The sequence below is a fragment of the Peribacillus sp. RS7 genome (assembly GCF_041956845.1).
Taxonomy (GTDB): domain Bacteria; phylum Bacillota; class Bacilli; order Bacillales; family DSM-1321; genus Peribacillus.
On the sequence record NZ_CP168135.1, the window covers coordinates 2940440 to 3171125 of the forward strand.

At 39.6% G+C, this 230686-nt stretch carries 215 protein-coding genes, 1 tRNA gene, 3 pseudogenes and 2 riboswitches (1 of these 221 only partly in view); of the genes and pseudogenes, 161 read left to right on the forward strand and 58 right to left on the reverse strand.

Annotated features, from left to right (window positions below):
* Positions 1–11 carry the 5' end (the start) of a DUF2243 domain-containing protein gene (locus tag ACDZ29_RS14815; protein WP_289327229.1) on the reverse strand. The gene continues 472 nt to the left of window position 1, outside the view, so 11 of the gene's 483 nt are visible here — the first part of the coding sequence; its start codon is at positions 9–11; its stop codon lies off the left edge, out of view.
* 333 nt (positions 12–344) lie between these two features.
* On the opposite strand from ACDZ29_RS14815, the gene ACDZ29_RS14820 reads away from it, so the two are divergent.
* From ACDZ29_RS14820 to ACDZ29_RS14850, 7 genes are all read left to right on the forward strand, one after another.
* Complete coding sequence (locus tag ACDZ29_RS14820) at positions 345–1190, forward strand: manganese catalase family protein (protein WP_375088037.1); 846 nt, start codon at positions 345–347, stop codon at positions 1188–1190.
* 218 nt (positions 1191–1408) lie between these two features.
* The gene (locus ACDZ29_RS14825) at positions 1409–2389 is read left to right on the forward strand and encodes an NAD(P)H-quinone oxidoreductase (RefSeq protein ID WP_375088038.1); all 981 of its coding nucleotides are present in this window, start codon (positions 1409–1411) and stop codon (positions 2387–2389) included.
* A 204-nt stretch (positions 2390–2593) separates the two neighbouring features.
* Positions 2594–3361 (forward strand): arylamine N-acetyltransferase, encoded by a 768-nt coding sequence (locus tag ACDZ29_RS14830; protein ID WP_289323798.1) that lies wholly within the window; start codon positions 2594–2596, stop codon positions 3359–3361.
* Positions 3362–3523: 162 nt separating this feature from the next.
* Positions 3524–3760, forward strand: a complete 237-nt coding sequence (locus ACDZ29_RS14835; protein ID WP_289317858.1) for a hypothetical protein — start codon at positions 3524–3526, stop codon at positions 3758–3760.
* Positions 3761–3826: 66 nt separating this feature from the next.
* Positions 3827–4444 (forward strand): hypothetical protein, encoded by a 618-nt coding sequence (locus ACDZ29_RS14840; RefSeq protein WP_370013944.1) that lies wholly within the window; start codon positions 3827–3829, stop codon positions 4442–4444.
* Positions 4445–4859: 415 nt separating this feature from the next.
* On the forward strand, positions 4860–5432 hold the full coding sequence (locus ACDZ29_RS14845) for a YdhK family protein (RefSeq protein ID WP_375088039.1): 573 nt from the start codon (positions 4860–4862) through the stop codon (positions 5430–5432).
* Between the two features lie 167 nt (positions 5433–5599).
* Positions 5600–6052: a GNAT family N-acetyltransferase gene (locus ACDZ29_RS14850; protein WP_375088040.1), complete on the forward strand. Its 453-nt coding sequence runs from the start codon at positions 5600–5602 to the stop codon at positions 6050–6052.
* A 239-nt stretch (positions 6053–6291) separates the two neighbouring features.
* Here the strand turns inward: ACDZ29_RS14850 and ACDZ29_RS14855 are convergent, their stop codons facing one another.
* A complete protein-coding gene (locus tag ACDZ29_RS14855) occupies positions 6292–7128 on the reverse strand; it encodes an RMD1 family protein (RefSeq protein ID WP_370013947.1) in 837 nt (278 codons plus the stop codon).
* Between the two features lie 475 nt (positions 7129–7603).
* Here ACDZ29_RS14855 and ACDZ29_RS14860 point away from each other — a divergent pair, with 475 nt between their 5' ends.
* The 6 genes from ACDZ29_RS14860 (at position 7604) to ACDZ29_RS14885 (ending at position 12815) form a co-directional block, all read left to right on the forward strand.
* Positions 7604–8788 (forward strand): glycosyltransferase family 4 protein, encoded by a 1185-nt coding sequence (locus ACDZ29_RS14860; protein WP_289317853.1) that lies wholly within the window; start codon positions 7604–7606, stop codon positions 8786–8788.
* Between the two features lie 20 nt (positions 8789–8808).
* A complete protein-coding gene (locus tag ACDZ29_RS14865) occupies positions 8809–9132 on the forward strand; it encodes a hypothetical protein (RefSeq protein WP_370013949.1) in 324 nt (107 codons plus the stop codon).
* Between the two features lie 37 nt (positions 9133–9169).
* A complete protein-coding gene (locus ACDZ29_RS14870) occupies positions 9170–10963 on the forward strand; it encodes a hypothetical protein (RefSeq protein ID WP_375088041.1) in 1794 nt (597 codons plus the stop codon).
* A gap of 297 nt (positions 10964–11260) precedes the next feature.
* The gene (locus tag ACDZ29_RS14875) at positions 11261–11746 is read left to right on the forward strand and encodes a PaaI family thioesterase (RefSeq protein ID WP_370013951.1); all 486 of its coding nucleotides are present in this window, start codon (positions 11261–11263) and stop codon (positions 11744–11746) included.
* Between the two features lie 197 nt (positions 11747–11943).
* Positions 11944–12399 (forward strand): LytTR family DNA-binding domain-containing protein, encoded by a 456-nt coding sequence (locus ACDZ29_RS14880; RefSeq protein ID WP_375088042.1) that lies wholly within the window; start codon positions 11944–11946, stop codon positions 12397–12399.
* Entirely contained in the window at positions 12399–12815 is a 417-nt protein-coding gene (locus ACDZ29_RS14885) for a DUF3021 domain-containing protein (protein ID WP_289317848.1), read from the forward strand. Before ACDZ29_RS14880 ends, ACDZ29_RS14885 begins: the two co-directional genes overlap by 1 nt.
* Before the next feature lie 98 nt (positions 12816–12913).
* Here ACDZ29_RS14885 and ACDZ29_RS14890 read toward each other — a convergent pair whose 3' ends face one another.
* The gene (locus ACDZ29_RS14890; protein WP_375088043.1) at positions 12914–14980 is read right to left on the reverse strand and encodes a Na+/H+ antiporter; all 2067 of its coding nucleotides are present in this window, start codon (positions 14978–14980) and stop codon (positions 12914–12916) included.
* Between the two features lie 392 nt (positions 14981–15372).
* Here ACDZ29_RS14890 and ACDZ29_RS14895 point away from each other — a divergent pair, with 392 nt between their 5' ends.
* The 10 genes from ACDZ29_RS14895 (at position 15373) to ACDZ29_RS14940 (ending at position 24865) form a co-directional block, all read left to right on the forward strand.
* The gene (locus ACDZ29_RS14895; RefSeq protein ID WP_375088044.1) at positions 15373–16965 is read left to right on the forward strand and encodes a spore germination protein; all 1593 of its coding nucleotides are present in this window, start codon (positions 15373–15375) and stop codon (positions 16963–16965) included.
* A gap of 26 nt (positions 16966–16991) precedes the next feature.
* A complete protein-coding gene (locus ACDZ29_RS14900) occupies positions 16992–18212 on the forward strand; it encodes a Ger(x)C family spore germination protein (protein ID WP_375088045.1) in 1221 nt (406 codons plus the stop codon).
* A gap of 26 nt (positions 18213–18238) precedes the next feature.
* Positions 18239–18430: a hypothetical protein gene (locus ACDZ29_RS14905; protein WP_286201571.1), complete on the forward strand. Its 192-nt coding sequence runs from the start codon at positions 18239–18241 to the stop codon at positions 18428–18430.
* 57 nt (positions 18431–18487) lie between these two features.
* The gene (locus ACDZ29_RS14910; protein WP_289323811.1) at positions 18488–19588 is read left to right on the forward strand and encodes an endospore germination permease; all 1101 of its coding nucleotides are present in this window, start codon (positions 18488–18490) and stop codon (positions 19586–19588) included.
* Positions 19589–19773: 185 nt separating this feature from the next.
* The gene (locus ACDZ29_RS14915) at positions 19774–20877 is read left to right on the forward strand and encodes an endospore germination permease (protein ID WP_375088046.1); all 1104 of its coding nucleotides are present in this window, start codon (positions 19774–19776) and stop codon (positions 20875–20877) included.
* A 407-nt stretch (positions 20878–21284) separates the two neighbouring features.
* The gene (locus ACDZ29_RS14920) at positions 21285–22058 is read left to right on the forward strand and encodes an extracellular solute-binding protein (protein WP_375088047.1); all 774 of its coding nucleotides are present in this window, start codon (positions 21285–21287) and stop codon (positions 22056–22058) included.
* Positions 22059–22079: 21 nt separating this feature from the next.
* Complete coding sequence (locus ACDZ29_RS14925) at positions 22080–22550, forward strand: hypothetical protein (protein WP_375088048.1); 471 nt, start codon at positions 22080–22082, stop codon at positions 22548–22550.
* A gap of 78 nt (positions 22551–22628) precedes the next feature.
* Complete coding sequence (locus ACDZ29_RS14930) at positions 22629–23183, forward strand: RNA polymerase sigma factor (RefSeq protein ID WP_289318478.1); 555 nt, start codon at positions 22629–22631, stop codon at positions 23181–23183.
* Complete coding sequence (locus ACDZ29_RS14935; protein ID WP_375088049.1) at positions 23184–23903, forward strand: anti-sigma factor domain-containing protein; 720 nt, start codon at positions 23184–23186, stop codon at positions 23901–23903.
* A 266-nt stretch (positions 23904–24169) separates the two neighbouring features.
* Positions 24170–24865 (forward strand): YjjG family noncanonical pyrimidine nucleotidase, encoded by a 696-nt coding sequence (locus ACDZ29_RS14940; RefSeq protein WP_375091142.1) that lies wholly within the window; start codon positions 24170–24172, stop codon positions 24863–24865.
* 89 nt (positions 24866–24954) lie between these two features.
* Here ACDZ29_RS14940 and ACDZ29_RS14945 read toward each other — a convergent pair whose 3' ends face one another.
* The gene (locus tag ACDZ29_RS14945; RefSeq protein ID WP_375088050.1) at positions 24955–26253 is read right to left on the reverse strand and encodes an MFS transporter; all 1299 of its coding nucleotides are present in this window, start codon (positions 26251–26253) and stop codon (positions 24955–24957) included.
* Positions 26254–26694: 441 nt separating this feature from the next.
* Between ACDZ29_RS14945 and ACDZ29_RS14950 the strand changes: the two genes are divergently transcribed.
* The 16 genes and pseudogenes from ACDZ29_RS14950 to ACDZ29_RS15025 form a co-directional block, all read left to right on the forward strand.
* Positions 26695–26874 (forward strand): IDEAL domain-containing protein, encoded by a 180-nt coding sequence (locus ACDZ29_RS14950; RefSeq protein WP_289323817.1) that lies wholly within the window; start codon positions 26695–26697, stop codon positions 26872–26874.
* A 593-nt stretch (positions 26875–27467) separates the two neighbouring features.
* Positions 27468–27788: an antibiotic biosynthesis monooxygenase gene (locus tag ACDZ29_RS14955; RefSeq protein ID WP_370013964.1), complete on the forward strand. Its 321-nt coding sequence runs from the start codon at positions 27468–27470 to the stop codon at positions 27786–27788.
* Between the two features lie 964 nt (positions 27789–28752).
* Positions 28753–30222 (forward strand): CoA-acylating methylmalonate-semialdehyde dehydrogenase, encoded by a 1470-nt coding sequence (locus ACDZ29_RS14960; RefSeq protein WP_375088051.1) that lies wholly within the window; start codon positions 28753–28755, stop codon positions 30220–30222.
* 73 nt (positions 30223–30295) lie between these two features.
* Positions 30296–31111, forward strand: coding sequence for a 5-deoxy-glucuronate isomerase (gene iolB, locus ACDZ29_RS14965; protein ID WP_289323820.1), 816 nt, complete (start codon positions 30296–30298; stop codon positions 31109–31111).
* A 22-nt stretch (positions 31112–31133) separates the two neighbouring features.
* The gene (gene iolC / locus ACDZ29_RS14970; RefSeq protein ID WP_289323821.1) at positions 31134–32111 is read left to right on the forward strand and encodes a 5-dehydro-2-deoxygluconokinase; all 978 of its coding nucleotides are present in this window, start codon (positions 31134–31136) and stop codon (positions 32109–32111) included.
* 32 nt (positions 32112–32143) lie between these two features.
* On the forward strand, positions 32144–34054 hold the full coding sequence (gene iolD, locus ACDZ29_RS14975) for a 3D-(3,5/4)-trihydroxycyclohexane-1,2-dione acylhydrolase (decyclizing) (protein WP_375088052.1): 1911 nt from the start codon (positions 32144–32146) through the stop codon (positions 34052–34054).
* A gap of 17 nt (positions 34055–34071) precedes the next feature.
* Positions 34072–34959 (forward strand): myo-inosose-2 dehydratase, encoded by an 888-nt coding sequence (gene iolE, locus ACDZ29_RS14980; protein WP_375088053.1) that lies wholly within the window; start codon positions 34072–34074, stop codon positions 34957–34959.
* A gap of 22 nt (positions 34960–34981) precedes the next feature.
* Positions 34982–36394: a sugar porter family MFS transporter gene (locus tag ACDZ29_RS14985; protein ID WP_375091143.1), complete on the forward strand. Its 1413-nt coding sequence runs from the start codon at positions 34982–34984 to the stop codon at positions 36392–36394.
* Positions 36395–36442: 48 nt separating this feature from the next.
* A complete protein-coding gene (locus ACDZ29_RS14990; RefSeq protein ID WP_375088054.1) occupies positions 36443–37474 on the forward strand; it encodes a Gfo/Idh/MocA family protein in 1032 nt (343 codons plus the stop codon).
* A gap of 47 nt (positions 37475–37521) precedes the next feature.
* Positions 37522–38400 carry a sugar phosphate isomerase/epimerase family protein gene (locus ACDZ29_RS14995; protein ID WP_053533868.1) on the forward strand — a complete coding sequence of 293 codons (879 nt, stop codon included), beginning with the start codon at positions 37522–37524 and terminating at the stop codon, positions 38398–38400.
* A gap of 4 nt (positions 38401–38404) precedes the next feature.
* Positions 38405–39250 (forward strand): 2-keto-myo-inositol isomerase, encoded by an 846-nt coding sequence (iolI, locus tag ACDZ29_RS15000; protein ID WP_375088055.1) that lies wholly within the window; start codon positions 38405–38407, stop codon positions 39248–39250.
* A 40-nt stretch (positions 39251–39290) separates the two neighbouring features.
* Positions 39291–40145, forward strand: a complete 855-nt coding sequence (gene fba / locus ACDZ29_RS15005) for a class II fructose-1,6-bisphosphate aldolase (RefSeq protein WP_375088056.1) — start codon at positions 39291–39293, stop codon at positions 40143–40145.
* A 110-nt stretch (positions 40146–40255) separates the two neighbouring features.
* Complete coding sequence (locus tag ACDZ29_RS15010) at positions 40256–41464, forward strand: MFS transporter (protein ID WP_375088057.1); 1209 nt, start codon at positions 40256–40258, stop codon at positions 41462–41464.
* Positions 41457–41642: a hypothetical protein gene (locus tag ACDZ29_RS15015; protein ID WP_375088058.1), complete on the forward strand. Its 186-nt coding sequence runs from the start codon at positions 41457–41459 to the stop codon at positions 41640–41642. Before ACDZ29_RS15010 ends, ACDZ29_RS15015 begins: the two co-directional genes overlap by 8 nt.
* Before the next feature lie 70 nt (positions 41643–41712).
* Entirely contained in the window at positions 41713–42729 is a 1017-nt protein-coding gene (locus ACDZ29_RS15020) for a LacI family DNA-binding transcriptional regulator (RefSeq protein WP_370013976.1), read from the forward strand.
* A gap of 66 nt (positions 42730–42795) precedes the next feature.
* A pseudogene (locus ACDZ29_RS15025) lies at positions 42796–43079 on the forward strand (collagen-like triple helix repeat-containing protein); the annotation flags it as partial.
* A 269-nt stretch (positions 43080–43348) separates the two neighbouring features.
* Here ACDZ29_RS15025 and ACDZ29_RS15030 read toward each other — a convergent pair.
* Complete coding sequence (locus ACDZ29_RS15030; RefSeq protein WP_375088059.1) at positions 43349–44752, reverse strand: sigma-54 interaction domain-containing protein; 1404 nt, start codon at positions 44750–44752, stop codon at positions 43349–43351.
* A 322-nt stretch (positions 44753–45074) separates the two neighbouring features.
* Between ACDZ29_RS15030 and speB the strand changes: the two genes are divergently transcribed.
* The 7 genes from speB (at position 45075) to ACDZ29_RS15065 (ending at position 52093) form a co-directional block, all read left to right on the forward strand.
* Positions 45075–46073, forward strand: a complete 999-nt coding sequence (gene speB, locus ACDZ29_RS15035) for an agmatinase (RefSeq protein ID WP_289323832.1) — start codon at positions 45075–45077, stop codon at positions 46071–46073.
* Positions 46074–46176: 103 nt separating this feature from the next.
* Positions 46177–47616: a sodium:solute symporter gene (locus tag ACDZ29_RS15040; RefSeq protein WP_289323833.1), complete on the forward strand. Its 1440-nt coding sequence runs from the start codon at positions 46177–46179 to the stop codon at positions 47614–47616.
* 42 nt (positions 47617–47658) lie between these two features.
* Positions 47659–48420, forward strand: a complete 762-nt coding sequence (locus tag ACDZ29_RS15045) for a class II aldolase/adducin family protein (protein WP_289323834.1) — start codon at positions 47659–47661, stop codon at positions 48418–48420.
* Positions 48421–48484: 64 nt separating this feature from the next.
* The gene (locus ACDZ29_RS15050; protein ID WP_375088060.1) at positions 48485–49474 is read left to right on the forward strand and encodes a D-2-hydroxyacid dehydrogenase; all 990 of its coding nucleotides are present in this window, start codon (positions 48485–48487) and stop codon (positions 49472–49474) included.
* A 190-nt stretch (positions 49475–49664) separates the two neighbouring features.
* The gene (locus tag ACDZ29_RS15055; protein WP_220126990.1) at positions 49665–49757 is read left to right on the forward strand and encodes a putative holin-like toxin; all 93 of its coding nucleotides are present in this window, start codon (positions 49665–49667) and stop codon (positions 49755–49757) included.
* A 274-nt stretch (positions 49758–50031) separates the two neighbouring features.
* A complete protein-coding gene (locus tag ACDZ29_RS15060) occupies positions 50032–50604 on the forward strand; it encodes a TetR/AcrR family transcriptional regulator (RefSeq protein ID WP_289323836.1) in 573 nt (190 codons plus the stop codon).
* Positions 50605–50665: 61 nt separating this feature from the next.
* The gene (locus tag ACDZ29_RS15065; RefSeq protein ID WP_375088061.1) at positions 50666–52093 is read left to right on the forward strand and encodes an MDR family MFS transporter; all 1428 of its coding nucleotides are present in this window, start codon (positions 50666–50668) and stop codon (positions 52091–52093) included.
* Positions 52094–52364: 271 nt separating this feature from the next.
* Here the strand turns inward: ACDZ29_RS15065 and ACDZ29_RS15070 are convergent, their stop codons facing one another.
* Together ACDZ29_RS15070 and ACDZ29_RS15075 are read right to left on the reverse strand one after the other, a co-directional pair.
* Entirely contained in the window at positions 52365–52808 is a 444-nt protein-coding gene (locus ACDZ29_RS15070; protein WP_375088062.1) for a hypothetical protein, read from the reverse strand.
* A 2-nt stretch (positions 52809–52810) separates the two neighbouring features.
* Positions 52811–52978, reverse strand: a complete 168-nt coding sequence (locus ACDZ29_RS15075; protein WP_375088063.1) for a hypothetical protein — start codon at positions 52976–52978, stop codon at positions 52811–52813.
* A 264-nt stretch (positions 52979–53242) separates the two neighbouring features.
* Between ACDZ29_RS15075 and ACDZ29_RS15080 the strand changes: the two genes are divergently transcribed.
* The 10 genes from ACDZ29_RS15080 to ACDZ29_RS15125 all read left to right on the forward strand — a co-directional run bounded on the left by ACDZ29_RS15080 (position 53243) and on the right by ACDZ29_RS15125 (position 64761).
* The gene (locus ACDZ29_RS15080; RefSeq protein ID WP_375088064.1) at positions 53243–54301 is read left to right on the forward strand and encodes an alkene reductase; all 1059 of its coding nucleotides are present in this window, start codon (positions 53243–53245) and stop codon (positions 54299–54301) included.
* Between the two features lie 524 nt (positions 54302–54825).
* Positions 54826–56448 carry a nickel ABC transporter substrate-binding protein gene (gene nikA / locus ACDZ29_RS15085; RefSeq protein WP_375088065.1) on the forward strand — a complete coding sequence of 541 codons (1623 nt, stop codon included), beginning with the start codon at positions 54826–54828 and terminating at the stop codon, positions 56446–56448.
* A gap of 20 nt (positions 56449–56468) precedes the next feature.
* A complete protein-coding gene (gene nikB / locus ACDZ29_RS15090; protein ID WP_375088066.1) occupies positions 56469–57413 on the forward strand; it encodes a nickel ABC transporter permease subunit NikB in 945 nt (314 codons plus the stop codon).
* Entirely contained in the window at positions 57410–58240 is an 831-nt protein-coding gene (nikC, locus tag ACDZ29_RS15095; protein ID WP_289323841.1) for a nickel ABC transporter permease subunit NikC, read from the forward strand. Before nikB ends, nikC begins: the two co-directional genes overlap by 4 nt.
* Positions 58241–58258: 18 nt before the next feature.
* Positions 58259–59086: a nickel import ATP-binding protein NikD gene (gene nikD / locus ACDZ29_RS15100; protein WP_289327233.1), complete on the forward strand. Its 828-nt coding sequence runs from the start codon at positions 58259–58261 to the stop codon at positions 59084–59086.
* Positions 59087–59119: 33 nt separating this feature from the next.
* Positions 59120–59941: a nickel import ATP-binding protein NikE gene (gene nikE / locus ACDZ29_RS15105; RefSeq protein ID WP_375088067.1), complete on the forward strand. Its 822-nt coding sequence runs from the start codon at positions 59120–59122 to the stop codon at positions 59939–59941.
* A 407-nt stretch (positions 59942–60348) separates the two neighbouring features.
* The gene (locus tag ACDZ29_RS15110) at positions 60349–61647 is read left to right on the forward strand and encodes a hypothetical protein (RefSeq protein WP_375091144.1); all 1299 of its coding nucleotides are present in this window, start codon (positions 60349–60351) and stop codon (positions 61645–61647) included.
* Between the two features lie 241 nt (positions 61648–61888).
* Positions 61889–63064 carry a M20 family metallopeptidase gene (locus ACDZ29_RS15115; RefSeq protein WP_375091145.1) on the forward strand — a complete coding sequence of 392 codons (1176 nt, stop codon included), beginning with the start codon at positions 61889–61891 and terminating at the stop codon, positions 63062–63064.
* 12 nt (positions 63065–63076) lie between these two features.
* The gene (locus ACDZ29_RS15120; RefSeq protein ID WP_289317800.1) at positions 63077–63277 is read left to right on the forward strand and encodes a DUF3311 domain-containing protein; all 201 of its coding nucleotides are present in this window, start codon (positions 63077–63079) and stop codon (positions 63275–63277) included.
* The gene (locus tag ACDZ29_RS15125) at positions 63274–64761 is read left to right on the forward strand and encodes a sodium:solute symporter (protein ID WP_375088068.1); all 1488 of its coding nucleotides are present in this window, start codon (positions 63274–63276) and stop codon (positions 64759–64761) included. Before ACDZ29_RS15120 ends, ACDZ29_RS15125 begins: the two co-directional genes overlap by 4 nt.
* Before the next feature lie 377 nt (positions 64762–65138).
* Here ACDZ29_RS15125 and ACDZ29_RS15130 read toward each other — a convergent pair whose 3' ends face one another.
* Complete coding sequence (locus ACDZ29_RS15130) at positions 65139–65267, reverse strand: hypothetical protein (protein WP_340887998.1); 129 nt, start codon at positions 65265–65267, stop codon at positions 65139–65141.
* Positions 65268–67102: 1835 nt separating this feature from the next.
* On the opposite strand from ACDZ29_RS15130, the gene ACDZ29_RS15135 reads away from it, so the two are divergent.
* The 3 genes from ACDZ29_RS15135 (at position 67103) to ACDZ29_RS15145 (ending at position 73636) form a co-directional block, all read left to right on the forward strand.
* Positions 67103–68131 carry a hypothetical protein gene (locus ACDZ29_RS15135; protein WP_375088069.1) on the forward strand — a complete coding sequence of 343 codons (1029 nt, stop codon included), beginning with the start codon at positions 67103–67105 and terminating at the stop codon, positions 68129–68131.
* A 126-nt stretch (positions 68132–68257) separates the two neighbouring features.
* Complete coding sequence (locus ACDZ29_RS15140; RefSeq protein WP_375088070.1) at positions 68258–72361, forward strand: amino acid adenylation domain-containing protein; 4104 nt, start codon at positions 68258–68260, stop codon at positions 72359–72361.
* Between the two features lie 24 nt (positions 72362–72385).
* Positions 72386–73636, forward strand: coding sequence for an MFS transporter (locus ACDZ29_RS15145; RefSeq protein ID WP_375088071.1), 1251 nt, complete (start codon positions 72386–72388; stop codon positions 73634–73636).
* A gap of 60 nt (positions 73637–73696) precedes the next feature.
* On the opposite strand, the gene ACDZ29_RS15150 is transcribed toward ACDZ29_RS15145, so the two are convergent.
* The 3 genes from ACDZ29_RS15150 to ACDZ29_RS15160 form a co-directional block, all read right to left on the reverse strand.
* On the reverse strand, positions 73697–74443 hold the full coding sequence (locus ACDZ29_RS15150) for a 4'-phosphopantetheinyl transferase family protein (RefSeq protein WP_375088072.1): 747 nt from the start codon (positions 74441–74443) through the stop codon (positions 73697–73699).
* A 92-nt stretch (positions 74444–74535) separates the two neighbouring features.
* Positions 74536–75867: an alpha/beta hydrolase family protein gene (locus ACDZ29_RS15155; RefSeq protein ID WP_375088073.1), complete on the reverse strand. Its 1332-nt coding sequence runs from the start codon at positions 75865–75867 to the stop codon at positions 74536–74538.
* 382 nt (positions 75868–76249) lie between these two features.
* A riboswitch (M-box (ykoK) riboswitch) is annotated at positions 76250–76415 on the forward strand.
* Between the two features lie 2 nt (positions 76416–76417).
* Complete coding sequence (locus ACDZ29_RS15160) at positions 76418–76567, reverse strand: hypothetical protein (RefSeq protein WP_289323847.1); 150 nt, start codon at positions 76565–76567, stop codon at positions 76418–76420.
* 97 nt (positions 76568–76664) lie between these two features.
* Here ACDZ29_RS15160 and mgtE point away from each other — a divergent pair, with 97 nt between their 5' ends.
* From mgtE to ACDZ29_RS15180, 4 genes are all read left to right on the forward strand, one after another.
* Positions 76665–78020: a magnesium transporter gene (gene mgtE, locus ACDZ29_RS15165; protein ID WP_289317797.1), complete on the forward strand. Its 1356-nt coding sequence runs from the start codon at positions 76665–76667 to the stop codon at positions 78018–78020.
* Positions 78021–78571: 551 nt separating this feature from the next.
* Positions 78572–79600 (forward strand): NADP-dependent oxidoreductase, encoded by a 1029-nt coding sequence (locus ACDZ29_RS15170; RefSeq protein WP_375088074.1) that lies wholly within the window; start codon positions 78572–78574, stop codon positions 79598–79600.
* Between the two features lie 459 nt (positions 79601–80059).
* Positions 80060–80473: a YbjN domain-containing protein gene (locus ACDZ29_RS15175; RefSeq protein WP_375088075.1), complete on the forward strand. Its 414-nt coding sequence runs from the start codon at positions 80060–80062 to the stop codon at positions 80471–80473.
* A gap of 184 nt (positions 80474–80657) precedes the next feature.
* Positions 80658–80731 (forward strand) — tRNA-Gly (locus ACDZ29_RS15180).
* A gap of 626 nt (positions 80732–81357) precedes the next feature.
* Here the strand turns inward: ACDZ29_RS15180 and ACDZ29_RS15185 are convergent.
* Positions 81358–81453, reverse strand: a complete 96-nt coding sequence (locus ACDZ29_RS15185) for a hypothetical protein (protein ID WP_375091146.1) — start codon at positions 81451–81453, stop codon at positions 81358–81360.
* A gap of 447 nt (positions 81454–81900) precedes the next feature.
* Complete coding sequence (locus ACDZ29_RS15190; protein WP_289317792.1) at positions 81901–82569, reverse strand: B3/4 domain-containing protein; 669 nt, start codon at positions 82567–82569, stop codon at positions 81901–81903.
* Between the two features lie 106 nt (positions 82570–82675).
* Between ACDZ29_RS15190 and queG the strand changes: the two genes are divergently transcribed.
* The 8 genes from queG (at position 82676) to ACDZ29_RS15230 (ending at position 90361) form a co-directional block, all read left to right on the forward strand.
* The gene (gene queG / locus ACDZ29_RS15195) at positions 82676–83815 is read left to right on the forward strand and encodes a tRNA epoxyqueuosine(34) reductase QueG (protein ID WP_289323851.1); all 1140 of its coding nucleotides are present in this window, start codon (positions 82676–82678) and stop codon (positions 83813–83815) included.
* 197 nt (positions 83816–84012) lie between these two features.
* On the forward strand, positions 84013–84870 hold the full coding sequence (locus ACDZ29_RS15200; RefSeq protein ID WP_375088076.1) for an amidase domain-containing protein: 858 nt from the start codon (positions 84013–84015) through the stop codon (positions 84868–84870).
* Between the two features lie 67 nt (positions 84871–84937).
* Positions 84938–85426 (forward strand): tRNA (uridine(34)/cytosine(34)/5-carboxymethylaminomethyluridine(34)-2'-O)-methyltransferase TrmL, encoded by a 489-nt coding sequence (gene trmL / locus ACDZ29_RS15205; protein WP_289323853.1) that lies wholly within the window; start codon positions 84938–84940, stop codon positions 85424–85426.
* Between the two features lie 85 nt (positions 85427–85511).
* Positions 85512–86261 carry an oxygen-insensitive NADPH nitroreductase gene (nfsA, locus tag ACDZ29_RS15210; RefSeq protein ID WP_375088077.1) on the forward strand — a complete coding sequence of 250 codons (750 nt, stop codon included), beginning with the start codon at positions 85512–85514 and terminating at the stop codon, positions 86259–86261.
* A 298-nt stretch (positions 86262–86559) separates the two neighbouring features.
* Positions 86560–87408: an ABC transporter ATP-binding protein gene (locus ACDZ29_RS15215; protein WP_375088078.1), complete on the forward strand. Its 849-nt coding sequence runs from the start codon at positions 86560–86562 to the stop codon at positions 87406–87408.
* The gene (locus ACDZ29_RS15220; protein ID WP_289323856.1) at positions 87359–88279 is read left to right on the forward strand and encodes an iron-hydroxamate ABC transporter substrate-binding protein; all 921 of its coding nucleotides are present in this window, start codon (positions 87359–87361) and stop codon (positions 88277–88279) included. The genes ACDZ29_RS15215 and ACDZ29_RS15220 overlap by 50 nt, the downstream gene beginning before the upstream one ends.
* A gap of 67 nt (positions 88280–88346) precedes the next feature.
* On the forward strand, positions 88347–89357 hold the full coding sequence (locus tag ACDZ29_RS15225; protein WP_289323857.1) for an iron ABC transporter permease: 1011 nt from the start codon (positions 88347–88349) through the stop codon (positions 89355–89357).
* Positions 89358–89413: 56 nt separating this feature from the next.
* Complete coding sequence (locus ACDZ29_RS15230) at positions 89414–90361, forward strand: iron ABC transporter permease (protein WP_353957690.1); 948 nt, start codon at positions 89414–89416, stop codon at positions 90359–90361.
* Between the two features lie 85 nt (positions 90362–90446).
* On the opposite strand, the gene ACDZ29_RS15235 is transcribed toward ACDZ29_RS15230, so the two are convergent.
* A complete protein-coding gene (locus tag ACDZ29_RS15235) occupies positions 90447–91394 on the reverse strand; it encodes a response regulator (RefSeq protein ID WP_289323858.1) in 948 nt (315 codons plus the stop codon).
* A 4-nt stretch (positions 91395–91398) separates the two neighbouring features.
* Positions 91399–92661 (reverse strand): sensor histidine kinase, encoded by a 1263-nt coding sequence (locus ACDZ29_RS15240; protein ID WP_289318475.1) that lies wholly within the window; start codon positions 92659–92661, stop codon positions 91399–91401.
* Positions 92662–93046: 385 nt separating this feature from the next.
* Between ACDZ29_RS15240 and ACDZ29_RS15245 the strand changes: the two genes are divergently transcribed.
* The 4 genes from ACDZ29_RS15245 to ACDZ29_RS15260 all read left to right on the forward strand — a co-directional run bounded on the left by ACDZ29_RS15245 (position 93047) and on the right by ACDZ29_RS15260 (position 99045).
* Positions 93047–94036, forward strand: a complete 990-nt coding sequence (locus ACDZ29_RS15245; RefSeq protein ID WP_289318474.1) for a glutaminase — start codon at positions 93047–93049, stop codon at positions 94034–94036.
* Positions 94037–94207: 171 nt separating this feature from the next.
* Entirely contained in the window at positions 94208–95842 is a 1635-nt protein-coding gene (locus ACDZ29_RS15250; protein ID WP_289323860.1) for an APC family permease, read from the forward strand.
* Positions 95843–96382: 540 nt separating this feature from the next.
* Positions 96383–98278, forward strand: a complete 1896-nt coding sequence (locus tag ACDZ29_RS15255; protein ID WP_289323861.1) for a PrkA family serine protein kinase — start codon at positions 96383–96385, stop codon at positions 98276–98278.
* A 215-nt stretch (positions 98279–98493) separates the two neighbouring features.
* Positions 98494–99045, forward strand: coding sequence for a GNAT family N-acetyltransferase (locus tag ACDZ29_RS15260; protein WP_375088079.1), 552 nt, complete (start codon positions 98494–98496; stop codon positions 99043–99045).
* Between the two features lie 186 nt (positions 99046–99231).
* Here ACDZ29_RS15260 and ACDZ29_RS15265 read toward each other — a convergent pair whose 3' ends face one another.
* Positions 99232–99441 carry a hypothetical protein gene (locus ACDZ29_RS15265; protein WP_289317779.1) on the reverse strand — a complete coding sequence of 70 codons (210 nt, stop codon included), beginning with the start codon at positions 99439–99441 and terminating at the stop codon, positions 99232–99234.
* A 118-nt stretch (positions 99442–99559) separates the two neighbouring features.
* Between ACDZ29_RS15265 and ACDZ29_RS15270 the strand changes: the two genes are divergently transcribed.
* The 21 genes from ACDZ29_RS15270 (at position 99560) to ACDZ29_RS15370 (ending at position 123469) form a co-directional block, all read left to right on the forward strand.
* Positions 99560–99739, forward strand: coding sequence for a hypothetical protein (locus ACDZ29_RS15270; protein ID WP_289323863.1), 180 nt, complete (start codon positions 99560–99562; stop codon positions 99737–99739).
* A 480-nt stretch (positions 99740–100219) separates the two neighbouring features.
* Complete coding sequence (gene yhbH / locus ACDZ29_RS15275) at positions 100220–101389, forward strand: sporulation protein YhbH (protein WP_289323864.1); 1170 nt, start codon at positions 100220–100222, stop codon at positions 101387–101389.
* A gap of 487 nt (positions 101390–101876) precedes the next feature.
* Positions 101877–102641 (forward strand): IclR family transcriptional regulator, encoded by a 765-nt coding sequence (locus tag ACDZ29_RS15280; protein ID WP_289323865.1) that lies wholly within the window; start codon positions 101877–101879, stop codon positions 102639–102641.
* A 17-nt stretch (positions 102642–102658) separates the two neighbouring features.
* Entirely contained in the window at positions 102659–103612 is a 954-nt protein-coding gene (locus ACDZ29_RS15285; RefSeq protein WP_289323866.1) for a sugar kinase, read from the forward strand.
* A gap of 23 nt (positions 103613–103635) precedes the next feature.
* Positions 103636–104262, forward strand: coding sequence for a bifunctional 4-hydroxy-2-oxoglutarate aldolase/2-dehydro-3-deoxy-phosphogluconate aldolase (locus ACDZ29_RS15290; protein WP_375088080.1), 627 nt, complete (start codon positions 103636–103638; stop codon positions 104260–104262).
* A 32-nt stretch (positions 104263–104294) separates the two neighbouring features.
* Positions 104295–105443: a galactonate dehydratase gene (gene dgoD / locus ACDZ29_RS15295; protein ID WP_375088081.1), complete on the forward strand. Its 1149-nt coding sequence runs from the start codon at positions 104295–104297 to the stop codon at positions 105441–105443.
* An 18-nt stretch (positions 105444–105461) separates the two neighbouring features.
* The gene (locus ACDZ29_RS15300) at positions 105462–106016 is read left to right on the forward strand and encodes a hypothetical protein (protein ID WP_375088082.1); all 555 of its coding nucleotides are present in this window, start codon (positions 105462–105464) and stop codon (positions 106014–106016) included.
* Between the two features lie 1521 nt (positions 106017–107537).
* Positions 107538–109283 (forward strand): toxin Cry1Ac domain D-VI-related protein, encoded by a 1746-nt coding sequence (locus ACDZ29_RS15305; RefSeq protein ID WP_375088083.1) that lies wholly within the window; start codon positions 107538–107540, stop codon positions 109281–109283.
* The gene (locus ACDZ29_RS15310; RefSeq protein ID WP_375091147.1) at positions 109211–110953 is read left to right on the forward strand and encodes a toxin Cry1Ac domain D-VI-related protein; all 1743 of its coding nucleotides are present in this window, start codon (positions 109211–109213) and stop codon (positions 110951–110953) included. The genes ACDZ29_RS15305 and ACDZ29_RS15310 overlap by 73 nt, the downstream gene beginning before the upstream one ends.
* A 210-nt stretch (positions 110954–111163) precedes the next feature.
* Complete coding sequence (locus ACDZ29_RS15315) at positions 111164–111676, forward strand: hypothetical protein (RefSeq protein ID WP_375088084.1); 513 nt, start codon at positions 111164–111166, stop codon at positions 111674–111676.
* Positions 111677–112313: 637 nt separating this feature from the next.
* Positions 112314–113669: a nucleotide sugar dehydrogenase gene (locus ACDZ29_RS15320; RefSeq protein WP_375088085.1), complete on the forward strand. Its 1356-nt coding sequence runs from the start codon at positions 112314–112316 to the stop codon at positions 113667–113669.
* 61 nt (positions 113670–113730) lie between these two features.
* The gene (locus ACDZ29_RS15325; protein WP_370014011.1) at positions 113731–114426 is read left to right on the forward strand and encodes a YveK family protein; all 696 of its coding nucleotides are present in this window, start codon (positions 113731–113733) and stop codon (positions 114424–114426) included.
* An 89-nt stretch (positions 114427–114515) separates the two neighbouring features.
* Complete coding sequence (locus tag ACDZ29_RS15330; RefSeq protein ID WP_289323874.1) at positions 114516–115157, forward strand: CpsD/CapB family tyrosine-protein kinase; 642 nt, start codon at positions 114516–114518, stop codon at positions 115155–115157.
* A gap of 56 nt (positions 115158–115213) precedes the next feature.
* Positions 115214–115945 (forward strand): tyrosine-protein phosphatase, encoded by a 732-nt coding sequence (locus ACDZ29_RS15335; RefSeq protein WP_289323875.1) that lies wholly within the window; start codon positions 115214–115216, stop codon positions 115943–115945.
* 26 nt (positions 115946–115971) lie between these two features.
* On the forward strand, positions 115972–117783 hold the full coding sequence (locus ACDZ29_RS15340) for a polysaccharide biosynthesis protein (protein WP_375088086.1): 1812 nt from the start codon (positions 115972–115974) through the stop codon (positions 117781–117783).
* Positions 117784–118011: 228 nt separating this feature from the next.
* On the forward strand, positions 118012–118596 hold the full coding sequence (locus ACDZ29_RS15345) for a sugar transferase (RefSeq protein WP_375088087.1): 585 nt from the start codon (positions 118012–118014) through the stop codon (positions 118594–118596).
* A 140-nt stretch (positions 118597–118736) separates the two neighbouring features.
* Entirely contained in the window at positions 118737–119360 is a 624-nt protein-coding gene (locus ACDZ29_RS15350; RefSeq protein WP_370014016.1) for an acetyltransferase, read from the forward strand.
* Between the two features lie 12 nt (positions 119361–119372).
* The gene (locus tag ACDZ29_RS15355; RefSeq protein ID WP_375088088.1) at positions 119373–120533 is read left to right on the forward strand and encodes a DegT/DnrJ/EryC1/StrS family aminotransferase; all 1161 of its coding nucleotides are present in this window, start codon (positions 119373–119375) and stop codon (positions 120531–120533) included.
* Positions 120534–120660: 127 nt separating this feature from the next.
* The gene (locus tag ACDZ29_RS15360; RefSeq protein ID WP_370014018.1) at positions 120661–120840 is read left to right on the forward strand and encodes a hypothetical protein; all 180 of its coding nucleotides are present in this window, start codon (positions 120661–120663) and stop codon (positions 120838–120840) included.
* A 74-nt stretch (positions 120841–120914) separates the two neighbouring features.
* The gene (locus ACDZ29_RS15365; protein ID WP_375088089.1) at positions 120915–121127 is read left to right on the forward strand and encodes a hypothetical protein; all 213 of its coding nucleotides are present in this window, start codon (positions 120915–120917) and stop codon (positions 121125–121127) included.
* Positions 121128–121972: 845 nt separating this feature from the next.
* A complete protein-coding gene (locus ACDZ29_RS15370; RefSeq protein WP_375088090.1) occupies positions 121973–123469 on the forward strand; it encodes a BglG family transcription antiterminator in 1497 nt (498 codons plus the stop codon).
* A gap of 731 nt (positions 123470–124200) precedes the next feature.
* On the opposite strand, the gene ACDZ29_RS15375 is transcribed toward ACDZ29_RS15370, so the two are convergent.
* The 3 genes from ACDZ29_RS15375 to ACDZ29_RS15385 form a co-directional block, all read right to left on the reverse strand.
* Positions 124201–125385: a CynX/NimT family MFS transporter gene (locus ACDZ29_RS15375; RefSeq protein ID WP_375091148.1), complete on the reverse strand. Its 1185-nt coding sequence runs from the start codon at positions 125383–125385 to the stop codon at positions 124201–124203.
* 56 nt (positions 125386–125441) lie between these two features.
* Positions 125442–126119, reverse strand: coding sequence for a FadR/GntR family transcriptional regulator (locus ACDZ29_RS15380; protein WP_289323882.1), 678 nt, complete (start codon positions 126117–126119; stop codon positions 125442–125444).
* Between the two features lie 386 nt (positions 126120–126505).
* Complete coding sequence (locus ACDZ29_RS15385; protein WP_375091149.1) at positions 126506–127837, reverse strand: amino acid permease; 1332 nt, start codon at positions 127835–127837, stop codon at positions 126506–126508.
* Between the two features lie 418 nt (positions 127838–128255).
* On the opposite strand from ACDZ29_RS15385, the gene ACDZ29_RS15390 reads away from it, so the two are divergent.
* Positions 128256–128414 carry a YjcZ family sporulation protein gene (locus ACDZ29_RS15390; protein ID WP_375088091.1) on the forward strand — a complete coding sequence of 53 codons (159 nt, stop codon included), beginning with the start codon at positions 128256–128258 and terminating at the stop codon, positions 128412–128414.
* A gap of 27 nt (positions 128415–128441) precedes the next feature.
* On the opposite strand, the gene ACDZ29_RS15395 is transcribed toward ACDZ29_RS15390, so the two are convergent.
* The 4 genes from ACDZ29_RS15395 to galU all read right to left on the reverse strand — a co-directional run bounded on the left by ACDZ29_RS15395 (position 128442) and on the right by galU (position 131741).
* Entirely contained in the window at positions 128442–128615 is a 174-nt protein-coding gene (locus tag ACDZ29_RS15395) for a hypothetical protein (RefSeq protein WP_289323883.1), read from the reverse strand.
* 99 nt (positions 128616–128714) lie between these two features.
* Entirely contained in the window at positions 128715–130109 is a 1395-nt protein-coding gene (locus tag ACDZ29_RS15400; RefSeq protein ID WP_375088092.1) for a cytochrome P450, read from the reverse strand.
* A gap of 255 nt (positions 130110–130364) precedes the next feature.
* Complete coding sequence (locus ACDZ29_RS15405; protein ID WP_289323886.1) at positions 130365–130505, reverse strand: bacitracin ABC transporter ATP-binding protein; 141 nt, start codon at positions 130503–130505, stop codon at positions 130365–130367.
* A 375-nt stretch (positions 130506–130880) separates the two neighbouring features.
* On the reverse strand, positions 130881–131741 hold the full coding sequence (gene galU, locus ACDZ29_RS15410) for a UTP--glucose-1-phosphate uridylyltransferase GalU (protein WP_375088093.1): 861 nt from the start codon (positions 131739–131741) through the stop codon (positions 130881–130883).
* 179 nt (positions 131742–131920) lie between these two features.
* Here galU and ACDZ29_RS15415 point away from each other — a divergent pair, with 179 nt between their 5' ends.
* From ACDZ29_RS15415 to ACDZ29_RS15440, 6 genes are all read left to right on the forward strand, one after another.
* On the forward strand, positions 131921–133585 hold the full coding sequence (locus ACDZ29_RS15415; RefSeq protein ID WP_375091150.1) for a DUF6044 family protein: 1665 nt from the start codon (positions 131921–131923) through the stop codon (positions 133583–133585).
* A 15-nt stretch (positions 133586–133600) separates the two neighbouring features.
* Complete coding sequence (locus tag ACDZ29_RS15420; RefSeq protein WP_289323889.1) at positions 133601–134623, forward strand: glycosyltransferase family 2 protein; 1023 nt, start codon at positions 133601–133603, stop codon at positions 134621–134623.
* Complete coding sequence (locus ACDZ29_RS15425) at positions 134583–135038, forward strand: GtrA family protein (RefSeq protein WP_289323890.1); 456 nt, start codon at positions 134583–134585, stop codon at positions 135036–135038. The genes ACDZ29_RS15420 and ACDZ29_RS15425 overlap by 41 nt, the downstream gene beginning before the upstream one ends.
* Before the next feature lie 423 nt (positions 135039–135461).
* Positions 135462–135611, forward strand: a riboswitch (cyclic di-AMP (ydaO/yuaA leader).
* A gap of 139 nt (positions 135612–135750) precedes the next feature.
* Positions 135751–137577: an APC family permease gene (locus ACDZ29_RS15430; protein WP_375088094.1), complete on the forward strand. Its 1827-nt coding sequence runs from the start codon at positions 135751–135753 to the stop codon at positions 137575–137577.
* A gap of 522 nt (positions 137578–138099) precedes the next feature.
* Complete coding sequence (locus ACDZ29_RS15435; protein WP_375088095.1) at positions 138100–138954, forward strand: RhaT/GlcU family sugar-proton symporter; 855 nt, start codon at positions 138100–138102, stop codon at positions 138952–138954.
* Positions 138955–138969: 15 nt separating this feature from the next.
* Positions 138970–139755 (forward strand): SDR family oxidoreductase, encoded by a 786-nt coding sequence (locus ACDZ29_RS15440; RefSeq protein WP_375088096.1) that lies wholly within the window; start codon positions 138970–138972, stop codon positions 139753–139755.
* A 123-nt stretch (positions 139756–139878) separates the two neighbouring features.
* On the opposite strand, the gene ACDZ29_RS15445 is transcribed toward ACDZ29_RS15440, so the two are convergent.
* Complete coding sequence (locus ACDZ29_RS15445) at positions 139879–140424, reverse strand: NADPH-dependent FMN reductase (protein ID WP_375088097.1); 546 nt, start codon at positions 140422–140424, stop codon at positions 139879–139881.
* Between the two features lie 120 nt (positions 140425–140544).
* Entirely contained in the window at positions 140545–141510 is a 966-nt protein-coding gene (locus ACDZ29_RS15450) for a bile acid:sodium symporter family protein (protein ID WP_375091151.1), read from the reverse strand.
* Positions 141511–141821: 311 nt separating this feature from the next.
* Here ACDZ29_RS15450 and ACDZ29_RS15455 point away from each other — a divergent pair, with 311 nt between their 5' ends.
* The 4 genes from ACDZ29_RS15455 to cobT all read left to right on the forward strand — a co-directional run bounded on the left by ACDZ29_RS15455 (position 141822) and on the right by cobT (position 145052).
* Positions 141822–142238 carry an Rrf2 family transcriptional regulator gene (locus tag ACDZ29_RS15455; RefSeq protein ID WP_370014032.1) on the forward strand — a complete coding sequence of 139 codons (417 nt, stop codon included), beginning with the start codon at positions 141822–141824 and terminating at the stop codon, positions 142236–142238.
* 114 nt (positions 142239–142352) lie between these two features.
* Entirely contained in the window at positions 142353–143060 is a 708-nt protein-coding gene (locus ACDZ29_RS15460; RefSeq protein ID WP_375088098.1) for a nitroreductase family protein, read from the forward strand.
* 269 nt (positions 143061–143329) lie between these two features.
* Positions 143330–143878, forward strand: coding sequence for a signal peptidase I (gene lepB, locus ACDZ29_RS15465; protein ID WP_289323896.1), 549 nt, complete (start codon positions 143330–143332; stop codon positions 143876–143878).
* A gap of 127 nt (positions 143879–144005) precedes the next feature.
* Positions 144006–145052 carry a nicotinate-nucleotide--dimethylbenzimidazole phosphoribosyltransferase gene (gene cobT, locus ACDZ29_RS15470; protein ID WP_375088099.1) on the forward strand — a complete coding sequence of 349 codons (1047 nt, stop codon included), beginning with the start codon at positions 144006–144008 and terminating at the stop codon, positions 145050–145052.
* Between the two features lie 75 nt (positions 145053–145127).
* Here the strand turns inward: cobT and ACDZ29_RS15475 are convergent, their stop codons facing one another.
* Positions 145128–146531 (reverse strand): sigma-54-dependent Fis family transcriptional regulator, encoded by a 1404-nt coding sequence (locus ACDZ29_RS15475; RefSeq protein ID WP_289318470.1) that lies wholly within the window; start codon positions 146529–146531, stop codon positions 145128–145130.
* 372 nt (positions 146532–146903) lie between these two features.
* Between ACDZ29_RS15475 and ACDZ29_RS15480 the strand changes: the two genes are divergently transcribed.
* The 3 genes from ACDZ29_RS15480 (at position 146904) to ACDZ29_RS15490 (ending at position 149560) form a co-directional block, all read left to right on the forward strand.
* Positions 146904–148577 (forward strand): alpha-keto acid decarboxylase family protein, encoded by a 1674-nt coding sequence (locus tag ACDZ29_RS15480; RefSeq protein WP_375088100.1) that lies wholly within the window; start codon positions 146904–146906, stop codon positions 148575–148577.
* 664 nt (positions 148578–149241) lie between these two features.
* On the forward strand, positions 149242–149445 hold the full coding sequence (locus ACDZ29_RS15485; RefSeq protein WP_375088101.1) for a hypothetical protein: 204 nt from the start codon (positions 149242–149244) through the stop codon (positions 149443–149445).
* On the forward strand, positions 149432–149560 hold the full coding sequence (locus ACDZ29_RS15490) for a hypothetical protein (protein ID WP_375088102.1): 129 nt from the start codon (positions 149432–149434) through the stop codon (positions 149558–149560). The genes ACDZ29_RS15485 and ACDZ29_RS15490 overlap by 14 nt, the downstream gene beginning before the upstream one ends.
* A gap of 182 nt (positions 149561–149742) precedes the next feature.
* Here the strand turns inward: ACDZ29_RS15490 and ACDZ29_RS15495 are convergent, their stop codons facing one another.
* From ACDZ29_RS15495 to ACDZ29_RS15510, 4 genes are all read right to left on the reverse strand, one after another.
* Positions 149743–150915: a LysM peptidoglycan-binding domain-containing protein gene (locus ACDZ29_RS15495; RefSeq protein WP_375088103.1), complete on the reverse strand. Its 1173-nt coding sequence runs from the start codon at positions 150913–150915 to the stop codon at positions 149743–149745.
* 361 nt (positions 150916–151276) lie between these two features.
* On the reverse strand, positions 151277–151570 hold the full coding sequence (locus ACDZ29_RS15500) for a hypothetical protein (protein WP_375088104.1): 294 nt from the start codon (positions 151568–151570) through the stop codon (positions 151277–151279).
* Positions 151571–151638: 68 nt separating this feature from the next.
* Positions 151639–152271 carry a DNA-3-methyladenine glycosylase gene (locus ACDZ29_RS15505; protein WP_375088105.1) on the reverse strand — a complete coding sequence of 211 codons (633 nt, stop codon included), beginning with the start codon at positions 152269–152271 and terminating at the stop codon, positions 151639–151641.
* Positions 152272–152381: 110 nt separating this feature from the next.
* On the reverse strand, positions 152382–153947 hold the full coding sequence (locus tag ACDZ29_RS15510) for an MDR family MFS transporter (protein ID WP_375088106.1): 1566 nt from the start codon (positions 153945–153947) through the stop codon (positions 152382–152384).
* A 274-nt stretch (positions 153948–154221) separates the two neighbouring features.
* Here ACDZ29_RS15510 and proC point away from each other — a divergent pair, with 274 nt between their 5' ends.
* Complete coding sequence (gene proC, locus ACDZ29_RS15515) at positions 154222–155028, forward strand: pyrroline-5-carboxylate reductase (RefSeq protein ID WP_375088107.1); 807 nt, start codon at positions 154222–154224, stop codon at positions 155026–155028.
* Between the two features lie 84 nt (positions 155029–155112).
* Positions 155113–156480 carry an FAD-binding oxidoreductase gene (locus ACDZ29_RS15520; RefSeq protein ID WP_375088108.1) on the forward strand — a complete coding sequence of 456 codons (1368 nt, stop codon included), beginning with the start codon at positions 155113–155115 and terminating at the stop codon, positions 156478–156480.
* 154 nt (positions 156481–156634) lie between these two features.
* Here ACDZ29_RS15520 and ACDZ29_RS15525 read toward each other — a convergent pair whose 3' ends face one another.
* The 7 genes from ACDZ29_RS15525 to ACDZ29_RS15555 all read right to left on the reverse strand — a co-directional run bounded on the left by ACDZ29_RS15525 (position 156635) and on the right by ACDZ29_RS15555 (position 163319).
* On the reverse strand, positions 156635–156787 hold the full coding sequence (locus ACDZ29_RS15525) for a hypothetical protein (protein ID WP_375088109.1): 153 nt from the start codon (positions 156785–156787) through the stop codon (positions 156635–156637).
* A gap of 69 nt (positions 156788–156856) precedes the next feature.
* Entirely contained in the window at positions 156857–157990 is a 1134-nt protein-coding gene (gene ald, locus ACDZ29_RS15530; RefSeq protein ID WP_289317734.1) for an alanine dehydrogenase, read from the reverse strand.
* A gap of 197 nt (positions 157991–158187) precedes the next feature.
* Positions 158188–159009: an EcsC family protein gene (locus ACDZ29_RS15535; RefSeq protein WP_375088110.1), complete on the reverse strand. Its 822-nt coding sequence runs from the start codon at positions 159007–159009 to the stop codon at positions 158188–158190.
* A 49-nt stretch (positions 159010–159058) separates the two neighbouring features.
* A complete protein-coding gene (locus tag ACDZ29_RS15540) occupies positions 159059–160315 on the reverse strand; it encodes a CdaR family transcriptional regulator (protein ID WP_289323905.1) in 1257 nt (418 codons plus the stop codon).
* Positions 160316–160447: 132 nt separating this feature from the next.
* Positions 160448–161446: an inorganic phosphate transporter gene (locus ACDZ29_RS15545; protein WP_289317731.1), complete on the reverse strand. Its 999-nt coding sequence runs from the start codon at positions 161444–161446 to the stop codon at positions 160448–160450.
* Between the two features lie 15 nt (positions 161447–161461).
* On the reverse strand, positions 161462–162082 hold the full coding sequence (locus tag ACDZ29_RS15550) for a DUF47 domain-containing protein (protein ID WP_289317730.1): 621 nt from the start codon (positions 162080–162082) through the stop codon (positions 161462–161464).
* 238 nt (positions 162083–162320) lie between these two features.
* Complete coding sequence (locus ACDZ29_RS15555) at positions 162321–163319, reverse strand: inorganic phosphate transporter (protein WP_289323906.1); 999 nt, start codon at positions 163317–163319, stop codon at positions 162321–162323.
* A 378-nt stretch (positions 163320–163697) separates the two neighbouring features.
* Here ACDZ29_RS15555 and ACDZ29_RS15560 point away from each other — a divergent pair, with 378 nt between their 5' ends.
* Together ACDZ29_RS15560 and ACDZ29_RS15565 are read left to right on the forward strand one after the other, a co-directional pair.
* The gene (locus ACDZ29_RS15560; protein WP_289323907.1) at positions 163698–164528 is read left to right on the forward strand and encodes an aldo/keto reductase; all 831 of its coding nucleotides are present in this window, start codon (positions 163698–163700) and stop codon (positions 164526–164528) included.
* Between the two features lie 477 nt (positions 164529–165005).
* Positions 165006–165260, forward strand: a complete 255-nt coding sequence (locus ACDZ29_RS15565) for a GlsB/YeaQ/YmgE family stress response membrane protein (protein WP_170946860.1) — start codon at positions 165006–165008, stop codon at positions 165258–165260.
* A gap of 176 nt (positions 165261–165436) precedes the next feature.
* Here ACDZ29_RS15565 and ACDZ29_RS15570 read toward each other — a convergent pair whose 3' ends face one another.
* Positions 165437–166348 (reverse strand): RluA family pseudouridine synthase, encoded by a 912-nt coding sequence (locus ACDZ29_RS15570; RefSeq protein WP_375088111.1) that lies wholly within the window; start codon positions 166346–166348, stop codon positions 165437–165439.
* A 231-nt stretch (positions 166349–166579) separates the two neighbouring features.
* On the opposite strand from ACDZ29_RS15570, the gene ACDZ29_RS15575 reads away from it, so the two are divergent.
* Positions 166580–166999: a DUF5365 family protein gene (locus ACDZ29_RS15575; protein WP_289323909.1), complete on the forward strand. Its 420-nt coding sequence runs from the start codon at positions 166580–166582 to the stop codon at positions 166997–166999.
* 67 nt (positions 167000–167066) lie between these two features.
* Here ACDZ29_RS15575 and ACDZ29_RS15580 read toward each other — a convergent pair whose 3' ends face one another.
* A complete protein-coding gene (locus ACDZ29_RS15580; RefSeq protein WP_370014047.1) occupies positions 167067–167537 on the reverse strand; it encodes a thioredoxin family protein in 471 nt (156 codons plus the stop codon).
* On the reverse strand, positions 167537–167974 hold the full coding sequence (locus ACDZ29_RS15585; protein ID WP_375088112.1) for a disulfide oxidoreductase: 438 nt from the start codon (positions 167972–167974) through the stop codon (positions 167537–167539). Before ACDZ29_RS15585 ends, ACDZ29_RS15580 begins: the two co-directional genes overlap by 1 nt.
* A gap of 190 nt (positions 167975–168164) precedes the next feature.
* On the opposite strand from ACDZ29_RS15585, the gene ACDZ29_RS15590 reads away from it, so the two are divergent.
* The 3 genes from ACDZ29_RS15590 to ACDZ29_RS15600 all read left to right on the forward strand — a co-directional run bounded on the left by ACDZ29_RS15590 (position 168165) and on the right by ACDZ29_RS15600 (position 172342).
* Positions 168165–169712: a bifunctional GNAT family N-acetyltransferase/carbon-nitrogen hydrolase family protein gene (locus ACDZ29_RS15590; protein ID WP_289323912.1), complete on the forward strand. Its 1548-nt coding sequence runs from the start codon at positions 168165–168167 to the stop codon at positions 169710–169712.
* Positions 169713–169865: 153 nt separating this feature from the next.
* A complete protein-coding gene (locus ACDZ29_RS15595; protein ID WP_375088113.1) occupies positions 169866–171596 on the forward strand; it encodes a phospho-sugar mutase in 1731 nt (576 codons plus the stop codon).
* 218 nt (positions 171597–171814) lie between these two features.
* Positions 171815–172342, forward strand: coding sequence for an NADPH-dependent FMN reductase (locus tag ACDZ29_RS15600; RefSeq protein ID WP_289323914.1), 528 nt, complete (start codon positions 171815–171817; stop codon positions 172340–172342).
* A 129-nt stretch (positions 172343–172471) separates the two neighbouring features.
* Here the strand turns inward: ACDZ29_RS15600 and ACDZ29_RS15605 are convergent, their stop codons facing one another.
* On the reverse strand, positions 172472–172714 hold the full coding sequence (locus ACDZ29_RS15605) for a YhdB family protein (protein WP_048689737.1): 243 nt from the start codon (positions 172712–172714) through the stop codon (positions 172472–172474).
* A gap of 132 nt (positions 172715–172846) precedes the next feature.
* Here ACDZ29_RS15605 and ACDZ29_RS15610 point away from each other — a divergent pair, with 132 nt between their 5' ends.
* The 3 genes from ACDZ29_RS15610 to ACDZ29_RS15620 all read left to right on the forward strand — a co-directional run bounded on the left by ACDZ29_RS15610 (position 172847) and on the right by ACDZ29_RS15620 (position 175317).
* Entirely contained in the window at positions 172847–173815 is a 969-nt protein-coding gene (locus ACDZ29_RS15610; protein WP_375088114.1) for a M14 family zinc carboxypeptidase, read from the forward strand.
* Positions 173816–173864: 49 nt separating this feature from the next.
* A complete protein-coding gene (locus ACDZ29_RS15615) occupies positions 173865–174185 on the forward strand; it encodes a DUF3889 domain-containing protein (protein WP_289317719.1) in 321 nt (106 codons plus the stop codon).
* Between the two features lie 250 nt (positions 174186–174435).
* Positions 174436–175317 (forward strand): radical SAM/SPASM domain-containing protein, encoded by an 882-nt coding sequence (locus ACDZ29_RS15620; protein WP_289333314.1) that lies wholly within the window; start codon positions 174436–174438, stop codon positions 175315–175317.
* Between the two features lie 94 nt (positions 175318–175411).
* On the opposite strand, the gene ACDZ29_RS15625 is transcribed toward ACDZ29_RS15620, so the two are convergent.
* The gene (locus ACDZ29_RS15625; protein ID WP_289323917.1) at positions 175412–175573 is read right to left on the reverse strand and encodes a hypothetical protein; all 162 of its coding nucleotides are present in this window, start codon (positions 175571–175573) and stop codon (positions 175412–175414) included.
* A gap of 395 nt (positions 175574–175968) precedes the next feature.
* Between ACDZ29_RS15625 and ACDZ29_RS15630 the strand changes: the two genes are divergently transcribed.
* From ACDZ29_RS15630 to ACDZ29_RS15675, 10 genes are all read left to right on the forward strand, one after another.
* Positions 175969–176811, forward strand: a complete 843-nt coding sequence (locus tag ACDZ29_RS15630) for a MurR/RpiR family transcriptional regulator (protein ID WP_375088115.1) — start codon at positions 175969–175971, stop codon at positions 176809–176811.
* 57 nt (positions 176812–176868) lie between these two features.
* Positions 176869–178023: a M20 peptidase aminoacylase family protein gene (locus ACDZ29_RS15635; RefSeq protein ID WP_289323919.1), complete on the forward strand. Its 1155-nt coding sequence runs from the start codon at positions 176869–176871 to the stop codon at positions 178021–178023.
* Positions 178016–178810: a GNAT family N-acetyltransferase gene (locus tag ACDZ29_RS15640; RefSeq protein ID WP_375088116.1), complete on the forward strand. Its 795-nt coding sequence runs from the start codon at positions 178016–178018 to the stop codon at positions 178808–178810. The genes ACDZ29_RS15635 and ACDZ29_RS15640 overlap by 8 nt, the downstream gene beginning before the upstream one ends.
* 13 nt (positions 178811–178823) lie before the next feature.
* Positions 178824–179933 carry an o-succinylbenzoate synthase gene (gene menC, locus ACDZ29_RS15645; protein ID WP_289323921.1) on the forward strand — a complete coding sequence of 370 codons (1110 nt, stop codon included), beginning with the start codon at positions 178824–178826 and terminating at the stop codon, positions 179931–179933.
* 160 nt (positions 179934–180093) lie between these two features.
* The gene (locus ACDZ29_RS15650) at positions 180094–181173 is read left to right on the forward strand and encodes a hypothetical protein (RefSeq protein ID WP_370014058.1); all 1080 of its coding nucleotides are present in this window, start codon (positions 180094–180096) and stop codon (positions 181171–181173) included.
* Between the two features lie 173 nt (positions 181174–181346).
* Complete coding sequence (locus ACDZ29_RS15655) at positions 181347–182762, forward strand: SpoVR family protein (RefSeq protein WP_375088117.1); 1416 nt, start codon at positions 181347–181349, stop codon at positions 182760–182762.
* 134 nt (positions 182763–182896) lie between these two features.
* Positions 182897–183385 carry an arsinothricin resistance N-acetyltransferase ArsN1 family A gene (locus ACDZ29_RS15660; RefSeq protein WP_375088118.1) on the forward strand — a complete coding sequence of 163 codons (489 nt, stop codon included), beginning with the start codon at positions 182897–182899 and terminating at the stop codon, positions 183383–183385.
* 21 nt (positions 183386–183406) lie between these two features.
* Positions 183407–183598 (forward strand): hypothetical protein, encoded by a 192-nt coding sequence (locus ACDZ29_RS15665; RefSeq protein WP_289323925.1) that lies wholly within the window; start codon positions 183407–183409, stop codon positions 183596–183598.
* A 77-nt stretch (positions 183599–183675) separates the two neighbouring features.
* On the forward strand, positions 183676–184131 hold the full coding sequence (locus tag ACDZ29_RS15670) for a MarR family winged helix-turn-helix transcriptional regulator (RefSeq protein WP_375088119.1): 456 nt from the start codon (positions 183676–183678) through the stop codon (positions 184129–184131).
* A gap of 66 nt (positions 184132–184197) precedes the next feature.
* The gene (locus tag ACDZ29_RS15675; RefSeq protein WP_375088120.1) at positions 184198–185571 is read left to right on the forward strand and encodes an NAD(P)-binding domain-containing protein; all 1374 of its coding nucleotides are present in this window, start codon (positions 184198–184200) and stop codon (positions 185569–185571) included.
* Positions 185572–185977: 406 nt separating this feature from the next.
* On the opposite strand, the gene ACDZ29_RS15680 is transcribed toward ACDZ29_RS15675, so the two are convergent.
* Entirely contained in the window at positions 185978–186418 is a 441-nt protein-coding gene (locus tag ACDZ29_RS15680) for a cell wall hydrolase (protein WP_289323928.1), read from the reverse strand.
* Between the two features lie 405 nt (positions 186419–186823).
* Here ACDZ29_RS15680 and ACDZ29_RS15685 point away from each other — a divergent pair, with 405 nt between their 5' ends.
* Genes ACDZ29_RS15685 through arsC form a run of 3 tightly spaced genes read left to right on the forward strand, consistent with a single transcriptional unit; the run spans position 186824 to position 188939 of the window.
* Positions 186824–187171, forward strand: a complete 348-nt coding sequence (locus ACDZ29_RS15685; protein WP_289323929.1) for a metalloregulator ArsR/SmtB family transcription factor — start codon at positions 186824–186826, stop codon at positions 187169–187171.
* Positions 187172–187189: 18 nt separating this feature from the next.
* On the forward strand, positions 187190–188488 hold the full coding sequence (locus tag ACDZ29_RS15690; protein WP_375088121.1) for an arsenic transporter: 1299 nt from the start codon (positions 187190–187192) through the stop codon (positions 188486–188488).
* 31 nt (positions 188489–188519) lie between these two features.
* Positions 188520–188939: an arsenate reductase (thioredoxin) gene (gene arsC / locus ACDZ29_RS15695; protein WP_289317703.1), complete on the forward strand. Its 420-nt coding sequence runs from the start codon at positions 188520–188522 to the stop codon at positions 188937–188939.
* 102 nt (positions 188940–189041) lie between these two features.
* Here arsC and ACDZ29_RS15700 read toward each other — a convergent pair whose 3' ends face one another.
* From ACDZ29_RS15700 to ACDZ29_RS15715, 4 genes are all read right to left on the reverse strand, one after another.
* A complete protein-coding gene (locus ACDZ29_RS15700; protein WP_375088122.1) occupies positions 189042–189821 on the reverse strand; it encodes a SurA N-terminal domain-containing protein in 780 nt (259 codons plus the stop codon).
* Between the two features lie 358 nt (positions 189822–190179).
* Positions 190180–190731 carry a TVP38/TMEM64 family protein gene (locus ACDZ29_RS15705; protein WP_375088123.1) on the reverse strand — a complete coding sequence of 184 codons (552 nt, stop codon included), beginning with the start codon at positions 190729–190731 and terminating at the stop codon, positions 190180–190182.
* A 1-nt stretch (position 190732) separates the two neighbouring features.
* Positions 190733–191407, reverse strand: coding sequence for a response regulator transcription factor (locus ACDZ29_RS15710; protein ID WP_375088124.1), 675 nt, complete (start codon positions 191405–191407; stop codon positions 190733–190735).
* The gene (locus tag ACDZ29_RS15715) at positions 191385–192725 is read right to left on the reverse strand and encodes a sensor histidine kinase (protein WP_375088125.1); all 1341 of its coding nucleotides are present in this window, start codon (positions 192723–192725) and stop codon (positions 191385–191387) included. Before ACDZ29_RS15715 ends, ACDZ29_RS15710 begins: the two co-directional genes overlap by 23 nt.
* A 604-nt stretch (positions 192726–193329) precedes the next feature.
* Between ACDZ29_RS15715 and ACDZ29_RS15720 the strand changes: the two genes are divergently transcribed.
* The 3 genes from ACDZ29_RS15720 (at position 193330) to ACDZ29_RS15730 (ending at position 195453) form a co-directional block, all read left to right on the forward strand.
* Complete coding sequence (locus ACDZ29_RS15720; RefSeq protein WP_370014066.1) at positions 193330–194064, forward strand: hypothetical protein; 735 nt, start codon at positions 193330–193332, stop codon at positions 194062–194064.
* On the forward strand, positions 194061–194795 hold the full coding sequence (locus tag ACDZ29_RS15725; RefSeq protein WP_375088126.1) for a hypothetical protein: 735 nt from the start codon (positions 194061–194063) through the stop codon (positions 194793–194795). Before ACDZ29_RS15720 ends, ACDZ29_RS15725 begins: the two co-directional genes overlap by 4 nt.
* A gap of 181 nt (positions 194796–194976) precedes the next feature.
* Complete coding sequence (locus ACDZ29_RS15730) at positions 194977–195453, forward strand: Lrp/AsnC family transcriptional regulator (RefSeq protein WP_375088127.1); 477 nt, start codon at positions 194977–194979, stop codon at positions 195451–195453.
* Between the two features lie 37 nt (positions 195454–195490).
* Here the strand turns inward: ACDZ29_RS15730 and ACDZ29_RS15735 are convergent, their stop codons facing one another.
* Together ACDZ29_RS15735 and ACDZ29_RS15740 are read right to left on the reverse strand one after the other, a co-directional pair.
* The gene (locus tag ACDZ29_RS15735; RefSeq protein ID WP_289317692.1) at positions 195491–196042 is read right to left on the reverse strand and encodes a chromate transporter; all 552 of its coding nucleotides are present in this window, start codon (positions 196040–196042) and stop codon (positions 195491–195493) included.
* Positions 196042–196629: a chromate transporter gene (locus ACDZ29_RS15740; RefSeq protein ID WP_375088128.1), complete on the reverse strand. Its 588-nt coding sequence runs from the start codon at positions 196627–196629 to the stop codon at positions 196042–196044. Before ACDZ29_RS15740 ends, ACDZ29_RS15735 begins: the two co-directional genes overlap by 1 nt.
* 384 nt (positions 196630–197013) lie before the next feature.
* On the opposite strand from ACDZ29_RS15740, the pseudogene ggt reads away from it, so the two are divergent.
* Together ggt and ACDZ29_RS15750 are read left to right on the forward strand one after the other, a co-directional pair.
* Positions 197014–198292, forward strand: a pseudogene (gene ggt / locus ACDZ29_RS15745) (gamma-glutamyltransferase).
* A gap of 57 nt (positions 198293–198349) precedes the next feature.
* Positions 198350–198475 carry a hypothetical protein gene (locus ACDZ29_RS15750; RefSeq protein ID WP_375088129.1) on the forward strand — a complete coding sequence of 42 codons (126 nt, stop codon included), beginning with the start codon at positions 198350–198352 and terminating at the stop codon, positions 198473–198475.
* A gap of 172 nt (positions 198476–198647) precedes the next feature.
* Here ACDZ29_RS15750 and ACDZ29_RS15755 read toward each other — a convergent pair whose 3' ends face one another.
* Positions 198648–199520, reverse strand: coding sequence for a DMT family transporter (locus ACDZ29_RS15755; RefSeq protein WP_375088130.1), 873 nt, complete (start codon positions 199518–199520; stop codon positions 198648–198650).
* Between the two features lie 515 nt (positions 199521–200035).
* On the opposite strand from ACDZ29_RS15755, the gene ACDZ29_RS15760 reads away from it, so the two are divergent.
* A complete protein-coding gene (locus tag ACDZ29_RS15760) occupies positions 200036–200173 on the forward strand; it encodes a hypothetical protein (protein ID WP_289317688.1) in 138 nt (45 codons plus the stop codon).
* Between the two features lie 389 nt (positions 200174–200562).
* Here the strand turns inward: ACDZ29_RS15760 and ACDZ29_RS15765 are convergent, their stop codons facing one another.
* The 3 genes from ACDZ29_RS15765 to ACDZ29_RS15775 all read right to left on the reverse strand — a co-directional run bounded on the left by ACDZ29_RS15765 (position 200563) and on the right by ACDZ29_RS15775 (position 202051).
* Positions 200563–200775 carry a hypothetical protein gene (locus ACDZ29_RS15765; RefSeq protein WP_375088131.1) on the reverse strand — a complete coding sequence of 71 codons (213 nt, stop codon included), beginning with the start codon at positions 200773–200775 and terminating at the stop codon, positions 200563–200565.
* A 370-nt stretch (positions 200776–201145) separates the two neighbouring features.
* Positions 201146–201289 (reverse strand): hypothetical protein, encoded by a 144-nt coding sequence (locus ACDZ29_RS15770; RefSeq protein ID WP_375088132.1) that lies wholly within the window; start codon positions 201287–201289, stop codon positions 201146–201148.
* Positions 201290–201304: 15 nt separating this feature from the next.
* Complete coding sequence (locus ACDZ29_RS15775) at positions 201305–202051, reverse strand: ABC transporter ATP-binding protein (protein WP_375088133.1); 747 nt, start codon at positions 202049–202051, stop codon at positions 201305–201307.
* A gap of 451 nt (positions 202052–202502) precedes the next feature.
* Here ACDZ29_RS15775 and ACDZ29_RS15780 point away from each other — a divergent pair.
* From ACDZ29_RS15780 to ACDZ29_RS15795, 4 genes and pseudogenes are all read left to right on the forward strand, one after another.
* Positions 202503–202869: pseudogene (locus tag ACDZ29_RS15780) on the forward strand (group 1 truncated hemoglobin).
* Between the two features lie 255 nt (positions 202870–203124).
* Entirely contained in the window at positions 203125–204480 is a 1356-nt protein-coding gene (locus ACDZ29_RS15785) for an APC family permease (RefSeq protein ID WP_375088134.1), read from the forward strand.
* A gap of 27 nt (positions 204481–204507) precedes the next feature.
* Entirely contained in the window at positions 204508–206133 is a 1626-nt protein-coding gene (locus ACDZ29_RS15790; protein WP_370014085.1) for an amidohydrolase, read from the forward strand.
* Between the two features lie 33 nt (positions 206134–206166).
* A complete protein-coding gene (locus ACDZ29_RS15795) occupies positions 206167–207063 on the forward strand; it encodes a carbon-nitrogen hydrolase (protein ID WP_370014086.1) in 897 nt (298 codons plus the stop codon).
* A 347-nt stretch (positions 207064–207410) separates the two neighbouring features.
* Here the strand turns inward: ACDZ29_RS15795 and uraH are convergent, their stop codons facing one another.
* The 4 genes from uraH to ACDZ29_RS15815 all read right to left on the reverse strand — a co-directional run bounded on the left by uraH (position 207411) and on the right by ACDZ29_RS15815 (position 212392).
* Positions 207411–207770 (reverse strand): hydroxyisourate hydrolase, encoded by a 360-nt coding sequence (gene uraH / locus ACDZ29_RS15800; RefSeq protein ID WP_289323946.1) that lies wholly within the window; start codon positions 207768–207770, stop codon positions 207411–207413.
* Between the two features lie 9 nt (positions 207771–207779).
* On the reverse strand, positions 207780–209273 hold the full coding sequence (gene pucL, locus ACDZ29_RS15805) for a factor-independent urate hydroxylase (RefSeq protein ID WP_375088135.1): 1494 nt from the start codon (positions 209271–209273) through the stop codon (positions 207780–207782).
* 14 nt (positions 209274–209287) lie between these two features.
* Positions 209288–210610 carry a nucleobase:cation symporter-2 family protein gene (locus ACDZ29_RS15810; protein ID WP_375088136.1) on the reverse strand — a complete coding sequence of 441 codons (1323 nt, stop codon included), beginning with the start codon at positions 210608–210610 and terminating at the stop codon, positions 209288–209290.
* A 165-nt stretch (positions 210611–210775) separates the two neighbouring features.
* On the reverse strand, positions 210776–212392 hold the full coding sequence (locus ACDZ29_RS15815; protein ID WP_375088137.1) for a PucR family transcriptional regulator: 1617 nt from the start codon (positions 212390–212392) through the stop codon (positions 210776–210778).
* Between the two features lie 327 nt (positions 212393–212719).
* Here ACDZ29_RS15815 and ACDZ29_RS15820 point away from each other — a divergent pair, with 327 nt between their 5' ends.
* The 17 genes from ACDZ29_RS15820 to paaX all read left to right on the forward strand — a co-directional run bounded on the left by ACDZ29_RS15820 (position 212720) and on the right by paaX (position 230047).
* Positions 212720–213775: a Rieske 2Fe-2S domain-containing protein gene (locus tag ACDZ29_RS15820; RefSeq protein ID WP_375088138.1), complete on the forward strand. Its 1056-nt coding sequence runs from the start codon at positions 212720–212722 to the stop codon at positions 213773–213775.
* A 208-nt stretch (positions 213776–213983) separates the two neighbouring features.
* Entirely contained in the window at positions 213984–215231 is a 1248-nt protein-coding gene (allC, locus tag ACDZ29_RS15825; protein WP_375088139.1) for an allantoate deiminase, read from the forward strand.
* A gap of 14 nt (positions 215232–215245) precedes the next feature.
* Complete coding sequence (locus ACDZ29_RS15830; RefSeq protein ID WP_375088140.1) at positions 215246–216508, forward strand: pyridoxal-phosphate-dependent aminotransferase family protein; 1263 nt, start codon at positions 215246–215248, stop codon at positions 216506–216508.
* Positions 216509–216540: 32 nt separating this feature from the next.
* Positions 216541–217920 (forward strand): allantoinase, encoded by a 1380-nt coding sequence (locus ACDZ29_RS15835; RefSeq protein WP_375088141.1) that lies wholly within the window; start codon positions 216541–216543, stop codon positions 217918–217920.
* Between the two features lie 365 nt (positions 217921–218285).
* Positions 218286–219611 (forward strand): phenylacetate--CoA ligase family protein, encoded by a 1326-nt coding sequence (locus ACDZ29_RS15840; protein ID WP_375088142.1) that lies wholly within the window; start codon positions 218286–218288, stop codon positions 219609–219611.
* 364 nt (positions 219612–219975) lie between these two features.
* Positions 219976–220932 carry a 1,2-phenylacetyl-CoA epoxidase subunit PaaA gene (paaA, locus tag ACDZ29_RS15845; RefSeq protein ID WP_289323954.1) on the forward strand — a complete coding sequence of 319 codons (957 nt, stop codon included), beginning with the start codon at positions 219976–219978 and terminating at the stop codon, positions 220930–220932.
* Positions 220933–220950: 18 nt separating this feature from the next.
* Positions 220951–221310, forward strand: a complete 360-nt coding sequence (gene paaB, locus ACDZ29_RS15850; RefSeq protein ID WP_289323955.1) for a 1,2-phenylacetyl-CoA epoxidase subunit PaaB — start codon at positions 220951–220953, stop codon at positions 221308–221310.
* Positions 221300–222100, forward strand: a complete 801-nt coding sequence (paaC, locus tag ACDZ29_RS15855) for a 1,2-phenylacetyl-CoA epoxidase subunit PaaC (protein ID WP_289323956.1) — start codon at positions 221300–221302, stop codon at positions 222098–222100. Before paaB ends, paaC begins: the two co-directional genes overlap by 11 nt.
* Positions 222101–222126: 26 nt before the next feature.
* Positions 222127–222624 carry a 1,2-phenylacetyl-CoA epoxidase subunit PaaD gene (gene paaD, locus ACDZ29_RS15860; protein WP_289323957.1) on the forward strand — a complete coding sequence of 166 codons (498 nt, stop codon included), beginning with the start codon at positions 222127–222129 and terminating at the stop codon, positions 222622–222624.
* A gap of 20 nt (positions 222625–222644) precedes the next feature.
* Entirely contained in the window at positions 222645–222950 is a 306-nt protein-coding gene (locus ACDZ29_RS15865) for an EthD family reductase (RefSeq protein ID WP_034314904.1), read from the forward strand.
* A complete protein-coding gene (locus ACDZ29_RS15870) occupies positions 222947–223723 on the forward strand; it encodes an enoyl-CoA hydratase/isomerase family protein (RefSeq protein ID WP_289323958.1) in 777 nt (258 codons plus the stop codon). The genes ACDZ29_RS15865 and ACDZ29_RS15870 overlap by 4 nt, the downstream gene beginning before the upstream one ends.
* A 10-nt stretch (positions 223724–223733) precedes the next feature.
* Positions 223734–224507, forward strand: coding sequence for an enoyl-CoA hydratase-related protein (locus ACDZ29_RS15875; RefSeq protein ID WP_289323959.1), 774 nt, complete (start codon positions 223734–223736; stop codon positions 224505–224507).
* A 23-nt stretch (positions 224508–224530) separates the two neighbouring features.
* The gene (locus ACDZ29_RS15880; protein WP_370014097.1) at positions 224531–226048 is read left to right on the forward strand and encodes an aldehyde dehydrogenase; all 1518 of its coding nucleotides are present in this window, start codon (positions 224531–224533) and stop codon (positions 226046–226048) included.
* A gap of 120 nt (positions 226049–226168) precedes the next feature.
* Complete coding sequence (locus tag ACDZ29_RS15885; RefSeq protein WP_370014098.1) at positions 226169–227041, forward strand: 3-hydroxyacyl-CoA dehydrogenase; 873 nt, start codon at positions 226169–226171, stop codon at positions 227039–227041.
* Positions 227038–228246, forward strand: coding sequence for an acetyl-CoA C-acyltransferase (locus ACDZ29_RS15890; protein WP_375088143.1), 1209 nt, complete (start codon positions 227038–227040; stop codon positions 228244–228246). Before ACDZ29_RS15885 ends, ACDZ29_RS15890 begins: the two co-directional genes overlap by 4 nt.
* A gap of 60 nt (positions 228247–228306) precedes the next feature.
* Positions 228307–229083 (forward strand): enoyl-CoA hydratase-related protein, encoded by a 777-nt coding sequence (locus ACDZ29_RS15895; protein WP_375088144.1) that lies wholly within the window; start codon positions 228307–228309, stop codon positions 229081–229083.
* Positions 229084–229165: 82 nt separating this feature from the next.
* Positions 229166–230047, forward strand: coding sequence for a phenylacetic acid degradation operon negative regulatory protein PaaX (gene paaX, locus ACDZ29_RS15900; RefSeq protein ID WP_289327244.1), 882 nt, complete (start codon positions 229166–229168; stop codon positions 230045–230047).
* 94 nt (positions 230048–230141) lie between these two features.
* Here paaX and ACDZ29_RS15905 read toward each other — a convergent pair whose 3' ends face one another.
* Entirely contained in the window at positions 230142–230654 is a 513-nt protein-coding gene (locus ACDZ29_RS15905; protein WP_289317660.1) for a gamma carbonic anhydrase family protein, read from the reverse strand.
* Positions 230655–230686: the final 32 nt, after the last annotated feature.

Here is a 230686-nt window from a genome sequence, read left to right on the forward strand (position 1 = left end):
ATTTCCGAAATGGATTGATCTTTTTGATTTCTGGGCTTGAAATCCAATTTTCATCCTCCTTTTGGGTTTCTTTGATATGGATTTTTTTTCTATATATGGTTCTCCTTACTTTACCCTGTATTGTAAAGTTATAGACAGTTAAATGGACCTTTTATAACACTTATTTATTGAGTTTCATAGCCCTATGATAATTCTTGCTTTACGTTTAGTGGCCATTATTAACTGTCTGTAAATTTTTTCTAATTATTGTTCATTATAACGGAATTCATGTTTCAAGGATGGACAAGCGGGTAAAAAAAACCGTAGATCAAAAAAATAAACCTATAATAGAAGGAGGAGTTAATATGTTTCGTCATCAAAAAGAATTGCAATTTGAAGTGAAGGTAGATCGACCAGATCCAATGCTTGCCCGTCAAATCCAGGAAGTGTTAGGTGGACAGTTTGGGGAAATGACTGTCATGATGCAATATCTTTTTCAAGGTTTCAACTGCCGTGGAGAAGAAAAATACAAAGATATGCTGATGGATATTGGTACAGAGGAAATTGGACATGTAGAAATGCTTTGTTCGCTCATTAGTCAATTGCTTGATGGCGCTTCTCCGGAAGATCAGGCAGAAGCCGCAAAAGACCCTGATACAGCAGCGATCATGGGTGGGATCAACCCCCAGCATTTGCTCGTGAGCGGACTTGGCGGACTGCCAACCAACTCGAATGGGGTGCCTTGGAACGGATCTTATATTGTAGCGAGCGGAAATTTACTAGCGGACATGCGGTCGAATCTGCATGCTGAAAGTCAAGGACGCCTTCAAGTTGCCCGTTTATATCATATGACAAAAGATGAAGGGGTTCGTGCTACGTTCCGTAAAATGTTAGCCCGTGACCGTTACCACCAATATCAATGGATGGCAGCAATTGCGGAACTTGAAGAGAAAAATGGCGTGGTCGTTCCTGCGTCATTTCCACCGGAAGCGGAAATGGAATCTCAACCTGAAGCGTACGAATTCTGGAACTTGTCGGAAGGTAATGAATCAGGAGACGGCCTGTGGGCAACAGGAAGCGCCCCAGATGGAACAGGAGATTTTGTTTATGTAGCAGAACCAGTTGCAAAAGGGCAGATTCCTAACCCTAAGGTTCCGGCAGCAGAGTTACATCATGACCTCGATAGAAATCAAGCACTTAATAAAAGGTAAAGGTAAAGAGATAGTACTCTTAAAGAAAAGCTCGATGGACCCAAAAGGGACATCGGCTTTTTTTATTCGACTAGGTTTCCCGCATTTATCATATCCTTCTATATAATCAAAACCTAATTATTTGCTTATGGATATTTATTGGAGTAGCATAGTTTCCATCTTCAAGACAAACCATTTTAAAGGGCGGTCACTAATAAAATTTGTAAGGAGTGGGACAAATGAAAGCAGTAGTGGTTAAAGAACCGGGTGGTGCTGAACAATTACTATTTAAGGATTTTTCAAAGCCCATGCTGGGAAAAGGGGAAATTTTAATTAAGGTGAAAGCCTCTGCAATAAATAGAACGGATATTGTTTCACGAGAAGGAAAATCCGGTTATATGGCCAATCCAATATTAGGGATTGAAGTTTCTGGGGAAGTGGTGGAAACAGGGGAAGGTGCGAATATAGAATTAGGGACAAGGGTGATGGGCCTTGTAAATGGCGGCGGTTATGCTGAATATGCCGTGATGCCAGCTGATAGAGCGATGAAGATACCGGATAACCTGTCATTTGAAGAAGCAGCAGCGATTCCTGAAGTTTTCTTGACTGCGTATCAAACCTTATTTTGGTTAGGTGAATTGACAGATCATGATACGGTATTGATTCATGCTGGCGGAAGCGGTGTAGGCACTGCAGCCATCCAACTGGCAAAAAAATTGACAAAAGCGAAAATCATCACTACAGCCGGCTCAAAGGGAAAATTGGATTTCTGTCACTCTCTAGGAGCGGATATCTGTATCAACTATAAAGAACAATCTTTCGATGAGGAAGTACTGAAAGCTACAAATAATCAAGGAGTGGATGTCATTCTGGATTTCATCGGTGCTTCTTACTGGGAGAAAAACCTTAAAAGCATAAAGACTGATGGAAGATGGGTACTGATAGGCATTCTAGGAGGAACTGTAGTCGAGAAGGTGAACTTGATGGAACTTCTATTAAAAAGAGTTCAATTAAAAGGCACTCTATTAACTCCTCGGAGTGATGAATATAAAAAAGAGTTAACGGAAGAATTTGTTGCAAAGTCGATGCCGTTATTCCTCCAAAATGAAATCAGGGCAATCGTGGATCGTGTCTTTCCTTTTGAAGAAGTACAAAGGGCGCATGAACATATGGAAGCCAATAAGAACTTAGGTAAAATCATCTTACAGGTAAATGAATGATTAAAGAAAGCTTCTTTGGTGCATAAATGGAAGAAGTTGCCCAGAAATACTACATTATTGGGCGACCTCTTTTTATGAGGAAGGAGTAATGTCGATTTTTGTTAATGGCGATTGATTGATGAATGAAATATGGGCAAAGTATAATGAATATAAATAGAGGTTTAGATACTCTTCATCGGTAATGGACTTAAGGGGGGAATCGTGATGAATGAACTGAATGCATTATTCAGGAAAAGAATAGGGTTCCAGGAAGATGTGAAACTGACTTTTGATAAATTAGATGAAATTCTTGAAAAGACAGCGCAAACCATTCCTTTTGAAAACTTTTCAATCATGGCATCCCATCTGAGTGATATCAACAAAGAGAATATCAAGAAAAAAGTCCTCGTGAGGAATGAGGGGGGATTATGCTATGAATTGAATACAGCCCTTTACTTTTTCCTAATGGAAAATGACTTTGATGTATTCGTGGTTCGGGGCGTCATCTATAAAGAGGGGTGGATGACCATAGGAAGGACCCATGTCACCATTCTTTTGAACCATGAGGGCCAAACCTATTTAGTCGATACGGGATTTGGTGGGAATCTGCCATTAAAACCAGTTCCGTTAAATGGAAAAACGGTCGTTTCACCAAATGGTGAATTCAGGATAAAAAAAGAAAGTACCGACCATGGAGATCATATCCTAGAATTAAAGTTGAAACATAAAGATCCCGATTGGAAAATAGGGTATGCATTCGATTCGTCAAAACCCGTAGGAAATGTAGCGGAACTTAATGAGATCCAAACGATCATCAGGGAAAATCCCCAATCGCCATTTAATAAGCATCCATTAATCACCCGTCTGACAAACAGCGGGAACATCACTTTAACTGATACATCCTTTACACAGTGGGACGATGGGAAAATGACGAAAGAAGAAATAGATGGCACACGATTTAAAGAGTTATTGAAAAAACACTTTGATAGATAAGTGAATAGGTCTGAATATCAAAGGCGTGCTGGATAGTCCATTTATAAGTAGTATGTTCACTTTCATGGGACCTCATTGATTTATGAGACGATCTAATTTTTTTGAAAGCAGGACAATTGTCATTCCTTGTCGAATTAAGTAGTTGAAAAGAGGCTGATGAAAATGAGTAATGCAAAATATAAATTTTATTATGTGAATGGTGAGACAGAAGAGTTAGAGACGAATGAACAATATTCTGATGAAGCGAATAGTATCCTGAAATTGCAATTAATCCAAAATGCGACGTGGCTGCAAGCCGGTGGCAAACATATCAATTTGGCTAATGTAATTAGTATTGAATATACAGGAGAAAAAAGTAATCTTAAACCGGATTCAATCAAGTTCAGACCTAATAAGTAAAAACATCCATTATGGATGTTTTTTCCCATTTATCAATAGAATCGAATTAAGAGGGGTGAAAAGAATATGGAGAGGAAGAATCGGTTGGTTTTTACCAGATCGAATGCTGGTACTAAACGAAAATTCGATGAAGCAATCACCATTTTGGAATATAGCTTAATGCTTGTCGAATTTTTTGAATTAGAAGAATTCAATAATATAATTGCCGGCCAGTTAAAGCTGATTCTATGTGAAACGAAAAATACGCGTATAAAGCGGGAAAAGGTCACCATTGATCATTCCTTAATAAAGAAAATCAATCCTAATCCGAAATTGTATCCCATTAAAGACTCAATTCAATTGAGCAATGTTGATATTCCCGAAGTCATTTTCGATTACACTAAGCAGAGGATCGAGTTAAAGCTTTGGAGAAATCAAATTATCTATAAAACCAATATCGAAGGAAAAATCCATGAAATTAAAATCATTGATTTTATTAAGGAAACAGCTAATAAGATTGGTGGGGCGCAAGCAGAATCAAGTCTTCCTAATAAATCCATTATTGCAGATGCACATACCAAAATCATGTTAAGAGGTATAGCGAAAGGATTATTCAAATCCATCGGCAGGGATTATAACGAACATACTTCCATGAACCTTTCACATATCATCCAAAAAATAGAACAATCAAAAGCCACGGAATAGGTGCTTATAAAATGGTGGCTGTCATTTTGGCAAGTAGACAAAGAAAAAGAAGGACTTTTGGCTAAGTCCTTCTTGCTTGATTTTCAATTAATCCCCGACAGACCTCTTTCAATAAACCTTCTCTTTTTCTCCGCTAGAACTACAATCGGGGATATGGCATTCACTTTTATTACTTGTTATTAAATGATTGGCTTAACTAAAAGAAGACGATTTTTTCTATCTGCGGCAGAAAAGTTCGTCAACTTTACATACCTTTAATTATCTTATAGGACATTAGGTGGAAAGCTGTCAGGTACATTCATAATAAGGGCAGGATTTTGCATTATAAGCTCCATTCTTTGATCATTCAGTGTACTCCACAATTTCTGCATATTTGATTGGTAAGATGGATGTAAATCTTAAAGGAGGTTTTTCCATGTTGAAAAAAAGAACAAAAATGCCAATCATTTTATCATTATTGGTAGCCCTGTTTTTAGCCCTCGGCGCATGTTCCAACAGTGATGTTCGAAACAATGAAAATAAAGAAGAAAAGGAACATAGTGGAATGGACATGGACCATTCTAGTTCAGGAGAAGTTCCTAAAGGATTAAAAACTGCAGAAAATCCAACCTATCAAGTTGGAAGCCAAGCGATTATCGAGTCAGGTCATATGGAAAGTATGAAGGGGACGAAAGCAACTATAGTGGGTGCCTATGATACGACTGTCTATGCTATTTCGTATACGCCTGCAACTGGCGGAGAAAAAGTGGAAAATCATAAATGGATCATTCACGAAGAAATCAAAGATGCGGGTGAGAAAACGTATGAACCCGGAGCGGAGGTTACTGTAAATGCCTCTCATATGGAAGGGATGAACGGGGCAGCCGCTGAAATTGAATCTGCTGAAAAAACGACTGTTTACATGGTCGATTTCACTCCGACTACGGGAGGAGAAAAAGTGAAGAACCATAAATGGGTTACGGAAAGTGAATTATCAGAGTCTGAATGATTTAGCATCATGATTGGCAAATCGGAAGAAGAAAAAAGGAATGGCAAACAAGCCATTCCTTTTTTGTTGTATTGGATTGTAAAACTTCAGTATCTGTTAATATGGATTTATCAGAAATATAAAAATGGGGTGCGGGTATGGTGATTGGATTAACTATTAGACCTTTTATGGAGAATGACTATGAGGCGCTGAGCAACTATTGTTTACCTATAGAACAAGCAATCTATACTTCTTTACCTTTGAAAGTTATCGAAGACTTCAGGAAAGATAACTATAACCTTCCCATGGTCATATATTTAAATGAGGATTTGATTGGTTGTTTTGCCTTATATACGGATAAAGCGGGAAATCAATATACAAGTAATGAGAAAGCCATTCTTCTAAAATCATTCTCCTTGGATTCACGCCATCAGAAAAAGGGGCTAGCTTTTAAGGCCTTAAAAGTGTTGCCTGAAATGATCAAACTAAGCCATCCTGATAAAGATGAGATTATTCTAACGGTGCATCATTCAAATATTCCAGCGATAAATTTATATAAAAAAGCTGGATTCGTTGATAAGGGATACAGATTTAACGGGGAAGACGGGAAGGAATTAATTTTCCACCTTACACTGGATTAAGGGAACTTTAGGTAACTACCGGAATGCTAAGGAAACGGGAATCTCCCATGGTACCTTGACCCGATATTAATGGAATTTAACTTAACGTCCTTAAACAGTCAGCTTAAAAATGAAAGAGTGGTTAAACGCAAAATAAGCATCTTAACGATGCTTATTTTTGGGGGGATATTCCAACCGAACCTATCATGCAGGGGAATTTTCTTAATAATTCATGATATGGATAGGGTATAATTCAGAATTCATGGTATCCATCCTACAATTTCTAAAATCGTCAGGACAATCTCAAAGACAATGAGAATCACAATGATCCATTCAACGAAGAGGCCCCTGATCGAATGGCTGATGTTAGAAAATCCATCCATAATGTTATATAAAATTTCCGTTTTACTTTTCAAGATTTTATACCGATCATTCAATTCAAAAAAATCCAGCATGCTGTCATAAAATTCGCCGGCAATGCTGCTTGTCCATGTAATATCAGGTTTATCCAGAATCATTATATACGCTAGGGTATTATACTCGTGACGTACGATTTTTGCGGTCGTCCTCGCTAGTTCCTTGTTGCCGATTCTCAGCTTGCCCTTTTCTAGTCGGTCTATCATGGCTTCGAGCTTGTCGTGGATTTTCCCGAGTTGCTCCTCAGTTTTTTCGAGTGCCACCGATTTTGCGAGAACAGTGGAAATTAATTCAGGGTAGAAAAATTCATATTTAGGCACAACTACATATTCGTCTGTCAACTTGATGTTTTCAGTTTCACTGAAGTGAAGGCTATAATCGTCTGTGTATCTATCTACATTTACGAGATCAATGTCTGGCTCGAAAGAACGGATATAGGCAGCAAATTCCTTTATCTCATCCACGTGTGAGTAATTAATGAAGACAATGCTGCCAAAGGAAAAAACCAGTACCTGTTGAGAATCGTTTACATTCTTATTAAGGATGGAATTTAGAATATCGCCTTTAAGGATTAAAGGCTCTTCCCAGGTGAATTTTTTAGGAATGCCGCAATGAATGGCGATTTTGTTTAAATCAATTTCATTAGTGATTGCAAATGCTTTAAAGGTAATTGGTTTCATTTATATCACTCTCTTCAGCAAATTGGTCTTGTTTCGATTTTATTCTTTTCTTACAAAAACATGCTTGAAGAATTCTTGAAGGTAGAAAAAAGTTTACTGACAGATCAAGTTGATAAAGATAGTGATACTGATGATTTGATAACTAATCAAAAAATATAAAAGTGTATAAGTAAGAGGGCGATGCCGGTAAATGGATCGTCCTTCTTTATTTTGCTTGTTTATATGCCCTTCCTTCATGCCAATACTGATCCTTTCAGTTATGTCATTACTGAACCTTTACAAAATTATATAAAGTTCATGAAAACTTTACTTTTATTTACAGAATTCTCATATTGATGTCAATATTCAGTAATACATGTTTGTTATAATCGATTGACAGTTTTAAAAGTGATTGGAAAGGGTCTTCTAAAAATCCTTCATTTACAGATAAGTAGCAGGCTGATTGAAGATGACTGAATAGTAGGAGTGAACAAAAATGGAGGAATCTATAAATCTATATGAGCTTACATTTAGTGAAAAAGATAGATATGTAATCATTACGAATGCTTATCCACATGAAGATCAGTTATATCGGAATGGGTTCATCCACCGAAGAGTAAAGGCGTATCTGGATGAGGGTTTGAAGGTTGATGTCTTTGTTTTGCATCCTGCCTATAAAAAAGCAGAAAAGTATACGTATGAAGATGTGCCTGTTTATCGAGGAACTGAACAGCATCTACGCATTTTCTTAAATCATAAAGTACATAAAAAAGCGCTCATTCATTTTGTTAATCCAAAAATGGTGCAAGCGATTAAAGAAACAAATACCGATTTACCGATTATCACCTGGATACATGGATTTGAAACGGAGGCATGGCATAGAAGATGGTTTAATTTTCTTGAAAGCCCTGAAAGCTTACGGAAGATACTTGAAATGTCGGACGACTATTATGAAGCACAGCTTTCTTTTATGAATTGGTTTTATCAAACGAATGAATTAGATACAACTTTTGTCCATATTTCCAAATGGTTCAAAGAACATATCGCGGAATGTGATGCGAGAGCAGAATCAAAAAATTCAGTGATCATTCCTAATGTAATCGATGACAACCTGTTTACCTTTATTGAGAAGCCAGTTGAGATGCGGACAAAAGTACTTTCAATCAGGCCGTACGCTTCACGAAAATACGCCAATGATTTATCGGTGAAAGCAGTGCTGGAACTATCGAAGAGACCGTATTTCGATAAATTGGAATTTGCATTTCATGGTGATGGAAAATTGTTCGATCAAACAGTTGAGCCAATCCGGAATTTTGAGAATGTTACGATTCATAAAGGTTTCCTCTCTCAGGAGCAAATAGCTTCATTACATAAGGAGTATGGAATTTTCCTTTGCCCGACCCGTTTGGATTCTCAAGGCGTTTCTATGTGTGAGGCAATGTCCAGTGGGCTAGTGCCGATTTCAACAGATATCACGGCCATCCCGGAATTCGTTAAACACGACGTTTCGGGTCTTCTTACAAAACCTGAGTCTCCTATCGAAATTGCCGATGCAATAGAGCGCTTATATTACAACTCGGACGTATTCTTGAGAGTGTCAAAACAAGCATCGCAGTCGATTCGGGATAAATGCGCCGTAGATGTTGTCATTAAAAGAGAATTGGAGATTATCCAAGGTTAATAGAGGGGGGGTTTTTCAATATGGACGAACGAAACGAATATTGGAAAACTATGTATGAGGAACTTGAATTACAAATGAAAGACATGATGTCCATGACATTGGAGCTCATAGAGGGCAATAGCACTGAAAAACAAAACATTATCGAGAAGGTTACAAAAGAAAATAATATATTGCGAGAAGAATTAGAAAAAAGTAAGGTAGCCCAACAAGAAAATATTAAGCTAAACAAAGAGATACGAAGACTTAAGTTATTGGAACACAAATTCAATGTTACATATGTTGGGAAATTCACGTTGAAATATCTTGCACTTAAATCATCAATTAAGGAACAAATAAAGAAATAAAAATTCATATAAGATTTCAGTCATTGGAGTGAAAACTTTGAATTCACATGAACTAGCAGAAAACAGAAAAATGAAGGTACTTTTATTTGGCTTTATTGACATGAATTCAATGGATGGATCTGCAGTATTTTTATCTTCCTTAGCATCGACTATTGCGTTAGACCCTAACATCGAGGTTGATTTACTTTTAGCTAGCCCGGTAAAACGCGATATCTTAATTCAACCTCTTGAGAAATTTGATAATATAACCATTCTCAATCCTTTTGTTGATCCTTTTTTTAATGCCACCGATGATGAATGGGTAAAAAAAGGTGTCATTAATTTTGATATTGCTGAAATGCTCATTTCTCATTACTGGAGTCAAAATGAATATGATTGGTTATTTGTTAGAAGCATAGAGACTGTGGAAAAAATAGCAAGGCATAAACATATCATAAATAATACATTAGTTTATGCTACAGGCTTGACTCACATAGGGCAGGATGTTAATAAAGAAAAATTTGAGAGCATCAAAAATATATATGATCAGTGTGCGTATTTCTTATGTCAAACAGAAGAGATGTGCGAATTTGTAATTGAGATTCTTAATTTGAATAAAGAAAAAAACAAAGTTTCACTGCTTACCCCGATGATACCAAACGTTGAATCAGCGGGAGGGGAGACCCGGTTAAAAAACAAACTTGTATATACAGGGAAATTCGACCCCGATTGGAAGACCATTCCAATAATTACTGCTTTTAAAGAATTAAAACGCGAGATTCCAAATCTAACACTTGATATTGCGGGGGATAAATTCAAATGGGTTAAAGATGATTCTCAGTTTAAGGAAGAAGCGGCATACCTCCTTAAAAATACGGAAGGACTTACATGGTACGGGGCAATGACAAGGGAGAATGCCCAACAATTAATCGTGAACAGTGATATTGGGATAACCTGGAGAAGTGAGGCAATGGACAGCAGTCTGGAACTCTCCACAAAGCTATTGGAGTACGGAATTTTAAGGAAGGCTGTAATAATGAATCCAACCAAAATGCATATTAAGCTTTTTGGCGAAGATTACCCCTTATATGCTGTTACAGAGAAGGATTTCCGTGACGCAGTCAAATTAGCACTATGTAATAAGGATATATATGAGGTTGCGGCAAAACGGATGTATCAAGTCAGCAGGCAGTTTTTGTTTTCGGAAGCATTAAAAAAATTGCAAGGGCTATTATGGAGCGGACGTATAACAGATTATATGAATCAAAGTGTAAATAGGCATTTTTATATTGATGAAGATGACTTTGATGAACTGAATAAGCATGCACCATCAAATCAGGTGAAAAAATTGCCTGCAGATTTTAATGTTGAAGAAGTTTTCACCTATATTATCAAAAACACACCTGAAGAATTAAAACGGGTCGGAAAAATTTTTAAACTGTCTGAATTCGGTCTAATCATTCAAGCAGAAAAAGCAGGTTGTTTTACCTTCCTCCACATCCATAAAAGTTATGGGAACTTTGAACGGAATTTTCAAAATAACATGGCATATTTAAAAACCATAGGATCTGAAACCAATGGCACTCCTAAATTAAAACCAAAGAACCTGGAAATTCCAATGATAGAACGGGTAATTGTTGAAAAAGAAAAATATGATATGAAAGCGAAAAATAAAGAACTTGTTAAAGAAGTAAAGCAATTAAAAAAACTGAACACCGTTCAACTTAAACAAATTACTAAGTTAGAAAAACAAAACCTGGCACTTGGACGTAAATACGATTCACTTTCGAAGTCGAAAATGGGTAAAATGACATTCAAGTATTGGGATTTAAGAAAAAGGCTTAACTTTTAAAAAGGAGGGAGAGGCTTTCCTGCAATTAAATTAGTAGACAAAAAAATACATCTGATCGATATTAGTCAAATGAAAGCCCCTGAACGCTACTTAGCGTACAGGGGCCTTTGTCATTTGAATTGTAGAAAAGGAGCAGCATTTTCACAGTCTATCATTACTTAAAAAAATTAAAACATGGACGTGAACTCAATAAAGAATCAGGGAAATACAAAGAAACTAACATTTCGGCTATTATCCAAATAGACCCATTATCCTTTTGAAGTGTTATAATATTCTGAAAAAGATGGAGGAGATACGATGGAGGAGAAAGTGCTAAAAGCGATTCAAGATGATTATCCAGATGCATTTGCATGGTGTTATGGATGTGGTCGTTTAAATAAAGATGGTCATCATTTTCGAACAGGTTGGCAAGGAGCGCACACAAAGACAATTTATACACCAAGCCCAGAACATATCGCGATTCCAGGCTTTGTTTATGGAGGCTTGATTGCATCATTAATTGATTGTCATGGAACTGGTTCGGCTTCATTGGCATTACATCGTAAAAATGGGCATGAAGTTGGGGATGGAGTGGAGCCTCCAAGGTTTGTGACAGCTTCACTGAAAGTTGAGTTCGTCAAGCCAACCCCTAATGATGTGCCATTAATAGCCGTTGGGACGATTCATGAGGTTCATCCTAAGAAATGGAGAATCGAAACAGAAGTATTTGCTATCGATAAACTCTGCGCCCGTGGAGAGGTAATCGCTGTGGTGATGCCAAGTACTTTTACAAGCAAAGAGTGATCTTAATTAATGTAAACGCATTCAAAAGTAGATTTTGTGTATCAAAGGGCCGTCCAATTATTTGGACGGTTATTTAGTGTATCTGAGTATCCATTTCAAGCATGTTATCACTGTAAAGTTACATGTAGCCGGAAATCACAAGCGAATTGTCAAAAATATCAATATACTTACACTATAAGCAAAGGGAGGCCACAGAGATGAAAATAAACGTAGAGATAGATGAGGAGGTCAAGGCGATAGAGGTGCTTATCCGCAATCATGAATGGAATGAGGAAGTGCAGGAACTGATGGAGCGCTTGAAGGAGAGGAAAAGACCGTATTTTGTTGGCAGGAAAGGAGAAATGCAGCATGTCTTCCGGGCAGAAGAAATTATCTGTTTGTTCACAGAGCAAGATTCCATAATGGTGCGGACGAAACAGGGGACTTTCGAAATGAAAGAAAGATTATATGAACTGGAAAGGGACCTTCCTGGTAATCAATTCGTGCGATTGTCCAAGTCAGTGATTGCCAACTTAGATGAGTTAAGCAGATTCGAGACATCTTTCAACGGGACCTTATGTGTGTATTTCCGATCAGGGGAAAAAGAATATGTTTCTCGGCACTATGTTCAAGGGATCAAGAAAGCATTTCAATGGAAAAGGAAGGGACTATGATGAAAACACTATTATTCCGTAGCTTTGTTGGGATTTGCTTTGGAGCACTCGTGATGGTGCTGACGTGTTTTGGAGTAATCGGATTTGGGGAGGCCACTGCATTAGACAGTGAAATATTTGTGAAAAACGCGATTGGCTGCTTATTATGTGGCTGGTTCTTCAGCACGGCGACCATCTTATTTGAAATGGAAAAATGGAGTTTATTATCTCAAACCATTATGCACTTCCTGACTGTCAGCATACTTTACTTCCTATTATCTTTCTTTGTTGGCTGGATTCCATTCAGCTTAAAAGGGTTAGCGATAGGCATTGGGATATTCATTCCATTCTATGTGATCATCTGGGTTATTTTCTATCTTTATTTCCGCTATCAAGTGAAGATATTGAATGATGGATTAGATAAGCGAGGGAATTGATGGGGGATGTACAAGGGATTGATCTGTTAGATTTAAATGTTTATTTACTTAAACGACACCGCTCCCTATTTGAACGGTGTCGCTTTATATTATATTTATCAATTTTGTATCATGAGCATTTCATCATAGATTAAGTTTTGTCTAAGTTCAGTTGCCGTTTGCATGGATATTTGCTCCTCTTCAACCATTTGCTGAATGATATCACGTTCGATTTGCATTGCAATCAACTGAAAATGGCTCACCATCTCTTCGAAGCGATGTGCTTCTTTTTCACTTAATGTTCCGAATGGATTCAGATAACGATTATATCTTTGAATGACAAGCATAACTTCATGACGGTTTTCTGGTGTAGTTTGTTGTTTGATTAATGAAATAGCTTCCTTTGAAGCTTCTTTTTGTGCATTACGGAACTCCCGGATCAGATCCGCGTTTTTAACGATGGAGTTTTCTAATTTAGCTTCCCATTTTTTATCCCATTTGACATTGATCTTTTTCTTGAAAAGCATTGCCTGCAAATTAATCCAAGCTCTTTGCAGCGATGATTTTTGCATATAATTTAACTTTCTTGAAATATACACTTTATAAAGCTCAAAGGCTGTTTCAGATATAGTCCCTTTTTCGACCAATCCAGAGACTACTTCCAATTCCTCAGTGGCCCCTAGCTCCACTAAATCCTGTATGGTCCGATTATCCGGTCTATTCGTTATTCCTCGTTCCAAATCAATCAGTTGTTCATTTAAATCTTCCATTACTTGATGGACCGCTTTCTGATTATCCATCGTTGCTTCTTTGCTCAACAGATGGATTGTTTTATTTAACACAATTTTATAAGCTTCCTCGGAGGTAAGGCGTTCATCTTTATATTCAGTAGGTGTCTTTACTAGTATGGGCAAAAGAACTGTAGCCAAAAAGACGCTTAACAAAATAACGCAAGCAGCGATAAACAAGACTGTATTACGCATCGGGAATAAAGTGTCATCCGGCATAAAATATGGTATGGATAAAGCGGTAGCTAGTGTAATGGTACCATGAATGCCGCCAACAGATATCAAGAAGGCATATCGTGATCTTGAAACATTCTTATCATCGTTATCTTTGATATTTTCTGGATGAACCCTGGACATAATGAATTGTTCTAATGGATTCACTCTGTTTTTAGTAAAAGTATCATGCAGAATGTATACCCAAATAAAACGAATCACCAATAATAAAAGAACAATCAATACACTTATCCCAAAAAGAGTACCCCTATTTAAGTTGGACTCAATTTCCTGATAAACGCTCGGTAACATAAATCCTAATAATGCGAATACAAGTCCATTCAAAAGATAACTTAATACAGACCATGTATTCGATGATACAATTTGCAATTTAGTTGTGGAACTCTGAAGGCGATCCCGCTCGATGCCATGAATGACACCTGCGGCAACCACTGCTAAGATTCCGGAAACATGGAATTCTTCAGCCACCATATAAATGACAAAAGGCGTGATCAGCTCAATAACAATAGACATCGAGATTTCTTCAAGTCCGTGAACCCGTAAAAGTAATCTTAATTTAACGATTAAATAGCCCAATAGGATACCTATAATGATTCCGCCTAAAGCCACAAATATAAAATGAAGCGAAGCATCTTTTATAGAAAATGCTCCAGTTAAGGCAGCTGCCAGGGCAACTTTAAAAGCAACGATTCCGGCAGCATCATTGAAAAGTGATTCACCTTCCAGGATGGGCATCATATTTCCGGGCAATTTCAATCCTTTTGTAATCGATTGTACCGCTACGGCATCCGTAGGGGTAATTGTAGCTGCTAAAGCAAAAGCAACCGCCATCGGCATATCCGGTATTAACCAGTGGATGAAAAAACCTCCTGCAAAAACGGTCACAAATACTAACCCAAAGGCCAATAACAGAATAGGCTTACGCAATTCAAGCATTTCTTTACGGGACGTATTTTTTCCTTCTGTAAAGAGCAGCGGTGCAATGACACAGATCATAAATAATTCTGAATGAAAATCGAACGATAAGTGAAATGGTAATAATGAAAGCACTGCTCCCATGGAAATCTGATATATCGGAAGTGGAATACGAGGCCATATGGCATTTAATATTGTAGCGATTATTGTGGAAACCAATAATCCGAGCAATGTGATTAAGAATGACATAGAATCTCCCTTATCTTCTAATGTTTTAGTCTTATTGCCCACGAAACTTATTTAAAAAGATAAAAAATCAGAGGTATTTAAATCGATTACCCATTCTTTAAAATTTTTTAGAAACCCTCTTATTGCAAGTCGTGCGTGTATCTGTACAGATACATGTACTATCCGCCAATGTGTAGCCACGGTTTTTGATATACCCCTTTTTCATTAATTACAAACAGGATATCACATATGAATATGGTTTATTCAATATCAATCTGTAACATAGCCTCTTTGTATTCCCCTTTAATTCTGCTTATATGAAAATTAAGTTCATGTTAGGCTCAGGATTTTCTGTATAAAATACCCTTAATGAAGAAACATAGAAAAATGGAGTAAGAGCGACCGGCAAAAAAATGGGGGTAACCAGCTTGATTCGTAATGTGGGTAGATTGTTAAGGAAAACGAAAGAAAAAAAATCCAGTGTACAAAATAATTACCAAGATTCTAAGCCTGCAGATGCACTTGATGCGGATTTTAGTCAAAATGTAGAAACACTTCGTTCTGTTTATGATAATTGCTCGGATGTCATGTTCCGTTCGTTCTTACTTTTCGGAAAGACGAGAGCCATGCTTATTTACATTGCGGGACTCTCAGACATCGAGGCGATAGAGCAATATGTGCTATCTCCACTCATGCAAGAGTCATCAAAAGAGCCACAGCCATTAAATGAGTTTATTGAACATAAAATGCCCGTTCCTAAAGTCGTAAAAGTGAATATGTTGGCGGATTGCATTGAATCGATTTCCTCTGGAAACCCGATCCTTCTATATGAAGGGGAAAGCGATGGATTTTCTTTAGGATTGTCCAAATGGGAAAAGCGGGCGATTGAAGAACCTATGGCAGAGGGGGGAGTTAGGGGGTCACGAGAGGGATTTATTGAATCTCTAGAGGTAAATACGTCTCAATTGCGACGTATTATTAAAAGTCCTGCCCTTAAATTACAATCGATGAAGATCGGAACTTATACCAGGACGAATGTTTCGATTGCTTATATTGATGGACTTGTGGATAAAACACTGATTGAAGAGATTACAACTCGGTTGGAACGAATTAAAATAGACGGTATTTTAGAAAGCGAGTACATCGAGGAAATGATTGAGGACAATCCGTTTTCACCTTTCCCTCAGATCATGACGACAGAACGGCCGGATGTAGCCTGTTCTTGCTTGCTGGAGGGACGGGCTGTCATTCTTGTAGAAGGAACCCCTTTTACTTTAATTGCACCAATATCGTTCTTTTCTTTGATTCAATCACAAGAGGATTATGCTCAACGTTTTATGGCAGGCACTTTTATCCGTTGGTTACGTTATATTTTTATGGGATTATCTCTTTTGCTTCCGTCCCTATATGTTGCTATTTTGACGTTCCATCATGAGGCGGTCCCAACCGCACTCCTGCTAAGCAGCGCGGCATCCCGGGAATCGGTCCCTTTTCCTGCAATAGTAGAGGCATTGGCTATGGAAATTACCTTTGAAGCACTAAGAGAGGCAGGGGTTCGATTGCCGAAGCAGGTAGGTTCTGCTGTCAGCATTGTTGGAGCGCTAGTGATTGGTCAAGCTTCCGTACAAGCGGGGTTGGTTTCAGCGCCAATGGTCATTGTGGTTGCGATTACGGGAATCGCTTCTTTTATGATGCCTCGTTATATTGCCGGAATTGCTTTCCGGATGCTGCGTTTTCCAATGATGCTGCTTGCCGGTACATTAGGACTGCTTGGTATCATGATGGGGATCATTGCCATAGTCATTCACTTATGCAGCTTGCGCTCCTTCGGCGTTCCCTACTTAACGCCACTGGCACCGTTAAAAGGTCAAGGGCTGAAAGATGTGCTGTGGAGAGCTCCTTGGTGGATGATGGATACACGCCCGCGTCTCACAGGGGATTCTAATGTATACCGTCAACCCCCGGAGCAGGGACCAAATCCAAAAAGGGGAAGTGAAACGGAGTGAATAATGGTTGGAGGCGAACAAAGATATTGGAGAAAGTAAAGAGGCGTCGTTTCATGAAAAGCGTCCTTCTTTTGCTCGGTATTTGTGGAACAACCCCTTTTCTAAGCGGTTGTTGGGATCGAACAGAAATCACTGATTTGGCGATTGTCACAGCAGCCTCCATCGATAAGAAGGATAAGAATCAAATCGAACTATCCGTCCAAGTCTTTATTCCAAGTTCAATAAGTAGTGGAGGCGGCGGTCAAGGAGGAGGGGCCAGTCAAGGAGGGGGTGCTGTTACGACATTGGTGAGATATGAAAAAGGCTCCAATATTTCAGATGCATTGTCTAAGCTTCAAAGCAAGCTTCCGCGAAAAGTATTTTGGGGACATTGTAAAGTATTTGTATTCGGTGAAAAGTTAGCGAAAGAAGGAATTCAAGAGCAGCTGGATTTTTTACTGCGCCATCCGCAGCCAAGAGAGAAAGCAAATGTGTATGTCAGCAAAGGGAAAGCAAAGCCTATCCTTGAATCTTTGCCACCTCTAGAAAACTATTCAGGGGAAGTGCTTAGAGAACTATCTGATTTACATATTGGGATGCTGGTCACACTACAGGATTTAGATGAAATGTTAACCGGTAAGCCTCAAGCGGCCGCACTTCCATTCATTAAAATATTGCCTCCAGGGAAAGGGCAAACGAAATTACAGGGAATCCCTTACATTGTCGGGACAGCCGTGTTCAAAAAAGATAAAATGACTGGGATGATGACGGAAAAAGAAACAAGAGGGCTATTGTGGTTAAGGGATGAAGTGGAATCATACACCGTGACCATAAAACCCAAAGGGGTGAAAGGGAAGATATCTTTAAGTCCAGTGTCAGCCAAAGTCAAGATCATTCCGCAAATTATCAATGACAAATGGAAATTGTTGGTGAAGGTAAATACAGATGGAGCTGTTATACAAAATGGAACGAATTTAAACCTTTCAAATCCTAAGTCTCTAAAAGCTGCAGAACGAGCATATCAAAAAGATATAGAAAAACGCATCGAGATGGCTTTTCTGAATACTCAGGATAAGAAAGCGGACATTTTAGGGTTAGGTAAAGATTTCTATAGGAAATATCCTAAACAGTTTAATAAGGTCGAAAACCACTGGGATGAGATATTCGCGGAAATGGAAGTGGAAATCGATGTTGCGGCCCATATTCGAAGACAGGGCTATATTAACAAACCGGCGGGTTTGTCTGAGAAAGAGGTGAAGGACAAGTGAGATGGGGGGCTTTTTTGTGTACAACCGTGATCGTAGCTTTAATCATTTTGTTTGAATGGCCGAAAATGAAAAAAAATCCTAAAAAAGATAAAGTGGCATTTCTTACACTGCTCCTCACTGGCTTGGTTCTGTCCATGTTCAATCTTCCACAGATGTCAGGACCCACTCAATGGGTGGAAACTCTTTTCAGGCCATTTGGAGAGTTTATGGAAAAGTGAGTCTATTAGTGGGTGTTGCGGGATTTAATTCATTCTATTAAAGAAAGGAGGAAGCAGATGGAGAAAGGAAAAATTTCATCATTACAGATGGCATTCATGATATATCCGACGATTGTGGCAACGGCTATTCTCGGGGTTCCCAGCATTACAGCGAAATATGCCAAAACTGATTTATGGCTGTCCCCCATTTTTGCTGCGCTCATAGGGTATCTGACGGTGTATATCGCTTATAAACTGCACCAACTTTATCCAAAACAAACGGTGATCCAATTCACTGAAAAGATCATTGGTCGGATTCCGGGGAAAATTTTCGGTTTTTTACTCTTGTTTTTTTATATCCAGAACACGGGGCTAATCCTTAGAAGCTACGCAGAATTTCTTGTCGGCTCTTTTCTGGTACGTACCCCGATTAGTGTGATCATGGCATCGATGGTGCTTCTGTGTGCGTTCATCGTACGCGGGGGAATAGAAGTGTTGGGGCGAGCTGCTGAATTGTTTGTACCTGTTTTTATTTTTCCAATCTTTATCTTAATCCTTTTGCTGATTCCTGATCTCGAATTTAAGAATATATACCCGGTATTGGGGGATGGTATAATGCCCCCAATCAAGGGTGCGATTGTACCGGGGGGATGGTTCAGCGAGTTTTTCCTGATCATTTTTCTTCTTCCTTTTTTGGCAGATATGAAAAAAGGGATGAAATCCGGGATGATGTCTGTGTTTGCCGTGATGATGACGTTAATTGTGGTGAATCTTATGGTTCTATTTGTACTCGGGTCAACCACATCCACAAAACTTTACCCCCTGATGAGTGTATCTCGATACATCAGTTTGGCAGACTTTTTTGAACATGTTGAGTCCGCCGTCATGGCGGTATGGATAGTAGGGGCGTTTGTGAAAATTTCCGTTTTTTATTATGCATCTGCTTTAGGTACAGCGCAGTGGCTGAATCTCTCCGACTATCGTCCTGTTGTATGGCCGATTGGGATTTTGATTGTCATATTCAGTTTGTGGTCGTTGCCAAGCGCTATGGATGTCAGTCGTAATGATACCAACGTCTTCCCTTTACAAGGAATTTTGATGCAAACGATTATTCCTCTGTTATTGTTGGTGATTGCTGTTGTAAGGAAAAGAAATCGTAAAGGAACCGAAACCAGCTGAATGGGCGTTTTTTATGCTAAATATTCGATAAGGTGCTATCTATGTTCGTACTCGCGCAGAGGGCAGGACCAACTGAATGGATTGCATCTCTTTTTTAAGCCGTTTGAAGAGTTTATGAAAAAGTAAATCTATCAGTGGGTTGTGTGATTTCAAATTTACATACTATCAGAGAAAGGAGGAAGATGATGGAGAAAGGTAAAATTTCATCTCTACAGATGGCATTCATGATGTATCCAACGATTGTGGCAACGGCTGTTCTCGGTGTTCCAAGCATCACAGCGAAATATGCCAAAACTGATTTATGGCTGTCCCCCATTTTGGCGTCTCTCATCGGGTATGCGACGGTGTATATCGCTTATAAACTGCACAAACTTTATCCGAAACAAACGGTTATCCAATTCAGTGAACAGATCATTGGTCGGATTCCGGGGAAAATTCTCGGTTTTTTATTCTTGTTTTTTTATATCCCGATCACAGGGCAAATCCTAAGAAGTTACGGAGAATATATTGTCGACTCTTTTCTGGTCAAAACCCCGATTAGCGTGATCATGGCATCAATGATACTCCTCTGTGCCTTTATCGTACGCGGAGGGATAGAGGTGTTGGGGAGAGCTGCCCAATTGTTTGTTCCCGTTTTTATCATTCCAATCCTCATCTTAATCATCTTACTTGGCCCTGATCTTGAATTTAAGAATATATTCCCGATATTGGGGAATGGAATTATGCCTCCAATCAAGGGTTCGATTGTACCGGGTGGATGGTTCAGCGAGTTTTTTCTGATGATTTTTCTCCTCCCTTTTTTAGCGGATATGAAAAAAGGAATGAAATATGGGATGATGACTGTGTTTGCCGTGATGATGACATTAGTTGTGGTGAATCTTATCGTTCTTTTTGTACTCGGATCAACAACATCCACAAAGAATTATCCCTTGATGAATGTATCTCGGTACATCAGTTTGGCCGACTTTTTTGAACATTTGGAGTCCGCCATCATGGCCGTATGGATAGTAGGAGCGTTTGTCAAGATTTCTGTGTTTTATTATGCGGCTGCTTTGGGTACCGCGCAGTGGCTGAATCTCTCTGACTATCGTCCTGTTGTATGGCCGATAGGGATTTTGATTGTAGAATTCAGCTTTTGGTCGTATCCTAGCGCTATGGATGTCAGTCGATATGATATCATCGCCTTCCCTTTTCATGGAATTTTGATGCAAACGTTGATTCCTCTGTTATTGTTGGTGATAGCTGTTGGTAAAAGAAATAGACAGAGAAAGGGAAGCAATTCAAGCTAACCTTTTCTGTCACTTGGTTTAAGAGAATTGAAAAAGTTTGGGCATGAAAGTAGGTAAAAGGAGTTCTATCTTTAATGTTAAAACAAAGTTGATTGTAACGGAAGGTGCGAGACTCCTGCGGGAAAACGCGTCCAAGGGAGACCCCGTTGGCGCAAAGGCGCCCGGAGTGAAGCAACATTCAATTTAAACACACCTCAAAAGCCAACTCAATTACTATAGAGTTTGTCTACAGTCTGCAACCATTCCGTTTTCGAATGGTTTTTTTGTTGAGAAAAAAGAGAAAAGCTTAAGATCATCAGATGTATTTTGCAGCAAGTTTAAAATAATTAACAATATTTTCAAACCGTTTTGGGGTTTGTCCCGTTATCTATAGTACAAAGTTTTTTTAGAAGGGAGAGAAGAAAGACGTGAAAAAGGTCATTTTTGTTGGGTGGATATCACTGATGGTAGTCTTGTTAGGATTTTCACCGGAAATGGGTTTGAAACGGGGGCAAGCTGTCAACGATGTCGTAAAAGTATACGGTCCAGGTGGCCCTCTTGGGCCTATCAAGGAAGCAGCGTATCAATTTACTAAAGAAACGGGAATTAAAGTTGAAGTAACAGCGGGACCCGAAGAAAAATGGATTGATCAAGCCAAACAGGATGCGGATATCATTTATGGAGGGTCGGAGTATATGCTAACTGATTTTATGCATAAACATCCGGAAGTTCTTAATGAAAAAAACCGTACAGAATTGTATACACGGTCGGCTGGAATTCTGGTTAGAAAAGGAAACCCAAAGAATATAAAGTCATTGGAGGATTTAACGAAGAAGGGCGTAAAGATTGTAGATGTTAATGGAGCCGGGCAACTGGGGCTATGGGAAGATTTGGCTGGAAGAAAAGGATTGATTCCTGGAATTAGCAGGAATATTGACATTTCAGTGAAATCCAGTGCAGAAGCTATTGATCTATGGAAGGCAAATTCTACATTAGACGCCTGGATTACCTATGAATCCTGGCATTACCGTCTGGCGGATGTGACGGACCTGGTTCAACTCCCTGAGGAAGATAAGCTCTATAGAGGAACCCCAGTAAGCATAACAAGTAAGAGTGAAAACAAGAAAAAGGCAAAACAATTCATTGATTATCTTAAAACGGAAGAATCCCATCAAGTATTTCAAAAATGGGGATGGAAGTAAATTTACGAGGAGTGAGAGTATATGAAAAAGTGGATGGTATTTTCAGTTTTTATGATGGTCCTAGTTTTGGCGGCATGTGGAAATGAAGCTAAAGATTCACCCAAAGAGAATCAAGTGGTTAGTGGAACTGCCGATGAAAAGGCAGTATCCCTAAAATTATTGGAAAATGAAACAACAGGCGAATACTTGGCTGATTCCCAGGGAATGACACTCTATTTTTTCAAAAATGATAAATCTGGAAAAAGCAATTGCATGGGTGAATGTCTGGAAAAATGGCCGCCGTTCATGGAAAGCGATTTTGCGGTCCCTAAAGGATTTGAGAAAAAAGACTTTGGAACCATTAAAAGGGAAGATACAGGGGAAGAGCAGGTAACGTACAAAGGATTTCCACTCTACTATTTCGTGAATGATAAGGTAGCGGGAGATGTCAATGGTGAAGGTGTGAAAAATGTTTGGTATATTGTAAATAATGAGACGGTTTTTCCAAAATAAGAAAAAAGGGAACGACCACTGGGGGTCGTTCCTGTTATTCGTTTTCCAAATTTACTTGGTGAGGAGTTGCAGGTGCGATTGAAAGAAAAACCTGATAAGGAATTGATGGCATTAGTAATGAAAAAGCACCGTCCTGCTCTGGAAGAACTTTATGACCGGCATATTAAATTAATCTATGGTTTTATTTTTAAATTCACAAATGGAAATGCTGAAAAAACAAAAGAGATTGTGCAGTTGGTCTTTTTAAAGCTCTGGACCACAAAAAGCACTTATAATTCCGAAAAGGGGCACTTTATAAGTTGGCTTTTGACCGTTACAAGGAATGTGTGTGTGGATTATGTCCGTAAAGACAGTGTACATATTCGTAATAACAAACAAATGGACATGAACCATCCAATTGACATGGAAGATCCGAATAATGATATAGAAAATGGGCTGTTATCCAGTGAAATTGCCAATGCAAAAAGTAAGTTAAGCAAGCCGCAAAAAAGACTGATTGATTTACTGTATTGGAAAGGGTATTCGCTAACGGAAATCGCCAAAATTGAAAACGAACCGATTGGTACCATCAAGAGCAGGCTTCATCAGTCGCTCAAACAGTTGAAAAAGTACTTGGAAGTAGGTGGTTTGTAAATGAATACAGAGTGCGCTAACCTGCTTTCATTTTTATCTGGTGAACTGGGAGAAAAAGAAAAAAAGGCATTCGCGGAACACTTAATTCAATGCTCTGAATGCACTAAGGATTATGAACAAATGACGGAAGCCTGGAATTCATTGAAATGGGATTTCGAAGAGATGGAACCTTCTTCTTCTCTGAAATCAGAGGTTATGAATTTTGTTTTTGAACCTAATGATCAAGTTCCGGTACTCAAGGAAAAGAATTGGAGCAGTTTTTTCTTTAGGCAGTTTACCCCTGTAACTTCGGGTCTCTTGCTGGCAACACTAGTTTTTGCGTTTGTGCTGCTGTATTCCAATATTCAACTAAAAAAAGAACTTGCGGCCATCAATCTGCCAATGGAGGTTAAAACGTCACTATCTTTGCAGCCCGCTGATAAGACGGCTGTAAAGATGAATACGGATGGAGAAGCATACATTTTGCAGCAAGGTGAAGATAGGAGGTTAATCGTTCAGATTCAGAATTTGCCTAGCCTTAAAGAGTCCGAGGTGTATCAGGTGTGGTTGCTGAAAGATGGAAAACGGACAAATGCAGGAACTTTCAAGCCTGATGAAACCGGCACAGGATCGTTGACTTACAAACTGTCCATTAATGATCAATTCAATCAAATTGGCATCACAAGAGAACCGGATTCAAATAGTACAAAGCCGAGAGGCGAAAAAATAGTTGGATCATAAAAATAAGAGACTTTCCTGCAAAGGGGAAGTTCTGCGTATGAAGGTCTTCAAGCCGAAATAGGTCTAACGATGGGACAACAAAATAAAGATCCTGAACAAAAAGAGCCCCTTCCTGAAAAGAAGCTTTATAAAAGAGGATTGTTTCAATTGTTCGAATAATGGTCATTAATAACAAAGTGTTCATTAAGAAGTGGATCTTAATTCCGATTCTAATGATACTATTAATAGTAATACAGATGATGTTCATTATGATTATGGAGGCAGCGATGAAATACGAGATTATCTTATTTGATGTTGATGATACATTGCTAGACTTTGGAATATCGGAAAAAAAGGCACTGCATGAAGCCTTTTTAGAGTACGGTTTGCCCACAGGGGTGAAGGATTATGTGGGATGCTATCAAGAAATCAGTGAGGTATTATGGAGAGATTTGGAACAGGGGCTTATAGATTTAACAAATCTGGGAGTGGAAAGGTTCAAGCGGTTGTTCCTCAAGCATGGGCTTGATATCGAGGCGGATGCATTCAGCCGTGCGTATCTGGGACATTTGGGAAAGGAAATACACCTAATGCCCGGTGCTGTAGAGGTTTGCGAGAAGCTTGGAGGATGCCGGCTGGCTATTATAACAAATGGCTTCACGACAGTGCAGACAGCAAGAATCGGGGGTTCTCCCCTTAGCAATACTTTTGAAACTTTGATAGTTTCCCAAGAGGCTGGGTTTCAGAAGCCTGATAGAGGGATTTTTGATTATGCATTTTCCAAATTAAAGATTACAGATAAATCGAAAGCGTTGATAGTGGGTGACTCCTTGACATCAGATATACAGGGCGGATTGAATTATGGAATGGATACCTGCTGGTACAATCCCCAGCAAAAGGGTAATAATCTGGGAATCAAGCCCACCTATGAAATTCGGAAGCTGACTGATCTTTTGGAGATTGTTGGAAGTAAGGGAGTTTAGAGAGTTATCCACATTCTAAAAAACAGAGGCAGCTTGTCCAAGTGATAGGACGTGCAGCCTCTGTTATTATTTTAGCTAGGGATTTAGAATTAGTTCAAATCCAGATCTTGCGGTTTGAGTGTTCGATCCTTTACGATCCTTCTGCTGAAATACGGTGATAATATACAAAGCGCCAGGGAAATTGCGAGACCTGCCATCATGAATCCGCCAAATACCAAAGGGGATGGGCCATATGATTCAGCCATGGTGGTCCAGATGAGCGGACCGAAACCTGCAATGGCTGCTGCGACCTGATAACCGACGGATAATCCAGTATAACGGACCTTTGCTGGAAAGAGCTCCGAAAATAATGTTCCTTGTGTAGAAAAAATGGCTCCCCAGATGACGCCGAGCACAACTGCCTGCATAAAGTAGAACCAGCCGACCCCTTGCCCAATCATTGTGAAATATGGGATGGCCAAGACGAAAAGGAGAATCAGTCCTCCAAAATAGATGATTTTTCGATCGATAAAATCAGAAATGTAACCAATGACAGGAATGGTAATTAGCATTGTAGCACAGCCAATCGTTAACCCGGTAAGGGCTGAATCTTGTGAATAACCAAAATACATTGTAGTAAAGACAAGAACATAGGACATGATGAATACATTGAAGAACCCGTCGCCAATTTTTAGTCCGATCACTTGCAGCACACTTCTCCAATCGTGTTTCATCGTTTCAATAATGGGAACTTTCGCAAGATCACCGCTATCTTTCTGCTGCTTGAATTCAGGCGTTTCTTCAATGCCACTCCTTACCCAGATTGCCAATGCGATCAGTACACCGCTTAAAAGGAATGGAATCCGCCAACCCCAAGATAAAAATTGGGCATCGGTTGTCAAGGAACTGATAAGGGTTAGGCTGAACGAACCGGCAACCAAACCGATGGGGACCCCTAGTTGGGGAATGGATCCATATAATCCACGGACACCCTTTGGAGCAGATTCCGTTGCCAATAGGATGGCTCCGCCCCATTCACCTCCCAAGGAAATTCCTTGAATCAACCTCAGCACCACCAAGATAGCGGGGGCGGCCAACCCAACCTGAGCATATGTGGGCAGAACACCGATAAGCATTGAACTCCCTCCCATACCAATAAGGGTGAACATGAGTGCAGCCTTCCGTCCGATGCGGTCACCCATATGACCGAATAGGATGCTTCCGATTGGACGGGCTGCGTAACCAGCCCCGAAAGTGACAAAGGCGAGAAGAAGTGAAATGGCAGGATCATGATTTGGGAAGAATAGAGTTGTAAAAACTAGGCCTGTTGCTGTACCGTATAAATAGAAATCATACCACTCAATAACGGAACCAGCTAAACTAGCGAAAAGAACTCGACTTTTTTTCATGGGAAATGCTCCTTTAATGCATAGTTTTTCATCAAAATTGTTTTCAACAATAAATAAAGCCGAAATGAACAAAAATGATGGTTAATGAATATAAGTAAAAAACTGGATTATTTAGATTATTTTAGAGAGCTTATCCATATCGGTCAATATATTTCTGACTTTTCTGAAAAAATTGAAGCAAATAACTTAGCTCCCATCACCTGTAGTGGAATATAATTAATTCTAAAGTAATGGAAATAAACGATTCGATCATCTCGGATAAAATGACTTAAACGAAATGAAATGGAAAAGTTTCAACTATTTTTTATGTATAGAAGAGTGGCAAAGTGGAAATCATGTGGATAAGGAAATAAAAAAGAGGAAAGGATAAGTTTTTAATAAATAATAATAATCTCCAAGTTATTTAGTATAATAGAAAAAAGGTTAAGGAGTTGGTTTCGTATGGAGAAGCAATTGCCAGGAACATCGCTTGAACCTGAAGAGATGGCTGAAATGGTTTTGAAAAAGGCCCTTAGTGATTACCGGAAAGCACAAATCGAAAAAGAGATCGATAACTCATTAAAGAATCGGGATAAGGAAGAGTTCATACGTTTAACTGAAATATTGAAGGGCATTTCCTGAAATTTTATACACTGTGAACAAGACAAGTAGTTATGATATAGAAAGTACACCTAAAAGCCAGAGCTTGATAATATAAATATGATGAAGATGAAACTTTATTTATCTGGAACATTCTAAGTAAATAGCAATCTATGGTATTATAATATTTTACATTGTAAGCGCTTTCTTGTATAATCAAATAAAGAAACCGATGGAGAGAAGATATTAAGTACCCTAATGGCGGGATTCACAGGTATTAGTGGCTGAAAAGTTTATGCACCGGGATTAAAAACTAAAAGGGGGAAAAGATATGAAAAAGAATGGAGTGTCGTTAGTTGAATTTGTTCAGGAGGATCGATTCGAACTCAGCTCCTACATTACTTCTTTATTTAACAAACTGAATGACTATGTTCCCAAAAGTCTTAAAGATAAAAGGTGAATGACAATAAAAAATGGATCAGGAAGATCTGCATAACTTCCTGATTCATTTTTTTTTGTTTTTGGGATTTAGAGTTTTAAGTAGCGCCCTTAAGTCAAAGTCTCAATAATTGACAATGAGAATCGTTATCGACTAAAATGATTGATTATAAGTATATCGATTGGAGTTGTTCATATTGTTCGTTCAAATGAGAAAAACGGTGGTTAAGGAAGGAAATGCAGAACAAGTGGTAAAACGGTTCGGTGGGGAAGGGATCATAGAAAAGCAGGAAGGGTTCATCGATTTAAGTGTAATGGTGAAAAAAGTGAGACGCGGGGATGAAGAGGTCATCGTTATGATCAATTGGGAGTCGGAGGCGCATTGGAAGCAATGGGAAAAGAGTGAAGCCCATATCGCAGGCCATAAAGCAAACCTTGGGAAACCAAAGCCAGAATATATCGTCAGTTCGGAAGGATCATTATATGAAGTGAAAGCTATTAAAAAGGCAGTGAAATAACAGACTATAAGCTAGTCTGTTTTAAATTCCGTACAATAGAAAAGATATTTCTTAAGTTACTGGGTGGAATATCCCATTTCTCAACTATCGAGGCGCATAGGGATGCGGAATGGTTGCCGTTCACATACAATAGCTTACCTTCACTAAAATTCAGGCTCCCATCATGGGTGCCTTTTTTTGTTGATGAACTCATCACGGATTAGGTTATATATTCCTATTCTGTTGATATAGTAAAATATCTTTTATTTTTTTAGAATGGGACATTGATGGAAATGTGAAGAAAAGGGGAGAGCAGGAAGGTCGTTTATTATGTTTATATATATGAATTTATAACGGATGTAGTTCTAAGGATAGCTGGATTTCCTATAATAATAATATTTAAAAATACCATTAAAGTAGTGGTTAATTTAAATAGGAGCAAGACCGGCCTTAGCTGGGATGTCAATTACGACGAAGAGGTATTCTCCCAGGAAATGCTTTTAACTAAATATTGAAGCCCATTTCCATAGCCATCAATGTATTGGAGTGTGAAGAAGAAAGAATATTATAAAAAATCCAAAAAAAGTGTTTACAGGGAAAAAATTTCATTGTAGTATTTCCTTATAAAGTAAATGAAATCGATTTCATCCCGGAACGCGATTATCCAAGCTTTATTCAGAAATTGATGCGAATAGTGATGAACTATTTCATGTTTAAGGATGATTAGATATTCGTTATCCTGGATTGGTCTTTACCTTTTTCCTTCAGGTGGAACTCCTGAAAGAGAAATGAAATCGATTTCATTCGCAGTTTTATGATGGCTTTGATATTGGGATTGAGCTAGAAAAACTGATTGATCCTAGAAAGAAACCTGGATGGATTTTCTTTAAAGTCAAATGAAATCGATTTCATTGGCGTCGATACCTATACTTTTTAGAAATGGCTTGATGATCAAACAAATTACTTATTTTAAGGAGGAAAAGACATGTCATCAGTAACACATGAGGTGAAAAAATTAAAAAATTATATAAATGGTGAGTGGATTGAATCCACTTCAAAGGAAACGGAAATCGTGTTCAACCCTGCAACTGGTGAGGCGATTGCCGAGGTGCCACTTTCAACTAGGGAAGATGTGAATCGTGCGGTTCAAGTGGCGAATGAGGCGTTTAAAAAATGGTCGCAGGTTGCCGTCCCGAAACGGGCACGGGTATTGTTCAAATATCAGCAGCTCCTTGTGGATAATTGGGAAGAACTTGCTAAACTGGTAACTATCGAAAATGGTAAAAGCTTATCGGAATCGATTGGTGAAGTTCAGCGGGGCATCGAGTGTGTCGAGTTTGCGGCTGGTGCACCTACGCTGATGATGGGCAAACAGCTTCCGGATATCGCGACAAACATTGAATCGGGTATGTACCGCTACCCAATTGGTGTAATCGGCGGTATCACCCCATTTAACTTTCCGATGATGGTCCCTTGCTGGATGTTCCCTCTTGCGATCGCATGTGGCAATACATTCGTGTTAAAGCCATCTGAACGTACACCTTTGCTTGCTGCACGCATAGTTGAACTGTTTGAGGAAGCAGGTCTTCCTAAAGGAGTACTGAACATTGTTAATGGAGCACATGACGTGGTTAATGGACTTCTGGAGCATAAAGATGTGAAAGCTATCTCCTTCGTCGGTTCACAGCCAGTGGCAGAATATGTGTATAAAACAGGCACGGCTAACTTGAAGCGCGTCCAGGCTCTTGCGGGAGCGAAGAATCACTCGATTGTCTTGAAAGATGCCAATCTTGATATGACGGCCAAGGAAATAACAAGTGCGGCTTTTGGGTCGGCCGGTGAGCGTTGCATGGCCGCTGCGGTTGTTGTTGTAGAAGAAAGTGTAGCGGACGAGTTAGTTGAAAAATTGAAACAGGCAGCTGATGCCATTACGATCGGTAATGGTCTGGATGACGGTGTTTTTCTTGGACCGGTAATCCGGGAAGGGGCTAAGAAGAGGACCATCGATTACATCGAATCAGGAATAGCTCAAGGTGCGACCCTTGTGCGCGATGGTCGTAAAGACGAGGCAGCAAGCGGCAATGGATATTACCTCGGGGCTACGATTTTTGATCATGTGACGCAGGAAATGAAAATCTGGCAAGATGAAATTTTTGCCCCAGTGCTCTCCGTTGTCCGCGCCAAAGATTTAACGGAAGCCGTTGAGATTGCCAATGCTTCAGCATTGGCAAACGGGGCTTGCCTTTATACGGACAGTGCTGCCGATGTACGCCAATTCCGTGAAACGATTCATGCCGGAATGTTGGGCATTAACGTGGGTGTTCCTGCACCCATGGCATTCTTCCCATTCTCTGGATACAAAGATTCATTTTATGGTGATCTGCATGCAAATGGAACCGATGGTGTGGAGTTCTATACACGTAAAAAAATGGTGACTGCACGCTACGTGAAATAAGTGAACGAAAAAGACATTGCAAGATGGCCCGTTTGGATACGGGCCGGATTTTTTGAAAAACAAGGAGGTACATATGAGTAAACTGCTTCAAAAACCGGAAAAACAAGAGGTCGCTGAAGGTGTTACAGTCGTTCAAGCGGTTACGAAAGGAAACTCTCCTTTAGAATTTGTTGAATTTAAAATAGTGGAGTTGACTCCGGGGGCTGAATATTCAGAATTACTAATCAAGAAAGAATGCTGCATTGTCGCTCTTACGGGAAAAATCAATGTGGCTGTAGGCGAAGATGTATACCATGATTTGGGCACACGCGATAGTGTTTTTGATAAAGTGCCGACCGATAGCATTTACGTGTCAAATGATAGAGGTTTTGAATTGGAAGCGATAACCAAGGCCAGAGTGGCACTGTGTTATTCACCTTCTGATAAGCAGCTTCCGACTAAATGGATTAAAGCGGGAGATGTTGACGTGGAGCACAGGGGCATTTTGAGCAATAAGCGGATGGTGCATAATATATTACCGGATTCAGCTCCGTATGCGAATAGCCTTCTGGTGGTTGAAGTATATACAGAAAGCGGAAACTGGTCGAGCTATCCTCCGCATAAACATGATCGGGATAACTTACCAAATGAGTCATTATTGGAAGAGTCCTATTATCATGAAATGAACCCGCCTCAGGGATTCGTATTTCAGCGGGTATATACAGATGACCGTTCGATCGATGAGACCATGTCCGTCGAAAACGGTGATGTCGTACTTGTACCGGCCGGTTATCATCCGGTAGGGGTGCCTGACGGTTATGAATCTTATTACTTGAATGTCATGGCCGGTCCGACAAGGACATGGAAATTCTACAATGATCCCGATCATGAGTGGATCCTGAATCGTTAAAGGAAAAGGAGCTGTTAACTGGATGAACTATACTTTTAATATCGATAAGGAATTTGACTTGATTGCCATAGGCCGTGCCTGCATCGACTTGAATGCCAATGAATATAACCGTCCGATGGAAGAGACCATGACATTCACAAAATATGTGGGCGGTTCACCTGCCAATGTTGCCATCGGATGTGCAAAATTAGGCTTGGAAGTCGGATTCATCGGTAAGCTTGCAGATGATCAGCACGGCCGTTTCATCGAGCGTTATATGCGTGAGGCAGGTGTTGATACATCGAATATGGTAATCGATCAAGAAGGGCATAAAACGGGACTCGCCTTCACGGAAATTAAAAGTCCTGAAGAATGCAGTATCCTGATGTATCGGGATAATGTAGCCGACCTTCATTTAGCACCTTCGGAAGTGGATGAAGAATATATCAAAAAATCAAAGATCCTATTGGTTTCAGGGACGGCTTTAGCAAAAAGCCCATCACGTGAGGCAGTTTTAAAAGCCGTCAGCCTTGCGAAAAGAAATGATGTAAAAGTCGTATTTGAATTGGATTACCGTCCTTATACATGGAATTCCATTGAAGAAACCTCCGTTTACTATTCGTTGGTTGCCGAGCAATCAGACATTTTGATTGGCACGCGTGATGAATATGATGTTATGGAAAATACCGAAAAAGGTACAAATGAAGAAACCGTCCGTTACTTGTTTAAACATTCCGCAGACCTGGTGGTCATCAAACATGGCGTCGAGGGTTCATATGCCTATGCCAAATCAGGCGAAGTTTTTAAAGCGAAGTCCTATAAAACGAAAGTATTGAAAACATTCGGCGCAGGGGATTCATATGCTTCCGCTTTCTTATATGCGTTAGTGAGCGGCAAAGGGATTGAAAGCGCTTTGAAGTTTGGCAGTGCTTCCGCTTCCATAGTAGTAAGCAAGCACAGCTCATCCGAGGCGATGCCCGTTGCAGAAGAAATCGAAGGTTTGATTGCCGAACGCGTGTAAGGAATTTATCTACATAGAGGGGTGAACTGAAGATGGGAACAGTGAGGTTGACTACAGCCCAGGCATTAATCAAGTTTTTAAATCAGCAGTACATTCATGTTGATGGTGAGGAGTCTCCATTTGTAGAAGGTATATTTAATGTATTCGGCCATGGGAATGTCGTTGGTATTGGTCAGGCGCTCGAACAGGACGCTGGCCACTTGAAAGTGATTCAAGGAAAGAATGAGCAAGGGATGGCACACGCAGCAATCGCCTACAGCCGGGAAATGCTGCGGCGGAAAATTTATGCCGTCACTACATCTGCCGGGCCAGGCTCGGCAAACTTGATAGCTGCGGCGGGGACTGCACTTGCCAACAATATTCCTGTCCTCTTACTTCCTGCTGATACATTTGCGACACGTCAGCCGGATCCGGTTCTTCAGCAACTTGAGCATGAGCATAGTACGGCCATCACCACAAATGACGCTTTTCTTGCAGTATCAAGATATTGGGATCGCGTCACTCGCCCTGAGCAGCTCATGTCCAGTCTGATCCGGGCCTTCGAGGTGATGACCGATCCTGGGAAAGCCGGGCCAGCGACGATATGCATCTCACAGGATGTAGAAGGGGAAGCATTCGATTTCGATGAACATTTTTTTGAAAAACGCGTCCATTATTTAGATCGGAAAGCTCCGGTTGATCGGGAACTGCAAGGAGCGGCCGATAGAATTAGAGCAAGTAAGAAGCCGATCATCATCGTCGGTGGCGGAGCAAGATATTCCGGAGCTCGGGATATATTGATGAAGCTGGCGGAAAAGCATAACATTCCACTTGTGGAAACACAGGCAGGTAAATCGACGGTGGAATCATCTTTTCCTAAGAATTTGGGCGGAGTCGGCATTCTCGGTACGATGGCTGCCAATAAGGCTGCCCGCCAGGCAGATCTCGTAATTGGTGTCGGGACCCGCTATACTGACTTTACGACTTCTTCCAAAACTGCATTTGATTTTGAAAGGACAAAGTTTTTGAACATTAACGTCAGCCGCCTTCAAACCTATAAATTAGATGGATTTCAAGTCGTCGCCGATGCAAAAGTGGCGCTCGAGAACCTTGAAGCGTTACTAGTGGGCTATGAAACCGAATATGGGGAAATGCTTGGAGAATGGAAGGCGGAGTGGCTTTCCGAACGGACCCGTTTAAGTCAAGTCACTTTCAGCCGTGAAAATTTCATGCCTGAAATCAAAAGCCAGTTTTCACAGCAAGTCTTGAATGAATACTCGGATGCATTGAAAACTGAATTGGCCCAATCCACTGCGATGATCGCAATAAACGATACGATCGATCAGGAAAGTGTGGTGGTCGGTTCAGCCGGATCACTTCCGGGTGACTTGCAGCGACTCTGGCATTCAAACGTGCCAAACACTTACCATCTTGAATATGGATTCTCCTGCATGGGCTATGAAATTGCAGGAACATTAGGAGCTAAGCTTGCCCATCCAGACCGGGAAGTCTATGCAATGGTAGGGGACGGCAGTTTTCTGATGCTTCATTCGGAATTGATCACAGCTATCCAATATAATCATAAGATCAACATATTATTGTTTGATAATTCAGGCTTCGGCTGCATCAACAATCTGCAAATGGAGAATGGCAGCGGAACATATTGCTGTGAGTTCAGAACACATGATAACCAAATCATGAATATAGATTACGCAAAAGTGGCGGAAGGGTACGGAGCCAAAACTTACAGGGCCAATACTGTCGATGAGCTGAAAGCTGCATTGGAGGATGCAAAGAAACAATCGGGATCTACATTAATAGAAATGAAGGTTCTGCCGAAAACGATGACGGATGGTTATGACTCCTGGTGGAATGTTGGCGTGGCAGAGGTCTCGGAACGGAAAAGTATACAAAGGGCATATGAAGCGAGACAAGAGAAATTAAAAAAGGCCAAACAATATTAAAAGGGGGAAATCGGAAAATGCAGGAGATTTCGTGGGGGATTGCCCCAATTGGCTGGCGTAATGATGACATACCGGAAATAGGGGCTGAAAACACCTTATCCCACCTTTTAAGCGATATTGTCGTGGCAGGATTTCAGGGGACCGAAGTAGGCGGTTTCTTCCCGGAACCGGCGGTCCTGAATAAAGAGCTGCGGCTTCGGAACTTAAAAATAGCCGGTCAGTGGTTCAGCAGTTTCATCGTTCGTGATGGAATCGAAAAAGCAGAACGGGATTTCCATGAACATTGCAAATATTTACAGGCTGTCGATGGCGATGTAGCGGTAGTATCCGAACAGACCTACAGTATCCAAGGCGGAAGGTACGATGTATTTAAGGAAAAGCCCCACTTTACTGAAGAAGAATGGGGAATATTGTGTACGGGCCTGAATCGGCTCGGGGATATTGCTGGACTTTACAACTTAAAACTGGTGTATCACCACCACATGGGGACAGGGGTCCAGACACTGAGTGAAATTGACCGCCTTATGGAAAATACCGACAAGAAGGTGCATCTGTTATATGATACTGGACATATTTATGTATCGGATGGCGATTGCATGTCCCTTCTGCAAAAGCATATCGACCGCATTGGGCACGTTCATTTCAAGGATGTGAGGCATAACGTGATGGAGCAGTGCCGGAAAGAGGGAAAATCATTTCAAGAATCTTTTTTAGCCGGTATGTTCACAGTGCCTGGTGACGGCTGCATTGACTTTGTGGAAGCTTACCATACATTACTGGAAAATCATTATAAAGGCTGGATTGTAGTAGAAGCGGAACAAGATCCGTCCGTTGCCCATCCATTGGAATACGCATTAATCGCTCGCAAGTATATAAATGAAAGGCTGCTCCTCGTTCAAGATTAAAAACCGGAAAGAAGTGATTAATTTGATAAATGATGGAAATCAAATGGCATTCTTACGCAAGATTATTATCATCTCGACGTTAGGCGGTCTTTTGTTCGGATATGATACAGGTGTCATTAATGGTGCCTTGCCGTTCATGTCCGAAGCGGATCAACTTAACCTCAATTCACTTACGCAAGGACTTGTTGCCAGTTCACTTCTTTTAGGCGCGGCACTTGGAGCGTTTCTGGGAGGCAGGCTTTCGGATTATGCGGGCCGCAGAAAAAACATTCTTTTTCTTTCGGTACTTTTTTTCTTTTCCACCCTTGGATGCACGTTTGCACCGAATGTTACGGTCATGATTGCTTGCCGTTTTTTTCTCGGCCTTGCGGTAGGCGGGGCGTCAGTAACCGTTCCTACTTATTTGGCGGAAATGTCTCCTGCTGAACGACGCGGCCGGATCGTCACCCAAAATGAATTGATGATTGTTAGCGGACAGCTGCTTGCATTCATCTTCAATGCCATTCTAGGGACAACGATGGGTGACAGTTCACATGTTTGGCGTTACATGCTGGCAATAGCATCACTTCCAGCCATACTTCTTTTCTTTGGTATGATCAGGTTGCCTGAAAGTCCAAGGTGGCTTGTGTCCAAGAAAAAAAATGAAGAGGCCCTGAAGGTTTTGAAAAGAATACGTAAAATGGATGAGGCAGAATCGGAATTTCAGGGAATCAAAGCGACATTCGATGAGGAGAACCATGTTAAAAAAGCTACATATAAAGATTTGACCGTCCCATGGATACGGAGAATCGTCTTTCTTGGAATCGGGATTGCCATCGTTCAGCAAATAACGGGCGTTAATTCTATCATGTACTATGGTACCCAAATTTTAAAGGATGCAGGGTTTGAGACAAAAGCTGCTTTGATCGGGAATATTGCAAACGGTATCATTTCTGTTTTGGCAACGTTTTTAGGTATTTGGCTGCTTGGTAAAATCGGGCGCCGTCCAATGCTCTTAACCGGTTTGATCGGGACTACGACCACATTGCTGCTGATTGGCGTCTTATCTTCCCTTCTTGAAGGGACGGCTGCCCTTCCTTATATCGTTTTGTCCTTGACAGTCACTTTCCTTGCCTTTCAGCAGGGAGCCATTTCACCGGTTACCTGGTTGATGCTTTCAGAAATCTTCCCGCTTCAAGTACGTGGGCTTGGTATGGGTGTCACCGTATTTTTTCTATGGGTCGTGAACTTTCTGATTGGCTTAACATTTCCTGTTTTACTTGATAAAGTCGGATTGTCCACAACATTCTATTTCTTTTGCGCTTTAGGCATTTTGGCTATCATCTTTGTGAAAAAATGTTTACCGGAAACAAGAGGACTTACACTAGAACAGCTTGAACAAAACTTCCGCAATCATGGAAAAGAACCTATTAAGGAAATGACAAAAATAATATAAGAGTTACAGAGAGAAAATATAGATACGTATAATAGGAGGAATATGATCATGACATTAAATTTTGGCGTAATAGGAACGGGTGCCATCGGCCGGGAGCATATTAAAAGAATTGCAAACAAATTATCCGGAGGGAGAATTGTGGCTGTAACCGATGTGAATCAAGAGGCGGCAAAGCAGGTCGTGAATCAATACGGACTTGAGGCACTTGTATATCCGGATGACCAATCACTGGTAAACTCGGAAAATGTGGATGCTGTGCTTGTTACGAGTTGGGGCCCTGCACATGAGCAAAACGTATTGAATGCGATTGAAGCTGGCAAATATGTGTTCTGTGAAAAGCCACTGGCAACAACGGCGGAAGGCTGCAGGAGAATAGCCGAAGCGGAAATGAAACACGGGAAGCGTTTGGTGCAAGTTGGTTTTATGCGACGTTATGATAGCGGTTACGTACAACTGAAAGAAGCCATTGATAGAAATGAAATTGGTGAGCCACTCATGGTCCGCTGCGTACACCGCAATCCAGAAGTGGATGAAAAATATACGACGGAAATGGCAGTCGTTGATACATTGATTCATGAGATTGATGTATTGCATTGGTTAATCAACGATGATTACAAATCAGTTCAAGTCATTTACCCGAAGAAAACAAGCCGCGCGCATGCTAACTTAAAAGATCCCCAACTCATCATAATGGAAACGAAGAGCGGGATTGTCATTCAAGCTGAAGTATTCGTGAATTGTAAATATGGCTATGATATCCAATGTGAAGTCATTGGTGAGGACGGTGTTGCATATCTTCCTGAACCGGCGAGCATCGTGACAAGGAAAGGCGCAAAACGGAGCACGGATATCTTGGTAGATTGGAAAGACCGTTTTATGGATGCATATGACATAGAGTTGCAGGATTTCATAGATTCCATTATAAAGACAGGTCAGCCGAATGGTCCAACTTCATGGGACGGATACATCGCTTCCGTAACAGCTGATGCTTGTGTAAAAGCACAAGAGTCCGGACAGAAAGAATCCGTTGATCTAGAAGAGAAGCCCGTTTTTTATACGGGGAAAATCACTGTACAGTGAACGTACCATGCATTGAAACGAAAAATGAATTATAGGGGGAAAGACCAATGAAACTAGCTTTGGATCCTACGATGTATGCCAATTTATCATTAAAAGAAATGGTCGATAAAACAGCGGAACTAGGCTATGAATATATCGAACTGTCACCGAGGGAAGATTTTTGTCCATTCTATAAATACCCTAAAGTGGATAAGGAACAGATTAAGAATTTGAAACGCTGGTGTAGCGACGCAGGTGTGAAGATATCATCCTTGCTTCCGCTTTACTACTGGGCCGGTCCTGATGAGGAACGGCGCCAGGCCGCAGTCCGTAATTGGAAACGTGCCATTGAAGTGGCAGTGGAATTGGATGTTGACTTGATGAATAGTGAATTTAACGGGTCTAAATTCAATGAAGTTATCTGTGAAGAGAAATTCATTAAATCAATGGATGAGCTCCTCCCGGTGTTTGAAAGGGAAGGCGTCAAACTGAATTTGCAGGCACACCCATTCGATTTCATCGAAACGCATGAGGGAGCGATGGATATGATCCGTGCCCTTGACCGTCCATGGATCAACCTTGTGTATTCAACCGCACATACATTTTTCTATGATGATGGCAAAGGCGATATTGCCCCTATGTTCGATTCTGCCGGGGATCGCCTGCAACATGTCTTGTTTGCAGATACATTCAATCATAAAGCATCCAACGGACTCCGTTATATCGTCAATCCTCCAGGTGTCGAGGCAACCGTCCACCAGCATTTGAACATCGGCGAAGCGGAAGTTGACTTTGATACGATCTTCAAAAAACTGAAAGAAATGAATTTTGACGGCATCGCGACAAATGCAGTATTTGCTTGGATCGACAAAGCAGACTGGTCAAGTAAGCTTATGCTTCAAAAAATGAGAGACGGATTGGGTTTAGCAGAAAGAATTGGAGGCTGACAGAATGAAACTTTGTTTCAACCAAGCGACAACACTTGAAAATTCCAACTTGGTCAAAGATCTCAAACACTGTGAAAAACATGGTTACGATTATATCGAAATCCGTACCATGGATAAATTGCCTGAGTATTTGGAAGAGCACTCTATTGAAGACCTAGTCGAATTTTTTAACGCAAATCATATTAAACCACTTGCCTTCAACGCGCTCGTATTCTTTAATAACCGAGAGGAAGACGGCCATAAGGCGATAATAGCCGAATTTAAAAACATGATGATCATGGCGAAGAAATTGGGTGTGAAATATGTGGTGGCGGTTCCACTTGTAACGGAAGCAAAAATATTGAAAGAAGATATTAAAAACAGCTGTGTGGAAGTATTGACGGAGCTTTCCGAAATCGCTGAACCGTTTGGCGTTAAAATTGCAGTGGAATTTGTCGGGTATCCGCAATGTACTGTGAATACATTCGGTCAGGCATACGATATTGTTGAAACAGTCAATCGTGATAATGTTGGGTTGGTGCTGGACTGTTTTCACTTCCATGCTATGGGTTCCAGTTTGGAGGACTTGAAGAAAGCAGATGGGTCGAAAATCTTCATTTTACACATTGATGATACAGAGGATTTTCCAATCGGTTTTTTGACGGATGAAGACCGGGTGTGGCCTGGGCATGGTGCCATAGATTTAGACAGCATATTATTCATCTTGAAGGGAATTGGTTATTCTGACGTCGTATCTGTTGAATTGTTCCGTCCTGAATATTATGAACTCGATGCTGAAGAAGCCATTAAGACTGCAAAAGAAACGACAATTCAAGCTATCTCGAAATACTTTGTACTCCAGAATGCGTGAGTAAAAATGGTAATCTCGGGAAATGGGGGGTGATGGAATTATGCCTTTAGTATCAATGAGAGAGATGCTTTTGAAAGCAAAAGCAGGAAGTTATGCTGTGGGTCAATATAATATTAATGGTTTGGCATTCGCCCAGTCTTTTTTACAGGCTGCCAATGAGGAACGAGCGCCGATCATACTTGCGGCATCGGACAGGCTCGTTGATTATCTTGGCGGATTTAAAACGATTGCGGCTATGGTAAAAAGCCTTATGGAAGAAATGGACATTACGGTTCCGGTTGCACTACATCTTGATCATGGAATGGATGTGGAACGCTGCAAGAAAGCGATCGATGCGGGTTTTACATCGGTCATGATCGATGGCTCCCATCATTCAATAGATGTAAATATTGAAATGACCAAAATGGTTGTCGACTATGCCCAAAAGAGCGGCGTTTCCGTTGAGGCGGAAGTGGGGACAGTCGGTGGGACGGAGGATGGCCTCGTCGGAGGTATTCAATATGCAAATCCCCATGAATGCACGAGGATTGTAAAAGAAACGGAAATTGATGCACTAGCGGCTGCTTTGGGTTCCGTTCATGGTCCATATCAAGGAGAACCTAAACTCGGTTTTGAGGAAATGGAATTAATTTCGAACATGACGAATGTGCCTCTCGTCTTACATGGAGGTTCAGGTATTCCGCTGCACCAAATCAAAAAAGCAATTGAACTAGGACACGCTAAAATAAATGTCAATACCGAAAACATACAAGTGTGGGCAAAAACGATTCGGGAAGTATTGGCCGTTGAAGGAAAAGTATATGAGCCTCGCGCCATCATCACACCAGCGAAAGAAGCTATCATCTCCGTCGTGAAGAGAAAAATGGCAGAGTTCAATACAATTGGAAAGGCTTAAGTATGTAAAGGTGTTCCCAATTACGTTGCGGGCACCTTTTTGTATATTCAGTTTTTGAATGAGGTGCCATTGCTGAAAAATAGTTCGTTTTGGTCAGAGGAAGGGTTGCAATGACTTTGTTACATACCGCACGAAATAGATTTTTATTTTTAGTGCTCTCATTTATTTTTTGGTTTTCAAATTTCATTTATATACCCATTTTGTCTCCTTACCTTGAGACGATTGGAGGGGATTATACATTTATTGGCATGGTATTAGGCAGTTATGGGCTGATGCAATTTCTCTTCAGGCTTCCGTTCGGAATTTTTTCCGACCTCATAAAAGTAAGAAAACCTTTTATTATCTTTGGAATGGTCGTGAGTACGTTGAGTTGCGTGACTTTTGCTTGGGCCGATAGTTTAGGCTGGATCCTTTTGGCCCGCTCGTTAGCTGGAGTTGCCGCCGCAACATGGGTAGCGTTCACCATTTTGTTTTCCAGCTATTTTTCAGAACGTGATCTTCACCGAGCTATGGGCAGTATCTCGTTAGCAGTGGTTCTGGCACAGCTGCTTGGAATGGTGGTCAGCGGATACATTGTCGATCAATGGGGATGGCAAGCACCTTTTTGGATGGGAGGGATTATCGGTTTCGTTGGTATCGTCCTTTCACTTTTTATTTACGAATCGAACGAAGACTTTCTGAAAGAGCCTATTCAATTGAAAGAACTCGTATCAGTTATGCTTGAACCGGCGCTTTTAAAAGTATCATTTCTATCCATTCTCGCACATGGCATCATCTTCACGACAATGTTCGGCTTCACTCCGACATTTGCTTTAAAGCTTGGTCTCCAGACTGATGAGATCAGCATGGTCATCTTTTCATTCATGATTCCTCATGCCATTGCCACCATGCTTAGCGGAAAGATATTCGTACCATTATTCGGACAATGGAGGTTACTGAAACTAGCTTTCGGACTAACGGCCATTTTCACAACATGTACGCCATTAATAGATACAAAAGAGATGCTTTTTCTGAGTCAAGGGTTGAATGGATTCTCATTAGGAATTCTTTTTCCATTATTTTTAGGAATGGCGGTGGAGTCGATTCCCCTTGAAAAAAGGGCAACGGCCATGGGTGCATATCAAGCAATTTACGCGATTGGTATGTTTGCTGGACCTTTTATTGCGGGAGTATTGATTTCACATTTAGGTATTTCTGCAGGATTTTATTTTTCGGGTTCACTTGGTGCAACTGCTGTATTCTTTATGGTTTTATGGAGCCGCCGTAAAGGAAAGAAACGGAACAGAGAATTGACTGAGCGGCATGTACGGGATGTCTAGTTTAAATAGAGGAGGAAAACTTTATGAAGGTTGGTTTAGTTACGTTAAAATGATAGGTTATGAAGGACCGATCGTTCTCGAAATGGAAGATTTAACAATGGTGCCATTAACAGGCGTGAAAAAATCCATGAATGTTTTGAAAGAAACGTTGCCTAGGGAATTCGATATTTTAACATGAAGTCTAAATTACTTTATAATGGACTTAATGAAAATGACAAAATAGAAAATAGGCAGGTGGAGATAATAGAATGAAAATGAGCGATGTGGCGAAATTGGCCAACGTATCTCCCGCAACCGTTTCAAGAGTGCTCAGACAGCCGGATTTAGTAAGTGAAGATACCAAACAAAAGGTGCTGCAGGTGATTGAAGAGATGAATTACAAGCCTCACATGATTGCCAGTCAGTTCAGGACGAAAGAGACAAAGATCATTCTGGTCGTCGTACCGGATATAACAAGACCCTTTTTTTCCGAAGTCCTTCGGGGCATTGAACATACTGCTGTAGAAAATGGCTATCAGGTTATATTGGGAGATACCGAGAATGACATTGAACGGGAAAAGGAATACATCGATTTGCTATACAAAAAGCAGGCGGATGGAGCGGTACTCCTTACCGCTAGAATGAACAGAGAAAGCCTGGAAAATCTCTCAAATCAATTCCCGATTGTACTGGCATGTGAATACGTGGACGGACTGGACATTCCAACTGTATCGATCGACAATGTAAGCAGTGCCAGAAAAGTAACGGAACATTTAATCAAGCTTGGACATACACGAATTGCTCATATAACAGGCCCCATGAATATCATCCTTAGCCGGGATCGCTTAGGGGGGTTCCAGCAGGCAATGAAGAATCATCACTTGAAAGTCAATCAGGAATTAATCCAAGAAGGGGGGGATTATAGCATTGAATCAGGGTATGACCAGATGATGAAATTATTATCGCTGGAAAAAAGGCCTGAAGCAGTGTTTGTTTTTAATGATGAAATGGCGCTGGGAGCTGTAAAAGCGATCCAGGATCATGGGTTGAGCGTTCCCAAGGATATTGCTGTCGTAGGTTTTGATAATTTGAAAATAGCATCCATTTTTCATCCTCATATTACGACCATTGACCAGCCTAAGTACGAAATAGGGAAAAAAGCAACAAACTTATTGCTGACCTTAATGAAAGGCGGAACCGTTGAAAAGAAAAAATTCGTTATGAAGGATGAGTTAATCATCCGCGAATCTTGCGGTGCCAATTTGGAAAAAAGTTTGAATGCGTAAAAATGTTTGGCAAGATTGCTATGTTAGTAAATGAGTGGCTTCCTTTTATGGGGGCCTTTTTGTATGGTGTTTACCGTTCCTGTTACTGGTCGTTATTATTTGACGTATCAAATAAATACAACCGCTGGACTTCTTGCTGGTTCGAGGTTGATTTTAAATGGTGCCACGCCTATTCCTAGCTCCATAATATCACCAGCTGTCGCGATTTCTAATTATAATAATGATGTGATTGTAAACTTATCAGCAGGTGATTCAATCTCTCTTCAGATATATTTGGTTTAATTGCCACCGTTGTCTTAACGGGGGGAGGATCTGCAGGAGCTTCACTGACGATCATTCGTTTGAGTTAATCTAAGTCCACAAATCTTAAACATTGAATATGGAACGTAAATGATATTTGTGAATCCCATTCATCTTGAATGGGGATTTTTTTGTTGATTGAATGTATTATGGATTTTTTATTGGACTTATTGTCGATAATCATCATTGGTTTCATTTCGAATTGATCATTTTTGGCGCTTGCATATATAGTTTCAAAAGCACCCTTAGCTAGAATGGCATCCATTACTAAAGGCTAAGGACCATTCATGGTTGCAAACGGGTTTTAATCCAGATGAATTTACAAGTACTTTTTGTATTTCTTTAATTTATAGATGACTGTTGGCTGGCTGATACCCATATGTTCTGCCATTTCGTAGGTTGTTTTACATTTTTTCCATGCTTTTGCAATCAGTTGCCTTTCAACCTTTTCCAGTGTCTTCTTTAAATCGAAATTCTCTTCACATTCTTGTTCGATTGCCAAGAAGGTGGAATCTTCCGGCTGTTCTATTTGCCCTGTGATGGATTGGGGAAGGTGTTCGGGAAATATATTTGGCTCTTCAATGGTCAGGATTAATCGTTCAATTAAGTTTTCTAATTCTCGTATATTTCCGGGCCAATGATAATGGGTCAAAACTTCATAAGTCGATGGATGGATTTTTTTGAATTTCTGGTATTTTTCATTGGTTTTCTGTAAGTAATGCTGTATTAAGAGAGGTATATCTTCTTTACGTTCATGTAGTGCCGGAATTTGGATGGGAATCACATTCAAACGATAAAATAAGTCCAATCTAAACTTACCTTGACTTACCATCTCCTTCAGATCTTGATTAGTTGCTGTAACCAGGCGGAAGTTAATCTGGTTTTCTTTTTTTCCACCGATGCGCTTTATCTTTTTTTCCTGTAATACTTTCAGTAATTTGGCTTGCATGGCCAGTGGGAGTTCCCCGATTTCATCTAAGAACAGAGTCCCGCTGTCAGCCTGCTCAATCAGGCCCTGCCTCCCTTGTTTATCTGCTCCTGTAAATGATCCCGGCTCATAGCCGAATATTTCTGATTCAAACAAACTATCAGGTATCGTGCTGCAATTCACTTCGATAAAAGGTTCTTTCTTTCGGTTGCTTTGGTCATGAACAGCACGGGCAAAAGTGCTTTTCCCTACCCCGGAAGGTCCTAATAAGAGTATCGTGGCATCGGTTTTTGCGACATTATGGATCGTTTTTAAAATATGCTTCGTTTCGTTACTTCTAGCAATCAAATAATGGTAATCAAGTTCCTTTTCTCTTAAATCCTCGACTTCCGTTTGATAGCCTTTTACTTTTCGTTGTAATTGCTCAAATTGATCCTGCAATTGCAGGATCTCGGTTTGATCCTGACCATAGCTTATTACCCTAACGAGAAGTCCTTCCTTATTAAAAATGGGATAGCCAGTCGACATGACAACATGACCGGTTTTTGTTTCTTGCATTATCCGCTTCGCTTTCTTTTCTTTTAAAACAATCGCATTGATGGAAGGTGTGAGAAGGCCCTCACTTTCTAATTGATAGACGGAGGTACCGATATAAGAGTCACTTTCCATACCATAAATCTCCCAAAGCTTTGGGTTGGAATATAAAATGATTCCATCTTGATCGGTAATGAGTATGTTATTATTAGATGTTTCAATAATCTTTTTTAGTTCTTCCTCCAGCATATCGTCGTACATAGGTCCCGCTCCTTTGGGTTTTGAGATGGTTATTAATTAAAATATAAATCAAAAAGTCGGAATAATCAAAAATTAAATCAATAAATAAGAAAATGATTAAGTTATTAATCATTTGATGAAACAGAAATAACGAAAAGCCTTATAAACCGCAGCTAAATAGTTGGCGTGAATCTTGCTTATGTAAAAGGTAAGAAGATAATTTTAAAACAAGGGTGTTTTATAATTCTATTCTTCTATTAATGTATAAAAAGGTGGAAGTTTATATGGCATCGTGCAATGCCATGGAGTGAAAAATAATAGTGGAAATTTAGGAGGATGTTAAATGATGAAGTATCAACCCAAAGACTCATTCAAATCACCCCGTTTTTGCGGAGTACGTACGTTTATGCGACTTCCATTTGTTGAACAGGTAGATGAACATATGGATTTTGTCATTACGGGAATTCCTTTTGATTCCGGGCAATCATTTAGGACGGGTGCGAGATTCGGACCAGAAGCCATTCGCGATTTTTCAATCCTTTTACGTCCTTATAATCCAGAACAGGATATTAATATTTTTGATTATATATCAGGAATTGATTATGGAGATATTCCGATCATTCCTGGCTATATTTCTGAGACTTATAAAAAGATTGAAGAAGAGCTTACCCCCATCATTGATAAAGGGATCATTCCCATTTCATTAGGAGGCGATCATTCTATTACTCTAGGGGAGTTACGTGCAATCGTTAAAAAACATGGACCAGTTGCCCTGCTTCAATTCGATGCTCACTCCGATACTTGGGATAGTTATTTTGAACAAAAGTATAATCACGGAACCGTTTTTCGCCGCGCAATAGAAGAGGGCCTCATCGATGTATCGCGTTCTCTTCAAATTGGTATGAGGGGTGGTCTGTACGGACCGGAGGATCTTCAGGATGCCCGGGATTTAGGGTTGGGCGTTTATACGACGAACGATTATAAACGTATCGGGGTTGAAAAGATGCTTGGAGTCATTCATGAGCGTGTCGCGAAGGGGCCGGTGTTTTTATCTTTTGACATTGATTTTTTAGATCCCGTTTATGCACCTGGAACAGGAACCCCGGAAGTTTCAGGGGCCAGCATTGATGATGCTTTAGCCTTTGTAAGAGGTTTGACAAATATAGATTTTGTAGGATTCGATCTCGTTGAGGTTTTACCATCATACGATCACGGACAAGTCACGGCTGCCGCAGCGGCTAATATCGTCTATGAATTCATCACACTCATCGCTCTCGCAAAAAAAGGGAAACTGGAGAAAAAAGAGAGAGTTGGAGATCTGGAAACGCAGCTTAACAACTAGTTTCCTCATTTAAATGGAAGGAAGGAATGGTATACTTCCTCCTTCCCTCCCTCTTTAAACACAAAGCGATAAAAACAAAACAACCCGAAAAGGAGATGTGTAAATGCATATTTTGGATATATCGATCATGACTCTATATTTTTCTGTTTTAATCATTGTGGGAGTAATCGGGTCCAAACGGGCAAAAACAGCAGATGATTTCATTGTAGCAGGGCGTAATCTGGGTCATTTTATGTATTTATCCTGTTTAGCTGCTGTGATATTAGGGGGTGCTTCTACTCTAGGAACAGCAAAGTTAGGTTATCAGTTTGGGATATCCGGTATTTGGCTAGTGGTGATGATCGGTCTCGGTATTATTGCTATCGGGTTGTTTTTAACAAATAAGATATTTGATTTAAAAGTGCTGACGATCAGTGAGATGCTTGAGAAGCGCTACAATTCTCAAACAAGATTGATCAGTGCCCTGGTCTCTGTCATCTATACATTCATGCTGACTGTAACGCAAGTGATTGGGATGGGGACGATATTACATGTTTTGGCAGGCTGGAATTTAACGGTTTCCATGATAGTCGGGGGTGGGATCGTTTTATTTTATACAATATTAGGAGGTATGTGGTCCGTCACCATGACTGATGTCGTGCAATTTGTCATCATGACGATCGGTATTTTCTTTATCATGCTTCCAATGAGCGTCTCTAAGGCAGGAGGGTGGGGCTCGCTTAAGGAAAATCTCCCTGCATCACATTTCGAGTTAGGAAATATTGGCGGAGAGACAATTTTTCAATACTTCTTATTATTTACTCTAGGGGTTGTTGTTGGACAAGATATTTGGCAGCGTCTTTTTACCGCACGAACCAAAGCGATATCTCGTGGCGGAACGGTTGGAGCAGGAATATATAGTGTTTTTTATGCGATTGCAATCAGTATAATTGGAATGTGCGCTTTTATTATCCTTCCTAATTTAGGAGATCCACAAAATGCATTTACTAGCATAGCGATGGAAACTTTACCTGCTGGTCTATTGGGGGTTGTCATTGCGAGTGTGGTATCTGCCCTTATGTCTACAGCTTCAGGAACGTTGCTTGCTTCTTCCACTTTAGTTGTTAATGACATCATAAAAAAATATATCGGTCCAGGAATGAGTGAACGACAATTTTTAAAAACATCCCGGATTACAACTTTAACGATTGGTGTATTGACCATAATCGTTTCAATATGGATTCAAGATATTTTAGTTGCATTGGATGTAGCTTACGCAATTTTATCCGGTGCTGTGTTCTTTCCGATCATCCTTGGCTTCTTTTGGAAGAGGGTCACGGCTACAGCCGCATTTTACTCCATTCTGGCAAGCATGGTCGTTATTATTGTGGGATTGGTGATTAATGGTCCTTCCTCCACACAACCAATTCTGTACGGGCTTGCTACTAGTTTTGTCGTCATTACTGTACTTACTTTCTTAAGTTCCAATAAAAATAACGAGAACAAAAGTGAAGTCAAGCAAGATGGAAAGGGTAAAGCTGACATGGATACCATGGCTAATTGATTGGTCAGCAAAAAAAGGAAAAAGATCGAGGAGGAAAGAAAAATGACAAAGACAATTTCCCTGCAACCCGCAACATTCAATACTATGGAAGAAGAACGCAATCACCGGAAAGAACGGTTGGCAGCTTCATTCCGTCTTTTTTCAAAGTTTGGATTCGATGAAGGGATAGCTGGCCACATTACGGTCCGTGATCCTAAATATACAGACCATTTCTGGGTCAATCCGTTTGGGATGCACTTTAGTCAAATTTCCGTTTCAGATCTGATATTGGTAAATCATAAAGGTGAAATTGTAGAGGGTGAACATTCAGTAAATGGTGCTGCCTTTGCCATTCATTCGGAAATTCATAAAGCACGACCGGATGCCATTGCAGCGGCACACGCTCATTCGGTATATGGAAAGACATGGTCTTCTTTAGGGAGACTGTTAGATCCGATTACGCAAGATGCCTGCCAATTTTACAATGACCATGCATTATTTGATGATTTTACTGGTGTGGTTTATGCATCTGAAGAAGGGAAACGCATTGCCAGGGCTCTAGGTCAATACAAAGCTGTCATCCTCCGCAACCATGGATTGTTAACGGTGGGTCAATCTGTAGATTCAGCTGCTTGGTGGTTCATAACGATGGAGCGTTCATGTCAAGCACAGATAATGGCTGAATCTGTAGGTAAGCCCATTTTTATTGAAGAAGAGTATGCAAAGCTAACGGCAGAACAAACGGGAACGGAATATGAGGGATGGTTGAGTTTTCAGCCTCTTTGGGACAGAATCAGAAAAGAGCAACCAGATTTCTTGAATTGATCATAAAGCACGCTATGGTATGATCGCATTCACATTTAACATGGGTTCTTGAGGAGGTTTTATAATGTCCGCTTCCAAGAAAAAATCACCTTCACTTTATATAAGGGTCGATATACCGGAAAAATACATCAACGAGTTTAAGGAGATTTGTTCAGAAGTTGTTGTCGAGCCATGGGAATTCGGCGAACCTGAACCACAGCCAACAGTTGATCTATCAAAGTTTGATGTCCTTTATACGATGGGGCTTCATGATAATCTTAACATTATAAAAAAAGCTCCAAGGATTAAATGGATCCATTCAGACAGTGCTGGAGTTGAGGCCATGCTGACTGAAGATATACAAAACAGCGATGTCATCATCACCAATGTCAAAGGCTGCACATCTGTCCCGATAGCCGAGCATACAATTGCGATGCTATCTTCGTTAGCAAGAGGTGTGCCGGCAATGATCAGAAATCAAATAAACAAAACTTGGGTTGAAATTCCTGTGAAAGATCTTGAAAATGCGACAGTTGGGATAATTGGGTATGGTGATATTGGCTATGAGATAGCAAAGAGATGTAAAGCACTAGGTATGACGGTTTTTGGGTGCCGCCGGAATCCCGCCAAGAGGAACGACGAATATGAACCTGCTGATTTGATAATGGGCATGGATCAAGTGGATGAAGTCCTTTCTAGGTCCGATTTTGTTGTATTGGCACTCCCGTTTACGAAAGATACCTCGTATTTTTTTAATAAAGAACGCTTAAATAAAATGAAAAAAGGCAGCTATGTAATTAATGTCGGCCGGGGTAATACGATTGTGGATGAAGATTTAATCGATTCCTTGAGCAATGGGCACATAGCAGGAGCGGCGCTCGATGTGTTTGAAGTAGAACCTTTACCTGAGGATCACCCTTTTTGGCAGCTGGAAAATGTCATGGTTTCCCCACATAATGCTTATAACTCTTCCAAACACCAAGATCGTGTGATGGAGTTATTCCTGAAAAATTTAAAACTTTTTTCTGAAGGTGAACCACTAATGAACGTTGTGGAAAAAAAACTGGGTTATTAACAGGAATGGTTTATTTGAAAAGGAAGTTCTCAAGAATGGGAACTTTAGATATTTAAATGATATGACTGAAGTAGGAGGGTAGACCCTGATTGGGTTTACTCTTTTTTTGATTAAAAGTTTCTGATTCATGTTTTTCCTTGTATAGGACAATCTCCGATCAGGAAAAGCTGGATGTAAGGAGGCGATGTGAATGGGTACTTTCGAAGTTATTTCCCTGATGCTAAGCTTTGGCATGTTTGTAATTGCTATTCTTGATTTCAAAAATCATGACAAGAATCCTTGAAGATACCGAATATGTTATGAAAAGAAAGGCCGATGTGTTTGATAATTGGAAGCGTTTAATAAATACTGGGTACAATATAGAAGGTATTGATTTCCTCTATTCTTTAAACTTGCAGAGAACACCAATATGAGGTGTTCTTTTTGTTGTAAAAGTATTTCAAATGGGTTCATTAGTAAATCCCATCCACTCAAAAGCTGTCATCTTTGACAAAACAATGATATGCAAGTATAGTGCTAATAGACCGGTTGATATAATTTCAAGGAGTGATCCAGCTATGGCAGAAAAACGAAACTCTAAAGACATTCTTATTGAAGCTGCTTCCCGGCTTTTTCGAATACGTGGATATTATGGTGTAGGGCTTAAGGACATTATTGAGGAAAGTGGTATCCCAAAAGGTTCGCTGTATCATTATTTTCCGAAAGGCAAAGAGGAATTGGCGATAGAGGCGATTAATCATACAAAAGAATTCGTGATAGATGAAATTCGACGGGGATTTGATGAAATAGAAGACCCTATCAAAGCCATTCAGGCTCATATTTTTCAATTATCCGAGGTTTTTGGTGATAGTGAAAATCTATTAGGACTGCCAATCGGGACGATTGCAGCGGAAACATATACGACGAGTGAGCAGATAAGAACGGCCTGTCAAGAAGCGATAGAAGATTGGCAATCCATTTATGTGAAGAAATTACTCGAGGCGGAATACAGTGAGAAACGGTCAAAGGAATTGAGTATCGTAATTAATGCTTTAATTGAAGGAGGTATCCTTTTATCCTTAACGGCGAAAAACGGGGAACCTCTCCAAGCCATTGCGGAACAGATACCATTATTGCTGATAAATAAATAATTCATCGGGAAAAATTATTATAAGCTTAGGTCGAACAGTTAGTAATTGGAGGAATCATTTTATGTCTACAGATGCAGGACAGCAACAAAACCCAGTCATTAGAACGACCCCCATTTTAATTGCATTTTTAATTGCAGGGTTCATTGGGTTATTCAGCGAGACGGCTTTAAACATGGCGCTGGGGGATTTAATACAGGAATTCAATGTCAGTCCTTCCACCGTGCAATGGCTGACAACGGGTTACTTATTGACATTGGGGATATTGGTTCCCGTTTCGGGACTCTTGATTCAGTGGTTCAATACCCGTCAATTATTCATTGCATCAATGGTGTTCTCGATCATTGGGACGCTCATTGCAGCAATTGCACCTGGGTTCGGCATCTTGATGCTAGCCCGTGTCATCCAGGCTATCGGAACGGGTCTTTTATTGCCCCTCATGTTCAATACCATTTTATTGATTTTCCCTATTCATAAAAGGGGAGCGACGATGGGATTGATGGGGCTGGTGATCATGTTTGCCCCAGCCATCGGGCCGACAGTTTCAGGTTTGATTATTGAAAATCTAAAATGGAATTACATTTTCTGGGTGTCTTTGCCGTTCTTTGTGATCGCTTTACTATTCGGTCTCAAGTATATGCAAAACGTTTCAACAATCACCAAACCTAAAATCGATGTACCATCCATTATTTTATCGACCATTGGTTTTGGTGGAATTGTTTATGGCTTTAGTATTGTTGGAGAGCAAGGGTGGAATAATGCGATAGTTCTATCCTCGATCATTGTTGGCCTTATAGCGCTGTTCCTGTTTGCTGTAAGACAATTCAACATGGATAAACCGATGATTGACTTGCGCGTTTTTAAATATCCGATGTTCACGATAGGGTTAATAACCGTCTTCATCACCTTCATGATCATCATGTCATCCATGATTCTCTTACCGTTATACTTGCAAACCGGGCTTGCATTAGCTGCGTTTTCTGCTGGGCTCGTACTTTTACCTGGTGGAGTGCTTAATGGTATCATGTCTCCGGTTACGGGGCGCATTTTTGATAAGTTCGGACCAAGGGGATTAGTGATCCCAGGCTTCATTATCATGATTGTCATGTTATGGACTTTGACGAACGTAACGACTGAAACATCGATCATTATGGTAATCGTCATGCATACTCTCCTTATGATTGGTGTTTCGATGGTCATGATGCCAGCCCAAACAAATGGCCTGAATCAACTGCCGAAAAATCTTTATCCGGATGGAACGGCTCTAATGAATACATTGCAACAAGTATCGGGGGCCATCGGTACAACCGTTGCCATTACCATCATGTCAGCATCACAAAAAAATTATATGGCAAATGCAGAAGATCCGTTCGATCCATCTGCCATTAGCGGTTCATTGACTGCAGGCGTTCAAGATGCCTTCATTTTTGGTCTTGTCCTAGCAATCATTGGCTTGATCGTATCGTTTTTTATCAGAACTGCACGAGACTAATAAGATATATTAATGGAAAAAGATAAATTAGCCAGCAGGGAAAAGATTTTCTCTGTCTGGCTTTTTTGTTTGAAAAAGGATATTGGTGCTTTTAAAGAACTTAATAATTTTTTACGCCCCATTAGTTACACTGTTTTGTATTCTATTCTTCTAAAATCCGAAACCATATTAAGGAACTTCGCATTTTCTTCTAAATAAGGGAAGTGGTTACTCTCTTCAAAGATATAAAGTTTCGAATCCATCAATCCAGCATCGATTTCTTCTGAGAAGACTAAAGGGCATTGTGCATCATGTCGTCCACAATAAACAATGGTGGGAATTCTAACTTTTGATAGTTCTTTTTGTAAATCAAAATTAGTAGGTCATTAAAAGAAAAGTAATCTAACCTTCTATGTACTACTTTGCCACTGGAAGGTCTTTGAAAATATTCAGCTTTTTTTTCAATATTGTATAAAGACATATCTGTCCATTCTCTATTGGCAGATCTTCTTTCCTCAATAGTGGTATCCGGAGACTTCAAAATAGAGAATATCTCTTTCAACCTCTTGTTAAGTGAACTACTGGGGCTATACATACTTCCTTCGTGTTCCATATATTTTTTTGTAGCAGTTGCCCCTCCGACCATTAACTTTGAAAGGGTATTAGGAAATGATGTTACATAGACCAACGCTAACATTCCTCCAGTTGAATGTCCTGCAAAACTCCATCGCTCCAATACTAATGCTTCCCTAAAACTTTAAAATCACTTACAAAATTATCAGCAAAATAATAGCCAAGTTCATTAAATTCGCTATATAAATGAGTGATACAAACAGGTTCACCTTCTCCTTGGACAAAGACCTCGAACTTTCCACGGCTTGTTTCAACCATTTGTCGTTTCCACATAAAAACACCCCATCTTTTTTATTTTTAATAAGGTTATGTCCAGTCCTTATAAACATTCTTGTGCTATCCTGTTCCTTAATATCTAAAAGTTAACAAGAATACCATAAGGGTAAAATCGTTTTTACTGGTCTTTATTACCATATTTTATCAAAAACTATGAAGATCAGAGTGAATTATTTGAAAATTAACCACTTATCGGATAATCTTACACAATAATAGTTACTAAAAGTCAGCTCAATAAAGCGGTTAACAGGAGGAATTCAAATGAATACAATAAAAACTAAAATGTTTGAACCTGTAACAATAGGTGCATGGAACTTAAGAACAAGAACGGCAATGGCTCCTATGACACGGTCGTTTGCTGATAACGAAACCGGTGTTGTAAATGACCTGACCGTAGAATATTACCGAAAACGGGCTCAAGATGGAATCGGACTTATCATTACTGAAGGTGTAGTGATTTCACCAAGAGCAAAGGGCAATCCTGGAGTTCCAGGAATATATACACAAGAGCAAATCAACGGGTGGAAAAAAGTAACGGAAGCTGTACACGCTGAAGGCGGAACGATCATAGCGCAAATCTGGCATGTTGGCCGTGCAAGCCACCATGAAATTGCAGGAGGACTTCCTCCGCAGGCTCCTTCTCCTATCGCTGCTGAAGGAAAGGTTTCACGATTCGGAAAACCTTTTGATACTCCTGAAGAAATGACAGAGACGGATATTGAAGAAGTGGTGAACCAATATAAACAAGCTGCTAAGAATGCGATGGATGCTGGCTTTGACGGCGTTGAAATTCATGGTGCACACGGCTACTTAATAGACCAGTTCAATTCCGACACTTCCAATAAAAGGACCGATCGGTACGGTGGTAATTTAAAACAGCGTCTGACCTTTATGAAGGAAGTGCTAAAAGCGGTTATTGATGCGGTTGGAGTGGATCGTACCCTTATTCGTTTCTCAGCTTTGAAAATTGACCAGCCGTCTTACATGTGGGAAGATCCTGAAACAGCGATCCAAACATTTATTGAAGCGTTTAAAGAAACAGGAGTCACAATGATCCACCCGTCCACGATGGAATTCACCAAACCGATTGCAAGAGGATTAACCATGCATGAATTGGTACGCAGCCACTGGGATGGAATAATAGTTGGAGTGGGGGGGCTTGATCCTGAAACAGCAGAAGCGGCACTGGAAAAAGGCATCATTGATGTTGCGGCAATCGGACGTCCGCTTATCGCCAACCCGGATTATCTGACACGAATTAAGCAGGATGAAAAACTTGTTGATTACGAGGCAAAGAAACATTTAGGGCAACTGATTTAATAGAGAAAAAACAAAGCCTTTCTTAAGAGGCCAGTGCACCGAAGTAACCATTCATTTTTTCTCTCAATTAACTGATGCGATTCTTCATTAAGAAGGGTCGCCTTTTCTTATGGAACTAAAAGTGGTGAATAGAGATATGTATTTGGTAAGCTTACTGGTCATTTTAATAAATAAGGTGAGGAAACGGGTATATCAATGGAATGAATCATGGTTATCGGAGTGTCCGCGGGTGTCGGAAAATCAACTTTTGCAAGAAGGCTTGGAGATAACAGATCATCTGTGGGGTGGGGGGATAAGCTGAAAAAGGACAACTTCAACAAGGGGTGAAGACTCTCCAAAGCGAGATTGAATTCAAATATATATTATTTGGAGTAGCATCATCATTCATAAATGAAAAGGATATTGAGGTTCTATGTTTCTAACAAAACATATTATTCTAGAGTTTCGACATTATATTGACAATAATATAGTTACTCTTTAGAATTGAAAATGATTCTCAATATGGTACTGGAGGCACCAATGTTATGTCAAAAAGAAGAAGCAGCAAACAAGTGTTATTTATATCTGCCATCGTTTTAATTTTATCAACGCTTTTACTTGGATGTACAAATGAATCAAAAGAAAATTCAACTTCAAATAAAGACAGTAAAGACATGCTTACTTTTGCTTGGCCTAGAGATATAGGTGAAATGAATCCGCATGTCTATAATCCTTCTCAATTATTCGCTCAATCGATGGTATATGAACCTTTGGTTAGCTACCAAGATGGAGGCGAGCTGAAACCACATTTAGCTGAATCTTGGGAAATTTCCAAGGATGGGAAGGAATATACGTTCAACCTGCGTCAAGATGTGAAATTTTCTGACGGTACAAGCTTTAATGCTGAAATTGTGAAAAAGAACTTTGATGCTATATTGAAGAATGTTGATTTACATAGTTGGTTGGGCTTTATTCCGAAAGTGGATCAAACGGAGGTAATTGACCAAAACACGTTTAAACTAACATTAAAGGAGCCATATTATCCTACTATTCAAGAGTTAGCCGTCGTTCGTCCAGTCCGTTTCTTAGGTGATGCTGGATTCCCTAAAGATGGTGACACTTCAAAAGGCGTTACAAAACCAGTCGGTACAGGTCCATGGATTTTGGAAGAATATAAAGCAGATGAATATGCTATTTTCAAACGCAATGAAAATTATTGGGGTGAGCTCCCTAAAGTAAAGAAAATCAAAGTCAAGATCATTCCTGATGCTGAAACCCGAGTTCTTGCTTTTGAAAAAGGAGACCTAGACCTTATTTATGGTGAAGGGGTTATCAGTCTAGATTCGTTCAAACAATTAGAAACAACAGGTACCTATGAGACTAGTATTTCTGAGCCGGTTGCGACAAGACAACTAGTTATGAATACGAAGAAAGAACAGCTTTCAGATTTACGTGTTCGTCAGGCGTTACAATATGGATTTAATAAAAAAGCAATGGTTGAAGGAGTTACTTCTGGGTTGGAAGAGAAGGCAGATTTTATTTTACCGACAAACTTCCCGTATACTTCAGACATTGATGTAACAGCGATTGATTATAATGTTGAAAAAGCACAAGCTTTATTAGATGAAGCAGGATGGAAGCTGCCAAAAGGAAAAAACGTTCGTGAGAAAGACGGAAAACCACTTGAAATCGAGTTAATGTACGACTCTGCAGAATCGATTCAAAAAGCAATGGCCGAAACATTACAATCTGAGTGGGCGGCACTGGGTGTTAAATTAAATATCGTTGGAGTTGAGCTTACGGTACAAATTCAAAGATTCAAAGCTAATGAATTTGAATTGAATTTCTTTAGTAACTATGGCGCACCCTATGATCCTCATACTTTCGTAAACATCGTTGGTTCAGAAGGATTTGGATTTAACGAAGCCATTTCATCTTATCCGAACAAAGATAAGTTGTTAAAACAAATTGCTGATGTTCCTAGAACAACAGATGAAAAAGAACGTCAAGAACTTTACTCGACTATTTTGGAATCACTGCAAGACCAAGGAGCTATTGTACCTATTTCTTATATTAAGAAAATAGCTGTTTATCAAAAAGATGTATCAAATTTCACATTCCCTGCTAACCGGGATGAACATCCATTCACAGGAATTAGCATCGAGTAGTAAGATACAGGAGGGCTTTCATGGGAACTTATATCTTGAAACGAATTATTGCCATCATTCCCATCTTTCTTTTGGTCACTCTTCTAACGTTTGGAATGATTCACCTTTCACCCGTGGACCCAGCTGAGGCATATTTATCTGCAGCACATATCCAATCTACAGATGAGATATTGGCTCAGAAAAGACATGAGTTTGGCTTAGATCAACCCCTCCATGTTCAATATGTAAACTCTATCATTAAGATATGCCAATTTGATTTTGGCATATCTTATGTTTCAAATAAACCTGTTTGGGACGAGGTTACATATCGAATGCCAGCGACCATTCAGTTAGCTTTAGGTAGCATCATATTAGCGGTCCTGGTCAGTGTCCCTCTTGGATTTTTGGCAGGCATAAAGAAAAACAGTGGTATTGACCATTTTAGTCGAATTCTCTCTTTTTTCGGGGCATCCATCCCTTCTTTTTGGCTTGGTTATTTATTGATTTTTTTCTTTTCTGTTAAACTCGACCTATTCCCTGTTGAAGGAATCGGAACTTTGCAACATCTGGTTCTCCCTTCCGTTACTTTAGCTTTGCCATTAATAGCCTTGTATACTCGATTGTTACGCGCCAGTGTTCTTGAAAATTTACAGGAACCTTATATCCTTTTTGCTCGTACAAGAGGGATTCATGAAAAAGTGATTATGGGAAAACATGTATTGAGAATAGCCATATCTCCTATGATTACTGGACTAGGGATGAATTTAGGAAAGCTACTGACTGGAACCATTATCGTCGAAGCGGTCTTTTCCTGGCCAGGATTTGGTCGTTATTTTATTGAAGCTATTTTTAATCGGGATGTTCCTGTCATTCAATGCTATGTGCTTTTAGCAGCGGGACTATTCATTTTTAGCAACTTGATTGTTGACCTTATTCAAATGTGCATCGACCCACGCATCTCCAGAAAAGGAGGGCAACGTCAATGATAACAAGTCTTCGCATTATGATGAGAAGTCAGAAAGTGATTGTCCTTTGTTCGATAATATTGAGTTTCCTATTTATCATAACCATCTTGGCTCCTTGGATTGCACCTAATGATCCCATTGCTGTCAATTTAGCTAATAAACTACAGCCCTCTTCCTTTGAGTATCCATTGGGAACTGATCATTTAGGGAGATGCACGTTATCACGCATCTTATATGGAGCTCGCATTTCGTTAGGATTTGCCACATTAATCTTTATTTCATCTTTAGGCATCGGTTTGATTGTTGGAACCATTGCTGGTTATAAAGGTGGATGGGTGGACCAGGTGCTAATGAGACTTTGTGATGGTGTTATGGCATTTCCGAATCTTTTGCTCATTCTTGGACTTGTTGGCATATTGGGACCTGGCCTTAAACAGGTCATCTTAGCATTGATGCTTGTGCAATGGGTGTATTATGCGAGAATTTTCCGAGGAATGGTACTTAGTCTGAAAGAACAAAACTATATTGCGGCAGCTAAAATAAGCGGTTCTTCTCAATGGAAGATAATAAAGAAACATATTGTTCCAAATGTTCTCCCTCCGCTAGCTGTTATGGGTACATTGGAAATGGGTTGGGCCATCATGGATATATCCGCCATGTCGTTTCTAGGTTTAGGTGTGCAACCCCCTACTCCAGAATGGGGAGCAATGATTCATGAGGGGAAATCGTATATCCGGACGAATCCAGAATTAATGCTATATCCAGGTTTGATGATTATGCTCGTTGTCGTCACCTTCAATTTATTAGGCGAAGCGCTATCAGAACGTTTTGGAGTCAAACGTCGTTAATAAAAAGGAATGAGAAGATTGAGAACAGAACGGTCGAATGTATTAAAAGTGAGCGATCTACATGTACAGGTACAAACAAAAGATGGTGCTTCCACCCTCGTTCAGGATATTAATTTTGAACTGGAAAAAGGGAAGGTACTGGGGCTTGTTGGGGAAAGTGGGAGTGGTAAAACCGTTACGAGTATGTCCATTCTGCAGCTTCTTGATCGGAAAACAACGACGATTGAAGGAAGCATTACCCTCCAAGGACGAGAATTGAATGGTTTAGACGATAAAGAAATACGTGAAATTCGTGGCAAGGATATTGCCTTCATTATGCAAAATCCGATGAATTCATTTACGCCTGTTTTTACAATCGGCAATCAATTTATCGAAACGATTAGGTCACATACCTCATTGAATAAAAAACAAGCAAAAGAGCTTGCCATCGATGCGATGCAGAATGTAAACCTGCCAGATCCCGCGAAACTATTAAAAAGCTATCCTTTTCAATTGAGTGGAGGTATGCTTCAACGCGTGATGATTGCGGTGGCAGCATGTTTAAATCCTTCCGTTATTATTGCTGATGAGCCGACAACTGCACTCGACGTTCATAACCAATTACAAGTACTTCGCCACTTGGATAAAATTCGTTCTGAATATGGAACATCCATTTTACTCATTTCTCATGATCTGGGAGTCATTTCTGAAATGGCAGATGATGTAGTGGTTATGCAACATGGCAGAATTGTAGAAACTGCAAATGTATTTGAATTATTTGATAATCCACAGCATGAGTATACAAAGAAACTGCTAAATGCCCGCCTTATATTAAATCATGAAGAACCTATCACCCATATGTTGTGATATATAAATTGCATTCTTTTGAGGGGTGAACAAATGAGTTTATTACAAGTAAAAGCAGTAACTCATAGCTATAATTCTCATGCTTTTTTAAAATGGAAAGACCATTCAAAAAAAGTACTCACTGACATTTCCCTCTCTATTGACGAAGGAACATGTTTAGGACTACTTGGGACGAGTGGAGCTGGAAAAAGCACATTAGGAAAAGTGATTCTTGGCTTAGAACGTCCACAGCAAGGACAAGTTCTGTTTCAAGGGCATGATATTTATACTGCTGATAAGCTTATTCGAAAAAAGATACGCCGAGATCTACAAGTCGTCTTTCAAGATTCGTATTCATCTGTCAATCCACGAATGACAGCCGAGCATATTATAGGCGAGCCATTAGAAAACTATGAAAAACTAACCGTAGCCGAACAAAAAAGAACCGTTATTGAGTTATTGGAAAGAGTAGGCCTGAGTGAGAAGGATTTGAAAAAATATCCACACCAATTTAGCGGTGGACAATTGCAAAGAATTAATATTGCTAGAGCAATCTCTCTTAAGCCAAGGCTAATCGTCTTAGACGAATCCGTAAGTAGTCTAGATATGGTTAATCAAACTATAATTTTAGAATTATTAAGTGAGTTAAAAAAAGACTTCGGCTTATCTTATCTTTTTATTACACATGATATTAAAGCGGCCTATTCAATCGCTGATACTTTGGGTGTACTGGAAAAAGGAGAATTAATCGAGCTTTACGATTCTAAAAATCAGTTTTTTTCGTCAGAACATCCTGTCGTCAAACAGATGAGAGGTTCTATCCTTGCTGAGCATCCACGTTTTCGTTCTCTTCCGACGAGGATTAACAAGACCTAGTCTAGAATTTATATTTATTGATTGGAAGGCCTCGATTTCAGTTGAAAATCGAGGCTCTTGTTTGTAAAAATGGATTATATGTGCTGGAATTCAAAAGTAGTTGTGGATCATTTGAATAGCTTATACAACGTATTTTTCCTTCATGTTGCATGATAAAATGGTATAAGAGGGAAAAGCCGGCGTAGGTGTGAATACAGCTATATATTTCATTTCTATCATACTTTTCTTTTTTTGCTTCTGATATGATCAAGAGTAACAAAACAACTATTAAACAGGAATCAATATAAATTGAGCAAAAGTTAGATAGCAGAAGAATTAGCATTACACTAACATGACTTACGTTAAACCAGGATATTCTACAAAGAACAATGAATATATTACAGATGATAAAGGAAGTCGATTACTGGATGTATAAAATCGGACTAGTCGGTCTAGAAACTTCTATAGAACAAATTTTAGTTTTGGCAGAAGAATATAAACATGAGTTGGAATTCATCTCATTGCCTTATGTAAAGACCGCAGAGGTGGATAATATTGTAAAAGAATATGATTCTCACGTACATGCATGGCTTTTTTCTGGTCCACTTCCCTATGAAATTGCAAAAAAAACACTAGGTACAGATAAAATAATGGTCCATGTTCCTGCTACGGAATCAGGTTTTTATAAATCCTTTTTAGAGTTGATCTACGAACAAGGGAAAATCATTGAGCATCTAAGTATCGACACTATGTCCTCAAATAATATTAGCGAAGAAGCTTTGTCACAGTTGAATATAAAAACCAAAAAGATTTATACGAAAGTGTTTGAGACAGATGCTGATACGGATGAATTGGTTCATTTTCACTTGAATTTATGGAATGAGGGAAAGACAGAAGGCGCTTTTTCTTGTTTTCCGTCTGTGTGTGAAGTTTTAAGGGAATATGGCATTCCAGCCTACCGTATGTCGATGAGTAAGATGGAAGTGCGGCAAACGCTTCGAATTCTTTCTGAAAAAGTAAAGACTTCCTACTTTAAGGATACACAAATCGGAGTGGAGATCATTGAAGTTGAACACTTTGACAAAGTGGCAGAGGAAATGAAAACTCCTTATCATTTACAGTACTTGGAGCTTCGGCTAAAAGAGATGTTAATTAAACTTGGTGAAAAAATAAATGGTTCCTTTTCAGAGAAAGGGAATGGAAGATACATGATCTTTAGTTCTCGCGGCGCAATTGAACGAGAAATCATTACGCTCGAAGATACCATTCAAAGATTGGCTTTTGAAGCAGATACAACCGTTGCCGTTGGTATTGGCTTCGGCGAAACTGCCTATTCGGCGGAAATTAATGCTTTTCGTGCTATTCAACATTCAAAAGAGATGAAGAAGCGTGAAATTGTGATTATTCAAGATGATGGTAAGATTATCGAATCACCAGGCAAAAAGAAAGAACTGCAATATGCTGCCCGGACGCATAATAAACTCCTTATCGAAAAGTTAAAAAAGGGGAATATCAGTGTTAAAACGTATAAAAAGATATCGGCTCTCGTTCAAAGAATGGGCTGGAGTGAGTTTACAACAAAGGAATTAGCGACACATCTTGAGATGACAGAGCGCAATGTACGGCGTATTGTTGCGGATATGTGCGAAGTTGATTTGGCACAATGCATTGGTGAAGAGGCTAACGCCACCCGTGGAAGGCCGAGTAAAATTCATCGATTATTATAAATTAAAGGCACCCATAATTTGGGTGCTTTTTTATTTCTACTTCATGTCGCATATCAAAGTATTGAAAAATTCAACAATTGGATTCAGTGCGAAAAAAACGGTTTGGAATTTTCAAAAAATATTGAAATAAAAACCGCGTGAGATTATAATCTATTTAAGGAATTTTTTCCTTAAACTATCCTAAATTAATGGTTGTTATGTAAATTGAATGAAAAAGGGGTTGAAGTGGGTGTCTCAAACGATGATGTTTCATGATTTAATCGAGACTGTTAAAGATGAAGTGATTGCTTGGAGAAGATATTTACATAAGCATCCGGAGCTGTCTTTTCAGGAGGGAAAAACAGCACAATTTGTTTATGAAACGCTACAAACTTTTGGTGAATTAGAAATTTCACGTCCGACAAAAACGAGTATAATGGCTCGTTTGATTGGCCGGCAGCCTGGGAAGGTTATTGCACTGCGGGCAGATATGGATGCGCTTCCAATTGGAGAAGAGAATGATTTTGACTTTGTGTCACTGAATTCAGGAGTGATGCATGCTTGCGGACATGACGGACATACGGCGATGCTGCTTGGCACGGCAAAGATTCTTACCCAGTTAAAGGATCAAATAAAAGGGGAGGTACGTTTTTTATTTCAACATGCTGAGGAACTGCCGCCGGGTGGAGCCCGAGAGATGGTGGAGGCCGGTGTGCTTGATGGAGTAGATATGATCATTGGCACTCATCTCTTGTCGACTCTTCCTTTAGGGAAAATTGGTTTGAGTTACGGTCCGATGATGGCTGGAGCTGATACTTTTAACATTACCGTAGTGGGTAAGGGAGGGCATGCCTCACAGCCCGAACTAACCATTGATCCCATAGCAATTGGAACTCAGGTGGTATCAAATCTCCAGCACATTGTTTCGAGATATCAAGATGCACAGGACGCTCTTGTTATTTCAGTGACTCAGTTCCATGCGGGAAGTGCGATTAATGTTATTCCAAGTAGTGTAAGCATTGGAGGCTCCGTTCGAAGCTTTAATCCGGAACTGAGGGAAAAGATTCCAACCTTTATGGAACGGATTGTAAAAGGAATTACTGAAGCGCATGGAGCTACTTATGAAATCGATTATCAGTTCGGTTATGCTCCTACCATTAATGATGAAGACGTAACTCGATTGATGGACGAAACGGTCTGTGAAGTATTTGGTGAAGAGAGTCGAGAGATTTTAAAGCCAATTATGGGAAGTGAAGACTTCTCTGCTTTTCAAAAAGTAGTTCCGGGATCTTATATTGTAATAGGAGCTCGTAATGAAGAAAAAGGGATTATTCATCCTCACCATCATCCCCAATTCACTTTCGATGAACAGGCTTTACAATATGGGGTGAAGTTATTTGTTCACGGGACTTTTAAAGTGTTAAATCTATCATACTAGGGGGTTGAGCGTATGAAAAAAATATATTGGCTCGGAATTATCCCGTTTCTTGGCTTTATTGTAGGCGCTTTGTTTACAAATAAAGTGACTCCCTATGTACTTGGAATGCCATTTTTTCACTTTTGGATTGTACTCTGGTCTGTGCTAACCACAGGTATTATGGGGATTATCTATCTATTTGATCCTGCTAATCAGGAGGGAGATTCAAAATGAATATTGCCGTGTTTTTCATCCTGTTTTTTTTCGTCATTTCTGTTTTGATTGGTATTCAGGCTAAAAAAGGGAAAGAAATGAACTTAGAGCAATGGTCGGTTGGAGGACGCGGAATGGGAACCCTACTGATTTTCCTCTTGTCCGCAGGTGAAATGTATACTACCTTTACCTTTTTAGGGGCAAGTGGTTCGGCTTATGGGGAAGGGGGGTCCATCTTTAGTATCGTATCATACGGCTGCCTGGCAACAGTCATCTCCTACTGGACATTTCCTGCTATCTGGAGGTATGCAAAGAAACACCGATTAGTTTCCCAATCTGATTTTTTTGTAAAAAAATATCAAAGTCCTTATCTTGGTGTGCTTGTTGCGGTTATTGGTGTTATAGCTTGTACTTGCTACTTAGTCCTGCAATTGAAGGGGTTAGGGTATATCGTTTCTGCAACATCATATGGCGCAATCTCCTCTACAGCTGCCATTTGGGTTGGAGCAATTGGTGTAACCATTTTTGTAATGGTCTCCGGTATTAACGGTTCTGCCAGGACAGCTATTTTGAAGGACATTCTGATTCTTGGCATCGTCGTATTTTTAGGAGTTTATTTCCCTCTTCATTATTATGGAGGTATTCAACCTATGTATGAGGCCATTGAAAGTGCAAAGCCGAACTATACCATACTTCCGGATAAAGGAATGAGCGTTTCGTGGTATATATCAACCGTTATATTAAGTTCGATTGGATTTTATATGTGGCCGCACGGGTTTTCTCCTATTTATGCCGCCTCTAGCGAAAAAGCTTTAAGAAAAAATGCAATCCTAATGCCAATGTACCAATTGATTTTGTTGTTTGCCTTTTTTGTCGGATTTGCAGCTATCTTACAGACGCCTGGATTAAAAGGCAGCGAAGCCGATCTTATCTTGCTGCAACTTTCTAAACAGGATTTTGATCCATGGTTTGTGGGCTTAATTGGTGGAACTGGCGTGTTAGCCGCTTTAGTGCCAAGCTCTATGCTGTTGATGTCAATATCAACATTGCTCGCAAAAAATGTATATAGCGTATTCACTCCATCAGCAACGGAAAATCAGATTGCAAAACTGGTTAAATACTTGGTTCCGCTAATTTCGCTCGTAGGGATTTACTTGACCTTTAAAGGTGGAAATTCCCTCTTTAGTCTCGCTTTAATCGCCTATAATTTTATCACACAACTTGCTCCTGCCTTTTTCGCAAGTTTGATGAGAAAGAATTTTGTAACCAAACAAGGAGCATTCGCCGGGATTATAACAGGAGGCGTGCTAGTCTCTATTATGGAACTAGGGAACATAAAAATTGGTCAACTGTTTCCTTATCTTCCTCAAGCAATTAAAGACCTGAATGTAGGAATTATCGCGCTATTTGTTAACATTGCAGTATTAGTGGTGGTTAGTCGGATGACAAGAAACATTACTTATACTCATAAGGATAATGATGTTTTGGAGACAAAAACAGTATAGCACAAGGTTTTAATACAAAATGAATCGAATAGCCAATCAACATGAATACTAACTATTCAAGAGTAATTAACATCAGATAAGTTTATGAAAACCGACCGTTCTCCACAATTTGGGGGCAGTTTTGTAGGGGTATATTTACAGTTCGGATAACGCTGATTATGTAGACTGATACAGAATGGGACTTTTTTGAAATCAAAGGGTGTCCAGTGCACATGGTAATTCAGCGAGTCTCCCTTTTTGGTGAGAATCCATGGGAACCAAATTAATCATCAACTTGAAGGAAATAAATCATTTAGATCGCTTTCTAAACAATAACAAAGAAGATTATCTATAAATGAAACAAACCGGTCTGAATTTGGCCGGTTTGTTTCATCTAATTACTCTGTTTTAGAGCTCTGATCTTTATTTCTTTTATTTCCTTTACTGTTGTCACCACTAACAGGAACTTGTCCATGTAATTGCGGTGAATTTTGATTACGGCTGCCTTTATTAAATTTTTTTGTCATGTCTCACATCTCCTTTCTTTTTTCAAATACAGTTTGTCCCTTTTTGATGAACTTATGTTTTTCAATTGAAAAGTACATCTTTATCCAAGTGATATTCAAACCATTGTTTCAAAGATAAAAACCGAAAATTACCCTCCAGGATATGGGCATATCGTTTATGTTGATGAATTTGAACAGAGTGGCGACATTCTATGATATGTAATTTGCATCTAAAATTTTACTAAAGGGGGGTAGTAGTAAGCTGAACCAGGGGGATTTTTAAGTTATTAGTAAGCGTTGCAGATCGTACTCAAAGAGTTAGTACAACAAGTAGAAAACATGAACCGTGAGTTGCAGTGTGGAAACACACTTCTTCCACACTATTTCACGGCCAGTAAGCGGTAGTCCAATAGGGATGATGGGTAGAATTATTTCCTGTTGAAAAAAGGGGCTCAGCTGCATTTCTAGTCAGGTTGTTTAGACTAGAGTCACAGCAGGGCTGAGTCAAATTATTAAAACGCTAGTCGGATTTCCAAGCTTATTGATCTGGATCCAGCAAAGAGATTGTCATTTCGCCCTTGAGGGATCGTACATACAAAGCGTGAAAAATGGCTGTTTTGACTGTTGAAAGTTTTGACTTTGGAGATGAAATAAAATTATCGTTAGGGAATGTTCGGAACTAGAGGATCTTTTATCATAAGTTTTTCAAGAGGTTTTAATTACATAAATCGCTACTTTATTTTTAATAAGCTTGCAGTAGTAGTTTGTAGTTCTGAAAAAAAGAACAGTATATACAGATAAATGGTTTCAAAGATACATGTAGTGTTCTTTTTTAAAGCATGTATAAACATTTGCATAATGATCTTTCCTTTCTTAATGTAATTTCATCAATTATACTAATGATTTTATACAATATCTCCCACTTTATTAGATTACCTAACAGTGTTTTTTTTTGAAGTGGATTTTGTTGAAAAGGGATCGTTCGCCAAGGTGAATATCATCATGTAAATGAAGGAGGGCTATTTTTAGTGGACAATATTTTCAACAATTACCTCGATAGAATATATTTTTATTTTTGGAATGATGTGTTGCTTCGGCATTAAATGACCTGACAACAAACGGTCTGTATAGCTCAAGACTACAGTCCATGAGTCCTGCACAGCCTTGCCGAAAGAGATATCAATTTCCCCAACCTATCGGAAACTAACTGAGAAAAAATAAGTAGAAAGTCGCAATAAGCGCTTTGCTCCCAAAAATTAATAATGCTGGGCCGAAAGGTGTATTCTTCAGTTCTCTTGGTTTTAATCATTTACTCCGTAAGGTCAATAAAGGATGTTCCTTACACTCTGGAACTTCGCATATTCAAAGAAGTAGAAAAAGTCGATTCCTGATTGAATTAGAAGACTTACTTAATCACATATAAAAGTAATTTAGCTCACTAATCATTTCCTTGTACTCTCTCGATATTTCTAAAAAGCCTCAGTTATTTACAAGGCATTCAATTACCTTAAAGCGGGCTTCATGAAACACCAAAATAACTTTTTTCTCATTTTTCCTTTTTATTCATTGTAACAATGCCATGCCCTATGTTTAGAAAAGGACGAATAATGACATTGACCTGTTATAAAAGCATTCTTAGCTCTTTTGTGAGTGGTAATGAGTAAGAAGATTCATTTTTATAACATTCATTGAATTCTGAAAATTCACGTGTTAAAATTTGGTAGCACCCGCAATCATTTCATGTATTTACATATTAATAGGGCCCTATTATTCAGAAGATTGCTAGATTTTTTTCGCATCTAGACTTTAGTGATTTACTGCGTAAAAATAAAATCAATAGGAGTGGAGCTTAGTTAATGGATGTAAATACTAAAGCAAGTACGAAGAATAAATTAAAAGTTGATTATGTGTTTACAGGTGCAGAGAATCAACTTCTTACAAATAAATTTTTGGATTTAAAAAGTAATCCCTATGAAGATTACACTTCCTTTCGTTCAGAGATTGAAAACATTGTTGAAAACGATGATGAATTACAAGAGATTGTGGAAAAAATAAAAGCTGCGGGCGATAGGGTTTGGAAGGAAGAACCATATTTATACCTACAAAACTGTCCTATAGATAATGATGTTCCTATTTTTGACCATGAATCACCAGTTCAATCAAAAAGAGAGCTTAAAAAAACATATGTTGGGGAAGGTTTTCTTCAATTCTATGCTCAAGTCATGGAAATGCCAGCTATTGGATATATAAATGTAAACGATGGTGATGTCTTTCAAGATATCTATCCAATGAAATCTTTATCAGAAACACAATCACAAAAGGCACTGGTAGCTTTAGGATTTCATAAAGACTTAGCAAATCATTTCGTTCGACCTGATTTTGTGAATATGTTATCAATGAGGGCCTATGAAGGAAATCAAATTTTTACAACATTCGTCAAAAATATTGATTTAATTCAGAAACTTGATCCTTCTGATTTAAGTTTAATGCGTCAAGAACTATTCTATACACCTTTTGATGATTTATCGACATATGGTAATCGTACTGAATTGGGGCGTGCAAAAAATCACGCTATCCTATTAAATGAAGAAGAATTTGATATAGCATATTTTGAGAATCGGACAGTTGGTCTTACAGAAGAAGCCCAGGAAGTCGTAGATAAAATAAAAGTTTTACTGCATGAATTGAAGGCTCCACACCTACTAAAAGCAGGTGAATTTATCTCCTTGTCAAACAATCATTCTATTCATGGTAAGGATGTTGAAGAAATCACGGATGTGGAAAAGCAAAGAGCTCGTTGGATAATGAAAACCGTTAATTTGTGGAATTTAGATAAATACAAAGAGCACTATGTAGATGGTACAGACTGCATTGTAAATGGATAAATAATAGATCTGTCGGGAGCTAACTCCCGACAGGTTTATTTACTCTAATAGCTTTAAATTTAAAATACATACTAAAGTAACCCAAAGGAGGACAGCGTTATTGATCTACCAATACGCTAAATTATTATGAATAATAGGTTTCTTCAAAGTACTTTTGAACATATGGTAACTATATATCCAAATAACATTGCAATAAAAGATAGAGATATTGTTATAACATTTAAAGAATTAGATGATTGGGCAAATGCTCTTGCCCATTTGCTTGTAAAGAAGGGTATTAACGAGGGAGACCGTGTTGCTATTGCATCAGAAAAATCCATTTCATTAATAGCTGCCATGCTTGCAACTCTAAAAGCTGGAGCTGCCTATGTACCACTTGATCCATCTTATCCATTAGAAAGACTGAGATATTGTATTGAAAAAGCAGAAGTTAATATAGTAATGACTGACGGTTCTGTTCCAGATTTAACCTTTAATCGAAGTTCAATAGATTTAAGAGAGCATGCTAAAATTAGAGCGGAAAATCCTCCAATAGTTCTAATTAATAATGAAACACCAGCCTATATCATTTTCACATCGGGTTCTACCGGACGACCAAAAGGTGTAGTTATCCCGCATCGTGCCATTGTCAATCATATGCTATGGATGCAAAAAGAATTTTCTTGGACAAAAGATGATGTTTTTTTACAAAAAACTGCATCGGGATTCGATGCTTCCGTTTGGGAGATATTTGCACCACTATCGTCGGGTGCCACTATGGTTATTGGTTCATCCAACCCATTTGAAATTGCAACTGATATCAAAAGTAATAAAGTAACAGTTGTACAGTTTGTACCAACTGTACTTAAATTATTGTCAGAACTAGAATTATTATCTGGTTTTACATCTTTACGTCTTTTGTTTTGTGGTGGAGAATCATTGCAAACATCATTAGTAAAGAAAATCCAAACGAAATTACCAATACCGATTATAAATTTATATGGTCCTACTGAAGCAGCTATTGATACTACTTATAGAGTTTGTTTGCCAGATGAAAATCATCTTTTTAGAGAAATTGATTTGGGACAGCCAATCGATAATGCTTCAGTACATGTTGTGGATGAAGAGTTGAATATATTAGGTACTGGTTGCGAAGGAGAACTACTGATTTCCGGTGAAGGTCTAGCGTTGGGGTATTTTGGTCTTCCTGATGTTACAAAAGAGAGGTTCGTTATATGTCCTTCTACAGGTCAATTGTCTTACCTCACTGGAGATCTTGTTTATATTAGAGAAGATGGTAATTACGAATTTCGAGGACGTAAAGATTTACAAATAAAGTTAAGAGGCCTTCGTATAGAACTTGGTGAAATTGAAGAAACCATACGAGAAGTTTCTTTCGTAAAAGACATAGTTGTAGAGGTTCGTGAAGAAGTTGAAGAACAATGGCTTGTAGCTTATATACGTTGTGATTCTAAATCTTGGGATGAGACTGAGTTAAGAAGCTATATTGAAAAACGTTTGCCTTCATATATGATTCCTAATTTTTTTGTTCAGATGGATGTTTTCCCTTATTTAGAGAATGGGAAAACGAATCGACGAGAATTATCTTTAATACCTTTTAGAAGTAATAATGATTTTGACGGAATTCATGATAAATGGGAGCAAGTTATTGCGAATATTTGGGAAGATGTCATAGGGGGAAAAGTTAATTCTGCTACAACTACATTTGCCTCAGTAGGAGGACATTCATTACTAGCGATACGACTCGCAAACCTTCTTTCCGCTGAGTTTCAGATATCGTTAACACATGGATTTGTCTTTTTGTATCCAACAATTCGAAAACAAGCAGATTATCTGAAAAAGAATATTTTAAAGAATGGCAAGAATACTGTAGTACCTAAGAAACTGGACAAGATAAAACAAAAATTTGATGCTAATCTTGAAGCTCCATTATCTTTGGGACAACAGGGGATACTATTCTTTGAACAAGAAGAAGGAGCATCTCAATATCATATAGCGTTTCTGTTGAACTTTGAAAAAGGTAAAACTACAAAAATAGAAAAAGCAATTTCCTATTTACGAAGAAGACATCCAATTTTATCATCACGAATTATTTTAACTGACAATGGTGAATATATACAGAAATATGATGGTTCATTGAATTCTGGAATAATTAAATATTCAGTTACGGAAGCAGACTTAAGCAAAGTAATTCAAACTGAAGCAGAAAGGAAATTTGATTTCAATAAGGGAGGATTTCGTGCGGTAGTATTTAGTACTGACAAGGCGGATTATTTATTATTAACTTTCCATCATCTAATAGTTGATGGTTGGTCATCTCAATTATTTGTAGACGAGTTACATGAACTTATTGAAAATGATTTAGTGGAGAACAAGGAAATGAATCCTGCATTCTTCCAATTTGCATATAATCAAAATTCAATGGATTTTAGTAATGGTCTTAAGTTTTGGAAGGAGTATCTAGAACAGGTTCCAAATAAATCAAGATTCTCAACAAGAATGATGAAGGGTAGTACCCAAACAATAAATGGAAAACATATAAAGTTTTCATTACCAAAAGAACTAGAGCAAAAGATACTTTCTTTTAGTCAGAATACTTCAATTACAGAATTCTCCATTCATCTAGCAATGGCAGCTTATGTTCTTGCTAGATTGAGTGGTCAACGAGATATCTGCATTGGGGTACCGGTAGCCAATAGAACCTACGAACAGGATTTTGAAGCGATTGGAAATTATGTTAATGTTGTACCGTTTAGAATGAAATTTACTGAGGATGCTACATTAAAAAGTATTTCTGAAAAGATTACACAGGATTATGCAGAGATAATAAAATATGAGCATATTCCAATTGAAAGAATTATTCCGTCTGTTCTAAAGAGTAGAAATAGTGACTATCGTCCACTATTTCAAGTTATGTTTGTATATAATAGATTTTTGAAAAAGCAACCGTATACTCAATTTAAAATGGAATCGGTATTAAGTGATACTTCTAAATGCGATCTTAGTTTTATCATAGAACATGATGGAGAGAATTCAACTTTCACTATAGAATACTGTAACGACTTATTTACGGAAAATGCGATCTCAGAAGTGAAGCAAGAATGGATCTCTCAAATGCAAAAAATAGCTGATGAAACAATTAAATTTGAAATCCAAGAAAATAGTATTGAAACTACAACGATGGAAAATGACAAAATCTATCATGCAGATAAAGAAACTTTAATAAAAGTTCAAAACGTGTGGAAGGATATCTTCAGAAACTCAGACCACAATTTAGATAGTAACTTTTTTGAAATAGGTGGCCATTCATTATTAGCCATGAAATTTATTGCTCAACTAAATAAGAAATTTGAGCTAACTTTGCCAGTATCCATTGTATTTGATTATCCCACTATACAAGGAATAGCTCATGTAATAACAAACTCCATTAAACCTAATGGCGTAGTACACGTCTCACCAGCTGTGAACCGTCAAAAAATATGGTTTATCCACCCTGCTGGCGGAGCACTTTGGTGTTATAAAGAAATGGCTACGGAATTAAATGAAATGTTTGACGTATGGGGAATCGAAAGTGCTGAGATTCCTGAAAGTGATAAATTTGAAGATAATTTATTAAATATGGCTAAACGATATGCTGCTTATATTTTATCTGTTCAACATGAAGGGCCATATTATATTACGGGTTATTCGTTTGGGGGGAATGTGGCTTATGAAATAGCTCGTTCTTTTGAGGCTGAAGGAAGGGACGTTGGTTTGTTAACATTATTAGACTGTCATTTCAGTAAAGCTCGTGAGTTCGACAAAATGGAGTTTGTTAATTCATATGCATTAAAGTTTACAAATGGCGCAAATGATAAGTTTAATCCAGATGAGTTATCCCTTATGGACAAAGAAGAACTATTAGAATTTCTTTTAAACTTAGGAAAAGAAGGCGGTCATCTCCATATGGACGCAGAAATTGAGGATGTAAAGAGTGGCTTGGGAATTTGGGAAGCAAATAATATCGCTATTCATCGCTACAATATATCAGGATCTTTTTATGGTAAAGTTCTGTTTATACGAGCTGAAGAAAATGAGCATGATACCACTGTAGGTTGGGAAGATTACTTGGCAGGAGAACTAACCGTGCGCTCAGTTCCAGCTCAACATTTTACGATCTATAAATCTCCAAATGCTGAAAATGTTGCTCAAATTATTATGGAACAAGTTGCTTCTATAAGATATGTATAAATTTAAGGAAAAAGGGTTTTTAGAATGAAAAAAAATCAAATACGTTGGAGACTTTTCGCTGAGGGTATTCAAAACACTTTATTTTATATGCTCTTTCCATTTATTGTTTTATATTTAAACGATACTTGGAACCCTTACTTAGCATCTGTTGGTTTAGCTGTAATTTCAGTATTGGGTGTAATTTCAGGAATTTGGGGTGGGATCTTTGCCGATAGGGTAGGAAGAAGACCTATGATGATATCTTCAAGTATAGGTTTTCTAGTTGCTACTATATTATTTATCATTGGAAGAATAGTTGGAAGTAATTTAATGGTATTTGGTAGCTTCGGTTTAATGAGTATAGCTTATTCTTCATATTTACCTGCAGGAAGAGCTTATATATCTGATTGGCTCGATGAAAAGGAACAAAAAAAAGCTTATGTATTAACCTATCAGATATTTAATGTTGCGGTGACGCTTGGTCCTCTTATAGGAAGTTTTATATTTGATTCCATGCCTATTTGGTTTATCGGTACATCCTTGGTATCTGTTCTGACTTTAGTATATATATCACTATGGCAAACTCCAGAATTTCAGGTTAATAGAAAATTAGGTAATGAAGAAAGTATGGATTCGAATGGTAAGTTTACAAAAGCAGTAGTCCTTATAGGAAAAGATAAACGTCTTTTAATTTTTGTTGTTGCTAGTGTATTTGCAGCTCAAGCTTTCATGCAGTTAGAAATATTGCTTCCTTCCACTTTACTGGATAGTTTAACTAAAAGTACATCAATATTTGGTTTTTCAATTAATGCTTCTCAAAACTATGCTTCATTGTTAATGACGAATGGCATTTTGGTAATTATTTTAGGTAGCATGGCTGCTAGACTATCTTCAAAGTATAGTACCCGCTTTGGGTTTGTAGGTTCCAGTATATTGTATGCTTTCTCAATGGTTATCTTTGGTTTTTCTCAAAACTATATAGGTTTTTTTATAGGAGTTTTAATCCTTACAGTAGCTGAATTACTTGTTGTTAGTACACAGGATTCTTACATTGCTGGTATTGCACCTGCTAACCAAAGAGCACAGTACTTTGCTGCTGCAAATATTCGATATTCAATAAGTCGAATATTTGCTCCACAGTTACTAGCACTTGTACCATTGATTCGACATGAGGGAGCTTTTCTGGTTGCTGCTTTTTCTTCCTTAATAAGCGCTTGTTTATTTTTCATGCTCTTTCAAAAAAGGATATTAGCTTATAATTCAAAAGTGGGACAGAGTATCACGGAGAAAATATAAAACAAAAGGCAGAATTACTGCCTTTTGTTTTTTTATTTCTACATAGTTATATAAGGTTATTTAAAGTGCTTTTAGCCCATTTATTAAACTAGTCAATTTTATAATATCGATATTATCCGGGAATTCTAAATGATCTTCATTTCTGTTATTAATACAAACACTTATGGGATACCCAGGGCTAAGATGATACGACTTAAAAAGATAGTTAGACGTATCTCCAATTTTTACACCTAGTGTTTTTAGTTTTAAAATTTCCTCTGTTGGTATTTCTAAACTATATTGATTATTTCCATTCAAGATTGAAAAAGTATTTGGGGAAACCAAAAACCCCGTACCTATACACTTTAACCAGCTTTCCTTCAGCGTCCACATTTTAAAGAAAATATCGATTTGTTTAGCTTTGGGTAATTTAATGAAATAGCTAAATTCTTTACTGCTAAAAGTACTTTTGGTAATTTCATGGATGTTAAAATCTTTGACCTCTTCTATATCAACACCTATGGGATCCTTATGAATGCCAACAACAACCCAATCACCTGAATGGGTAATATTAAAGTGAATTCTTCCTCCTACTAGATTGGGTTTCCCATGTTTATCTAAAATAAAGTGGATATTTTGAAATGGTTTTCTTAAAATGTCACTTATGAACCACTTTGCTAATAGCTCTCCAAATAAAGAACGGTATTTATCATTTTTCTTTTGTAATTTCTGTATGCTTAATCGTCTTTGTTTAGGTAACAAATGGAGCATTTCTTCATAAGTATTTTCATTCAAATTAATTGGTAATTTTAGTGCTAAAATCTTCATTGTTGATCTCCTTATTTACCTAATACCGGAGGCACGAGGATCATTTGATTATCTTTACAATCCCTCCGGAGAGCCAATCCTCAATTATCATTTCAATGATCGTCATCATTGGAGATGTCATGTTTGTTTAAAAACTCAATGATGCCATTCACCAATCCAGGGGATAATGGTAGTTCAGGATTTGTATAGGTTGCTAGATTTCCCTCTCGATCTGCAGGAGCTTCTTTCAATACATGATTCATCTTTTCGAGTATAAGTAACTCAGAATCGCCTTTTTCCTTATGTAACGCTTTTGCATTAGTTGGCGCCACTTGAATATCTCTATTACCATTTACGATTAGAACAGGGATATTCAGTTCCTTTACAAATTCGATCGGATTATATTGAATCCAAGAAATCATGTAAGGTTGAACAGAAGGACGGAATACACTTTGCAAGTCTGCACTGACAGTCTCGACTTGTTTTCCTTGTTTTAGTTTTGACAGTATATCCTTGGACTCCGTTAATAACGTCGGTGTCAGTTGCTCTTCAAGCTGTTTAATAAGTACTTGGTCAATAGGTTCGCCTGCACCAGCTAATGAAATGAATATGTCTGTCTCTGATTTCTTGGCAGCTGCCATTCCAATTAAAGAACCTTCACTATGGCCGATGATGCCGACTTTGGAAAAACGGCCATCCTTTTTGGCAAATTGAACCCAAGCAGCTGCATCATCAATATATTGTTCAAATCTCAGATCCGCTTCTTTTCCTGCCAATTGCATATTTTCGCCAATTCCGCGCTTATCATATCTAATGCTTGCGATACCTTTTTCTGCAAGACTCTCGGCTAACATTTTCAAACTATTATTTTTCCCGGGCATTGCCATGGTGTTCCCGTCTTTATCAGTCGGTCCCGAACCCGCAATTATTATCATCACAGGAAAAGGTCCTTCATTTTTTGGTGTTTCTAAAAGGCCATTAATTGTTCCATTCTGTAAGTCGGCCTGCACAATTTCACCTGATTCTTTCTCTACAACTGCCTGATCGGATTTCTTAAGCAATTCGAAGGGGAACTCTTGCCCTTTCTGAACAAATGTTCCTGAAATCTTTTCCTTATCCACTTTCCCATCAAACGTTATTTGCTGATTTTGCATTTTCATATTAAAAAACAAGTCTGAATTAATTAACTTTACACTGGTTAAGGGGAATTCGTTCAATCCTTGTACAGGAATACTTATCGTTCCATCTTTCCCCGTGAAATGAACAATGATTGGAAGAGGTTGATTTGGAATCTTTATATCTCCTTCCCACCTACCTTCAATGGCTTTCAACGAGCTCACATCCTTCGAATTCTCATCCACTTGTTCCGTGTCCTTGGTTCTGCAGCCTGCCATCAATACAAAAGCACTTACGATAATACATATAATCGACAAAAGTCTTTTCATTTGAGCAACTTCCTTTCTTAATATAATTAGAGATAAGAAGATATTTTATTAGAACATTTAACATGTTTTTTTTGTTTCAGTCACTCATATCAGTCTTCATTATAAGTAAGTTTTAATATATTTCCAATATTTTCCCTTAATATGGCGTTTGTTTTTCCATTGTATCTTTTTAAATATGATGGCCATTGCAGCTGTGTAGAGGGATGTATTAAAAAAATATCGAAGAGACATTAAATCAGACCGTCTTAATCGAGAGCGTATAAGTCGGTGTTGTTTTCATGGTACCTTTTTAAAGGTAGGGATATTAGGTCAATATATAGAATGATTTATAAATCAAACATTGACATCTAATAGAAACTCTTTTAGAGTGGATGTGTAAATTAAATATCCTCGTTAGGTGAGGCTCCTGTGTAGGAGATACGCTACTGCCCAAAAATGTCGAAAGACGCCAATGGGTCAACAGAAACCATCGACATAAGGTGGTTTTTAATGTAGCTGGCTTTGTCCTATGCCACACAGTGCTAAAGCTCTACGAATGGAGGAACTGGATTTATGCTATGTATTTGTCATTCAGCCATTTACGGCTGTTTGTATTTGTCTTCCAGGCAATGTACGCATATATACCGTATTTAACACCTTCATTTGTAATGGAGGTGTTTTTATTTTTTCCTGGAGGTGAGGATTGTGGGTCATCACTCACGGGAATACTCCAAGCTTAATGAAAATTGAATGAAAACAAAGATTTTGAAGGGGAAAAATAATATTTTTTTGCTCCCCTAAAAGGAGTTGAGGGCAAAATGAAAGTCCTGACAGAAGACCAAATAACTTTACAAATCATAAAAGTTTTAAAAGAAGGAAAAAAGAAAGAATTTCAAGCAATATTAGAAGAACTCCAACCATATGACATTGCACGAATATTCGAGGGACTCCCAGAAAAACATCATACACGTTTCTTGTTGTTCCTTGATTCAGAACAAATTGCTGAACTGATTCAAGAACTTGAAAAAGTACATCAATTAAAGATTCTTAGTAAATTAGGAATTGAGAAATCCGGCCATGTAATGGATTTAATGGATAATGATGATCTAGCTTCATTGTTAGAGAACCTATCCCCTGAAAAAATTGAAGAACTTCTTTCAGGTATGAAACAAGAAGAATCTAAAATCGTTCAAAATATCATGAATTATCCCCCGGAAACGGCAGGACGAATTATGACGAACCGTTTTGTATGGATCCCCCAACATTATACGGTTCGTGAATCAGTTGAAAAGCTTAAAATCTTTGCGGAGTTTTCGGAAACGATTAACTATCTTTATGTAATAGATAACGATAAAAAATTAGTGGGTGTTGTCTCATATCGGGATTTAATAATAAATGATGAATCTGAAAAAATTCAAGATATTATGTACAGCCGGGTTATCTCCGTATTTGCTTATGAAGATCAAGAAGAGGTAGCCGGTGTTATTGAGCGTTATGATTTTTTAGCGATTCCTGTTGTTGAAAAAAATAATGAGTTATTAGGAATTGTAACCGTTGATGACATCATTGATGTTGTCATTAAGGAAGCGAATGAAGATATTGAAAAACTCTCGGCATCTGGTAAATCCATAGATTTTGACACGAAGGCGCACGTGGCCGCATATCGTCGACTACCCTGGCTTATTTTACTTTTATTTATCGGATTAGTGTCTGGAACCATTATAAGCGGCTTTGAAGAAACATTGTCCAAAGTTGTTGCACTTGCCTTCTTTATGCCGATGATTGCTGGGATGACTGGAAATACAGGTACTCAATCTTTAGCTGTTGTTGTAAGAGGCCTGATTACTAGTGACACGGATAAGGGAGTAGTTACCAGACTTATTATACGAGAGCTTAAAGTTGGATTGATAATAGGTGTTACCTGTGGAATTTTAATTTCCATCATAGCTTATGTTTGGCAGGGAAATCCCGTTCTGGGATTAGTGGTTGGAAGTTCATTAGTCATGACTCTGATTATTGGGACTTTAGCTGGGACCATTATTCCTCTGATATTATATAAATTCAACATCGATCCTGCAGTTGCTTCCGGTCCATTAATTACAACACTAAATGACATACTCTCGTTACTTATTTACTTTGGAATTGCAACAATGTTCATTTCAAAATTGATGTAGACTATCCACGAGTTAGTTTCTTAAACCAGTTCATAAGAAGAAGGGGCGGTACCCCTGTCAAGTGTACAATAAAAAAGAGTATTTCAAGCTGCGGCCTTTTCTCAGTATTCAATAGGGAAAAGGCCGTTGAATTTTTCTTGGAAGAGATCCATGTATTGTAGAATTCCGTATGTGAGAAGCAGCTCTCTATGTCATCCAAGTTTAATCAGGAATATATCCCTGACTGATCCATAATTCTTGTTTCATTTTACGGTCACTCTAAAATATGGACAGTATGTTATATAATGTAGACCAAAAATAAACGGTCTTCTTATTTGCTCAAAGGTTATTAACCATGCCTTTGTTCATTCAGCCATTATGCTCATGACCTTTATATGAATGAAAAACATGGGACATAATAGGTCATAGCAAGTTTAGGATATCCATTAAAGGCTACATAAAGAGTGTTATGGAAGCAATAGACAGTCATATCATATTCTTTGACCTGCGAACTTCATCAGTGATACGCTTCTTTTCGAAATTACGTATTCAAAACCAAGGAGGAACGAATGATGACACAAACCAAACAACAAATAATCACCCTGGCAAACCGTCCAAAAGGTATGCCTTCGAAAGGGGATTTTAACTTTGTTGAGAGTGAAGTTCCCACACCAAAGGCTAATGAAATTTTAGTACGTACACTATATTTATCTGTCGATCCCTATATGCGTGGCAGAATGCAAGATACCAAATCATATATTGCTCCATTTGAATTGAATAAGGTCATCACGGGTGGCGTTGTTGCTGAAGTTGTAGAGTCCAAATCGAATTCCTTCAAACAAGGGGATGTCGTTGTTGGGAATATCGACTGGGCAGAATATACAGTTGTCACTGAAAAGGAAATCAACGTGATTGATCCCAAGGTGGCTCCGGTCACAACTCATTTAGGGATTCTTGGAATGACCGGTTTAACTGCTTACTTTGGTTTGCTTGATATTGGTAAACCTCAAGAAGGTGAAACTGTAGTGGTTTCCGGGGCAGCTGGTGCTGTTGGTTCAGTAGTTGGACAAATCGCTAAGATTAAAGGTGCGAAGGTTGTTGGCATCGCTGGTTCAGATGAAAAACTTGAGTACTTAACGAAAGAGCTCGGATTTGATAGTGCCGTAAATTATAAAAAGGATAGTTTTGCGACAGATTTAGCTAAAGCTGTTCCCGATGGAGTGGATGTTTATTTCGATAATGTGGGCGGCGAGGTGTCCGATGCTGTTTTCACACTGTTGAATGCGAATGCCCGAATTCCATTATGCGGAGCGATTTCCTCGTATAATGCAGAAGGGAAAGATCTAGGACCGCGTCTGCAATCGGCGATGATCAAAACGAGTGCACTTATGAAAGGTTTCACAGTTGGAAATTATGCCGATAGATTCCAAGAGGGTGCGACGGATTTAGGAAAATGGCTCCAAGAAGGAAAGCTGAAGTATGAGGAAACGATTATTGAAGGGTTTGAAAACGTACCAGATGCATTTTTAGGTTTGTTTAAAGGAACGAACCTCGGTAAACAGCTTGTAAAAGTAGCGGAACCTGAATTCGCTAAACTATAAGGTTTATGGAAATACGTCGGAGGCAGGCCTTTGTTGTGATTCCTAAGCAGCTTATAATAAAAGCGGCCTTTTTTCGATATTCAATCGGGGAAAGGCCGTTTTCCTTTTCAAGTTAAAGATATAATGCCGGGTTGAGTTTCTCTGATCGGCCAGTACCTTAAGAGGGGGAGCTCGCTCAATTGCAGTAAGTTTTTGAAACCATGGCGATAACGGCAGATATAGGTCGATCAAAGAATCTCTTGAAATATCCAGGGGATTTTGGATTTTCAGAAAGCATTTTTAGCGGAGAAGCATATGGCATCAATCTTATCTATTCGAGGAGCCCTTTTTTGAACCATTCGTTAAATGGAGTGGTTCACTCTTGTGTGAAAAGGATGAAATTGGAATGTTTGTAGAAAACTCTGTAAAAATGGCAATTTTCATTATAAAATGTAAATACATAGAGAAAGGTGATGAACCATGTCAAACGTTGCTAAATTTCGTGATTTTTTAACTAGTGAGAAAATCTATATGAATGAGTTGAATGAAGATGGCACCACCTTTTTTAGAGCTGAGCAAAAGTTAAAGGACGGGTGGAAGGTCCTTTTAGTATTTGCATTCAATGAAGATGAAAATGTGGCGGACTTATTTTGCTTTAATGTCGCCGAGTTGAAGAATCCTGATAAGAAGCAGGATGTACATACACTGTTGAATGAATATAATGCTAATTTTAGGTATTCAAAGCTTTATGAAGAAAATGGGACGATTTCCATTAGGTATTCATCCTCCATCGAGGGGGATATCGTACCGGATCTCGCGTTCAGGAAGTTAATCATGCTGCTTGAGACGGCACAGCAGGTTTATCCGCGGTTAATGGAAGTCATATGGTCATAACATAATATAGGATGAAAAAGTTCTCTGAATCAGGGGACTTTTTAACATCTTTACTAAAGTGAATGAATATATTATCGTTACAATCCATTAATTTAAATTTTTTTAAAAAGAACTATTGCATTTTTTTAGATTAAACTATATAATAAATTTTGTTGGTAATTCGACAAAGTTCTACAAGGATTATGCGGGTGTAGTTTAGTGGTAAAACCTCAGCCTTCCAAGCTGATGATGAGGGTTCGATTCCCTTCACCCGCTCCAATACATACTCATAACGTAGGGTTTCGTTACCTGGAGAACGAAGCTTTGCGTTTAAATATTATAACTAGGATTCTACTGTTTACAGTGGAATTTTTTTATTGTCCAAAATTACCTGTATCCAGAAGGGGGGGCTATTTTGATGCAGCACACTCTTGTTCAAAGTGATTAACTACGGTAGTAGAATCAGTTTGAACAAGAGTGTGCTTTTTTTGTCCAAATAAACGTTTATTGAGACGGTGCTTATTGAATAAAAGGTATTTAAGGGAATATTTGTAATGCGATTACCCAATCTTGTAGTATTGATAATGAGAGTAAATATATTTCATGTTTTCGCGTAAATCCTGATCCTTTAATGGTTAGAGGAGAATTTCGGGAAGTTTGTTCAATGGATCCATTTTGAATTGTGAATATGGAGGGGGAAGCGAAAATGTCACTACTTTTAGAACCAATAGGTTTAATCCAAAATAATAGAGTTAATTTGGAAGATGATTATTGGGGAGAAGTGATTTCCGAGATAATTATGGATGGATCCAAATTCAAAGAAGATTGCCTGTTTGGATTAGAACAATTTTCACATATTGAAGTCATATTTTATATGAATAAAGTGGAACCTGACAAAATTCAGTTCAATGCCAATGGCATCCAAAACCCTCTACTTTTAACAATTCACATCTTGATACACCAAGCTGATTTGGCCTTGCTTTGGCCCTTTGAGAAAAGATACCTACCTTTGGCCAATCAGTTCGATTTCTTGGATGCCTAGGCTAAAGATAACTGTGAGGGCTTTGGGGACACAGTTATCTTTAGCCCAATGGAACGCCAGTATTGGATATTAAACCTTATATGTCTGAATTTGGCCCGATTGGCCAAGTGAAACAACCCAATTGGTCAAAAGAGGTAATGAAAACTATTATAGTAATGGTTAACAAAATGAGCAGCAATAAAAAAAACGTGCATATTTTTTTATTGCTGCTCATTTTTTCTTATTTGGTAATGGTATGAAATTAATTTCAAGTAGCTATTTCAATCATTCTTATATGCTCTTCCATTCAGGAATCATAATACTCCTTTTTCGGGGACGAGAGGGTTAATAAAAGGATACTAGTTAGTTCCTTGGAAATTATGAAAAGACCCCTTCCGATTGTGGAAAGGGTTCCGTTCAATTTTGATTATCCTTCTACAATCGAGTAAGTCCCTTCACCACCGTGGATTTCAAGGAACATGTCCATCAAAGATTTCGTTAGCTGATGGGCTTCAGTGATTGGAGTCTTGGGTTGTAAATAAATGATTTGGATGGCCCTTTTCGTCTCTTCGGTGACTTTCGTTCGTTCTGAATCAACGTATGGACTTCCGAATGCTCCATCATGATCGGCTGATGTAATCATATTTTCCATGGAATTCAAGCGGCCGTTCAAACCGTCATAACCATCTGTTCCCTCGCCAATCTTAATCGAGATGTCACCCGCTAATTTATCCGCATCATAAATGCCGATAGGAACTTCATATAAAAGGGAGAAGAAGTTATTCAAATCGATGGCTGAATGGATGGGTGTCAAGTAATTCTGTTTTTTAACGCGGCGGTAAAGGGCTTCCACGGATGGGCGATACCGTGACGGGTTGGTTCCTGTGGTCTTGAAAATCTCTCGCCACTCTTTAATGCCGGAAAAGTCGGTCAACTCCTTTTCTTCAAGGTCGAAAAAAAGAGCCTCCTGAAATAATTGAAGTCTTCCTTTCACCATTTGCGGGGAGGGACCTACTTCGATGTTTTCATATGTAATGATCCCAACTTTGAATTCAGGGATTTTGCTGCTAAGATTAGCCGATATGGTAATTTCCAAGACGTTACACCTCCAAAAATGATTGGAATTAGTTTATCATAGATAGCAATGGTTTGAAATGAATACAAGCTTCGATGGGAATACTGAATGAACGTAGGTGATTAATATGGATATGAATACATTCAAGCAAGAAGTGATTTTATATAGTAAAGAGATCGGCATCGATAAAATCGGGTTTACATCGGCCACGGCGTTTACCGAATTGAAAGGTCGGCTGGTACGTCAACAGGAACTGGATTATCAGTCAGGGTTTGAAGAAGCAGATATAGAAAAAAGGGTCAGGCCTGAATTGATATTCGATAAACCGCAATCCATCATTTCGATTGCGCTTGCGTATCCTTCGAAATTGAAGGATGCTCCGCAAAGTACAAAAGGTGAGCGGCGCGGGATTTTTTGTCGGGCTTCGTGGGGAACGGATTACCATACCGTCCTTCGGAATAAATTGCAGTTACTTGAGGATTTCATTAAAGATAAAGTGCCGGGGGCAGTGGCGAAGTCAATGGTTGATACGGGAGAATTATCAGATCGGGCTGTTGCTGAGCGGGCAGGAATTGGCTGGAGTGCAAAAAACAGTATGATCATCACTCCGGAATACGGGTCTTATGTCTACTTGGGAGACATGATCACCAACCTGCCATTTGAACCGGATCAACCGATGGAAGATCAATGCGGGACATGCAATAAATGTGTCGATGTTTGCCCGACAGGTGCGCTCGTTCAGGGTGGTCAGCTGAATTCCAAGCGTTGCATTGCGTTCTTAACGCAGACAAAGGGTTTCCTACCGGATGAGTTCAGGACGAAAATAGGCAATCGTTTGTATGGATGTGATACATGTCAGACCGTATGCCCCAAAAACAAAGGAATGGATTTTCATCTTCATGAAGAGATGGAACCCGACCCCGAGTTAGCGAAACCGCTGTTGAAACCTCTGCTTACGATTTCAAATCGGGAATTCAAAGAGACATACGGCCATGTATCTGGCTCTTGGCGCGGTAAAAAACCAATCCAACGAAATGCCATTTTAGCATTGGCCCACTTCAAAGATGAAACGGCATTGCCTGAATTGATCCAGGTCATGAAGGATGATCCGCGGCCCGTCATACGGGGAACGGCAGCCTGGGCAGTTGGTAAAATTGGTCGGGAGCAGGCCGTTTCCATACTGGAAGAAGCACGAATGAAGGAAACGGATGAAGAGGTACTGGCGGAAATAGAAAAAGGACTTCGGTTTACCTTGGAAACAAAATGATATGTAAGACGTAGCAGCCCCGTTAATATTAACGGGGCTGCTTTTTTGCTTAAGATATTCCGAGTTCCTTCAAGGAAACCTTCTATAATATTTATAAGATTCGAAAGGGTTGAAACCCTACATTTTATGAAGTTGTGTTTTTGTCCATGCCCTTATACATACACATTAGCATAGATGGTAAGAAGGAGGGCATGAACTTGAGGAATCAATTGCAACGCCTTTTACAAGAAAGAGTGGAGTTTTATACTTCCGATAATCAGGAACGGAGTGAAAGGAAGTTACATCTGAAAAAGGATTTGATGAGGAACCGTGCTGCGGAAATTGTTCGGGTGAATGCTGCTGGCAAGGTTCATTCGAAGAGAAAGGAAGACATGGATACTGTCCTGACTTATCATGTGCACCTGCAATATTTATTGAAACAGGAGGATTCATTTTATATAGAAGAAGAAATGGAAGAACGGGAGGCTCGGTTTCGAAATGGGTATATAGTGGATGAACGTGAGCTGTTTCCCACCATTGAAACGGAAGAGGTACCGCCAGAATCTGAACCAAATGCAGATCGTCTCGCATATAAGTACGATCGGATGAAGGCCGTCCAATATGCCGAGCGTTGGTGGAACGAATTCAATCCTGCTTATAATAAATTCACTGATGATTGTACGAATTACATTTCACAATGTTTACATGCGGGAGGAATCCCGATGTGGGGGGCGCCGAACAAAAATAAGGGCTGGTGGATAAGAGGGAAAAGCTGGAGTTACACATGGACGACGGCCCATTCTTTATATCATCTGCTTAAAGCCGGGAATGCCATCAGGACAAAGCAGGTGAAGACGGCCAAGGAATTGAATTTGGGTGATATCCTCTGTATAGATTTCGAAGGGGATGGGCGGTTTGATCATAACTTGATCGTAACGGCGAAGGATCAGGATGGGATGCCGCTTGTGAATGCCCATACGATGAACAGCCGTCACCGGTATTGGACGTATGAGGATTCGACTAGGTATACACCGAATATCGTTTATAAATTCTTTGCGATGTTGGATGGAAGGTGATTGGTTTTTAGTCTTTTTTGTTTAATGCTATAATTAAGGTGAAGTTTAAACTAGAGGTGAAAATGAAGTGTCAATACATGTAGTTTTATATCAACCACAGATTCCAGCAAATACAGGCAATATCGCAAGAACATGTGCAGGGACGGATACGTCTTTACATCTCATTCGTCCGCTCGGTTTCTCAACGGATGACAAACAGCTCAAAAGGGCCGGGCTCGATTACTGGGAGAATGTAAAGATTCATTATTATGATTCGTTGGAAGAGTTCTATGAAAAGAATGCCGGCGGTGAATTTTATTACTTAACGAAATTCGGGGAGCAGCCGCATTCCAGCTTCGATTACAGTGATCAAGACAGTGAGATATACTTCATTTTTGGCCGTGAAACGACAGGTCTCCCGAAAGAGCTGATCCAGGAAAATATGGATAGGTGCCTAAGGATTCCAATGACGGATAAAGTACGTTCCCTTAATCTTTCGAACACGGCTGCCATCTTGGTTTATGAAGCATTGAGACAGCAAAATTACCGTGAATTGGATTTGAAAACAAAAGATTGAGTTTCATTACTGCATACTGTCATCGGGGTAGATTCAGCCCCGATGATGGTTGTTTCATTTTACATATTGAATAGGGGTGGGAGCTTTGAATCATATTATTGAGAAGATTTTAGATCACCGTTCCATTCGTTCTTTTGAGGACAAGCTATTGTCTGAGGAGCAAATCAATACGATTGTGGAATGTGCCCAGGCTGCATCGACTTCAAGTTACATTCAAGCGTATTCAATCATAGGGGTATCAGATCCGGAAAAGAAAGCCAAGCTTGCTGAACTTGCTGGACCACAATCTTATGTAGAGAAGAATGGGCATCTATTCGTCTTTTGTGCTGATTTATATCGTCAGGATATGGTTTCCGAAATGGAAAACACGGACCTGACTGAATCGATTGAAAGTACGGAGAAATTCATGGTTGCCTGTATTGATGCTGCTCTAGCGGCTCAAAATGCAGCGCTGGCCGCAGAATCGATGGATCTTGGCATTTGCTATATCGGCGGGATCCGCAATAATCTCCCGGAAGTGTCAGAGATTTTGAATATACCTCATCGGGTCATTCCGTTATTCGCCCTAGTGGTCGGATATCCGAAAAACCGTTCTGATAAAAAGCCGCGTTTGCCGCAGTCCAATATCTATCATGAAAATGGATATCAGGAGGATAAGCAGGAATACCTCGGACAGCTTGAAGAGTATAATGAAACGATCTCGAGTTATTACGAGCGTCGGACTAAAGGTAAACGAAAAGACACCTGGACCGAGCAAATGGCTGCCATGCTTGGAAAGAAAAGCAGGTTATACATGAAAGATTATGTGGAGAAGCAAGGGTTTAAGAAACATTGATCGATGAAATGACCTTTTAGGAGTATTCTTTCCGTTCCCATAAGGGACATTTACCAAAATCCTGAACATGAGCCAAACAATAAAGATCCCGGAAATATTTCCGGGATCTTTATTGTTTTCATTTGTCGCTAAAAACGGGTTCAGCTCAATAATCCTATCAGAATTGCTCCTTATATACCCATGAAATAACTATTGACAATATATTTAGATAGAATTATAGTAAATAAGTAATGGATAATGATAATCATTTTCATTTAAGTTTTTACTTACCTATTTTTCAATAAATGGAGGTTAAAAAATGGTTCGCCTATATACAGAGAATTTAAATATTGGTTATGGTGAACGTTTGATTGTAAAAGATCTCAGTGTGGAAATTCCAGATAAAAAAATCACAACGATCATCGGTTCAAATGGATGTGGGAAATCCACACTTTTGAAAGCGACCACCCGGATCATTCCAAATCAATCAGGTATGGTTGTTTTAGATGGGATGAATATCTCAAAAGAGAGCACTAAGATCCTTGCAAGAAAAATGGCCATACTTCCGCAGACACCCGAGAGTGCAAGCGGATTGACAGTTGGCGAGCTCGTATCATATGGGCGCTTTCCCTATCAAAAAGGTTTTGGGCGTCTAACCCAAAAAGACTATGATGTGATTGATTGGGCACTTGAAGTGACCGGCACGAAAGACTTTAAGTTCCGTCCGGTGGATGCTCTCTCAGGAGGTCAGCGCCAGCGTGTTTGGATTGCCATGGCCCTTGCCCAGGAAACGGAAATCATCTTCCTTGATGAGCCGACCACCTATTTGGATATGGCGCATCAGCTAGAGGTTTTAGAACTCTTACAGAGGCTGAATGTAGAACAGGAACGTACGATTGTCATGGTTCTTCATGATTTAAACCAAGCTGCTCGCTTTGCCGACTATATCATTGCCTTAAAAGACGGGGAAATAGTCAAAGCGGGAGATTGTGAAGAAGTCATCACTCATGAAGTGTTAAAGGAAGTCTTCCATATTGATGCGGTTATCGGACGAGATCAACGAACGAACAAACCAATGTGCAGTACATACAATTTACTAAAAGGAGATTTGACAACAAATGAAAAAGATAATGATCCCATTTATACTGCTGTTAGTGTTAATTATTAGTGCTTGTGGTAACGAGGCAACCGAAAAAGAAAAAAGCTCCACTTCCAAAAAGGAAAAATCAGGAACCATCACTTACCAATCTGAAAATGGCCCTGTTGAAGTTCCGGCAGATCCAAAGCGTGTTGTCGTTCTATCTACTTTCGCAGGTAACGTAATGGCTTTGGATGTTAACCTTGTAGGGGTTGATTCCTGGTCTAAAATGAACCCGAATTTTAAAGAATTAAAAGATGTCGAAGAAGTGACGGACGAAAACCTGGAAAAGATCATCGAGTTGGATCCGGATTTAATCATTGGTTTATCAACGATTAAAAATGTCGATAAGTTAAGTGAAATTGCCCCAACCGTAACGTATACATACGGAAAAGTGGACTATTTAACACAGCACATAGAAATTGGTAAGCTTTTGAATAAAGAAAAAGAAGCCCAAACTTGGGTGGATGATTTCAAAAAACGTGCAAAAGCGACCGGTGAAGACATTAAAGCTAAAATCGGTGAAGATACTACCGTTTCGGTATTCGAAAAGTTTGACAAACAGTTCTATGTATTTGGCGATAATTGGGGTCGTGGAACGGAAATCCTTTATCAGGAAATGAAATTGGCCATGCCTGAAAAAGTAAAAGAAGCGGCGTTGAAAGATGGTTACTTCGCTTTATCTTTAGAAGTTCTGGCAGACTATGCTGGTGATTATGTGATTTTGAGTAATAATAAAGATGAGGACAATTCATTCCAACAAACAGATACGTATAAAAACATTCCTGCTGTAAAAAACAATCAACTCTTTGAAGCTAATGCGAAAGAATTCTACTTCAATGATCCTATAACATTAGAATACCAATTAGACTTCTTTTCAAAAAGTTTTCTTGGAAAATAATACAGCGAGGGAGAGGGATTCCAATTCCTCTCCTTTTATTCTATAAAAAAAGAGATGAGAGAGACAGATGACTAATGAAAATCAACGTTTCATCCCATTTATATGTAAACTGATGATAGGGATTGCTGTATTCATAGGCATGTTCATTATTTCCATGGCATTTGGTGCGGCTGATGTTACCGTAAGAGATGTCTGGCAAGCACTGACATCAAATGCTACCGGTGAAAAGATTTCAATCATTCGGGAAATCCGGTTCCCTCGTGAAGTGGGGGCAATCTTTGTTGGTGCAGCACTTGCCGTTTCTGGTGCCATCATGCAGGGGATGACTAGGAATCCACTTGCCGATCCGGGGTTGCTTGGATTGACGGCAGGAGCCAATGCGGGTCTGGCCATTACTTTGGCATTTATTCCAACAGCTAATAACTTAGGGATCATGACTGCGTGTTTTATAGGTTCCGCTGTGGGGGCAACCATGGTTTTCGGGATAGGTGCGATGAAAAAGGGAGGATTTTCTCCTTTACGGATCGTATTGGCTGGTGCAGCAGTCTCTGCATTCCTATTTGCCGTTTCGGAAGGTGTCGGGATTTATTTCAAAGTATCAAAAGATGTTTCGATGTGGACTGCAGGCGGGAATATCGGAACATCATGGAATCAGCTTCGTGTAATCGTCCCGTTCATTTTAATAGGCATCCTGATCTCCTTTCTCTTTTCCAGACAGCTCACCATACTTAGCTTAAGTGAAGAGGTGGCGGTAGGATTAGGTCAAAAGACAACACAAATAAAGGCGGTACTCTTCGTAGTCATCATTCTCCTGGCTGGTGCTGCCGTTGCGCTTGTTGGGAATATGGTATTCATCGGGTTAATGGTTCCCCATATGGTTCGGGCTATCGTGGGTACGGATTATCGATTCATCCTGCCTATGTCCGCGATTTTAGGGGCCACTTTCATGTTGCTTGCCGATACGATCGGACGTACTATCAATTCTCCATATGAAACGCCTGTGGTAGCGGTTGTTGCGATGATAGGTTTACCTTTCTTCCTCCTAATCGTGCGTAAAGGAGGTAAAGCATTTTCATGATCCAGTCAGCATTAGTCAAAAAACAGCGATGGATATTAGGTGCATTATCCGCACTCATTATCATTACGATCATTATTGGGACGTGTTCGGGATATTCGAATCTTTCTTTTGGGCGACTGATTCCTACGCTTTTCGGGCAAGGGACGTTTAAAGAGGAATTCATATTATTTTCCGTCCGATTACCAAGAATCATCATTACCCTTTTAGCAGGTATGGCCCTTGCACTGTCGGGAGCCATTCTACAGGGAATCACACGCAATGATTTAGCCGATCCCGGAATCATCGGAATCAACTCAGGAGCTGGTGTAGCCATTGCCGCTTTCTTTCTGTTTTTCCCGATTGACGCAGGTTCATTTGTTTATATGATTCCACTTGTCGCTTTTATCGGCGCGTTACTGACGGCCTGTTTAATATATATACTCTCATTTAAAAGAAGGGTCGGTCTTGAACCAGTTCGGTTAGTACTGATCGGGGTTGGTTTTTCAATGGCGCTTTCAGGCCTGATGATTGTCCTCATTTCATCGGCAGAACGGGCAAAAGTCGATTTCATCGCAAAATGGTTGGCGGGGAATATTTGGGGCACGGATTGGCCCTTCATTTGGGCGGTTCTACCATGGTTAATCGTCCTTATCCCATTCACTTTATATAAAGCAAATCGGTTGAATCTGCTTGGTTTAAGTGAACCGGTCGCAATTGGAGTGGGTGTATCGATTGAAAAGGAACGGATCGTATTGCTAATAACTGCTGTCGCACTGGCCGCAGCTGCCGTTTCCGTTACAGGCGGAATTGCATTCATTGGACTCATGGCTCCGCATATAGCAAAATCATTGGTAGGACCTCGAAATCAATTATTCATTCCAGTTGCCATTTTAATCGGTGGATGGCTATTGTTGCTTGCCGATACGATAGGCCGTAATATTATTGAACCCGAAGGGATTCCTGCAGGTATCATGGTTGCATTGATCGGTGCTCCTTATTTCATGTATTTATTGCTGAAAAAATAAGAACGTAGCTAAAATCCCTTGAAATTTTTCAGGGGATTTTATCCTTTTTGAGTACTTCCGTGGTTTTTTTGTGATTATTCATGGATTATCTATATCTAATTATTTCATCTGGATTCAAGCGTTTCGCTTCGAAAAAGAATACTTGAATAAACTTTTTTGTATTTACTCGGGTAGGAGTAAGAACTATTGTAGAATCATTTTGCAGTTCTTTCATCTTTTGGCGAACGACTGTGAAATCAAAAAATTTAGAAGCGTAATTTTCAAACTTTGGATTTGAAAAATCCGTTAAACCGAGCGAAGCAAAATGATTCAGCGATTGGTTGATGGTTCTGCGTATTCGCTGTTCGGCAGCTTTTATTTCACGATTAATATCAGCCTGCACAGCTGATGTTCCGAGCTTTTTCTTTGTGATTTCCACAAAGATATCTTTAAGGGTCGGGAAATGCTGTTTAAAAGTAAAAGTCCGTTCATACATAAATAAATATTGAAGCATTTCCATTAAATCTTTTGCCCCATTTTCTCCAACGATTCCTAATTCCGATAAAAGAAATTCGCCCACTTCTTTTATACTGTTCTCATTGAAATTATTTGATTTAGCAACTTTTGGCTGTTCAAAACTCAATACACTATTTAAAGAGGCTTGGATATTAGTGATCGATCTTTCCAAATGGATACGTTCCATAACTTTTCGAATGACCGTTAATATTTCAATACGATTGATTGGTTTAGTAATATAATAATCAATTCCGAGCGAGTATGCTTCACCAATTAGCTCCTTGGATTCAACCTGTGAAATCATTATTATTTTTCCATTAAATGTATTTTTTATATGACGGAGAGTCTCAATGCCATCTCGAATGGGCATTAATAAATCAATGAATAATATATCAATTTGTTTTAAATTCAAAATATGTCCTTCTAATAAACTTCCATCTTCCGCTTCCTCCACCACTTCTCCTAAATCTTCGTTCTCAATGATTTGGCTTAAGTTTGAACGTATAGCACAATCGTCATCTGTTATAAAAAAACGCATGAAATCATCCTCTCTGAATCAACTTATGAATTGGTAACTTTATTGAAAAAAGGGCCCCGTTAAGCTTATTTTCAAATAGGATGTCCCCCCCCAGTTCTTTCACGACTTCATTAACATATGAGAGTCCAATCCCTGTTGAAGGTGTTCCGTATTGATCATATTTTGAAGTGAATCCAGGTTTAAATATAACGGTCTGATATTTTTGAGGGATACCAGGTCCATTATCAGCCACTTTAAATTCTACATTGTCGCAAATTTCACACAAACTTAAACGAATGATTCCCTTTTCTTTAATTGCTTCCACTGCATTAGCGACTAAATTATTGAAAAGAGATAATACGGTATATACATGATAATGTGAATGGTTATTTCCATCCAATGAGTATTCAAATTGAATATCCTTTCCAAGTGATAAGGCATATTTTTCATTAATTCGGATAATTAAATGAAAGAGTTCAGCAGCATTCATATAATCTTTAAAACTCTCATTGGAGATCAATTTAGATAGACCAGCAAAAATTCGTTGATTATCCTTCTTAACTTCATGCATTTCACCCGCGATACGCAAAGCCTTTTGACTATATTGCTGTGCAGGAACATCAGGTTGCTTTTCCCTTTTTTCCAGTTCTTTTAAATCACGATACAAATCATACGATTTCTTTGTAATATTCTCTGCATTTTTTAATGTTTTTTTTAAATGAATCGTTTCCTCATATAAATTTGAAATGAGCATCAGCATATGTTCATTTTGTTTTCTGATTTGCTTTTCTCGTGATTGTGCTTCATAAAGTTTCATCATATTAAAAAAGCTTAAAACGATAAAACTGTGGCCGAATGCGATCACGATCATCTCATTTAGTGAACCTAACGTAATCGTTGTTTCTAATACAATATATTGAAAGAATAATTCTACAGAGTCGGACAATATTTCGATAATGAGACCAATAAACCCAATAACTAAAGATCGGTTTTGAAAGCGGTGTATTTTCACTAAAGAAAAAAGAAAGGAATAGGTGAAATAAAAGAAAAAACTAGGATATTGGACTTGGAAAGAAGAAGTCCAGGAAAAATTATCATGCATGAAAAAGTCTATTAGGATTCGAAATACCACAACCATTGTTCCTGTCAAGATGCCTGAAAAAATGGCAGGTGTTTTCTGTAATAATAGTAAAAAGAAGAAAAGTGCAGGCGGACCAAAACTTATTCGAAACGTTTCATTTAAAGGATAAAAACTCAATTCGCCTGCTAATGGTACTGTTAACAACATCAGAACAAGGATATTGACCTCTTTTTTCATTAACGTACTGAGATTCAAGTCGTCACCTCCCAATTTGTTTAAAAAATCAGTATACAGTTTCATTGGCTTCAATACAACGCTTACTTTGTTCCTGATTAAACGGCTTAGTACCAATTATGGCAAAACCAATCTGTTTTTCTATCAACAAATAATGGTAACAGTTGATGTGAATTAATCACGTTTTTTTTTGTGGATTTTTATTTTTTAGAATTTGTAGGTTTTCGTATGTTTATGTAGTTCCCATTTTAAAATTAAAGGCAGATAGAAATATTTTGAAAGCGCTTAACGATTTTCATTGTGTTTTCAGCAAATCCAATAAAGTAAGCACAAACAACTAATGAGGTGGAAGAATGTGATTGAAGAATTGTCAAAAGAGTATGACATTCACGTTAATAGCCAAAAGCAAGCCTGCTTAGATGAATGGGTGGCACACTACAGATCCTATGCAACAGAAGGACAAACCGCCAATTATATACCGGCATTGAGCAATATACACTTATCGCAATTAGGTATCTGCATACTAGAGCCAGGTGGAACAATGATGAAGTCAGGGGATTGTGAAGTCCCTTTCACGTTGCAAAGTATTTCAAAAGTGCTCAGCTTTATAGCCGCATGCTTGGGTTGCGGCATTTCTTATGTTTTAGAGAGGGTCGATGTGGAACCAACTGGGGATGCTTTCAATTCAATTATTCGTTTAGAAATGCATAAGCCGGGAAAACCGTTTAATCCTATGATAAATGCTGGAGCGATTACTATAGCGTCGCTTCTTCCAGGGGATTCTTCACAAAAAAAATTGGAATTTCTCTATGCATTATTTGAAAATTTGTTAGGGAAGCGCCCGACCATCAATGAGGAAGTGTATCAATCTGAGTGGCAAACCTCTCATAGAAATAGAGCTTTAGCTCACTATTTAAAAGAGGCGAATTATTTAGAATCGGATGTTGAGGAAGCTTTGGAGGTTTACCTGAAGCAATGTTCCATAGAAGTGACCACGGAAGACATAGCCCTGTTTGGATTGATTCTTGCACAAGATGGATACCATCCTATTCGTAAAGAACAAGTTCTCCCTAAAAAAGTGGCAAAACTAGCCAAAGCATTAATGCTTACTTGTGGAATGTACAATGCCTCGGGGAAATTTGCGGCTTTTGTTGGGGTGCCAGCCAAAAGTGGAGTATCTGGTGGGATTATGGCGTTAGTTCCTCCAAATGCCAGAAGCGGACTGCCTTTTCAAGATGGATGTGGTATTGGTATTTATGGACCGGCCATAGATGAATATGGGAATAGCGTAACAGGTAGTTTGTTATTGAAGCAAATGGCACAAGAATGGGATCTAAGTATTTTCTGAAAGTAAAGAAAATTTTGTTCTTATAAAAAATCAATATAGGGTACCATCCTAAAGATTTCCCTATCAATTCACTAAACCATAACAAGAGGTGATGTAATGCAGTAAGAGAAATCATTAATCTTGTTACTTTTAAACGTAAGGAATAATTTTGGAAAGCATGGTGATAAACATATGAATAATTTGCAGCGAAAGATGGGAACGTTTTCGTTAACGATGGTGGGACTCGGCTCTATTATTGGCTCAGGTTGGTTATTCGGAGCTTGGAGAGCGGCACAAATTGCAGGACCAGCAGCCATTATCTCTTGGATTATCGGGATGGTCGTCATTTTATTTATCGCACTTTCTTACAGTGAATTAGGGGCAATGTTTCCTGAAGCTGGGGGAATGGTAAAGTATACGCAGTACTCTCATGGTTCGTTTTTAGGGTTTCTTGCAGGTTGGGCAAACTGGATTGCAATCGTTTCCGTAATTCCGGTTGAAGCGATTGCTTCTGTTCAATATATGAGCTCATGGCCATGGGAATGGGCACAGTGGACACATGGTTTAGTGGAAAATGGAAGTCTTACTGGGGGAGGCTTGGCAATTGCCTCTGCATTATTGATCGTCTACTTTTTATTAAATTACTGGACAGTTAGTTTGTTTTCGAAAGCTAATTCATTTATTACAGTCTTTAAGGTTATTATACCTGGACTTACGATTGGATCACTTTTATTTGCCGGTTTTCATGCATCCAATTTTACGTCTGCAGGAAGTATAGCACCTAATGGTTGGGCAAGTGTACTCACTGCTGTAGCAACCTCTGGTATTATCTTTGCATTTAACGGTTTTCAAAGTCCGATTAATATGGCAGGTGAGGCAAAGAATCCTGGACGTTCGATCCCAATTGCAGTAATTGGTTCCATATTAATTGCAACGGTCATCTACGTTTTATTACAGGTTGCGTTTATTGGAGCCGTTGATCCGTCTATGATTGTGAACGGATGGCAACATTTGAATTTCAATTCACCGTTTGCTGACTTAGCTATTGTTTTAGGCATAAACTGGTTAGTTATTTTACTATATGTGGATGCTTTTATTTCTCCTTCGGGGACGGGAATAACATACACGGCTACAACGTCACGAATGCTTTATGGAATGGAAAAGAATAAATATTTACCAAGCGTGTTTGGAAAACTACATCCTCTTTATGGTATCCCTCGTCAAGCCATGTTTTTAAATCTAGGCGTATCGTTCTTATTTTTATTCATGTTTAGAGGCTGGGGTGTACTGGCAGAGGTTATTTCGGTTGCGACTTTAGTCTCTTATATTACGGGTCCAGTTACTGTTATAACATTAAGACGCACAGGTCAGAACTTGTATAGACCATTACGTTTAAAAGGATTAAGTATTATTGCACCACTTGGCTTCGTTTTTGCTTCTTTAGTTCTATATTGGGCAAGATGGCCACTGACAGGACAAGTATTATTTATCATTATGATTGGTCTTCCCGTTTATTTCTATTATCAATCAAAAATAAAATGGAAGGGATTCCGTCAAAACTTTTCAGCAGGGCTTTGGATGGTTGTTTATTTACTCTGTATGATGACCATTTCATACTTAGGCAGTGAAAAGTTTGGCGGACTGAATGTAATTCCATTTGGTTGGGATATGGTCATCATTACATGTTTATCACTAGTGTTTTATAGTTGGGCAATAAAGAGTGGATTCCAAACAGAATATTTGGAACAAGGGCAAAAGGTAAACGACGACTTGAGATCAATGGAGAACGACATCACATCTCAAACGGAAAAAAAGAACGCTGTATAAAATATGAAGGCACTACCATTGATTTCAGGCTTCGATAAGCGGAAATCAATGGCAGTGTTTATTTTTAATCATTTTAAAAAGATATTTAATAACGAAAGTGCTTTTTTCTATCTATATGGATTGGATGCAAAAGGGGACGGCAAATTTTAATTTGCTGTCCCCTTTTTGGAATTTAAGAAAGGCTTTTATATTCTTTATTTCACACCTGGTTTATCGTCATACCCAGCAGTGAAGATAGCGGCTAAAAATGTAATAGCGACTGCAACGATAATAACTGTGCCCATGTTGTGACCTCCCTTTACCCATATTGTCCCACTTAAGTATAGGCTTAGTATACCCTAATTTTTAGCAGGAGTGCACACAATTTTTCTTGTCAGCTGTTTTGTCATCAATTGTTCAATGAATAAGCCTTTTTAGATACAAAAAGAGTGAAGGGGGATTCGAAACAATGCCCGGCGACTTTTTAAAGTCTGACATGTTTGTCAGACTTGGTGCATAGATTTAAGTATTCTCTGAAAGTGACAGGGGGAGGTTCCTTAAATGGATATTTTAAAGAAAATCGAAAAATTTAGAGAAGATGAACAGAAGCTTAAGTGGGAAGGCACCTTCGCAGAGTACTTAGACATCTTGAAAGAAACACCATTGGTTGCACAATCTGCTCATTCACGTGTATACAACATGATCAGAGATGCGGGGATAGAGGAAGTAAATGGATCAAAGAAATACAATTTTTTCAGCGGCCAGTTGTTTGGCCTTGAAGATTCACTGGAAAGACTCATCGAGGAATATTTTCATCCGGCGGCAAAGCGGTTGGATGTACGTAAACGGATCTTGCTTTTGATGGGTCCTGTCTCAGGAGGGAAGTCTACGCTCGTTTCTTTACTGAAGCGTGGACTTGAAAATTATTCGTTAAAAGATACTGGTGCCATCTATGCAATAAAGGGATGCCCGATGCACGAAGATCCACTGCATCTCATCCCACAGTACTTACGGCAGGATTTTTATGAGGAATATGGCATCCGAATTGAAGGTAATCTTTCGCCGCTGAATGTTATGAGGTTAGAACAAGAGTATGGAAGCAGAATTGAAGATGTAATGGTCGAGCGTATTTTCCTTTCGGAGGATAAACGTGTTGGTATTGGAACATTCAGTCCTTCTGACCCTAAGTCACAGGATATTGCTGATTTGACGGGCAGCATCGATTTTTCGACGATTGCCGAATATGGATCCGAATCGGATCCGCGTGCATACCGTTTTGATGGCGAGCTGAACAAGGCGAACCGCGGGATGATGGAGTTCCAGGAGATGCTGAAATGTGATGAGAAGTTCTTATGGCATTTGCTTTCACTGACTCAGGAAGGAAATTTTAAAGCGGGACGGTTTGCATTGATCAGTGCCGATGAACTTATCGTGGCACATACGAATGAAACGGAATATAAAGCTTTCATTTCCAACAAGAAAAATGAAGCACTGCATTCCCGGATCATTGTCATGCCGATTCCATATAATCTGAAGGTTACAGAGGAAGAAAAGATTTATGAAAAGATGATTCATGAAAGTGATGTTTCCGATGTTCATATAGCCCCGCATACATTAAGGGTGGCTGCAATCTTCAGCATCATGACCCGCCTTAAGGATCCCAAAAAGGGCGATATAGATTTAGTGAAAAAGATGAGGCTTTATGATGGGGAAAACGTGGAAGGCTTTAATTCCGCTGACATCAATGAATTGAAAAAAGAATATCAGGACGAAGGCATGAGCGGAATCGATCCACGTTATGTGATTAACCGAATTTCCTCAACGATCATTCGTAAGGAAAATCCGTCCATTAATGCATTGGATGTACTTATGTCATTAAAAGCAGGTCTTGACCAACATCCATCCATTACGAACGAACTTCGGGAGCGGTATCTGAATTTCATTTCACTGGCACGTAAAGAATATGATGCCATTGCAAAAAATGAAGTGCAAAAGGCGTTTGTCTATTCATATGAAGAGTCGGCTAAGATCCTCATGGATAATTATCTGGACAATGTCGAAGCATACTGCAATAAATCAAGACTGCGCGATCCTTTGACTGGGGAAGAAATTAACCCGGATGAAAAATTGATGCGCTCGATTGAAGAGCAAATTGGAATTTCCGAGAATGCAAAAAAAGCATTCCGCGAAGAAATATTGATTCGAATTTCTGCATATGCGCGTAAAGGTAAGCGATTCGATTATAATTCACATGATCGTTTACGGGAAGCGATCCAGAAAAAACTATTTGCCGATTTGAAGGATGTAGTTAAGATCACCACTTCAACGAAGACACCAGACGAAAGGCAACTGAAGAAAGTGAACGAAGTCATCACGAGACTTATCGATGAGCACGGATATAATTCCACTTCAGCCAATGATTTGCTGCGCTACGTGGGCAGCTTGTTAAATCGGTAATCCATACTTTTTTGCCCCTGCCCCCTATCGGGCAGGGGTTTACCTACTTTTACGGAAAGTTACTTATATCCTACGAATGAAACAAACGCAACGATTCCATTATAAAAAATGATAGTGTAACAAGGTTTTCAGGAATATGTGTAGAACAGTTATCTATAATCAAAGAAAAACAAGTTGCCTTAGTTAAGAAAAGGGCAGAATTTGGAGTCGATTGAATGGATTATGTTCGTGAAAAATTAATGATTACGACAGAAAGGCTCGTCCTTAGATTATTTAAAACACCCGATGCAGCAGCGGTTGCGACCCTTTGCAATAACAATAATATTTACAAAAATACATTGTACCTACCTTATCCGTATAGTTTAAATGATGCTTTATCCTGGATGGGGCACCATTACGATAATTTTATGGCTGATAAAAATTATGAGTTCGCGGTAACAGACAAGGAAACTGGCGAATTATTTGGAGCAATTGCATTATCGAACAATAAAAGTTTTAACCACGGAGAAATAGCCTATTGGATTGGCGAGCCATATTGGGGAAATGGCTATGCGACAGAGGCAGCACGAGCGATTTTGCAATTTGCTTTTGAAGAAAAGAAACTGCACAAAGTGTTTGCACGATATTTTCTATCGAACCTTTCTTCAGGTAAAGTTATGGAGAAGATTGGTATGAAAAAAGAGGGGATATTAAAGGAACATGTCATAAAAGACAGTAAATATGAGGATTTAGTATATTGCGGGATTATTAATGAAAATGATCAATAATTAACATACGAAGTTAAGAAAAGGGGGGTGAATATTACTTACTCGCCATTCGAAAAAAATTTGTATTCGATTTTCATTTCGAAAACGCTTATTAATTGAAGAAAATCAACAATCAAGTTAAACAGGGCCTAAGACAAAAAAATGCCGGGCACTTCTCAATGGAGGGGAGCCCGGAGTTTTTGTTTTCTATTTAGTTACATTCAAACCGTACTGTTCAATAAGTGTGATAAGTTGGTCAGGTGAAAGTTTTTCTTCGCTATGATCAATTTTAATTTCCCCATCATCAACATCGATGATCGCACGTTCCACACCTTCCGTTTTTAAAAGTATGGACTCTAGATTTAATATCGGCCCTTCTGATGTTGCTTCCTTTACATAAAGAGTAGTTGTTTGCATATTTCTTGCGCCTCCTTAGATTACTCATAATGTCTTATCTATACCCCATCTTTCCATCAGATATGTTACGTTTTGGATTTGGAAATATTGGGTATCAATAAGTAGAGGTGATAAAAAAATGAGTAAAGAAGAATTGAAAAAGGAGCATGTTCCGGAAAATAGCTCAATGGCGAAGGATTATGAAGAAATGAAAGAACTTGGGAAGCAGATGGAAAATCAAAGGACGAATGAAGAATTGAAACAGTGGGATAAACGCCCCGGTACAGTTCAACATGAAATAGAGGAAGATAAAGATTGACGAATATCATAACCAGAATCATTCTATCTATATAAAAGGGATGCCCAGAAAATTACTGGAGCACCCTTTTGTTGTTTTCATTGCTTTTTTTGAAATGTACTTTTATGTCTCTGCTGTGCAGATTATGTACCCCAGCCAATCAAAAAAATGAAGCATACAAGAAACCGAAAAGACTGAAAAACATCAGGTCTATTCGGTTTGATGAAATACCTATTTTGCAGTAACGTTTAGAAAAAATCTTAAAAGGGCCTCTAATGTACATGTCATGACTTGTCTAGTTCGTAGGCAAACATCCATTTTGAATTTTGTTGTAAATTATCCTGCACCGCTGCATAAGATAGAGTAATACTTTTCTTTTAATCCGTTTTTTCGTACAGTATTTTTTCATTGAAAAACCGGAATGATGTGGGCTTTCTCACACTAATTTATTATATGAAGGAATGATGAAAAGCGTGCAAACATTTTTAAGGGGGGAAGAGAATGTCGGAAGAGAATAATCAACAATATGTTATCTCACAGGAAAATTGGACCCTCCATCGGAAAGGCTATGATGATCAACAACGCCATCAGGAAAAGGTGCAGGAAGCCATCAAGAATAATTTACCTGATTTAATTTCAGAAGAAAGCATCGTAATGTCCAATGGCCGGGATGTTATCAAGATTCCCATTCGCTCCTTGGATGAATACAAAATTCGTTATAACTATGATAAAAACAAACATGTAGGGCAAGGCGATGGAGATAGTAAAGTGGGGGATGTGGTTGCAAGGGATGGCTCGCCGTCCGACGCCGGGGCCGGTAAGGGCCAAGGTGCAGGTGACAAGGCCGGTGAGGATTATTATGAAGCCGAAGTGTCAATGATGGAATTGGAGGAAGCCCTGTTCAGCCAGTTGGAACTGCCTAATCTCCAGAAGAAAGAACAGGCAGAGCATACGCTTGAACATATCGAATTCAACGATATCCGCAAGACAGGCTTAATGGGAAATATCGATAAAAAGAAAACGATGATATCTGCTTTCAAACGGAACGCTTTAAGCGGGGACCCGGGTTTTCACCCTATTTATCAGGAAGATTTTAAATTCAAAACCTGGAATGAGATCCAGAAACCTGATTCCAAAGCAGTTGTGCTGGCAATGATGGATACATCCGGTAGTATGGGATTATGGGAAAAATATATGGCTCGAAGCTTTTTCTTTTGGATGAACCGTTTCTTGCGGACAAAATATGAAACGGTAGAAATCGAGTTCATTGCCCATCATACCGAAGCGAAGGTGGTTCCGGAAGAGGATTTCTTTTCAAAAGGGGAAAGCGGCGGTACGATTTGTTCGTCCGTATACCGAAAAGCATTAGAACTTATTGATCATAAATATGACCCTGCGAAGTTTAATATCTATCCGTTTCACTTTTCAGACGGTGATAACCTCACATCTGACAACGTCCGATGCGTTAAGCTTGTTGAAGAACTCATGAAGGTTTCCAATATGTTCGGGTATGGTGAAGTCAATCAATACAATCGTCATTCGACATTGATGACAGCATATAAGAATATTGATAATGAAAAATTCAGGTACTATATCCTTAAGCAAAAGGCAGACGTTTTCCACGCAATGAAGAGCTTTTTTAAAGACGAGGAAAGTAAGAAGTATGCATGAAAAAGGAAACGTGGAGAGTGATTTTTTCAAATCAATATAGTTGAAGGTGAAAAGGCGTGCGATTTATATTGTGCGTCTTTTTTTCAAAATATTCAGTTCCCTTCAGTATTAAAATTCATAAAGTCGAATTACATATGAAAAGGCCATTGCTCAACAGAAGCAATGGCTTTTTCAAATCCACTATACATAGATCATTCGTTTCGTCATTTCAACAGCACGCTGTCCAAACGCTTTCCCAAGTTCTTCATCATGTTTGGTAATAAGTAGAACATTCAACTGGGTAGGATTCTTACAGTTAATACGATCCCTGTTAAACCAACAATGATACCAACCCTCAAGGACGATATAACCTTAATTGGAAAATGCAAAAAAACCAAATAATTACTGAATTGGTTGGCATTTATTTTTCAATATGATAGTATGAAAATACATATCACATATAAGATTTAAAATCACATATGTGATTTAACGAAGAGGTGAACAACAGATGTCAGTTAAATCGGCAGAACGTGTTTTGAGAGTTTTTGAATTATTAAGCCAGTATCGAGATGGTTTAACGATTAAGGAAATAAGCGAGAAGTTATCATTTCCACAGAGCAGTACATCTGGTCTGATTGGTACGTTATTTAAGGAAGGTTATCTTTCTCTGGATTCTTTTAACCAATATAAGTTAGGGCCAAAGTTGATCCAGATTGGAAGCGCTGCATTGGAGTCGTTAGATATCTCCAAACAGGCCTTACCTTATTTAAAAAGGTTGATGGAGGATGTACAAGAGACTGTATTTATGGCGTTATTGTCGGAGAAGGACTTGGTGTATGTAGCGAAGATTGATAACAATCGTTCCATTCGAACCACTGCTCAGCCGGGAAGTCATAAACCATTATATTGTACAGGACTTGGAAAGGCCTTTTTGGCATTTATGAACGAACAACAAAAAAATCAAATTCTGGACAGCACGGAATTACTTCGTATTACGGGTCACACGATTACCGATAGACAAGAGTTGGAACAGCAGCTTGATATCTTTAAGCAGTTGGGTCATTCCATCGATGATGAGGAAAATGAAGAAGGGTTATTTTGTATGGCGGCTCCGATATATGGAGCGGATAATTCCATTCAAGCAGCGATCAGTGTGGCAGGACCTAAAGAAAGAATGATCAAACAAAGGGAAACGATTGTAGAAAAATTGTTGTTCACTTCAAAAGAAGTGTCAACCAGTATTGGCTACAAGGTAGGTCAAGGTCAACCTTAATGGAAGGAGGGAAAGGTATGGATGTTGTAAGTTTAGGAGAAACGATGATCTTATTTTCTCCTGAAGAAACGGGTCAATTAAGATATAACCGAAACTATTCTTCCAGGGTAGCCGGGGCAGAAACAAATACACTGATCGGCCTGGCGAAGCTTGGTTATCAAACAGGCTGGATGAGCAGAGTTGGTAAGGACGAACTTGGAAAAAGAATTATTGCAAGTGTGCGTGGTGAAGGAGTGGATACTTCTTTTGTAAAAGAAGATGAAAGCGCTCCCACTGGGCTGTTTTTAAAAGAACGAACAACTATCGATAGTTCAAAGGTTTTCTATTACCGAAAATTTTCAGCTGCCAGTAAAATGACTCCTGCTGATATGGAAGAAAGCTACATTGCGAGAGCGAAGATCTTATATATTACAGGAATAACCCCGGCGCTTAGTGATTCATGCAAAGAAACCGTCTTTCATGCTATCGAGATTGCTAGAAAAAATGGAGTGAAAATTGTTTTTGATCCAAACATACGAAAAACGTTACTAGATGAAAAAATAGGAAGAGACATGTTATTGGAAATAGTCGCTAAGGCTGATATCATCTTACCCGGTATTTCGGAAGGTGACTATTTATTTCAAACAAAGGATTGTAAGCAAATCGCGGCAGAATGTAAGTACTTAGGGGCGGAAATGGTGGTCGTGAAGCTTGGTGAAAAAGGAGCTTACTATTCAACCCCCAAAGATTCTGGCTATGTGGAGGCCTACCCAGTCAAAACTGTGCTCGATCCGATTGGGGCGGGAGATGGTTTTGCTGCCGGTGTACTGTCGGGCTTACTGGATGAGCGGTCCATTCAAGAATCGGTGAAAAGAGGCTGTGCCATTGGAGCAATCGTCACAAAGGTCAGCGGGGATATCGAGGGTCTTCCAGATAAAGAAGCACTGGAAGAATATATGAACCGTATTGACAAAGATGACGTCATCCGCTAAACAGCAAGAAGGAGGGTTCAAAAATGAATGCGCTTTCAACTATTTTAAAACACAAGGTTATTTCCATTGTCCGTGGCTCAAAGCCTGGGGATACGGTGAAAATTGCAGGAGCTTTAAGAAACGGTGGCGTTAAATTAATAGAAATCACGCTGAATTCTCCCAACGCCTTACATTCGATCGAACTCGTTTCCGAAGCGTTTGGCGATGAAATGGTGGTTGGTGCCGGTACAGTACTGGACCAGGAAACGGCACGGGCAGCGATCCTTGCTGGTGCGAAGTTTATTTTATCCCCAACGGTTAATTTGGAAACAATCAAAATGACCAAACGATATGGGGCAGTAAGTATTCCCGGTGCCTTTACACCAACAGAAATCTTAACGGCTTATGAAAACGGTGGCGATATCATCAAAGTATTCCCAGCAAGCATCGGCCCGGGTTATTTAAAAGATATTCGTGGTCCTTTATCACATATCCCACTGTTGCCAACAGGAGGCGTTACGTTAGAAAATATCGCTGAATTCCAAAAAGTTGGAGCGGTCGGCTTCGGAATTGGAAGCGCGCTGGTCGACACAAAGCATGAAGTCAATGAGAAATACTTAGAGGACTTAACCCGTAAAGCAGAAGCATTTGTCTCAGTTATTCGTTCTTAAAAAAACATAAAACTTTTAAGGAGAGATTCACTATGAAAATCACAAGCTATGAATTGTTCCAAGTACCACCACGCTGGTTATTTTTAAAAATCGAAACTGATGAAGGAATCGTTGGTTGGGGAGAACCGGTAATTGAAGGTAGAGCCGCAACGGTAAAATCCGCAGTTGATGAATTAATGGAAAACCTTATTGGAAAAGACCCGCGTAATATTGAAGATCATTGGAATGTGATGTACAGAGCAGGCTTCTATCGTGGCGGTCCTATCTTAATGAGCGCAATCTCTGGAATTGATCAAGCACTTTGGGATATTAAAGGGAAATATCATAATGCTCCAGTCCATCAACTTCTTGGAGGAAAAGCAAGAGAATCGATTAAAGTTTATTCATGGATCGGCGGGGATCGTCCGACAGAGGTCGGCGAAGCTGCCAGGGAAGTTGTTTCTAAAGGATTTACAGCGGTAAAAATGAATGGTACCGAGGAACTGCAATATGTGGATTCCTATGAAAAAATTGATCAAGTGTTAGCTCGGGTTTCAGCTGTACGTGAGGCAGTGGGGCCATATGTAGGAATTGGTATTGATTTTCACGGAAGAGTGCATAAGCCAATGGCAAAAATTCTTGCAAAAGAATTGGAAGTTTTCAGACCGATGTTCATTGAAGAGCCTGTATTACCGGAAAATAATGAATCATTGCGTGAAATCGCCAATCATACAGCGATCCCGATTGCGACAGGTGAAAGAATGTTCTCCAAGTGGGATTTCAAAAAGTTATTGACTGATGGATATGCCGATATCATCCAACCCGACTTATCACATGCTGGTGGAATTACCGAATGTAAGAAAATCATATCCATGGCGGAGGCTTTCGATGTGGCAGCTGCTCCTCACTGTCCATTGGGACCGATTGCATTAGCTGCCTGCTTGCAAGTCGATGCTACTTGTCATAACGCATTTATCCAGGAACAAAGTCTAGGTATTCATTATAACCAAGGTAGTGATTTGCTAGATTACATCGTTGATAACCAAGTATTCAAATATGAGGATGGGTTTGTAAAAATTCCGGACGGAGTCGGTCTTGGTATTGAGATTAACGAAGATCACGTGAGAAAAATGGCTGAGATTGGCCATAACTGGAGAAATCCGGTTTGGAGACACAAAGACGGAAGTGTAGCAGAGTGGTAAAAGGTCTGCGTTTCTTTGGTGGAAAAAATAACTGAAGCGAATCTGATTCTTACTAATAGTCTTGATAAGGAGATCCTTGCTCAGTCCAAGAAGGACAGTCAAGTCATCTTCTTCGCGGAAAAGGGGGATGGTGTAAAGAATAAAGCCCATTATTCCTTTCGTCAGCTGGATATTGGGGAAAGCTGGGCCCGTGCTTCTTCAATGAATTATGTGGACATTACTTGGTTTGGAGGGTTACCGATCCAATCTGAAATCGGATGGGAATTCGAACGATTAATTCCGGATTATGTGATTCCTTTCAAGGATTACAAAAAGGTGCAGACCGTGAACATGTTTGGCAATCCCTTGCTTTCGGAGAGTGTATATATCATTTCTGGTTACTTCCAAGGATGGCTCGGACAAAATGGCGGCTCCGTTATCAAACAAGACATGGGCGAAGGGTCGATCCTAACGGTTACCTGGAAACTTGTCAGTCAAATCGAGCATAACCCGATCGCTCTATTAATCTTGAATCGACTCATTGAGAAAATGTGTGGAAAACACAAGGTGTCAAGCAGTAAGAGTGTCAGGTGATTGATAGGAATTAGCAATCCATTCCATTTTGGATTGTTAATTTTTTTTTGTTCGTGAGGGGTGCTGCGCTTTCCCTTTAGTGGAGGTGGATGGCGGGGTCTGGTGAAAATTTCGTTCATGCCACTTCGTTCCAATCCTTCTTCACCTGCTATGATGATTTCTTACGGGAGGAATAATATAAAAAATGATTTATCTCATTTCATTTTTGAAACGATATGATTTTGTGAATATTATAAAATGAAATAGCAGTGAGGGCCACTTCCCCAAACCCCCATTGTAAAAAGAAGGCCCAATTCTCTGAGCATATCCATAATATTGTGCCATGGATAAACACTCAGGCAGCCTGTTCCCTTTGTTGCAAGGGGCAGGCTGTTTTAATTTCTCCTGAATTTATAATATTTTTTTGCTCCTTTTAATACATGCAGATTGAATATTAGGTGGTTTGTTCCCCAGAAGCTATTAGACTTTATTTGCGATTCCCTCTCTTCCTTTTTATATCCCCATGCCATTTCATTCAAACTTAGTGCTTCTGTGGGAAAAGAATAATTAGCCGCTCTCACCAGCATTTTCAAAATCTATTAAATCAAACACAGTAAGATTCCATTTATGAAAAATGATCTCATTTCTTTTCTGAACGAATATTTTTACTTTATGAAATAGCGACACTCACCTATTTGTATATAATGATGCCAGAATATAAATCTAGATAAAATCAACATCATGATAAAGGAGAAAGATGATGTCGAAGCAATTTAACTTTTTTTTATTATGGGTGTCACAAACTTGGTCCACCCTATTGAAATATAAGATCTATTTTATTCAAGCCTTTTTAGTCTTATTTTTGATGTACCTATTATTAAATGAACAAGAAATAAATACGCTGAAAATCACCCTCATTTTAATAACGTCACTATCCTTTCTTAAAAGTGCCCATAGAAAAAAAGGATGAATAAAAGTAAAGGTGTATGTAAGAGGATTACCGGGGAAGGTCTATGCGCGATACCGAGTCGCCACTTATGCGCTGGATTGTATACTGCTATGGATATAAATGTTCACGTAATGGCGACGGGCGTTATGAAAATGAGCTACAGATTAAAATAGAAGAAACTCTTCATGGAATGAAATAATGACTAAATAGGATGAATCCTTTCAAGGAAAATGAAGGTTTTAAAATAAAGTAGAATCTGTGTGATAAGAAGGAACTAATGGTTTCTCTTATCACATTTTTGTTATGTAACCATAATGATTGTACCCCCTAAAAAAAACGTTGAATTTTATAGTGTTTAAACGGTGGAGTGGATAGGAAGGTGTGCTTTTTTTATGCAGGATCATTTGTATATTACTTATTCTGTTTAACACTCATCAACATAAATGAAAATAATTACATTAAAATTGACGTTTAATGCTCTAATATGGTCCCTAAAATGATTTTTTATGAATCATTATTGGAACGAGCTACTTGTCGAAAAAAAGTAATATTAATCTTGTAATAAAAATTTATTTAGGAGGAACGTTCAATTTATGAAGAAAAATAAAATGTTAAAACCTATTAACGTTATGACAACATCATTTCTATTAGCAAGTTCTCTATTAATACCAAGTGTAGGATTTGCGGAAGAACTATCCACACCAAAGAATAAGGATATTTCGAATGCACAAGCATCCGAGGTGAAAACTCAAGAAGCGCGTACACAAACAACTGAAACACAATCACCGAGTAAAGCCGTTACAAAAATGACAGCAAACGAAACAGTCGTCAACAATTTTCAAGAGTTAAAGGTTGCTTTAGAGGCAGATAACGGAATATCGACGATTCATCTAGGTAGAGATATAGACATAAGCGGAGCGATTAAAATTCACCCGGCAAAAACGGAAATCGTGATTGAAGGAAATAATCATACACTATCGGAAACAGGAGGAGCGTTAGGAGCCGCAGATGGTATCTATGCCAATGGTAATAAACTAAGAAGTGTCCATGTAAAGAACTTGGATATTAAAGGAAAGAACTATTATGGTTTCATTACTATATATGATGGAACACAAAATGTAGAGCAAATATTCGAAAATGTAAATTACAGTGGACCACAATTAATCTGGAACCGTTTCGGGAATGCAATTTTTAAAGGAGTTAACGACATTTATATTAATGATCATACAATGCCAGGATCAGCACCTGCCCAGGAGATGGCGGAAACTGGAAGTGTAGAGATTGATGGTGAAACTAATATAAGCCATAATAATGGCTATGCTCTTATTTGGTCGATTACAGCAGAACCACAATTTAAGATTGCTCCAAATGCTAATGTAGACATTAAAACACTTCATAGTGGTTATGGAATATTTTATGCAACAGGTGGCGATGGAGGTTTTTCCATTGGAAATAATGCAAAGGTAAAGTTTGATGGGGCAAAAGGAGTTACCGTCAATGGAAAGTTTAAGTCATTTAACGTGGATGACGGTGCAGATGTACAGATAAATAGATCTGGTACGGATTCATACCCAGTGATCTCGCTTTATGGGCCAGCACAGATCAATAATCAAGCGAAACTGCATGTAACTACAGAAGATGGTCATGCTTTGCAAGTGGAAAATAAACTATCCACCATTGATTTTACTAATCCAGAGAATGTTTTATTGTCCTCAGTAAAAAAACAAGCAATAAATAATTTAAGTACATCCCTTACGATGAGTATGAATACGGGTATGGTGAATCTTTGGACGAGTGCGACAGAAAATCCTACAAATAGTTATATGGGAAAATCAGGTGGAAATCTTACATGGAAAGCTATATATAAGTATAACGTAGCTCAATCAATTGGTGGTAATCCAGAGAATTTTATTATTGAATTTAGTAAAACAAAAAAGATTGAATTAGGAAAAGATAAAGATGGGCAAGCAGAAAAAGACCTAGCCGATGCGAAGAACAAAGTGGAAAATCTGTTCACGGATGATAAGTTCGACACATTGAAAGGAACAACGGATAAAGGGGCGATTGACGAAGCCCAAGAAGCGGTCAATAAGCTTCCTGAAGGTGCAGAAAAAGACCGTCTGCAAGATTTACTGAACAATGCGAAAGATTTATTGAACAAAAAAGAACAAGCAGAAAAAGAACTAACCGATGCGAAGAACAAAGTGGAAGATCTGTTCACGGACGATAAGTTCGACACATTGAAAGAACCACGAATCAAGCGGCGATTGATGAAGCCCAAGAAGCGGTTAATAAGCTTCCAGAAGGTGCAGAAAAAGACCGTCTGCAAGATTTACTGAACAATGCGAAAGATTTATTGAATAAAAAGGAACAAGCAGAAAAAGACCTAACCGATGCGAAGAACAAAGTGGAAGACCTGTTCACGGATGATAAGTTCGACACATTGAAAGGAACGACGGATCAAGGAGCGATAGATGAAGCAAAAGAAGCGGTCCGCAAATTACCAGCCGGATCTGAAAAAGACCGTCTGGAAGATTTACTGAACAAAGCCCAAGATCTATTGAATAAGAAAGAACAAGCAGAAAAGGACCTATCCGATGCAAAGAACAAAGTCGAAGATCTGTTCACAGATGATAAATTCAACACATTGAAAGACACGACGAATCAAGGAGCGATTGACGAAGCTCAAGAAGCGGTTAATAAGCTTCCTGAAGGTACGGAAAAAGACCGTCTGCAAGATTTGGTGGACAAAGCGCAAGATTTATTGAACAAAAAAGAGCAAGCAGAAAAAGACCTAAACGATGCGAAGAACAAAGTGGAAGATTTGTTCACGGACGATAAGTTCGACACATTGAAAGGAAGTACCGATCAAGGAGCGGTTGATGAAGCCCAAGACACGGTCAACAAATTACCGGAAGGTCCGGAAAAAGATCGCTTACAAGATTTGGTGGACAAAGCGCAAGATTTATTGAACAAAAAAGAACAAGCAGAAAAAGACTTAGCGGATGCAAAGGACAAAGTGGAGAATCTGTTCACGGACGATAAGTTCGATACATTGGAAGGAACGACGGATCAAGGGGCGATTGACGAAGCCCAAGAGGCGGTGAATAAGCTTCCAGAAGGTGCAGAAAAAGACCGTCTGCAAGATTTACTGAACAAAGCTGAAGATTTATTGGATAAAGATATAACGGCTCCGAATGCACCGAAACTAAATGAAGTTACAACAAACAGTAAAGAAGTAACAGGAAGCGGTGAACCTGAAGCAAATGTGACTGTCACCATTAATTCCAAGAAATATACTGGGGTTGTAGGTCCAGACGGGAAATTCAAGGTTGCTATTCCAAATCAACCCGTTAATACGATAATAACAGTCACCCTTACAGACGCGGCAGGAAATATCAGCGGGAGTTCATCTGTTAAGGTGGTACAGTTTATGCCGAGTGAACCTGTTAAGCTCAATACTGTGTACCAAAATGCAGAGGTTATAACAGGAACTGCACCTGAAGGGGCAACGATCGTACGCTTACTGGTAAATGGCGAAGCTCTACGTACGGCACCTGTCAATGAAGATGGAACATTCAGTATATACAGTAAGTACGTAGGAGTGGACGAGAAGGGAAATAATAAAACCCTACAAGTAGGCGATGTCGTAACGGTTGACTACGGTATGCGGACTCCATCGAAATTACAAGCTCATACTACGGTAGTCAAGGAAGTTGAAAAACTACAGGTAAATGCAGTGGCTCCTAATGCGGATTATGTTACTGGCAAAGCACCTGAAGGAACTCTAAGTCTCCGTTTGTTAGTGAATGGAATGCCTCAGAGAACAGTTTCCCTAACTCAAACCGGGGCAGGTTACATTAATTCGGATGGAAGTTACCAAATTTACAGCCGATTTATCATCGATGAAAATGGAGCAAACCGGAGGCTAAAAGCAGGAGATGTCATAGAAGTTGATTATGGTCCACTAGTAGTTGGAGGAGACGTAGTAAAAACGATCGTCAAATAATCATTGTGAGAATGATGTAAGAAGGCCTCTCCTATAGGAAGTGGGTCCTTCTTACATGTTTCAAAAGCTTTTTAAAGTGTTATGAGTATTTTTTTCGTTACAAATAAATAAGGATCCAATTTTGTGTATGAGAGAGTGAGAAATATAGAGAAAAGATACTGAAGAATCTCTCTTTAAAAAGGATTTATATATTTATTAAGGGGTGACATTATGATATTAAAGAGTAGCTTCAGCAGTATTTGGATCTGTATATTAACTTTAACTATATTTTTGACGGGCTGTACGTCAGGAGAAAAGGTTGTTCAGGATGAACAGCAAAAGCAAACGAACTCTTCCACTAAGGACGAAACAGGACAAGAGAAAGCCATATCTGGCGTAAACATTCGGATTGAAAAGGCTTTGAAGCTTGAACATCCAGATCAAAAAGGAAAAGAAGTTTTACAGATACAGCTGAAGGCAACTAATAAAACGGCAGAAGAACGATTTGTAGACGTTTTTGAAATGTCGGTATGGAATAAAGAAAATAAAAAACTAAGTATCTATCCTGGAGATAATTTGGGGACACAATTATCACCTGGAAAAAGTGTTAAAGGAAATGGGTACTATGTAATAGAAGGTAAGGGGCCGTTTAAGGTGCAGTATGAAAATACTGACACTAAAGATAAGCAGGAATGGATCATTAACCAAGTGACAGACATGATAGCTGATGCCCCTAAAAAGTAGGCAGTGTTATTATAAGCCTGGCTAAAATGTTTGAAATCCCCCGAGTAATGGCACCGTGATAAAGGCCAATTCATCGGGGGGTTTTTGTATTTCCTTAAACGATCAAGAGAATGGAGTAGTGAAAGTTTTTGATCGTTTCCTATCTGCTTGCTTGTTAATATATTTTCATTTTTTGGGGACGGTCCGGCCTATTCTAAATTAGAAATATACTCGGCTAAAAATGCGTGTTTGCAAAGGGCAGGCTACTCTTAATCTTTACGCATAACCCAGCTGTTGGTGTGAGTCTATATATCATGAAAAAAACATGGTTATCCAGGTTATAAAGGGTAGATGAATCAAAAACAGAACGATTCATTCGAAATCTGAAACTAGGATTAAAAGTAAATATGATAATTTATTAATGCTAACGAAAAATATAATGGGAAACGAAACTTACAAAACGGATATTCAAGAATTTCTAGTATGTGTATCGAACATAAAATAAATTGGTTGTACCTGGTCGGTTTTGCTTACTTATATCTTTAATATTAGAAGTTTGCCAGTTTATTCGGTGTAATGGTTTGGTTCGTGAATTGACATTATGGCGTGTTAGTTTTAATAAATCGTTAAGTTATAAATGAAATGGAGGAGTTGAATCATGATAACTGCGATAACTCATGAAAGAAAACAACAAATATATAATGCTCAATACTCGCACAAATCTAATCTGCGGAGAGAATTAAAGAACAAGACGGCTAAAATCGGAGTGATTGGATTGGGGTATGTTGGTCTTCCAACAGCTTGTCATTATGCAGCTGAAGGATATAAGGTGACTGGATTCGATGTCTCCGAGTCAAAAGTGGAAAGTTTAAATAGCGGAATTAATTATATCAATGATGTAGATAATGACGAGCTTAGCGAATTGATAAACCAAAAGCGATTTACTGCGACAACGGATATGAAACAGGTTGGAGAGATGGATGTTCTTTTGATTTGTGTCCCGACCCCTGTCAATAATTTGAAAGAACCTGATATCTCGTATGTGAAAGATGTAGGACAAGTTATAGCTGAACATGTGAAGGAAGGAACAATGGTTATTTTAGAAAGTACAACGTATCCAGGAACGACAGAAGAATATATCTGTACACCATTAACAGATAGAGGATATGTGATTGGGGATAACCTTTTTGTAGCTTATTCGCCTGAAAGAATTGATCCAGGAAATAAGAAATTCAACTTAAGCAACACCCCAAAGGTTGTCGGGGGGATAACGGAAAACTGTACAGAATTAGCATGCATGTTTATCGGAAAGAACGCCCATTGTGTTAAAGGGATCCGCGTTGCAGAATTAAGCAAAATCTTTGAAAACACATTCCGGTGGATTAACATGGCTTTGGTCAATGAATTGACAGTTTTGTGCAAAGAATTGGAAATTGATATATGGGATACGATCAATGCAGCTTCCTCGAAACCATACGGGTTCATGAAATTTACCCCAGGTATTGGTGTAGGGGGACATTGTATACCGGTCGATCCCTACTACTTGCTCTATAAAGCAAAAGAACATGGTCAACGAACAAAAATGATTGAACTGGCAGGGGATATTAATGACGGGATGGTTCACTATTCATATAACCGCATACTTGAGCTGCTTGCAGCCAAAGACAAGCTTATGAAACACTCACATGTTGTGGTTTTAGGTGCTTCTTATAAAAGTGATATTGGTGATTTAAGGGAAAGCCCGGTCGTTCGCTTACTAGAAAGGTTACAAAATAAAGTCCAGAATCTAACTGTCATCGAACCCTATGCAAAGGAAATCCGGATCAATGATCAAATTCAACCGGTGGCAAAATACGATGCTGCCATTCTTCAAAGAGCCGATATTGTTGTCATTGGAACACCACACAATTGTTTTGACTGGAAAAGTGTCCATGATAATGCGTCATTAATATTCGATTCCAAAAATGTGATGGAGGAAAATGGTCTGCTGTCCAATAAGGTTGCAAAATTATAGGCATCAAAAACAAATATGTGAACAAACGAAAAAGGTTTAAAGATGGATTGGAGTTGATTGAATGAGTGGGACACTCAATATAAACGATATTTTTCAAATGGTAAAAAAGCGCATGGCACTCATTTTTATCATCACAACCCTTATTACGGCTATAACGGGTATCGTAAGCTTTTTTATTCTTTCACCTGTTTACCAAGCTTCTACACAAATCTTGGTCAATCAATCCAAGGAAAGTACAGAACTTTACAATATAGGTGAGATTCAAACCAATATTCAATTGATTGAGACTTACGGAGAGATCATCAAAAGTCCAATGATGTTGGAAAAAGTAAAAAATCGACTGAATCTTGACATTTCAAATACAGCGTTATCGGAACAAATCGAAATCGTCAGTAAGGGTAATTCCCAAATATTTACCATTAAAGTTGAAAGCACGGACCCTAAACTTGCCGTAAATGTCGCCAGTGCAATTACGGACATCTTCCAAGATGAAATAAAAGCGCTAATGAATGTGGATAATGTCAATGTCTTATCAAATGCAACTATAGGAGATAATTCCTCACCTATAAAACCGAATCCGATCACGAACATGATCTTCGCATGTTTTGCAGGGTTGGTAATAAGTTTAGTTCTTACATTCTTGATCGAATTTTTAGACAATACAATCAAGGTTGAATCTGATATTGAAGATCATTTAAAGATGCCGATGCTAGGCATCGTTAATTTAATGGAAAATAAAAAAAAACGAAAAAAGTAGATTTATAATCACAACCTCAAGAGGTGAAAAGCTTGACACGCAATGAACGGCATAAAATGACGGAGAGTAAGAAAAGGAGCAGTATTTCTATGTTGAAATCGAAATCTCCGGTTGTGGAGCAATATAGGACGATCCGAACGAATCTTCAATTTTCCGCTGTGGAAAAAGACATAAGATCCATGATTTTCACCTCAGCAAACGCAGGTGAAGGAAAATCAACCACTTCAATTAATGTCGCAGCAGTTTTTGCACAGCAAGGGAAACGTATCCTCATCATAGATGCGGATTTGAGAAAGCCCAGTGTTCATACTAACTTTAACATGGAGAACTACCTGGGGTTAACGAATGTCATATCAAAGCAAAACAAATTACATGATGCTGTACAACCTTCCATTTACCCAAATTTAGATGTGTTGACAAGTGGCCCCATTCCTCCTAACCCATCGGAATTGCTTGGGTCAAACGGAATGGTGACATTGTTGGATGAAGTAAAGATGAATTATGATTTGGTTATTCTGGATACGCCGCCTGTTAATGCTGTTACAGATGCTCAAATACTAGCGAATATGACAGATGGAGTCGTTTTAGTGGTTAGCAGCGGAAGTACTGAAATACAGCAAGCAAAAAAAGCGAAGGAATTACTTGAAAATGCAAATGCAAAGCTTTTAGGCGCAATCTTAAATAAGAAAAAACAAAAACATCCTGACGAATACTACTACTATGGTAAATGAAATAAGCAGTTTGGATTTGATTTAACATTCGTAGTTAGGCCAAAGAGGGGATACCAATGATTGATATTCATAGTCACATTTTACCCGATATCGATGATGGGGCTGGAAATATCCAGGAAAGTATAGAAATGGCGAGAAAAGCTGTAGAACAAGGAATCACCAATATCATTGCAACCCCTCATTATAATAGGGGGATATATGAAAATGATAAAGAAAAAGTGTCGGAGGAAACTAGAAAAATAAACCGAGTACTTGATGATCTGGAAATCCCGCTAAAAGTATGGCCTGGGCAGGAAATCAGGATATCCGATGAACTTATGGATGATTATGATAATAATAAAATCATGGGCTTGAATGGTTCGCAGTACATCCTTCTCGAACTGCCTTCAAACCATGTGCCAAGATATACGGAACGATTAATCTATGATCTTCAAATGAAAAGAATGACACCGATAATTGCTCATCCAGAGCGGAATTTGGAAATAATAAAAAATCCGCAACTTCTAAAAGAGCTAATTTGGAAGGGGGCGTATTCACAAATAACAGCAGGGAGCATCACAGGTAAATTCGGATGGAGAACAAAAAGATTTTCCAAATTTTTAGTTCACTCAGGTCTTACTCATTTTATTGCTTCAGATGCTCATAATGTTGGAAACAGAGGTTTTCAAATCAGGGAAGCACAAAGGATGATTGAAAAGAATTTTGGAAAAGAAGTAGTGAATGCCTTTAATGAAAATGCCGAGAATGTTTTGTACGGGATGAAAGTTAAGGAACTCTTGTTTGATTAAAAATATTTATATGAGGAGAAGTAGATTTGACATATTATAACCGGCTTTTCACATTAGTCATACTGGACGCCATGATTGTTGTGATCGCTGTATTTTTAAGTTATTGGTTATTACATCCATATGATGAAATACCGGCTTTTGCACTGAATAGTACGCTTATTTTGCTTGTGTGTCATTATTTCTTTACTGCTTATTTGAAACAGTATAAAAAGGCTTGGGAATACGCCAGTATCAGGGAAATGTTCAATATATTCAAAGTGACTGCATTTGCTATCACCATTACTACCTTCTTTCAGCTGTACTTTACCAATTTTCTATATATAAGAGAACTTTTCATTACATGGATCCTTTATATGGCCATGATTGGGTGCTCACGTTTGGCATGGAGGGTTTATTTTGATCGATACATTAAGCAATCACCGAATAAAAAAAGAACGTTGATCGTTGGAGCCGGATCTGCTGGGACGATGATAACTAGTCAGTTGTTAAAATCCAGCAATATAGAATTAGTCCCAGTTGCATTCGTTGATGATGATAAAACGAAGCTAAGTTTAGAAATCTTCAACATACCAGTAGTAGCAGTAACAAAACATATTTCTCAAGTGGTTGAGGAATATAAGATTGAGCATATCGTCATTGCGATTCCTTCTTTGAAAAGGGATGAAATAAATTCCATTTTTGCAGAATGCAATAAAACTTGTGTAAAGACTCAAATTGTCCATAGCCTTGAAGCGATTGTTCAAGGTAAGGTTCCAATTAATGAATTGCAAGATATCCAGATGGAGGACTTATTGGGGCGCTCACCCGTTCAACTTGATGATAAAGGTATTTCGGAAAAGATTGTTGATAGTACTATTTTAGTAACAGGTGCGGGCGGTTCAATTGGATCAGAAATCTGTCGTCAAATCATGAAATATAATCCAGCTAAAATTGTATTGCTTGGACATGGTGAAAACAGCATTTACTCGATTGAGTTGGAATTGCTTGAGGCTTATGCAGATACCATTGAGATTGTGACTGAAATTGCAGATATTCAGGATCGCAGGAGGATGTTTCAGGTCATCGACCATCATCGTCCTAACATCGTCTATCATGCAGCCGCTCATAAACATGTGCCACTTATGGAGTCCAACCCTAAAGAAGCGGTGAAAAATAACATCATAGGCACGATGAATGTTGCAGAGGCATCGGAGGCTGGCATGGTGAATATTTTTGTCATGGTTTCGTCGGATAAAGCAGTAAATCCAACCAGTATAATGGGCGCTTCTAAATGTTTAGCCGAGATGATGATCCAGCATAAGAGTTTGTCGAGTCATACTAAATTTGTAACGGTCCGATTTGGAAATGTCCTTGGCAGTAATGGCAGCGTCATCCCACTCTTCAAAAAACAAATAAAAAAAGGGGGACCTTTGACAATTACTCATCCGGACATGATTCGCTATTTCATGACCATTCCCGAAGCTTCTAGATTAGTCATTCAGGCAGGGGTCCTGGCCAAAGGCGGAGAGGTATTTGTACTTGATATGGGTGAACCTGTCAAAATTGTCGATTTTGCAAAAAAGCTCATCCAATTGTCAGGTTACAATGTTGAAGACATTGGGATTACCTATACTGGAATTCGGCAAGGTGAAAAATTATACGAAGAACTACTTGGGGAAGATGAAGTTTATTTAAATCAGATCTATCCAAAAATCCATATTGGAAAACCAAGAGAGGTAAATTGGAATGCAATAAAGGATATTATCACAACATACGATGTCTTGAGCGAAGAAACGTTAAAAGAAAGAGTGTTGAATTTAGCAAATTATAGGACGAATAACAAAATTCCCGTTAGGTGAAAATGACTCATATCCCGATGATTAGCAATTACTAGAGAAGGTAAGGCGAGTGTTTACATTCTAGCAACCTTGTTATCCAATGAATGTAATAGAAGTGAAGAGAAATGAAGAATAATAGAAAAAACGATTGGAAATGCGATAAGAGTAGCAATTAAAAGCTGTAAAGCTATCTGAGATTTCCTTTGTTTATACTTGTAACGATCCACAATGATGATTTAGGAGGAAAAAATGAAACGGGCTTTTGAATTATTGATATCTTGTCTGGCTCTCATATCCAGTTCACTTGTTATGCTGTTTATCGTCATCCTCATCCGTTTGAAATTAGGTTCCCCTGTCATTTTTAAGCAGGAGCGCCCAGGCCTTAATGGGAAATCATTTTATCTGTACAAGTTTAGAACGATGACAGATGAAAAAGATGAAAAAGGGGATTTGGTTCCTGATGAGAAGAGATTAACCGATTTTGGGAAATTGCTTAGAAAATTAAGTTTAGATGAATTGCCACAGTTGATTAATGTTATCAAAGGCGATGTGAGTTTTGTAGGTCCACGGCCGTTATTAATGGAATATCTCCCATTATACACTGCCGAACAAGCAAGGAGGCATGATGTCCGTCCAGGAATGACAGGTTGGGCACAAGTGAATGGACGCAATGCAATCTCGTGGGAGAAAAAGTTTGAGCTTGATGTCTGGTACGTAGAAAATCAATCCTTTTTACTGGATATGAAGATCATATATCTTACCTTGATTAAGGTATGTAAACAAGAAGCCATTACCCAAGAAGGGCATGTGACAACCCGAAAATTTGTTGGATAGTAGGATGAATGAAGTTCATTGACCATTTACCAATATAACTCAAATGTTTTGAACCTGGAGGGAACACCAGTAAACCTCTAACTCCTGTAGATATTTATCTTAAAGAAACACTAAATTAGATGAGTGAGAAGTGATTTAAATTGAAGAAAATCGTAATAATCGGTGCAGGCGGGCACTCAAAAGTTGTGCAAGATATTATTGAAGCAACGGGTGAGTATCGGCTCATGGCTATTTTGGATGATCAATACGAAGTGCTGAAAAAAAAGGGAAATATATATCTTGGCCCCATCTTATGCTTTAAAAGCTTGTTTATCCATTTTGAATGTAAGGTAATTATTGCGATAGGCAGGAATGATTTAAGGTTAAAAATCGTAAACGAGCTGAATTTAGATGTAATGGATTATGAGACAGTCATTCACCCCACTGCTGTAGTGGGTGAAAATGTATCGATAGGAAAAGGAACAGTCATTATGCCGAATGTCGTCTTGAACGCGGACGCGAGAGTGGGGAATCACGTCATCGTTAATACGTCTTCTGTCATTGAGCATGATACTCAGCTTAATGACTTTATCCATATAGCTCCTAGTGCAACCCTGACTGGAGCTGTCATGATCGGAACTGGAACCTTGATAGGGGCTGGATCTACCGTTATACCAAACATCACGATAGGTGTATGGTGTACGATTGGGGCCGGATCGACCGTTATTAAAGACATTCCTCATGCATCTACCGCTGTTGGGTCCCCAGCAAGGATAATAAAATAAGGAGTGTGTGGGATGGAGTATAAAAGGTTGTATCTTTCGCCTCCTCATATGAGCGGGAATGAACAAATGTACGTTAGCCAAGCGTTCGAGACAAATTGGATTGCGCCTCTAGGACCGAACGTAAATGCTTTGGAAGAAGGATTTGCCAAATATGCAGGCACTAAAGGGGCATTGGCAGTAAGTTCAGGGACAGCAGCCATTCATTTGGCATTGCAAGTATTGGGAGTCACCAGTGGTGATACCGTATTCTGTTCTTCATTAACTTTTATAGCCAGTGCAAATCCTATCGTATATCAAGGGGCGAAGCCTGTCTTTATTGATTCTGAATCAGATACTTGGAATATGTCTCCTAAAGCATTGGAAATGGCATTTGAAGACGCTAGGAAAAAACGGGAAATTCCAAAGGCTGTCATTTTAGTGCATCTATTTGGTCAGAGTGCAAAGGTGGATGAGATCAAGAGCATTTGCAGGAAATATAAAGTTGCTTTGATTGAGGATGCCGCAGAATCCCTTGGTAGTACGTATAAGGGGAAGCAAACAGGAGCGTTTGGTGATATAGGGATTTATTCGTTGAATGGCAATAAAATCATTACAACTTCTGGTGGGGGCATGCTTGTTTCAAATAACGAAGATTTTTTGCATAAAGCTCTCTATCTATCTACTCAAGCACGTGACCCAGCCATTCATTACCAGCATAGCGCAATTGGATATAACTATCGTTTAAGTAACATTCTAGCTGGAATTGGCCGTGCCCAATTGGAAGTATTAGATGAGCGTGTAAAAGCACGGAGAGAAATCTTTGCTCGGTATAAAAAGTCGTTGGCAAACATAGCAGGCATCACCTTCATGCCCGAGTTAAAAGATACGATGGGGAATCGCTGGCTGACGGCTTTAACAATAGACGACAAAATTACTGGAGTACGTTACAGTGATGTGATTAATGCGTTAGAAGCAAGAAATATTGAATCAAGGCCTGTCTGGAAACCATTACATTTACAACCCATCTTTAAAGATGCAGCATTTTTTTCAGAAAGCGGCGATAAAAGCATTTCAACTATGTTATTTGAACAAGGTCTATGTTTACCATCCGGTTCCGGCATGACATTAGAAGATCAAGAGCGGGTTGTGAAAATCGTAAAGGAAGTAATTGAACCGTCCAAAATAGCTCGATGAATTTTTCGTCGTGTCATACGAGTCAAATCATTAGAGGACCGTGACATACATTTTTCATTGATATAAACTAAGTCCGCTTTAACAGTATTTAAACTTCCTTACAATGAAAAAGGAGGCCAAACAAAATATGAGAATTACCTTTAAACAGATTTATCAAGATATCGACAAGTTAGTTTGTTTATCCAATAAACATAGGCGAAATGGTTTGAATTGCAGAGAGATTGAAAAAACAAGAAAAAGACTAGTTGAAAATATAAAAGCCATAGAGCTTCATACCATCGTTTTCAATAATGAAGATTCTGGATAAATAGTACCTGATATTACCTTTTCCTTCCGAAAAAAGGTTTCATTTTTGGAAGCCTGTTTAAATCTATAATAGAAATGAGCGTGCTTATGAAGATCGGTGATAAAGTGATTTATAAATCAAGTGGATATAAAATTATTTACATCTATAGAAATGATTTAAAAGTCGAGCTTCTTTCACTTGATTGTAAGCATGGTAAATTCGAATTGGCACATATATCTCATTTGAAGAAGACAAACCCTCATTATGCAGAGAATTCACAAAAAGTGCCCCATTATGACTATCGATGAGTAAGGGTTGTATTTTATTTTATTGTTTCTAAAATAGAATAGAAATTGACACACCACTCCGGATGTTGGTCAGGCTGTCGAGAAACTCTCCACAGTCTTTTTCTTTCCTTTGTTTATTATCTATTTACCGCTTTACTTATTCCTATGTTATGACTTACCGCATCAACTATAAGGTCATAAAAAGACAATACATCTATCGATATTATATTAAATCTTTTTGGGAATGTATTTAACTTGGCATTCGTGTTCTTCCTCTCCAAAATAGAAGACTCCCGTGAATTTTTAACTTTTCCACCAGGAGGAAATGCATTTCTTTTAATAGTGTCTCTCTACAAATCCTCGATAAAAGAAGGATGGTTTTTTTTGTAAAGAACATACGGATGTTGTAAAATGGATGGTTTCTAAAATGAAATGCTTCATTGCTAGTTTGGAATTTTATTACTAATCCAATTATATATAACCACTATTCGTAATAGGATATTATCATTACCTTTCTAATTCCTTAACTGTACAAAGCTTGGGATAGTATTCGATGGTCATGCAGTTGCTCAAAAATATCTAAAAGTGAGTCAATTTTCGAGCAGGTTATCAACTGGAAAGAGTGTTTTACTGATACCTATATGGGAGTCCAAGCTCGGATAAGTTTCAAAAATTGATTTTTCTGTACCGTATATGAAACGACGCTGGAATAAAGTTGTGGTAAATTTAGGTAGTAAGTAGTGTGTGTTTTCTGTTATTTTGAAAATGTGTGTGGGATTTATGAAAATTAGGTATTAATACTCAATCGTATGTATCGATAGTTATAATAAGAATATATGAAAATCAATAAAGTTAAAGGTGATTGTATGAATCGATTTAATGACCGTTATTCAAAACTGCTGTATCATTTATTTTATGAGGATAACTGGTGTAGTTTAAACGAACTATCAAAAAAAACAGGTTATTCGAAAAGCACTTTATGGCGGGATATATTACATATGAGTTCCAATCTTCCACCTGAATGGAAAATTGAAAAGAATGAAGTTCAGGGCGTAAGATTATTGAAACCTAAAAACGGCACCTTGGAAGAACTTTGGTTTCATCTTAAAAGCGAAAATACCTATTTTCAAACCTTGGAATTAATTCTTTTTAACAATGGAGTAACGATAAAACACATTACTCAAAAAGTACATATTAGTCGCTCTACAGTGTACCGCCAGTTAGAGAAAATAGAAGAAGTATTAAAAAGTGCCGAAGTTCAATTATCGAATAGTCCTTTTAAAATTGTTGGGGATGAAAAAAAGGTTAGGCGATTCATCATGCAGTATGTAGAGTATATGTCGGGCAATTTAAATGACTTTATTACATCTTTTGATCTTAAGGAGTTTCAAGACACTCTATTGGAGCTATTGAAGGAACATTCAACTTCTTTGCATATGGGTGCAATACAAAGACTAGCGATAATCCTTCATATCTCTAACATTCGCATAACACATAATAGTTTTGTGACATTCCCAAGAGTGGTAATTGATGAAAATGAAACATCCAAAGCATTTGAAATATCAAAGAAACTTTTCAAGTTCATGGAAAAATGTCCAAATAGGGAGAAACAGATTCGAGAAATTTTATTTCTTTCTTTATATCTAATGAGCGAAGAAATGTCTTTAAACCGTACCCAAGAGCTTCGGTACATTCGTTCCAAACTTAATTCGGATAGCGGTAAGCCTTTAAGTCAATTTCTAAGTAATTTATCTAAAAAAATTGGGTTGGATGTTTCTCAGGACGATATTTTCATGTATGAATTTGCGCAAACTCTTCGTGGGATCTCCTTTGATTTTCAATTAAAAACAGATACCAGAATAAATAATATTTTACAATTCGTTCCTTATTTTGAAAAAAACCCGTTATTCGGAATTATTGAAGAAATAGCAAAATATATCTCGGAAGAATTTACTATTTCTTTTGAAAATATAGAAATATTAGAAATATTCATGTTGGTCCAAGCTTCAATCTTAAGAAAAAAAAACCAGATGATTATAGAGACAGCATTAATTTGTCGTTCATATGTAGAGAAAGATTATATTCGTGAGGTATTAAAACATCATTTTGGAAACCAGCTTAATATTTATGTAATGGATTTTTCCGATATAGATTCACTTTTCAGAAAAAATGGTTTTGATATTTTAATAACCACGGATTTAGGGCAGTTAATTAATATTGAGCACATTCCTGTTTATAAAGTTTCTTCATTTCCAACTCCTTCTGAATTAAAAGAAATCAAGATGTTCACTCGAAAGAATTTTATTGATAGGTATGGTTTAAACCCTAATATCTTATATCCATTTGAAGAAGATATTGATTGAGGTTAGTCTTCAACATTTAATTTCATCACTATGTCCTTTTACCCCTAAACAGTAATATGCAGCTAATAAACTACCTCGTCATTAAGCCTTGGTCATTTTTTTTTCTCCAAAGGGGAAGGTGAAAAGCATTACTTATCTGACAGAAGTTTAAGGGTTGATATCATTTACAATAGATAAGGGAGCACCAAATGACCAAAGTGAAAACGCCAAACATTCACTTCCCAATTTAAACCACAGATCATTCTCTTATTTTCAAAATTTTAAAACACGAATGGATACCCTTTTGATACCTTTATCACGGAAGCGATATCTGAGATCAGAAAGTGAACGAATCCAAAACATTTCCCTTCTTCCCAGCTTGAATTTTGAAATGATGTTAAATGGTAAAATAAGCTCAACTATAGGCTGCATTCCTTCTTTAATTAAATATTCGGACCGAAAAGGGTTAGTGATATTTCCAACATATTTGCTAAGGTCATCCACAATTGTAATTTTGGATCAAAATACTGGGTGTCCGTTGAAAGATTGTGTCTCTTTAACGATTTGACAGCAAATCATGAACCTGTAGTGCAATGCTGTAACGGAGGAAAGAGTTTGCACCACCGCCGCTATCAGTGGCTGCTAAAGGAAATGGCCCAGGTACAATACCTGGGCCATTTCCTTTAGGAACTTTTTATACTGTTCAAATAATGTGTGACAGTTCTCTTTTTTTAAGGTTGTTTTAACAAAATTTATTGAGTTGTAACATATTCATTTTTCCCTGCACGCATTCCAACAATAAATATAAGTGCAGATATTACTACCAACATTAATAAGGGAATTGTCCAGCTGTGTGTAACGTCATGAAGCAATCCGAATAATATTGGTCCAATGGCAGATAAGAGGTACCCGAATGATTGAGCCATTCCTGATAATTCTGTAGCTTCATGGGTATTTTGTGTTCGAAGACTAAAGAACATCATGGATAAACTGAATATGGTACCGACTCCAATCCCGATCAATATCATGCATACTGGGATGAATAGAGTGCTGCCGTACAATATGCCGAATATCCCTGTAATAAGGAAGATGACAGGTGGGACCACTAACAGACGCTGACTTTGTAAGCGGCCAGCTAAAATTGGCACAATGAATGTTATAGGAATGACTGCAAGCTGCATGATGGATAGCATCCAACCAGCTTCATCAGCGTTAAGGCCTTTTTGCTCCAGGATTTCCGGCATCCAGGTAATGACTGTATAGAAGATAAAAGATTGCAATCCCATGAAAAAAGTGATCTGCCAGGCTAAACCAGAACGCCATAAGTTAATCTTTTTAAACTTTTGAGCCGATTGTACATCCTTACCTGACTTGAATGGCCGTCTTAATTGCGGCATCCAAAAGAAAATTGTAATAAGAGATAAAATCCCCCAACATCCAAGGGCACCAGCCCATCCCAATCCTGATGAAGAAGCAATGGGAATGCTGATCCCGGAACCTATTGCGCCACATAAATTCATGGACACTGCATAAGTCCCTGTCATCAAACCGATATTCCTGGCAAAGTTATGTTTAATCAGACTGGGTAACAATACATTGCCCATTGCGATGGCTAACCCGATTAAAATGGTCCCTATGAACAATGTCTGCACTCCGCCAACGGAGCGTACCCCAATCCCAATCGTTAATAATATCAAAGATAGGAAAAGGGTGAGCTCCATTCCAAAACGCCGTGCTATCCTAGGTGCAAATGGTGATAGTAATGCGAAAGAAAGCAAAGGTAATGTCGTTAATGAACCTGATAGTGTATTGGATATCCCCAAATTATCACGGATCGAAGTGACAAGGGGGCCAACCGATGTTAAGGGAGCCCTTAGATTGGCCCCAAGGAGAATGATCCCGATGATGAGTAGTCCAAATCTAGGTTTAATATCCATTTTGGTTTGTTCTAGTTGATTTGCCGCTTGATGAATGCCCATAATCTCCTCCTTACTTACTCTAAAGATTTCTTGAATTGTGCAATGTATTCATTCACTGTTTCGATTGCCCGGTTCACATCTTGTTCAATGATGGCATCTACTAGGTTACAATGAATGTTCAAATGAAGGTTCGCATCAGAACTCATCTCGACTATCTGATGGATGGAATCATGCAGGGAGTCATCCATATGTTCGTATAAATCAATCAATAAATCATTATGTGATGAACCCATAATCGATTTATGTAACTGTATATCCGCTTCTTCGTAAGCCTTGATATCCTTTGCTTCAGCAGCTTCACTGCATGCATTTATATAAAACCGCAATCGTTCTATATCTTCTTGGTTCCGTCTTAATGCCGCTAACTGGGCTCCCTCTCTTTCAAGGGCATGACGGACCTCTAATGTTTCCAATAAACTTGACTGCTGAATCCTTCTTTGAAATGCAGCCCCCAAGGTACTTGATGACCTTACAAATGTCCCCTTTCCTTGTTTCGTTACTAAAAGACCAGCATAAACAAGTGATCGTACAGCTTCTCTTAATGTATTTCTGCTTACATCGAACTGTTGGATCAAATCCATTTCAGGTGGAATCTGCTTTCCAATTTGCCATTCGCCTGATTGGATTAAGGATTCAATTTGGGAAACCACTTGCTCTACAAGTGATAAGCGATTTGTTTTAGATATGGTCAATATTCACACCTCGAATTTGTAGGATGATTGGTTCATTGGTTATTTTAACATATGTATGTTGAAAATGGAGCATAGGGAGTATTTTTAACCAAGTTTATTTCCATCCTTAACTTTAGCTGCTTAAAGGACAAAAGGTCTTATTAGGACAATAGATAAAATTCCAGTTGATTTCAGAAATCCGCTCCCTTTCCGCCGACTGTCTGCCAAGCCGCATCAAAGCAAGCGCCTGCGGGGTCTCGTCTAGCCCGCGGAAAGCGAGTGCCTGTAGTTCCAATCAACGTCCAAATTGTACAAACTTTAAAAAAACTGTAGGCAAAATCGATTTCATCGAGTTTGCCTACAGTCTGAAATCCCAGATATTAAAATTCAGGGATTTTATAATATTTCTATTTTTTTTGTTTGACAATAAAAGAGAGAAGGATAAATATTCCCAAAGTTACAAGACATACAGTGGTCCCGATTATGTTTTGCTTATTAAAGATGAATGCTAAAAAGATGATGCTCAAGGCTATGATAGCTAATATGGTTGGATATGGGTACCATTTTACCCGGAAACCTGGTTTGCCTTTGTATTGTTTACGCAGCTTCAATTGTGCGGAACAAATACTGATCCATAATAATAAAACTGTGAAGCCAGGGATGGCCATAAGGTAGCTTAATATCAGATCAGGTGTCAAATAGGATAAAAACACACCAGCCAATATACATAATGTAGTTAAAAATATACCATTAAGCGGGATTCCCTTTTTAGTTGTCCTTAAAAATGCCTTAGGGGCTTCGCCGTTCTGGGAAAGAGTAAACAGTGTCCTTGAGGTAGCGTATATCCCTGAATTTGCAGCTGATAAGACAGCTGTTAAAAGGACGAAATTCATAATATCAGCTGCTCCGGGAAGTCCTGATAAGCTGAAAACCTGTACGAAAGGACTTACTTCAGTGCTTACTTGGTTCCAAGGTATAACCCCGCAAATAATAAAAATTGGGAAGACATAAAAAAGAATCACCCGCCATACAGTTCCTTTAATGATTTTTGGTATGACTCGCTGACTATCTTTTGTTTCCGTGACGGCTACACCTATTAATTCTGCACCCCCATATGAAAACATTACAACCAAAAGTGCACTTAACATTCCATCAATTCCATTGGGGAAAAAGCCCCCATGCTCCGTGTAATTAGAAAAAGAAGCCGAACTAGGAAAAAGTCCTAACATGATCAAAGCTCCCAAAATAATAAAAGCAATTAAAGTTATTATTTTTATACCTGCAAACCAAAACTCGAGTTCACCATAGTATTTTACTTGAAACAAATTTATTCCTATTATTACTGCAGCGCAAAGTATACTTAACAGCCATAATGGTATTGAAGGAAACCAATATTGTAGAAAGCTCCCGGCTGCGACTATTTCTACAATGATCACGATAATCCAGTTAAACCAATAGAGCCATCCGACAATGAAGGATAGTTGAAACCCAAAAGCTTTATTTATGAGATGCTGTACATTCAAATTAGGAAAAGCGGTAGCCATCTCTCCTAGTGCCGCCATTACAATAAATAACAAAAGTCCCCCTATTAAATAGGCTATCACGACACTTGGACCTGCCATATTTAATGTATCTGAACTCCCCTTAAAAATCCCTGTCCCTATCATTCCGGCTAAAGCAATAAATTGGACATGCCTAGGCAATAAACCCTTTTTTAAATCTTGATGAGTCTTTTCCATTTTATTCATGCCTTTCTTTCGCTATTTTAATAAAATGTTAATTTCAGTAAAATTAAAAGTTCTTCTGTTAATGAACGCTTTTACGTACTAAAGTACTATGTTAATATATCACGATTCGGGAAAATGTCAATTTAAGCAGGGGAACGGAAAATTATTTTTTAACAGTAAAGAAAGATTCTCCTTTATTATCTTAAAAGTACTTGGATTTTATGAAAAATTAACCTGATAGGTGATTTTTTAAGAGATGTAGGCATTTTATAAAAAAATGATCGGAAGTTAAATGGCTGAATTAAACAAGTGCCACGAGCAAACAAAATTCCCTTATATTGCATGATTACTGTCATTTTGTTTGACGGTGAATAAGATGTTTTAACCAGTTCAAGTCCTTCTATAAAAACGAATTAGGAAATGTTCATATATGTCAGGCTGTGATTGCGGTTTTCGATATGGCGGAGGTTTCGCCTTTAAAGTCGTTTTGTTTATCCTTTTGGTTGCGGCGGCGATGCCCCGGGTTATGGAACATACTGCTGAATACAAAAAACCGACATTGATAGGTCGGTTTTTCTATGACATATAAGGTGTTGGAGCAGGCTAGCTAATGAGACTACCCGTTCTCATATAAAAAGGTGAGAGGAAGCGGCTGTAGGTTTTCGGTTTCTTGTACCGGGTCAATTTCCCTTAGAAATTCCAAATAACCGGTATATACCTGCGAGGCCATCCCTAAATATTGCAATTCAGTGTGGATGATACCAATCCTTGGTGAATGGAGCATATACATTTTTCATCCCTCCTTTCAAAAAAGGCCAGTCTCATAAAGGAGTTATTCCTAGGCTTTACTGATATGAATGTCTTGTTCATGGGGGATAATTCATATTCATTAGATCAAGGATGCTCCAGGTTCGAAGGATTCTGTATTTCTTTCTTCTACTACCATGCGCAACCCACTCTTAGGTCTGAGCGTAAGGGACGGAAGGGGGGTTACTTCATGATGGTCAGGTGCAATCTGAATCCTATATCGTTGAGCAATGCAGGCCAGCACAAGCACCGCTTCCATCATGGCAAAATGATTGCCAATACAAACCCGCGGCCCTCCGCCAAAGGGAAAGTAAGCGAACGCAGGCAGGCTTTTCAAATAGTTGTTATCAAATCGTTCAGGAATAAAAGATTCAGGTTGATCAAAATACTCTGGATTATGCTGCATCAAATAAGAACTTATTAGAATCATAGTGCCTTTTTTAAAGTGATATCCTCCTATTACAACATCGTCCGACACATCCCGGGATAAGATATAAAGTGGCGGGTACATGCGAAGTGTTTCATGAATGATCTTTTGAGTATATTGTAATTTCATGAAATCGTCAGGCTCGGGTTTCCGAGAACCGATTATGCTATCCACTTCATTGAAAAGTTTAGTTTGAACTTCAGGATGCTGCGAAAGTGCGTACAGTGCCCAAGAAAGAGCATTTGCTGTAGTTTCATGACCTGCAAGAAAAATAGTCATTAACTCATCACGTACCTGATGGTTTGTCATTCCTAATCCGTCTACGGCATCCCGGGCATCCATCAAGATTCCAAGCATGTCTTCGTGTTTTCCTGTATCGTTCTTCCGTTTTTCAATAATTCCATAAATCACTTTATCAAGTCTTTGTATCGCCTTTTTATATTGACGGTTGATTTTAGTTGGTACCCATAATGGCATACGGAAAATCGATCTCATCCTTTTGACTGCGATTCTTAAAGCTGTTTCCAGCGGTTTCCCAACAATTTCATAGCCATCTTTGAATTCCATGCTGAACATGGTCTTGCTGATTATCCCGAGAGTGATGTCCAACATATCCTTCGTGATAATCCGTTCATCGTTATGTTTCCAAGTTGATATATAATCCATTGTGGTATCAATCATATCCGTGGCGTAATGGCTAATATGAGTCTTTTTGAAGGAGGGTTGAATAAGCCTTCTCTGACGCATATGAAAGTCCTTTTCACTTGTAAGTAGACCTTCACCGAGAAGTGGTTTCAATACAGTGAAGTCCTTTGATTTGACGAAGGATTTTTGTTTTGTTACGAGTATTTCTTTTATTAGATCAGGATTTAAAACGAGGTAAACATTTTGGAATGGTCCTAAACGGAATTTAGCAACCTCCCCATATTCCTTGGCCAATTGGGTAAGAAAGCCGAGGGGATCTGTTTGAAATTCCTTTGTATGTCCGGAAATCAGCCTTCCATTTGGAACTTTTGGAGAATCACGGAAGGCACCATCAGTTTGGCTCAAGTTGTTTTCCCCCTTTCTTTAAAATAATTCCATATAATCATTCTATGAGCATAAACTAAATCGGTTTGGACAAGTCGATAAAGAAAGGGCGGATAATATAAATATGGCTATATATAGAAATGAAAAGAAGTAAACTTGCAGAAACCATAGAAAAACTCTGGGAAAATAGCGCCAGAGTTTTTTATGAGAGCTTTAGATTAAGAAGATGTGGGAATCGGTTCTCGGCAGAGTAAACTTTTTGTATTGATAGGGAGCTTAACTTCTTTCTTCATCGTTTCCATGTTGGAAATGATCATTTTTTTCATTAATGGGTCCACCAAATTGTTCATTGATTTCCTTAACCACTTGATCTAAAAATTCATCGGATATTATCGGATTTTTTGTTTTTTTGTGCATGTGATTCTCTACAATCCTTTCTGATATCATGTGTTTGGATCACTTATGAAAGATACTTATCAACATAACCTCAGTTACAATGAATTATTCTTTTTCTGTGCAAATTTTCACGGGCTTTTCCATTCATATTCATAAATCGCTTAAACCTTATGGTACGGGGTATATGTTTTTGGGTTCATTTTACAATCAATGGGGTGATCCGACAGCTACTCTCGTAACGGATATGAAAGGGAGGTGGAGCTAATTAGACAAAGGTATCTAAGAGGACTGCTTGTGGAAGATGTCTTTTTTACGGGTGAAATCACAGGAATTCAAGAAGATGTGAGAATAGCCCAATCACTTCTTGGTAATTGGGCATGAGCTATATTAACTTCATTAAGGAAACAACTGTCTTAAATATGTTATTAGCTGATCACGAAGTTCAGGTCGTTTCATGGCGAAATCAATTGATGCTTGAAGAAAGCCGAATTTATCCCCGACGTCATATCGATGTCCCTCAATGATATACGAATATAATGGTTCCTTTTTTAGCAAAAGATCCAAAGCTTCGGTAAGCTGGATTTCCCCCTTAGGATCTGGCTGTACGGTTTCGAGGATTTCAAAAATGGCAGGCGATAAAATATATCGGCCAATAATCGCCTGTGTTGAGGGTGCCTCCTCAACTTTTGGCTTTTCCACTAAGTTTTTTACCAGAAATAAATCCTCATATTGTTCTTGAAAATTTACAATCCCATACTTGGATACATCGGCAGGTAACACTTCCTTACACCCGATAATGCTCGCTCGAACCTTGTTATACCGTTCCATTAACTGCTTCAAGGCTGGGACCCGGCTATCCACGATATCATCACCTAACAGGACTGCAAAAGGTTCGTCTCCAATAAACGTTTTGGCACATAAAACTGCATGCCCCAGACCCAATGGTTCCTTTTGTCTTACATAGTGAATATCCACCATATTGGAAATGTTCTCCACGGTCTTTAGCAGATCATTTTGTCCTTTCTTTTGTAAAAGCATTTCAAGCTCAATGGATTTATCGAAATGATCTTCGATGGCACGTTTGTTTTTCCCTGTAACGATGATAATATCTGTAATCCCTGATTGTACCGCTTCCTCGATAATATATTGAATGGTCGGCTTATCGACAATCGGCAGCATTTCCTTTGGTTGAGCTTTCGTAGCGGGTAAAAATCGTGTTCCTAAACCGGCTGCTGGAATCACGGCTTTCTTTATCATAGCCCAGCCCCTTTTTAAGGTTCTTTTATCTCGCTTTTCGTTCTACCGTTCATTTTATGTGTTCATTGGTTGACCTATATCAAAAAAGGTTAAAATAAATCCCTGAAAAAGAATAGATTTACCATTGAAGCAAATATTATTGATATATGAATTTTGGTCAAGAGGTGTATATTTTGCCAATTGAAAATCAAGAGAGAAAACAAATCCTTTTTGCCTTACTTGTCATTGTTTTATATCTTTCCCCTTTATTCATCCTTGGAGAAAATGCGCATATTCGTGTACATGATAATTTGGATTCCAACATTGCCTGGTATAAAGTGCTTTCTGAGAGCGGTGAATTATTCGGTGCAATAGACGCCAAAATTCCACAGATTATGAATGGGCTGCCACGAAATGCGTTTGGCAGTGAATTCAGTATCATCGTGTGGCTGTATGCACTTTTCCCGACAATGGTTGCATATGCAATAAGCCAGGCATTAACAAGATTCATTGCTTTCTTTGGTATGTATATCCTATTAAAAAAACATTTGGTTACAGGGCGCCAATCAGGATGGATTAGGGTTGGAACATCCTTGGCCTTTGCCCTTACCCCATTTTGGCCATCGGGAATGCTCAGTACTCTTGGGATGCCGCTAGCCCTTTGGGCTTTTTTGAATATCCGCAGCAAGGACCATTCGTGGAAGAATTATTTGGTCCTTACACTTTTACCGCTTTATTCAAGCATCGTGCTTGGCTTTTTCTTTTTTCTTGTTGCAATGGGCTTCCTTTGGATATCGGATGTGATCAGGAAAAAAGGGTGGGATTTAAGGTTTCTACTTTCAATCGTGTATATGACGGTCATTTTTGGTCTGGTCGAGTATCGGCTGGTCGCTTCCTTCATTTTTGATTCGGAGCCGAACAGCAGAGATGAATATTTTCATGCAAGGCTGCCGCTCGAGTGGGTCATCAAGCTTACTTTCAAAAATTTCGTCCTTGGACATACGCATGTCATGACTGTACATGCGCTTATCATTCTGCCGATTACAGTCTTTGCCCTTTATATCATTTTGACCAAAAAGCTATGGAGACAGGAAAAGATATTTGTTTTTTTGTTCGGCTTGAATTTTATGCTTTCCGCGTGGTACGCATTTTGGTTTTATAAAGGCTGGCTTCCTTTAACGGAAAGGTTCCACACCTTGGATACCTTTAATTTTGCCAGATTTCACTTTTTAAGGCCGATGGTGATTTACTTGGGGTTTGCCCTCGCGATAAAAATCATCTGGGAGCACAGCGATTATGCCAAGAAAACCCTTTCAATATTCATAGCCGTTCAAATTATGATCTTAATGGGTTTCAATGAAGAAATCACTCACAATAAAAAACCATCTTTTAAAGAGTTCTATGCAGAAAGTCTTTTTCAAGAAATAAAAGATCATATTGGCCTTCCACAGGAAGAATATCGGGTAGCGAGCATTGGCCTACATCCTGCGATTGCCCAATTTAATGGGTTTTACACGCTTGATAGCTATAACAATTTCTATCCGCTTACTTACAAACATCAATTTCGTCAAATAATTGAAAACGAATTGGCTAAGAATAAAAACATCAAAATCTACTTTGATGAATGGGGAGGGCGTTGTTACCTATTTACCGATGAGCTTGGGAAGCATTATATGTTCAAGAAAGGCTCGAAGAAAGAGCTAGAAAATTTGGAACTTAATGTCGATGCGTATAAAGGGTTAGGTGGCAAGTATATATTTTCTGCTATACCAATCAACAATGCGAAGGAAAACGGGTTGGTACTAGAAAGGATTTTCACAAAGAAAGGAAGTATCTGGAAAATTCATTTATACAGAGTCACGTGAAAAGGGGGGAATATTGTGAATTCACCGATAGTAACGATTGTTGTACCTTGTTATAACGAAGAAAGCGTTTTGCAGGATACCATTTCCCAACTTTGTGGATTGGTGAGGGGTTTAGTCGAAGAAAACGTTGTATCCGATAAAAGTAAAATTCTATTGGTTGATGATGGAAGCAAAGATCAAACATGGAAGATCATTTATAAAGAAACGATTAACAATGAATTTGTTCGTGGGCTAAAGCTTTCCCGGAATGCAGGTCATCAAAATGCACTTCTGGCAGGAATGTTTACAGCAAATGAAGCCTCGGATTGTGTGATTTCCATTGATGCAGATTTGCAGGATGATATTCAAGTCATCCCTGAATTCATTCGGAAATTCAATGAAGGTTGTGAAATTGTATATGGTGTCCGCCAGAAAAGGGACCTTGATTCATTTTTTAAACGAACATCTGCAACTGGTTTTTATAAATTGATGAACAAGATGGGGGTTAACCTTATCTATAATCATGCCGATTTCCGGCTAATGAGCAAAAGGGCGATCGTGGAGCTGGAACAGTTTGAAGAAACGAATCTTTTTTTACGGGGAATCGTCCCGCTCATTGGGTTCAAGACGGACTCTGTTTATTATGACAGAAAAGAAAGATTGGCTGGGGAAACGAAGTATCCATTAAAGAAGATGGTTGCCTTTGCGCTTGATGGCATTACTTCTTTTTCAGTTACGCCGATCCGGCTTGTATTATGGCTAGGATGTCTTTCTTTTTTCATTAGCTTACTCTTTGGGTCATACTTTTTATGGTTAAAGTTTTATGGACAGACCGAAACGGGCTGGACCTCATTAATTACCTCCATATGGTTGATCGGTGGACTGCAGTTGATTGCTGTCGGCTTGATTGGGGAATATATCGGTAAAATATATAATGAATCCAAACGCCGGCCTAAATATATTGTTGATCTGGATCTATTTAATCCGCTCGATTTAACAAAACGGGAGCAACTAGACAATGAACGGAACAGTATTGAAAAACTATCTAAAACACACTAATTCCTTTATCCGCTTTTTATTGGTTGGAATAGTCAATACAGCGGTTGGACTTTCCATCATGCTTTTTCTCATGAATGTTCTTGATTTATCTTACTGGATCTCCACCTTTTTCGGCAATGGTACGGGAGCTGTAACGAGTTTTCTGTTGAACAGGACATTTACCTTTAAAAGCGATATAGACTTGCGGAGAGGAGTTGCCCGTTTCTTTTGCGTCATCCTGATTTGTTATTCCGCCGCTTATTCTTTAGGACAGGCCATTGCAGAATCGATGGAAGGATTCGTTCATTTATCCATACAGCAAAATGTGGCTGTACTCATTGGAACAATCTTTTATACAGTACTTAACTATATTGGCCAGAAATACTTTGTCTTTAAGAAAAGTAATTTGAGACCAATTCAAGAAGGAAGGAACTAATTAGAGTGGATCATTAGGAATAATGAATAATGCCCTCTGATTGGATGGAAATTAAAGTTGACTATCCAAACGGGGGCAGATCTGTTTAGTGGGAAAGCGAATTAGTTGATTGACTAGATAGGTATTCAGTTTCGTTTTTCGCTGTCTCCGTGGTGGCTGATGATTTTTCATTTTTGTGGACAGCCATATTGTTCATTGATCCGTTAATGCTTTGACCTGAAAATTTTCATCAGATATTATTTGTTTTTTTTCTTCTTTTTTAGACATGTCATTCACCTCTTTCCTTCCTTCAATCATTTGTTTTGATGACTTATGTAGTATACGTCATGAACAAAACCTCACTAACAATAAATTATTCTTTTTCCGTGTAAAATTTTCATTTACTTTTCCATTTCACGGGAGTATGATAATCAACAGTTTCATATTTCTAAATCGCTTAAACCTAATGGTACGGGGGACCCGTTATAGGGATTGTTTTTCAATCCAAGGGGTGAATCCTTTCAAGGTAAAGGTAGGGCTACTCTTAGGTCCGAATCCGACAGCTAACCTCGTAAGCGTTATATGAGAAGGAAGGTGGAGCTTGTCAGACAAAAAAATTGATGTCTACAGGTCTATTTAGCTATGACTTGTAGGCATTTTTCTATTTCGTCTTGTTTTTTGCAATAACTGGGGGAACATAAATTTATAACTAAAATATGGTGGTGAATACTTGATGTTATCTTCTATAAAGAGGTTCTTGATAGGGAGACCTTTAAAATCAAATGCACTTGGCGAGCAAAAGCTAAACAAAACTAAGGCTTTGGCCATCCTATCTTCTGATGCATTGTCTTCGGTTGCTTATGGACCTGAACAAATATTGATCGTTCTCATCACGGTCGGTGCCGCGGCATTCTGGTATTCAATCCCGATAGCAATCGGGGTATTGATCCTGTTAACGGCCTTGATCTTGTCCTATAGACAAATCATTTTTGCCTACCCCCATGGCGGGGGAGCCTATGTGGTTTCAAAAAACAATTTAGGCATCAATCCAGGGTTGATAGCTGGAGGATCCTTATTGGTCGATTATATATTAACTGTCGCTGTAAGTGTTTCTGCAGGAACGGATGCCATCACGTCCGCTTTTCCAGGCCTGCATTCATATAATGTCGGCATAGCCATCATTTTCGTCATTCTACTTACGATCCTAAATCTTAGGGGGGTTACGGAGTCGGCCTCTGTTTTGGCCTATCCGGTGTACCTATTCGTTTTAGCATTGTTCATCTTGATTGGTGTAGGAATATACAAGATCTTGACAGGTGGAGTTTCACCGGAATTGCACGCGCCAATTGGGACCCCGGTAGCGGGCATTAGTTTATTTATACTGCTAAGAGCATTTGCATCAGGCAGCTCCGCATTGACAGGAGTCGAAGCGATTTCCAATGCGATCCCGAACTTTAAAGATCCAGCCCCGAATAATGCTGCAAAAACTTTAATAGCGATGGGGTCCTTACTAGCTGTATTATTTTCGGGAATCGTATTCTTAGCCTATTATTTAAGCATTGTTCCCAGCGCAGAGGTCACGGTCGTCTCGCAGATTGCTGAAGAAATCTTTGGACGGAATTTCATGTATTTCTTCATTCAAGGTACGACTGCATTGATCTTGATACTGGCCGCAAATACTGGCTATTCGGCATTCCCGCTGCTTGCGGTAAATCTTGCAAAGGATAAATTCATACCAAGGGCGTTTACGATTAGAGGGGACCGATTAGGATATTCCAATGGAATTATCATACTGGGGCTTGCGTCTATCATCTTAATAGTCGCATTTAAAGGACATACAGAAAATCTAATTCCCCTTTATGCTGTAGGGGTATTTATACCATTTACGCTGTCCCAGACCGGGATGATCGTTAAATGGCTCCGCGAAAAGCCAAAAGGCTGGGTGGTTAAATTAACCATTAATTCAATTGGTGCCATTATTAGCCTGGTCGTCACGATGATATTCTTTTTAACCAAATTTACCCAGGTATGGTCTGTTTTGATTTTTTTACCAATCATCATTTTAATTTTTCATCGAATTAGAAAGCATTATGAAGCAGTTGGTGACCAACTGAGGATTACAACTTGTGAGCCCATCTTACCAATAGAAGGGAATATCATTCTTGTCCCTGTGGCGGGTATAACTCATGTGGTTGAGAATTCCTTGAATTATGCTAAATCTCTTTCAGCAAATCAGATCATTGCCGTTTATGTTGCTTTTGAAAGAGAAGATGAAAAGAAATTCGAAGAAAAATGGAAAAAGTGGCAGCCTGATGTTAGACTCGTCACACTGAACTCTTATTACAGAAGCATCATTCAGCCATTAACTAAGTTTGTGGATACAGTTGAACATAAGGCGAGTGAATCTAACTATAAAGTTACAGTGATCATCCCGCAATTCATTCCGAAGAAGGGATGGCACAATATTCTTCATAACCAATCAAGTTTACTGATCCGTGCCTACTTACTTTATAGAAGAAATGTAGTTATTACGACAGTGCCATATCATTTGAAGAAGTAATTTAAGAATAGAAGCAGACCTTGATCAGGTTTGCTCAGACTGTAGGTAAATTCGAAGAAAGCGAATTTGCCTACAGTTTTTTTCTTTAAAAAACGTTCCAGTTGTTTTCAGAAATCCGCTCCCTATCCCGCCGACTGTATGCCAAGCCACCTCGCCGCAAGCGTTTCTGGTGCTCGTCTAGCCAGTTATTCGGCAGGAGTGTCGCAAATTTCTTCAATCTATTGGGGGTTTCATAAAACAGTAAAGACCATTTTATTAAATCATGGTTAGGGATGAGACCATTCCGAACTCCTTTTTGTCGACAAGCTGAGCAAACCTTGATAGGGTTTGCTTCTTTTTATTTTCACCCTAGAAACTTACAGAGAGTCAAGTGTTCTGTAAGTTGGACATTGGAACGGAAGGGTGGTTTTTGAACACTTCATAAAATTACCAAGGTTCAATTCAAAAAATGCGAACATATTAAAAAGAAGACTTAATGACATTTTCGCTATAGATTGGAACTTACATATATGGGGGTTGAAGATGGATATATTATTAGCTCTCTTGCCGGCATTATTCTGGGGAAGCATCGTTCTATTTAATGTGAAACTGGGGGGAGGACCCTACAGTCAAACATTAGGTACAACGATTGGCGCCTTGATTTTCTCAATTGGTGTTTATATTTTTGCCGATATTAAGTTATCCCTATTGGTATTTGGTGTCGGGGTCGTTTCTGGATTGTTTTGGGCCGTGGGACAAGCTAATCAGCTTAAGAGCATCGATTTAATGGGTGTTTCCAAAACGATGCCGATATCAACTGGATTGCAGCTCATTTCAACCACTTTATTTGGGGTCATTGTTTTTCACGAATGGTCTACAAAGAAAGCGGTCATTTTAGGCGTTTTGGCATTGGTTTTCATTATTATAGGAATTGTTTTGACCTCCTTGGAAGATAAAGAATCAAAAGAAGGAAAATCGGGAAACTTGAAGAAAGGAATTGTTATTCTCCTCATCTCGACATTCGGTTATTTGGTCTATGTGGTCGTGGCCCGTCTTTTTGATGTTGATGGCTGGTCAGCGTTGTTCCCTCAAGCGATCGGGATGGTGATAGGCGGTCTATTATTGACCTTTAAACATAAGCCGTTTAACAAGTATACGATTCGCAATATCATTCCGGGACTGATATGGGCAGCAGGGAACATGTTTTTATTCATATCCCAGCCCCGTGTTGGAGTGGCTACGAGTTTTTCCCTTTCTCAAATGGGCATTGTCATATCAACTATTGGCGGGATCATCATTTTACGTGAAAAGAAAACGAAGCGCCAACTAATTGGAATCGGCATTGGAATTATCTTGATTATCATAGCTGGGATTATGCTCGGATTGGCAAAAAGTTAATTGGAGGGTGATTAAATGTATACAGATTTAGAGGGTAAGGTCGTTGTTATAACCGGTTCATCCACTGGTTTAGGAAAAGCGATGGCCATTCGCTTTGCTCAGGAAAAGGCAAAGGTAGTCGTTAACTATCGCACAAATTCAGAGGAAGCGGATAGTGTATTGGAAGAGATCAAAACCAATGGCGGGGAAGTTATCGCAGTGAAAGGCGATGTCACCGTTGAAGAAGATGTGATTAACCTGGTTCAATCAGCGATAAAGAAGTTCGGGAAACTCGATATATTCATCAATAATGCAGGTATAGAAAACCCTGTTCCATCTCACGAGATGCCGTTAAGCGACTGGAATAGGGTAATCGATACAAACTTAACCGGTAATTTCTTAGGCTGCCGTGAAGCCATCAAGTATTTTGTAGAGAACGATATTAAAGGGAATGTGATAAACATGTCCAGTGTACATGAGATGATTCCCTGGCCTTTATTCGTTCACTACGCGGCAAGCAAGGGTGGTGTGAAGTTGCTTACGGAAACCTTGGCTCTTGAATATGCACCAAAAGGGATCCGTGTGAACAGCATTGGTCCTGGAGCTATCGCCACGCCAATAAATGCCGACAAGCTTGAAGATCCCGAAAAGAAAAAGGATCTGGAAAGCATGATTCCGATGGGGTATATCGGAAAGCCTGAGGAAATTGCCGCGGTTGCTGTATGGCTTGCATCTTCAGAATCCAGTTATGTAACGGGCATCACTCTCTTCGCTGACGGCGGTATGACAAAATACCCTTCATTCCAAGCGGGAAGAGGATGAAAGTATCTGCTTGGAAAAAGCAGGATTACATCTAGCAGGAACACTGCTAGTTGATTCCCTCATTTATGAAATGATGCAACAAGAATCCCAGCAGGATTGGACCCTGCTGGGATTTAAAAAGCATTAACGAGTATGATGATTATACCAGCTAATGAAGTTATCGACGACAGTATCTATAAACTGGACAGTCGACTCATGTGTAAGACTGCCTTCGTTATCGATTTTGTCATGAACGGCTCCAACATATACTTCATTCCCGGGAAGGAGTGGGGAGGAGATGCCTAATGCGAATAAGATTTCACGCAAATGCAATTGAGCTTTAACCGTACCTAATTGCCCCATTGATGCACCCATGATCCATGAAGGTCTGCCAATCAAGACTTTATCGACACGTGATAACCAATCGATTGCATTGCCCAATACACCTGGAATCGTACCATTGTATTCTGGTGTTACCCACAAGACTGCATCTGCTTCGGCCACTTTGCTTTTAAATTCTTTTACAACTAATGGAGGATCATTTTCAATATCTTGATCATAAAAAGGTAAATCCCGAATGTTTAAGATTTCGAGTTCAAAAAGATCTTGATATCTAGTTTGAATATATTTGGCAAGCTTAAGGTTGTAAGATTCTTTACGGATACTTCCCACTATTGCAACAACTTTCATCTTCAATACCTCCAATTATAATTTGTAATGGATAATGGATAAATAATCATGTAAATATGTTCCGCTTACTTATTATAATTGGAATGTAAATGAAAGGGAAAAAGGATGCTTAGGAAATAATCATTCGGTGGATCGCCCCTCATTCACAACGTGATGGTAATGCTTCTCCATTACATAGCCAAAAAAGGAAGCAAGCATTTGTTGAAACAGCATGCCAAGTACAACTGGTACCGCGACGGCAGCAGGAAAATAGGTGGTTGCAAGAACGGCTCCTGCACTGATATTTCGCATACCGCCTGTAAATGTCAAGGTGATGATGTCCCCCTTTTCCCATTTTAAACATGCACCGACCATCCAAGAAAGGGCATAGCCTGAAGCAGCGATGAACAAAACCAAGAAGGACATGATCATTAATTTCTTGTCGAAATGTGTTAAATAGGGCGCAATTTTTGAACTATTCAATATGACTACGATTCCAACGCTTATCTTGGAAAATGGAGCTAAGCGGGGGGATAGTATATATGGTATCTTCCCTTTTGTAATCTGATTCAAGAACATGGCAAGAAGGGACGGAACAACGACCATCCCGATCAATCCTTTCACCATCGACCCCGAATCCATTTCGATTGAACCGCCTCCAAAAAGGGAAACACTGTAAGGAACGATGAATGGTGAGAGAAGGGTGTCGATTAAGATGATGGTTAGGGCAAGTGCGGCATTCCCTTTATACATCGATACCCAAATCATACTAGTGACACCGGTTGGAATTACTACAGCCAGCACTAAGCCGGTAATCGTGAAAGCATCACCATGAAACACTAAATGGCCGAGAAAAAAGGCCCAAATAGGCATAAGTATGTGGAGGATGATCAATACGATGAATACAGGTAAAGGGTGGGTGACTGCCCGTTGCAGAGATTTAAAGTTGGAGCCTAAACTTCCGGAAAATGTAATGAAGGCAAATATCCATGGAACAAGAAAGGTGTAATCCATTAGATGTTCGGCCAACAAGATGCCAATAACCACGCTTATCGGCGTGATGAGAGGCATAATTTTATCCATTTGTTCATTTATTAACTTCAGCATCATTCATCCACTTCCTAAGCAAAATTCTATTAAGTAAGTTTACCATATTCCAAAAAAGATATATTGTAAGACAAACAGTTTGTTTATTTATTTTTGTCTGGAATGGAAAACCATTATTGGAAGGGTAGGTCTAGTGGGAGATTCTTCGTTCCTATCAATATACTATCACTGCGCTGGAACTCCCATCGATCCAAAAAGAGCTGCAGGCTTGCTCAGATGAATCTTCTTTAAAAGGAGATTAGGTAGGATTGTTCGATGCAGCGTTGTATATTCATTGAAAAATAGTTTAAAGTAGAGGTGAGGTGAAAGTAATGTCAGAAAAGGTTTCCAGTATAATGTGGTTTAGTCTTGCAGTACAATCTCTGCTTGTACTTGCTGATCATGATGGATTATGCAATAGTACTAAATTGGCCGATAAGCTTGATTCGGAGTCGGGTTTTCTTAGAAAAATATTAAGTAATTTAGTGAAGGCAGGGCTGATTCAAGCGAAGGAAGGCAGGGATGGAGGATATTCACTTGCCAAAAATCCCGATCAAATCATACTTGCGGATATATACTCTGCAATTAAATCCGAACCTTTTTCAAAAGGCTTCCTAGATGTAAATGATAAAAAATGCTTTCAACCATCTTCTCGTGAAGCTTTATGCGGTTTGAAAAACGAGATGGAGAGCTGGATAATACAGGGCTTGGAGAAGAAGACGATTGCTGATTTACTATCAAAATCTTAATGTGAAAAACGAAACTAACAGGGTTTCGTTTTTCTTGAACTGTATTTGACAAAAGAACAGTATGCGTTATATACTGTTTCTGTATTAAACACAGTTAAATGGAGGTCATTACAAATGACAAAAAATACAATGAGTAAAGAAGAGTACCTAAATAAATCGAAAGAATTGAATATACCGCTTGAAAAGCCGAAGGTCCTTACTGATACAGACTTCATTACGGTAGCAAAAGAACGGAGATCTGTTCGCCAATACGATGCTGAATACGTGATGACTGAAGAAGAAATTCGTGAAATCCTGGATGTTGCGATTCAAGCACCGTCTTCTTCCAACTTGCAGCCATGGAGATTCCTTGTGATTCAAGATAAGCAAACCCAACAAGAATTGCTGCCCATCGCAAATAACCAACAACAAATTGTTGATGCCTCTGCTGTCATTGCCGTTTTAGCTGATATAGAAGGGTACAAAAATGCAGAGCGGATTTATGGTGAATTAGTAAATAAGGGGATCATGAAGAATGAAATAAAAGAGCCATATGTAGCCTCAATCATGCATAATTATGGTAACTTTTCTGCTGAAAAGGCTTTAAGTGTAGCTATGATTGACGGTGGCTTGGTTTCCATGCAGATCATGTTAGCTGCAAAAGCAAAAGGTTACGATACAGTACCAATGGGAGGGTTCGATGAAGCCCAATTTGTTGATGCATTCAATGTACCGGAAAACTTCAAACCCGTCATGTTAATCTCCATTGGGAAAGGGACTAAAGCAGGATTTGAAAAAGTCCGTTTGCCACTCGATTCTATATTGACTTGGAATAAATACTAAGGTTCATAATATAAGGTTTTTGGAGCCAGGATAGCTGAAATTCGCTATCCTTTTTTCTATATTAGAGTTGCTCTGCGCTCCTGTTAATAAAAATGATTAATTCTCGCAAGCGATAAATGGATATGTTACAATTTTTCCAGATATTTCTTTTTGGGTATCTCCTCTATAATCACCGACCGCTCAGCATTAAGGGATTAAAAGAGCTAAAGAATTGGTCTTGACGCTGCGTGCCAATATTAGCCGTTCACAATGGATGGGAGGGAGCCGTTATGAAGAAAGAAGTGAAAAGTGAAGTGTTCTCGTGGTTGAAATCTATCTTATTCGCTTTACTGATCGTGTTCATTTGCCAACAGTTTTTATTTACGCCAGTCACAGTCAAAGGTGAATCAATGGAGCCGACTTATGAAAATGATGACCGGATCGTGGTAACTAAAGTCGGAATGCCGGAACGCTTCGATATGGTCGTATTTTATGCTCCGGACGCGGATGAGAAGTATATAAAAAGGGTGATCGGTTTACCGGGTGACAGTGTTGAAATGAAAGATGATGTCCTATTTATCAATGGGAAAAAGTATACAGAACCATATTTGAAAACAAAAAAGGAGGAAATTCCACCTGACGAAAATCTGACGGAGAATTTCACCTTGAATGATTTACTTGGGAAATCCAAAGTACCTGTTGGTCATTTATTTGTCATGGGGGATAATCGAAGGAACAGCTGGGATGGAAGGAGATTTGGTTTTATTTCGGAGGAATCACTTGTGGGGAAAGTGAAGTTTCGTATCTACCCATTAAATGAAATAGGGGTGCCGAGATAAATGGATCCGAGTGAGAGAAGGCTTAGTGGATAATTATATGGACTAAGTTGTATTTATAGCAGATGATTGATAAGAACCTTTTCCGATGGTTAAGGTTTTTCATTTTTGATTAATGGAGGTTTTTAATATGACGAAGGGTTTGGCCGCGATTTCCATCCCGATGCTGGATGTAGAAATGGGACGGCAGGTAAAAGGTCATGTCGATTCCCTGACTGTTCCTCAGGGGAGCTTAGGACGGCTTGAGGAATGGATAATCGAATTGGCCAAGATGACAGGTGAGGCCTTTCCGGACATTTCGAAACCAGGGGTGATCGTGTTTGCAGCCGATCATGGAATTACTGAAGAAGGGGTTTCGGCTTATCCAAAAGAGGTGACGGAACAAATGGCGCTCAATTTCCTGAATGACGGAGCAGCCATCAATGTATTCAGCCGCGCGATAGATGCTTGCTTGGACATTGTCGATATAGGGATCGATTCAGAAATCAAAGCACCGGGGTTAACTTCGAAAAAAGTCCGCAATGGAACTAGAAACTTTTATAAAGAAGATGCGATGACAAAGGAAGAAGTAATTCAAGCGCTTGAAATTGGATATGACCGTGCACAGAAAATGATTGCCCGTGGAGTTAATTGCCTGATTCTTGGTGAAATGGGAATCGGTAATACGACATCCAGTTCTGCCATCATCTCTGTCGTAAGCGGAAAAAGTGTCGAGTCGCTAGTGGGACAGGGAACAGGATTGAAGTCTGAAGGGATTTTACATAAGCAAAGAATAATTGAAGAAGCCATTTCATTAAGAAAACCTAATCCTGATGACCCAATCAATATTTTGATGAAAATCGGTGGATACGAAATTGCAGGTATGACAGGGGCCATGCTTGCTGCAGCGAATGACCGTATCCCCATTCTTGTTGATGGTTTCATTACAACCACGGCTGCTGTATTGGCCAACCTTTTTTCCGGACGTGCAGCCGATTATATGTTCATTGGACATCGATCTGCAGAACCAGGTCATAGAACGGCCATAGAATTGCTTGGTAAGGAGCCTATCCTTGATTTAGGAATGAGAATCGGAGAAGGAACAGGGGCCGCAGTGGCATACCCCATCCTTAAGGCAGCGACATTGGTGGTAAAAGAAATGGCAACATTTGAATCGGCAGGTGTGTCAAATAAATAAGAAATAGGAGACCTTCATGTGAAGGTCTCCTATTTCTTATATGCTCAAAAGGGGAGATTGCAGTGAAATATTCTTTTACTTAATGGGTAGTTGACCTTTATATTTCTTCATTTTCCTAACGACGGAAGGCTGGCTGATACCTAAGAATTTAGCCATTTCATATGTGGATTTACATTGTTTACTCGCTTTCATCATCATCCATTTCTCCACTTGTTCGAGAGCGGTATTGAGATCACGATCATCAACCATCATATGTTCGATCATTAGGGTATCATCTTTTTTCTCCAAAGATTCTTGTCCATGGAAATGGGAGGGGAGGAAGCCTGGGAAAATGATGGAGTCTTCCGAGGTCAAAATGAGCCGTTCAATCAGATTTTCCAATTCACGAACGTTCCCTGACCATTTATGCTGAATAAGGATTTCGTAAGTGGAAGGGTGCAATTTCTTATCTGTCTTGTATTTCTTGTTGATGATTTCGAGATTATGATTGATCAAGATGGCAATATCTTCTTTTCTTTCTCGTAAAGGCGGTATTTGGACGGGAATTACATTTAAGCGGTAATACAAATCGAGCCTGAAAGTTCCCTTTTCGACCATTTCCTCAAGGTTTTGATTGGTTGCTGTCACAAGCCGGAAATCTATCTTATGCTCTTTTTTTCCTCCCACTCTTTTAAAAGTCTTCTCTTGCAGGACATTTAATAATTTCACTTGCATATCCAGGGGTAGCTCCCCGATTTCATCCAGAAATAAGGTTCCGTTATCTGCCTGTTCAATCAGCCCTTGCTTCCCATGTTTTTGCGCACCGGTGAAGGATCCCGCCTCGTATCCAAACATTTCAGATTCAAAGAGACTTTCTGGAATGGTACTGCAGTTAACTTCGATGAATGGCTCTTTGCTGCGGTAACTCTGATTATGTAGCCGGCGGGCGAAGACGCTCTTACCCACACCCGATTCCCCAAGAAGCATGACGGTGGCATCCGTTTTGGAAACACGGAGTATCGTTTTGGCGATTTGCCGCATTTCCTTGCTGCGATAGATCAGCTCTTCCTGCTCCCTAAGTTCCTCGACCTCCGATTGATATTCTTGAATCTTTTTCTCCAATTGACCGTACTGATCCTGGAGGTTCCTGATTTCAGTTTGATCTTGAGCATAACTGACGACACGAATCAATTCACCATCATCATCAAAGATGGGATAGGCAGTCGACATGACGATTTTTCCCGTCTTCGTATGCTGCATGATCTGGACAGGTGTTTTCTCTTTCAATACCATGGCGGAAATCGAAGGTGAAAGAATTCCTTCCGTTTCTAGCTGGTAAACGGATTTTCCAAGATAATGGTCGGGTTCAATTCCATAAATCCACCAATGGTTAGGATTCGTAAATAAAATGAATCCCTTTTCATCGGTCACGGTAATATTATTATTCGATGTGCTGATGATCGTTTCCAAAACTCTTTTCACATTGTTATCACTCATCATTTTCCCCCTTGTCCGTTTTTTCGATTGATTCAAATATAAATCAAAAATAGTGGCGAAATCAAGAATTTTCAGACATTTTGATTTGAAATTGAATCATTTTTTAGAAATTGGCAATTTTAATGTATACAATCGCTCCGATGTTGTAGTTTGTTTTGGAATGGTTGATAATCATAAATTTTCTTTAACACTTTTAAAAACATCCTCTTCCCTTTGGGTGGTTACCGCCATTCCTTGTTGACTTCACTAACTTCAATCAAAGTGTTGAATAGAGTAATAGATAAGCGAAGCCCGCTCTTTTTTTATACGGTTAACCTACTTATGTTTGGGTATAAATAAAGTAGTAGAGATGAATCGATTGGAGGAGTGATTGACTTGGCTGGGAACAGAACCTTGGGACAATTTTTATACGATTGCTTAAAAGCAGAGGGCATTACAGAGATTTTTGGTGTACCCGGAGACTATAATTTCTCATTGCTAGATACTTTGGAAGATTACGATGGGATTGAGTTCATTAATGGACGAAATGAACTCAATGCTGGTTATGCAGCGGATGCCTATGCCCGGGTGAAGGGCATGTCGGCACTGATCACCACTTTTGGTGTCGGTGAAATGAGCGCATGTAATGCAATCGCTGGTGCGTACAGTGAAAATGTGCCGCTCATACATATTGTCGGCTCGCCAAAGTCCATGATGCAACAGGAGAAGGAGCTTGCCCATCATACGTTAATGGATGGAGATTTTGATGTTTTCCGTAAGGTTTATGAGCATATCACCAGTTATACGGCAATTCTTACACCAGAAAACGCAGCTAGGGAGATACCGGCTGCAATCAGAATCGCGAAAGAAAAGAAAAAGCCCGTTTATTTGGTAGTGGCTATAGATCTCGTAACAAAACCTTTGCTTTCTCACAGCGAGACTTCAGAAGATATGGCCAAAACGAATGTCGGTGCGTTGCAGTCAGCAATGGAGCATATAAAAGGAATGTTAGAACATGTAAACAAAGCGGTTCTGCTTGTCGACGTAAAAACACTTCGTTATAACCTGCAGAAACCCGTACTGCAGCTCGCTGAGCGGTTAAATGTTCCAGTTGCTTCGTTAATGCAGGGGAAAGGCGGATTTGATGAGAGTCATCCCCAGTATATTGGTGTATACGGCGGAGCTTTCGGAAGTAAGGATGTAACTCAGACTGTTGAAGAAGCGGATTTCATCATAGCCGTTGGTGCTGTTTGGTCAGACGTAAATACTTCCAAAGGGACAGCAAAGCTTAACCCGCTGAAAATGGTGGAAATTCAACCTGACACATTAAAAGTGGGAGAAGCCAGTTATATGAATGTCAGGGCTGAGGAAATTCTAAATGCCCTCCAGGACACCAGCTACCGGCAGAACGAATCTGTTGGAACCATCTCGTTTCCGTATGACACAATGGTTGAAGACCCAACAGCACAACTGGAAGCGGCTTCCTATTATCCACGGATTCAGCAAATGTTGAAGGAAAATGACATTGTGGTCACGGAAACAGGAACATTCTCTTATGGCATGTCACAGGTCAGATTGCCGAAAGGGGCGACCTATATTGCACAGGGAGGCTGGCAGAGCATCGGATATGCGACTCCCGCCGCTTTCGGGGCTTGTATAGCGGATAAAAACAGACGTGTTCTTTTGTTTACCGGTGACGGCTCGATACAGCTGACAGTACAGGAAATAAGCTCGATGCTGGAGAACGGCTGCAAGCCCATCGTGTTCATCCTCAACAATAACGGCTATACGATAGAAAAATTCTTAAACGTAAAGGTCGATATAGAAAAACAGAAATACAACGAGATACCAGAGTGGGATTATACAAAACTGGCTGAAGCGTTTGGTCAAGAGGCATTCACAGCACGAGTCGAGACGAATGGTGAACTGGATGATGCCATCACAAATGCTCAGGATATGAACGCCGAGAAACTTTGCCTTATAGAATTGGTCGTGAAAAATCAAATGGATGCACCGGATTATTTGCAAAAAATAAGGCAGTATCTTGAAAAGCAAGAGAAGCAAAAGTAATGCCAAAAGGCCTTCTGTATTGAAGGCTTTTCAGTTTGCCGACAAAATGGGTTCGTAAGTGTCTCACACCACCTGATTAAGACTGGGTTATACTTTATGGGTTTTTACTGTTTTATGAAACCTCACTAGATTGAAGAAATTTGCGACACTCCTGCGGGGAAACTGGCTAACCGAGACCCCACAGGCGCTTTCAGCGAGGGGGCTTGGCAGACAGTAGGTGGAAAGGGAGCGGATTTCTGAAATCAGCTGGAACTTAAAAGTAAAAAACTGTAGGCAAACCTGCTCTTCTTATTAGTCTACAGTCCGAAAGGTCTTCTGTGATGGAGGCCTTTTTTTGTTGGGAAAGTCGATACTGGAAAGTGTTTAAGAATTGAATTTTTCGAGTATAAATGAGAATTGGCAGTGAATTTCCTCTGTGGGGCTTACTATATTTACCCGTGTTTAGCCCGATCAAGGACAAGAATGGCGAGTTGTAAAAGTAAACAGAATATATCCGTCATGATAATACCAGTATTGGTCACTGGCATTTCAAAATTGAAACCAAGAATTTTTAAATTAAGAGTATTATGAAAATGTCACGAAGTAATAGGGAATATATTTTTCCTAAGTAGAGAAAACCATTCTTTTTAAAGCTGGCTATTTCTGTAGATAAGGGGGCACAAAAATGCGTAAAAATATATCATTAGTGCGGTTAATAGAGTCGAATAAAGAAAATCTCAGCAATAATCAGTTGTTCATAGATATTATTGAAGAAAAAGTTCAAAAAAAGCAAGTGGAAATGCAGGAAAAACATCTAACAAGACAGGCAGGTGATGAGAATGTTATTAAGAAAAGCCTGGTTATTACAACAAACGATGACCTATCATAGAAAAAAGAAGGATGAAATAGCTGAACGAAAGGAATTATCAAGCTTGGAAGGAGTCCGTATCAGTAAACAACTTAATTATGCGATTATGGAGATGCAAAGGTTAATGCGCGAGTGATGATGGATTCAAAAAAGATAATGAGAAGGGTTATAAGCCATAACGCCAGTTGGCGGCTATTTGACATTATAATACGCAAAAAAGCGTGTATGATATTTTATCAATACACGCTTTTTTGCTCTTTTATCAAGGACTATAGAGTTAGTTTTATAGCCAAAAATTGTTTGTTGTCATATCGTTATTTAGTTAAGAACTCGGACTGCCTTTACAAAGCTAGGTCCCCAGTAAGAATTGTTAATGTTAGCGTAGGACACACCTTTAGATGTGGAAGCATTCAGCATCTGACCATTACCGGCATAAATTCCCACATGATTGATTACACCATCATTATTGGTATCAAAAAATACTAAATCCCCTTTTTGGAGGGATTTCGAAGATACAGTTGTACCAACGTGTGATTGTGCCACTGAATTTCGAGGTAAGGAAACACCTGCTCTTTGGAATGCCCTTAATGTGAATGAAGAGCAATCAAATACGTCAGTGCGTGAAGTGCTTGCACCGTAAACATACTTGGCTCCCATGTATTTAGCGCCAGCTGCCAAAACTTGGTCCGCTTTGGTCGCTTTGGACGGTTTTTTAATTGCAGATGCCGAGGCTTTCCCAGAAACACGGATGGATTGGCCTATTCGAATACGATTTGAATTAGAAATATTAGGGTTTATTTTAAGTAATGCACTAAGGGAAAGGTTATATCTTTTAGCAATTGTTGATAAGGAATCCCCTAATTTAACCACATAAACTTCTGTTGTATTTTTACTATTATTCGGTTTGCTGGTAAGGGTATTAACCTTCAAGACTTGGCCGGGAAAAATAAGAGTACTAGTCAAATGGTTTTTAGACTTTAATTGTTGGATAGTCATATTATTGATTCTGGCAATTTTGTCCAGGGTGTCCCCGGATTTGACTGTATATGTAGCATTAGATTGACTGTTTTTAGCCGTAGAGCTGGATGCAGGTGCTTGTCCGGAAACCCGGATGGATTGGCCAATATAAATGCGATCCGAATTAGAAATATTAGTGTTTAACTTTAGCAGGGCACTAAGGGAAAGGTTATATTTTTTTGCAATTTTGGATAAAGTATCTCCCAGTTTAACCACATATTTTTCGGTTTTATCTATATTTTTAGTCTGGGTATTAAGGGTATTAACCTTCAAGACTTGGCCGGGAAAAATAAGGTTACTAGTCAAATGGTTTTGAGATTTTAATTGTTGCACAGTTGTATGATTAGCTTTAGAGATTTTATCAAGGGTGTCCCCTGATTTAACTTGATAAGAACCAGCATAAGCAGAGGTGCCGGCGATAAGGGTACCTATAATAGTTCCTGCAAGAATGAAAGAGTTTTTCGAATTGTTCATTTAGGAAAGTTCCTCCTGATGTGGTAAAAAAATATGTAGCATTTATATTATAAAGGTAAGGCATATAAAAAACATGACCCATATAAATAAAATTCAACTTTTTCGTCATTTTTCAGGTTATTTTGTAGATCTGTCACATCTAGTGGATTCAAGTGCAATTATGAAAGTGTAAATTATATTAATTACAGGTAAGTTGAGATGTGCAAAGATAGATTCAAAGATGAAGGATATGGCAGAATGAATGGATGACTATTCTTCTTGAAGAAGTTTGAGCTGGAGTAATTAAAAAGAAAGGTAAGAATAACATATCCTTACCTTTTCATGATTGATTTTTTAATATTGTCTATAAACGTAGGGATCATCAGGCTAGCTCATCTGAATTGTACGAAAACCCGGTTAACGTAATTTGTTTGCCGGAGAACTTTCCAGGAGAGTAATAGATGGCTTCTAAATCATTAAGATAGTTTTTATTGGTTAAATGAAGACTATCACGTTCAACCAAGCTTTGGAGCGAATGATCCATTAGAGTTAAATAGTCATCCTTGCCATAATAAAGACTTGTATCCGGCTGCAGAAATTGATGCTGGCTATATTCATCCGAATCATCATACACCGGGAAATGAAGTCCTTTTTTTTCTACGATATTGGAGTCCATTGTGGCAACAGGCAAAAAGAGGCCTGTTACCTGTAGCCTTTTATACTGCTTACTTAGAGGGGATAAGGTCACTCGGGTTTTTTCGGTCCCCCTTTATTAATTAGGTTCTTGCGAGATATGAACGGGTTGCCGGTAACCCAAAAACGCCACGGATAATCTTTTGCTTCACCGGAGTTGTCAATTCCGACGCGGGGGCCGCTGGATATGTGTTCAGGCTGCTTTCCGGCAGCAAGATAAAGCGGAGGAACCGTAAAAGATCGACCATAATCATCCATGGTGATGCCTAGTGCCTTGGTTAGCTTCCCTGGTCCATCGGTCCATTTTCGTATATCGGCATTTCCGCGTCTTTCATGCATTAACTCGAGCCCTGAATAGGGTTCAATCGCCCGGATTAAAATGGCCTCCGGATTTTCAGGTCCGCCGCTTACGACATTGACCAGTGTATGTGTGTGCATGACGTATGTATATATCAAACCGGAATTTCCGAACATCACTTCCGTCCGTTTTGTCCTTCTATTTCCAAAACTATGTGCGGCCCTGTCCACAGGTCCCATATAGGCCTCTGTTTCAACAATGAATCCAGAAGCGGTTCCATCCGCTGTTTCTTTTACAATCAGGCAGCCAAGAAGGGATTTTGCCAGTTCAAGCGTGGGCTGCTGATAAAAATCCGCAGGTAAAATTGAATGGTTTATCTTGTTCATAGTATCACTCCATTTAGTCTCATACAGGTAAAATTCCCTTATCAATGAAAAAGAAACATGAAGGGATTAAAAAGGCCGGCTGATTATATCAGCCGGTCCCGAGCATATTTTTAGCCTAATTCTTTTTCCGTTTCTAGATCTTTTTTGATTCGGCCCGAACCCACGGAAAGTGCCACTAGTATCCCTGCGGAAACAAAAAAGATACCGGTGATGAAAACACTGGAGAATGCATCGATCCAAGCATTTTCAATCGTTTTTACAAGGACATTGCTGACTTCTGCCGGCATTTTAAGGTTTTCCGGATAAAGCATGATGTTGAATAACGCATCCGTTTTATCGGCTAATGCTTTCAGTGCCTCATGCAATATAGGGTCCTTTTGGCTTACAACCGCGTCATCCATATTTTGCTGGAGATTATGGTTCATGACGGCATTCAAAATCGTGATGCCCATCGTTCCTCCTATTGATCGGAAGAATGTCGAAGCCGCTGTAACCGATCCTAGCTGGGATTTTGGAAATTCGTTTTGAACGGCAATCATCAATGTCGGCATGACAAGACCCATACCTATTCCAAGGATGGCCATGAATGAGTACGCGGTGAATATAGTCGTACTGCCGTCCATCGTACTCATTAGGAAAAAGCCGAGCGTCGCAAAGGCCATTCCAAAGGTAAGCACGGTACGAAAACGGAATTTCAACAGTAACCGCCCGCCAACGACGCTGGAAAGGATCATACCGATCATCATCGGAGTCATGGTCGACCCCGCTTTTGTTGGTGAAACTCCCAGTACGCCTTGCATGAACAGCGGAACGAACATGATTGCCCCGAACATTCCGAGGCCCAGCAAGAATCCCAAAATATTCGTGGTGGCAAAAACCCTATTTTTAAAAAGGGATAAATCAAGGATCGGTTCAACTGCTTTTCTTTCAAAAATGATGAAAAGGGCAATGAAGACAAGGGTACTGCCGAAAATCAAGAGAGATTCCAGTGATAACCATTCGAACTTATCACCACCAAAGGTCAAGCCCAGCAGTAACAGGACAATACCAGGAGTCAAGGTGAAAATCCCTAAATAATCGATATTCACTTTCTCCGTTTTTCTTATGGCTTCATGTTTCAACCCTACATAAATTAATATGGCGGATAGTAAACCCGTCGGTACATTGATCAGGAAGATCCAATGCCAGCTGATATGATCAACGATCAGGCCGCCCAGAAAAGGACCAATGACAGAACTTAAACCAAAAAGGGCTCCAAATACACCCTGCCATTTAGCCCTTTGTTCCGCAGAGAATATATCGCCAATTATCGTTTGGGATAAGGGCATGATCATTCCGCCGCCGATTCCCTGCAGCCCCCTGTAGATGATCAATTGCTCCATCGAAGTGGCAGTGGCACATAAAAATGAGCCGATTGTAAAAATGATTGTACCAAGCAGATATAGGGAACGTCTGCCATATAAATCAGATAGCTTTCCAACAATCGGTACAACAGTAGTTGAGGCTATTAAATAGGCAGTCGTTACCCATGCAAAGATGGTAAAACCATTCAATTCCCCGATAATCGTTGGCATTGCCGTCCCGACTATCGTCTGTTCCAACGAACTGAAAAACATTCCAATGATCAATCCTGTTAAGACAAGCTTGGTATTGACCGCTTTTTTATCCATTTGCATACCATTTCTCCATTCTTCGAACTTAATTCCTTTACTCGATTGTGACTAATAGGTCAAAATTATAAATCCGAAATGACCATTTAGTCAACATTTTTTCTGTAAAAAATTCAATTGCATGAAGGAGTGTTTTCGAAAGGTAGATATCATATAAAATTATTAATTCGACCAGAAACCACTAAATCCTTCCTGATTAATATCCCCAGCGTGTTTCCATTTACCATATTAGTTATAATAAGAAGGAATATAGACGAACTTATGATTGGAAGTGTACGGAATGAATAAAAAAATTGGGTTTATTGGATGCGGTAAAATGGGTGTGGCAATGCTTGAGGGCATGTTGCATGCAGAGGTCATTTCACCTGATGGAATCATGGTCAGTTCAGCGAGTGTGGAAACGAAAACTAAAATCACCACGAAATATAAGGTTAAAGGCACTTTGGATAATAAAGAGGTTGCCGGTTTTGCCGATTTTCTTTTTCTAGGGATTCAACCTGCCATGCATGAGCAAGTGCTTGAAGAAGTGAAGAATCATGTGAAAGATGACGTTGTGATCATTACCATGGCTGCTGGGATCACTGTATCTCTAGTTGAGAACTGCTTCGGAAAAAGAGTGAAAGTTGTCCGGACGATGCCCAACACTCCTTCACTTGTAGGTGAAGGTATGACGGCAATGAGCATTAATGATGAAATTACCGATGCTGATATAGAGGATGTGACTGCACTGCTGAATAGTTTCGGTAAAACGGAAATCCTCCATGAAGATCTGATGGACGCAGTACCGGCCATCAGCGGTTCGTCGCCTGCTTATGTATACATGTTCATCGAGGCGCTGGCTGATGGAGGGGTCCGTGATGGCATTCCACGAAAACAAGCATACCGAATGGCAGCACAAGCTGTAATGGGCGCTGCTAAAATGGTACTAGAAACGGAAAGACATCCTGCTGCTTTAAAGGATGATGTCTGCACGCCGGGTGGTTCAACGATAACTGCGGTAGCGTCATTAGAAGAGAACCAGCTTAGATCAAGCATTCTACAGGCAATGAAGGCCTGCACGGATAAAACGAAAGGTTTCAGTAAATGAAAAAAGATGGATTGCCTATTAGCGGGCGATCTCATCCGCTTGCCATTTTCAGAATGTTTGGTGAAAAAAAGAGGAGGCTGCATTATGAATGGTTATATAGAAGAATTAAGGAAGATTCTGACGGAAGAACAAGTAACGGTGAATGAAACATTATTGGAACAGCACAGCCATGATGAATCCTATCACACTCCTCATTTACCGGATATGGTCATATATCCAAGGGATACTGCGGAAGTCAGCTCAGTCATGCGTTATGCGAATGAGCATGAAATACCGGTCATTCCTTTTGGATTGGGATCAAGTTTAGAAGGTCATGTCGTTCCAGTCAAAGGGGGAATTTCACTGGATTTGTCCTTGATGAATCAAGTATTGGAAATCAGGGCAAATGATTTCCTTGTGAAGGTCCAACCAGGTGTGACAAGGACGCAACTCAATAAAGAATTAAAAAGGTACGGTTTGTTCTTTTCCGTCGATCCGGGTGCCGATGCTACATTGGGAGGGATGGCAGCTACGAATGCAAGTGGGACGACCTCGGTCAAATATGGGATAATGCGCGATCAAGTCAGGGATTTGGAAGTGGTTTTAGCAAACGGTGAGGTGATCCATTCCGGAAGTTTAGCGACAAAATCATCTTCAGGCATTCATTTGAATGGCTTGTTTGTCGGGTCGGAAGGTACACTAGGTGTATTTACTGAACTGACATTAAAGGTATACGGCATTCCTGAGGTAACCATGGCAGGAAGAGCCTCATTTCCAACCGTCGAACAGGCAGTATCTGCGGTTAATGGGATCATGCTTGCTGGAATACCAATTGCACGAATTGAATTGGTTGATGCCGAGTCCATAAAAAAAGTTAATCAATTCATGGACAAATCCTATGATGTCAAACCAACTTTATTCCTGGAGTTTCATGGTAACTTTGCCGGACTTGAACAGGACGTCAAATTTGCCAAGGAAATCGTAAGTGATTTTGGCTGTGGGGATATCCAGTTTGAAACTGATTCAAAAGCACGGAATGCTTTATGGGAAGCCCGCCATAATCTTGCGTACGCATTCATTCACAGTGCCCCGGGAAAGAAGCTGATGGTGACCGACGTAAGTGTGCCCCTTCATGAATTATCGGATGCTATATTGGATGCAAGAAAGAAAGTCGAACAATCAAAAGTGGAGGGGGCGATTGTAGGACATGTAGGTGACGGGAATTATCATGTATTGTTCATGATCGATCTGAAAAATCCTGAAGAAGTGAAAGAAGCGAAGAGGTTAAATGAAGAAATCGTTGAATTTGCCTTAACCAAAGGCGGTACATGTACAGGTGAACATGGGGTAGGCCTTGGAAAATCGAAGTATCAGCGAAGGGAGCATGGAGCAGCTTACGAAGTGATGAAAACGATCAAACAGGCATTGGATCCGAAAGGAATAATGAATCCCGGGAAAATTTTTATAGATTAAGAGGAATGTTTAATTATGGTAGATTAGTAACAACCAAAAATATACAATAAATCAATTGGTGAAAAGGCAGACTTGCTGTCCCATATAAAATGTTAGTGGCAAATCATAGCCTAGATATGGGGCCAATTCAAACACTAATTTCATAGCATGTAATTTAAAAAAATAAACGGATAAAATTTATTTTCGTCTTTAACTGACCTATATTCGGAAAAATCGCCTGTTCGTGGTGATAATCCGACCCATATCGAGATAATTCAACCTTCATCGGAATAAATTGACCGATGAGCGTGATAAATCGATCTTTCATCCAAATAAATCTACCCAATTCCCTTTCAAAAAAAATAAGACTCCAGATGTCTGGAGTCTTATTTTAATATTAAGCGTTAATGTTATTTGGGTTTAAGGCGTTTTCAACACTTACGTAGTTGTAGCCTAGGTCTGTTGCAACTGCTTCAAACGTGATTTCACCGTTCGCCACATTGACGCCTTTTGCAAGTGCATCATTTTCAAGGATCGCTTTGATGGCGCCTTTGTTTGCGATTTGCAGTGCAAATGGCACTGTTACGTTAGTTAAAGCAACTGTAGAGGTTTGAGGCACTGCACCTGGCATATTTGCCACTGCGTAATGCACTACTCCATGTTTAACATAAGTAGGGTTATCATGTGTTGTTATGTGGTCAACCGTTTCGAAGATACCGCCTTGGTCGATTGCAACATCGACAATGACTGAACCTGGAGACATCGATTTAACCATTTCTTCAGTAACGAGCTTAGGAGCTTTAGCACCTGGAATCAATACAGCACCAATCACTAAATCAGCATCTTTGACTGCTTCAGCAATATTATAAGGATTGGAGATGAGTGTAGTCAGTTCATTTCCGAAAATATCATCAAGTTGACGTAGGCGGTCAGGGCTTAAGTCAAGAATTGTAACATCTGCGCCTAATCCTATAGCGATTTTAGCAGCATTCGTTCCAACCATTCCTCCGCCGACAACAGCGACTTTACCACGTTTCACTCCAGGAACTCCGCTTAAGAGGATTCCTTTACCACCGTTATTTTTTTCCAGGAACTGAGCACCGATTTGTGCAGCCATGCGTCCTGCAACTTCACTCATTGGTGTCAATAAAGGAAGTGTGCGGTTCACTGCAACCGTTTCATAAGCAATGGCCAAGACACCGCTTTCTTTTAGGGCCTGAGCTAGTGCCGGTTCAGCCGCAAGATGCAAATATGTGAAAAGGATTAAATCTTTTCGGAAATATTTATATTCAGATGAGATAGGTTCTTTTACTTTCATGATCATTTCTGTGCTTGCCCAAACGCTAGCAGCGTCCTCGACTATTACAGCACCAGCTTCTTGATATGATTCATTTGTAAAACTGCTTCCTAGACCTGCGTTCATTTCGATTAATACTTCATGCCCTGCATTGACTAATGCTACAACCCCAGCTGGAGTGATAGCTACACGGTTTTCATTGTTTTTAATCTCTTTTGGAATTCCTATTCTCATCTTAATCCCTCCAATAATATGTTTTACTATTTGTATCACAAGTATAGTTGGAAATAGAAACAGTTAGTATGTGGAAATCAGAAAAATGAAAAAGGTGTATTTGTGGAATTCCACAAACGCAATATCAATAAACATGGACTCGTCAGGAACAAGACCCCTGATTCATAGCATAAACGTTAGAAAATATAACGCTGAAGTTAATTTTTCGAAATAGGTTCTTGAATGCGCTCTAAAATCCGTCTTTTTTTATAAAGCATGATTCCCGTATCGGCCATATCGGCAATCATCGATCGATTGGTAAGGGCTCCAAAGATTATTCCAGCAACAGGAACCATTTGCAAAAGCTTTTTCCAGCCAAACTGATCGCGGTATGTATAAACGACTTCTCGCCATCCTTGCAGCTCGGATGCTATTTCCCTTTTTGATTCGGAATCAGGCAGGTGCATTTTCGACAGTTCATTTAATAGTGCCTTTTTGCCTACAACATCCGATGTTGTGAATTGCAGACATTTGACGATGAAAATACGCTCTTGACGGTCACTGGGATCGAACCCATATGTGATGGCGATATCTTGAAGTGTTTTGATGGACATGCCGAGTAGAAGGGGGATGTCGATGGCTAAGGTGAAGATTCCGCCAATACCGGTAGTGGCTCCTTGAACCGTTGCCAATTTGCTGCCTGAATTTTTAATATCTTGACTCACGCTATCCATGATATGGAGGGGAATGCTTGATACATCTTCCAGGGAAGTAATTTTCAACTCGGGGTTCTTGGCCTGTAGCTGACTTAGAATTTGAGCTTCTTTCGTTAAATATTTTCCGCCATTCTGAATATAGCTGCCGATTTCATCAAGCATGACACCCAATTTTTTCTGAATGAAATCCGGTGTCAGCTTATCCAATAGTTTGAAGGGGATTCGCCCAATCCGTTCCCAAAACCATAGCCCTTTCTGATCCTTCTCCCATTTTTCAATGATTATTAATTCCTTCTCAAGTTCTTCTTTTGTTTCAAATTTCATATGATCAGCCTTTCCACATTTCTAGTATTCCATATCAGGGGATTTATCATTAATTTTTCTTGAAAAATTTATCATATTGATCAAGTTTAATGTTAAGAAAGAGGGACATTTTTTGAATCGGGTCTTTTAACCGGATATTTCCCACTTCTGAAATCCTTTTTAATCGGTAATTCAATGTATTCACATGGATATGAAGATTTCTTGAAGCTTCATTTGGGTTGCAGTCTTTTTCTAGATAGACAGTGAGTGTCTGCAGCATTTCCGTCTGGTTTTTCATGTCATATGCTTTTAGCTTCAGGATGGAAGGATGAACATGACGTTGTTTGTTGCTTGCGAGCGATTCAATCATTTGAAACATGCCAAGTTCCTCATAATGTAAGATGAGCTTCATGTCATCAGGGAAAATAGTCTTCATTTTTAGAGTGTATTGAGCTTCATCGTAACTTGTTTTAACATCCAATAAGTTTTTATACATATGGCCAGCCGTTCCAAGGATATGCTCAACACCGAAACGCCGTTTCATTTCCAAAATGAAAAAAGGGATGAAATCATAAATCGATGATGTGAAAGAAGGGCTGTTTTCCTGGTTGGCTCCTGCAAAAAGAATGAGCTTGTTATGGTCAATCGCAAATAAGGAACTGTTTATCTTTTGCGTAGTCGTTAACATGTATGAAATGTATCGCTCTACTTCCCGATTGATCTCTTCAGGAAATTCGAATACCAATATGGAGAAAACCACCGGAACATGTAAGGAGAATTTCGTGAAATTTTCAATTATTTCCGATTCTTCTTGGTAGTGTCCAGTCAGCATGCGCCAAAGGAACTCTTGATTACCCGCTTCTTTCCTTTTCTTTTTCAATTGCAATTGCTGTAACTGGTTTTTCGCCTCTTTGGCAGCGAATTGCAGAAATTCCATATCTTCTTCGGAGAAAGGTTCATTTACTTCTAAAGCCCAAATGAATCCAAGGACTTCATTATTTTTCCGAATGGACACCGCAGCCCTGTTACCGAGACCGACATCATTGATGGCCCCGATCTTAATGGGGGCATCTTCTTTCAATAAAGCTGGGATGAAGCCATCTTTCCATAAACTGTTGATGACTTTTTCAGGGACGCGTCTTCCGATTATGGTCATGATACGAGCCTGATCCGTAGTATCATCGTGTGTGCTATAAGCAAGTAAGCGGTGATTACCGTCCTCGATTGTAATGGGGCAACCTAAAACAGAACTGATTCTATCGGCAAACTCCATCATATCTCCATAAAGGTCTTTAAAAATATCTCTATTTTTTTCTAATTCCTTCATTTTTTTGTGCCCCTCACTTAAAAAAATTCCTTCTCCTTGAATTTTAAACGATTTCCTATTAATAAGCATAGATAAATCCATTCATAAAACAGAAAATCCCTGCCGACGGAAATCGGAAGGGATTTTTTTATTTTAGAATAGGAAATTAATCAAAAGATAAATCAAACCTGCTAATGTTGCCGAGATGGGAATGGTAATGAACCAAGTGATGATCATTCTTTTTGCCGTTCCCCATTTTACGCCTTTGACACGATGGGCGGTTCCAACTCCAAGGATTGAAGAGGAAATAACATGGGTAGTACTGACTGGCATGTGTATTACGGTCGCGCCGAAGATGATAAAGGCTCCGGTTAAATCCGCTGCAACACCATTGACCGGACGGATCTTCATAATTTTGCCGCCAACGGTTTTAATGATTTTCCATCCACCTACGGAAGTTCCAAGTCCCATTGCTAATGCACAGGAAAATTGAACCCAGAAGGGGATATCGGCATTTGATGCATAACCATTTGCAATAAGTGCCATCGTGATGATACCCATCGCTTTTTGAGCGTCATTCGTTCCGTGGGTATACGATTGAAGTGCTGCAGTAGCAATCTGTATAGTACGAAATTTTTGGTTTGTTTTTGTCAGGTTATTGTTCTTAAAGACCACTTTAAAGATGCTGTATACGATAAACCCGATTGCAAAAGCAATTAACGGGGAGAAGATCAAAGCTTGAAGAATTTTCATGAATCCTTCCCATTTAATTCCGGCGAATCCAGCTGCAGCAATGGCGGCACCTGCAATCGAACCAATCAATGCGTGGGAGGAACTGCTTGGTATTCCGTAATACCAGGTAAGAAGGTTCCATATGATCGCGGCAAGCAGAGCAGCCAAGATTACATATGAACCATTCGGAAGTGTGAACGGATCCACGATATCTTTGGTTATGGTCTTCGCTACTCCAGTAAATGTCATAGCTCCGACGAAATTCATGATAGCTGCCATGATGATGGCATGCCGAGGCTTCATGGCCTTTGTTGAAACAGCAGTGGCTATTGCATTGGCTGTATCATGGAAACCATTGATGAAGTCAAATGCTAAAGCAAAGAAAACGATTAATATTGTTAAAATTAATAAAGTATCCATTTATTGGGGTACTCCTTAGGCGTTTTTCATTATGATTGTTTCAAGTGTATTGGCCACTGCTTGACAGTGATCGGCAATCTCTTCAAGGCTTTCGTAAATTTCTTTATATTGAATGATCCTGATTGGATCTTTTTCAACTGTAAACAAGTTTTTGATTGATTGACGTTGGATCCCGTCACAAACGGATTCAAGATCTTTAATTTTGATTGCATTTTCACGAATCATTGGTAATTTTTTAGTGGATAGTGTATCGACAGCTGTTTCAATCTCATACGTACACTGCTTGATTGCATCCACAAACTTAAGCATATACTCATCTGCATTGACTATTGAGTACATTTCAAATAATGCGGCACAGTGTTCCAAACCGTCTATGACATCATCCATTCTCATGGTTAGTTCAAGGATATCCTCGCGTTCGATAGGAGTGATAAAGGCATTGTTCAGCTCTTTAATCACGTTATGAACCATTGAATCGCCTTTATGCTCATAATCTTTCATAGTATCTGAAAATACTTTTAGATCGGAGATGTTTTTGAGTTTATAATCCGCGAAATAGTCAGCACCTTCTTTAAGGTTTTGAGCAATGTTGAAAAGCATTACTGCGAATTTGTCTTTTTTTGATTTAAAAGCCATGTTAAAGCCTCCCAATTAGTCATGCAATTTTACACACTTTTATCGTACGTTTAGTATTAACAAATTGATTGTAACGAATTCATGTAGTCTCAGGGAAGGTTTTTCGACGAAAATTTACAAAATCTTAATAAAACTTTACAAACAAAAACAAGGATAAGTGAAAAATGGGAAACAGTTGCCACTTACAAAGGCGATATTTGTAGAAAAAAGCCTTCCCGAAGTGGAAAGGCTGAAGGTTCTATAAAAATAAAGCAATTAAATAATAAATAATTCCAGCTAATGAAGCGGAAATCGGCAAGGTAATGAACCAAGTAATCAACATGCTTTTAGCAGTTCCCCATTTTACGCCTTTGATGCGGTGTGCAGAACCGACACCAAGTATGGAAGAAGAAATGACATGTGTCGTACTGACCGGCATATGCAGGAATGTGGCACCGAAAATGATTGCTGCACCAGTCATATCTGCAGCCACCCCATTAACCGGCCGTATTTTCATGATTTTACCGCCAACGGTTTTGATGATTTTCCAACCTCCGATTGATGTACCAAGCGCCATGGCTATTGCGCAGGATAATTGTACCCAGAAGGGAACTTCCGAGGTAGAGGCATATCCGTTAGCGATTAAAGCCATCGTGATGATACCCATCGATTTTTGAGCGTCATTCGTTCCGTGTGTATAAGACTGGATGGCTGCCGTGAGAATTTGTATTCTCCTGAATCGCTTATTGGTCTTTCCTAAATTATTATTTTTGAATACTACCTTGAAGATACTGTATACAATGAATCCAAGCGTAAAGGCAAGGATGGGAGATAGAATCAATGCCTGGATAATTTTAGTGAATCCACTCCATTTTATTGCATCGAATCCACTAGCCACGATGGCCGCTCCTGCTATTGACCCAATGATTGCATGTGAAGAACTGCTTGGAATGCCGAAATACCAAGTGATTAAATTCCACGTTATTGCAGAGAGCAGAGCAGCAAGGATTACATATGAGCCGTTGTTTAATGTGAAAGGATCAACGATATCCTTCGTAATGGTATGCGCTACACCGGTAAAAGTCAGTGCTCCCAATAAATTCATGACCGCAGCCATGATGATTGCATGACGTGGTTTAAGCGCCTTAGTTGATACTGCTGTAGCGATGGCATTAGCCGTATCATGGAAACCATTGATAAAATCAAAGACCAAAGCAAATATAATAATTAGCGCTGTTAAGATGAATATGCTATTCATACATGGAAGACTCCCTTGATTTCAAGTATATAATGTGAATTTGGATTGTGGCCCATGATTGGGCGCAGTACAGGACAGTTTGCAACCCCTCATTATTTAAAATGGGAGTTTTTAAGGTTGATTATTTTTTAAAGATGGCACCTTCTTTATTACTTGGTTTTAAAACGAACTATTTCATTGTAACGAATTTCATATCTATAAGGATAGACGTTTCGTCATTTTTTTACAAAATATTTAACTTAGTGAAGGATTTAATGACAAATTATTACTTTTATTATATTAAAAGGATAATGGGACTTTTTAAATCCCGAGGCTTATGGTTAGAAATAGAAGTTGGGGCGATGTATAATTGGTAAATAAAAGTAAGGGGGATGAAGGATGATTTCAAATATTGCGGAAACGATCACTCTACATAATGGAGTTCAAATGCCACAGTTGGGTTTCGGTGTATTCAAAGTGAAAAATGGCAAAGAAACGGTTGAATCCGTTAAGAAAGCAATCCAAGTAGGATATCGAGCGATTGATACGGCAGCCATTTATGAAAATGAAGAAGGTGTTGGACAGGCGATTCGGGAGAGCGGAGTACCTCGTGAAGAATTGTTCATAACATCTAAAGTATGGAATACGGAACAAGGATACGAAACCACGCTTCAGGCATTTGATGATAGTTTAAATCGCCTTGGGCTGGAATATTTGGATTTATACCTGATTCACTGGCCTGGAAAAGATAAATATCTGGAAACATGGAGGGCGCTGGAAAAGCTTTATAAGGATGGAAAAGTGAAATCTATCGGTGTAAGTAATTTCCATGTTCATCATTTGGAAAATTTACTTGCAAATAGTGAAGTGAAACCGGTCGTAAATCAAATCGAATTGCATCCACTTTTGACTCAAGTCGAAATTCGTGATTACTGTGCAAAGCATGAAATAAAGGTGACATCATGGAGCCCGCTAGGCAGGGGGAACTTATTGGAAGAACCAACAATTAATCATATAGCTAAGAAGCACGGGAAAAGTTCAGCGCAAGTGTTAATTAGATGGCATCTTCAACATGATCTCGTAGTAATACCCAAATCGATTACGCCGTCCCGTATCGAGGAAAATGCACAGGTATTTGATTTTTCATTAAGCCTTAACGAAATGAACCAAATAGATGCCTTGAACAAAAATGAACGGTTCGGAAGCAATCCAGATGAACTTTTGTTCTAAATAAGAATGTTGAAAATGATAGGAGGATGTCCCGATAAAGGGGCATCCTTTTTCTTTTTTCTTTATGAACATAATTGACACAGTTACTGCTTATACTAACTATGTGACAGAGTTAAGCATATTGTATACCCGTTTATTATGACTAATAATCCTATTTCCGTTGCCAAATATTTTTAAATAAAATTAGGTTTTAGATTAGTTAAACGGGGAAAATAATGAGTACAGCGGCAAACAAAAAGAAAAACACACTAACACATTGAGGATTGTCAAATCAGTTCCTCAGGGGCTCTAGCTAGCTAATTCTACCCAATAACTAAAACATTCACATTCATTAGATATTGTGCGTAATCGGCATCATACCATTTGGATGTAAAAGTTAAAAGAACTGAAGGCATGACAATATGGAAGTGTGATGAAATTTCTTGGAGTCTGCTGTAGATAGTAAAAAATCAACTAATTAGAAGGAGGAAATATATTATGGGATTTTTATGGTCATTAATTATCGGAGGTATCATCGGTTGGTTAGCAGGTATGATCGTTGGACGTGACGTACCATTTGGAATTATCGGTAACATCATCGCTGGTTTTGTTGGTGCATGGTTAGGTTCATTAATTCTTGGGAACTGGGGACCGTCAGTAGCAGATTTCGCTATTATTCCAGCATTGATTGGTGCTATCGTGTTTGTTTTCATCTTAAGCCTTATCTTAAAAGGCATGAGAAAAGCTTCATAAATACAAAAATAAAGCTGGCCCAAGTGGCCAGCTATTTTTTTATACTGAACCGGAATGGAATTTGTCTGCGATGCGGAAAACCCGTCCGTAGAGCAGTATAATTAGTCCCAGAACCAAATAATCCGTCCGTTAGTGCATTAAAAAACACCGTTCCGAAATGGAACGGTGTTTTTCAATTATATGTGAAGATCGAATATTTCAGGTTTATCCAGGAAAGGAGCTTCAATAATCAATTTTTCTTCGGAAATGGGGTGGATGAATTCGATTTTCCTTGCATGCAGGGCTTGACGTGGAAATGTCCTTCTTCCGCCATACAGGGTATCTCCAGCCAAGGGGTGATTCAAATGGCTGAAATGGACCCTGATCTGGTGGGTTCGGCCGCTTTCCAAGGTGCAGCTGACGAGCGTCAAGTTTTTCTTGGGATTACGATTGAGCACCTGATAATGGGTAACTGCCGTCTGGCCTGTAGGGGATACCCTTCGTCTCGTGGCATGGTGGCGGTCCCTGCCAATTTTTTCTTTGATTTCGCCTTCATCCTTTTTAATGTTTCCTTCAACTAATGCAAGATAAGTCCGTTTGATTTCCCTTTCTTCCAACATTCTGTCCAGCATGGACCCAATGAGGCGGTTTTTGGCAAAAAGGACTGCACCGGTGGTATCTTTATCAAGCCTATGAATATGCTTGATCATACAGTTCTGGCCAGTTTCTCGAAGGTGGTGCGCTACTCCATTGATGAGGGAGTGTGCTTCACCGGGGTGAGAAGGGTGAGTATCCATTCCAGCCGGTTTATTGGCTATCAACAACACGTCATCTTCATATAAGATGGATATTCCTAAGTCAGCCGCTTTAACCGGTTCATTTTCAACGTGATCAAGCAAGGGAATGCATATCGTATCTCCTTCAGTAAGGACAGTTGACCATGTGACGGAATGGCCATTCACTGTCACTTCTTTACTCATCCTCCATTCATGGACCAACTTCTTTGGGGCTTTCCACCGCTCCCTGAAAAGCTTTTCCAATGTTAATCCATTCCAACTTTGAAGAACTTCTATTATTAAATGTTGGTTAGTTATTTTGAAATCTTCCAATTTCATTCCTACTTTCGACTTATTTGGTTGTGGTCAAATGAAAAAAATATATAATAATTACAGATAAGTCATAAAAAAGTGATCTTGGACCTATTGTCAAGATTTCCGTGGTGGAAATTACCACATTTTTTTTACAATTTTTATGTTATTCTATGGGGAAAGAAATCGCTTGTCCTAGAATATACATATATTAGATAGGTCTAACGGATCTGAAAAAAGGTGGTTTTTTTAGTGAAGACAGTCTTTTCTTCAACGGAAGAGCAAGAGCAAGAAATAGCGAGCCTCGTTTCTCGTTTCTACGAATCTGTATTTCCGAAATACTTCACGGAAAGTGAAATCCTTCATTTTCGCGAGATTGGCGTTTTGGAGCCCAATCAAGGTTCTTTTACCTACTTTGCAACATTAAGAGATGCATTTCAAGTAATGACATGTCTTCAAGTCCTCATGTCGATATTAGACAAACAGAAGAAAGCAGATTCTATTGTGTTGGAATCTAAATCTGAAGAATTGTTCCAACATAACATCACTCTATTGAATGAATACGGAATATTCTTCCCTTTTTATTATGACCATTTTTCCTGTATAAACCATGAACTGAGTAATGATATGCAGATGATGGATATGCAGGTGGCGAATCAATATTTAGTATAAGGGATAAAAATGAGCCGGCTATAACGGGAGAAGCATTTCCGTTAGGGCCGGCTCATTTTTTCCATCCTTAATTAATATCGTGGTCCTTGAACCATTTCTCGAAGGTTTCCTCTTCATTAAAGCCAACGATCCGTTCTTGTTCTTGTCCATTTTTATAGTGAACGATGGTCGGAGTCTTTTTGATGCCATAATCGCTCCATCCTTGTTCAAATTCCTTAAGGTTGTATTGAACTAGGTCGATTCCCAACTTTTCTGCCAAAGGCGCAACGATTGGTGTGGTTTTTTGACAGTGCGTGCAAGTAGGACTATAGAAATAAACGGTCATATCTTTATTATCCTGGAGGTCCTGCTCCAATTCTTCCGGCAGTATCAAGTTTTGATAATTGGGATCATCCAGCTGATCGACAGTAGCGGGATGAAGCTTATCCTTCCCGTATGGATTTCCTTTTGATTTTTCTTCCTTTTTCATGTTTGTAAAAACGCCCAGCAGGACAAATATCGCGACGATTATCACTAAAAATATAGCCATTTTCTTCATTAAGCTGCAACCTCCTTGGATCTTGTCCATATGATGTAACTGCATATGAAAATAATGATGAATGCAGTCAAGGCTAGGAACGGGATGGTAATGAAACCAAATATGTTTATATATTGTCCTGTACATGGAACCCTTCCGCATGCAAGGGTGTGGCCAGAAAAGAATGAAACCTTTTGTATCAAATAATGGTACGTGGAAATGAATGCACCGATAGCGGATAATATCATGGTATAAAAGCTGATCCAATAATCTTTTCGAATGATTGCAATTCCTATAATGATTGTAAAAGGATACATGATGATCCGTTGATACCAACAGAGCGCACATGGTTCATATTGCTTGATTTCAGAAAAATATAAGCTTCCAAACATAGCAATGATGGAAGCAGCCCAGGCTACAAATAATAAGTTTTCCACACTGCGTTTTGTATTGTTCATGGTTCCTCTTCCCCATCTCTTTTTGCTCTCATGAAAAGTATAGTATGTATGGACGGCGTCTGTAAAATATATATTCTTTTTAAGGGACATTCAGAATGGATTTTATCAATGCCTTGGGCAGGTTCAGGTGTTTTAATTTTTGAATAAGGGGTATAATTCTTATGGAAGAGATTAAAGGAGTCTGAGGAAAATGCCTAATTTGGACCTGCATAAATATGAAAAAATAATGGAAATACGTAATATGAGGCTAGGAGACATAGATGAAATAATTGCTTTGCAGTCGAGTTGCTTTCCTGGAATGGTTCCTTGGAAGCGAAATCAGCTTGAGAGCCATCTGGAAATTTTTCCGGAAGGACAGTTTGTAGCTGAATATGATGGAAAAGTGATTGGCTCATGTTCCAGCCTCATTATTAATTTTGACGAATATGATGATCGCCATACATGGGACGATGTAACAGATGGTGGGTACATCACTAACCATAATCCGGACGGTTATAATTTATATGGAATCGAGGTCATGGTCCATCCTAAATTCCGCAGGATGAAAATTGGTCAAAGACTATATGATTCTAGGAAAGAACTTGTTGCCCAATTGAATTTAAAAAGCATCATTATCGGAGGCAGGATCCCCAATTACCATAAACATGCGGAGGAACTGTTACCAAGGGAATATGTGAAAGAAGTGCAATTGCATAAAATATATGATCCGGTACTTTCGTTCCAGCTTTTAAATGGGTTCACGCTAATGAGGATCAACCCGAATTATTTGCCGGATGATCTGCAATCCAATAAGTATGCTACGCTCATGGAGTGGAATAACGTCGATTATCAGCCGAAAACAAAACGTTATTATAAAACATCTGAACCGGTACGGATTTGCGTCGTGCAATATATGCTGCGTAAAATCGATTCATTCGAAGACTTCGCTAACCAAGTCGAGTATTTCACCGACGTCGCTTCGGATGCTAATGCGGATTTTGCCGTATTCCCTGAATTGTTCACCACCCAGCTGATGTCTTTCCTAAATGAAAGATCACCAAGCTTGGCTGTACGGAAACTGTCCGACTTCACGGAGCAGTACATTGAATTATTTACCACTTTAGCTGTGAGGTATAACATAAATATCATCGGCGGATCCCATTTCGTAAAAGAAGATGATGACAACATCTATAATATCGCTTATTTATTCCGTCGTGACGGGACGATTGAAAAGCAATATAAAATTCACATTACACCGAATGAAAGAAAATGGTGGGGCATCAACGCAGGTGACCGCGTTCGTGTCTTTGATACAGACTGTGGAAAGATTGCCATACAAATTTGTTATGATATTGAGTTTCCGGAACTTGCCCGGATTGCTACCGACATGGGAGCCAAAATCATATTCACTCCATTTTGTACAGAAGACAGGCAAGGCTATCTGCGCGTTCGTTATTGTGCCCAGGCCCGTGCTGTGGAAAATCAAATCTATACAGTCATTTCCGGAACGGTCGGGAATCTTCCGCAAACGGAAAATATGGATATCCAATATGCTCAATCCGGAATCTTCGCTCCATCGGATTTCGAATTTGCACGTGACGGCATAGTCGGGGAAACCAGTCCGAACCTAGAGATGGTCCTGATTGGTGATGTTGATTTGGAAATCTTACGCCGGGAGCGGCAGTCCGGTACTGTAACGCAATTGAAAGATCGCCGCCATGATATTTACAAACTGCATTATCAAAAAGGCGAAAAATAAAGCGAAAAAAGGGCTCGTGATGTGAAGAACGCTGGATGCGGTTCTGTTCATTACGAGCCTTTACTTCATTTATTGGAATAAATGTGATAATTTTGTATATGTAAGCTGATACATAATAATTACAAATCAGGCGTTTGGGAGGAGATGTTGGAGATGAACTGGAAATCTTTATACACCACTTGGGCAGAGTACCATAATTTAAATGGGGAATTACGTGTCCTCCTTGAGGAAATGCAGCGGGATGAAGCAAAACTCGAAGATGCCTTTTATAAGAATTTAGAATTTGGAACAGGCGGAATGCGTGGGGAAATTGGAGTCGGAACGAACCGGATGAATCTTTATACTGTAAGGAAGGCAACGGTTGGGTTGGCTCAATTTATCTCATCGTTTGGGGAAGAGGCAAAAGGAAGAGGGGCCGTGATTGCTTATGATTCACGACATAAGTCCCCGGAGTTTGCACTCGAAGCAGCTAAAACCTTGGCAACTTTCGGGATAAAGGCTTATTTATTCGATGAATTGCGTCCGACACCAGAATTATCATTTGCGGTTCGCGAGCTTAATGCTTTTGCTGGAATCGTCATCACGGCAAGCCATAATCCGCCTGAATATAATGGTTACAAGGTTTATGGACCAGATGGGGCCCAATTGCCACCTGAAGGAGCGGATCAAGTGATCGGCTACGTGAATGCCATTGAAAGTGAGCTTGAAATTCAGATTGAAGAAGCAGAAGTCCTTAAAGGGCGGGGCCTCATTGAAATGATTGGGGAGGAATTGGATGCAGCGTATAACCGGGAGTTGCTCACAGTTCCCGAGAACCCACAGCTTGCCGAGGAAATTGATGTGTCAATCGTCTTTACACCTCTTCATGGAACGGCAAATAAATCCGTCAGAAGGGCACTGCAAAGCTTAGGGTATCAAAATGTGCATATCGTTAGGGAACAGGAACTTCCAGATCCGGATTTTTCGACTGTCAAGTCTCCAAATCCTGAGGAACCGGCTGCATTTGAAATGGCGATAGAGCTTGGAAACAAAGTGGAAGCCGACTTATTGATAGCAACGGATCCGGATGCCGATCGACTTGGGATTGCCGTGAAAAACGAGATGGGCCAATATGTTGTCCTGACTGGAAATCAAACAGGTGCCCTTTTCCTGGATTATTTACTGTCCCAGAAAAAAGAAAAAGGGAAGATTCCTGAAAATGGAGTCGTCTTAAAAACAATCGTCACATCAGAAATCGGTCGGACGATTGCGAAGTCGTATGGCTTGCAGACGGTTGATGTGCTTACCGGGTTTAAGTTCATCGCCGAGAAAATAAATCAATATGATGAAAGCGGGGAAAATAGCTTTCTGTTCGGATATGAAGAAAGCTACGGTTATCTGATAAAAGACTTTGCACGTGATAAGGATGCCATTCAAGCGGCAGTGCTGGCTGTCGAGGTCTGTGCTCATTATAAAAAACAGGGATTGACACTATATGAAGGGTTACTGAATGTGTTTGAAAAGTACGGCTTCTACTTGGAAGGATTGCGTTCATTAACTTTAAAGGGCATTGAGGGAGCGAAACAGATTCAAGTAATATTGAATCAATTCCGTCAAAATCCTCCTGCTCGAATAGCAGGCATCCCGGTAGTCGTTGAAGAAGATTATCAAAGCAGCAAAAAGCGTACATTACTTTCAAATGGTGAAGAACAGATCGAGCTTCCGAAATCAAACGTATTGAAGTATTTCCTTGAAGATGGTACATGGGTTTGCCTCCGTCCTTCAGGCACTGAACCAAAAATTAAATTCTATTTCGGTGTCCAAGGTGAATCAATGCAAGAAGCTGAGTCCAAGTTATCTGGAGTCATGACAGATTTCATGAGCAAGATTGAAGCATTAGTTTAAATGGATGAAAAGATAAACGAAAGACTTAGGTCTTTCGTTTTTTTCGGGTAAAGTGAATGAAAGTTGACTCTGGGAATTTCCAGTAGCATGAATAATCAAAATTCTAGGAATTTCCGTTTCAGTTTTGGTATACTGTATTGGCGAGTGATCTCGGAAAACATCGATTAATTATTGTATTTAGAGTGAACAGCATATAGGAATAATGGAGGTATATATTCATGAAATTAGTAATCATTAATGGTTCACCACGTAAACAAGGGCGTACAGGTATAGCCTCACGCTACATTTCCAAGAAATACGGAGCGGAACTTATTGATTTAAGCAATAGTGAGATCCCTTTATATTCAGGTGAAGGTGAGCAATATCAATTGGACGTGATTCAAGGTCTTCGCAAAAGCATCGGGGAAGCGGATGGCGTGATCCTGGCCACTCCGGAATATCACGGTTTAATGAGTGGAGCTTTGAAAAATGCCTTGGATTTTCTTAGCAATGAACAATTCACGCATAAGCCAGTCGCTTTATTAGCCGTCTCCGGCGGAGGAAAAGGCGGGATCAACGCCTTGAATTCCATGAGGACAGTGGGCCGCAGTCTGTATGCAAATGTGATTGCCAAACAACTGGTTTTGGATCCACATTGCTTTGATTATGAAAGTGATGGTTTATTTGAAGAATCTGCCGTACTTGTTGAAGGTTTAATTGAAGATCTTAAAATGTATGCAACTGCATATGCAACAATGAAAAAATAATGAATGAGGGTCAGGTATTTAATACCTGACCCTTCCTTATTTTTATAGGGTTTCACCAGCCAAAGTTAAATCCCCGAAAATCAATCTTCTTGTATAAATTTTCCCGTTTAGCAAAAACTATAGTTGATTTTAGCTTGGAAGTTCACTTAAATAATCACTTGTTTTTTCTGCCGCATGATCCAGATAACGAAGCAGAGCATACAACTGGGATTGAACGATTTGATAATCATGCTCAAACCGGTAAGCGTGCAAAAAATGTTCTATTTTTTTCGAAAGAAAGTGATCTTTCGTTCGAACCATCAATACTAACAAGCTGTCCCAATCGGAACGGTGTGTGTGAAACAATGCTTGATCATAATCCGCAATCCTCATGTAGTTCTCCCCCTTAATAAGGAGCTATTTGTATTTTGTTCAGATCGGACAGAATATTTCCTTACAATAAGTGGCGATGTATTTGGACCGCGGTTGTTGCTTTTTACCTGAATAAAAATAAAAGGTGAGTACATGCGAAAACTAATGGTAATTGGAATATTGGTCCTGCTTTTTTTTCCTGAAACCACACTGGCACAAGAAGTGTATTCCCCTGAACAGATGGAAATGGATCTTCAAGGAATCCAAAACAAGTATGAAGTGGACGTTCAAATAATCGGACAAACTGAAAAGGGGAAAAATATAAAGGCAGTCAAGTTAGGAAAAGGAAAAAAAACGATTATGCTTGTTGGATCACATCATGGTCGGGAATGGCTCAGCTCCAAAATTCTAATGAGCATGCTTGAAGACTATGCAGCCGCCTATCGAGCGGGCAAACCTGTTGAAGGATATCCGTCAAGATCATTGGATGATGTTAGCATCTGGTTTATCCCGATGCTGAATCCAGATGGAGTCAGCATCCAGCAAGGCGATTTATCAAACTTAAATATACTTGAAAAGGCAGCAGTATGGAAAATGAATCGATATAGCAAGAATTGGTCGCGATGGAAAGCTAATGCCAAAGGCATTGATTTAAATAGGCAGTATCCGGCTGGATGGAAAGAAGTCATGAGTCATGAAACAAAACCAACTTATCAATTTTATAAGGGCGAACAACCCCTTGAAGCAGCTGAAGTGAAGGCGCTTGCGGAGTTCACAAGGGAAATCGATCCCCTTATTGCCGTTTCCTATCATACTTCAGGAAGGGAAATCTTTTGGCATTACAAAAATAAACGGGAAAATATGGCGAGGGATTATGGGATTGCCAAAAAAACTTCGGAATTGACTGGGTATGAACTGACCTTTCCGGAAAAGGAAGCGGTAGGAAGCGGATTTACGGATTGGTTCATAACGGAATTCAGCCGCCCGGGAATGACAATCGAACTTAGTTATTTAGTGGATGAAACCAATCCTCCATTGACTGTATTTCCTGAGGAATGGAAGAGGAATCGATTAGTTGGAATCATGCTTGTAAAAGAAGCGATGCAGGTGCATAACAAATGAACAATTTTACATAATAATATCAAGAGGAAAGTATGAGGAGGAAAAGATTTTGAAAAAAGTCATCGTGATGTTAATGGGGATTTTTTTGATTATACAAGCAGGGTCCATTTCAGCACAAGCCCAAAAACCAGATTACGAAAAATACGGAAAGATTGCGATCACCGTAGTGCAGGCTGATTATCCTGAAGTTGAGATTACCGATTATGCCTATAAGGGGAGAAAAACTGTAGCGAAAAATCTTGTCGAAGACGATTTCAGATTTTTAGTCGAGGATAAAGGAAATCAGTTCACTGTAATCGTGACCGTACAACATGATTTGAAAAATGAAAAATTACTTAGTTTAAAGGTCACCGAGCAAAAAGGAAAGTGATTTAAGAACAAACGGAAAATCAAAGGTTTGTATCCTGTCCAACATCTTCACTTCAGAAGATGTTTTTTTCTGATTTGAGTAAAAGAATGTCCAGGAAATGGTGGATATCGGATAAGTTTCCAGTGGGAAGTGATAGCTATCCGTTCCCTGATATATGCTGCCATGAAGTTTTCATTGCATTTATGAGCAGCTAACCAGTATAGTTAGTATCAGATTGAAACAATAAGCTTGATAGTAGGGGTATTAGAAAATGAGAAAGTTTAAGAAAGTTTATGTGGAAATTACTAATATATGTAATCTGAAGTGTAATTTCTGTCCAAGCTCCAGCTTGCAAAGGACGCTGAAATTCATGGATCCTGAAGGGTTTACGCGTGTAATCGAGAAAATCAAACCACACACCGATCATATTTACTTTCATTTGATGGGTGAACCATTTTTAAATAAAAATTTGGGTACATTCCTGGATATCAGTGCTGAAAATGACCTGAAGGTGAATATAACAACGAACGGCACTTTGATTCAAAAGGTCAAAGATAAGCTGCTCTCCAAAAAAGCCCTTCGTCAGGTGAATATTTCACTTCATAGCTTCGAGGCAAACGATACGAGCAACAGTCTTGACTCATATGTCAGCAATATTGCCGATTTCATAAATGAAGCAAATGAAAAAAGTGAAATGATTTGTGCCATTCGTTTATGGAATATGGATACGGATGAACTAAAAGCGAGTAATGGCCTGAACGACGATATTCTCAGCATGTTGGAAGAAAAGCTTTCATTGGACGTTCGCTTAAGTGAAGCCCTTCAGCAAAAGAATAATATTAAGTTGAAGGACCGTGTATATATAAACATGGCTGAAAAATTCGAGTGGCCGGAATTGGACCGTGACATTATCGATGAGAATATTTTCTGCTATGCTCTTAGAGATCAGTTAGGCATCTTGGTGGATGGTACAGTCGTACCTTGTTGTTTGGATAGTGAAGGGAAAATTCCACTGGGTAATATATTTGAAACGTCACTTGAAGACATTTTAAATGGTGAACGGGCTAAAAATATGTATGACGGCTTTTCAAGAAGATGTGCAGTTGAAGAATTATGTAAACGATGTGGCTATGCAAAGCGTCATAAAAAATAAATGAAGGAAAACCAAGGAGTCCATCTTCGTGGTTTCAGACTGCAGACAAACTTGATGAAAACTCAGTTTGCCTGCAGTTTTTTATTTAACAAGTTCAGTTGATTTCAGAAATCCGCTCCCTTTCCGCCGACTGTCTGCCAGGCCCCCTCGGTGCAAGCGCCTTTGGTGTCTCGGCTAGCCAGTAATTCGGCAGGAGTGTCGCAAATTTCTTCAATCCAATGAGGATTACAGTAAAAAACCATAAAGACCGGAGCACTTTATTCGTCCCGCTTTACTGTCTTGGGCCGTTGACGCAGTTTATCGACCAAAACCACACTTTATTCAGCCGTTCACGCACTGTATTCGACCTACCCCGCACATTATTCGGCCGTTGAAGCACGATATTCGACTGTTCACGAATTTTTTTTTGACCTTCATCTCACTATTCGGACTCCGAACACCATTTTGTCGCCAAGCTGAAATTACGGAGTTCATCTTCGTGATTTTTTTTGCGATTGAAGGACAGTAACCACCTTCTTATTAAAAATTCTGAATATTATTGTTTTATTGAAAATCCCATGATAAAATACTCTTTATTATTGACGAAGCGAAAACTTCATATTGGAATATTTAAAGTTTTGGATTCATATCTTGCAATAGAGGGGATGTTTTATGGATTTACAGCAAAAAGTTAAAGAGGTGTTCCCTGATTTATCAACTGGCCAAAAAAAGGTAGCAAAATACTTGTTAGTACATTCACATACATTTGCAGTCACTTCAGCTCAAAAGCTCGGAAAAGATATAGGCGTGAGTGAAACGACCATCATCCGCTTTTGTTATTCATTGGGGTTAAGCGGATTTGCGGAACTTCAAAAACTTATTCGCAATCAGTTGATATTCGAGAGCAGCAGTTTGAATGAATATCATTCTTCAAAACTTGAAGCTGCGAATCAGCCAAACTTCATGGCTCAAGTGATGGGGCAGGATATCGTCAGCATTGAAAAGACAATCAAAAATTTATCAAATGAAGATTTCTCCAAAACAATTGATAAATTGGCGGCAGCAGACAATGTATTGGTATCAGGACATCGATTATCATTTTCGGCAGCACATTGGTTAACCTTTACGCTTAGGCTAGTAAGGGAAGAGGTCCATTTATATAGGCCGGATACAGATGATATTTTTTTATTGCTGAATAAAATGACTGAAAATTCCGTTTTTGTGGCCATTTCATTTCACCGTTATGTGAAAGAGACTGTGAAAATCACGGAAATGGCCAAACAAGCCGGGGCATTTGTTATTGGCGTTACGGATTCTGAACTGGCTCCAATTGCTGACTTCACTGACATTTTATTGCCCATTTCAACACCTAGGACTTCCACTATCGATACAGCACCGGTTTTATTCTCATTATTGAATAGTTTAGTAGCAGGTGTATCGATTAAAGATGAACAGGGTTTTAAAGAGAGAAAAGCTATATATGACGCGTTCAATCAAGACGATTATTTCTTTTGAGATAAACATCAGTTCGAGATGCATACCGATTAACCGGGATATAAGGGGGAGACATAAATGGATATCACACAATCAATCGAAAAATTAAGGCCGCGTATCATCGATATCTTCGACCATTTACACGCACATCCTGAAACGAGTTGGAATGAGGTGAATACGACAGCTTTCATTTCAAATATTTTAAGGGAAAATCAGTCTACGGTAAAAACATTCGAAGACTGTACAGGAGTGATTGGGGAAATCGGGGATGGGAATTTCACAGTCGGGTTACGATCGGATATCGATGCACTTTGGCAGGAGGTACATGGGACGTTTCAGGCCAATCATTCCTGTGGACACGATGGGCATATGACCTTGGCCCTTGGAGTATTCCTGGTATTGAAGGAAATGGACTTTCGACCAAGAGGTAAGCTGAAATTCATTTTTCAACCTGCTGAAGAAAAAGGTACAGGTGCCTTGAAGATGATTGAAGAAAAAGTTTTGGATGATGTGGATTTCCTTTATGGGGTGCACTTAAGGCCAGTCGAGGAAGTGAAGGATGGGCAGGCTGCACCAGCCATTGTACATGGAGCCGCCCGGTTCATTAAAGGAGAAATAGTGGGAACGGATGCACATGGAGCCAGACCGCATCAAGGACAAAATGCCATCGAGATAGGAGCGGCATTCATCACTTTGTTAAATGGGATCCATCTCAATCCATCCATCCCTTATTCAGTAAAAATGACCCAGTTTTTTGCTGGTGGTGAAAGTTCCAATATCATCCCGGGGAGAGCCACATTTTCATTGGATTTACGGGCTCAGGATAATGCAGTGATGGAAGAGCTCACCCGAAAAGTGGAAAAGGTTGCAGAATCTTTGGCCATTGTCCATGGAGTTGATGTGAAACTCGAACCGGGGACTAAAGTTGCTGCAGCAACCGTGAACGATCAAGCCCAGGAAATAATGGCTGAAGCGATAGCCGATACACTTGGGGAAGAAAATCTGGTAGCGCCTGTCATTACAACAGGAGGAGAAGATTTTCATTTTTATACGTTGAAAAGACCTGAAATCAAAGCGACGATGCTTGGATTGGGCTGTGATTTGACACCAGGGCTCCATCATCCGAACATGACGTTCAACAAAGATGCTTTGTTATCGGGAATTGAAATCCTGACAAAGGCCATCATTCTTACTTTCGAGAAATATGGAGAGGGGGTCCACTTACATGACTGATGAATTAATCATTAAATCCCTATCGACACTAGAGGATTTACAAGAAGTGCAGCGACTTGAAATCCTTGTATGGGGCATGGATTGCGTTCCTACCCATCAGACGATTACCGCAGTCAAAAACGGAGGGCTCGTTTTAGGTGGTTACATCAATGGCCAGTTAGTGGGATTTCAATACAGTTTCCCAGGATTTAAGGATGGAAGGGTGTTTCTTTGTTCACATATGTTAGCCATCCATCCGGATCATCAAAAGAAGGGCTACGGTAGATTGCTTAAACTGGCACAACAAGAAGAAGCACTCAAAAAAGGCTACGACTTAATCACATGGACGTATGATCCATTGGAAAGTGTGAACGCAAATTTGAATATCGGTAAACTAAAAGCGGTTTGTTCAACATATATGGAAGATTGTTATGGAGATATGAAGGATGCCCTCAATGAAGGATTGTCGACTGATCGGTTCATGGTGGAATGGAATATACGGCAGGAAGCAAATGAAGAGCCCCCACTTCCTGATAAAGCCACACATATCGTAACCACTGGAATGAATGACCAAGGCTTTCCTTACATCAAGGATTATCATTTGGAAACCAATGCCGATGTGGTCGCCATTCCCATTCCGACGGATATTCAAAAAATCAAAAAAGGTGATCTCAGCCTTGCGATAGATTGGCGGGCGAAAACGGGTGAATTATTCAAAACGCTTTTTGCCAATGGGTATGTTGCAGTCGGAATAGCTCGGGAACAAGGTGAAGACATTCAAAACTACTTATTAAAAAAACAAGAATAAAAGGGGAATCAAGATGAAAATAAAAGAAGTGCGTTTACGCCATCTAAATATGGATTTGATAGCTCCATTTACAACAAGCTTTGGAACATTTGTAGATAAGGAATTCATACTTGTGGAAGTGAAAAATGGAGAGGGGCTTTCAGGTTGGGCTGAATCAGTGGCGTTTTCAGCACCTTGGTATAACGAAGAAACCATAAAAACCAATTGGACCATGCTGGAGGATTTCTTGATTCCGCTTGTATTGGATAAAGATATAGAACATCCTCGTGATGTATCGGATATGTTCTCGCACATACGGAAAAATAATATGGCAAAATCGGCAATCGAGGGAGCTATCTGGGATTTATATGCAAAAGAAAAGAATGTTCCATTAAGTATGGCCTTAGGCGGGGAACTGGAAAAAATCGATGTTGGAATCAGTATCGGCATCCAAAAAACGGTACCCGAATTATTGAAGAAGATAGAAGATGGATTGAAGGATGGGTATAAAAGAATCAAAATAAAAATTCAACCAGGTTGGGATGTTGATGTAATCAGGGAAGTGCGCAATCGATATCCCGATGTACCTATCATGGCAGATGCAAACTCCGCTTATCGGATGAAAGACATCGAATTACTGAAACAACTTGATCAATTTGATTTAATGATGATCGAGCAGCCTTTGTCATCAGATGATATTGTCGATCATGCCACATTACAAGCGGAAATCAAAACACCGATTTGTTTGGATGAAAGTATACATTCCGTGGAAGATGCAAGAAAAGCCCTTGAATTGGGAAGCTGTAAAATCATTAATATCAAGATCGGCAGGGTAGGCGGTTTAACGGAAGCGAAGAAAATACATGATTTATGTAAAGAAAGAAATGTTCCGGTTTGGTGCGGGGGGATGTTGGAATCCGGTGTGGGACGTGCCCATAATATCGCATTGACAACACTCGATAACTTCACGATGCCTGGTGATACGGCGGCATCTGCGAATTATTGGCATAAGGACATCATTAAACCAGAGGTTACAGTGAAAGATGGAGTCATAACTGTTCCAAAGGCGGCAGGCATCGGTTATGAAGTCGATTACGCTGCGGTCGATGAATTCACTTCCTATAGTAAAAGATATACAAATTGATAAAAGAACAAGGTTGGAATAGTAACTCTACCCAGCTTCATGGGCGATGGCTCGTTAAAATTAATGAAGCTGGGAAGCTATTACGGAACAGTGATGAGAGGAAGATATTTTTTTAACTAAAATTGTCAGAATAATCATTTAATTGAAGGTGGAATCGGATATGAAAAACAGTGTAAATCTTGCAGGTGCATATATTGGAATCATCATTGGAGCAGGCTTCGCCTCAGGACAAGAAGTATTACAATTCTTCACGAGCTTTGGAATCTACAGTGTATTGGGAATTGTGGTGGCGACAGCTTTATTCTCGTTTTTAGGCATGCAAGTTACACAATTGGGGAGCACCCTCCAAACACGCTCCCATAAAAACATCATCGATCATATTTGTGGCCGCTATTTAGGCAGGGTGGTCGATATTATTATCACATTTTTTTTGTTTGGAGTTACAGTCATCATGATTGCTGGTTCCGGAACGATTTTTGAAGAACAATTCGGGGTACCCAGTATAGTTGGTGCAATCCTCATGACAGTGCTGACGATAGGTACGCTTTTACTTAATGTTAATAAAATAATGTCCATCATTAGTGCTGTCACACCATTTTTATTTGTTATCATGATTATTATTTCAGGTTATTCATTTTTCACCTCCGATCTAAATTTCAATGAAATCATATCTTCTTCTAGTAAAGGGAATGCTGCAACCGGAAATTGGATGATGGGTTCATTACTTTATGTTTCATATAATATGACGGCCGGAATTGCCATGCTAGCCGTAATGGGAGGGACCATTAAGAATAAGAAGGAGGCTGGTATGGGAGGCCTTCTAGGAGGTATTGGATTGGGGATCTTGCTATTCTTAATCAATATGGGGATGATGTCCGACTTGAAGGGCATAGAAGGCTCAGGGATGCCTACCCTTCATTTAGCGAATCAGATTTCTCCATGGTTGGGATATATCCTATCAATCATCCTTTTAGGGATGATTTATAATACCTCGGTCGGAATGCTGTATGCATTTACAGCCAGGATGGTGCCTGCCGACACGAAACGCTTCAAGATATCCGTGATTATGGTGGGAATCCTCGCATTCCTTGCAAGTTTCGTTGGCTTCATTAAATTGGTTGGAACAGTATATCCAGTCACAGGATATTTAGGATTTGTAATCATTGCAGCGCTTATCATATCCTGGATCCGTTCAAAAGCGAAAAAAGGGGCAGTGACTACGGAACTCGCGAAATTATAATAGGGAAGGGAAATTTAAGGATTAGAGTTTAAAACTGCATGGATCTTTGACCTGACATCTTCTTCATGGAGGTGTTTTTTTTCTGTTATCGAGGACCTTTACTCATGATCACGGCATTTTTCCTCCTTTTTTTCATACATTAGTTTAAAGGCGGAAGACAAGGGGGATATCGGATGAATGGAGCGGAGCAAAAGGCTCTGGAATATGCCATTAGTGAAATTACAGAAATAGCAACTGGGTTCGGGTTGGATTTTTACCCGATGCGTTATGAAATTTGCCCTTCAGAAATCATTTATACATTTGGTGCCTATGGGATGCCGACCCGTTTTTCTCATTGGAGTTTTGGGAAGCAGTTTCATAAAATGAAGCTGCAGTATGACTTTGGATTAAGTAAGATCTACGAACTGGTCATTAACTCTAATCCATGTTACGCTTTTCTGTTGGACTCCAATTCACTTGTACAAAATAAATTGATTGTTGCCCACGTTTTGGCGCATTGTGATTTCTTTAAGAATAATATACGTTTTAATAATACTAAGAGAGATATGGTGGAAAGTATGTCAGCCACGGCAGAAAGAATCCGTGAATATGAAATCCTGCATGGCAAAAAGGAAGTGGAAACTTTCCTCGATGCACTATTAGCCATTGAAGAACATATCGATCCGTCGTTGATGAGACCGAAGCTTGCCTGGACGATGGAAGATGAGGAAGAAGAAGAGGAAATAAAACCGACAGCCACACAATACGATGATTTATGGAATCTTGAAAATAAGGATAAACCGAAGAAATCCACCGTGAAAAAAAGAAAAAAATTCCCGCCAAGGCCTGAAAAGGATATTATGCTTTTCATAGAACAGTACAGCAGGGATCTAACAGATTGGCAACGGGATATCATGACGATGATCAGGGAAGAGATGCTGTATTTCTGGCCGCAGCTGGAAACGAAAATCATGAATGAAGGCTGGGCATCCTACTGGCATCAACGCATAATCCGTGAATTGGATTTATCCTCAGGGGAAGCGATTGAATTCGCTAAACTGAACGCAGGTGTGGTTCAGCCATCAAAGACCAGCATCAACCCTTATTATCTTGGATTAAAAATGTTTGAAGATATTGAAGAACGCTATGATAATCCAACCGAAGAGATGATCAGGCTTGGCGTCATGCCCGGATCTGGACGGGAAAAGATGTTCGAAGTCAGGGAAATCGAATCTGACATTTCCTTTATCCGTAATTATTTGACGAAAGATCTGGTCATGCGTGAAGATATGTATTTATTCCAAAAGCAGGGCAAGGATTATAAAATCGTCGATAAAGCATGGGAACAGGTTCGTGACCAACTCGTCAGTATGAGGGTTAACGGCGGATTCCCCTATATCACAGTAAATGATGGAGACTTCATGCGTAATGGCGAACTTTATCTGAAACATTGGTATGAAGATATTGAACTGGATCTGAAATATCTTGAGAAAGTCATGCCATATATCCATCAGCTTTGGGGACGCTCCGTGCATATGGAATCAGTCATGGAAGGAAAAGAAGTCCTGTTTTCCTATGATGGAAAAGGTATTCACCGGAAATATTTATAAAGAGGAAGAAAACTGCCGGTCACTCGGCAGTTTTCTTGTTTCATCCAATACTTGCGATTTGCAAGTATTGGTGTTATATAATATAGAATATTTTGAATGAACTCATTTGGTAGCGAAAGGAGCAGGGGAAAGATATGATCATTCGTGAAGCGATGGAAACGGACATAGATTCCGTCAAAGAAATTTACAATCAAGGAATTGAGGATAGAGTTGCCACGTTAGAAACGGAACCGAAGGATCAAGCCTACATGAAGGATTGGTTTGCCAAGCACATGGGACGACGATATAAGGTAATCGTCGCCGAGCAAGAAGGGGAAATCGTTGGATGGGCTTCCTTGAATCCATATAACAATCGCTGTGCTTATAAAGGGGTTGCTGATTTATCCGTTTATATCTCAAGAGATCATCGAGGAAAAGGGATTGGCGGTTTATTGCTTCAATCAATCGAAAAGATCGCAGAAGGAAATGACTTCAATAAAATTGTGTTATTCACTTTTCCTTTTAACCAGGTTGGTCAAGGATTGTACAAAAAAAGGGGTTATCGTGAAGTGGGTGTGTTTAAGAACCAGGGAATATTAGATGGGGAATATGTCGATGTTATGGCTATGGAGAAATTACTGTAAACAAATAGGGGGTAGGAGGGGATGACTGTTAACCATTCAAGCGTATTGTCTGTTGATTATTTTGATGCCTATTTCAAGTTGGTTTTAGCTTCTCGTGAACCTAGGGTGGAAAAGGCAAAAGAATTCATCGAAACAAACTTTTTTAAAGGCAAAGCATGCTATTATGGCGAGCAAACTCACCGAAATTTCATTACGGCTTTTAACAAGCTATAAGGATAAATTAAAAATAGTTGATTTAAATAGTTGCAATATGCAAATAATGTGAGTATAAATATAGTGAGGTGAAAGTAATGGAAAATGAAAACCTTAGAGGTCTCTTCCAACTCTTAACTAGACGTTTTGGATTATTGAATAAAAATTGCTGCAGCGCAGATGGAATTGAGATATCACTCGTTCAAAGTCATATTCTATATGAAATAAACCGACAGAATAACGCTTCCATCCAGCAAATTGCAGAAACACTGGGAACGGATATTACGACGTTCAGCCGACAAATCCAATCCCTAATAAAATTGAATTTGGTCACAAAAACCCCTGCTGCGGAAGATCGGAGAATTTCTATCCTTTCTCTGACCGATGAAGGAGTGAAAGTCAATCAAACAATCGATCAGCAAATGAATGATTACTTGAATGAGATCTTCAAGACGATGAATGAGTTTGAAAAGGAATCCGTCGTGCGTGCTCTGACATTGCTTAATGATCGAATGTTGAAGTCTTCCGTATGTTGTACTACTCCTTGGGGGTAGTATAATTTTTCAATAATACTTGCAAATTACAACTTTTTCAAAATGAAAATATAGGAGGGAATAATGATGGTTCAATTTGATAAAAGTGCATTACCCGTAGCAATTATAGGTGGGGGTCCTGTGGGGCTGGCCGCTGCCGCTCATTTACAAAAAAAAGGAGAGAAGTTTATTGTATTGGAAGTAGGCGACTCGGTTGGTTCCAGCATGTTGGAGTGGGGACACGTTCGAATGTTTTCTCCGTGGCAATATAACATCGATAAAGCAGCAAAGGAACTGCTGGAGAACTCTGGTTGGATGTCACCTGACGAAAATGCTTTGCCAACAGGTCGCGAACTGGTAGAAGAGTACCTTCTTCCGCTAAGTAACCTTCCAGAAATAAAAGAACAGATCATCTTACAGGCAAAAGTAGTCGGTGTTGCCAAAAAGGCTCACGATAAATTAAAAACAGGAAGACGAGACACTGTTCCCTTTCAACTCTATGTAGAAATGAAGGGTGACACAAAAGTCATTGAAGCGAAAGCTGTCATTGATTCATCAGGTACTTGGAACAATCCAAACCCGATCCTTTCAAATGGAATTTGGACGAATGCGGAGAGACAATTACACAATCAAATCCACTATGGCATTCCTAACGTCGAACAATTAGAAAACAGATATCAAAATAAAACCACCGTGGTGATCGGAAGTGGTCATTCTGCAATAAATGCGCTATTGGACTTGGCAACATTACAGCAAAAATATACGGATACAAAAATCTACTGGGTACTTCGTAAAAAACAGATCAATGAAGTGTACGGCGGTCAAGAAAACGACGCCTTGGCGGCTCGTGGGGAACTTGGTATCAGAATTAAGCACTTAGTGGAGTCTGGACGTATAGTAATACTCACTCCCTTTCATATTAACGGAGTTTATCCAACAAACGATAAAATCACTGTGGTGGGAGAACTTAACGGCGAAGAATTCACACTCGGTGATATCGATGAAATCGTTGTGAGTACGGGTTTCAGACCAGATACATCCTTTTTAAATGAAATTAGATTAAACATCGATTCGGCAGTCGAAAGCATGGAAGGGCTCGCTTCGCTAATCGATCCCAATATTCATAGCTGCGGAACAGTGCGGCCGCATGGTGAACAAGAATTACGGCACCCTGAAAAGAACTTCTACATTGTTGGCATGAAGAGTTATGGAAGAGCACCTACATTCTTATTGGCAACAGGCTACGAACAAGTCCGTTCGGTAGTGGCTTATCTTACAGGGGATGCAGAAGGGGCAAAAGAAGTACACTTGGAACTGCCTGAAACAGGAGTTTGCAGTGTGAATCTGACATCTAGCACATGCGACTCTGATACTCCAGCAACTGAAACAAAGGACGGTTCATGCTGTGGCAGTCCCGTTCTAGCGAGATTGGAAATTAAAAATAATTCTTGTTGTAAATAAAACAGAAGACGAGTCTGGTGATACGAGACTGGTCTTTTTATAGACATTGGTAAACATAATCTCTCGGGCACTAAGGAACTAACTCACCTTTAAGTTTAAGTACAATATTTCACAATCTTGCTTTCTTGATAACTATTACTAAAGGTTTGATATAAAAAAAGGGAACACCTGCTAACCAGGAAGTTCCCTTTTCATTTCGCGAGTTAAAAATACACTAAAACAATGGTTGAAAAAATAGGCTGGGGCTTCAAGCTTCTTTAACAGACAACCGTTACATTACCAACAGGAGTTGCATTGAATGAATGTGGTTGGCTATCAGCACCTACGACTAAAAGATTTTGTATTCGCGGAACCGAAAAGAAAAATTACAATAAAACTCCAGAATTAATAAGAGCTCCTAGACAACCTAACCGGAATAAACACTTTCACATGTTCCAGGCTTTGGTTCATAATAACAATGATTTTTATATTGTCCAGCAAAAGGTTGACCGTACCATGTTGGTGGGCATGGAGCATATGGATTAAAATACCAAAGAGCATATTTCCCTGGGTGTTGCCTCCAATAATCCAAATTCTGTTTCGCTAATCTTTTTTCAGCAGTTCTCGCTCTTTGATAAAATACATTACCTTTTTGAACAGCTTCAAAAGAATAATTTCCTCCTTGAACTTGATAAACGACTTGTGGAATTGTTCTTAAATCTTTAAAGTCTATACAATTTGCTTTAAGACGATTTACAATTACATTGCCAACATATAACATTCCTTGTAATCCTTCACCTTCAGCTTCTGCTCTCATCATCCTTGCCATTAAGTCAACGTCTGAACTTCGGTAATTTACTCTTGGCATTTTTTCACCCCAATAATATAGTATGAAAAAAGCCTACATTAATGTCATTGTTTATAAAATAAGAATGCTTAGTTTTTAAAGCTTACAGCTTTTAAGTAAGAAGTAAACTATGGCCTTCTTTTTTATAACTTTATGTAACTATCCTGTCCCGTTAGGTCAATAAGAAAATCAACAACCCCTTTAACCGAGCCTTTGGATAAGATTTCCCAATGCTAGTGAAGTGCGGGCGTAGGCAAAGTTCGCCTTAGTCGGAGTTATTTCGAAACATCATTTAGCAGACTAAAAATTAAAAAATTATATTGTTGAATATTTAATTATTGATTAAATAAGAATATACTTATACAATTATCCTAAATAATCACATAAGCATATGATTATTTATTTGATTAGACTAGGAGGGATTAAATGCAAACGAATGAAGCTTTGGATATAGAAGGAACTGCAAACGTTCTTAAACTTCTAGGTGATAAAACTCGTTTGACTATGATTAAAATCATGTATGATCATGAATGTTGTGTCTGTGAATTTGTGGACCTGTTCGAAATGAGCCAACCTGCCATCAGCCAACATTTACGGAAAATGAAAGATAGTGGAATCGTGAAAGAATCGAGAAGGGGGCAATGGGTCTTTTATTCGTTAAACCAGTCTTCTTCCTATTACTCATTTATTCAGACGGTCATCAAGGATTTGCCAAGTCAAAACTTTAAATTAGAAGAATTATCAGCACAAGGAAAACGGATTTGTTGTGACTAACTAGGAGGTACTATTTCAGTGGGACCAGTTATTTTGGCAGTTATCATCTTTTTATTAACACTCATTCTCGTCATCTGGCAGCCAAAGGGATTGTCGATCGGTTGGTCAGCTTGTGGCGGTGCGGTTTTGGCCTTACTTGTTGGTGTGGTGGATTTTACTGATGTCATAGACGTGACATCCATAGTCTGGAACGCTACACTGGCCTTCATCGCCATCATCATCATCTCGCTTATTTTGGATGAGATAGGATTTTTTGAATGGGCAGCACTGCATATGGCTAGGGCAGCCAAGGGAAATGGAGTAAGGATGTTTGTTTATGTAAGTATCCTCGGTGCTCTTGTAGCTGCTTTTTTTGCAAATGACGGAGCTGCTCTAATCCTTACCCCGATTGTATTAGCAATGGTTCGTGCCCTAAAGTTTAATGATAAAATGATATTCCCATTCATCATCGCCAGTGGGTTTATTGCGGACACAACCTCATTGCCTTTAGTGGTGAGTAATCTTGTAAACATTGTTTCTGCAGATTTTTTCAATATCAGTTTTGCCGAGTTTGCATCAAGAATGATCGTACCAGATCTTTTTGCATTGGTAGCAAGCATCTTGGTTTTATATCTGTTTTTCCGTAAAAGCATACCGGAAAATTATGATGTATCCCAACTTAAAAAACCAGTGGAAGCCATTCGGGACCAAAGAATGTTCCGGTTGTCCTGGATAGTATTAGGAATATTGCTGGTAGGTTATTTTGCAAGTGAATTTATTGGAGTGCCTGTATCCATCATTGCAGGCATTGTGGCTATTTTCTTCCTCATGATGGCTAGAAGGAGTCCAGCAGTCAATACGAAAACAGTTATTAAAGGAGCACCATGGGCAATCGTCTTTTTCTCTATAGGCATGTATGTTGTTGTGTACAGCCTGCGGAATGTTGGATTGACGAATGTATTGACGGATTTAATCCAAGTTACATCCGATCAAGGATTATTTACAGCAACGATGGGGATGGGCTTCATAGCCGCCATTCTTTCATCGTTTATGAATAACATGCCAACCGTGATGATTGATGCCCTTGCCATTTCCGATACCAATACTACAGGCGTGATCAGGGAAGCCCTTATATATGCAAATGTCATTGGTTCGGACTTGGGACCGAAAATCACTCCGATTGGTTCTTTGGCAACGTTATTGTGGCTGCATGTCCTATCATTAAAAGGCGTGAAAATCTCATGGGGAACCTATTTTAAAACTGGAATCATCTTAACCATCCCAACATTGTTCATCACATTAGTAGGCTTATATATATGGTTACAAATTATTCATTAAACACTTACATTATTCATGAAGGAGAAACAGCATGGCTAAAAAAACATTATACTTCTTATGTACTGGTAACTCTTGCAGAAGCCAAATGGCAGAGGCTTGGGGGAAGAAATATTTAGGTGACGAATGGCAAGTGCTTAGTGCAGGAATCGAAGCACATGGGTTAAATCCAAAAGCTGTACAAGCAATGAATGAAGTTGGATTGGACATCTCCAATCAAACATCGGATATCATCGACCCTGACATATTGAATAATGCCGATTTTGTCGTTACGTTATGTGGCGATGCGGCAGACAAATGTCCAATGACACCACCGCATGTTAAACGCGAACACTGGGGCTTTGATGACCCGGCAAAAGCGGAAGGAACAGATGAAGAAAAATGGGCTACCTTCCAACGTGTTCGTGATGAAATAGGAGAAAGAATCGAACGTTACTCTAAAACGGGCGTATAAAAAATGTAAAGCCGTGGTATAAGTAAATGATTGTGTTTTAGTTAGTAGGCGAACCAAAGACCATTAAGAAAGAGCTGCCAATTTTGGCAGCTCTTAAATGCATTAAATCTTAATATCGACCTTAGCATTTTTCTGAAGTTCTTCCACATGTTTCACAAGCTTTTCTTGTTTCTTTTGCTGCTCTAGTTGTTCCTTGATTTGCGGCTTCATTTCTTCGAGTTTCTGTACCGGTTGCCCGCTTGTTTTAGCTTGCTCCGCAACCTGGTCGTAGTACTTTTGAATTTCTTCATCAGTTGCTTCGTCCACTTTAATCTCTTTTTCAACGTACTTAGTATATGGAATATTCTCTGCAATCTGAGTATTCAACATTTCCGAATTCAGACCTGCTTGTTTCATCGCTTCCTTGAATTTCTCTTCACTTTCATATTGGTCTTTGATTTCGGCAAGTTGCTTTTCGATTTCAGCCTTGGTGGCTGTGTAGCCCTTTTTATCAGCAGCTTGAAGCAGCAATGTTTGTCCCACTAAAGAGTTGAGCGTTTGCTCTTTAATTTGTTTGGCTCCCTCTTTGGATGTTGGATCTTGTCCGAATTGCTGCATTTGCATTTGTGTCGTGGACAACACTGTATTATATTCCGCACCTGAAATTTTTTCGTCATTGACGATGGCCACCGTTTTCTTTTCATCTACCTTTTGTTTATCCAGTTCCTTCTGCATTTCTTCCATCTTTTTTTGCTGTTCCTCAGTTGCTTTAGCCGTTTCTTTCTCCTCAGTTGTTTTAGTTTCTTTTTCGTCATTTTTTTTATCAGCTTCATCGTTCGAACCACAAGCTGTTAGAACAACTGCCAATAATCCAATAACGATTGGGTACAATAGTTTCTTCATATTCAGTCTCCTCTCTTATTCGGTGCTAAAAAAATCATCTAATGCGCATTATAAAGGAATGTCCCATAGAAACACAATATATTCATTCTTTTTTTCCAGAAAACAGGAAGATAGTATAGGCATTATCTCATTATATAGGTGAAGCATTCGTGGAAATGAACCAATTTACCCTTCGTTAATCGTGTTAAAGCTCTAATCGTTATAGATTAATTAGCGAAGAGAGGAATTTCCGATAGCGGCCAGGCCGTGTTGATTGTTTTCCACCGTATTGCTGACTCGGGGGATGCCTTCAAGGTAATATCAAATTAACTTTCTTTTAGGTCGTAACTGCCGAGTTTAATAAAGAAGCCTTTTTTTTCTACATTCCTTTTTTCTTGTTTCTTTTAAAGTAATAAATGACTGCAATTACCAGAATCAACAGCACCAAAACAATCCTCACATCGTCTGATGCCTTCAATACTTGTGTCACCGAATAGGCCTCGACAAGGAGGGCAGGCAGTTTTCCGATGGATGTGGCGAAGAAGAATATCATCAAGCCCGTCTTGCTTAATGCTGCTGTAAGGTTAATCACGCCGGATGGTATAAAAGGAAGGAGCCTAAGCATCAGGATCATCCAAAATGCATGAAACCCTTGTGACTTTTGCAGCTGCATGACCCATCGGTTCCTCATGAATTTGGGTTTGAATGTTTGAATGCCCTTTCGATATAACCAAAAGCTGACTACTGCTCCTGCAATTTCCCCCAAGTAAGAAAGGATCAATCCCTTTTCAAATCCAAATACGGTGATATTGGCAGCCGTGATGAATACGCTTGGAATAAAACCAAGCACGCTAATCAATATGTTCAATACTAAACTTATAGCAATGGAAAAAGGTCCGCTGGATGCTAATGCCTCAGAAATGAAATTCATATCAACCCACAGAACTCCATTTATATCCGATGCCCCATACCGTTTTCAAATGTTGATCAACTGGAAAACCGGCATGACGTAATTTCTCTCTAATATTTCGAATATGGGAATCGATTGTCCGATCTTCCGTATCCGTTTTAAATCCCCATATGGTCGAAAGCAGGTGATCTCTGGAATACACTTGATCTGGTGATTTTAAAAACAGGCACAACATGAAAAACTCTTTTGGGGTTAATGGGATGGTATTGGAATCATAATGCGCTTCATAAGCGGATTCATTTAATTTTATTCCCCTAAAAATCACACCTTGATGATTATGTATTCGCCGCGTCACCGCTTCGATTCTCGCTAGTAAAACATCTTCATTAAAGGGTTTCGTTACATAATCGTCGGCGCCCTTTTTCAGCCCTTTGACCATTTCTTCTGCAGCATCCCGTGCGGTGAGCATGATTATGGGAATATTGGAAAACGCCCGGATCGTTTCGCACGTTTCCCACCCATCCATCTCAGGCATCATTACATCAAGAAGGACCATGTCAGCTTGTTTATGCTCTAAGAACTGGATGGCTTCATGTCCAGAATTCATCTTTATGCATGTAAACCCGTGAGGTATAAGGTATAGCTCTATAAGATCAAGCATTCTCTGTTCATCATCAACCAGAACTACTGTCTTCATTTTTTATCTCCTTAAATGTGATAGTGAAGCACGTTCCTTGCTCCAACTTGCTTTTAACTGAAATGGTTCCTCCTTGAACCTCCACTAATTGCCTGACGATGGACAGCCCCAATCCGAATCCACCGGTATCCCTAGCCCGTGATTTCTCGACACGATATAAACGATCAAAGATATGCGGGATATCTTCAATTGGAATGCCCACCCCTTGATCAATTATGGAGATCGAGATTCCGTCAGGTGATTCAGTGGCTTTGATGGCGGTGACTGTATGTTCGTTCGAGTACTTCAGTGAATTATCCAGCAGGTTAAGAATAACTTGCTCAAACCGTGTGGGATCTAAATCTATAAATAAATGATCCTTACATTCCAGATTCAATTGAATTTTTTCATTTGTAAAAGCTGGTAGCACTTTTTCATGAATGGTTTGCAGGAATGAAGAGAGCTGAATGGTTTCTTTTGATATGGTGAATGTATGTACATCCATTCTAGCCATATTGAATAGTTCGTCCAATAATCTGTTTAATCGTTGGGATTCATCATGGATGATCTCCAAGTATCGTGATCTTTCGTATGCATTCAAATCTTTCCGGCGGGCTATATCAGCGTATCCCTTGATATAAGTTAGCGGCGTGCGCAGTTCATGAGAGATACTTGCCAAAAATTCATTGCGTTCCTTCTTTAAATAGTTCAATTCATTAGCCAAGCTTTGAATGGATTGGGCAAGTTCCCCAAGTTCATCTTGTGATCGTACTGGTACAGCCACTGAAAAATTCCCTTTGCTAAGTTTGGTGGTCGCTTCTTTCATCGCAATAAGCGGTCTAGTCAAAGCTTTTGATAGGAAATAAATGGTGATAAGCATGAAGAAAAGGAGCAATACAGTTGCAAAGAGGAAATGCCTATTCAATTGAGCGATTAAATCTTCAACATCCCTGGTATCTTTGAACATGTAGACATAGCCTTCATTTTCTTTATCACTGATAAATGGTGTAACGGTGGCTATATACCTTTCATCCTTCCAACTTGATTGGATGATCAGACCTTTTCGGGATACCGGTGAGAGATTTTTTCCTAAGATTTTTTTCATTCCCCCATTAACCTTTTCGGAAGATATCAGGATATCTCCTCTTCTATTCGTTATCACGACATCTGTATCGGTATGTGATTCCATCAGGGCGATATGCTGAAGAGTTGAGTCGGAATAAGTGATTTCCAACACATCACGATGACTATTACCCCGGGCCTTCAGTGATTCCAATTCTTGATTGATACGGGAGTGGATCACTTTATTATGTAAGTAAACCATGGAAACGGTTTCCATCAAAAAAATGCAAACAAATATACACAGTCCCAGCTTAAAGGAGATTTTCAAAATATTCACCTTCTTATTCAATGGAGTCAGTATAGCGAAAAAGTATGAAGAAAGTATGCAGTTTTTTTCAATTCCGTCGCATCTTCTTAAACAACGATAATCCGAATAATGACTGGTTGCAAGAATGGGCAGTTTTTTTTTATTTTAGTCTATACAAAATGTTTTGCTCGCAGGAAACATTTTGTCGCAAATGAATACTATGTAAAAAGGAGCTGATCCATATGAATTGTACAAACCGTACCCAAAAAAAAATAATGGCTTATTCTGCATTATTCAAAAAAATGGGCATTCTCAATGACGAGGAATATAAAAGTATCGCGAAAACTTTACAAACAAGGGATTGAGGAAGGGTCCATTGGATACTCATAAACTTTTATCCTACATTAAACAGGCTGTAAAACCCCCACCTTCAATTTCCGAATAAGGAGGGGGGATTGAAGTCTGATAAATACTCATTTGTGCCCTTTAATTACAAAGAAGGGGATATATGGTATTCTAGGAAGATTCATATATATATAGGGTAAAGTCGGTTAAAAGGAGAGTATTAGATAGAATGAATGGATTGTTTGATGCAGAAAAATATATGCATGCACCCTCTTTAATTTTTATAGCACTAAGTTACATGCTGATTGCGATAGCTTTTGCCATTATTTATAGAAGACAAGAGGATTCACCTAAGGTATGGAAGGCTTCAGTTGTCTTGGTACTTGGAATGATCGCTTTTAATTTTTCTTTTAATCTATCAGATGAGGTTGTTAGTGTACCCATTGTCCCTTTAGGGGTGGCTCTTTTATCATGGTTATTGAGAAGGAAAGGAAATGAAGGGCGGTGGCAGCGATTCCGTCGATTTGCCTGGCTCGGATTCCTATCGAATTTCATCTTTTTGACAGCTTCACTTTTAGCCATGCCTCTGGATGGAATTATATATCCTAAGTCTGAAACAACTACATATATGATGGACGTTAACAAGGCTTCGCTGATAGCGACCCATTCGAATTCCAAAGAGGTCACTTTGAATAAAGAAGAACTGCAAAGACAAATGAACAAGATGAAACAAAAAAAGATCGAGAGCGAATCTTGGTATTATGGGATCAATGAAGAGAGCGGGTATAAAGAAACGTTCCCTTATATTCTGACAGGGTCAGCTCCTAAAAAAGGAAGTGGTCTTGAAACACTCATTTTCATTGAAGAAGATGGCAAGGGTCTGCTGATTACACCAAATAAGGGGCACCAGGTCTACTTCAGGTTAGAAGAGTCCATTTTAACCGGAGGTGTGTTGGAAGAATGACTAAAAAAGCAAAAATGAGTGTTTTAATTACAGCTGCCATCTTGATAGGAGGTATTCTTTTATTTGTACTATTCCAAAAAGAGCCGGAACCCTTTCTATCGGAAAAGCAAATCATTAAACGAATAAACTCAATCTTCCCTGAAGCACAACCAAAGTCCATTCAGAATAAAATCTTTTTAGATGATACACATGTGTTTGTCCCCTTTATCAGCGAAGAAAGTGGATATGGGATGAGCTTTTGGGTCTGGAAGGGTAACAAATGGAAAGCTGCTTCCGTGAACATGGGCGGTCAGCCACAGGTTTGGAATGGAGAAGAAAAATCATTGATCATGTGGAATATGAATCCAAAAGATGACGTATCCGAAATCGGGGTTTTTATGAAGGGTGATAGGGGTTTTTTGGTATCGGATGGAATAGCCACATATCAACCAGGTATAGAAATGATGCACAGCATTGCGCTTAAGGGGAAAACGTACGGAGTCGAGAGGTTTCCTGACAATTGGCGGGAACTTATGAAACAGTATGTAAAACTACAGGCAGAAGATGGACAGAATGACTTCCCTGATTTTAACGACCCGATACGGTTGGTCACTAATTTTCATGATAAAGAAGGGGAGGAGATAATCCCTGAGCACTCCTTTAACGGAAATAGCTATACGACTGGATATAATTTCGTGGATGTTCCTTTCCTGGTTACTGTGCAAGAGGAAGAGTTGGAGGGGGCTTATTGAAAAGGGGCTGTCAAAACTTGAAGGCCTTCATTCATTACTCAATCGGTTTATTTTGTTTGGGTATTGCTTAAATTCTGCCGTTTCTTGGAGGGTAAATTTGAAAGTGAAAAGGAAGAATGTTGTGATCCGGTGGTGTTCTCTGCGATAATGGAATAAAGAAATCGAAAAGGAGTTACATAGGATGGCAGAGGACTTTAAGATTCCCAGCTTGAAAGTTGATGAGATCGATAAGAAAATCATATCGGTTTTACATGAAGATGCGCGAATTTCGTATACCGACTTAGCGAAGAAAGTGGAACTCTCCAGAGTTGCGGTTCAAATGAGAATTAATCATCTTGTTGAAAACGGCGTGATCGAGAGATTCACTGCGGTCATAAATCCAGCTAAGGTCGGCATCCATGTCTCGGCTTTTTTTAACGTTGAGGTTGAGCCTAAATATTTGGAATGGGTCGCCCAGCAATTAGAAAGTGAACCGGCTGTAACGAGCTTATATCATATGACTGGTCCGAGTAAACTCCATATGCACGGAATCTTTACTGATAATCAGGAGATGGAACGCTTTCTCAATGAGAAGCTGTATGCGGTAGTAGGTGTTGTCAGCGTTGATTGCCAAATTCTCATTAAACGTTATAAAAGCCGGATGGGCATGAAGCTTTAAATGAAAAGATCCCCCTATATAGGGGGATTTTTTTTTATTATGTGAGCGGGATGATAAAGCCGCCATACGCAAAAGCAAGAATGATTACGAATGCGGGGTGAATCTTGAATTTACCTAAAGCCAAGAATGCCAAACCAGCGATGACGATTGAATGGATGTAGCCGATGGAACCGACGGCATCAGCGGCCATATTCCAAGTGAGCAATAACATCATGATCGCAATCACGGGCTGCACAAGCAGGGACATGCCTTTTACGATAGGCGATTGCTTGTATTTTCGCAGGATTTTTAATAAATATATCAAAGCCACTGCTGAAGGGATGACGGTGCCCGCCAATGCAGCTAAAAATCCTGGCCACCCATATACATCATATCCGACATATGCGGCTATTTTGGTGGCGATCGGCCCTGGGAGTGAATTCCCTAACGCAAGCATTTGTGAAAACTCGGTATTATCAAGCCAACCGTACCGGGTGACGATTTGATCATACATAAGCGGAATCGAGGCTGGGCCTCCGCCGTAACCAAGGATATTGGCTATGAAAAACGCTAGAAAAACAGCGACTCCAATTGGGATTATAAGACCCATTAAGCGGATTCCTCCTTCCTATCAACCTTTTTATTTTTCAATCTATCTTTTAATTTAAAATGGAACGCCCCATATAAAAGGAAAATCATTATGACGATACCCGGATGCAGGGAAATGACCTGCAGAAGCAAAAAGGAAATCGCAAAAAAGGTGATTCCGAGCACCTTCCCTAAACCTTTTACCGCCTTTTCGCCAAACTCGTAAGCCATTTGGCCAAGCATGACGGCAACAACTGGCATGACAGCAGCGATCATATTGCTGATCATTGCTGAATTACTTAAAACATTAATGAACGCAATTAAGAAAACCATCGCAAAGCATGAAGGTAAAACGTGAGCGGCCACACTTACGAGGGCTCCCGGCCAGCCTTTTAATTTATAACCAAGATATGCTGCCATCTTAGTGGCAATCGGTCCTGGGAGTGTATTGGCGATCGCTAAAGTGTCCCCGAATTCATCATCGTCGAGCCAGTGATAACGGGAAACGGCTTCGTGGCGGATGAGCGGGATGACTGATGGCCCGCCGCCGAAACCTAAAATCCCCGTTCTCATCATCCCAACCGTTAATTCCGTATATGGATTTTTCAAAACGATTCCTCCTTTGTTTTAAATTTAGAATTCATTTCCATGATTATGAATTAATGATAACAAAAATTCTTTCGAAATGTATATAAAATTTTAATGATTATTACGTAATGAACGAATAATTGGCATTTTTAAATAAAATAGGCTTATAAAAGTGATGAAAAAACAACTTTTTGTTTTGAGGAATGAAATTTGGATTACGTAAGAAAAACATACAAGTTATAATACAATCATCATTATTTTTGAAAAATCAAATAATTAACAAGGAGTAGATTTATGACCCAATCGATAATTGGAACGAAAAGTATGGTGGTAAGCCCACACTATTTAGCATCGGTGGCAGGACACAAAATTCTTGAAAAAGGGAAGAATGCATTTGATGCGGCAATGGCAGTCAGTGCCTGTTTGGGTGTAGTTTATCCACATATGACCGGACTCGGTGGAGATGCCTTCTGGCTTACATATGAAAAGAAGGACGGGGAAATTCGGGCTTCAATGGAAGCGGACGCTCCGGTAGCAAGGTTAATCGTGATGCATATAGAGGGGAAAGAAGATCCCTTTCGCGGGGTAAGAAGCGCAATTACAGTTCCGGGGATTGTAGACAGCTGGGATGAGATATTGAAGGAATGTGGAACACTTACTTTTGCCGAAGTTCTCGAGCTGGCGATCGAGTAAGCTGAAGAGGGTTTTCCGATTACGAAAAATCAAGTGATGTGTACGGAAAAGAACTGGGATTTGCCTTCGACGGCACCGATAACAGCTGAAATATATGCATCGGGTCGGCGAGTTCCGGAGGTAGGTGAACGATTTGTTCAAAAAGATCTTGCCCGAAGCTTATCGTTGATTGCTGAACAAGGCCGTGATGTCTTTTATAAGGGAGAACTTGCAAAAGCAATCGTGTCCTATTTAAAAGAGCAAGGGGGTCTGTTAACTGCAGTGGATTTCGCTGATCACCATGGAAAATGGGTAGAACCCATTTCGACTAAGTATCGAAATTATACGATCTATGAGGTTCGCCAAATTCTCAATGGTTCGTGGGACTGATGGCGCTTAATATTCTAGAGAATTTCAACATTGACAACATTGAGCATGGTTCTGCTGAATACTATCATTTATTGGCCGAGGCGCTAAAAGCAGGTTGCCTCGACAGGAACGAAGTGCTGACAGACCCTGATTTCTTTGATATTCCACTTGATAAGCTGCTTGATAAGCAATATGCCGCGAAGCTAGCATCAGCAATTCAGACAAATGCCAAGAAGGTGACGAGTCCACCAATGGGAAGTGACACGGCCCATGCCGCAGTGGTAGATAAAGATGGAAACTCGGTTTCCTTTATTCAAAGCTTTTATTTTGAGTTTGGATCAGGGGTCATTGCCGGTCAAACAGGGGTGATGCTACAAAATGGAGGATCGTTTTTCTCGCTTGATTCCAATCATGTCAACTACTTGAACCTAACAAGCGCACGTTCCATACATTGATGCCAGCGATAGCCTGCAAAGATGGAAAACCGAGCATTTTATATGGTACTCAGGGTGGGGAAGGCCAGCCGCAAACACAGACTGCGATCATTACCAGGATGATAGATTACGAATGGACCCACAAGCGGCAATCAATGAACCGCGATTCGTCTGGGGAAGAACCTGGGGTCAAGATAGTGAGTCGTTAAAATTAGAAAGCCGTGTCAAAAAGGTTGCGATAGAGGAACTAAAGGCAAGGGGACATCATGTCGAAGTGGGTAGAAGAATTCGATGGGGCGATGGGCCATGCACAAGCCATTCGGATTGATGAGCATAACTTCCTCAAAGGCGGGGGAGATCCCCGTGGGGACGGTGCGGCGGTCTGTTCTTGAAGGTTTCTCCTTCTTATTAAGACAAAGGGGAATAATGAAAAAAATTACAAACAAAAAACAACTTTTCCCCAATCTCCCTTTTAACACAAAAAGTACCCTATAGGCAGACTTTTTTAAAAGTCTCTATAGGGTACTTTTTAATATAAAACACCATTCAACATTTTTATTACGGTTATTCTTCCCGAATGACTATTAACACACCAATAAAAATTAATATTGTACCTATCCAAAAAGACAAGCCGATTTGCTCACCTAGTAATAACCAGCCTAAAAACGTACCGACTATAGGTTGTAAAAAGAAAAATAATCCACCACTTGAAGCGGTAAGCATTTGCAGTCCGCGATTCCACAGTAAAAAGGCACATGCTGTCGAAATAACGCCTAAGTATAAAAGGCCGCCCCATATGGATGGATGCATTATTGCTTGGAAATCGAGCTCATCCAATCGACTAATTGTAAAAGGTGTTAAAAAGACAATTGCCACAAGCACAGCATAGGTAGTTACAACCAGTTGTGAATATTGCCCAGGTACACGTTTAATTAGAACTGACATAAGTGCCCAAGTTAATGCAGCAATAAGCAGTGATACGCCCCCAAGTTGGTGAGATGAACCGATATGGGCATTTCCGACAATGATACCGACACCGATTGTCGCTAAAATAACAGAAATTGATTTTTTAAAAGTAATCTTTTCTTTTAAAATGATACGTGCAAATATCACCATAAATGCAGGTGTAGTTGAAGTAATGATGGCTCCCATTTGTGCAGTAGAAAGTAGCGTACCGACTTCCTGGGTTACGATGGAGATTGTGTTTCCAACAAGTCCTATAATGAGAATTAATGGCCAGTCCCGTTTTTCAATCCGCCAAGATTGTTTTGTTATTAAACCAATGGTTAGCAATGCTAAAATCGCAATTACATATCGTAATAAAACTAATTCAAGTGGTGGAACAACGTCTACCACAACTTTTACCACCACGTACATTCCGCCCCAAATGCTAGCAGCGAGTGATAAATATAAAGAACCTAATAAAGTGTTTTTCATTTTGTACCCTCCGTTTTAACTAGATCTTTCCAGTCCTTAACGGAGTTGCAAGTTTTCTACCGTTAAGGAAGAATGACTGCAGGTACATCATTTTCGAATAGCGGTGACCACATCATAAGCTTTCAGCTCACTTTCAAAAAATTTATTTTATCATATCATACAATGATTTTAGTTAATTGTGTATGAAAACTGTTCCGAGATTCTACTAATCATTCGATCAAAAATCAGTAAGTAATAACTACATACTCATTTAAATAAACAAAAAAATGTTTTATTGTCACTTTAATTATGTGAAAAATTCCATCTTCGCTATTGAAGGCCAATTATCCAATTAAATTTGTGTCAGTCTCTTTTTTGTTAAGTGATAGGGTTAGCGAAGAACAATAGGGGTAATACTAAAGGTAATATGAGTTATTTCTAAATTTTCAGAAAATTATATTGACACGGGAATGACTCTGTTATATATTGTTTTTAAGATAAATTAATTGTTATATAACAGAAAGGGGAGCAAGATGATGAACACTTATGATAAAGCCTATGAAAGTTATTTAAAGATTTGTGAAAGGTATGAAATGGAGTCGATAAATATCGATCACTTCATCAAAAATTTAACCAAAGATCAGTTGGATGAATACAGTAAATTAGCTGTTTAAATGAAAGGGCGTGATTGCACAAGATGGACCTCCCGGTTGATGTAGATGTAGAAGCCAAATAGAAACCCCACCAGTTGTTAATAACAGGTGGGGTTTTGTCATGTGTATGAAGAGTTTATTTTTAATTAGTATTGCAAAAAACATTTTTCAAAAGTGGATTTTCAGTTGGAATAATAAAGAGGTTATTTGTAGGGAAGGCAAAGAACAAATGGAACTTGGTCAAATGTGGTATCGGAAATGATCGATATTATATAGTAATGTTTAGTGTTGGAAAGAAAACGTGGACTAGGAAAGATTGGATAATACTTTGGCATTAATAGGCTCTTAGGGAGTTTTTTTATCCTAATCCACAATAATAGTCAAAGTTGGTACATGCCTTTCTAGAAATATCACAATTCGGTATATTTCCTTTCAATTTTCCTGAATTCATTTGAAAGTTCAAATAAGGTGTGTAAAACGGCTGTTTGAATATATAGATTCATATAATTATCATTGCTCTTCTTTTGAAAAGATAAATCATGTTTTTCATCAATTACTCGATTTATACAATCATGAATTTCGCTCCACATTTCTTTCGTTCCTTCTTTAGTTTTAGTCTCCATAATCTCCCACTCCTTTTTTATTAGTTTATCCACTCTATTACATTCTTATACTTTGTTTTTTTATAAATATTAAATACAGTTTATGATTAGCTCTTGATTTGGGAGAGCGAAGCGAATATAGTATCCGAACACAACTGTTTTTTGGTAGCAATTACCTGATAAAAGTATAATGACTTTTCCTGTCATTTCCAAAGCATGGGGATTTGAATAAATCGTAATGGCTATGGGAATTCCAGCGTCTCCAAATAAAGGTGCCCAAAGGGGAATTTTGGAGGAGGGCTTTGTTTCACTTCGTCTCTATAGTTGCTTAATTGGGCCATATTCTGGTGTGACGTATTGTACAAAAGGCAGGAGTTTGGAATAATTAGTATTAAGATGCTAAAACGCAGGTTAAACCTTTATCGATTCTGTCCATGAATAGGAGATTGTTATGTTTAAAATTAACTTCATATTTCCACTTCGTTAGTGTATCAGCCACTATTTTTCTAATCTTTTCATCATCTTCAATTATCATTCATATTCAGTAAGTTCACCTTTGAATCCCTCCCATGGCACTCTGGATGTGAAGGATTCGATCAAAGAAGTCACTTTGACTTTGGTCACCTTTATAAAGCTCGTTTACGATTCCTCCATCACGCAAGAAGATAACTCGTTTACAGAAGCTTGCTGCATACGAATCGTGCGTAATCATAAGGATAGTTGTTTGAAAGGTTACATTTAAGGTAGCTAACTGTTCCAATAATTGTGTTGCTGATCTGGAATCAAGCGCACCTGTAGGTTCATCTGCAAAGACAATCGCAGGATTTGTAATGATGGCACGTGCAGATGAGGCCCTTTGTTTCTGACCACCAGAAACTTCCGTAGGGTATTTATCCTGAACTTCTTCAATATTCAATGCCTGAATGACTGATCTCAGCCGTCTTTCCATCTCATCTATAGAAAATTTCCTTAATGAAAGGGGCAGAAGAATGTTTTCTTTGATCGTTAAAGTATCAAGCAAGTTGTAATCTTGAAAGATGATACCCATTCGTTCTTGGCGAAATGTACGTAATGCCTTTTTGTTTAAATCTAACAGCGCCTGTTCTTCAAGCCAGACCTCCCCGCCAGAAAATTTATCAATCGTCGATAGCACATTCATCAGTGTTGTTTTTCCTGAACCAGAAGGCCCCATAATAGCTGTGAATTCACCCGAAGTTATTGTCAGATCAATATTCTTTAAAACCTGTGTCTTTCCATAGGATTTAGATAAGTTTTTAGTTTGTAATACTTTTTTCAACGTAAATCCCCTCCTCATGTTACATACTATAAAATTCATCCTATTCTCCACCATAGATGTAACAGGAAGTTAGATTACAATTTTGTCACATTCTAATTTGAATATGTAAAATAAAAGGTAATGAACAGTGAATGTAATAAAGAATTCCCCAAATCAATTATGCATTCTCAACATCTTGGTAGCAACAAGCTGAAATAGATGAGGGATAAATGGATAACCGAGTTCAACTCCAACAATAGGGCACGTTTAATTAGAATAGGCTTTTCCTAATGACTGACAGGCGCTTTACTTCATTAAAGGAGTTGCTATGGCAGACTTTTTCTTATCGATTTTAATAGACATAGTTACATAAGGTGCTTTTTTCGATTAAAGGGATTAAATAATAGATAAGGAATAAAAACAAATTTTCTGCAGAGAATACTTCTATTAATTAAAAAGTAGGAGTGTATATATGGAACAAACACTTTATGAAAAAGTTGGCGGAGAAGAAGCAATTGCAAAAGTTGGGACTATTTTTACTCTGAGTTGGTTCTTAAGGATGATACAGTTAATCATTTTTTTGAAAAAACAGATATGGAAAAACAACGCGGTCATCAGACAAAGTTTATAAGTTTTGCATTAGGTGGCCTGGCCCAAAACAATATTCTGGACAATCCATGGCAAAAGCTCACCAAGGAATGGATCTGCAACCAGCCCATTTTAATGCTATTGTAAATCATCTTAGCGATGCACTTGCTCATTTTGGAGTGAATGAAGCTGACATAGATACAGCTTTAACTAAAGTTGCTTCACTAAGAGATGATATTTTGTATAAATAACTGATATTGAATTAACAGGTGCTTTACCAGGAGTTGCTTTGGCAGCTCCTTTTCTTATGGAACCTGTCTTTAACGACTAATTATGCAATCTTAAATAATTGATGTAAAATTGCATAAAACTATCAGTTTATTGAAGATTCTATAAATTGTAATTATTGGGAAAATGACTTTAATTCAAGCTCTAAATAATCATCCCTCACTTGGTATGATATTTGCATATAAGTTAATTAAGTACGATTAAGGGTGGAGTGATACATGGAGAATGCAAAATTAAGACGTTCGTTAACAGTATTTCCTTTAGTGCTATTTGGATTGGCTTATATGGCACCTACAACAGTTTTTTCTACTTATGGGGTTGTTGCGGAAATAACGAAAGGGATGGTACCTGCCGCTTATATTATAGCTTTAGTTGGTATGTTGTTTACAGCCTATAGTTATGGTCAAATGGTTAAGGCCTATCCTGTTGCCGGTTCTGCATATACATTTACTCAAAAGGCTCTTAATCCTCATATTGGATTCTTAGTAGGCTGGGTTATACTATTAGACTATTTATTTTTGCCAATGATTAATGGATTACTAATCGCTATTTACTTAAACGCATATTTTCCATCCGTTCCTTTTTCCGTCTGGTTAATTGGTTTTGTAATTTTAATCACCACTGTAAATATAATCGGAGTGAAAATAGCAACAAAGATAAATCTTTTATTAGTTGCCTGTCAGTTCTTAATAATAGTTATATTTACATTCCTCTCAATTAAAGGGTTACTAAACGGAATGGGTTCAGGGACATTATTTATGGGTTCTCCATTTGTGAATGGAGATATACCACTATCCTTAGTATTAGCAGGATCCTCTATTTTATGTTTATCTTTTTTAGGATTTGATGCTGTCACTACATTTTCAGAGGAGACCATTAATCCTAAAAAAATAATACCAAAGGCAATTTTCCTCGTAGCATTAATAGGAGGGGGTCTGTTTATCGCCATCTCATACATCAGTCACCTTGTTTACCCAAATTTCCAAGCCTTTAAAGATCCAGATTCTGCTGCCTTAGAAATTGCTATATACATCGGGGGTAATTTATTTCAATCTATTTTTCTAGCAGGATACATTACAGGGGGGCTAGCATCTGGTTTATCAGCTCACGCAAGTGTATCGCGACTTTTGTATGCGATGGGAAGAGATGGAGTTCTTCCTAAGAAAATATTTGGTCATATTCATCCAAAATTTCAAACTCCAACACACAACATTATCTTAGTGGGAATTTTTGCTTTATCTGCTTTATTTGTTGATTTAGTGACAGCATCATCCTTTATTAACTTTGGAGCGCTCGTTGCATTTACATTTGTTAATCTTTCGGTTATTTCTCATTATTTTATTAGGGAGAAACAGCGAAACGGAATTAACAAACTAAAATACCTAATATTGCCTCTGATTGGAACCAGTTTCACAATTTGGTTATGGACTAGTCTTGATTCAAAGGCACTTTTACTCGGACTAGGATGGTTTGGAATAGGTTTCATCATGCTCCTTTCCAATACGAAAATGTTTAGTGAACGGCCACCAGAGCTTTCTATTGATAGTGCGAAGGAAAATGAAATTCAAGCATAAAAGCTAGATTTATCAAGGAGGACAAAAATGATAAAGGCAGACATCATTCTTTCTGGTCAACAAGTTTTTACTGGGCTACAAGATGAGCCAATAAAAGCAGCTATCGCTATTAAAGATAATAAAATTGTTGAGATCGGTCCTAAAGAAGAAATATGGTCATTCATTGGGGATCGAACTAAAGTGTATGACATGGAAGAGGGACTAATCATTCCGGGGTTTCATGATTTTCATATGCACATAATGATGGGAAGCATTTTACAGAAGGATAGTGCCAAATTATTTGATGCTACTTCAGAAGAAGAGGTAGCTAAACTAGTAGGTGAATTTGCAGAAACAAGACCAAATGATGAGTGGATATTTGGTATTGGCTGGGATCATACCAATTGGAAAAAGAAAGTGCTACCACATAGAACAACATTAGATAAATATATTTTTGATCGTCCCGTTTTATTATTCAATGCAGAAGTGCATTACGCATGGATCAATAGTAAAGCAATAGAAATGATTCAATTAACGAAGGATACCCCAGACCCGGAATATGGAGAAATTGGAAAAGATGAAAATGGGGAACTGACAGGCCTTCTATTTGAACAGGCTATTGGGTATGCATCGGAACATGCATATAAATTACCGAAAGAAAAACGTGTAAAACTATTCCAAGGTTTTCTCGATGAAACAAAAAGATTGGGAATCACATCCGTTAATGATTTATACGGAGCTAAAATTGCGCCAAACCCATTAGACGATCTTGAAATTTTCAAGGAATTTGATAGAGAAGGGTTACTTACAACTAGAATTCACTTTTCTCCGGAGTTAAAAATGGATTTAGCTGTCGCGAAGGAATTACAAAAAAATTATCAGTCAGACAAGCTTACCTTTTCTGGATTAAAACAATTTATAGATGGTGTTGTGACAAGTCATACTGCTTTTTTATTGGATCATTACAAAGACCGTCCTGAAACAAAAGGTGGAACCACTTATCCATCTGAAACAATTAAACAATTAGTAAAAAAGGCAGATAAGGAAAAATTCCAAATTCGTTTCCATGCTATTGGTAACGGTGCTGTCCGCTTAGCATTGGATGCATTTGAAGAAGCAAGAAACGTAAATGGAGAAAGAGATGCCAGACATGTCATTGAACATGTGGAGGTATTGCATCCAAACGATGTCCATCGCTTTAAGGAATTAGGTGTAATCGCTTCCTTTCAACCCAAACATATTGAATTAATGGAAAGTGAGGCATATACAGCTAGAATTAGTGAAAAACAACAACCTCTCTATTATCCTATCAAAACAATAGAAGATACTGGTGCTGAAATTGCCTTTGGTACAGATTTTCCTGTAGTACCCCTAAATCCTATGATGGGTATTTATCAGGCAATCACCAGAAAAGATTTAACCGGGAAGGCGTGGCAGGAGTCGGAAGGAGTTACTTTAGCACAAGCATTAAAATACTACACGGCTACACCGGCATACGGATCTTTTAGAGAAAAAGAATTAGGTACATTGGAAGCAGGAAAGATAGCGGATATCGCAGTATTGAATAAAAATTTATTTAGCATATCAACAGAGGAAATTCTTGAAACTGAAGTGAAGATGACGATTATGGATGGAAAGGTTGTATATGAAAACCAGGTCGTCCCAACTGTATAAGATAAAAAAATAAAAAAGTCAGGTAGTGAGAAAATGTCAAAAGTAAAAGTTGGTCTTATTCAAATTCATTGCGGGGAATTCATTGAGGAAAATATTCAAAAAACGATAGAGAAAATAAAAGAAACAGTAAATAAAGGTGCGCAAATCGTTTGCTTACAAGAATTATTTTCTTCGCAATATTTTCCACAAACGGTTAGTGTGGAAAATTATGATTTAGCTGAAGATGTAGATAGCGGTGCATTATCCGAAATGGGTGAATTAGCAAAGGAATTAGGAATCGTCTTGATTGTTCCTTTTTACGAAAGAGCAGGTGCTGGTATTTATTTTAATAGTGCAGCTGTATTTGATGCAGATGGAGAATGTTTAGGGATTACAAGAAAAAATCATATTCCGGATGGTCCCCAGTATCATGAAAAATATTATTTCGTTCCAGGCAATACCGGGTATCCTGTCTATGAAACTGCTTATGGAAAAATAGGTGTCGGGATTTGTTGGGACGAGTGGTTTCCAGAAGTTGCCCGAATTTTGAGCTTACAAGGTGCGGAGATATTATTCTATCCTTCTGCCATAGGTTCAGAGCCAGATCATCCTGAGATATCAACAAGACCATCCTGGGAAAAGGCAATTTCTGCTCATGGCATTTCTAATGGTGTATTCGTTGCTGCAACAAATCGAGTAGGCCAGGAAAAAGACATGAATTTTTACGGTGGTTCATTCATTAGCGATACATTAGGGAATATTTTAGCTTCACTTGATGATGAAGAAGGAATTATTGTAAAAGAGATTGATTTAAAAGAAATAGAAAAGACTAGAAACATTCTACAATTCTTTAGAGACCGTCGTGTCGATACATACGACCCTATATTACAAAAGGAAATACTCCCAACCCCACCCCCTTCAAAAAACAAACAAAGGATTATCGTGCAGTAATGAGAATCGACTGCAGTGGAAAAAAAGTAGTATGGCATCAACATGAACGGAACGCCCTTGCCGAAGCATTATAAGCTTATACTGGCGGCTTGGCCATTGGTACATTCGGGGAGCGTGAATTAGGTAGGGAAGCTTGCTGATATCGTTGTCCTCGACCGTGATCTTCTTGCGGTTCCGCTTGAGGAGATACCTAGCATCTACGTTTCAAAACTCTATTCTTGAAGTATCCCAGATATCGCAATCTATAATAGATCTTTATTACTCGGATTAATAGTGGAACGGTCCTGACTATAATCAATCAAACAAGAAACTGCCGGAGAAGGAGGGAATCTTCTCCGGCAGTTTCTTTAACTTCCACGATATACTTGATAGCCCCATGGGGAAACGAGCAAGGGCACATGATAATGAGAGGATGGGGAAGATAGTCCGAATCGGACGGGAACCAGGTCCAAAAAGGGCGGATCAGGGAGTTCGATGGATTTATTCCGGAAGTAATCCCCGATATGAAAAACGATTTCGTAGTTTCCCGTTTTGGTGTTATCTGCTTTCAGCAGCGGGACATCGAGCCTCCCGTCTGGATTTGTGACAGCTGACTGGAGCAGCTGCCAGCTAGCGGTGGATGATTCGGAAAAGTATAATTCAATCGTCACGTTTTCGGCTGGCTGGCCATGCATTAAATCCAATATATGTGTTGTTATACCAGGCATATATACTCCTTAACCGATGTTTTCTTCAGCGGCAGCCAGGATTTTGTTGTTTTCGAGATTTTCTTTTTTAACGGTGAAGACCTGAAAACCATATGGCGGGCGCGGCTCGGTATATACTTTTCCTTTGGAGTCCGGTATTTCGGAAACAACTGTATCCCATGTGTGGTTTTGGGATTCGAATGTAACTTCAAGAAGCTGAGGGAATCTAGTTAAAATGCGGCAGCCGATTTCATAAATCAGATTTTGGATCGAAGGAGTTTCCATTTCATGAAAAACGGATGTAGCAATATCGATTACCTGTTCGGCAGCTACGTATTTAGAGGGATCCATGCCGAATGCATCCTTTTGATCCTCATAGACCCAATGGAGATTCAAATAGATGAAAAGCGGCCGATTTCCATCTTCGGGAAGCGTCGTATACTCATCACGGACAAAACCGACAAAAGAGTTCCCGCTTACTTTGATTAATTGAAGGTCGAGGATGGAACTGCTTTGCTGAACGATCTCGTTGCCAGTTTCCCCACGGATGATTTCGACGGCAGCCTTGGCCCGTTCATTGCGGGACTTTTTGAATACAAGGTCACTCGGTTTCAATTGGGGGTCCGTTGCTTCAGTCACTGCTTCGAAAGGGATATCTTCAGCAATCAACTTAACAGTATCGATTTGAGGATATTTGTTTAGGAAGGCTTCTGACACATATGAAGCAAATCCTTCTAATGTTGCGCCTTTGAATGTAGCTAAATGCCTTTGGATGAAGTTTTTCATCGAATCAGTCGCGACGACCATGGAATTGTCTCCTTCCGTGAATGAGGGAAGAAAAGAGGAGCCGCCAACGGAAACTTTTACATTCGTGCCAAAAATGATATGACCTCTTCCTGAAAAAGTGGATTCTGGAATTTGCTTGATTCCGGTTAAAGGATTCGAATAGGTCCTATAGGCAAAAACATTCCCTTTTCCATAACTAAGTGTTTGTGCGGCTGATTTATTTTTCATTAAATTCTCTCCTTCAATTTTAATTTTATCCTGTAAACGAAATAGGGCTATTTGATAGATTTCAGTTAAGGCCTTATCGAACTCGGCTGCTTCTGCATGGTGAATCCTTGTATTCATCGATTGATATATGTCATTTTTATCTTTGCCTCGCACAGCCAGGATAAATGGAAAGCCAAACTTATCCATATATTTCCGGTTCAATGATATGAAATCTTGATATTCATCGGACGTAAGGTCCTTTAAACCGGCGCCATGCTGTTCCTTAATCGAATCATCACTCATTTCAACTTTGTCCCCAAGGTTCGGATGCTTCCTGATTAACGATAACTTATCTTCCTTTGACGAATTGCCTACAATGTCCACCATGCATCGATGCAGGTGGATTATTGAAGAAAAGGGCCTATTGCCTGCCGATTTTTCTGCAATCCAAGGTGAATGTTCGAAAGTATCCCCAAGGAACTTCGTAAATTCCTTTTCGGTTAGTGCATTTAATGAAGTAAGAGTAATCATCTCCAGTCTCCTTCTTATATACTTTTTGCCATTAGATCTGAATCGGGGATGGTACTATCGGCGGCTTTTTTCTTGCGTGGAGTCAAGATCAAATTCAGGATGATGGCTGTCAGGCTTCCTGTTATGATTCCATCACCGACAACGATACGGATTGCTTCCGGCAGGCTCGAGAATAACTCGGGAACGACGGTGGCGCCCAGTCCGAGTGAGACTGAACAAGCAATGACCAATAAATTGGCATTATCCGAGAAATCGACGTCATTCAACATTTTAATTCCTGATGAAACAACCATTCCGAACATGACGACGGTAGCACCCCCGAGGACGGCAGTAGGAATCAGTGTAGCGAGAGCTGCGATTTTCGGAACCAGTCCAAGCCCGATTAAAATGAAGCCGGCTACAATGGTGATCGTTCTTTTTTTCACTCCGGATAATTGAACGAGACCTACATTCTGCGCGAATGTACTATAAGGGAAGGCATTGAAAATGCCACCTAAAGTGAATGCCAGGCCTTCTGCGCGGTAGCCTTTGACAATATCTTTTTCACTCAATTCCCTATCTGTTATTTTTCCGAGAGCAAGGAATGCGCCAGTGGATTCGATAAGGATGACTGTGCCAACCAATATCATCGTAAGAATGGGAGCTATTTCAAAGGTGGGTGTACCAAAGTAGAAAGGTGCAGGGATATGGAACCAAGAAGCCTCGACAACCGTGGAAAAGTTCATTTTCCCAAAAAATGTTGAAGCGATCGTTCCTGCGATGATGCCAATCAGAACGGAAATGGCGCGTATGAATCCTGTGAAATAGCGATTGATTAACAGAATGACAGCGAGGACACCGAAAGAAAGCATTAAGTTTTCGGCTGAACCGAAGTCTTTGCTGCCAGAACCGCCAGCCATATTCTTTATGCCGGTGGGCACTAAGGATAATCCAATGATGATGACGACGGTACCGGTCACGACAGGCGGAAATAATTTAAGTAGTTTACCGAATATGTTGGAGAATAAAATGATGAATAACCCAGCGGCAATGATTGATCCATATATAGCGGAAATGCCATAATTGCTGCCAATGGATATCATGGGGGTGACTGCGACGAAAGAAGTTCCCAATACTATCGGGAGGCCAATGCCAAAATATTTATTTTTCCAGGATTGCAATAATGTAGCGATTCCGCAGGTTAATAGATCAATGGCAATAAGGTAGGCGAGCTGTTGGGAAGTGAACCCCAATGCTCCGCCGACGATGATCGGTACCAAGATGGCACCAGCATACATGGCAAGAACGTGCTGAAGACCTAACGAGAAGGCCTTGGACTTATTAATTCTTTCATTCATAAAAAAACTCCCTCCTCTAATTGGTTGTCATATTATATCACACGAATTCGTTATGATTAATACCATCATAATGAATAATCAGAAAATTGTCATTAGTTAGATTAGACAATTTTTGGTTGTTGATATAGACAACTTGCATAAAGTGAAGGGAGAAGAGGTTGGGTTTTATATATTAAGTAAGGATTTAATGCGAAGGGCAAGTCGTATCTGGAGTGTGGTCTCTGAATCTTTTAAGCTCTTGCCGAGCAGCTCTTCACATTTCTCGAGTCTGTATACAACGGTGTTACGGTGAACGAATAATCTTTTGGCAGTTTCGGATATTTGGCAGTGCGTTTCGAGATAGACTGATAATGTCTGTAATAAGGATTGCTCCTCCTCGGTGAAAATCTTTGAAAATCCCTGTAATGCGAAAAGGTAAAAATTCATTAGGTCTTCTTCGGGGATGATTCTCAATAATTCCATAATATCCTTCGTCCGGAATATCTGGATGTATTCTGGCCTTTTCGAAAGGCCTCCTTCCAGAAGGGAGTCGTTCGCCTCTTTGTAAGCGTTCTTGGTCTGTAAAAAGTTCGGTCTCATATGGCTCACTCCGAAAGATATCGTGCAGTCGAATTGGCTGGCTGTTATCTTTTGCAATGATTTTAGCGAGGTTTCGACATATTGAAGAACATCGCCAGAGATTTCGTTCACTTCGTATAAAAGAATGCATTTCTTACCTTTTGTAAAGAGGTGAATGGGATTAGGTGATAGGCGAAGCTCATCTTCCAAAAACTCGTATATCGAATCAGCCCTTCGTTGTAGCTGTGTGTAACTTTTGGCCAATTTGGATTCATCGATTTTTCCGACTGCGCATATATAGGCTTGTTCATTATGTAAGGAAAACTCTTTTGCTCGGTTTATGATTTCCTCTTGTGAAGAGAAACTCCCATCCAGGAAATGAAGGAAGAAATCATTTCGGATATTCCGATCATGCTGTTTAAGGGCATGTTCTTTCATCAAGGCAAAAGAAATGACATTAGTTGCCTGCTCTATCGTCAGTGTTATCAGGTTATCGCTATTCTTGATTTCTCCTGATATTGTCAAATAGCCAAATTTTTCTTCATCCATATAGATGGGGAATACGGTATAGGTTTGTTTATTGGATAGAGATGAAAATGAAAAGAACGAAGCTATGGTTTTATGAAATCTGTATCCTTCACTGTTCATTTTTTTGATTATTGGAATAATTCCGGATGTTGAGGTTGGATGGAATATCGGTTTAAGGTACCGGTCAACTAATAAAATGGGGTATCCAATCATATTCGATAAATGATCAAGCAGTTTTTGAATCCCTTTACCCCGCATGATTAAGTTTGTGAATTGCTTATGTGTTTCCATGGCGAAAGTCAATTCAGCTGCCCGTTGATCCAAAATCGCCCGGAATGTATGGTTGATGATTTCCCCAAGTGACAATTCTGCTGGAAGATCAATGATTGGTAAGGATAATTCATTGGCTAGAACCAGTACTTCCTCGGGTATTTCTTTTAGGAATCTACGTGTCTTTATCCCTAGGGCTGCGCAGCCTTGATTTGCCATCGCTTCGACAAGTGATGACAAAAGGTGTGGCTTGTCCTTTACGTGATAAGCTGTGGTTACAAGGAATTCATTTGGTTTTAAAAAGTTGATGATATCTGGAGCATCCATCATATTGACAGTCTTGACTTCGCGTTCGAGCCCTGTTCCTCCGGCAATTAAATGCATGCCGGTTAATGCGGGCAATGTTAAAAGTTCGGTTACCTTCATCTGATACACCTCATTCTGGAAAATTAGATTATTGAAGTGATTTTATAATTAAAGCTGTATATGAATCCAGGAAATTGATCGGTTTTAAATTAGTGCATGTAACTGATATTTATCTGAATCCCTCCGTTCACTCACATGCTTTGGAGATTTTCATTATCATATCATACAATTCCTTTGGTATATCTTACAAATTTCATTGTTTGGGTTGTTGAGGTATACAAAAACGGGTTTGTGTGTAAGGTTTCATAACATTGTTAGTGACATAATATCTGAATTTTGTTAATATTTATAAAAATAAAATAACGTGGGAATAAGGGAGACGATAAAATGAGTGAAGGCACAGTTGCTTCAAGTAAGAAAAAAAGAGTCACGCCGTTTCCAAAAGAATGCACATTCAGCAAAGCGGACTGGGATGTATTATCGCAATATTGGTTTCCTGTGGCAGCAGTCGAGGAAGTGTCGGAAAAACCGATAGGCATTAAGCTTCTCGATGTGCACCTTGTCCTTTATCGGGCTAGTGGGAAGATCATCGTTGCGAGGGACCTTTGTCTGCATCGTGGTGTGCCATTAAGTATGGGGTGGGTGGAAGATGATAATATCGTATGCCCTTACCACGGTTTTAGATATGGCCCTGAAGGTAATTGTACTGGGATTCCTGCACATCCCAATGCTAAAATATCCCCGCGTCTTTGTATTAATATTTATCCCACGGTAGAACGCTACGGTTTGGTTTGGACATCGATTGCGAGCGATAAAGAGGATATTCCGAAGTTACCGGCATGGGATGATGATGAATATTTGAACATTCTGCCTCCATCCATTGACATTGCTGGTTCAGCCGGTCGGCAGATGGAAGGCTTTTTGGATGTGTCCCACTTTGCTTGGGTACATTCGGAAAGCTTCGCTGATCGTAACAATCCTATCGTTCCTAGTTATAAAGTGGAAAAAACGGAGTATGGCCTGCACGTGGAATACTTAAGTTCCGTCAGTAATTATGGAAAAAGTATGCAGCATTTAGAACCTGCCAACTTTGAATGGCTCCGTGTTTTTGATATCTATCCACCGCTTGCGGCCAGGCTGACTGTCCACTTCCCGGAGGACGGAAAACTTCATATCCTGAACTGTGCCAGTCCAGTTTCTGCACGTAAGACAAGAATGTTTTCGCCGATGGCCCGTAACTTTGATTTAGATGCTCCGATAGAGGATACCTATGAATTCAATTTACAGATCTTCAATGAAGATAAGGAAATGGTTGAAAATCAAAAGCCGGAGGAGCTGCCTCTAGATTTGCAAGCGGAAGCGCATATCGCTTCAGATAAGACGTCGATTGCGTATCGTCAGCTATTAAGGGAATTGGGATTAGGTTCGAATTATACAAGTTGAGAAGAAGAGGGTGTCCATGTTTAGTGGGCACTCTCTTCTTTTACAGGCATTATTGGATTGGATTTTCGTTGGTTATTTTGCACAAAAAAACACCAAAATACTAACAGAATTGCCAATGAAGTTATATGCGAAAAGAAGTAAAATAGTAGATAACATAAATTTGTGAATATTCATAACATGAATGGATATTGAGAAGGGAAGCGAAGTGATGGCAATTCAAATCGAAAAATTCATAGATGAAAAGGGTGATGTTGCTTCGATGATTGAATGGTTAGCATCTTTCGGGGCAACGGAGAGTAATGGGGTGACCCGTTTATTATATTCCGAGGAATGGATGAGAGCTCAGCATGCAATGAAAGCAAAGATGGAAAAAGAAAGCCTGATTACATATTTTGATAGTGTAGGAAACTTGTTTGGCAGGCTTGAGGGGACCAATTCCACCGGTGAAACCATTCTGACCGGCTCTCATATAGATACGGTCAAGGATGGGGGGAAATATGACGGTGCATATGGGGTCATCGCTAGTTTCCTGGCAGTTAAGAGGTTGTTTAAAGCCTATGGGCAGCCTCGGAAGACGATTGAAGTCGTTTCTTTTTGTGAAGAAGAAGGAAGCAGATTTCCCTTGACGTTTTGGGGATCGAGGAATATCAAAGGAGTCTATGGTCTTGAGAACGTAAAGCATTTAAAAGATACAGAGGGCATTTCTTTTTTGGAAGCCATGAAAAAATCAGGGTTTGAACCTGAAGCCTATATGACCCCCGTCCGCGATGATATTGACCGATTCGTTGAAATTCATATAGAACAGGGGATGGTGCTTGAAAAGAATGAGAATACGATCGGGGTCGTCAGCCATATTGTCGGGCAGCGCCGTTATACGGTGAAAATCATTGGTGAAAGCAATCATGCGGGCACCACTCCTATGTCTTACAGGAAGGATGCAGTCAGTGCAGCTGCGGAATTCATTTCTTTTTTAACGAAAAAAGCGAAGGGGATGGACTCGGATTTAGTTGCGACGGTTGGCAGAATGGATGTTGAACCTAATGTTCCGAATGTTATTGCTGGTGAAGTGGAATTCAGTCTCGATATCAGGCATCACGAGGAAGTGATTCTTGATAGGTTTTGTAAGGAAATCTTTTCGGCTTTCGATGCCTTGGCGAAAGAAGCGGATATGAAGATGGAGATTTCACAATGGATGGATGTCAAACCTGTTGCGATGGATCGGGAAATGAATCGCCTTGTCCGCAAAATTGCTGAAGATAAAAATATACCTTATCAGGATATGGTCAGCGGAGCCGGGCATGATGCGCAAGTGTTTGGTTCATTTTGTCCGACGTGCCTGCTGTTCGTCCCAAGTAAGGACGGAGTCAGCCATTCGCCTAAGGAGTTTACGAGTGTTCCGGATTTGGAAAGGGGAATCGATGTTTTAAGCGAAATACTATATAAATTAGCCTATTGAAGGAGTTGGGTAAAATGTCATATTCAGAATTGAATGCACCGATGAGAACGATCATGACGCCAGGTCCAGTCGAAGTGGACCCGCGTGTTTTAAGAGCGATGAGCACACCGATATTAGGTCAATTCGATCCTGCATTCACTAATATCATGAATGAAGTGATGGAAATGTTGCGTTTGGTTTTTCAAACGAAAAATAAATGGGCGTTCCCGATAGATGGCACTTCAAGATCAGGAAATGAAGCGATTCTATGCAGCATCATTGAGCCGGGAGATAAAGTTCTGGTTCCCATATTCGGAAGATTCGGTCATTTATTGGTGGAAATTTGTGAGCGATACGGAGCTGATGTTCATACGATCGAATGTCCTTGGGGAGAGGTGTTCGACCCGCAAGCAGTCATTGCGGAAATCAAGAAAGTCTCACCTAAAATAACGGCAATCGTCCATGGGGAAACTTCCACGGGATGTATGCAGCCATTGAAGGAAATCGGGTTGGCCTGCCGTGAAATGGGTGTCCTGCTTGTGGTGGATGCGGTTGCGTCCATCGGGGGAACGGATGTAAAGGTGGATGAATGGTGCATTGATGGATTGATAGGAGGGACGCAAAAATGCTTGTCCGTTCCTTCGGGTATGGCGCCGATTACGTATAATGAGCGAATAGAAGAAATCATCCAGTCCCGCAAAAAGGTGGAACGTGGTATTGCGACAGATGAAGACAACCAAAAGATTTCAATCCGCCGTCCCATCACCAGTAATTATTTCGATTTAAGCATGCTGCAGGATTATTGGGGACCGCGCCGTTTGAATCACCACACAGAAGCGACTTCAATGCTTTATGCGTTACGTGAAGGTTTGCGCCTGGTAATTGAGGAAGGTCTGGAAGCCCGATTTGCCCGTCATGAACTCCACGAAGCTGCTCTCGTTGAAGGGGTTAAGGCGATGGGACTAACGTTATTCGGGGATGGGAAAAACAAACTTCCGTGTGTAACTTGCATCGAAATTCCACAAGGAATCAACGGGGAAGCCGTTCGAGCAATGCTGTTGAATGAATTCGGTATCGAGATTGCCTCCTCGTTTGGTCCGCTTCACGGAAAAATATGGAGAATCGGCACAATGGGATTCAGTTGTAGGAAAGAAAACATCCTCTTTGTATTGGCCTCCTTGGAAGCTGTCCTTTTGCGCCAGGGGTTTCAAGTGAATCGGGGAGAGGCTTTGCAGGCTGCACTCGATGTGTATGTGGGAAAAACGGAGAAAGTGCCTGCATCCAGGGGATCTCTTTGATTCTATAAAAATATTTTGGAGGAGTGGTCTGTATGTCAATATATGATCTTATTATCCGCAATGGGTATGTAGTTTTTCCAGATGAAGTGAAGAAAGCTGATCTTGCAATCCGAGATGGGGTGATTGTTAAGATTGGGGATCGTCTGAGTGGTAAAGCGGATGAAGAGTATGATGCGGATGGCCAACATATCTTTCCGGGTATGATTGATGTCCATGTGCATTTTAGCGAACCTGGCCGCGCTCATTGGGAAGGCTTTGAAACAGGATCGCAAATGATGGCAGCGGGAGGCTGCACCACATATTTCGATATGCCATTGAATGGAATCCCTTCAACCATCGATCGAAAGGCTCTCCTTGAAAAGGCCAAGATCGGTGAAGGGAAATCAGTTATAGACTTTGGATTATGGGGAGGGCTGGTCCCGGGAAATATTGATGAATTAGAGGAGCTATCAAAATCCGGAGTCATCGGTTTTAAAGCTTTTCTCTCAGAGACGGGAAATGATGAGTTTGAGCGTGCGGATGATTTCACCCTTTTACATGGTATGAAGAAAATTGCAGAATTGGGCAAGGTCTTGGCCCTTCATGCGGAAAGTGATTCGATCACTCAATGGCTGAAGCAAGAAAAAGAGAAGGATGGACTATTCAGTGCGAATGATTATGCAGCCACAAGACCTGTGCAAGCAGAAGCGGAGGCTGTGGAACGTGCCATCGCATATTCCGAGTTAACAGGCTGTCCCCTGCACTTTGTCCATATTAGTAGTGGCTTGGCCATTGAAAAAATTGAATCGGCCAAACAAAAGGGACTGGATGTAACGGTTGAAACGTGTCCACATTATTTATTATTCAATCAGGGTGATTTAATAGAAAAAGGTGCGGTTGCAAAATGTGCTCCCCCACTAAGGGAAAGAGAAGAACAAGAAAGATTGATAGCCTGTTTAATGGAAGGGAAATTCGATATGATTTCTTCCGACCACTCACCATGTCCTTATGAGTTGAAAGACCCTGGCGTACATAATATTTTCGAAGCGTGGGGTGGAATAAGCGGGGGGCAATTTTCACTGATGTCGATGATAGAATTGGCTGTATTGCACGATATCCCACTTCACAAAGTCGCTGAGTGGACAGCTTCAGCCCCGGCAAATAGATTTGGTCTCTCTTCCAGAAAAGGACAAATTAAGGATGGAATGGATGCAGATCTTGCCATCGTTTCCCTTAATGTTCCGCATGAAGCTTCGGAAACGAATTTTTTCGCGAAACATAAGCAAAGCCTTTATATGGGCCATTCCTTTCCTTGCCGAATCACCGCTACCTTTAATAGAGGGAAAATAGTTTATAAAAATAATGTCATAAGTGAAAGGGAGCGTGGGGAGTGGTTAAAAGTGATAGATTCCAGTATTGCGGTCAATAACTAGGAAGAACGCTTTGATTATCCATTATAAGGGGTGATTCCAAATCGGGAATCACCCCTTTACCTGCTCTACATATTTATGAACATTACTTCAGGAAAATTGTTTTCCTAATATTTTAATACGTTTTTAAAACGAGTGTTTGATAAAATGATATATCATTGTTAAAATTAATATAGTCTGAAAATTTAGTAAATTTTTTTTTTTGTCTATTCGGCCATTTTGCTTAATTCAAAAAAACATTATTGACAACGTAGAAATGACGTATTAATCTTAAAATTAAGCATAACAATTATATAATATCCGTTTTATTACCGTTATATATGGAGAATCGGATGGGACACGAGCAAAATTAAGGGGGGACTGAAACGATGTACAATCCGGAAGTTGAAACGGCTACGCGTGCTGAAATGGAAAGTTTACAGATGGCACGCCTCAAAAAAACGATAAGCCGTGTATATGAAAATGTACCTTATTACAGAAGGAAATTTGAAGAGATGGGCCTTGATCCAGGAGATATTCAAAATCTGAACGATGTGTCAAAGCTTCCTTTTACAAAAAAACAGACTCTTCGTGATCAGTATCCATTCGGTTTATTCGCCGTTCCAATGGAGGATGTAACACGGATTCATGGTTCATCCGGAACAAGTGGAAAGCCTACCATTGTCGGGTATACGAAAAACGATTTGGAAAACTGGGCAACGATTGTCGCACGTGGAATTGTAGCTGCAGGAGGCCGGAAGTCGGATATTTTCCATAATGCATATGGATATGGCCTGTTTACAGGCGGATTGGGTCTCCATTACGGAGCAGAAAAGCTAGGAGTTGCCACCGTACCCATTTCAGGTGGAAATACCGATCGCCAGATTACGATCATCAATGATTTTAAACCTCGCGGTATTTGCGGAACCCCTACTTATATTTTGAATATCGCTGAAAAGATGGAAGAAATGGGGATTGACCCTGCTGATAATGGGCTAGAGTATGGGATTTTCGGAGCTGAGCCGTGGTCTGAGGAAATGAGAGCTACACTTGAGAGAAAACTGAATTTGAAAGCAATCGATATTTACGGACTAAGTGAAATCATGGGTCCAGGAGTTGCGATAGAATGCCAGGAAGCGCAGGAAGGACTGCATATCGCAGAAGACCATTTCCTTGTTGAGGTCATTAACCCTGACTCACTTGAGCCAGTTGAGGACGGCGAAGATGGGGAACTGGTCTTTACCAGCCTTACCAAGGAAGCGCTGCCAATCATTCGTTATCGTACTGGTGATATCGCATCCATTACCCATGAACCGTGTAAATGCGGACGGACCACAACAAGAATGTCCCGCGTTAAAGGCAGAACGGATGATATGATCATAATCAGGGGAGTGAATGTATTTCCTTCTGAAATTGAGCGTGTTTTATTCCAAATGGAGGGAATAGTGCCTCATTATCAGATTCATCTCGTTAAGAAGGGGAAAATGGACGGTGTTGAACTGCATATTGAAATTGAAAGCGGTTTCTATAAGGAGATTGAAGAAGACTTAACGCATGGAGATGTAGAGATATTAAAGAAAACGATTCAGCATCATATGAAATCCGCATGTCTTGTAACGATGGATATTGTTGTCAACGTTCCAAAAAGCATTCCGCGTTCAGAAGGAAAAGCCATTCGTGTCGTTGATAAACGGAAAGATGAAGTGACAAGTTGATAACTGGATGGAGATGCGTTGGATGACCTGGATTCGTTCATGGAAAAGGATGTTCCTTGTTGGCGATTCTGCTGTTGATGGAGCTTTAATGCTCGAGCCTATCGTAAATTCGCGGTGAAAAACCTTATGAACTCTGACGATCAAATAAAAAGTGCAGCCCCTTCATAGAATAGGTTTAATCAGAAGAGAAGAAAGAACCAATTTGAAATAGGGAAGGAGGCATCATGGTGATTAAAAATATCATAAAATCTCCTATTGATTTCCTTTTATTTCAAAAAAAGTCGGAATAGTCTTGCATTAAATATAACTGTAAAATATAATAACGTTATATAAACGTTATATAATAAAAAGAGAGGTGATTTGAATGAACGTTCAATTAAATGATATGGCTGAACAAGAAAAGCTAAATCAATTCATTGCCAGAATCGAAGCAGGAGAAAAGATAGAAGCCGATGATTGGATGCCGGACGATTACCGGGGCACTTTAATCAAGTTAATATCGATGCATGGCATCAGTGAAATCATGGGGGCGCTTCCCGAAAAAGAATGGGTTCCTAAAGCCCCGACCTTAAATAGAAAACTTGGAATCATGGCTAAGGTGCAGGATGAAATGGGACATGGACAATTATTGCTTCGAGTCGCCGAGGATTTGCTAAAGCCGTACAGCAAAAAACGGGATGACCTTATGCAAGATTTATTTAATGGAGATTTAAAGTTTCATAATGTCTTCCACATGGAAGCCAAATCTTGGGGTGATGCAGGATTGATTGGCTGGCTTGTTGATGGGGCAGCCATCATCTCCCAGACGAACATGCTTGGGGCTTCATACGGACCTTATGCCCGAGCTTTACTGAGGATTTGCGCGGAAGAAGTTTTTCATGCACAGCATGGTGAAGCGATAATCATGGCTTTGGCTGAAGGAACGGAAGAACAAAGGAAATTGGTTCAAGACTCCATCAATTATTGGTGGGAATCTTTATTACTCTTTTTTGGACCTCCCAGTAAGAATGAAGTGGGCTCATCCAAACAGGATATAACGATTAAGTACAGAATCAGAACCAGTACGAATGAAGAGCTTCGCCAAGCCTTTTTTTCTAAATATGTGAAGCGGATCCTTTCACTCGGCTTTACCATTCCTGATGAAACACTTAGGTTTGATAAAAATTCTGAAATCTGGATTTACAAACAACCTGATTGGGGGAAATTGAAGGTGTTCGCAAGGAATGAAGGGCCCCTTTCGCAGGATCGTTTACGTCTTCGAAGAACTTCTTATGAAAATAATAAATGGGTACGTGAGGCGTTAGCGCCAAAGGTCATCTAAGGTAGGGGGAAGGATGATATGGAAACTAGACAAAACACTTACTTTGAAGAATTTGAAGTATTTAGCCGTAAAACTCAATCTTCACCCGTTCAATACCATTATAGCCTGTTGGCTCCCAATGAGGATATCGCCATCATGATGGCGCAAGAAAATTTCATGAGACGGGAAGCAGTTGATGATATCTGGGTAGTGAAAAGACAGAATATACGGAAAATGACGATTGAGGAAAAGAAAACGCTTCAACGTATTGATAATAAAGATTACAGGACCACAAAAGGGTATGGGTATTTAAAGAAAAAGTGGCGGAAGTATGAGCAGGGAATGCTCGATGAAAAAGAGATAATGTCTTGGGGTGGAGGCGTGAAGAATGAGGAATGAATCATTGGAGAACATCGCTATCAAAGAATTGCTGCTTCAACTGGCGGACGATGATTTCATCCATTCATACCGAGGTTCGGAATGGCTTGGACTCGCACCGCATATCGAAGAAGATGTTGCATCGGCTTCGATATCTCAAGACACGATGGGGCATGCAGCCATATATTATAAATTACTGGATGAACTAGGTGAAGGGGACGCAGATAAGCTGGCTCATGACCGTCCCGCCAAGGAACGGCGTAATGCGATCATTCTCGAATTGGTCAACGGTCCTGGATACTATATGAAAGACCCGGATTATGATTGGGCGTTTGCGGTAGTTCGGAATTATTTTTATACCCAAGCCAAAGCGATTAAGATTCAATCCCTTCAATCAAGTTCATATGAACCGCTTGCTGAAGTGGCACAAAAGGTACAGATGGAACTTTATTATCATTTGATGCACTGGAAAACATGGTTCGTCCAATTGCTGGGTTCTGGTCACGAAGAGGCGGTTTCGAGAATGAATGCAGCGATTGAGAAAACGATGCCGGATTTTGCTGGAGTATTTTCACTTGGCCAATATGGAGAAGAAATGGTCGAGCTTGGCTTGATAGAAAGCGAAGCTGCCTTACAGAAGAAATGGATCGAGGCTGTCACCCCAATTTTTGAAAGTGTGGGCTTGGCAACGACTCTTGAAATAGGAATGGCCCAAGGTGATGGACGTAGTGGCCAGCATTCGGAAGATTTGGAAAAGGCGATAGAAACGTTAAGTGAAGTGTACGCAACCGATAAATCAGCTTCATGGTGAACCAATAGAAAAAGGGGAGGGGTATCATGTCGACCGTACTGTTAACCGCAGAAGAAATATATAAACTCCTGGAAGACGTTAAAGATCCCGAAATCGATACAGTAAGTATTTTGGATTTAGGGATGGTTGAAGACGTGACGGTTTCGGGCCGGGACGTTTCGGTGAAAATGCTGCCAACTTTTCTAGGGTGCCCGGCATTGTCAATCATTCAAAAAAATGTGGAAACAGCCATTAAACAGCTGCCTGCCGTAAAAAAAGTAAGCGTGGAATTTTTACGTTCCCCTTCCTGGACATCTGATCGAATCACGGAAAAGGGGAAAGCTGGATTGAAGGTTTTCGGGATCTCCCCTCCTCCTCGACAAATGAAAAAAGATGGATCATGGCATGTGGATTGCCCGTATTGTGAATCTACTTATGTCACGATGGAAAATATATTCGGTCCAACGGCCTGCCGCAGCATTTTATATTGTAAAGCATGTAAAAATCCGTTCGAATCGATGAAACCGATGATAAAAATGATCTAATAAAATGGAGGTTTTCTAAAATGGTAAAGTTAATCGCCCTATATAAACAACCTGAAAACAAGGAAGAATTCGATGAGCATTATTTCAATGTACATGGTCCGATAACGGAAAAAATTCCAGGTCTTCAAAAAATGGAGGTCACTAAAATAGTAGGCACCCCAATGGGCAAAGACTCTGAGTATTACATTCTATGTGAAATGTATTATGAAGACCACGATGCACTGCAACAAGGAATGCGTTCCCCGGAAGGAAAAGCATCAGGGAAAGACCTAATGGGATTTGCCGGGAAACTCGTAACGATGATGATCGGGGAAGAAATAAAATGAATGCGCTTCAATTCATTGAAACGTCAATCGGGGATGGCATTGGTTATATCTTTTTAAATCGGCCGAAGCAGCTGAATGCCATTAACAGGAAAATGGTCAGGGAAATAGTTTCAACCATGGAAGAATTCGACCGGGACCCACAAGTGAAGGTGATCTTGATAACGGGCAATGGAAAGGCATTTTCCGCTGGAGCTGATATTGACGAGATGATGGACGACAATCCAATAAGTCTGGAGTTAACCAACCAATTTGCCGATTGGGACCGAATGAGCCTAGTCAAGAAGCCTGTGATCGGTGCTGTGAAGAGTTTTGTATTCGGTGGTGGTTTTGAACTTGCCTTATCCTGCGATTTCCTGATTGCCGCCAGCGATACCCAGTTTTCCTTTCCGGAAGTGACACTGGGAGTCATGCCTGGTGCAGGAGGAACACAAAGGTTGACAAAATTGGTGGGAAAGACGAAGGCACTCGAATGGATATTGACGGCTGAAAGGATAAATGCAAAGACAGCTCTGCAATATGGTTTCATTAATAAGATCGTTGCCCCTGAATTGCTAATGGAAGAAACGGTCGATTTCGCTAGAAAGATAGCAAAGCAACCCCCGTTAGCTGTAAGGCTGATTAAAGAATCCGTCAATAAAGCCGTTGATTACCCCTTATATGAGGGAATGCAATTCGAACGGAAGAACTTCTATATTCTTTTTGCATCAGAGGACCAAAAAGAAGGCATGAAAGCATTTGTTGAAAAAAGGGAGCCTAATTTTACAGGCGGATAAGGAGTGCTCTATGTACGAAACGATCAAATATAGGGTTGAAAGCGGAGTGGCTTGGCTTACTTTGAACCGTCCTGATAAACTTAATGCCTTTACGTCCCAAATGAATAAGGAAATACAGAAGGCGATCAAGATATCTGCGGGGTCCGATGAAGTGCGGGCCATTATCATTACAGGGGAAGGCAGGGCCTTTTGTTCAGGGCAAGATTTATCGGATGTTGATGGAAGCATGAATTTAGGCCAGGTGCTGCGCGATCACTACGGTCCGATGATGCAGCAAATAGCAAGCTGTGAAAAACCGATCATTGCAGCAGTCAATGGAGTGGCTGCAGGGGCTGGCTTCAGCCTTGCTCTTGCATGCGATTTCCGGCTTGTTTCTGAAAAAGCCAGTTTTTTAAATGCCTTTGTCAATATCGGATTGATTCCTGATTCAGGGAATCTATATTACCTTTCACGGATCGTTGGGCATGCGAAAGCCTTGGAAATATCCTTATTGGGGGAAAAGGTCCCTGCTAGCGAGGCGAAAAATGTCGGGCTCGCTACAAAAGTGATCGGTGTGGAAGAATGGAACGAGCAATTGAAAGCCTTTGCGGCGAATATCGCAAACAAACCAACGAAAGCGATCGGCTTAATCAAAAGATACTTAGAGGCATCCTACCACCTTTCATTGGAAGAATACTTAAAAGAAGAAGCGGAGGGTCAGCGAATTGCTGGCTTAACGATGGATTATGCTGAAGGTGTGGCAGCATTCACTGAAAAAAGGAAAGCTAAATTCATAGGCAAGTAATATAGAAAAGGGAGTGGGATTACATGGTTGGAGTTCAAGCGGCAGCATTTGAAAAAGCGGAAATGAAGCGTGATTATTATCATCTGATCATTAATGGCGAAAGAGTGGAAAGTTCTAATGGATCCACGATTGATGCGTACAACCCTGCGACTGGTGAAATCATTGCCAAAGTTGCAAAGGCGACTAAGGAAGATGCAGAAAGAGCTGTTCAAGCTGCACGTGAAGCATTTGATAATGGGAAATGGAAGAAAACTCCGATTAATAAACGATCTCGAGTTTTGAACAAAATTGCAGCAATCATGCGTTCACGCTTTAATGAATTGGTTGAATTGGAGGTTCTGAACAGCGGCAAATCCATTTCTGCAGCGCAAGGCCAAGTCATGCAGGCGATAGAAGATTTCGAGTTTTATGCAGGTGCTATAGTCGGACACCGCGGAACTGTCAATAATGTACCTGGTCAATTCCATAACTACACGGAAAAAGAGCCAGTAGGTGTTTGTGCTCAAATCATTCCTTGGAATTATCCTATGATGATGGCAGCATGGAAAATTGCACCTGCGATCGCAGTTGGCTGTTCAGTCATTGTTAAGCCAGCTTCGTTAACGCCGCTGACTGCAATCGTATTAGGGGAAATCTGTTTAGAAGCTGGTGTTCCTTCAGGAGTTGTCAATATCATTCCAGGTCCTGGATCGGACGTAGGGAATTACCTTGTCGAGCATCCGAAAGTGAATAAGGTGGCCTTTACAGGTTCTACGCCAATCGGCAGGGATCTTATGGGCAAAGCTTCACAGACATTAAAAAGGGTGACATTGGAGCTTGGCGGAAAGTCCCCTAATATTGTCTTCGAAGATGCGGACCTTGAAGCAGCTATCGATGGATCATTATATGGAATTTTCTACAATACTGGGCAATCTTGCGAAGCTAGATCCCGTTTATACGTTCACGAAGACATATATGATGAGTTCGTTGCCAGATTCGTGGAAAAAACGAAAAAATTGAAATTGGGCAATCCACTCGACAAAGAAACGCATGTCGGTGCAGTCATAGATCAAGGGCAATTGGATGTCATCGACAATTATGTACAATCTGCCATTGCTGATGGAGCGGAAATCCTGACAGGAGGAAAGCCAGCGGTTATAGAAAGTTTCGAGAACGGATATTGGTATGAGCCGACAGTCATAGCGAATGTCAATCATGAAATGAATGTAGTGAAAGAGGAAATATTCGGACCGGTCGTTGTCATTATGAAATTCAAAGATGAAAAAGAAGCCGTGCGACTCGCGAATGATACGGAATTCGGTTTGGGTTCAGCTCTTTGGACAAAGGATGGCGGCCGTGCGACTCGAGTGGCCAATCAAATTGAAGCGGGAATCGTCATGGTGAATTGCCCATTCTCCGCATTTCCTGGAACACCTTTCGGAGGCTATAAACAGTCAGGATTCGGCCGGGAACTTTGTATTGAGACACTTGATCTATATACAGAAACGAAAAGCATCATTTCCTATCATGGAAGCCGTCCCTTAAATCCCTTTGGAATTTAATAAAAACATAAAATAGGCGGCTGGCTGAACGGTATGTCGGAGAAGTAATTCAGATATGGATGAATGCTGATCTGATTCATCGTAGCCAGCCCTATTTATTTTTAAAGGAGGAATGAACGAATGATTAGAAATCTTGTGATTGTCGGATCTGGTGTCATGGGCAGGGGAATAGCCTATGTAGGAGCAACAGGAGGCTTCAACGTAGTATTGGTGGATGTGAATCAAGATGCATTGGAAAGTGCAAGAAAAGAGATCGATACCATTTTTGAAAAGGGTGTGCGCTATCAAAAAATCACCCAGGAAGAAGTGGCAGCAGCAAAAAGCAGATTTTCGTATTCTTCCAATTTGGAAGAATCAGCAGCATATGCCGATTTAATCATAGAGGCAGTTCCGGAAAAGGCAGAAATTAAGAGGGCAGTCTTCGAAACGATGGAAGATCATGCAAAAGAAGGCTGTTACTTTGCAACCAATACTTCCACAATGAGCCCGACGGAAATTGGTTCTTACGGAAAACGTCCTGAAAAAACGATTGCCATGCATTTCTTCAATCCTGTACAAAAAATGCCGCTGGTTGAAATTGTACGTGGTCTTGAAACCAGCGATGAAACGGCAGCCATAATAAAAGAAGTAGCCGAAAAAATGGGGAAAGAAACCGTGGTCATTAATGAATTCCCTGGGTTTGTAACCAGCAGGATCAGCTGTTTGGTAGGTAATGAAGCGTTCTTCATGCTTCAAGAAGGGTTAGGAACACCGGAAGAAATCGATAAGGCGATAAAGTTAGGGCTGAATTACCCAATGGGACCATTTGAGCTAGGAGATTTGGTGGGATTGGATGCCCGATTGAATAATTTAAAATATTTACATAGTAAACTTGGTGAGAAGTATCGTCCGGCCCCCCTCCTTGAACAGTATGTTAAAGCTGGCAGGCTCGGCCGCAAGTCAGGTAAAGGGGTGTACGATTATACACAAGATGGAGAGCTGGTGAGGAAATGAAGGATGTTGTGATTATCGATGCTGTGCGAACCCCAATAGGAAGATATAAAGGTGCTTTGAAATGGGTTCGTCCGGATGACCTCGGTGCGATTGTAATCAAGGCGCTGACAGATCGCAATCCAGAGCTGCCGCCAGATCAAATTGAAGATGTCATCTTCGGGAATGCAAATCAAGCGGGAGAGGATAATCGCGATGTGGCAAGGATGTCCGCCCTTTTAGCTGGTCTTCCAGTAAACGTAGCTGGAACGACAATAAATCGTTTGTGTGGATCCGGACTGGATGCCGTTATGTATGCTGCACGTTCCATTGCTGTAGGAGAAGGCGATATTTATATCGCAGGCGGGACTGAAAGCATGACAAGGGCGCCGTACGTCATGGCCAAACCTGAAGGTGAATTTCCGCGGGGTTCAATGGAGCTTCAGGATACAACGATCGGATGGCGTTTCACGAATGAGAAACTTAAAGAAATGTATGGCACGGATTCCATGCCTCAAACTGCAGAAAACGTTGCCCAGCAGTTTTCGGTTTCAAGGGAAGACCAAGATCAATTTGCATTTCAAAGCCAGCAAAGAGCGAAAAAGGCAGTGGAAGAAGAACGTTTCATTAATGAAATCGTACCTGTTCGATATACGGATCGTAAAGGTAATGAGGTCATTTTCGAAAAGGATGAACACCCTCGTCCTGACACGACCATCGAAAAGTTGGAAAAACTCAAACCGATCTTTAAAGGTGGCACTATAACGGCGGGGAATGCTTCGGGTGTAAATGATGGAGCTTCAGCATTACTATTGATGAGTGCAGAAAAAGCACGAAACCTTGGACTAAAACCTATGGCCAAATATGTTGTAGGTGCGGTAGCCGGCTTAGAACCGTCCATTATGGGCCTGGGTCCAATTCATGCAACTAAAAAAGCATTGGGAAGGGCGAGTTTATCGATTGAAGACATCGGGCTGGTTGAATTGAATGAAGCATTCGCTTCCCAATCCGTAGAGTGCATCCGCCAATTGAAATTGGATCAGGATAAAGTGAATGTCAACGGCGGGGCGATAGCATTTGGCCATCCACTCGGTGCAAGCGGGGCACGTATTTTAACAACACTTGTTCACGAAATGAAAAAGCGGAATGTACGCTATGGTCTTGCAACGATGTGTGTCGGTGTTGGTCAGGGAATTGCTGCCATCATAGAAAATATTGGAAATGATTGATGATTGGCCCTTATTTTTCTCAGTATAAGGGACATTTTCTTAAAAAAGGGGCGAGGACCCATGTCAAAGGTTATTTATAAAGTAGTAAATCAAATCGGCTATGTAACAGTGAATCGGCCTGACGTATTGAATTGCTTCGACTATGAGACACTTTCTGAACTCCAGGAAGTCATCGATGCAGTTTATACGAGCGGCGATATCCGCGTCGTCATTTTCACGGGTGCAGGGGAAAAAGCATTCAGCGCGGGCGCGGATTTGAAAGAAAGGAAGGCTTTGAATGATGCGGAAGTAAGAAGGAACGTAAAAGCGATTCGCGATGTTTTTAATAGTATCGCAGGGCTTTCGCAGCCAACCATAGCTGCCGTCAATGGATATGCATTGGGGGGAGGATTTGAATGGATGCTTTCATGTGACTTCGCAATTGCTGCTGAAGGTGTTTCTTTGGGGCTCACTGAAACTAGCTGGGCCATTATTCCCGGGGCAGGCGGTACACAACGGCTGCCGAGATTGATAGGGGAAATGAAAGCGAAGGAATTAATTTTTACCGCTAAAAAATTGACTGCAGAAGAGGCATGTCAATTAGGGATCCTTTTGAAGGTCGTGTCAAGGGATCAACTTATGTCAGCTTGTGAGGGATTGGCAGCCGATATCATGAAAAATGGGCCGATTGCAGTCAAACAAGCCAAATACGCGATTACCCAAGGGATGAATACAGACTTGCAAACCGGAATGGCCATAGAGGGAAAAGCCTATGAATTGACCATCCCGACTCAAGACAGATTGGAAGCACTCCTGGCATTTAGTGAACGGAGAAAAACGCAATTTTCAGGTAAATAATATTGCGGTTTCAATTCAAAAAGATATAATAATTATGTCGTCCGTGTGAAAATGGTAACAATGTGAGAGTGAGGTGAGAAAAATAGGAACTAATACGCAATCGATGATTTTTACGATATACGGTGATTATATCCGTAATTACGGAAGTAAAATCTGGATAGGCAGTTTAATTCGTTTATTAAAGGAATTCGGTCATAATGAGCAGGGCGTTCGTGTAGCCGTTTCACGAATGGTCAAGCAAGGGTGGATTCAGTCAGAAAAGCACGGAAATAAAAGTTATTACTTTTTGACCGATCGCGGTGTGCAGAGAATGGATGAAGCGGCCAATCGCATATATAAGATGAAACCAAATGAATGGGACGGTAAATGGCGTATCTTGATGTACACGATCCCTGAAGATAAGCGGCAATTACGGGATGATCTACGTAAAGAATTATTATGGAGCGGGTTTGGCAGTTTTTCCAGTGGTTGCTGGATTTCCCCTAATGATTTGGAGAAACAAATTAAGCGCTTGATCGAGAAATATGACATCAATGAATATGTTGATTTTTTCATTTCGGAATACAAGGGTCCAAAAGAAAATCAATCGCTTGTCGAGAAAAGCTGGCATTTAGAAGAGATTGAAAATAAATATGAAGAATTCATTGAGAAATACAGCAAACAATTCATCGTTCATCAAAGCATCATTAGCAGGGGGGAAATGTCCGATGCTGATTGCTTTGTGGAACGAACGAACCTGGTACATGAATACCGTAAGTTTTTATTTGTCGATCCGGGCCTGCCAAAGGAACTGTTGCCTTCAAAGTGGAATGGGAATCATGCTGCTCTTTTATTTAGCCAGTATTATCAAGTTCTGGCTGAACCGGCAAGCCGTTTCTTTGAAAGCGTTTTTCAGGAAAACAATGATTTATGGCGGAAAGACGAAACCTATGACGCCAAGGATCATCCTCTTATCATTAAGTGAAAAAGAGCTTCAGCCAGTCGCTAATGACGACTTGCCGGAGCTCTTTTCTACTTTAAGTCAACTAAAGACAACGGGGGAATTCCCTTTGTGATACTTAATCAAGTATCCCTTTGAAGTCCTTTCCTTTTTGAACATACGTATCAATCGAAAGTTGGATCAATTCAAGATCTTTATCATTCAATCTGCGAACCACTTTCCCCGGGGAACCGATAACCAGCGAACGTGGAGGTATGATTTTACCAGAGGAAATCAATGTATTCGCGCCGACAATGCATTCTTCGCCGATCTCTACATTATCCAATATCGTTGAGCCCATCCCGATGATGGACCGTTTTCCTATTTTACAACCATGTAGGATAACATTGTGACCAACCGTCACTTCGTCTTCAATGACAACTGGGCACCCTTCAAATAAATGAATAGTGGAGTTATCTTGAATACTGCATTTTTCTCCGATTGTAATTGAATCTTCATCACCGCGCAGAACGGAGTTAAACCAAATGGTCGATTCTTTCCCAATCGAAATATCTCCGATTAAATGGGCACCAGGTGCAACGAAAACGGATTCATCAATGGATGGCTTTTTATTATTGTACGGAATAATCATAGTCTCGCTCCTTTTGGAAAAGTCAGAATTGT

What these genes read in the sequence shown, in the direction of transcription:
- ACDZ29_RS14820 (WP_375088037.1), top strand. Translation starts at nt 345, where the DNA reads ATGTTTCGTCATCAAAAAGAATTGCAATTTGAAGTGAAGGTAGATCGA.
- ACDZ29_RS14825 (WP_375088038.1), top strand. Translation starts at nt 1,409, where the DNA reads ATGAAAGCAGTAGTGGTTAAAGAACCGGGTGGTGCTGAACAATTACTA.
- ACDZ29_RS14830 (WP_289323798.1), top strand. Translation starts at nt 2,594, where the DNA reads ATGAATGAACTGAATGCATTATTCAGGAAAAGAATAGGGTTCCAGGAA.
- ACDZ29_RS14835 (WP_289317858.1), top strand. Translation starts at nt 3,524, where the DNA reads ATGAGTAATGCAAAATATAAATTTTATTATGTGAATGGTGAGACAGAA.
- ACDZ29_RS14840 (WP_370013944.1), top strand. Translation starts at nt 3,827, where the DNA reads ATGGAGAGGAAGAATCGGTTGGTTTTTACCAGATCGAATGCTGGTACT.
- ACDZ29_RS14845 (WP_375088039.1), top strand. Translation starts at nt 4,860, where the DNA reads ATGTTGAAAAAAAGAACAAAAATGCCAATCATTTTATCATTATTGGTA.
- ACDZ29_RS14850 (WP_375088040.1), top strand. Translation starts at nt 5,600, where the DNA reads ATGGAGAATGACTATGAGGCGCTGAGCAACTATTGTTTACCTATAGAA.
- ACDZ29_RS14855 (WP_370013947.1), bottom strand. Translation starts at nt 7,128, where the DNA reads ATGAAACCAATTACCTTTAAAGCATTTGCAATCACTAATGAAATTGAT.
- ACDZ29_RS14860 (WP_289317853.1), top strand. Translation starts at nt 7,604, where the DNA reads ATGGAGGAATCTATAAATCTATATGAGCTTACATTTAGTGAAAAAGAT.
- ACDZ29_RS14865 (WP_370013949.1), top strand. Translation starts at nt 8,809, where the DNA reads ATGGACGAACGAAACGAATATTGGAAAACTATGTATGAGGAACTTGAA.
- ACDZ29_RS14875 (WP_370013951.1), top strand. Translation starts at nt 11,261, where the DNA reads ATGGAGGAGAAAGTGCTAAAAGCGATTCAAGATGATTATCCAGATGCA.
- ACDZ29_RS14880 (WP_375088042.1), top strand. Translation starts at nt 11,944, where the DNA reads ATGAAAATAAACGTAGAGATAGATGAGGAGGTCAAGGCGATAGAGGTG.
- ACDZ29_RS14885 (WP_289317848.1), top strand. Translation starts at nt 12,399, where the DNA reads ATGAAAACACTATTATTCCGTAGCTTTGTTGGGATTTGCTTTGGAGCA.
- ACDZ29_RS14890 (WP_375088043.1), bottom strand. Translation starts at nt 14,980, where the DNA reads ATGTCATTCTTAATCACATTGCTCGGATTATTGGTTTCCACAATAATC.
- ACDZ29_RS14895 (WP_375088044.1), top strand. Translation starts at nt 15,373, where the DNA reads ATGGGGGTAACCAGCTTGATTCGTAATGTGGGTAGATTGTTAAGGAAA.
- ACDZ29_RS14910 (WP_289323811.1), top strand. Translation starts at nt 18,488, where the DNA reads ATGGAGAAAGGAAAAATTTCATCATTACAGATGGCATTCATGATATAT.
- ACDZ29_RS14915 (WP_375088046.1), top strand. Translation starts at nt 19,774, where the DNA reads ATGGAGAAAGGTAAAATTTCATCTCTACAGATGGCATTCATGATGTAT.
- ACDZ29_RS14925 (WP_375088048.1), top strand. Translation starts at nt 22,080, where the DNA reads ATGAAAAAGTGGATGGTATTTTCAGTTTTTATGATGGTCCTAGTTTTG.
- ACDZ29_RS14935 (WP_375088049.1), top strand. Translation starts at nt 23,184, where the DNA reads ATGAATACAGAGTGCGCTAACCTGCTTTCATTTTTATCTGGTGAACTG.
- ACDZ29_RS14940 (WP_375091142.1), top strand. Translation starts at nt 24,170, where the DNA reads ATGAAATACGAGATTATCTTATTTGATGTTGATGATACATTGCTAGAC.
- ACDZ29_RS14945 (WP_375088050.1), bottom strand. Translation starts at nt 26,253, where the DNA reads ATGAAAAAAAGTCGAGTTCTTTTCGCTAGTTTAGCTGGTTCCGTTATT.
- ACDZ29_RS14950 (WP_289323817.1), top strand. Translation starts at nt 26,695, where the DNA reads ATGGAGAAGCAATTGCCAGGAACATCGCTTGAACCTGAAGAGATGGCT.
- ACDZ29_RS14960 (WP_375088051.1), top strand. Translation starts at nt 28,753, where the DNA reads ATGTCATCAGTAACACATGAGGTGAAAAAATTAAAAAATTATATAAAT.
- iolB (WP_289323820.1), top strand. Translation starts at nt 30,296, where the DNA reads ATGAGTAAACTGCTTCAAAAACCGGAAAAACAAGAGGTCGCTGAAGGT.
- iolC (WP_289323821.1), top strand. Translation starts at nt 31,134, where the DNA reads ATGAACTATACTTTTAATATCGATAAGGAATTTGACTTGATTGCCATA.
- iolD (WP_375088052.1), top strand. Translation starts at nt 32,144, where the DNA reads ATGGGAACAGTGAGGTTGACTACAGCCCAGGCATTAATCAAGTTTTTA.
- iolE (WP_375088053.1), top strand. Translation starts at nt 34,072, where the DNA reads ATGCAGGAGATTTCGTGGGGGATTGCCCCAATTGGCTGGCGTAATGAT.
- ACDZ29_RS14990 (WP_375088054.1), top strand. Translation starts at nt 36,443, where the DNA reads ATGACATTAAATTTTGGCGTAATAGGAACGGGTGCCATCGGCCGGGAG.
- ACDZ29_RS14995 (WP_053533868.1), top strand. Translation starts at nt 37,522, where the DNA reads ATGAAACTAGCTTTGGATCCTACGATGTATGCCAATTTATCATTAAAA.
- iolI (WP_375088055.1), top strand. Translation starts at nt 38,405, where the DNA reads ATGAAACTTTGTTTCAACCAAGCGACAACACTTGAAAATTCCAACTTG.
- fba (WP_375088056.1), top strand. Translation starts at nt 39,291, where the DNA reads ATGCCTTTAGTATCAATGAGAGAGATGCTTTTGAAAGCAAAAGCAGGA.
- ACDZ29_RS15010 (WP_375088057.1), top strand. Translation starts at nt 40,256, where the DNA reads ATGACTTTGTTACATACCGCACGAAATAGATTTTTATTTTTAGTGCTC.
- ACDZ29_RS15015 (WP_375088058.1), top strand. Translation starts at nt 41,457, where the DNA reads ATGTCTAGTTTAAATAGAGGAGGAAAACTTTATGAAGGTTGGTTTAGT.
- ACDZ29_RS15020 (WP_370013976.1), top strand. Translation starts at nt 41,713, where the DNA reads ATGAAAATGAGCGATGTGGCGAAATTGGCCAACGTATCTCCCGCAACC.
- ACDZ29_RS15030 (WP_375088059.1), bottom strand. Translation starts at nt 44,752, where the DNA reads ATGTACGACGATATGCTGGAGGAAGAACTAAAAAAGATTATTGAAACA.
- speB (WP_289323832.1), top strand. Translation starts at nt 45,075, where the DNA reads ATGATGAAGTATCAACCCAAAGACTCATTCAAATCACCCCGTTTTTGC.
- ACDZ29_RS15040 (WP_289323833.1), top strand. Translation starts at nt 46,177, where the DNA reads ATGCATATTTTGGATATATCGATCATGACTCTATATTTTTCTGTTTTA.
- ACDZ29_RS15045 (WP_289323834.1), top strand. Translation starts at nt 47,659, where the DNA reads ATGACAAAGACAATTTCCCTGCAACCCGCAACATTCAATACTATGGAA.
- ACDZ29_RS15050 (WP_375088060.1), top strand. Translation starts at nt 48,485, where the DNA reads ATGTCCGCTTCCAAGAAAAAATCACCTTCACTTTATATAAGGGTCGAT.
- ACDZ29_RS15055 (WP_220126990.1), top strand. Translation starts at nt 49,665, where the DNA reads ATGGGTACTTTCGAAGTTATTTCCCTGATGCTAAGCTTTGGCATGTTT.
- ACDZ29_RS15060 (WP_289323836.1), top strand. Translation starts at nt 50,032, where the DNA reads ATGGCAGAAAAACGAAACTCTAAAGACATTCTTATTGAAGCTGCTTCC.
- ACDZ29_RS15065 (WP_375088061.1), top strand. Translation starts at nt 50,666, where the DNA reads ATGTCTACAGATGCAGGACAGCAACAAAACCCAGTCATTAGAACGACC.
- ACDZ29_RS15075 (WP_375088063.1), bottom strand. Translation starts at nt 52,978, where the DNA reads ATGTGGAAACGACAAATGGTTGAAACAAGCCGTGGAAAGTTCGAGGTC.
- ACDZ29_RS15080 (WP_375088064.1), top strand. Translation starts at nt 53,243, where the DNA reads ATGAATACAATAAAAACTAAAATGTTTGAACCTGTAACAATAGGTGCA.
- nikA (WP_375088065.1), top strand. Translation starts at nt 54,826, where the DNA reads ATGTCAAAAAGAAGAAGCAGCAAACAAGTGTTATTTATATCTGCCATC.
- nikB (WP_375088066.1), top strand. Translation starts at nt 56,469, where the DNA reads ATGGGAACTTATATCTTGAAACGAATTATTGCCATCATTCCCATCTTT.
- nikC (WP_289323841.1), top strand. Translation starts at nt 57,410, where the DNA reads ATGATAACAAGTCTTCGCATTATGATGAGAAGTCAGAAAGTGATTGTC.
- nikE (WP_375088067.1), top strand. Translation starts at nt 59,120, where the DNA reads ATGAGTTTATTACAAGTAAAAGCAGTAACTCATAGCTATAATTCTCAT.
- ACDZ29_RS15110 (WP_375091144.1), top strand. Translation starts at nt 60,349, where the DNA reads ATGTATAAAATCGGACTAGTCGGTCTAGAAACTTCTATAGAACAAATT.
- ACDZ29_RS15115 (WP_375091145.1), top strand. Translation starts at nt 61,889, where the DNA reads ATGATGTTTCATGATTTAATCGAGACTGTTAAAGATGAAGTGATTGCT.
- ACDZ29_RS15120 (WP_289317800.1), top strand. Translation starts at nt 63,077, where the DNA reads ATGAAAAAAATATATTGGCTCGGAATTATCCCGTTTCTTGGCTTTATT.
- ACDZ29_RS15125 (WP_375088068.1), top strand. Translation starts at nt 63,274, where the DNA reads ATGAATATTGCCGTGTTTTTCATCCTGTTTTTTTTCGTCATTTCTGTT.
- ACDZ29_RS15130 (WP_340887998.1), bottom strand. Translation starts at nt 65,267, where the DNA reads ATGACAAAAAAATTTAATAAAGGCAGCCGTAATCAAAATTCACCGCAA.
- ACDZ29_RS15135 (WP_375088069.1), top strand. Translation starts at nt 67,103, where the DNA reads ATGGATGTAAATACTAAAGCAAGTACGAAGAATAAATTAAAAGTTGAT.
- ACDZ29_RS15140 (WP_375088070.1), top strand. Translation starts at nt 68,258, where the DNA reads ATGAATAATAGGTTTCTTCAAAGTACTTTTGAACATATGGTAACTATA.
- ACDZ29_RS15145 (WP_375088071.1), top strand. Translation starts at nt 72,386, where the DNA reads ATGAAAAAAAATCAAATACGTTGGAGACTTTTCGCTGAGGGTATTCAA.
- ACDZ29_RS15150 (WP_375088072.1), bottom strand. Translation starts at nt 74,443, where the DNA reads ATGAAGATTTTAGCACTAAAATTACCAATTAATTTGAATGAAAATACT.
- ACDZ29_RS15155 (WP_375088073.1), bottom strand. Translation starts at nt 75,867, where the DNA reads ATGAAAAGACTTTTGTCGATTATATGTATTATCGTAAGTGCTTTTGTA.
- mgtE (WP_289317797.1), top strand. Translation starts at nt 76,665, where the DNA reads ATGAAAGTCCTGACAGAAGACCAAATAACTTTACAAATCATAAAAGTT.
- ACDZ29_RS15170 (WP_375088074.1), top strand. Translation starts at nt 78,572, where the DNA reads ATGACACAAACCAAACAACAAATAATCACCCTGGCAAACCGTCCAAAA.
- ACDZ29_RS15175 (WP_375088075.1), top strand. Translation starts at nt 80,060, where the DNA reads ATGTCAAACGTTGCTAAATTTCGTGATTTTTTAACTAGTGAGAAAATC.
- queG (WP_289323851.1), top strand. Translation starts at nt 82,676, where the DNA reads ATGGATATGAATACATTCAAGCAAGAAGTGATTTTATATAGTAAAGAG.
- ACDZ29_RS15215 (WP_375088078.1), top strand. Translation starts at nt 86,560, where the DNA reads ATGGTTCGCCTATATACAGAGAATTTAAATATTGGTTATGGTGAACGT.
- ACDZ29_RS15220 (WP_289323856.1), top strand. Translation starts at nt 87,359, where the DNA reads ATGAAAAAGATAATGATCCCATTTATACTGCTGTTAGTGTTAATTATT.
- ACDZ29_RS15225 (WP_289323857.1), top strand. Translation starts at nt 88,347, where the DNA reads ATGACTAATGAAAATCAACGTTTCATCCCATTTATATGTAAACTGATG.
- ACDZ29_RS15235 (WP_289323858.1), bottom strand. Translation starts at nt 91,394, where the DNA reads ATGCGTTTTTTTATAACAGATGACGATTGTGCTATACGTTCAAACTTA.
- ACDZ29_RS15240 (WP_289318475.1), bottom strand. Translation starts at nt 92,661, where the DNA reads ATGTTGTTAACAGTACCATTAGCAGGCGAATTGAGTTTTTATCCTTTA.
- ACDZ29_RS15250 (WP_289323860.1), top strand. Translation starts at nt 94,208, where the DNA reads ATGAATAATTTGCAGCGAAAGATGGGAACGTTTTCGTTAACGATGGTG.
- ACDZ29_RS15255 (WP_289323861.1), top strand. Translation starts at nt 96,383, where the DNA reads ATGGATATTTTAAAGAAAATCGAAAAATTTAGAGAAGATGAACAGAAG.
- ACDZ29_RS15260 (WP_375088079.1), top strand. Translation starts at nt 98,494, where the DNA reads ATGGATTATGTTCGTGAAAAATTAATGATTACGACAGAAAGGCTCGTC.
- ACDZ29_RS15265 (WP_289317779.1), bottom strand. Translation starts at nt 99,441, where the DNA reads ATGCAAACAACTACTCTTTATGTAAAGGAAGCAACATCAGAAGGGCCG.
- ACDZ29_RS15270 (WP_289323863.1), top strand. Translation starts at nt 99,560, where the DNA reads ATGAGTAAAGAAGAATTGAAAAAGGAGCATGTTCCGGAAAATAGCTCA.
- yhbH (WP_289323864.1), top strand. Translation starts at nt 100,220, where the DNA reads ATGTCGGAAGAGAATAATCAACAATATGTTATCTCACAGGAAAATTGG.
- ACDZ29_RS15280 (WP_289323865.1), top strand. Translation starts at nt 101,877, where the DNA reads ATGTCAGTTAAATCGGCAGAACGTGTTTTGAGAGTTTTTGAATTATTA.
- ACDZ29_RS15285 (WP_289323866.1), top strand. Translation starts at nt 102,659, where the DNA reads ATGGATGTTGTAAGTTTAGGAGAAACGATGATCTTATTTTCTCCTGAA.
- ACDZ29_RS15290 (WP_375088080.1), top strand. Translation starts at nt 103,636, where the DNA reads ATGAATGCGCTTTCAACTATTTTAAAACACAAGGTTATTTCCATTGTC.
- dgoD (WP_375088081.1), top strand. Translation starts at nt 104,295, where the DNA reads ATGAAAATCACAAGCTATGAATTGTTCCAAGTACCACCACGCTGGTTA.
- ACDZ29_RS15305 (WP_375088083.1), top strand. Translation starts at nt 107,538, where the DNA reads ATGAAGAAAAATAAAATGTTAAAACCTATTAACGTTATGACAACATCA.
- ACDZ29_RS15315 (WP_375088084.1), top strand. Translation starts at nt 111,164, where the DNA reads ATGATATTAAAGAGTAGCTTCAGCAGTATTTGGATCTGTATATTAACT.
- ACDZ29_RS15320 (WP_375088085.1), top strand. Translation starts at nt 112,314, where the DNA reads ATGATAACTGCGATAACTCATGAAAGAAAACAACAAATATATAATGCT.
- ACDZ29_RS15325 (WP_370014011.1), top strand. Translation starts at nt 113,731, where the DNA reads ATGAGTGGGACACTCAATATAAACGATATTTTTCAAATGGTAAAAAAG.
- ACDZ29_RS15330 (WP_289323874.1), top strand. Translation starts at nt 114,516, where the DNA reads ATGTTGAAATCGAAATCTCCGGTTGTGGAGCAATATAGGACGATCCGA.
- ACDZ29_RS15335 (WP_289323875.1), top strand. Translation starts at nt 115,214, where the DNA reads ATGATTGATATTCATAGTCACATTTTACCCGATATCGATGATGGGGCT.
- ACDZ29_RS15345 (WP_375088087.1), top strand. Translation starts at nt 118,012, where the DNA reads ATGAAACGGGCTTTTGAATTATTGATATCTTGTCTGGCTCTCATATCC.
- ACDZ29_RS15355 (WP_375088088.1), top strand. Translation starts at nt 119,373, where the DNA reads ATGGAGTATAAAAGGTTGTATCTTTCGCCTCCTCATATGAGCGGGAAT.
- ACDZ29_RS15360 (WP_370014018.1), top strand. Translation starts at nt 120,661, where the DNA reads ATGAGAATTACCTTTAAACAGATTTATCAAGATATCGACAAGTTAGTT.
- ACDZ29_RS15365 (WP_375088089.1), top strand. Translation starts at nt 120,915, where the DNA reads ATGAGCGTGCTTATGAAGATCGGTGATAAAGTGATTTATAAATCAAGT.
- ACDZ29_RS15370 (WP_375088090.1), top strand. Translation starts at nt 121,973, where the DNA reads ATGAATCGATTTAATGACCGTTATTCAAAACTGCTGTATCATTTATTT.
- ACDZ29_RS15375 (WP_375091148.1), bottom strand. Translation starts at nt 125,385, where the DNA reads ATGGATATTAAACCTAGATTTGGACTACTCATCATCGGGATCATTCTC.
- ACDZ29_RS15385 (WP_375091149.1), bottom strand. Translation starts at nt 127,837, where the DNA reads ATGGAAAAGACTCATCAAGATTTAAAAAAGGGTTTATTGCCTAGGCAT.
- ACDZ29_RS15390 (WP_375088091.1), top strand. Translation starts at nt 128,256, where the DNA reads ATGTCAGGCTGTGATTGCGGTTTTCGATATGGCGGAGGTTTCGCCTTT.
- ACDZ29_RS15395 (WP_289323883.1), bottom strand. Translation starts at nt 128,615, where the DNA reads ATGTATATGCTCCATTCACCAAGGATTGGTATCATCCACACTGAATTG.
- ACDZ29_RS15405 (WP_289323886.1), bottom strand. Translation starts at nt 130,505, where the DNA reads ATGCACAAAAAAACAAAAAATCCGATAATATCCGATGAATTTTTAGAT.
- galU (WP_375088093.1), bottom strand. Translation starts at nt 131,741, where the DNA reads ATGATAAAGAAAGCCGTGATTCCAGCAGCCGGTTTAGGAACACGATTT.
- ACDZ29_RS15425 (WP_289323890.1), top strand. Translation starts at nt 134,583, where the DNA reads ATGAACGGAACAGTATTGAAAAACTATCTAAAACACACTAATTCCTTT.
- ACDZ29_RS15430 (WP_375088094.1), top strand. Translation starts at nt 135,751, where the DNA reads ATGTTATCTTCTATAAAGAGGTTCTTGATAGGGAGACCTTTAAAATCA.
- ACDZ29_RS15435 (WP_375088095.1), top strand. Translation starts at nt 138,100, where the DNA reads ATGGATATATTATTAGCTCTCTTGCCGGCATTATTCTGGGGAAGCATC.
- ACDZ29_RS15440 (WP_375088096.1), top strand. Translation starts at nt 138,970, where the DNA reads ATGTATACAGATTTAGAGGGTAAGGTCGTTGTTATAACCGGTTCATCC.
- ACDZ29_RS15445 (WP_375088097.1), bottom strand. Translation starts at nt 140,424, where the DNA reads ATGAAAGTTGTTGCAATAGTGGGAAGTATCCGTAAAGAATCTTACAAC.
- ACDZ29_RS15450 (WP_375091151.1), bottom strand. Translation starts at nt 141,510, where the DNA reads ATGCTGAAGTTAATAAATGAACAAATGGATAAAATTATGCCTCTCATC.
- ACDZ29_RS15455 (WP_370014032.1), top strand. Translation starts at nt 141,822, where the DNA reads ATGTCAGAAAAGGTTTCCAGTATAATGTGGTTTAGTCTTGCAGTACAA.
- ACDZ29_RS15460 (WP_375088098.1), top strand. Translation starts at nt 142,353, where the DNA reads ATGACAAAAAATACAATGAGTAAAGAAGAGTACCTAAATAAATCGAAA.
- lepB (WP_289323896.1), top strand. Translation starts at nt 143,330, where the DNA reads ATGAAGAAAGAAGTGAAAAGTGAAGTGTTCTCGTGGTTGAAATCTATC.
- cobT (WP_375088099.1), top strand. Translation starts at nt 144,006, where the DNA reads ATGACGAAGGGTTTGGCCGCGATTTCCATCCCGATGCTGGATGTAGAA.
- ACDZ29_RS15475 (WP_289318470.1), bottom strand. Translation starts at nt 146,531, where the DNA reads ATGATGAGTGATAACAATGTGAAAAGAGTTTTGGAAACGATCATCAGC.
- ACDZ29_RS15485 (WP_375088101.1), top strand. Translation starts at nt 149,242, where the DNA reads ATGCGTAAAAATATATCATTAGTGCGGTTAATAGAGTCGAATAAAGAA.
- ACDZ29_RS15490 (WP_375088102.1), top strand. Translation starts at nt 149,432, where the DNA reads ATGACCTATCATAGAAAAAAGAAGGATGAAATAGCTGAACGAAAGGAA.
- ACDZ29_RS15495 (WP_375088103.1), bottom strand. Translation starts at nt 150,915, where the DNA reads ATGAACAATTCGAAAAACTCTTTCATTCTTGCAGGAACTATTATAGGT.
- ACDZ29_RS15500 (WP_375088104.1), bottom strand. Translation starts at nt 151,570, where the DNA reads ATGGACTCCAATATCGTAGAAAAAAAAGGACTTCATTTCCCGGTGTAT.
- ACDZ29_RS15505 (WP_375088105.1), bottom strand. Translation starts at nt 152,271, where the DNA reads ATGAACAAGATAAACCATTCAATTTTACCTGCGGATTTTTATCAGCAG.
- ACDZ29_RS15510 (WP_375088106.1), bottom strand. Translation starts at nt 153,947, where the DNA reads ATGCAAATGGATAAAAAAGCGGTCAATACCAAGCTTGTCTTAACAGGA.
- proC (WP_375088107.1), top strand. Translation starts at nt 154,222, where the DNA reads ATGAATAAAAAAATTGGGTTTATTGGATGCGGTAAAATGGGTGTGGCA.
- ACDZ29_RS15520 (WP_375088108.1), top strand. Translation starts at nt 155,113, where the DNA reads ATGAATGGTTATATAGAAGAATTAAGGAAGATTCTGACGGAAGAACAA.
- ACDZ29_RS15525 (WP_375088109.1), bottom strand. Translation starts at nt 156,787, where the DNA reads ATGAAAGATCGATTTATCACGCTCATCGGTCAATTTATTCCGATGAAG.
- ald (WP_289317734.1), bottom strand. Translation starts at nt 157,990, where the DNA reads ATGAGAATAGGAATTCCAAAAGAGATTAAAAACAATGAAAACCGTGTA.
- ACDZ29_RS15535 (WP_375088110.1), bottom strand. Translation starts at nt 159,009, where the DNA reads ATGAAATTTGAAACAAAAGAAGAACTTGAGAAGGAATTAATAATCATT.
- ACDZ29_RS15540 (WP_289323905.1), bottom strand. Translation starts at nt 160,315, where the DNA reads ATGAAGGAATTAGAAAAAAATAGAGATATTTTTAAAGACCTTTATGGA.
- ACDZ29_RS15545 (WP_289317731.1), bottom strand. Translation starts at nt 161,446, where the DNA reads ATGGATACTTTATTAATTTTAACAATATTAATCGTTTTCTTTGCTTTA.
- ACDZ29_RS15550 (WP_289317730.1), bottom strand. Translation starts at nt 162,082, where the DNA reads ATGGCTTTTAAATCAAAAAAAGACAAATTCGCAGTAATGCTTTTCAAC.
- ACDZ29_RS15555 (WP_289323906.1), bottom strand. Translation starts at nt 163,319, where the DNA reads ATGAATAGCATATTCATCTTAACAGCGCTAATTATTATATTTGCTTTG.
- ACDZ29_RS15560 (WP_289323907.1), top strand. Translation starts at nt 163,698, where the DNA reads ATGATTTCAAATATTGCGGAAACGATCACTCTACATAATGGAGTTCAA.
- ACDZ29_RS15565 (WP_170946860.1), top strand. Translation starts at nt 165,006, where the DNA reads ATGGGATTTTTATGGTCATTAATTATCGGAGGTATCATCGGTTGGTTA.
- ACDZ29_RS15580 (WP_370014047.1), bottom strand. Translation starts at nt 167,537, where the DNA reads ATGAAGAAAATGGCTATATTTTTAGTGATAATCGTCGCGATATTTGTC.
- ACDZ29_RS15585 (WP_375088112.1), bottom strand. Translation starts at nt 167,974, where the DNA reads ATGAACAATACAAAACGCAGTGTGGAAAACTTATTATTTGTAGCCTGG.
- ACDZ29_RS15590 (WP_289323912.1), top strand. Translation starts at nt 168,165, where the DNA reads ATGCCTAATTTGGACCTGCATAAATATGAAAAAATAATGGAAATACGT.
- ACDZ29_RS15595 (WP_375088113.1), top strand. Translation starts at nt 169,866, where the DNA reads ATGAACTGGAAATCTTTATACACCACTTGGGCAGAGTACCATAATTTA.
- ACDZ29_RS15600 (WP_289323914.1), top strand. Translation starts at nt 171,815, where the DNA reads ATGAAATTAGTAATCATTAATGGTTCACCACGTAAACAAGGGCGTACA.
- ACDZ29_RS15605 (WP_048689737.1), bottom strand. Translation starts at nt 172,714, where the DNA reads ATGAGGATTGCGGATTATGATCAAGCATTGTTTCACACACACCGTTCC.
- ACDZ29_RS15610 (WP_375088114.1), top strand. Translation starts at nt 172,847, where the DNA reads ATGCGAAAACTAATGGTAATTGGAATATTGGTCCTGCTTTTTTTTCCT.
- ACDZ29_RS15620 (WP_289333314.1), top strand. Translation starts at nt 174,436, where the DNA reads ATGAGAAAGTTTAAGAAAGTTTATGTGGAAATTACTAATATATGTAAT.
- ACDZ29_RS15630 (WP_375088115.1), top strand. Translation starts at nt 175,969, where the DNA reads ATGGATTTACAGCAAAAAGTTAAAGAGGTGTTCCCTGATTTATCAACT.
- ACDZ29_RS15635 (WP_289323919.1), top strand. Translation starts at nt 176,869, where the DNA reads ATGGATATCACACAATCAATCGAAAAATTAAGGCCGCGTATCATCGAT.
- ACDZ29_RS15640 (WP_375088116.1), top strand. Translation starts at nt 178,016, where the DNA reads ATGACTGATGAATTAATCATTAAATCCCTATCGACACTAGAGGATTTA.
- menC (WP_289323921.1), top strand. Translation starts at nt 178,824, where the DNA reads ATGAAAATAAAAGAAGTGCGTTTACGCCATCTAAATATGGATTTGATA.
- ACDZ29_RS15650 (WP_370014058.1), top strand. Translation starts at nt 180,094, where the DNA reads ATGAAAAACAGTGTAAATCTTGCAGGTGCATATATTGGAATCATCATT.
- ACDZ29_RS15655 (WP_375088117.1), top strand. Translation starts at nt 181,347, where the DNA reads ATGAATGGAGCGGAGCAAAAGGCTCTGGAATATGCCATTAGTGAAATT.
- ACDZ29_RS15660 (WP_375088118.1), top strand. Translation starts at nt 182,897, where the DNA reads ATGATCATTCGTGAAGCGATGGAAACGGACATAGATTCCGTCAAAGAA.
- ACDZ29_RS15665 (WP_289323925.1), top strand. Translation starts at nt 183,407, where the DNA reads ATGACTGTTAACCATTCAAGCGTATTGTCTGTTGATTATTTTGATGCC.
- ACDZ29_RS15670 (WP_375088119.1), top strand. Translation starts at nt 183,676, where the DNA reads ATGGAAAATGAAAACCTTAGAGGTCTCTTCCAACTCTTAACTAGACGT.
- ACDZ29_RS15675 (WP_375088120.1), top strand. Translation starts at nt 184,198, where the DNA reads ATGGTTCAATTTGATAAAAGTGCATTACCCGTAGCAATTATAGGTGGG.
- ACDZ29_RS15680 (WP_289323928.1), bottom strand. Translation starts at nt 186,418, where the DNA reads ATGCCAAGAGTAAATTACCGAAGTTCAGACGTTGACTTAATGGCAAGG.
- ACDZ29_RS15685 (WP_289323929.1), top strand. Translation starts at nt 186,824, where the DNA reads ATGCAAACGAATGAAGCTTTGGATATAGAAGGAACTGCAAACGTTCTT.
- arsC (WP_289317703.1), top strand. Translation starts at nt 188,520, where the DNA reads ATGGCTAAAAAAACATTATACTTCTTATGTACTGGTAACTCTTGCAGA.
- ACDZ29_RS15700 (WP_375088122.1), bottom strand. Translation starts at nt 189,821, where the DNA reads ATGAAGAAACTATTGTACCCAATCGTTATTGGATTATTGGCAGTTGTT.
- ACDZ29_RS15705 (WP_375088123.1), bottom strand. Translation starts at nt 190,731, where the DNA reads ATGAATTTCATTTCTGAGGCATTAGCATCCAGCGGACCTTTTTCCATT.
- ACDZ29_RS15710 (WP_375088124.1), bottom strand. Translation starts at nt 191,407, where the DNA reads ATGAAGACAGTAGTTCTGGTTGATGATGAACAGAGAATGCTTGATCTT.
- ACDZ29_RS15715 (WP_375088125.1), bottom strand. Translation starts at nt 192,725, where the DNA reads ATGGAAACCGTTTCCATGGTTTACTTACATAATAAAGTGATCCACTCC.
- ACDZ29_RS15720 (WP_370014066.1), top strand. Translation starts at nt 193,330, where the DNA reads ATGAATGGATTGTTTGATGCAGAAAAATATATGCATGCACCCTCTTTA.
- ACDZ29_RS15725 (WP_375088126.1), top strand. Translation starts at nt 194,061, where the DNA reads ATGACTAAAAAAGCAAAAATGAGTGTTTTAATTACAGCTGCCATCTTG.
- ACDZ29_RS15730 (WP_375088127.1), top strand. Translation starts at nt 194,977, where the DNA reads ATGGCAGAGGACTTTAAGATTCCCAGCTTGAAAGTTGATGAGATCGAT.
- ACDZ29_RS15735 (WP_289317692.1), bottom strand. Translation starts at nt 196,042, where the DNA reads ATGGGTCTTATAATCCCAATTGGAGTCGCTGTTTTTCTAGCGTTTTTC.
- ACDZ29_RS15750 (WP_375088129.1), top strand. Translation starts at nt 198,350, where the DNA reads ATGTCGAAGTGGGTAGAAGAATTCGATGGGGCGATGGGCCATGCACAA.
- ACDZ29_RS15755 (WP_375088130.1), bottom strand. Translation starts at nt 199,520, where the DNA reads ATGAAAAACACTTTATTAGGTTCTTTATATTTATCACTCGCTGCTAGC.
- ACDZ29_RS15760 (WP_289317688.1), top strand. Translation starts at nt 200,036, where the DNA reads ATGAACACTTATGATAAAGCCTATGAAAGTTATTTAAAGATTTGTGAA.
- ACDZ29_RS15765 (WP_375088131.1), bottom strand. Translation starts at nt 200,775, where the DNA reads ATGGAGACTAAAACTAAAGAAGGAACGAAAGAAATGTGGAGCGAAATT.
- ACDZ29_RS15770 (WP_375088132.1), bottom strand. Translation starts at nt 201,289, where the DNA reads ATGATAATTGAAGATGATGAAAAGATTAGAAAAATAGTGGCTGATACA.
- ACDZ29_RS15785 (WP_375088134.1), top strand. Translation starts at nt 203,125, where the DNA reads ATGGAGAATGCAAAATTAAGACGTTCGTTAACAGTATTTCCTTTAGTG.
- ACDZ29_RS15790 (WP_370014085.1), top strand. Translation starts at nt 204,508, where the DNA reads ATGATAAAGGCAGACATCATTCTTTCTGGTCAACAAGTTTTTACTGGG.
- ACDZ29_RS15795 (WP_370014086.1), top strand. Translation starts at nt 206,167, where the DNA reads ATGTCAAAAGTAAAAGTTGGTCTTATTCAAATTCATTGCGGGGAATTC.
- uraH (WP_289323946.1), bottom strand. Translation starts at nt 207,770, where the DNA reads ATGCCTGGTATAACAACACATATATTGGATTTAATGCATGGCCAGCCA.
- pucL (WP_375088135.1), bottom strand. Translation starts at nt 209,273, where the DNA reads ATGATTACTCTTACTTCATTAAATGCACTAACCGAAAAGGAATTTACG.
- ACDZ29_RS15810 (WP_375088136.1), bottom strand. Translation starts at nt 210,610, where the DNA reads ATGAATGAAAGAATTAATAAGTCCAAGGCCTTCTCGTTAGGTCTTCAG.
- ACDZ29_RS15815 (WP_375088137.1), bottom strand. Translation starts at nt 212,392, where the DNA reads ATGAAGGTAACCGAACTTTTAACATTGCCCGCATTAACCGGCATGCAT.
- ACDZ29_RS15820 (WP_375088138.1), top strand. Translation starts at nt 212,720, where the DNA reads ATGAGTGAAGGCACAGTTGCTTCAAGTAAGAAAAAAAGAGTCACGCCG.
- allC (WP_375088139.1), top strand. Translation starts at nt 213,984, where the DNA reads ATGGCAATTCAAATCGAAAAATTCATAGATGAAAAGGGTGATGTTGCT.
- ACDZ29_RS15830 (WP_375088140.1), top strand. Translation starts at nt 215,246, where the DNA reads ATGTCATATTCAGAATTGAATGCACCGATGAGAACGATCATGACGCCA.
- ACDZ29_RS15835 (WP_375088141.1), top strand. Translation starts at nt 216,541, where the DNA reads ATGTCAATATATGATCTTATTATCCGCAATGGGTATGTAGTTTTTCCA.
- ACDZ29_RS15840 (WP_375088142.1), top strand. Translation starts at nt 218,286, where the DNA reads ATGTACAATCCGGAAGTTGAAACGGCTACGCGTGCTGAAATGGAAAGT.
- paaA (WP_289323954.1), top strand. Translation starts at nt 219,976, where the DNA reads ATGAACGTTCAATTAAATGATATGGCTGAACAAGAAAAGCTAAATCAA.
- paaB (WP_289323955.1), top strand. Translation starts at nt 220,951, where the DNA reads ATGGAAACTAGACAAAACACTTACTTTGAAGAATTTGAAGTATTTAGC.
- paaC (WP_289323956.1), top strand. Translation starts at nt 221,300, where the DNA reads ATGAGGAATGAATCATTGGAGAACATCGCTATCAAAGAATTGCTGCTT.
- paaD (WP_289323957.1), top strand. Translation starts at nt 222,127, where the DNA reads ATGTCGACCGTACTGTTAACCGCAGAAGAAATATATAAACTCCTGGAA.
- ACDZ29_RS15865 (WP_034314904.1), top strand. Translation starts at nt 222,645, where the DNA reads ATGGTAAAGTTAATCGCCCTATATAAACAACCTGAAAACAAGGAAGAA.
- ACDZ29_RS15870 (WP_289323958.1), top strand. Translation starts at nt 222,947, where the DNA reads ATGAATGCGCTTCAATTCATTGAAACGTCAATCGGGGATGGCATTGGT.
- ACDZ29_RS15875 (WP_289323959.1), top strand. Translation starts at nt 223,734, where the DNA reads ATGTACGAAACGATCAAATATAGGGTTGAAAGCGGAGTGGCTTGGCTT.
- ACDZ29_RS15880 (WP_370014097.1), top strand. Translation starts at nt 224,531, where the DNA reads ATGGTTGGAGTTCAAGCGGCAGCATTTGAAAAAGCGGAAATGAAGCGT.
- ACDZ29_RS15885 (WP_370014098.1), top strand. Translation starts at nt 226,169, where the DNA reads ATGATTAGAAATCTTGTGATTGTCGGATCTGGTGTCATGGGCAGGGGA.
- ACDZ29_RS15890 (WP_375088143.1), top strand. Translation starts at nt 227,038, where the DNA reads ATGAAGGATGTTGTGATTATCGATGCTGTGCGAACCCCAATAGGAAGA.
- ACDZ29_RS15895 (WP_375088144.1), top strand. Translation starts at nt 228,307, where the DNA reads ATGTCAAAGGTTATTTATAAAGTAGTAAATCAAATCGGCTATGTAACA.
- ACDZ29_RS15905 (WP_289317660.1), bottom strand. Translation starts at nt 230,654, where the DNA reads ATGATTATTCCGTACAATAATAAAAAGCCATCCATTGATGAATCCGTT.